This window comes from Rhodoferax sp. P2_H8_2, assembly GCF_056403235.1.
In genome coordinates, this window is sequence record NZ_JBFUFW010000002.1 from 1 (window position 1) to 225,636 (window position 225,636).

The following is a 225,636-nucleotide window of genomic DNA, read 5'->3' on the forward strand; positions in this document are numbered from 1 at the left end:
CGGCTTTACTGACACGTTCGTTCAGTGATTTGGTACTTACGCAAAGTTTTTCTATAAGTGCCATCTTGAGAGACCTGATCAAAGGCGCGGCGCCACTGGGCAATCTCAGCATCGGGCATTGCCAGATTCCCTGCAAGCCAAATACCACGCGAGTAGATTGGTTTACCTATACTGAATTCGCTGGGCTTCAATCCCGCTTGAGTCAGTTCGTAGACACTGATTTCTTGCGTCCCGAAAATGACGTCAATCACGTGCTTTTGCAACATCTTGACCAAGTCTGCGTAGTCATTCCCTTCRATGACATTCGGCAGTTTCAGACTCTTTAGTAAGCCCTGGCTTGGAGACGCGCGTAGAACTCCAACTTTGTATTTTTTAAGACTTTCGCCATGATCTAGATCACCAACGAAAGAACTTAAGGCCATGAAACCCACAACTCGACAGTGGAGTTGAACAATCCATCGGTATTCATCTTCGCGTTCTGRGGATCTATCCATTGGGAAGATGACAGCATGAGGTTGACTCTTTGCAATCATCTGGCTTCTCGCCCAAGGAAAAAACTCAACCTTAGCGTTYGGGATACCCATGCGCTTGGACATRTYCASCAAAATCTCGCCAATGGCTCCGGGYGCGTTTGCCCCCGTTTCAATTGTGAAGGGTGGATACGGCAACGTCAGTAGACGCGGCGATGTCTCTTCGGGCGCACAAATCGCCGTACGGGCGACAGTACTAATGATTGTCACCGCGAAGAGTTTTAAGATTGAACTTGTCATCCTTAACTTTATTGTTGTCCAACGGGTTTAGTGTGGGCGCATTCGCTGCAAATTGCAAGACGAACAGCTGTATTCCTTAGCTCATTCAAATACACACTGCGTATGCCGACGGTATCCACCGCCACTCTGGAAGTGGCTGAGCCACAGGATGTTCGATCGCCCTGTCAAGGGGCACTGCAATGTTGGCTCAATATTGCAGATTTGGTGGAAAAATGGATCTGAAAAAATTGGACGATCTTGTAGTGCCACTCCCGGCTCGCAGCATCAATCGAGACGAAGCTGAAGTGCGTCAATTGAGATGCAATGCTTCAAAGCGGTCATCCGCAGAGGTCCGCAACTGTCCCTGACTTATCGCAGCGACCGAACTACCTACAGTGCATCGGTCAACCCGCCGTCAGTCAGGATGGTGCGCCCCGTTATCCAACGCGAATCGTCCGAAGTCAGAAAGACGACTGCGTCGGCAATATCTGCCGGCTCTCCAATGCGGCCTGCGGGCGTCGCGGCAATGACAGCCTGACGACGGGCTTCGGGGGTAGCAGCTGTCATGTCTGTGCTGGTCATGGATGGTGCCACCGCATTGACGGTGATTCCGCGTGCGCCAAGTTCCTTAGCGAAGGCATTGGTCAAGACAGAGACGGCGGCTTTACTTGCCGCGTAAATCGCCGTTCCGGGACGTGGCGTGTAGATGAGGTTGCTGGAAACATTGACAATGCGCCCACCCGCAGCGGGGAAATGCGGTACAGCAGCCTGGGTCATATTCAGGACACCGCCCATGTTGACGCTGAACACGCGACTGACATGCTCAGCGTCGATGGCGCCAAAATTGCGCGCTTCAAACACACCGGCGTTGTTGACCAGGATGTCGATATGGCCGAATTGGGCCACGATCGCGTCTATCGCGCTCTGCGCCGCGGCCTGATCGGCCACATCTGCCGCGAACGCTGTGGCCGTGCCGCCGGCAGTCCTGATGGCGTCGACGACCGAATCGGCCCGAGCGTCATTGCCGCGATACACAATGGCTACGGCCGTGCCTTGCGCAGCGAGTTTTTTGGCAATCTCTGCGCCGATACCGCGTGAGCCGCCAGTAACAACTGCAATTTTGTTGGTGACCATGATTTTTATTCCTGTGGGTTAGAGTGGATTTGGTGTGACTGACTGCACCGGCTTAGGAAATTTCTGACACAGGCGGGGACGCCACCGACCCAAACTTCCCGGCATGAAAGTCGCGCACTGCAGCATCGAGCGCCGCCTCGCTTTGGTAGACAAACGGCCCGCGAGAAATGACGGGCTCATCGATCCGTTCGGCAGCCAGTACAACGCAGTGCGCTTCTTCACCAGCGCGCAGAGTGAAGATGCCGTCACTGCCGTTGGCACTGGCACAAAGGGCTTGATCGGCCCGCAACTCCGTGTCGCCGTCCACGACAACGCTGCCTTGGACTACGTGCACCCACGCGTTCCATTCGCCTAGCAAAGGCACTTCAATGGATGCGCCTGGCTTTTCAAACCGTACGTCGAGCATCAGGATGGGGCGGGGTGCCGGGATTGGGGAAGACCGCCCCTGGAAATCTCCAGCAACGACGCGCACACGCACCCCCTCCGCTGTCTGGACGACGGGCATCCGGTCATGGCCTATGTGGAACGAATCCGGCGGCAGTCGCTTCAGGGATGCCGGCAAATTCACGAAAATCTGCAGCGCATGAATGTGCGCCGATTTCACCGGAAGCTGGGTATGCAGGATCCCGCGACCCGCCAACGTCCAATGCAGGTCACCGGCACCGAACGTCGCATTGTTACCAATCGAGTCGCGGCTCTCCATGGAACCCTTCGTGTCATCGAAAACGAGCGTGACTGCAGAAAACCCCGCGTGGGGGTGAACTTCGAAAGTGGGCTGCCACATATGGAAGTGATCCACCATCACGAAAGGTGACATCGCCGTGCCGCCGAAAGCGTCGTGCCGGAACTGCGCGATGGTGCATCCGTCGCCTACTGCCTGCGCCGTTGCCGTCGCCACCTTTGAAAACTGGATGCTCATGGCTGTCCTCACTGATTCTTGGATTGCGGGGTGCTCTTCAACTGCCAGACCAACGTCGCGATGGGAATGTCCAGGGCGTTGTAAACGTCAGCCAATTGAACAACTGCTTTTTTAGTGAAAGACGTCGACATCTGAGGCTTCTGAAAGCTGAGAACTGAACTGTATGGATTTACTCATCGTTCGAGAAGCCAGAGAATGTCTGACGCATCGTTTTAAAAAATGGGATGATGGTGGGGTGTTGAACCTGACAGACGTTTTCTATTTCGTGCAAGTGGTGAACCATGGCGGATTTACCGCTGCCGCGCGGGTGCTGCGCGCGTCAAAGTCGACTTTGAGCCTGCGTGTGCAGCAGCTTGAGACAGATCTCGGAATCCAGTTGCTCAATCGGAACTCCCGAAAACTCGGATTGACGCACGTGGGCGACGACTTCTACCGCCATGCGCAATCTCTACTTAGGGTGGCCGAAGAGGCGGAGAATTTCGGCCGACAGCGACAGAGTGAACCGAGTGGCACGATCCGCATCACCTCGTCCGTGGCGGTTGCGCAGTTTGCATTGCGGAACATTCTTCCTGACTTCATGCGCATGTATCCGAAAGTCAGTATTGAGCAGCACGCGTCCGACGTGATGGTGGATATTGTTGGAGAAGGGTACGACCTGGCGATTCGCGCTCACACCGGCCCTCTGCCTGATTCGTCACTCGTGCAGCGTAGGTTGGCAGAGGTTCCTTGGTATTTGTTCGCCTCTCCGACCTATCTCGATGACAAAGGTATTCCGCATCGCCCCGACGATCTAGTGACCCACAACACCATCGCACACGGCCGGGGAACGACGAAAAGCTGGTCACTTCGATTCGAGGAAGAACCCGCCACCATGGTGCCAATTAGCGCGCGCTTCGTGAGCAACGACATGGTCGCATTGAAGCAGGCTGCCTGTGCCGGCCTGGGCGTTGTCGTGCTTCCCGGCTACGTATGCCGAGAGGACGTGGCGGCGGGAAGGCTGGTCCGGGTGTTGCCACAATGGCGCGCAGCCGACTCGCATCTGACCGCCGTACTACCTACTCGGCTGGGTTGGCTGCCCTCGGTACGGGTATTCTTGGATTACCTGGTAGACGAACTGCCCCGCGCAGTCGAGTGACCCCACACGAGGCCAGCAGAAATCGAATCGGTTGGGCACTGCAGCAATGTCGTCTTTCTCTAAAGCAGACATCCGCTGAAGACGGCTTGTGGCCCGGAGTGGCCATCCCACAAGGCCGCAAATATGCAGCAGTTACCTGCGTTGTAATCGCAGGGCCTTCAATTCCTGGCTCAACCATTGGCCGGCAGGTTGCGGCTCCGCCCTCCCACATCGCACCAGATATTCCTTGCCGCTGGAACTGCTGCTGCTCGCACCCTTCTCGATGAACTGCTCCGCAGTCTGCACCATGTTCTTGTCGATCAGATAGTCGAGTTTGCGCTGCAAATGCGCTCGGGCCTCTTTGCCAGAGTACCAACTGCCATTGCGCTGAAATTCGCAACCCGATGTCTCCAGTCGGGTCAACAAGCCGTCGATCTCGGTGCGCACCGCTATGGTAATGAAGGGGGCCGCAAAGGCGCACAAGGAAAAGCTGAGTGCAGCCACGGTGGTCAGAATTCGGTGTTGCATGGAAATATGGATTTGCTTGACTCAACACTTTAACCATTCGGTGCCCGCTTTGAACGTGATCATTACTGCACGATGTTCTGTATGTATCTGCTCGCTCGGCTTGATCCGATAATGCGCCATCCATCGCCTATTGAAACCACCATGCCCCACACCACGCTCATTTCCGTAGACCAGTTGAAAGCCCTGCAGTCCGGCGGCCAAGCCTGCATGGTGTTTGACTGCAGCTTCGATCTGATGAATCCCAACCAGGGCCCGGCCCAATACGCAGAGGCGCACATCCCTGGCGCGGTGTATGCGAATCTGGACACGGCTTTGAGTGCCAAGGGCGATCCAGCAAGAACCAACGCCGCATCCGGCGGCCGCCACCCTCTTCCCTCGCGCGATAACTTTGCCGCATGGCTGGGCAGCGTAGGCTTTGGTAACGGCATGCAAGCTGTGGTTTATGACCGCCAGGGCGTCAATTACGCCGGGCGGTTGTGGTGGATGCTCAAGTGGATGGGGCACGCGAATGTGGCGGTGCTGGATGGAGGCTTTCAGGCGTGGCAAGCGGCGGGTTTACCGGTCACCGCAGGCACTGAAGCTGTGCGGGCGGCAACAACATTCACGGTTCAGGCGCCGCTGGTCAAACTGGTGGATGTGACAACCGTACTGAGCAAGCTCGGCAGCGCCAAGCAGCACGTGCTGGACGCACGTGCCACGCCGCGCTTCAGGGGCGAGGTCGAGCCGATTGATCCGGTGGCAGGCCATATTCCCGGCGCGCTGAACCGTCCGTTCCCAACCAACATCGGCGCCGATGGGCGCTTCAAGCCCGCAGCGCAATTGCGTGCGGAGTTTGAAACATTGCTGGGCAAACGTGCATCAGAAGACGTGGTGCACCACTGCGGCAGTGGTGTCAGTGCGGTACCGAATATTCTGGCGATGGAGATTGCCGGATTGACCGGCAGCGCGCTGTTTGCGGGAAGCTGGAGCGAGTGGGTCGCCGACCCGCAAAGGCCGGTCGCCAAGGGCTAGTGTTTTAGTGGCCGCCGTGGGCCAGGCCGCTCACCAGCGTCACAAGCACGATGCCGGATAGCAACCACGTAACTTGTGCCGCCGTCTCGCGCAGGCTCAGGTGCTTTTGCAATTGCGGGATCAAATCTGCCAGCGCTACATAGACAAAGCTGCTGGACGCGACGACCAGAAAGTACGGCAGGTAATCCTGCAACTGATCGACCAACCAGTAACCTGCCAAACCGCCGATTGCCGTTACCGCCCCCGCCAGTGACACCTTGATCAGCGCAGCGCGCTTGTTCGATGTACCCGCGCGCAACACCATCAAGTCGCCCATATGGTGCGGTACCTCGTGTGCCAGCACGGCAACTGCGGCGATGGCGCCCAGGCGCATGTCGGCCATGAAGGCGGACGCAATCAGCACGCCGTCGCCAAAGCAATGCACGCTGTCGCCAGTCAACACGGCCCAGCTACCGGCCGCAGGCTTGGCATCGCCGTGGTGGTGTGCGTGGCCATGATCATGCGAATGGTCAGGGCCGCCATGCTCGCCGTGGTGATGTTCATGCCCGTGGTGCCACAGCTCGGCTTTGTCCAGCAAGAAGAAAAACACCAGCCCGATCAGCAGTGTCAAAAACAGGTCTTTGGCGGCGGCTTGGCTCTCAAAGGCTTCGGGCAACAAATGCATGAAGGCCGTGGCCAAGAGCGCGCCAGCTGCCAGACTCAGCATGTGCTGGGTGTAGCGCGACAGCGGCCCGAAACTCAGGGCCGCTGCCAGCCAGACACTGCCAATACCGGCAGCCAATGTGCCGATCAGAATCGCCAGAAGTGTCAAACCACACCCTTGTCTTTGAACCAAGCCAAAGCGCGCTGGAAGCCGTCTTCCGCTGCGATCTTGTTGTAGCTGGCACGGTAGTCGGCGTGGAACGCGTGGCCGACTCCGGGGTAGACCACAAACTCGGAGGCCTTGGCCGCCTTGTTGCCTTTGGCTGCTGCTGCGGCCAGCGCGTCCTTCATTTCATTGATAGTGGTCAGCGGAATGCCGCCGTCGGCGCCGCCGTACAGGCCCAACACCGGAGCCTTCAGGTTGCCAACCAATTCGATCGCGCTCTTAGGGGTCAATGCCGAAGACGTGCCGACCACAGGGCCGTACCAGGCCACGGCTGCCTTGACCTTGGGGTTGTGCTCCGCAAACAACCAGGTGGCGCGGCCGCCGCGGCAAAAGCCGGTGACGCCGACTTTCTTCAGGTTGCCACCGTTCTCACCGGCCCATTGCACCATCGCATCCAGATCGCCCAGCATCTGCGCATCGGGCACTTTGTTGGCCACTTCGGCCAGCAGCTTGCCGATATCGGTGTAAGAAGCCGCATCGCCTTGGCGCGCGTACAGGTCGGGCGCAATCGCCAGATAACCGGCCTTGGCAAACCGACGGCAGACGTCAGCGATGTATTCATGCAGGCCAAAGATTTCCTGGATCACGATGACGACTGGCAGGTTCTTTTTGCCAGCGGGCGCGGCCCAGTACATCGGAACAGGATAGTTTTCTACTTCAACGACGGGTGTTCCAAATGCGAGGCCAGTGGTCGGCGTCTTGATCGCGGTTTGCGCCATGATGGGCATGGCAGCGGCCGCGTAGCCCACGCCAATCGCTGCCTTCAGCGCGGTGCGGCGGGTGGCTCCCTGCTCGGTCGTTTTGCCGGGCAACAGGGAATTGATGTCTTGCTGGATCTCATTGAGCATGTGGGTCTCCAAATCAGTAAGTAATCCGTGGATGAAATGCCGCGCCAGTGTAGTCAGACTTTTCTGGCACTGCTGTTAAAGGGTTTCCTAATTGTCGTTTCTGCCTTAGCACTAGCGCGAGAAGTGGCCATCCGAACCCAGCTTGAAGACTGAGACCAGTTGCACAAGCTCATGCGCCTGGCCTTTGAGGCTGCTTGCGGCAGCGGCCATTTCTTCCACCAGCGCCGCGTTTTGCTGTGTCGCGTTGTCCATCTGGCGCACTGCTTCGCCGACTTGCGCCACGCCAGACGCCTGCTCGTTGCTGGCGGCGCTGATCTCGCCCATGATGTCGGTCACGCGCTTGATGGAGCTGACGACTTCGGCCATGGTGGTACCGGCCCGGTCCACCAATGCCGTTCCCTGCTCTACGCGCTCTACGCTGGTGCTGATCAGGCTCTTGATCTCCTTGGCGGCTTCGGCAGAGCGCCCGGCCAGGCTGCGCACTTCGGAAGCCACCACTGCGAACCCACGGCCTTGCTCACCCGCGCGCGCGGCTTCGACCGCGGCGTTCAGCGCAAGAATATTCGTCTGGAAGGCAATGCCATCGATCACGCTGATGATGTCGGCAATGCGGCGCGAGGCCTCGTTGATGCCCTTCATGGTTTCAACTACCTCACCGACCACGGCACCGCCTTGTACGGCCACGGTGGACGCGCTTTGCGCCAACTGGTTGGCTTGACGTGCGGAGTCTGCGTTTTGCTTGACGGTGGAGCCCAGCTCCTCCATGGAGGCGGCGGTTTCCTCCAGCGCGCTGGCTTGTTGTTCGGTGCGCGCGCTCAGGTCGTTGTTACCCTGCGCGATTTCAGAAGAAGCGGTTGCCACGCCCTCGGAACCACTGCGCACATTGGCGACCAGTTTGCCGAGGTTTTCCTGCATCTTGGAGAGCGAGCGCAGCATCGTGCCCACTTCGTCCGAGCTGCTCGCACGGATGTCATTGGTCAGGTCACCATCGGCCACGCGCTCGGCCATACGGGCGGCGGCTTTCAGCGGTGTGGCGATGCTATTGGACATGCGCAGCGCCAGCACGATGCCCACGATGACACCAATCACCATCACCGTCCACAGCACGGTGATCGCACTGTTCATGGCGGCCTTGAGTTTGCCGCTGTCGCTGATCTGCATGTCCACCAGTTTTTTGGTGAGTTGGCTGACGGCTGCGCCATAGGTTTCGGGAGTACCCGCCTGTGCGGAAGTGGCGGCAGCCAGCAGGCTTTTCTCTTCTGCAGCAGACGTGATCGCCGACAACTTCTTGACCGGTTCGATATCCAGACCGGGCAACGCGGTTTTCGCCGCCAATGCAACCTTGATCTGTGTGTCCCAGTCACTCGCCAGCGAAAGACGGAAGGCCCGCGAATCCAGTTCTTCGTTGTAGTGGTTGATGGTCGCCAACTGCGATTGCCCCACGCCCGTCACGATGGCCAACAACGCCAGCATGACACCAAAGGCCAGCATCAATCGATTCTTAATGGTCATTTGCATGTGTCTCTTCGTGCGGATATCAATTTAGAAAGTTTCCCAATCGTCATCACCACCAGCAGGGGTGGTTTTGGTGACTTTGGGGGTAGGCGCCGACAACTGCGCTGTCTTGGTTACGCTGGGGCGGGCAGGTGCACCGGCCGCAACCCTGGCGGGCGCTGCGGGCCGAGGACTCTGCGGCCTGAAAGCCGCTGCTGGTTTTGACTTGATTGGGGCCGCTACACGCGGGGCCCGGTTCATGGCGTGTTGGTCGCCCAAATTGAAGGTCGCCACCACCTGCACCAGGTCCTGCGCCTGGCTTTTGAGGCTGGAAGCGGCCGCGGCCATTTGCTCTACCAACGCTGCATTTTGTTGCGTGGCCTGGTCCATTTGCGTAACCGCTTCACCAACCTGCGAGACGCCAGCCGACTGCTCGTTGCTGGCTGCACTGATCTCGCCCATGATGTCGGTCACACGTTTGATCGAGCTGACGACCTCTGCCATCGTGGTTCCCGCCTGGTCCACCAGGGCAGTACCCTGCTCGACCCGCTCCACGCTGGCACCAATAAGGCTCTTGATTTCTTTGGCAGCCTCCGCAGAGCGCCCGGCAAGGCTACGCACCTCGGACGCCACCACGGCAAAACCACGGCCTTGCTCTCCGGCCCGGGCCGCTTCCACTGCGGCGTTCAGCGCCAGGATATTGGTCTGGAACGCAATGCCGTCGATCACGCTGATGATGTCGCTGATCTTGCGGCTGGAATCGTTGATGCCCTTCATGGTCTCCACCACCTGGCCCACGACTTCACCGCCTTTGACGGCCACGGTGGATGCGCTCATCGCGAGCTGGTTGGCCTGGCGCGCAGAGTCTGCATTGGCTTTGACGGTGGAACCCAATTCCTCCATGCTGGCCGCCGTTTCCTCCAGCGCGCTGGCCTGGCTTTCCGTGCGTGCACTGAGGTCGTTGTTGCCCTGTGCGATTTCGGCGCTGGCGGTGGCTACGGATTCAGAACCGGTGCGCACATTGCTGACAACTTTGATCAAATTGGTTTGCATGTCCTGCAGGCTGCTGAGCAACTGCCCGACTTCATCCTTGCGCTGGTTGTCGATCCGGGTGGTCAGGTCGCCTTCAGCGACTCGGCGGGCAACCATGCTGGCCTGGTTCAGAGGACGCGTAATGCTGTTGGACAGGAGCCATGCAACGATCAATCCGAAAAAAAGACTGACGCCCCCCAAGGCAATCATCAACGTTCGGCTTGCGCCGTAAATTTCATCGATGGACTTGCCGATTTCGTCAATTTCCTGTCGCTGCATCAGCAGCAACTCTTCAATCTTGCCCTGGTAGGACTTTCCAGCCGGCACAAACTTCTCTTCCATCAGTTTCAGAGACTCTTCCGCTTTGCCCTCTTTCTTGAGATTGACGACAGCGTCTCTCACCTCGATGTAAGCCTTGCGTTGCTCTCCAACGGCAGCAAACAGGGCCTTTTCCTTGTCACTGTCCATCAATACTTCAATCTGCTTTTGGTATTCCGTAGAGCTTTTGGTGGATGCGGCCTGGTCTTCGGCAAAGAACGCGGCAAGAGACGGGTCACTGCTGCGCGCGATGGCCGATGTGCGGCGAATACCTGCGTAAATATTGCGGTACCAGTCGCCGATGATGCGCTCGGTCTTGATCGGACTGGCAATCATCTGTCTGGTGGCATCGGCTACCGCATTCAGGCGCGACAGGCTTACCAGGATGATGACAATGGACAACGCCAGAATCAGAGCGAAGGCCACGCCCAGACGCTTGCCTACCGATACGTTATTGAAAAAGGTAGCCATATAAATTCCATTCTTAGTTACATCCAACCACTAGCACACACTGTCACCAGCCTTGCGCATTCTAGGCTTCGCTTCTTAGCGCATCATGACTGCCCAGGCGCAGAATTTCAATGCGCCTTGTCCCAGTTCGGACCTACGCCTACTTCGGCCAATAGCGGCACCTTCAGTTCCGCAACACCCGCCATCAACCGCGGAATCTCGGTCTTGAGCCAATCGACTTCGGCTTCAGGCACTTCAAACACCAGTTCGTCATGGACCTGCATGATCATCTTGGTGGCGCGCTTCTCTTGGTCGAGTACCTGCTGCACCTTGTTCATGCTGAGCTTGATCAGATCGGCTGCAGTGCCCTGCATGGGTGCATTGATCGCTGCGCGCTCCAGGCCCGCCAACTGCGCGCCCTTGGCCGACTGGATGCCGCCAAGCTGCAGGCGCCGGCCAAACACGGTTTCCACGTAGCCTTGTTGCCTGGCCAGTGCGCGGGTGGTCTCCATGTAATTCTTGACGCCGGGGTAGCGCTCAAAATAGCGCGCGATGTAGTTCTTTGCGGCGGTGTTGTCGATGCCCAGATTGCGCGCCAAGCCAAAGGCGCTCATTCCGTAGATCAGGCCGAAGTTGATCACTTTGGCATAGCGGCGCTGCTCGCTTGATACTTGATCCACCGGCACGCCAAAAACCTCGGCGGCAGTCGCACGGTGCACATCCAGACCATTGTGGAAGGCGCTCAAGAGCGCCGCATCGTCGCTGATGTGCGCCATGATGCGCAGCTCGATCTGCGAGTAATCTGCGCTGGCAATCACGGAGCCCTCGGGCGCCACAAAGGCCTCGCGCACGCGGCGACCTTCTGCTGTGCGTATCGGGATGTTTTGCAAATTCGGATCATTGCTCGACAAGCGCCCTGTGACGGCCACGGCCTGCGCGTAGTGCGTATGCACCCGGCCCGTGCGCGGCAGCGCGAGTTGGGCCAGCTTGTCGGTGTAGGTGCCTTTGAGTTTGGCAAGACTGCGGTGCTCCAGCAGCTTGGCGGGCAGCGGGTAATCCTCTGCCAGCTTTTCCAATACTTCTTCATCCGTACTGCGCGCGCCGGTAGCGGTCTTCTTCACTACCGGCATGCCCAACTTGTCAAAGAAAATTTCGCCCAATTGCTTGGGGCTACTCAAGTTGAACGGTTGCCCTGCAATCTCGTAGGCCTCGGTTTCCAGTTGCAGGATGCGCTGGCCCAGCTGGTGGCTCTGCGTGGCCAGGGTCGGCGCGTCGATCAGCACCCCGTTGCGCTCAATGCGGTAAAGCGTTTCGCTGCTGGCGATCTCCAACTCATAAATGAACTTGAGTTTGTCGTTAGCCTGCAATTGCGGCCACAGCACGCGGTGCACATCCAAGGTCTGGTCCGAGTCTTCGCAGGAGTATTCGGCTGCCTTTTCAATGTCGACCTGGTCAAACGCAATCTGGTTCGCGCCCTTGCCGCACAGATCTTCAAATGTGATGCCACTGCGCCCGACATGGCGCTCTGCCAAGCTAGACAGCCCATGCGGCATATGCACTTCCAACACATAGCTTTGCAGCATCGTGTCGTGCGCGTAGCCCTGTACTTCAATGCCGTGGTTGGCAAACACATGGCGGTCGTACTTGATGTGCTGGCCCAGCTTCAGCGCCTTGGGGTTCTCCAGCCAGGGCTTCAGTTTGGCCAGCACTTCTTCGCGGTTGAGCTGTTCGGGCGCGCCGGGGTAGCGGTGCGTCACCGGGATGTAAGCAGCCTGACCAGGCTCCACGCTGAAGGAAATGCCCACGATCTCGGCGCGCATTTCGTCGAGCGAGGTGGTTTCGGTGTCCAGCGCGGTGAGTTCGGCAGCTTGCAGTTTGGCCAGCCATGTGTCGAACTGCTCCCAGGTTAGGATGGTGTCGTACGCTAGGTTGCTGGTACGCGGGGGGGCTGCGGGCGCCGGTGCATCGAACAAGCCAGGGGCGTCGGAAGCTTTCGTGGCAGCGGTGGGCGAGGTAGGTGCGGTGGGCGCAGATAGCTGCGCTTCCAGCGTCTTGACCATGCCTTTGAAGCCATACCGCTCCGCAAAATCGCGCAGATTCGCCGTGTCTTGCGGTTTGGCCACAATCGCGTCCAGCGCGGGCATACCGTCGACCCAACCAGTCAGGTCGCAATCGGTCTTGATCAACAGCAGCGAGCGACCGGTGGGCAGCCAGTCCAGCGTCTTGCGCAGGTTTTCGCCGACCACGCCCTTGATATTGGCCGCGTTGTCCACGACACCCTGCAGCGAGCCATATTCCTGCAGCCATTTGACCGCTGTCTTAGGCCCGACCTTGGGCACGCCCGGTACGTTGTCGACGGCGTCGCCGACCAGCGTCTGGTAATCCAGCATCAGCCGTGCCGGCACACCAAACTCTGCCTCCACACCGGCCAAATCGCGCCGCTTCTGGTTCATCGTGTCGATGATGGTGATGTGCTCATCCACCAGTTGCGCCAAATCCTTGTCGCCGCTGCTGACGATGACTTCAATGCCCTGACGAGAGGCCGCCAGTGCCAGTGTGCCGATCACATCGTCGGCCTCTACACCCGGCACATCCAGCACCGGCCAGCCCAGCAGACGCACGACCTCGTGGATGGGCGCGATCTGGCTGCGCAAATCGTCGGGCATGGGATCACGGTGCGCCTTGTATTCGGGATAAATCGCATCGCGAAAGGTACCACCCTTGGCGTCGAACACGCAGGCCATGTAATCGGCGTGGTACTCCTTGCGCAGCAGCTGCATCATGTTGACCATGATGCGGATCGCGCCGGTCTTTTGCACGGTGCCGTCGGGCAGCGTGATGCTCATGTCGCCGCCGCCGGCAAAGAAGGCGCGGTAGAGGTAGCTGGAGCCATCGACCAGCAGCAGGGTTTTCTTGGTTTCACTCATGGTGACTATTGTGCCCCCACGCACCGTGAAAACAGAGCCCTACAATGGACGCATGGCAGTCTATACAGAGGTTTCCCTAGCGGAAGCCGGCACTTTTCTTCACGATCTCGGTCTCGGAACCCTTCAATCGATGGAGGGTTGCTCGGGCGGCATCGAAAACACCAACTACTTCGTTACGACGGACCAGGGCGCTTACGTGCTCACGCTGTTCGAGCGCCTGACGGCCGAGCAGTTGCCGTTCTACCTGCGGCTGATGAAGCATTTGGCAGTACATGGCATCCCGGTGCCAGACCCTGCCACCAACCGCGATGGCGATGTGCTGCACAGCCTCAATGGCAAACCCGCTGCGGTAGTGAACCGCTTGCGCGGCAAGAGCGAGTTGCAACCGCAGGCCGAACATTGCGCTTTGGTCGGCGCCACGTTGGCCCGGATGCACCTGGCGGGCCGCGACTTCACGATGGCGCAACCCAATCTGCGCGCGCTGCCCTGGTGGAACGAAACGGTACCCGTCGTGTTGCCGTTCCTGCAGCCTGAGCAGGCCGCTCTGCTGAAGAGCGAACTGGCCTACCAGAACCATGTAGCAAGCCTATCGGCCTATACCGCTTTGCCGCGCGGCACCGTCCACGCCGACCTGTTTCGCGACAACGTGATGTTTGCACCCCAAGAAGATGCCAACGCGCCGCTCGCACTGTCGGGCTTCTTTGATTTCTATTTCGCGGGTGTCGATAGCTTCTTGTTTGATATCGCCGTATGTCTCAACGACTGGTGCATTGACCTGGCAACCGGCGTGGCCGACATGGAACGCACCGAAGCATTCCTGGAAGCCTATGGTGCGGTACGTGCTTTGCTGCCACAGGAGCGGCAGTTGCTGCCTGCGCTGGCACGCGCCGGCGCATTGCGCTTCTGGCTGTCTCGGCTGTGGGATTTGCATTTGCCGCGCGAAGCATCGGTATTGACCGCGCACGACCCCTCGCACTTTGAGCGCGTCCTGCGCCAGCGCGTGGCCCATCCACTCACCATGCAGCGCGCGCTGGAAGACGCGGAGGCAATGGCATGAAGCTGAATATTGTTCCTGCACGCACGGGCACGCTGTGGGTGCGTCTGGGCATTCGCACCTTCCTGCGCCAGCCGCTGGCGATGAGTGGCCTGTTCTTCCTGTTCATGGCTGCCATATCGGTGCTCGGCTTCATCCCCTACGCAGGCAGCGTGCTATCGCTGGCCTTACTGCCTGCCGCCACCCTCGGACTGATGGCCGCAACGCGCGAGGCCACACTGGGTAACTTCCCGATGCCCACGCTGCTGGTCACGGCCTTTCGCGCGGAGCGCAGCCAGGCGCGCGCGATGCTGTTGCTGGGCGTGCTGTATGCCGTGAGCATCCTGTTGGTACTGGGCGTCTCCACACTGGTAGACGGCGGCAAGTTTGCCAAGCTGTACTTGCTGGGCGGAGCACTCACACCCGAGCTACTGCAGGAAACCGAATTTCAGTTGGCGACGCTGGTCGCACTGGCGCTGTATATGCCACTGTCCATGGCATTTTGGCACGCGCCCGCGCTGGTGCACTGGCATGGTGTGCCCGCAGTCAAGAGCTTGTTCTTCAGCCTGGTGGCGTGTGTGCGCAACTTCTGGGCGATGACCGTGTACAGCCTGCTGTGGGGCGCCGTGGCAGTTTCGGTGGTCACGCTGGTTACGGTGATTGGCGCCACGTTGGGCGGCCCGGAGCTGGTAGGCACGCTACTATTTCCTACAGCGCTGCTGCTGGTCGCAATGTTCTTCACATCCATGTATTTCACCTTTCGAGACAGTTTTGGCGAAGAATCAGTTCCAGGAGAAACACCATGACACAACACACCCTGCAAGGCCGCACCGAATCCGAGGTCCTCTGGTTCCAGCGGCGTGACTTCCTGAAAGCTGCGACGGCCTGGAGCGCGTTGGGCGGCGCCGGCGGCGCACTGGCCGCGGGAGCAACCAACGTGGTGCAGCTGGTCGGTGATGCGACCGTCAACGGCATGCGCCTGAACCGGGAGCAAAGCATCCAGACCGGCGACCAGATCGTTACCGGCCCCGGTTCTACATTGATTTTTGTGCTGGGCACGTCGGCATTCCACGTGCGGCAGAACTCGATGATGCGGGTGGAGCGCGGCGCATCGCTGAGCGCAGTCAGTTTCCTGCGCCTGTTGACCGGTGCAGTGGTCAGCGTCTGGGGCCGTGGCCCCTACCGCCAAATCGTCACGCCCACCATCACCGCCGGCATTCGCGGCACCGGCGTGTACACGGAGGTGTTTGCCAACCAGGGCGGTCGCGGCTATGTCTGCAACTGTTACGGCACGGTAGAAATGTCTGCCGGCAACGACCGCGCGCTGAGCAAGGCGGAATATCACCAGGCGTTTTGGGGTGAGGTTGAGCCCAAGGGCGGCCGCATGCTGACGCCCGCCAAGGCCATCAACCATACCGACGAAGAACTGGAATACCTGGCGCGGCTGGCGAATCAGCGCACCGCGTGGGAAATCCTGGGACGCAAGGGTGTCAAGGACGGCATGGGCTATATGGACAGCCAGCCCGATGCCACACATCCGGCGATGCGAACAACGAACAAGTAAAGGCCTATGGCTAAGGATTTCTCCGGCATGGAGGACAGCAACCGCTCCTCCAATCCCAGCATCCACGACATCTCTCACCTGGACCGGCGCAGCCTGCTGCGCGGCGGCCTCGGTGCGCTGGCCAGCGGCCTGCTGGCACCCTTGGCGGCCTACGCGTCCCCCAGCCCCTCTACCCCAACCTTTCTTGGCTTTGCCGGCGTGGCGCCGTCTGCGGCCGACGCAGTCAGCCTGGCAGCGGGCTACTCGGCCCAGGTGATCGCGCGCTGGGGCGACCCGGTCGGCATTGCCGGCGCGCTGCACGCGTTTGCACCCGATGCCAGCAACAGCGCAAAACAACAGGAAGCCCAGTTCGGCATGCACAACGACGGCATGCAGTTCTTCCCATTGAAAGGCGCCGCGGACCACGGCCTGCTGGTGATGAACCATGAGTACACCGATGAGGGTCTGTTGTACCCAGATGGTTTTGCGAACTGGAGCCTGGAAAAGGTGCGCAAGGCCCAAGCCGCACATGGCATCTCGGTCTGCGAGGTACGCCGTGACAAAGCGGGTCTTTGGCAGATCGTCGCCCCATCGCGCTATGCACGCCGCTTCACGGCGAACACGCCGTTTGCGATGCGCGGCCCGGTCGCGGGCCATGCTCTGGTGCAAACAACTGCCGATCCAGAAGGCCGCACCGTACTGGGCACGCTGAACAACTGCGCCGCTGGCATCACGCCTTGGGGCACCTATTTGAGCGGCGAAGAAAACTTCATCGAGTATTTCAGCGGCAGCGACAAGCCGACCGCGCACGAAAAACGCTGGGGACTGAAGAAGGATGGCAAGGGCGGCGACTACCGCTGGCACGAACACGACCCGCGCTTTGACGCAACGCGCAACCCCAACGAGCCCAATCGCTTTGGCTGGATCGTCGAAGTCGACCCGTACGATCCCACATCAACTCCGGTCAAGCGCAGCGCGCTGGGCCGCGCAGCCCATGAGGGCGCAACCACCGCCGTCACAAAGGACGGTCGCGCGGTCGTCTACATGGGCGAAGACGCGCGTTTCGAATACATCTACAAATTTGTCAGCCGCGACAAAATCAAACCCGGCGGCGCCAAGGCCAACCAGGAACTGCTGGACCATGGCACGCTATATGTGGCCCAGTTCAATGCGGATGGCCGCGGCCAGTGGCTGCCTTTGGTCCATGGCCAAGGTCCGCTGACGGCGGCCAATGGTTTTGCCGACCAAGGCGAAGTATTGGTCAAGACCCGCCAAGCCGCTGACCTGCTGGGCGCGACCAAGATGGACCGGCCGGAATGGGTCGCCGTTGACCCGGACGGCTGGGTCTATTGCACGCTGACCAACAACACACAACGCGGTGTAGGCACGGACCCCGGCGTGGACGCTGCCAACCCGCGCGCCAACAACAGCATGGGCCAGATCATTCGCTGGAAAGGCGATGGCGACCACAGCGCAAGCACCTTCAGCTGGAACCACTTTGTGCTGGCGGGTGACGCCAGTCTGTCGCGCGCCGAAGCACAGGGCAATGTCAAGGGTGATGCCCTCGCCTGCCCGGACGGCCTCTGGGCCGATGGGCGCGGCTTGCTGTGGATTTGCTGCGACATGTCTTCATCACGGATGCACAAGGGCGACTACAAAAACCTGGGCAACAACGCGCTGTTGGCAGCCGATACGCGCACGGGTGAAGTGCGCCGCTTTCTGGTCGGCCCTACAGGTTGTGAGCTGACCGGCGCCTGCGGCACACCGGACGGCAAGACTTTGTTTGTCAACATCCAGCACCCTGGCGAAGCGGCATTGGACCGCAACAACCCGGCCAATCCGCGCGCGATCTCCAACTGGCCGGACTTCCTGCCCAATGGCCGGCCGCGTTCGGCCACGTTGGTGATCCGCAAAAACGATGGCGGACTGATAGGTACTTGAGACTGGGAACTGAGCCGTTGCCCTTGTGCACGGCCGTCATCGGGCAGTCACAACATCGTCACACACGACCGGTACAAACGGGCCACGCCCCAATGCCGGGGCGCATCACAACGATGTACACCCATGGCCAAAGATTTTTCCCTGATGGAGGACAGCAACCGCTCCTCCAACCCCAGCATCCACGACGTCTCCCACCCTTCGCGCCGCACACTGTTACGCGGCAGCCTGGGTGCGATGGCAAGCGGCTTGCTGGCTCCGCTGGGCGCAGTGAGTGCCGCCGCTTTGTCGGCCTGCGCGACCACCGGTACAAGCCAGGGACCCTTGCTGGGCTTCAAGAGCGTTCCGATCTCGGTGACCGATGAGGTCGCCGTGCCCGAAGGCTATTCAGTGCAGGTGATCGCGCGCTGGGGCGATGCAGTCGGTCTGTCCGGCGAAGACCATGCCTTCAAGGAAGACGCGAGCAACACGGCGCAGCAACAGGAAACCCAATTCGGCATGCACCACGACGGCATGCACTACTTCGCACAAGACGGTTCGAAGAGCGGCCTCCTGGTGATGAACCACGAATACTTCGATGGCGGCCTGCTGTTCCCCGATGGCATGACCAACTGGAGTGCGGAAAAGGTGCGCAAGGCGCAGGCGGCAGTGGGAGTGTCGGTCTGCGAAATCGAAGACACAGCGGGTGCGTGGAAGGTGGTCAAGCCCTCGCCATGGGCGCGCCGTATCACCGCAACGACCCGCACAGAAATGTCCGGCCCGGCAGCGGGACACGCGTTGCTGCAAACTGCCGCCGACCCCCAGGGCCGCGTTGTGTTGGGCACGCTGAACAATTGCGCCGCAGGCATCACGCCCTGGGGCACTTACCTGACGGCGGAAGAGAACTTCGTTGACTTCTTCGGTGGCAGTGAACCGCAAACTGCGCACGACAAACGCTGGGGTCTGAAAGCCAAGTCGCCCTACCGCTGGAACGAATTTGATGCGCGCTTTGATACCAGCAAGAACCCGAACGAGCCGAACCGCTTTGGCTGGATTGTGGAGATCGATCCGTCCAACCCCAGCTCCACGCCGCTGAAGCGCACGGCTCTGGGCCGCGCTGCACACGAGGGCGCGACGACTGCCGTCACACCCGATGGCCGCGCCGTCGTCTACATGGGCGAAGACGCGCGCTTCGAGTACATCTACAAATTTGTCAGCCGCGACAAGATCCAACCCGGTGGCTTTGCCGCTAACCGCACATTGCTGGACCATGGCACGCTGTATGTCGCCCAATTCAACGACGACGGCAAGGGCCAATGGATTGCCCTCACGCATGGCCAAGGTCCACTAACCACTGCCAACGGCTTTGCCGATCAGGGCGAGGTGCTGATCAAGAGCCGCCAGGCCAGCGACCTGCTGGGCGCAACCAAGATGGACCGGCCTGAATGGATTTCGGTGGACAGAGAAGGCTGGGTTTACTGCACGCTGACCAACAACAACCAGCGCACCGCCGACAAGGCACCCGGCCTGAACGCGGCCAACCCGCGCGTCAACAACACCATGGGCAACATCATCCGCTGGAAGGAAGATGTCGATTTCAGCGGCACCCGCTTTGCGTGGAACCACTTCGTGCTGGCCGGTGACCCGGGCCTGGACCGCGCAGACGCGAAGGGCAACGTCAAGGGCGACATGTTTGCCTGCCCCGATGGCCTGTGGACCGACAGCCGCGGCGTGCTGTGGGTGCAGTGCGATATGTCCACGTCCAACATGGGCAAGGGTGATCTGAAGAGCCTGGGCAACAACATGATGATGGCGGCCGACACCAAAACCGGCGAAATCCGCCGCTTCCTGGTCGGACCTATGGGTTGCGAAATCACAGGTGCTACCGGCACGCCGGACGGCAAGACCATGTTCATCAACATCCAGCACCCGGGCGAGCCAGCCTCCGAACTCAGCAACCCGCAAAACCCGCGTGCCATCTCCAACTGGCCCGACAAGAACCCCAACGGCCGGCCACGCTCGGCGACGGTGGTGATTCGCAAGAAGGATGGCGGACAGATAGGCACCTGAGCGAAAACTGTAATGGATTGACAATGGACGGGTTGCTTTTTTGCGAACCCGTCCATGCTCACCACCACACTGCGCGCACTGGAGGCGTTTCCCGACCAACTGGAAGCGCATTACGCCGCCATCCCTGCGGCCTACCAACACTGGGCACATGCTTCCTGGGACGGCGTGCCCAGCGAGCCGCTGACCGCAATAGAACAGATCTGCCATGTGCGCGACATCGAGATCGATGGCTACCACATGCGCTTTAGCCGAACGCTGGCCGAACACCACCCAACGCTGGCGTCGATTGACACCGAAGCGCTGGCGCGAGAACGTGCCTATGGCAGCGCCGATGTTGACGCCATGTTTGCCGAATTCCGTGTGGCGCGCGCAAAGACATTAGTGTTGCTGGCGAATCTGCAACCAGAGCAGTTCCTGCGCACCGCGGTTTTTGAGGGCTATGGCCCGTTAACGCTCAAGAGCCTGGTGCATTACCTCTGCAGCCATGACCAGCAGCACCTGGCCGGGCTGCAATGGCTGCTGGGCAAAATAGACGCCGCGCAAGTGGCCGCCTAGCCACGGGCAAGCAGCATTGCTGCTTTTCAAGACCTACTTTGCCGCAGGGCGCACACGCTCCATCAACAAACGGTACTCCGCAGCTAGCACCGCTTCATTCGGTCCATGCCCCGCTTGGGGAACAATCACCATCGCTTTGTCTGGCGCTTGCAGACTGTCAAAGTAAGGCTGCGTCACGGACAGCGGCGTCAGCAAATCTTCCTTGCCCTGCACGAGGTACACGGGTATCTCAAAACGCAGACCCATACCTGGCAGATCGACATGGGACAGCATGCCGTCTCCCTTCATCCCGACGAACTGCACAAACGAATAGTCTTCACCGGCTTCCGCGTCGGCCAATGCGGCGGCCGTGGCGTATTGCGGTGCGGGCGCCCACCAGCTCGCTGGTGCGGGCGTGGTGACTTTCCCTTCGTAGACACGGATGGCACGGCGCAGCACGCCAAACGCACGCGGGTTGGTGCGCGGTGGCGGGCCGATGGCTTCGAGCGCGGCCACAGTTTTCGCATCGTCTGCTTGCTTCGCAATCGCCAGCGTCTGGGAATAGCTTGCGGCCTCGTTGGCGGTGCGGCTGACAAACTGCGAGGTGCCCACATAGGCGTAGAACAGATCAGGACGCCGCTTGGCCATATGCACCGCGAGGATGCTTCCCCAGGAATTGCCCATCAGAATGATCTTGCGCTGAGTCAGATGGCGTCGCAAAAACTCGGCCACTTCGACGCCGTCACTGGCCATGAGGTCCAGCGTCAGCGCAGATTCTGCGGTAGACGGAGTGCGCCCGAATGTTTTGCCGGCACCGCGCTGATCCCAGTGCACGATGGTGAAATCCTTGGCCCAGGCGGCATACATGGCGTCTGAATAAGGGCTCAAGGGATTGCCCGGCCCGCCATGCACGACCAGAACCACCGGGTTGGCGCGGTCTTCGCCGCGAATTGTGATCCATTGCTCGATGCCGCCTATCGACTGAAATCCGTCCTCAGAAATACCGCGGTCGGCGGCATTTGCGCCCAGAACGCAGAACGCGAGTACCAGCACACTGAACCATTTTTTGAGCATTGCAATTTCCCGGTAAGTTGTTGAACAGCGGGAAGTATTGGTTTTTGGGTGCTCAAAAGCGCCCCAAATGATGAAATGAGACCTCCAAACCGATTTCAGCGGCTTTTGGCGCGTCTCAAATGGTCAATTGGGACTTTGTGGGCCTTCAGCGCCCCGAAATTGCGATGGCGTCATTCCGGTCTGGTTTTTGAAAACCCGGTTCAACGAACTCTTGCTGTTGAAGCCCACCCCCATCGCCAGATCGAGAATCGTGGCGTCGCGGTTGGCGGCATCCCGCATCGCGGCCTGCAGCGCACGCACTCGGTAGCCGTTCAAAAACTCTTGAAAGTTCACCGACAACGACTGGTTGATCAGCTGGGACAACTCATGCGGCGTTAGCGCCAGGTGGGATGCCAGCGTTTCCAGGCTCAGTTCACCGTCGCGATAGAGCTGCTCCTGCTCCATGCTGGAGTTCAGTTTTTCCAGAAACTGGCTGCGTTCGGCAGGGCTGAGCAAGCTCTCTGCGGGCTTGCCGCGCGGACTGGGTGTGGGGAGCCGGTAGCCCATGGGCATGCGCATCGCGTAAAACGCCAGGCCATAGACAAAGCCGGTCAGCACCGCTGCCGCCCACAAGTCCGAAGAGACCGGCACGGGCAGGCCCGCAGCTTCGGCGACAAACAACAGCGCATCCAGCCCCAGCCCCACACCCAGCAGTGCGGTCAGTCGCCGCAAGCTGTGCACCATGGCTTGGCCCGGTCGCTCGCGGTCTTCCCGCGCGATCTGCCGGTACGCCAGCAACAGATAGGCCCCGAGGTGCAAGGCCTTGAGCAAACCAAACGCGCCCAGGTACCAGGGCAGCTGCATGCGCGGCGCCATCAGCGCCAGTTTTACATCCACGGGTTGCAGGTAATACGGTGCCCAGGCCAGCAGCGCTATTGCAAACGGCAAAAAGTGCCAGAGGCTGCGCCGGGAAAGCGGCTCCCCGTTCAGCAGGTTTTGCAGATACCACCATAGCAAGGGGCCAACCAGCAAAGGCAAAGTGGCAATGGAAGTCGCCAGATGCGGGTAGCTGGCGAACAAGCCATTCACGTCCATCCATGCGTGTCCGATGATCAACGCAAATAGAAAGACCAGCGCGGCGAGCAGACGATTGGCTAACTGCAATTCGCTGTGCCGGGACAGCAGCAAGGCGGCGCTCAGGAACACGCCCTGCCCCATGGCAACGAGGAGTAGCAAAGACACGATGGAAGCTTGCACGAAGCCGTTCAGCGATCTAAGGCACAGGTGTGAGTTTGGCCACAGAGAGGGCCAGCCACTTGGTTCCATGCCGCGGGAAGCTGATTTGCGCACGGGCATCGTCGCCCGCGCCTTCCAGCGTCAGCACGGTGCCTTCGCCAAACTTGGCGTGGAAAACTTTCTGATTCACCTTGAGACCGTGCGCTGGCTCTTCCTTGCGCTGGATTTCACTGCCAAAAGTGCCTGAAACGCCCGCAGAATGTGCGTAAGCAGCTCCTGAATTAGTAGCACTTCCGGAGTTCCAGTTGCGGCTGAAACCACCCATGGCGCCCGCTGGGGGGCGTTGGGGCGTCAGCCACTTGAGGCATTCCTCCGGCAACTCGTCGAAGAAGCGGCTCTTCAGGTTGTAGCGCGTCTGGCCGTGCAACATGCGGGTTTGCGAATGCGTCAGATACAAGCGCTTGCGCGCGCGCGTGATGGCCACGTACATCAAGCGGCGCTCTTCTTCGAGGCCGTCGCGGTCGTTCATCGAGTTCTCATGCGGGAACAAGCCCTCTTCCATGCCGGTGATGAACACGCAGTCGAACTCCAGCCCCTTGGCCGAGTGCACGGTCATTAACTGGATCGCGTCCTGCCCGGCCTGCGCCATGTTGTCGCCCGCTTCCAGCGCGGCGTGGGTCAGGAAGGCGGCCAGCGGTGACAGGGTCTCACCTGTCTCGGCGTCGGGAGGCAGCGGGGCGTCGTCCACATTCGGCAGGCCCTCGGCATCGCGGCCAAAGCCTTCCTGCATCACAAAGCTCTCGGCGGCGTTGACCAGTTCGTCCAGATTCTCCAGCCGGTCTTCGCCTTCGCGTTCCTTCTGGTAGTGCTCACGCAAGCCGCTCTGATCCAGCATCAGTTCGATGATGTGGCGCAGGTTCATGCCGGCCGTCTGCTCGCGCAACACATCAATCTTTGCTACAAAGCTGCCGATCAGGGCACCCGCGCGGCCACTTAAGGTGCTGACCGCATCGTGCAGCGAGCAGCCAGTCACTTTCGCAATATCTTGCAATTGTTCGATGCTGCGCGCGCCAATGCCACGGGCCGGGAAGTTCACAACGCGAATGAAACTGGTGTCGTCGTTGGGGTTCTCCAGCAGACGCAGGTACGCCAGCGCGTGCTTGATCTCGGCGCGTTCGAAAAAGCGCAGGCCACCATAGACGCGGTAGGGAATGGCGGCGTTGAACAACGCCGTTTCAATCACCCGGCTCTGCGCGTTGGAGCGATACAGCACCGCGATTTCCGAGCGTGAAACGTCGTCGCGGATGAGCTGCTTCATCTCGTCGATCATCCACTGCGCTTCTGCAAAATCCGTCGACGCCTCGTAAACGCGCACAGGTTCGCCCGGCCCTTGCTCGGTGCGCAGGTTCTTACCCAGGCGGTGGCTGTTGTGGCTGATCAGCGCGTTGGCGGAGTCCAGGATATTGCTGTAGCTGCGGTAGTTTTGCTCCAGCTTGATCTGGTGCTGCACGGCAAACTCGCGCACGAAGTCGGCCATGTTGCCGACGCGCGCACCACGAAACGCGTAAATGCTCTGGTCGTCATCCCCCACCGCCAGCACGGCACCACCCGCGCCATCCGGGCTGGCATTCATCCCTTGCCCCGCCAGCATCTTGATCCAGGCGTATTGCAGCTTGTTGGTGTCCTGAAACTCATCGATCAGGATGTGACGAAAACGACGCTGGTAATGCTCGCGGATGGGATCGTTGTCGCGCAGCAGCTCATAGGAGCGCAGCATCAACTCACCAAAATCGACCACGCCTTCGCGCAGGCACTGCTCTTCATACAGCTGGTAGACCTCTACCTTCTTGCGCGTGTCCGGGTCGCTGGCCTCTACATTCTGCGGACGCAGGCCATCCTCCTTGCAACCGGCGATAAACCACATCAGCTGCTTGGGCGGAAAGCGTTCGTCGCTGATGTTGTGCTGCTTGCACAGGCGCTTGATCGCGGAGAGCTGGTCTTGCGTGTCCAGAATCTGAAAACTCTGTGGCAGTCCGGCCATCTTGTAATGCGCCCGCAGGAAACGGTTGCACAGGCCGTGGAAGGTACCAATCCACATGCCACGCACATTGACCGGCAGCATGGCAGAAAGCCGCGTCATCATTTCCTTGGCGGCCTTGTTGGTGAAGGTCACCGCCAGGATGCCGCCGGGCGACACATAGCCGTTTTGCAGCAGCCATGCGATGCGCGTCGTCAGCACCCGGGTTTTCCCTGATCCAGCACCGGCCAGGATCAGCGCGTGCTCGGGCGGCAGGGTCACCGCGGCACGTTGTTCGGGGTTCAGACTGGCCAGCAAGGGCGAGTCGGTGGCCTGGCTATTGCTGTTGTTCTGGCTGGCGGCGGCTTGGTACATGCAGCGATTGTAGGAACCTCGGGAAAACGATTAGTGGCTTTCAGGTGCTTCTCTCTAAAAGTCCCGTTGCGTAGTGCGCGCTTACCAGTATCATGCAGCCACCCTGCAGACTTGGCCTGGGACTTGCATGGCTTCACGCCAGCTCGTTCGGCCCCGTACAGTGGGCCGTTTATCAACCCCAATTACCTGATATTGACAATGCATTTTTTAAGAGTTTTCGGGTTGGCAGTCATCGCTGCCCTGCTTGGCTTGGGTGCATCGGCGGCAACGATTGAAGTGGCCGGTGTCAAGATGGAAGATTCGTTGACCATCTATAACAATACGTTGGTACTGAATGGCGCAGGCGTCGTATCCACTGGGAAAACCCAGCTGTACGTCGTGAAAATTTATGCCAAGAAAAAGTTTGCCACCGTTGACCAGCTGTTCCAGGTTCCCGGCCCCAAGCGCCTGGTGATCACCGCGGGCGCCAAAGAGTTTGACACTGCGCCCATCATGAAGCTGTTCAACCGTAACGTGGAGGTGATGTCAGACAAGAGCGACATGGCCAAGCTGGTCCCCGGCCTGATGTCGCTGGGCAAGATCTTCGGCACTTACAAGGTGATCAAACCGGGCGAGTCGCTGATATTTGATTGGGCGCCCTATGCGGGCCTCGTGATGTACATGGACGGCAAGCTGTTGGGCGAGCCCTTCAAGGAACCTGAATTCTTCAAAGCCGCGATGTCGATCTGGATGGGCGAAGCCGCCCTGGAGCCCAAGCTGCGTGATGTGCTGTTGGGCAAGGAATAACCCCCCAGCCACAAGTTATATACAATCAGTCACCGGGCCCAAGCAATTGGGACCCGGTTTTTTTATGGCCGGGTCCCGTCCAAGTGCCCTTTCGCAATTAGCTTGCGGAACTGATTAACTTTGACAGGAGCTTGGGTACCATGGAAATTTTTGACTACGACAACATTCTTTTGCTGCCACGCAAGTGCCGTGTGGAAAGCCGCTCGGAATGTGACGCCAGCGTAGAACTGGGTGGACGCAAGTTCCGCCTGCCGGTCGTACCGGCCAACATGAAAACCGTTGTCGATGAGGCCATTTGCGAATGGCTCGCCAAGAGCGGCTATTTTTATGTGATGCACCGCTTTGATCTGGACAACGTGAAGTTCGTCCAGGACATGAAGGCGAAGGGCCTGTTCGCCTCCATTTCACTGGGCGTCAAGAAACCCGACTACGCCACGGTAGACAAGTTGCTCGAGCTGGGACTGGTGCCGGAATACGTCACCATTGATATCGCGCACGGCCATGCCGACAGCGTGAAAGAGATGATCACCTACCTCAAGGGAAAGATGCCCGGCACGTTCATCATTGCCGGCAATGTGGCGACACCCGAGGCGGTCATTGATCTGGAAAACTGGGGCGCAGACGCGACCAAGGTCGGCATCGGCCCTGGCAAGGTCTGCATCACCAAGCTGAAGACCGGCTTTGGTACCGGCGGCTGGCAGCTCAGCGCGCTCAAGTGGTGCGCCCGTGTGGCGACCAAACCCATCATTGCCGATGGCGGCATCCGCGACCATGGCGATATTGCCAAGAGCATCCGCTTTGGCGCCACGATGGTGATGATTGGCTCCCTGTTTGCCGGACACGAAGAGTCACCTGGCAAGACGGTGGAAGTGGATGGCACGCTGTTCAAGGAGTACTACGGCTCGGCCAGCGACTTCAACAAGGGCGAGTACAAGCACGTCGAAGGCAAGCGCATCCTGGAGCCCATCAAGGGCAAGCTGGCTGACACCTTGATTGAGATGGAGCAGGACGTACAAAGCTCCATCAGCTATTCCGGTGGCAAGAAGCTGATGGACATTCGCAAGGTCAATTACGTCACGCTGGGCGGCACCAATGCTGCCGAACATCTGCTTATGTGAGACATTGGGGTCGGACCACTCGCGCGGCGATGTGCTCTGACCCCAACTGAATAAATGCGCTGTCAGCCCGCCGACAGCAAAACGCGGGCAAACCCTCAGGCGAACTTTCAACGCGACGCTATCCTTTGTCGACTAGCTTGGAGTTCACATGAAAATCGCCGTTTTGGGCATTGGGCTGATGGGCACGCCCATGGCGCGCCGCTTGTGCGAAGCGGGCCACGACGTACGGGTATGGAACCGCACGGCTGAGAAGGCACAACGGCTCACCCAGTTCGGCGCCTCTGCGCACACCACTCCCGCCGAAGCGGTAGGCGATGCTGATCTGGTCATCACCATGCTGGATCACGGCGCTATCGTCGGCCAGGTGCTGTTCGACCAAGGAGCCGTGCAAGCCATGCGGCCCGGCACATTGGTGGTCGACATGTCATCGATCAAACCCATAGAAGCGCGCGACCATGCAGCACGTCTGAGCGAGTTGCACATCGACTATCTGGATGCTCCCGTATCCGGCGGCACCATTGGCGCAGAGCAAGGCAGGCTTGCCATCATGGCCGGTGGCAAGCCTGCAAACTTCGAGCGCGCCCTACCCGTCTTTCAGCATCTGGGCCGTGCGACACACGTAGGCCCCACCGGCGCCGGCCAGTTAGCCAAGCTGGCGAACCAGATGATTGTGGGCATCACGATAGGCGCAGTGGCTGAGGCGCTGCTGCTGTGCGAAAAAGGTGGTGCCGACATGGCGAAAGTCAGAGAGGCCATCACCGGCGGCTTTGCCGACAGCCGCATCCTGCAAGTCCATGGCCAACGCATGGTGGACCGCGACTTCGCACCGCGTGGACGTATGACAGTGCAACTCAAGGATTTGCGCAATGCGATGGCGACTGCGCAAGAGGTCGGATTTGAGGCACCCATTACTGCGTTGTTTGAGCAGTTGTATGCGCAGGGGGTTGAACACGGTCTGTCTGATCTTGACCACTCAGGTTTGTTTGTAGAACTTGCGTCCCGTAATGGGATGAGTTGAAACTTTCCCTTCAGAAGCTGCGCCTTTAGGGTGACATTGCTTCTGGATCATGCGTGTCGGGTACTCCCCTCAGCGGATGTCCCCCGGCCTTCGGCCTCCTCCTTGATTCCGCCCAGGGAAGCACCCAACCCACCTGATCTAGTGAGGCGTCGGCACACATCCAACGTCAGCCAGCGTATCGAGCTGAGGGCGTGGGGTTGGCCTCATTGCGAAATCAAGGAGGAGCCCGAAGGGCGGGGGACATTCGCTTTGAGGCTTACCCCGCGTCGTCAGCGGGCGAACGAAATGTCTCTCAAAGCCACAAAATAAAAGGCCTCACCGGATACCCGACGAGGCCTTTTAAGAATTTAGCGCTTAACGATTAGTCAGCACGCGCGGGACGCTTCTTCGCGTCACGGGGCACAAACACCTTGCCGCCGTTACCAGGCTTGGCAAAACCAGCTGGCTTGCCGAACGCAGGCTTGCGATCGTTGAAGTTGCCACGCGGAGCGCCGAAGTCACCGCGAGGTGCATTGAAGTCTCCACGTGGAGGACGTGCATCGCCGCGAGGAGCGAAATCACCACGGGGTGCGAAGTCGCCGCGCGGAGCGCCTTGACCGGCAAAGCGGTCATTGAAACCACCCTTGCGTTCGTAGCTGAAACCTTCGCGCTGCGTACCGCCGAAATCACGGGCGTTGTCGCCGAAGTTGCGAGGGGCACCGAAACCACCGCGGTCACCACCGGCAGGCTTGCCAGCGAAACCACCACGGTTGCCACCGCCACCAAAGCCACCTTCACGTGGGCCGCCAAATTTGCGAGCACCACCGCCACCGGAACGGTCGTTGCGGTCGTTACCGCCACGGCCACCAAAGCTGGGGCGTGAATCCGGGGCGCGCTGTTGCGGCTCCAGACCGGGAATCGTCTCTGCCTTGATAGGCTGGCGGTTGTAGGCTTCGATGTCGAAAATCTTGCGGCGATCGCGCATTTCTGCAAACGTCACAGCCAGACCATCGCGACCTGCACGGCCGGTACGGCCGATACGGTGGGTGTAATCCTCGGCCTTCATTGGCAGACCGAAGTTGAACACGTGGGTGATGGTGGGTACGTCAATACCGCGAGCAGCCACATCGGTTGCAACAAGAATTTGTACCTGACCTTGACGCAGCGCCATCAGGCGGCGGTTACGCAAGCCCTGGCTCAAAGCACCGTGCAAAGCAACAGCATCAAAGCCGTCTTGTTGCAGGTCGTTGGCCAAGCCGTCGCACTCGATTTGCGTGCTGGCGAAAACGATGGCCTGGTTGATCGTGGTGTCACGCAGCCAGTGGTCCAGCAGCTTGCGCTTGTGCGTGGCGTTGTCGGCCCAGAACAGCGACTGCTTGATATTGGCGTGCTTTTCTTGCGGGCTGTCGATCGTGATGCGTTGTGGTTCGCGCATCACGCGGGCAGCGAGTTGCTGAATGCGGGGAGCGAAGGTCGCGCTGAACATCATGGTTTGCTTGCGGCCAATGGTGAGCTGGTTGATTTCAGCCAGGTCATCGGAGAAGCCCAGGTCCAGCATGCGGTCAGCTTCGTCAACCACCAGGAATTGCACTTCATCCAGCTTGATTTGCATGGAGCGTTGCAGATCCAACAGACGGCCAGGCGTTGCCACCACGAGGTTGGCGTTTTGCAGCTTGGCAATTTGCAATTGGTAAGGCATGCCACCAACGATGTTGGCAACGCGCAGACCGCGGCAATGTTGCACCAGGTCGATCGCGTCATGTGCCACTTGTTGGGCCAGTTCGCGGGTTGGGCAAACGATCAGGGCGCCTGGAGTCGGTGCCTTGAAGTTACGTGGGTTGGTCGGGTCTTTGCGCTTGGCGCGCTTGGGGGCAGGCTCGCCCTTGGCAGCAGCGTCGGCGACAGCGGCTTCGTATTCGGCCTTTTCAGCAGCTTCGGCTTCGGCTTGCTGGGTCAGCAAGGTGTGCAGCACGGGCAGCAGAAAGGCAGCGGTCTTGCCGGAGCCGGTCTGGCTGGAGACCATCAAATCGATGTATTTGGCGACTTGGTCTTTGGTAGCGCCGGAACCCATGGCCAAAGGAATGGCCTTGCTTTGAACGATGGTGGGCTGGGTATAACCCAGATCCATACAAGCCTTCACCAGCTCAGGCGCCAGGCCCAGCTCGACGAAGCCGTTAGGAACTTCAGGTTCAGCAGCTTGCATGACTTCAGCTTCAACAGCTTCAGTGGCAACAGCTTGCGATTCCATGGGGCTGGAAGCCTCAACGGAAGAATTGGTAAAGTTTTCGGCAGGCGCGAATTCGCCTGTCACTTCAAAAGTGTCAGTCATATTTTTTCTCACACGCGAGCGCCGCAGGTTGTGCGACTGCTCCGTCAATGGTTAAAAAACATCAACCATCAAACGGAACCTGCTCTGAACCCGCCTAGGGGTTCTCAGTGCTGGGGGCGTTTAGTTGTCTTCTCTAGGGAAGACATGCCCGGTGAATGAAGGGAGATGTACAAAAAACGCTACGTCTTGTAGCGAAGCCGCTGATTATATACCGGATTCGGGTTTCTACCTAATCCAACTTTAAAAAATGGGTCCGGTAGTGCTCCAACTCGTCGATGGACTCATGCACATCAGCCAAAGCCGTGTGGCGTTGCTGTTTCTTGAAACCGGCAGGAATCTCGGGTTTCCAGCGCTTGGCCAACTCCTTGAGCGTACTGACATCAATGCTGCGGTAGTGAAAAAACGCATCCAGCTTGGGCATGTATTTCACGAGGAAGCGGCGGTCCTGTCCAATGGTGTTGCCGCAGAGCGGTGAGGTATTGGCAGGGACGTACTGGCTAAGAAAGCTTATCAACGCCGCTTCGGCTTCCGCTTCGGTAGTCGCGGACGCTTTAACCTTGTCGATCAATCCGCTCTTGCCATGGGTACCCTTGTTCCAGGCGTCCATCTTGTCGAGTTGCTCGTTGGTCTGGTGAATCACAAAGACCGGGCCTTCGATGCGTTGGTCCAGATTCGGGCCGGTCACGATGACTGCGATCTCGATGATGCGGTCCACTTCCGGCTCCAGACCGGTCATTTCGCAGTCCAGCCAGACCAGGTTTCTGTCGGATTTGCCCAGTGGGGCACTAGCGGAAGTGTTATCGGGGGTGTTCTGTTCAGCCATGCCGCTATTGTCGCCGATGGCCTACACTCACGCGCCATGAACGACGTTTCGAATCCTATTTCCATGCTGCCCCAGCCCGCCTGGCTTTTGACTATGGGCTTTGCTGTCGCCCTGATGGCCGCTTTGTTTCTTAAATTCTGGCTGGCCGGTCGCCAGATGCGCCACGTGGCCGCGCACCGTGAACAAGTACCCGCGCCCTTTGCGAACGACATTTCACTGCAGGCCCACCAGAAAGCCGCCGACTACACCATCGCCCAAGGCCGACTGGGCCTGCTGGAGCTGGCATTTGGAACCGCCATCACTTTGGTGTGGACGCTGTTGGGTGGCCTGTCCTGGCTCAACCAGATGCTGATGCAGTGGATGTCTCCCGGCATTGCACAACAGCTCGCCCTGCTGGTCGCCTTCATGGTGATCGGCTCGGTGATTGACCTGCCCTTCACGCTGTACCGCACCTTTGTGCTGGAAGAGCGCTTTGGCTTTAACAAAACCACTTGGAAGCTGTGGCTGGTGGACTCCATTAAAGGTGCAGTTGTAGGTGCCATCATCGGCCTGCCCTTGCTGACGCTTATCTTGTGGATGATGGGCGCCACAGGCTCGCTTTGGTGGCTGTGGACCTGGGGCGTATGGATGGGATTTAACCTGCTGATGCTGCTGGTATACCCCACCTGGATTGCGCCGTGGTTCAACCAGTTCAAGACGCTGCAAGACGAGGTCTTGCAGGCACGTGTCACGCAGTTGATGGCCCGTTGCGGTTTTACATCCAAGGGCTTTTATGTGATGGATGGCAGCAAGCGCAGTGCGCACGCCAACGCCTATTTCACCGGCTTTGGTGCTTCCAAGCGCGTGGTGTTCTACGACACGCTGTTGGCGCAACTCTCCCCTGCAGAAGTGGACGCAGTGCTGGCGCATGAACTGGGACATTTCAAGCACAAGCACATTGCCAAGCGCATGGTGTCGCTGTTTGGCATGAGTCTGCTGGGTTTTGCACTGCTGGGCTGGCTCAGCCAACAAGCCTGGTTCTATTTCGGCTTGGGCGTGGCGCCGAACATGGTGGGACCCAATGACGCGCTGGCGTTGCTGCTTTTCATGATGGTGTTGCCGCTGGCTGGCACCTTTGTCAGCCCGGCCTTTGCACAGCTCTCGCGCAAACATGAGTTTGAAGCCGATGCCTATGCCGTTGCGCATACCAGCGGACACGACCTGTCATCCGCACTGCTCAAGCTCTACAAGGACAATGCATCCACGTTGACCCCCGATCCGGTGTACGTGAAGTTCTATTACTCGCACCCACCCGCCTCCGAGCGCCTGGGCCGCATGCAAACGACCGCGTCCGCATGACCCACATTGGGAATTTGGAATGAATATGCCTACTGCCCCCACACGAACGGCGCTAAGCGCTACACAAATCGTAGCAGCCCTGTCGCAAACCCAAGGTTGGCGCCTGTTTGGCGATGGCGCCGATGTGGCGATCGAGAAGACTTTTCGGTTTGAGAACTTTCTCAAGACCATGTCCTTCGTCAATGCGGTCGCGTACCTGGCGGAGAAGCAGGATCACCACCCCGAAATGCTGGTGACCTACAGCAGTTGCAGCGTGCGCTTCAATACGCACGATGTGAATGGCGTGTCGCGTACCGATTTTGAATGCGCAGCGCTGGTCGATGCGCTGCTGCCTGTCTGAGTACCACGCACTTGGCAACGCCAATACTGGAACCCGGACTGGTCATCGCAGGACACGGCCGCCACGTCTGGGTCGAAACACCCGATGGTCGCCGCCTGATCTGCCATCCGCGTGGCAAGAAAAGCCAAACCGTGGTTGGCGATCAGGTGTTGTGGCAGGCCAGCGAGGATGAAGGCACGATTGAGAAAGTGCTGCCGCGCAAAAACCTGTTTTACCGGCAGGACGAGATTCGCACCAAGTCATTCGCAGCGAATCTGGACCAACTCCTGATACTGATCGCCGCGGAGCCCGAGTTCTCCGAGAGCCAACTCACCCGCGCGCTGATTGCGGCAGAGGCCCAGCAGATTCGGCCCATCATTGCGCTGAACAAAAGCGACATCGCCGGGCCATTTGGGCGCGCATGGGAGCGCTTGCTGGTTTATCGGGAGATGGGCTACACGCTGCTGTCTATGGCGTTGAAGCCCAAGGGCGAAAGCACAACCGCAACCGAATTGAAAGACCTGCTGGACGTGATGCAGGGCAAGACCACGCTGATCCTTGGCCCTTCAGGTTCCGGCAAAAGCACGCTGATCAACCGGCTGCTTCCTGATGCGCAGGTGCTGACCAATGAGATATCGACTGCGCTAAATTCTGGCAAGCACACGACGACCAGCACCAGCTTGTACTGGGTGGACGCCGCCAAGACCACGGCCGTGATCGACTCGCCAGGGTTCCAGGAGTTTGGCTTGCAACACATTGACCCCATGCATCTGGCAGGCCTGATGCCGGACATCAAGGCCCATGCCAGCGAATGCAAGTTCTACAACTGCACGCATCTGCATGAGCCAGGCTGCGGTGTGATTTCAGTGATGAAAAATGGCTCTGGCGCCCATGGAATAAGCGTAAGCCGCTACAAACTTTATAGCGAACTGTTTGCCGAACTGTCGCAAGAGCAACGGTACTGATCAGCCCCTGAGCGCTAACCCAATAAACGCGCCAGCGACAGCAGCGCCAGAAAAATCATCCACATCACCACTGTGCGCCAGACCAGGCCCACAATGGCGCGCAGATGGCCCGGCTGTGGCACCTGCCCCGTGTTCTCTTCGCTCTCAGCCCCAAGGCGCACATTGACCGCACCACTGGTCGCGGCGAGCACTACCCCGTTGTTGCTGGGGTTGGGGCCTGCTTCATGCTTACGATAGGCGTCTACCGCTTCTTCAAAGCTGCCCACAAATGCGAAGCCCAGCGCCGTAATGCGTGCTGGCAACCAGTCCACCGTGTACCAGGCCTGCACCGCATTGCCGCGCACCACATCGCTGACCATGGGGCGGTCAGGTTGCGTGGGCCGATTCACCAGAAAGTCCAGATAGCCCGCCATGCGGTAGAACACCGCACCCGCCGGGCCGAAGCCAAAGGCGGCCAACAGCGAATACCAGGCGAACACACCGAATACATGGCGGTGCGCCGACAGGATGGAATACTCGATAACGTGGCGCACCACTTCGCTGCGCGGCAACTCGCTCGCATCCATGTGCATCCAGCGCGCCAGCAGCTCGCGCGCTTGCGCTTCGTCGCCGGCCAGCAGAGCATCGCGAATAGCCGTGAAATGGTGGCTGAACTGGCGAAAACCCAGGGTCGCATACAGAATGGCCACATTCCAGATGACCGCGGCCAACCAGCCCACAGACCAGACCAGCGCCCAATGGATGGCACAGGCAGTCAATGCAGGCAGCAGAACCGCAATCGACCACGCCAACCAGGCGTGCTGTGCTTTACCGGAGTCAAAATTGCGCAGTACCCAGCGCACCCAATTGCGCACCGTACCGTGCACAGGGTTAACCTCGCCGAGCGGACGGGCCTGCTCCAGCAACAGCGCCAAAAGTATGGAGATGAAACTCATGCGGGCATCATACCGATGCTCCGCAGCGCAAATTGCCGCCGGGCCGCCCCAAGGCAATTTAACCCCCTCGGGGGGCAGCGACCCGCGAAGCGGCGGAGCGTGGGGGCCATATGTCAAGCCATCAAAAAGCGATAAAGGTTGCGCAACATCCCTGCTGTTGCGCCCCAAATGAAGCGCTCCGTATTCCCGTCCTGATACGGCATGGAGAGCCAATGCCGCTTGGCACCGGCAAACTCCACTTCGTGATGGCGGTGGTTGGCAGGGTCCATCAAAAAAGCGAGCGGGACTTCAAACACGGCGTCTACTTCATACGCGTTGGCGGTAATGGCGTGCCCTGGCTGGACCAGCGCAATCACCGGCGTCACATGGAACGCGCTGCCGGTGGTGTAAATCGGCAAGCTGCCCAGAACCTCCACCTGCACAGACTCCAGACCAATCTCCTCATGGGCCTCGCGCAAGGCTGTCGCGGCATCGTCGACATCGCCCGCATCACGCTTACCGCCGGGAAACGCAATCTGTCCGGAATGGCTGGACAGATGGGCCGTGCGCTGCGTCAACAGCACCATCAATTGCTCCCGCATCACCAGCGGAACCAGCACCGAAGCAGCGACCGGTGCACGGTCGCTGAAGCGTGACTCCGCGACCAGCTCGGGCGACCAAACCGGCGGTTGGGCAAAGCGGCTTCGCAGCTCTGCAACCTGCAAACGTGCGGCAGGCACCTTGGGCAAGTCTGTGTCCACCGCAATGACGGGCACCTGGCGTGGGTCGAACACGGGTGTCAGTGACATACGTGAATTGGGTTGAGGGCTGGCATGAACGTAAAAAAAGCCGCCACAGACAGATGCTGGGACGGCTTCTTGGCGAAGGACGCTGGGATTTAAGCAGCAGTCTTCTTGGCTGGCAGCTTTTCCTTGATACGTGCCGACTTGCCGCTGCGGTCACGCAGGTAGTACAGCTTGGCACGGCGCACGTCACCACGGCGCTTGACTTCGATTCCGGCGATCAGTGGGCTGTAGGTCTGGAACGTACGCTCCACGCCTTCACCGCTGGAGATCTTGCGAACGATGAAGCCGCTGTTCAGGCCACGGTTGCGTTTGGCAATCACGACGCCTTCGTAAGCCTGGACGCGCTTGCGTGTGCCTTCAACGACGTTGACGCTCACAACAACAGTGTCGCCAGGAGCGAATTCGGGAATGGTTTTACCCAGGCGAGCAATTTCTTCTTGCTCAAGAGTTTGGATCAGGTTCATGATTTCTTTCGTGATCTTGCAAGCGCCGGCACCGGAATTGGTGCCAACCATCAACTTCCCAAAGAAGCGTGGCCTGGCCGAGCAGAGGATCGGTTAGCCTGCCATTATAGCAAGTCAGGCGCCGGACGCCAAGTAGGCCGCTATCAGCTTCTCGTCCCGGGCATCCAGCAGCCCCTTCTGACGTGCAATTTCCAGCAAATCCGGGCGGTGCCGGACGGTCAGCAGCAGCCGCTGTTCCCGACGCCAGCGTTCAATATTCTCGTGGTGTCCGGACAGCAAAACCGGCGGTACCGGTTGCCCCGCCCACTCTTCGGGCCGGGTGTAATGCGGGCAATCCAGCAGACCGTCCAATGCGGGGTTGAAGCTGTCCTGTATGTGGCTGGCCTCGTCGGACAGTACACCGGGCTGCAACCGCGCGACCGCGTCCAGCAAGGTCATCGCAGGCAATTCCCCACCCGACAGCACGAAATCACCCAGACTGATCTGGACATCGATATGGGCATCGATAAAGCGCTGGTCAATGCCCTCGTAGCGGCCACACAGAAGAATGGCACCTTCGCTGTTGGACCAACGCTGCACGGCGGTATGGTCCAGCCGCTCACCGATGGGGGAAAACAGGACCACAGGCGCTTTATCGTTGCGCTGGGCCCGGATGGAGGTGAGCGCCTGCTCCAGCGGCTCGGCCATCATGACCATGCCCGGGCCGCCGCCAAACGGGCGGTCGTCGACGCGGCGGTAATTGCCGAGGGCGAAATCTCTGGGGTTGGTCAGATGCACATCGACCTGGCCCGATTCAAAGGCCCGGCGCGTGATGCCAATCTTCAAGAAAGGTTCGAACAGTTCAGGAAACAGCGTGATCAGGTCAAAGCGCATGGCTTGGCCTAGTAATCAGCTTGCCAGTCCACGCGGATGCGCCGCGCCTTCAGGTCCACGTCGTCGACGTACTGCGACACAAAGGGGATCATGCGCTCCACCGCCTTGCCGTCCTGCTGATATTCGAGCACCAGCACCGTTTGCGGGCCAGTGGACAGCAGTTCTTTCACGGTGCCCATGGCTTCGTCTTCGCGGTTGATGACATCCAGACCGATCAAATCGACCCAGTAATACTCATCTGTTTTAGCGGCCGGGAAGCTGGAGCGGGAAACAAAGATGCGGGCGCCGCGCAAGGCCTCGGCAGCCGTGCGGTCCAACACGCCATGCGCGGTGGCAACTACCGTGTCGGAATGTTCCTTGGCTTCCTTGATGGCCAAGCGGGCGGTACCCTCAAAAGTCTTGAGGCCGCGCTCCGTAGGCAACAGAAACCATTGCTTGGATGAAAAAAGCGCCTCTGAAGTGGCGCTGTGGGACAGGACCTTGAACCAGCCCTTGACGCCCCACGCGTCGGCAATGCGACCTACCTCGACGGCATCCGCCGGCATTTCGTCAGCTTCAAGCCCGGGTAGCATGTGTGGGGAATCTATCAAGTCAGCGGACAGGACAGACGCCCTGACACTGACATGAAAAATCAGGCAGCCTTCTTGGCGTGCTGATTTATCAGGCGTTCCACGGTGGGAGATGCCTGGGCGCCAACGCCCTTCCAGTACGTCAGGCGATCCTGAGCGATACGGATGCTTTCTTCATTGGCAGTAGCGATAGGGTTGTAAAAACCGATACGCTCAATGAAGCGGCCGTCGCGGCGAGTGCGCTTGTCGGCAACAACGATATTGAAAAACGGGCGAGCTTTTGCACCGCCACGGGCGAGTCGAATGACGACCATGATTTATCCTTTGGATGACTGAAAATTCAAAGAAGAATTCAGCCAGAAATTATTTGAAGTTTGAGACACGCAACTGACCACCCGGCCAGCGGCACTCCAAATAGCCTTCCATTATAACGTCTTCCTGCCATATGACAATCATCCGCCCCAGCATCGACAGCGATATCCCCAAAATTACGGCAATTTATGCCCACCACGTGCTGCATGGCACGGGTACTTTCGAAATCACGCCCCCCACCGAGGAAGACATGGCGACCCGCCGTGCCGACGTACTGGGCAAGGCTTTGCCGTACTTGGTCATTGAACAGGACGGAAAGGTTGCAGGCTTTGCCTATTGCAACTGGTTCAAACCGCGCCCGGCGTATCGTTTTTCTGCTGAGGACTCGATTTACATGGCGCCAGACGCAGCAGGAAAGGGCCTCGGCCGCTTGCTGTTACGCGAATTGATGGCGCAGGCTGAGCGGGCGGGCATCCGCAAACTGATTGCGGTGATTGGAGACTCAGACAACAGAGGCTCGATAGGCCTGCACACAGCACTCGGCTTTGCGCCAGTGGGCGTGGTCCACGCCTGCGGCTGGAAGTTCGAGCGCTGGCTGGACATCGTAATGATGGAGTACGCGATCGGATCGGGTAGCGACACCGCACCGGCACAATGAGGCCATGAAAAACAAAACCGTTGCACTGTGGCTCACGTTTCTCGGCGGGCCACTGGGGCTGCACCGACTCTATTTGAACGGCCGATGGGACCGCTATAGCGCGCTGTTTTGCGTGCCCACGCTGCTTGGAACGTATGGCCTCTACCGCGCCCGCACACTGGGTCTGGAGGACGGTTGGAGCTGGGTATTGACTCCGCTACTGGGGTTCACCGTCGCCATCTGCGCACTGATGGCCATCGCCTATGGCCTGTGCGATACAGAGAAATGGAACTCCCGCTACAACTCCGAGAGTCCGCGGGAAGCGACTGCCGGACAAACCAATTGGCTGACGGTGGCCGGATTGGTCATCGCTTTGCTGGCAGGCACCACGGTACTTCTGTCCAGCATCGCGTTCAGCTTCCAGCGCTATTTCGAATACGGGTTTGATCAATCTCAGGCGCTAGACACGCCGAGCATCAAAAAATCTGCAGACTGAACCAGTAAGCAATCGCTGCCACGAAGGCGCTGGCGGGAATTGTCAGGACCCACGCCCAGACGATATTGCCAGCAACACCCCAACGGACCGCGCTGGCGCGCTGGGTGGAGCCTACGCCCACGATGGCGCCAGTGATGGCGTGTGTCGTGGACACAGGGATACCGAGCAGCGTCGCCGTGAATAGCGTTGCCGCACTGCCAGCTTCCGCACAAAAGCCCGTCATCGGGCGCAGTTTGGTAATCCGCTGTCCCATGGTTTTGACGATGCGCCAGCCGCCAGACATGGTGCCTACTGCGATGGTCACATAACAAGCGACAACAACCCAGTGCGGCAAATAGTCTTTGGAGGCCTTCATCCACTCGGGCAAGCCCTCTACATTGGAACCCGTTGCTGCAATCAACAGCAACCAGATAATCCCAACCGTTTTTTGTGCATCGTTGCCACCGTGCCCCAAGCTGGAAGATGCGGCCGAGACGAGTTGCAACCGGCGAAACCAGCGGTCCACTTTGGAAGGTCTGGCACGTCTGAATATCCAAGAGATGGCTACGCGTATCAGGCTGCCCATCGTGAACGCCAACAGAGGAGAGATGAAGATAAACGCAACAATCTTCAATATCCCGCTCGCAATCAACACGCTGGCACCGGCCTTGGCAATCGTGGCACCCACAATGCCGCCTACCAGCGCATGCGAGCTGCTGCTGGGGATGCCGTAGTACCAGGTCACCACGTTCCAGGTCAGGGCGCCCACAAGGGCTCCAAATACGACGTGGGTGTCCACCACATCGGGCATGACGATGCCCTTGCCAATCGTGGCGGCAACGGTCAGACCAAAGACAAAGTAGGCAACGAAATTGAAGAAGCCCGCAAAAATCACGGCCTGTCCCGGCTTCAATACACCGGTCGAGACGATAGTCGCTATGGAGTTGGCAGCATCATGAAATCCGTTCATGTAGTCGAATGCCAGCGCAATCAGAACCAGCATAAATACTACCCACAGACCTACACTGGCCGTTTGTGATGCATCCATGTTCCTGCCCCGGGAATCAGGAGTTTTCGAGGATGATGCCCTCGATCACATTGGCAACGTCTTCACACTTGTCGGTGATGGTTTCCAGCAATTCATAGATGGCCTTGAGCTTGATCACTTCGCGCACATCCGGTTCCTCGCGGAACAACTTGCTCATGGCGGTACGCATCACGCGGTCCGCATCCGACTCCAACCGGTCGATTTCCTCGCAAGTCTTGAGCGCAGCTTCTGCCGCACCCGCTTCCGAAATGGTACTCAGCAACTTGACCGCATCACGCAGGCGTTCGCAGCATTTCACGCTCAAGTCGGTCAAACGGGTGATCTCTTCCGTCATGTGGCGCACGTCGTACAGCGCCATGGTTTCCGCCGAGTCCTGAATCAAATCAGCCACGTCATCCATCGTGTTGATCAGCGCATGGATCTGCTCGCGGTCGATGGGCGTAATGAAGGTGATATGCAAGGCCTTGTTGCACTCATGGGTCACGCGATCCGCAGCGCGTTCGGCGTCATCCACTTCCTGGTTGTATTTGGCACGCAGATCCAAGTCCGCGTAATTGGCCACTAGCTTCGAGAAGGCGTGCGCAGCTTGCACAATCCGCTCGGCATGCTGGTTGAACATCTCAAAAAAATTGCCTTCTCTGGGCAGCAGTTTTCCAAACAGCATGAAGTCTCCTAACGGTGGAACGTGTCAATCATTTGACAGCTTTATGACGGGGCGAAGTTTAACCGCCCCGGTCTCAAAGGGCCGGCCCCTAGTCAGGCACTTCTAAAAATAAAGTAAACCGCCCCAACGAGGCACAGGCCCGCCCACAAATAGTCCAATTTGAGTGGCTGGTCCATATAGAACATCGCAAACGGCACAAAAACCGCCAGCGTGATGACCTCCTGCATGATCTTGAGCTGGGCCACCGAGATGCCCGCCTGCTGAAAGCCGATGCGGTTGGCGGGGACCTGCAACAGGTATTCGAACAAGGCGATGCCCCAACTGAGCAAGGCGGCGACATACCAAGGGGATGTTGCCAGGTTTTTCAGGTGGCCGTACCAGGCGAAGGTCATGAAGACGTTGGCGACTGCTAGCAGCAGAATCGTTTGCAGGGTGAAGGGGATGGCGTTCAGGAATTGCATATTTGCATTATCTGGTTTCCGTTCATGCCAACGCTACTTCTGGATCAGGCGTGTCGGGTAGGCCAGTGACCCGATTCACTCCTGGCAACGGTTTCTCAAGCGGATGGTGCGGGGAGAGTCCCATTGCGTCGACTTGGGGTTTTGCCAAATCAAGGAGGAGGAGCCCTCACGGCCCCGGGGGACATTCGCTTTGGGACTTACCCCGCGCCGTCAGCGGGCGAGCGAAAGGTAATTTGAACCTGCACCAAAAGAAAAGCCCCGCAACAAACGCTGCAGGGCTTTGATTCGAAAGACAGTGGACTTAGATAGTCACCACACCATCTTTCACAGTGGCTGCGGAATCTGTGTAGTCACCAATCTTGTCAAAGTTCAAGTACTGATACACCTTGTCGCTCGCAGCAGTCAGCACGCCCATGTCGGCCAGGTACTCTTCCTTGGTAGGAATCCGGCCCAGCTTGGAGCAGATCGCTGCCAGTTCGGCAGAGCCCAAGTACACATTGGAGTTCTTGCCCAGACGGTTCGGGAAATTGCGGGTGGACGTGGAGAACACAGTCGCGCCCTCCTTCACTTGCGCCTGGTTGCCCATGCACAAGCTGCAGCCAGGCATTTCCATACGCGCACCGGCGCTGCCCAACACACCGTAGTGGCCTTCGTCGCTCAACTGCTTCGCGTCCATCTTGGTCGGCGGGGCGACCCACAGCTTGACCGGAATGTCGCGCTTGTTTTCCAGCAGCTTGGAAGCCGCACGGAAGTGGCCGATGTTGGTCATGCAGGAGCCGATAAACACTTCGTCAATCTTGGCACCAGCTACGTCGGCCAAAGTCTTCACATCGTCCGGATCGTTGGGGCAAGCCACGATAGGTTCGTGGATGTCGGCCAGGTCGATTTCGATGACCGCAGCGTAATCCGCATCAGCGTCGCCCTTCAGCAATTGCGGATCCTTCAGCCAGGCTTCTTGCGCGGCGATGCGGCGTGCCAGCGTGCGGGCATCGGCGTAGCCGTTGGCAATCATCCACTTCATCATCGTGATGTTGCTGTTGATGTACTCGATGATCGGTTCTTTGTTCAGGTGCACCGTGCAGCCGGCGGCAGAACGCTCGGCGGATGCATCGGACAATTCGAACGCCTGCTCCACTTTCAGATCTGGCAAGCCTTCAATTTCCAGAATGCGGCCAGAGAAGATGTTCTTCTTGCCCTTCTTCTCAACCGTCAGCAGGCCTGCCTTGATCGCATACAGCGGAATCGCGTTGACCAGATCGCGCAGCGTCACACCGTCTTGCATCTTGCCCTTGAAGCGCACCAACACCGATTCAGGCATGTCCAAAGGCATCACGCCGGTAGCGGCCGCAAACGCGACCAGGCCGGAGCCTGCGGGGAAGCTGATACCGATGGGGAAACGGGTGTGGCTATCGCCACCGGTGCCAACGGTGTCGGGCAACAGCAGGCGGTTCAGCCACGAGTGGATCACGCCGTCACCCGGGCGCAGCGAGATGCCGCCGCGGGTGCTGATGAAGTCAGGCAACTCGTGGTGCATCTTGACGTCCACCGGCTTGGGGTATGCAGCGGTGTGGCAAAACGATTGCATCACCAGATCCGCGCTGAACCCCAGGCAGGCCAGATCTTTCAGTTCGTCGCGGGTCATGGGACCGGTGGTGTCTTGCGAGCCGACCGAAGTCATCTTAGGTTCGCAGTAGGTACCGGGGCGCACGCCTTGTTGTTCGCCATCGACAATTGGCAGACCGCAGGCCTTGCCCACCATCTTTTGCGCCAGGCTGAAGCCCTTCTTGGTGTCTTCGGGGTTGGTTGGCAAACGGAACAGAGTCGAGGGAGCCAGGCCCAGCGCTTCGCGCGCCTTGGCGGTCAGGCCACGACCAATGATCAGAGGAATGCGGCCACCGGCACGCACTTCATCAAACAGCACATCGCTCTTGACGGTGAATTCTGCAATCACCTTGCCATCCTTCAGCGCTTTGCCAGCGTATGGCAGCAGTTCGACCACGTCGCCCATGTTCATCTGGCTCACGTCCAACTCGATCGGCAGCGCGCCCGCATCTTCCATCGTGTTGTAGAAAATGGGAGCGATCTTGGTGCCGAGGCAGACGCCACCAAAGCGCTTGTTCGGCACGTAAGGGATGTCTTCGCCGGTGAACCACAGCACCGAGTTGGTGGCGGACTTGCGGGAAGAACCCGTGCCGACCACGTCGCCCACATAGGCCACCAGATTGCCGCGCGCGCGCAGGTCTTCGATGAACTTGATCGGGCCGCGCTTGCCGTCTTCTTCAGGCGTGATGCCGTCGCGTTTGTTCTTCAGCATCGCCAAAGCGTGCAACGGAATGTCGGGGCGGCTCCAGGCGTCAGGCGCGGGCGACAAGTCGTCAGTATTGGTTTCGCCAGTCACCTTCAGGATGGAGACGGTGATGCTTTGCGGTACTTCAGGGCGGCTGGTGAACCACTCGGCGTCGGCCCAGCTTTGCAGCACGGCTTTGGCGAACTCGTTGCCCTTGTCGGCCTTTTCCTTGACGTCGTGGAACTGGTCGAACATCAACAGGGTTTTCTTCAGCGCTTCAGCGGCTTGCGAAGCAACCGCAGCGTCATCCAGCAAATCCACCAGCGGGCTGATGTTGTAGCCGCCCAGCATCGTGCCCAGCAGCTCGGTGGCCCGTGCGCGCGAAATGAGTATGCATTCTTCCGTGCCATGGGCCACAGCAGCCAGGTAGCTGGCCTTGACCTTGGCGGCGTCATCCACACCGGCAGGGACGCGGTGCGTGATCAGCTCCACCAAAGTGGCTTCTTCACCCTTGGGTGGGCTCTTCAGCAGTTCAATCAGTTCGCCGGTCTGCTTGGCAGACAGTGGCAAAGGGGGGATTCCCAGCGCGGCACGTTCGGCCACATGGTCTCGGTAGGCTTGCAACATGGTATTTACTCCTTCTAAATCTTCAAATCAAAAATGCCGCTTAGGCGCATGGAATGTGCGTAAGAAGCTATCTATTTCGTAGCAGGTATGTTGTCCACAGGGACTACATTGTCTTTGTCGGTAGGGTTCACTTTCGGCTTCACCGGGTCATCCAGCAAGCTCGCCTGGGGATTGCGCTCCAGCTCCTGTGCCACTTTCAATTGCTCTTCGTTGACGCAAGCGTCCGCCAGGCGCTTGCCCAGCTTCTGGTGCATCAGCATGGACTTGTTGCCCAACTGCAGCCAGACCGCACCGAGCGCCATTTCCTCCAGGCGCACTGCACCGGTAGTTGTGGCGACCGGCGTCATGTGGAACTTTTGCTTGCCCAGCTCCAGCCAGAAGTAGCCGGGGTTTTTCTCATCACGGGTGATATGCACAAACGCGTTCAGCTCACACTGCACCCGGCCCACCGCAATCTTTTCGGACAGCAGCAAGGTCTCAGCATCCAGCGCCTTGACCGGCGGCGGCGCCGCCACTGGCTTGCGCGCTGGCTGTGCTGCCATCACCGAAAAACTGCAGAGCATCGCTGCAACCAACAACCATGTTTTCATATCAATTCCTGTTTCACCGCGTTGTGGCTTGAAACCAGTGCTGTGTTGATTCCGGCATTTTGCGACCTGTCTGGTGCGCGCGCTCCAGCACCTGCCAAAAATAGCGGTAGCTGGCGCGGTCATGCAACTTGCCCTCCACCGAGATGGGCGCCCACTCCTGCGCCTGCGCCATTTCCACAATATGCGCCGCCAGCTCGACTTCGCTTTGCGCGGGCGAAAAAGCTTCCAAAATCGGACGAATCTGGTCCGGGTGAATGCTCCACATCCGGGTAAAGCCCATCGCTTGTGAAGCCGTGCGTGCGGAGCGCAGCAGCGCATCCGTATTCTTGAACTCTGTGACCACGCAATGCGATGGCACTTTGCCGTAGGCGTGGCAGGCGCTGGCAATTTCTGCCTTGGCCCGTACGACCAACGGATGGTGGAACTGGTCCAACGACACGCTGTCGCCCTCCGACCGCACGCCCATTGCCGATGACGGAATGGCACCGCCATGGCTGGACACAAAGTCCATCAAGCCGAAGCTGATGGATTGCACGCGCGGGTGAGCCGCAATCTGGAACACGCGGTGCACCGCAGCAGGCGACTCAATCAACACATGCAAAGGCAAGTTTTTCCCGCCAGCTGCATCGATGGTTGCCACGGCCCGATCCACATCGACCAGCGACTCGACCTTGGGCACCATCAGGTAGCTCAGCACGCCGCCGGCCTGGCTGACGATGGTGTGCACGTCTGCCGCGAATTCCGGGTGGTCTACCGCATGCACCCGCACACCAACCCGGCGGCGCAAACCGTTTGCTATTAAATTGGGAGCTGCTTGCGCACTATTGGCAAGGGCTGCGACCATATTGGCATGGTCATCTTCGCCGCCAATCGCAGCCCCATCTTCGCAGTCCAGGGTCACGTCAAAGACGCAAGCCCCGAACTCCTCGGTCATATCGGCCTGCAATTGCAGGCTTTTGACCATCCGCGCTTCAACGCCGCTGTAGTGGTCGCAAACAGGCAAAACACCCGCGGCGCCATGGGCACCTAGAAGAACTTCACGCGGGTGTTTCACTTCCGGTTCGGCTTACAGCAGGTGCTTGACGCCGTCTTGCTCACCCTGCAACTCGGCCAGGGTCTTGTTGATGCACTCACGCGAGAAGGCATCGATTTCCAGACCTTCGACGATCTTGTATTCGCCGTTGGCGCAAGTGACGGGGTAGCCAAACATGATTTCCTTGGGAATGTCGTATTCGCCGTTGGAAGGAATACCCATCGTGACCCACTTGCCGTTGGTGCCCAGCGCCCAGTCGCGCATGTGGTCGATGGCTGCGTTGGCAGCAGAGGCTGCGGAAGACAGACCGCGTGCAGCGATGATGGCTGCGCCACGCTTGCCCACGGTGGGCAGGAAGGTTTCGCGGTTCCAGGTTTCGTCATTGATCATGGCCTTGACCGATTGGCCGCCAATGGTGGCGAAACGGTAATCGGCGTACATCGTGGGCGAGTGGTTGCCCCACACGGCCAGTTTTTCGATATCTGCCACGGCCTTGCCGGTCTTGGATGCAATCTGGCTGGCAGCGCGGTTATGGTCCAGGCGCAGCATGGCAGTGAAGTTCTTGGCTGGCAGATCAGGGGCCGACTTCATCGCGATGTAGGCATTGGTGTTGGCAGGGTTGCCAACGACCAGCACCTTGACATTGCGAGAAGCGACAGCGTTCAGGGCCTTGCCCTGTGCAGTGAAGATGGCGCCATTGATGGACAGCAGCTCGGCACGCTCCATACCGGGGCCACGGGGGCGCGAACCGACCAGCAAAGCGTAGTCGGTGTCCTTGAATGCAGTCATTGGATCGCTGTGGGCTTCAATGCCAGCCAGCAGAGGGAACGCGCAATCTTCGAGTTCCATGATCACGCCCTTGAGCGCGTTTTGGGCTTTCTCGTCAGGGATTTCCAGCAATTGCAGGATGACGGGCTGGTCCTTGCCCAGCATTTCGCCGGAAGCGATGCGGAACAACAAGGCATATCCAATTTGACCAGCGGCTCCGGTAACGGCAACGCGAACGGGCTTCTTGCTCATGGTGAGAACTCCAGGAAGGGTTGAAAAGTGGTGGGAAAACGGTGACTAAAACAGTGTCTGTTAGCGGCTTCACACAAAACGCGGGAAGCCCTGCAGAATGCGGGCAAGTTTACTCCCGATTTCACTTCAAAGTCAATTTGTCTTATGTCTTATATAAGATATGATTCAGAGCAAAAGAAGCCTGACTGCTGACTGACATTTTCTTTGCATTCGAGACCGCCATGGCAACCCAATCCACTGATAGCGCGCCCTCTGCCGACAACGAAACCACTTCGCTGACGGGGCCTTCAGCCACACCCGCTTTCAGCCCGCTGTACCAGCAGATCAAGGTTTTGCTGCTCAGGAGCCTGCAGTCCGGCGAATGGAAACCCAGCACCGCCATCCCCAGCGAATTCGAGCTGGCAATCCGCTACAAGGTGAGCCAGGGCACGGTGCGCAAGGCGATTGACGAACTGGCAGCAGAAAACCTGCTGGTGCGCCGCCAGGGTAAAGGCACCTTTGTCGCCACGCATGCCGAACACCATGTGCAATACCGCTTCTTGCGCCTGTTCCCGGACAACGGTGACCCGAACAGCGAAGGCCCGGCCCAGCGCCAGATCATCGACTGCAAGCGCACGCGCGCCAGCGTGGAGGTTGCCCGCGCCTTGGCCATTCGCCAGGGTGATGCCGTACTGCAAGTGCGCCGCGTGCTGTCATTCGCATCCGTGCCCACGATTCTGGAAGACCTGTGGTTGCCTGGGACGCCATTCAAAGGGCTGACGGCTGAGCGCCTGCGCGACTATGACGGTCCGATGTACGGTCTGTTTGAAGCCGAGTTTGGCGTGCGCATGGTGCGCGCCGAAGAAAAAATACGCGCTGTGTTGCCAGATGCGGAGCAACAAGACCTGCTGAAAGTAGACGCGCCCACACCTCTGCTAAGCGTGGAGCGCATCGCCTATACCTACAACGACACACCCATGGAAATGCGGCGCGGTCTTTACTTGACCGATACGCACTACTATCGAAATGAGCTAAATTGACCACCATTCCCGCGCAAGGCCGCCGTCAGATTGTTACGGTGCAATAGAATTTTGCCTTCGCCCAGAAATAATTACATAACAATTACATCCTTGAAAGCCCATCCATGACTGAGCTTGCCTCCTCCCAGCGCCCAGCGCGCCCCGAATTCCGCAACATCAATGCTATTAAAGACCTACCGTCTTACGCGATCGCCATGGGGCCGGGCGCGACGGTGTCAATCCTGCACCGTATCAGCGGCGCAATTCTTTTCCTCCTGATGCCCTTCATCATCTGGATGTTTGACACCTCGGTGTCGTCTGAAATCTCGTTCGCCAAGTTCACCAGCGCCTTCAACCAGGGCCTGTGGGTGTTGCCCGGCTGGTTCATCAAGCTGGTCGCGCTGGCCATCATCTGGGCCTATTTGCACCACTTCATCGCGGGCGTGCGCCACCTGTACATGGACGCCACGCATTCGGTCAGCAAAGAGTTTGGCAAGTCTTCCGCCATCGTGACGCTGGTGTTGGGCACGCTGCTGACGCTGGTGCTGGCAGCCAAGCTGTTTGGCGTTTACTGAGATTTTGCGGGTCAGACCACTTTGCGCAGCAAATGTGCTCTGACCCCAACTGATTAAAAAGGATTATTCATGGCAGTTAACTTTGGTTCCAAGCGCGTCGTCGTCGGCGCGCACTATGGTCTGCGCGACTGGCTGGCGCAACGCGTCACCGCCGTGCTGATGGCGCTGTTCACCTTGCTGGTGCTGGCACAGGTCATCTTCTCTCGCGGCCCTATCGGCTACGACAAATGGGCAGGCATCTTCGCTTCGCAGTGGATGAAGGTCATCACCTTCACCGTGATCATCGCCTTGCTGTACCACGCTTGGGTCGGCGTGCGCGACATCTGGATGGACTATGTCAAACCAGTCTCCATTCGCTTGTCCCTGCAAGTCTTCTCCATCGTGTGGCTGGTCGGCTGTGCCGGCTGGGCGATTCAGGTTTTGTGGCGCCTTTGAGCCCATCCCCTTAGATCTCCACACATCACAACAGGCTCTAATTCCATGGCTTACTCCGTTACCAAACGCAAATTTGACGTCGTGATCGTCGGCGCCGGTGGCTCCGGCATGCGCGCGTCTCTCCAGTTGGCCCGCGCCGGTCTGAACGTCGCCGTCCTGTCCAAAGTCTTCCCCACCCGTTCGCATACGGTCGCTGCCCAAGGCGGCATTGGCGCAAGCTTGGGCAACATGAACGAAGACAACTGGCACTACCACTTCTACGACACCGTCAAGGGCTCCGACTGGCTCGGCGACCAGGACGCGATCGAATTCATGTGCCGCGAAGCACCCAAGGTTGTCTACGACCTGGAACACATGGGCATGCCGTTTGACCGCAATCCCGATGGCACGATTTACCAGCGTCCGTTTGGCGGCCACACCGCCAACTACGGTGAGAAAGCCGTAGAACGCGCCTGTGCCGCTGCTGACCGTACCGGCCACGCCATGCTGCACACGCTGTACCAGCAAAACGTTGCCGCCAAAACCAGCTTCTTTGTCGAATGGATGGCGCTCGATCTGATCCGCGACGCAGATGGCGACGTCGTCGGCGTGACCGCGCTGGAAATGGAAACCGGCGATGTACACATTCTGGAAACCAAGACCACGCTGTTGGCCACCGGTGGCGCAGGCCGCATTTTTGCCGCATCGACCAACGCCTTTATCAACACCGGTGACGGCCTGGGCATGGCGGCACGTGCTGGCATCCCGCTCGAAGACATGGAGTTCTGGCAGTTCCACCCCACTGGCGTTGCCGGTGCTGGCGTGCTGCTGACCGAAGGCTGCCGCGGCGAAGGCGCAATTCTGCGCAACAGCAATGGCGAGCGCTTCATGGAGCGCTATGCGCCCGCCTATAAGGATTTGGCACCACGTGATTTCGTGTCGCGCTGCATGGACCAGGAAATCAAGGAAGGCCGAGGCTGTGGTCCCAACAAGGACTACATCAACCTCGACATGACCCACTTGGGTGTGGACACCATCATGAAGCGCCTGCCGTCGGTGTTCGAGATTGGTCACAACTTTGCCAACGTCGACATCACCAAGGAACCGATTCCTGTGGTACCGACCATCCATTACCAAATGGGCGGCATTCCGACCAATATCCACGGCCAGGTGGTCACGCAAGATGCGGACAACAAGAGCCAGGTTGTCAATGGCCTATATGCAGTCGGCGAGTGCTCCTGCGTTAGCGTGCACGGTGCGAACCGCCTGGGCACCAACTCGCTGCTCGATCTGCTGGTGTTCGGCCGCGCTGCCGGCAACCACATTGTTGAATTCAACAAGACCACGACGCACAAGGCCTTGCCCGCGAATGCCGCTGAGAAAACGCTGGCCCGCTTGGCGCGACTCGACAATGCGACTGACGGCGAATACGCACAGGATGTGGCGAACGATTTGCGCGATGCGATGCAGCAGCACGCTGGCGTGTTCCGCACCCAGGCTGCAATGAACGAAGGCGTCGCAAAAATCGCTGCGCTGCGTGACCGTGTGAACAAGATCGGCTTGAAAGACAAGTCCAAAATTTTCAACACAGCCCGCATTGAAGCGCTGGAGGTGGAAAACCTGATCGAAGCCGCACAGGCCACCATCGTGTCTGCCGCTGCCCGCCAGGAAAGCCGCGGAGCACACTCGGTCAACGATTACGGCGATACACCTGCGCACCCGAACGGCCGCAATGACACCGAATGGCACAAGCACACGCTGTGGTACAGCGAAGGCAGCCGCCTGGCGTACAAGCCGGTTCAAATGAAGCCGCTGACGGTCGACTCCATTCCGCTGAAGACACGGACCTTCTGAGGATTTGCGGGACAGATCTTTAGCTCTGTCCCCAACTGACTAGGAAACATTTATGACTAAACGCACTTTCAAGATCTACCGCTACGACCCGGACACCGACGCCAAGCCCTACATGCAGACCATTGAGGTCGAGCTGGATGGCCATGAGCGCATGCTGCTGGATGCGCTGATGAAGCTCAAGGCGCAAGACCCGACGATCTCCTTCCGCCGCTCCTGCCGTGAAGGCGTTTGCGGATCGGATGCGATGAACATCAACGGCAAGAATGGCCTGGCCTGCCTGACCAATATGCGCACGCTGCCGGACGTGATCATCCTGAAGCCACTGCCTGGTCTGCCGGTCGTGCGCGATCTGATCGTCGACATGACGCAGTTCTTCAAGCAGTACAACTCGATCAAGCCGTATCTGATCAATGACAACGTGCCGCCTGAAAAAGAACGTTTGCAGAGCCCAGAAGAGCGCGAAGAACTGAACGGCCTGTACGAATGCATCTTGTGCGCGAGCTGCTCCACCAGCTGCCCCAGCTTCTGGTGGAACCCTGACAAGTTTGTCGGCCCTGCTGGACTGTTGCAAGCCTACCGTTTCATCGCCGACAGCCGCGACGAAGCGACTGCCGAGCGCCTGGACAATCTGGAAGACCCGTACCGCCTGTTCCGTTGCCACACCATCATGAATTGCGTTGATGTGTGCCCTAAGGGACTGAACCCGACCAAGGCAATTGGCAAGATCAAAGAGATGATGGTGCTGCGCACGGTTTAAGCACATGACTGCAACGCTGGAACTGATCGATGAAAGAGCTCTCAGCAAGCTGCGCTGGCGCTGCCGCCGTGGCCTGCTGGAGAACGATCTTTTCATCGAACGTTTTTTCAAGCGTTACAGCGAATCATTGACGACCACGCAGGCAAACGCATTGAACTATCTGATGGACCTGAGCGACAACGATTTGCTGGATGTCCAGCTCGGCCGCAAGACCCTCGGTCAGGTGAATGCCAGCATGGACAACGATGATGTGCACGAAGTTTTGAAAATGTTGAAGACTCCCCTCTGAAAGGTGAAAGATGAAAATAGCTGACAACAAAGCCACCCTGTCGTTCAGTAACGGCAGCCCCAGTGTGGAACTGCCGGTCTACCACGGCAACGTGGGACCTGACGTCGTGGATATCCGCAAGCTGTATGCGCAAACCGGCATGTTCACCTACGACCCGGGCTTTTTGTCCACCGCATCGTGCCAATCAGCCATCACCTACATCGATGGCGACAAGGGCGAGCTGCTGTACCGCGGCTACCCGATTGAGCAGTTGGCCACCAACTGCGATTTCATGGAAACCTGCCACCTGCTGTTGTACGGCAACCTGCCCGATGCAGCGGGCAAGGCCGACTTCACCAAGCGCGTGACCAACCACACCATGGTCAACGAGCAGATGCAGTTCTTCTTGCGCGGTTTCCGCCGTGATGCGCACCCCATGGCCATCATGACCGGCCTGGTCGGCGCACTGTCGGCCTTCTACCATGACAGCACCGACATCACCAACCCAGAGCACCGCGACATTTCCGCAATCCGCCTGATTGCAAAAATGCCGACCCTGGTCGCGATGGCTTACAAATACACCGTCGGCCAGCCCTACATGTACCCCAAGAACGAGCTGAGCTATGCCGGCAACTTCCTGCATATGATGTTTGCCACGCCTTGCGAACCCTACGTCGTCAACCCCGTCATCGAACGTGCGATGGATCGCATCTTCACGCTGCACGCCGACCACGAACAAAACGCCTCCACCTCCACCGTGCGCCTGTGCGGCTCGTCCGGCACCAACCCGTTTGCAGCGATTGCTGCCGGTGTGGCTTGCCTGTGGGGCCCCGCCCACGGTGGCGCCAATGAGGCCTGCCTGAACATGCTGGAAGACATCCAGAAGATGGGTGGCATCAGCAAGGTTGGCGAATTCATGGAGAAGGTCAAAGACAAGAACTCCGGCGTTAAGTTGATGGGCTTTGGTCACCGGGTTTACAAAAACTACGACCCTCGTGCCAAGCTGATGCAAGAAACCTGCAAGGAAGTGCTGGCCGAGCTGGGACTGGAAAACGACCCGCTGTTCAAACTGGCCATGGCCTTGGAAAAGATCGCGCTGGAAGACGACTACTTCGTATCGCGCAAGCTCTACCCCAACGTGGACTTCTACTCCGGCATCGTGCAACGCGCTATCGGCATTCCGGTGCCGCTATTCACCGCCGTGTTCGCGCTGGCCCGTACTGTCGGCTGGATTGCACAACTGAATGAAATGATTGGCGACCCGGAATACAAGATTGGCCGTCCACGCCAGCTGTTCACCGGCTCCGTCAAACGCGACGTATTGCCTATCGGCCAACGCTGATGGCAGCAGCCCTTGCGGCTGCGCTCCATGCCAATCCCCGCTGCTTGCAAAGGCAGCGGGGATTTTCATTTTTCAGAGGGGAATATGCCACTGGAGCGCATGGAATGTGCGTAAGCAGCTATCGTTTTGATAGTACCCACTGGGGATAAACGATTGCATGCCGTATCCGCCCTCGATGCCAGTCATCGCAAAACGCGATGCAAGCGGATAGATTCAATGGGAGAATAAAGGAACCACATCGCAATCAACGATGTCTAAATCCCATGCCCCATCCTGATCCCAACCTCGCCCGCCGCCTGGACCTGACTTCGCTTCAGTTGTTCGTCGCCGTCTGCGAACTGGGCAGCATCGGCAAGGCGGCCCAGCGGGAATTCATTGCACCCTCGGCGCTGAGCAAACGACTGAGCGATCTGGAAGCCACGCTGGGCAGCGCCCTGCTGCAACGGCATTCGCGCGGCGTGCACCTTACGCCCGCCGGGCAAAACCTGTTGCACCATGCCCGCAGCGTACTGTTCAGCCTGGAACGTCTGCAAGCCGAACTCAGCGAATACGCCGACGGCGCACGCGGCCAAGTGCGGGTACACGCCAGCATCTCGGCCACCGTGCAATTCCTGCCGGAGGACTTGGGCGCGTTCATCCGCGCCAACCCTGGCATCAAGATCGATCTGGAAGAACACTTGAGTGGCGAGGTGATCCGCGCAGTGCAGGAGGGCGCAGCCGATCTGGGCATCTGCAACACGGCCGATGGCGTGGGTGAACTGCAAACCTTGCCATACCGACAGGATCAACTGGTTTTGGTGGTGCCACGCAAGCACGCATTGGCCCGCAAAAAATTGGTCGCCTTTGAAGATACGCTAACGTTGGACCATGTAGGCCTGCACTCCAACAGCTCCATTTACGTCGCCATGCGCCAGGCCGCTTCCGCGCTTGGGCAAACCATCAAGCTACGCATTCAGGTCACCGGGCTGGACGCCATGTGCCGCATGATCCATAACGGGTTGGGCGTAGGCGTGATGCCCTTGCGCGCGTTCTCGCTGATGTACGGTGCAGGCGAGCTCAGTGCCGTGGCGTTGACCGATGCATGGGCGACGCGCCAGATCGAGCTGGTGGCGCGCGACTTCTCTACCCTGCCGCGCACTGCGCGGTTGCTGGTCGAACATCTAAAATCGAATCACTGAAGGAAAACCATGGCACGCACGCTTTACGACAAGCTCTGGGACGACCACGTTGTCCACACCGAAGACGACGGCACGTCCATTCTGTACATCGACCGCCATCTGGTACACGAAGTCACCAGCCCGCAGGCCTTTGAAGGCCTTCGCGTCGCTGGCCGCAAGGTCTGGCGCGTCAGCTCCATCGTCGCCACCGCCGACCACAACACACCCACCACCGGCTGGGAACGCGGCTACGACGGCATCACCGACCCAACCAGTAAAGAGCAAGTCACCACGCTGGACAGCAATATTGCCGAGTTCGGCTCGGCGGCCTACTTCCCGTTCCTGTCCAAACGCCAGGGCATCGTGCACGTGATCGGTCCCGAGAACGGCGCTACGCTGCCTGGCATGACCGTGGTCTGCGGCGACTCGCACACCTCCACCCATGGCGCATTTGGCGCACTGGCGCACGGCATTGGCACCAGCGAAGTCGAGCATGTGATGGCGACGCAAACGTTGCTGGCCAAGAAGGCCAAGAACATGCTGGTGAAAGTTGAAGGTACGGTTGCCAAGGGCATCACCGCCAAGGACATCGTGCTGGCCATCATCGGCAAGATCGGCACTGCAGGCGGCACCGGCTTCACGATCGAGTTCGGCGGCTCCGCGATCCGCGCCTTGTCCATGGAAGGCCGCATGACGGTCTGCAACATGGCGATTGAGGCCGGCGCACGCGCCGGTCTGGTAGCTGTTGACGAAAAGACCATCGATTACGTCAAAGGCCGCCCTCTGGCGCCGGGCCACAGTGCCGTCAATGGCGACGCGGCCGCTGTCGAATGGGACCAAGCCGTCACCTACTGGAAGACACTGCATACCGATGCAGGGGCAAAGTTCGACACCATCGTCGAGTTGGACGCGTCACAAATCCTGCCGCAAGTCACTTGGGGCACCTCACCCGAAATGGTGCTGGGTATCGATGGCCGCGTGCCAGACCCCGACAAGGAAAAAGATGCCAACAAGCGCGGCGCAATTGAACGCGCGCTGACTTACATGGGACTGGAGCCGGGCAAGGCCCTGGACGATTTGTTCGTCGACAAGGTCTTCATCGGTTCCTGCACCAACAGCCGCATCGAAGACATGCGCGAAGCAGCTGCCGTCGTGAAAAAGCTGGGCCAAAAGGTTGCCAAGAACATCAAGCTCGCGATGGTCGTGCCTGGTTCGGGTCTGGTGAAAGACCAGGCAGAGCGTGAAGGCCTGCATGAGATCTTCAAGGCCGCCGGCTTCGAGTGGCGCGAGCCCGGCTGCTCCATGTGCCTGGCCATGAATGCCGACCGTCTGGAGCCCGGCGAGCGCTGCGCCTCCACCAGTAACCGCAACTTCGAAGGCCGCCAGGGCGCCGGCGGTCGCACTCATCTGGTGAGCCCGGCCATGGCAGCGGCAGCAGCCATCCACGGCCACTTTGTCGATATCCGCAAATTCAGCTGACCCCTTCTCTGGAAGCTTTCATCATGAAAACACTCATCTCCCTGATTGCTACTTCTGCCCTGCTGCTCCTTTCTGGCTGCAACACTTGGTCCGGCGTCAAACAAGACGCTAAGGAGGTCGGTACGACCGCTGGCAAAGGTATCGAGAAAGCTGGCGAAAAAATCCGAGACATCTCCAAATAAGGCGCACCTCACCATGCAGAAATTCACCGTACACAAGGGCCTGGTGGCCCCCATGGACCGCGAGAACGTGGACACGGATGCCATCATCCCCAAGCAGTTCCTGAAGTCCATCCGCAAGACCGGCTTCGGCCAGAACCTGTTTGACGAATGGCGCTACTTGGACGCGGGCTACCCCGGCCAGGACCCGGCCAGCCGCAAACCCAACCCAGACTTCGTTCTGAACCAGCCGCGCTATGCCGGTGCCTCCATCCTGCTGGCGCGCAAGAATTTTGGCTGCGGCTCCTCGCGCGAACACGCGCCTTGGGCGCTGGATCAATACGGCTTTCGCGCCATCATCGCGCCCAGCTACGCCGACATCTTCTTCAACAACAGCTTCAAGAATGGCATGTTGCCCATCGTGCTGACCGAGACGCAGGTGGACCAATTGTTCAGCGAAGCGCTCGCCTTCCCCGGCTACCAGCTCACCATCGATCTGGAGCGCCAGGTCATCGTGAAGCCTCAGGGCGAAGAAATTCCGTTCGATGTGCAGGCCTTCCGCAAGTACTGCCTGATCAACGGCTTTGACGACATTGGCTTGACCCTGCGCCATGCAGACAAGATCAAGGCCTTTGAAGCCCAACGTTTGGCACAAAAACCGTGGTTAGCCCATACCATGCGTGCGTAAGCAGCTCCTAAAATAATAGCAAATCAGGCGGGGTTCGGCGTATGGCGCCACCTGCCTTCACCAAACTCAAAGTCTGAATATGAAAATCGCAGTGTTGCCGGGTGACGGCATTGGTACCGAAATCGTCGCGGAAGCCGTCAAGGTCTTGAAGGCGCTGGACCTGAAACTGGAAATGGAAACCGCGCTGGTGGGTGGCGTGGCCTACGACGCGCATGGCCATCCCCTGCCTGAAGCCACGCTCAAGCTGGCGAAAGAAGCCGACGCAGTGCTGTTCGGCGCCGTGGGCGACTGGAAGTACGACAAGCTGGAGCGCCAGTTCCGCCCCGAGCAGGCCATCCTGGGCCTGCGCAAGAACCTGGGCCTGTTCGCCAACTTCCGCCCCGCCATCTGCTACGAGCAACTGGTGGGGGCCTCCAGCCTCAAGCCCGAGCTGATTGCGGGTCTGGACATCCTGATCATCCGTGAGCTGACAGGTGACATCTACTTCGGCCAGCCGCGCGGCCGCCGTATCGCGACCGACGGGCACTTTCCTGGTGCCGAAGAAGCCTTCGACACGATGCGCTACAGCAAGCCCGAGATCGAACGCATCGCCCACGTCGCGTTCCAGGCCGCACGCAAGCGCAGCAAGAAAGTCACCAGCGTCGACAAGGCCAACGTGCTGGAGACATTCCAGTTCTGGAAAGACGTGGTCACCGAAGTCGGCCAGCAATACCCAGACGTCGAACTGCAACACATGTACGTGGACAACGCGGCAATGCAATTGGTCAAAGCGCCCAAGGCTTTCGACGTGGTGGTCACCGGCAACATGTTTGGCGACATCCTGTCCGACGAAGCGTCCATGCTCACCGGCTCTATCGGCATGTTGCCGTCTGCCAGCTTGAACAGCAGCAACCAGGGTCTGTATGAACCTAGTCACGGTAGCGCGCCTGACATCGCGGGCAAAGGCATTGCCAACCCGTTGGCAACCATACTGAGCGCGGCGATGATGTTGCGCTTCAGTCTGAATCAAGAAGAAGCTGCTCTCCGTATTGAGGCTGCTGTTCAGAAGGTATTGCAGCAAGGTTTGCGGACTGCGGACATTTATAGCGAAGGCACCAAGCGTGTGTCTACGTTGGAAATGGGTAACGCTGTGGTTGCGGCTCTGTAAGGCATTTCACACGCTTCAGATCAGCAGCGCGGTACGTTTTTGCTTCGTGTCCCCCGGGGCCGTGAGGGCCCCTCCTCCTTGACCTACGCAAAAACGCACCGCCCTACTGCTCCTCCGAACTTGGGCGTGCAAATGCCTTCAATTCCTTCCTTCGTGCACACACCTCTCCAGCAGCGGGTAAGGGGTGGGTGTTTTGCGGAGGTCAAGGAGGAGGGCCCTCACGGCCCGGGGGACACGTAGCAAAACATCCACCCCTTACCCGCTGCGGGCGAGAGACAAAACCGAACCCTGTAATCCCAAAGTAATCAAATCACCAAACTTGCAATTACAATGACACCCATGCAAGCACGCCCCATTTCCACCGCATCGACCCACAAGGTCGGCACTACTGCGCACACCGCAGTGGCAGTGGCTGGGTCTCTGGTGACCAAAACGACAACCATTACTGGCTAAACAGCCTGGTTCGTCGCGCCCCTCCCCGGCCAGACGAGCCGGGCAGATGAAATTCAAACATTTCGAAAATCTGAAAGGGCAATGCAATGAAAGTTGGAAATCTGGTCGGCCTGGTGGGCTGGCGTGGCATGGTGGGTTCCGTCCTTCTGGACCGCATGCAGGCCGAAGGTGACTTCGCGCTGATCGAACCTGTCTTCTTCTCTACGTCCAACGCTGGCGGTAAAGCCCCTGCGCTGGCAAAGAACGAAACCACCCTCAAAGACGCATTTGACATCGACGCGCTGAAGAAGTGCGACATCGTCATCAGCGCCCAGGGTGGCGACTACACCACCGAAGTCTTCCCCAAGCTGCGCGCCGCCGGCTGGAACGGCCACTGGATCGATGCCGCCTCCACGCTCCGCATGGACAAAGACGCCGTCATCATCCTGGACCCGGTCAACATGCCTGTAATCCAGAAGGCACTGGCAAACGGCGGCAAGAACTGGATCGGCGGCAACTGCACCGTCAGCTGCATGCTGATGGGCGTGGGCGCTTTGTACAAGGCCGGCCTCGTTGAATGGATGAGCACCCAGACCTACCAGGCTGCCTCCGGCGGCGGCGCCCAGCATATGCGCGAACTGCTGACCCAGTACGGCACGCTGAACGCCGAAGTCAAAGCCCTGCTGGACGACCCCAAGAGCGCGATTCTGGAGATCGACCGCAAGATCATCGCCAAGCAGCGCGCACTCACATCGGCCGAAACTGCCAACTTTGGCGTGCCGCTGGGCGGCTCGCTGATCCCCTGGATCGACAAGGATCTGGGCAATGGCATGTCCAAGGAAGAATGGAAGGGCATGGCCGAGACCAACAAGATTCTGGGCCAGGGCGCCGATTTTGGCTCGCTGGAAACCCCTGTCGACGGCTTCTGCGTGCGCGTAGGCGCAATGCGCTGCCACAGCCAGGCTCTGACCTTCAAACTGAGGAAGGACGTGCCCTTGGCCGACATTGAGGCCATGATCGCCGCTGACAACGAGTGGGTCAAAGTGGTGCCCAACACCCGTGAAGCCACGATTCAGGACCTGACGCCCGTGGCCGTCACCGGCACCATGACGATCCCGGTCGGCCGTATCCGCAAACTGGCGATGGGTCCGGACTATTTGGGTGCTTTCACGATCGGCGACCAGCTTTTGTGGGGTGCTGCCGAGCCGCTGCGCCGCATGTTGCGCATCCTTTTGCAGGCCTGATTACCTTTGGTTACAACGGCGGGGCGGGCTCACCCTGTCGTTGTCCCTTGGCAACATAAACTAGCCGTCCTGACCCAATCCATCATCGGCTTTGAAAGTTAAACACTTTCTTAGCTTGTCAGGCTAAGACATTGATGTTATGGTACTTTTTACGTTTTGAGAGCCGGGTTATTTGCCCGCAAAAAGACAAGTCCATTGCCGCTCGCCTGAGCACCGGAGGCTATTAAATTGATTGCTAAGTCACAACGTTGGCAGAAGACCGCACTTGCGGCTGCGGCCATTGCGTTCATGGGCCTGTGTGCTAACAGTGCCATGGCGCTTTCGCTCGGTCGCATTACGGTTCAGTCAGCCTTGGGCGAACCATTGCGGGCGGAAATCGATATTCCCGAGATCAACGCCGAGGAAGCCGCGTCCCTGCGCGCCGGTGTTGCCCACCCGGATGCCTTTGTGGCCGCCGGACTGGAATACAACACCGCACTTTCGTCCCTGCAGGCCAGTGTGCAGCGCCGTGCCAATGGTCAGGCCTACATTCGCCTGACTAGTACTCGCCCCATCAATGACCCGTTTGTGGACATGATTCTGGAAGCCAGCTGGTCCAGCGGTCGCATCATTCGCGACTTCACGATGCTGTTCGACCCACCGGTCGTGCGCCAAGCCCCAGCCCCCACGTTGCCTCAAGCCAGCACGGCGCCTGTACAGAGCAACCGCACAGCCCCCGTTACCCAGCCCAGCACGGCCTCAACTGACACCGCACGCGGCAACTCGGCGGCAAAGCCGGCCGCAGCACCCGTTGTTCCGACCAGCAAAGCACCTGCCAAACCTGCATCGGACTCCGGCAAGACAGTTACGGTGCGCGATGGTGACACCGCCGGCAAGATCGCCGCCAACGCCAAACCCGCTGGCATTTCGCTGGACCAGATGCTGGTCGCAATGCTGCGCTCCAACCCCGATGCATTCCTGAAGGGCAACATCAACCGCATCCGTTCTGGCGCGGTGATCAACCTGCCAAGCGAAGAACAAGCCCGTGCCGTATCGGCGTCTGAGGCCAGCCAGATGGTTGTGGCCCAAAGCAAGGATTTCAACGATTTCCGCCGCAATCTGGCGACCAGCGTGCCAACCGCTCCAGTAGTGGCTGCCGACCGCAAATCCAGCGGCTCTGTGACCGCCAAGGTTGAGGACAAGAAGCCCGCGGCAGCAACACCTGACAAACTGACGCTGTCCAAGGGATCGGTCCAAGCCAAAGCCGACGAAGCCCGTATTGCCAAGGAGCGAGCCGAGAAGGACGCCGCTGCGCGCGCTGCGGAACTGGCGAAGAACATCAAGGAATTGTCGAAGGTTGCAGCAGCCACCAAGCCTGCCGCGAGTGCGCCAATTGCCGCAGCACCGGTTGCAGCGGCAAAGCCCGCATCCAGCCCCATTCCTTCCGTCCCGATTGCCGCCGTGACTGCTCCGGTCGTAGCGCCCGTTGCATCTGCGCCCACGCCCGCACCTGTTGCTTCAACGCCAGCGCCCGCCCCTGTCGCAGCCGCAAAACCCGTGGTCGCGGCGCCAGCCCCTGCCGCACGTGTTGAAGAACCCGGCATTCTGGATGAATTGCTCGCAGACCCGCTGGTACCAGCGGGAGCTGGTGGCTTGTTGGTATTGCTCGGTGGATTTGCGTTCTGGCGCCAACGCCAGCGCAAGAAGAACTCTGCCCAAGTGGATAGCTCCTTCCTGGAAAGCCGCCTGCAACCGGATTCCTTCTTTGGTGCCAGCGGCGGTCAACGTATCGATACGGCCAATGAAGGCCCGGTATCCAACTCGTCCATGGTCTATTCCGCCAGCCAGTTGGATGCTGCGGATGACGTGGACCCGGTGGCCGAAGCCGATGTCTACTTGGCATATGGCCGCGACCTGCAAGCCGAAGAAATCCTGAAAGAAGCGGTTCGCACCAACCCCAACCGCTTGGCGATTCACACCAAGCTGATGGAGATTTACGCCAAGCGCCGCGATGCAAAGAGTTTTGAAGCCGCGGCCACCCAGGCATTCAAGCTGACCGGTGGCAACAGCCCCGAATGGGCGCGCATCTGCGAAATGGGACTGACCATTGATCCTGATAACAAGCTGTACCAGCCTGGCATTACGTCCGTCAGCGGATTCGGTGATCTGGGGCCAGCACCTACCGAGGCCACGATGGCGTTCAAGCGGAGCGACGCTCCGTTTGCCAACAGCACGGTTCCGCAATCGGTCCAACCCGAGTATGCCGAGAGCAAATCCATGGATCTGGATCTGGATCTGGATTTCTCCATGGACGACGAGCCCGCCAGCGCAATCAGCGATGTGACGGGTGGCAAAGTACCTGAGCCTGCCGAGCGGACACAGAAGATGGTCTCCACACCCCCCTCTGACGACGGCATGTCGCTGGACTTTGATGTCTCCGGCCCCGGCGCATTGAGCGCAGAACCCGAACCCGCCGCCGCACTGCCTGAAATCTCGCTGTCAATGGACGGCCTGAGTATGTCAAAAGACGACATGCTGGACCGGCCCGACTTTGTAGCGACCGACACCGCTCCACCAGACACCGGACGTACCGGTTTGGGTGCATCAGACAGCACCTCCGCAGGCATGTTGGAGTTCGACATGGGCTCCCTGTCGCTGGACTTGGATACTCCTTCCGAGCAACCGAGCGAAGCGCCAACTCTGTCGGGAGAAGACCCGCTGGAAACCAAGCTGGCCTTGGCCGACGAGTTCATTTCCATTGGCGACGAAGATGGCGCCCGTGCGTTGATCGAAGAAGTCGTGGCTGAAGCAACGGGCGACATGCGGGTCAAGGCGCAGCGCGCGCTGGCCAATCTGAGCTAAGGCGCCCAGCGGGCGTCTTGGCTTCCTTTTCTTCTTGAAGGTCTGAACCCGCCATGAGAGTGGCGCTGGGCATCAGCTACAACGGACGGGCCTACCACGGCTGGCAAAGCCAGCCGTCGGGCCTCACCATCCAGGACAAACTCGAAGCCGGGCTCAGCAAGTTTGCGGCGCAACGGGTCTCCACCCTGTGCGCGGGTCGCACCGATACTGGCGTGCACGGCATCATGCAGGTTGTGCACTTTGACACCGAGCTCGAACGCGACACCTATTCCTGGGTGCGCGGCACCAACGCCAATCTGCCACGTGATATTGCCGTCCAATGGGCCGTTTTTACGCCGGACGAATTCCATTGCCGCGCCTGCGCCACGTCGCGGCGCTATGCCTATGTACTCTACGAGTCGCCCATCCGGCCCAGCGTGGACCATGGCCGCGTCGGCTGGACATTCAATACGCTGGATGGGCAAGCGATGCGACAGGCGGCCGATATCCTGATTGGCGAGCACGACTTCACTTCATTCCGGGCCTCTGCGTGCCAGGCCCTGACCCCGGTCAAGACCATGCTGGAAATCGCATTCAGCAAACGCGGTGCGTACTGGCGTATCGAGTTCGAAGCGAATGCCTTTCTGCACCACATGATTCGCAACATCATGGGCTGTCTGGTTCAGATTGGCCAAGGGAAGCAGCCACCCGAATGGATGGCCGAAGTATTGGCAGCGCGCAATCGTCGCGCCGCTGCTCCCACCTTCTCGCCCGATGGCCTGTACTTTCTCGGCCCGCGCTATGACGCCAAGTGGGGCATACCCGACCGCACCGCTGCGTATGATGGCTTGCCATGACAAGCCAAAAAACCCGGATCAAAATTTGCGGCCTGACGCGTGAACAGGACGTGGAAGCGGCCGTGGCCGCTGGGGCCGATGCCGTGGGATTCGTTTTATACGACAAGAGCCCCCGCTATGTCACCCCGGAACGCGCAGCCATGTTGGCGCGCCGATTGCCAGCTTTCGTCACCCCTGTGCTGCTGTTCGTGAATGCCGCACCAGGTCTCGTGCGGCAAGCGTGCGAACAGCTTCCCAACTCGACACTGCAGTTCCATGGCGATGAAACGCCACAACTGTGCCTGGCTTTGGCCAAGGCATCGAGCGAGCGCCCCTACCCCCGGCCTTTTTTGCGCGCAGCGCGCATTCCCCTTGGCGATGACGACCAGGCCTTTGACCTCGTACAATTCACAAACGATTACTTCAAGGCCCAAGCCATCCTGCTCGACGCACACGTCGAAGGCTACGGTGGTGCAGGCAAAACATTCAATTGGTCACTTCTTCCTCCAAACGTCAACGCTCACCTCGTCTTGAGTGGTGGACTCACCAGTGCAAACGTGGGCGATGGCATCACATCGGTTCGGCCGCGCTGTAAAACGCTGGCCGTGGACGTGAGCTCCGGCGTGGAAGCCATCGACGCTCAGGGCAAGCCCCTCAAGGGCATCAAAGACCCCGTAAAGATTTTCGAGTTCGTTGCTGCCGTGCGCGCAGCGGACCAGCAATTTCAATAATTTCCGGTACGGACTGCACACAGTGCCAGCTCCGTCCGATCACGGATGGAAAACCATGTACGAATACCAGCAACCCGATGCCAAAGGCCACTTTGGCCAATACGGCGGCAGCTTTGTTTCCGAGACACTCACCCACGCCATCAACGAGCTGAAAGACACCTACGCCAAGTACCAGCACGACCCGGCCTTCCTCGCCGAGTTCCAGTCTGAGCTGTCTCACTATGTAGGCCGCCCTTCCCCGGTCTACCACGCAGACCGCATGAGCCGTGAAATGGGCGGTGCGCAAATTTTCCTGAAGCGCGAAGACCTGAACCACACCGGGGCGCACAAGGTCAACAACACCATCGGCCAGGCCATGCTCGCCAAGCGCATGGGCAAGCCGCGTGTGATCGCGGAAACTGGCGCCGGCCAACACGGCGTGGCTACGGCCACCATTTGCGCACGGTACGGCCTGGAATGCGTGGTCTACATGGGCAGCGAAGACGTGAAGCGCCAAAGCCCCAACGTCTACCGCATGAAACTCCTGGGCGCCACCGTGGTTCCGGTCACGAGCGGCAGCAAGACGCTGAAAGACGCACTCAACGAAGCCATGCGCGACTGGGTAGCGAACGTGGACAACACCTTCTACATCATTGGCACCGTGGCGGGCCCACACCCTTACCCGATGATGGTGCGCGACTTCCAAAGTGTGATCGGCAATGAATGTCTGGTGCAGATGCCCGAGATGCTGCTCGCCGCTGGCTGCAAGACACAGCAACCGGACGCTGTCATTGCCTGCGTGGGCGGTGGCTCCAACGCGATGGGCATCTTCTACCCCTACATCCCGTACGAGAACACCCGCCTGATCGGCGTGGAAGCAGCGGGCGAAGGCCTGGACAGTGGAAAACACAGCGCCAGCATCCAACGCGGCAGCCCGGGCGTGCTGCACGGCAACCGCACCTATGTACTGCAGGACGACAACGGCCAGGTCACCGAGACGCACAGCATCAGCGCGGGCCTGGACTACCCCGGCGTAGGCCCGGAGCATGCGTTCCTGGGCGATATTGGCCGCGCGGAATACGTGGGTATCACCGACAAGGAGGCACTTGAAGCCTTCCACTACCTATGCCGCACGGAAGGCATCATCCCCGCACTCGAATCCAGCCACGCCGTGGCCTACGGAATGAAGCTGGCCAAGACGATGCGCCCCGACCAGTCGATTTTGATCAACCTTTCAGGCCGCGGCGACAAGGACATCGGCACGGTGGCCGATCTGTCGGGTGACGATGTGTATGACCGCCCTTCGATGCGCGGCCATGTGGTGAAGGGAGCATGAGCATGGGACGCATTGACACCACGTTCTCGACCCTCAAAACCCAGGGTCGGAAGGCGCTGATTCCATTCGTCACCGCCGGCTACCCGTATGCCGATGTGACGCCCGAACTGATGCACGCCATGGTCGCGGGCGGTGCGGATGTCATCGAGTTGGGCGTGCCATTCTCCGACCCCAGCGCCGACGGCCCTGTGATCCAGAAGGCGGGCGACAAGGCCTTGGCGTTTGGCATTGGCCTGGTGCAGGTTCTGGCCATGGTGCGCGAATTCCGAAAAACCAACGCCACCACGCCCGTGGTGCTGATGGGCTACGCCAACCCGGTGGAGCGCTATGACCAGAAACATGGAAAAGCCGGCGCCAACAGCACTTTCGTCAAGGACGCGGCGGAAGCCGGTGTGGACGGTGTTCTGATCGTCGACTACCCGCCCGAGGAATGCGAGACTTTCGCCGCCGATCTGCGCGCGCATGGCATGGACCTGATCTTTTTGCTGGCGCCTACCAGCACCGATGAACGAATGCAGCAAGTGGCCCGTGTAGCCAGCGGCTATGTGTACTACGTATCGCTCAAGGGCGTGACTGGCTCCGGCGCACTGGATATTGGCGCTGTAGAAGCCATGCTGCCACGCATACGCCAGCACATCAGCACGCCGGTCGGTGTGGGCTTTGGCATTCGTGATGCGGAAACCGCCAAAACCATCTCCAAAGTGGCCGACGCTGTGGTGATTGGCAGCAAGATCATCCAATTGCTGGAAGACCAGCCACGCAATCAGGTAGCGGCCACGGCACAGAAATTTATGCAGGAAATCCGCTCAGCACTGGACGCCTGAACGCAGGACCTCGTTTACAGTAGCGCCCACACAGGCGAGGAGTCTTGATTGATGGACACAGCACAACCCACTGGCGGCGTTAACCTCACGGAACTGCAGCAGCTGCGCATCAGCCTGGCGCAGCGCGACATTGAGCTGTCCATCATCAACACCATTCAACAAGCTATTGTTGAAGAACTGACTTTCCAGGCCATTGTCGATTTTGTGGGCGACAAACTGCGCGCTGTACTTCACAGCGATGACATTGCCATTTCCGTGTACGAGGCGGAAACCAACCTGATCCACAGCCTCTATGTCTACGAACACGGTGTGCGGCTCAACCTGGATCCGGAACCGCCGCGCCCGGGCGGCCTGTACGAGGCGATGGTGACAACCGGGCGCGAGGTGATTATCAACAATGCAGTGGAGCTGGATTCGGCGGGCCTGCAAATCATGGATGGCACCGACAAACCGGTGTCCATCATCAGTGTTCCCGTCTTTGCCGGTAAGCAGATCATTGCGCTCTTGAGCCTGGAAGACCATGTGCAATCCAATGCATTTGGTGAGGCGCAATGCCGACTTCTCAATACAGTGGCAACCAGTTTGGGCGCTGCGCTAAAAAACGCACAACTTTTCACCGAGACCATCAAAGCCCGCGCCGCCGCAGAAGCGGCCAACCAGTACAAAAGCGATTTCTTGGCCAACATCAGCCATGAAATCCGTACCCCGCTGAATGCCATCATCGGCATGGGCTTTCTGGCCCTGGGAACGGAGCTGACAGAACAGCAGCGCGACTACCTGCAAAAAATCCAGCGCTCGGGCCAGCATCTGCTGGGCATCATCACCGACGTGCTGGACTTCAGCAAAGTCGAGGCGGGGATGATGCAGATGGAATCCGTGGACTTCTCGGTGCAAGACCTGATCGAAGATGTAGCCACGCTGATCTCTGAGAAAGCGGAAGAAAAGGGGTTGAAGCTGGCCGTTGACATCGCCCAGGATGTGCCGGCCATGTTGGTGGGAGACGCGCTGCGACTGCGCCAGATCCTGATCAACTATGCCAACAACGCCGTCAAGTTCACAGACCAGGGCGACGTGGGCATCCGGATCCGTCTGCAGAGCCAGTCCACCCATGAAATTCTGCTGCGATGTGAGGTGAGCGACACCGGCATCGGACTCACCGAAGAACAAATCAGCCGCCTGTTCCAGAGTTTTCAACAAGCTGACACTTCCACTACGCGGAAATACGGCGGAACGGGCCTAGGACTGGCCATTTGCCGGCAACTGGCCGAATTGATGGGAGGCGACGTTGGCGTGCAAAGTGTTCCAGGCAAAGGATCGACCTTCTGGTTTACGGCCCGCCTGCAACTGTCCAGCAGCGAACCTGCGCAGCGTGCACCCCGTGAAGACTTGCGAAAATCGCTGCTCCTGAGCAAAGCGCTGGCCGGAGTCAGGGTGCTGGTGGTTGAAGACAACCCCATCAACCAGCAAGTGGTTTTGGAAGTCCTGACGGGCGTAGGCGTTGTAGTTGAAGTTGCGGGCAACGGCGCAGTCGCTGTGACGATGGCACAAGCGCAATCGTTTGATGCGATCCTGATGGATGTGCAGATGCCGGTGATGAACGGTCTGGACGCCACGCGTGCCATGCAGGCCTTGCCAGGCTGGCCCGGAACACCCATCATCGCAATGACTGCCACTGCCATGTCGGCGGACTGGCAGCGCTGTTCAGACGCGGGGATGGTGGATTTTGTGGCCAAGCCGATAGTGCCGGCGGGGCTTTTTTCTGCCCTGTTGCGATGGAGCAAGCCCCCGACGCGCAACACCACGGCCGGCGATGGACCACCCCTGCCACTGCAAGAGGATGCGATGGCGGTAGTTAACGAATTGGTGCGGCTATTGCGGGATGACAACCCGCAGGCGTTGCGGCTTTTTGCGGCCAAGGAAACCTTGTTCAACCGCATGTTTGCGACACAGTTCCGCAGCCTCAAGCTTGCCATCACCCGCTTTGCACTCGATGAAGCGCATGACATTTTGCGCAGGGCAGTAGCACAGGCCACACCCTGAAATGACCCACAATGCGCCGCCCATAACCGATGCACGTGCCACCGTGTTGGTGGTGGACGACACGCCCTCCAATCTGTCGCTGATGACCGATTTGCTGGAGACTGATTACCGGGTCAAGGTCGCCTCCACCGGCGCGCGGGCGCTGAAGATCGCGCAGGCAGATAATCCGCCTGATTTGATTTTGCTGGATGTCATGATGCCGGAGATCGACGGCTACGAGGTTTTGCAGCAACTCAAGGCCAATCCGGCGACGCGCGATATTCCTGTGATTTTCATGACGGCGCGCAATGAAATCCGCGATGAACAGGCGGGCCTTGCCATGGGCGCGGTGGACTATTTCACCAAACCCATCAGCCCACCCATCATGCTGATGCGGGTCAAAAACCACCTGGCCCTGAAATCTGCCTCCGATTTCCTCAAAGATAAAAATGCGTTCCTGGAGCAGGAAGTGCTACGTCGGACCGAGGAGGTGCATGACGTTCAGGATGTAACCATCCTGATGATGGCCTCGCTGGCGGAAACCCGCGACAACGAAACGGGCAATCACATTATTCGCACCCAGCACTACGTCAAGCTGATCGCCCAACAGTTACAGAAGCACCCCAAGTTTTCGGCAGCCCTCAACGACACCGCAATCGACCTGCTGTTCAAGTCTGCACCCTTGCACGACATTGGCAAAGTCGGCATAGCGGACGACATCCTGCTTAAACCGGGAAAACTGACCGCCGAGGAGTTTGAGGTGATGAAGACCCACACCACGCTGGGCAAAGTCGCGATTGAGAGCGCCGAGGCGCGTCTGGGCAAACACGTCCCTTTTTTGCAAGTCGCCAAGGAGATTGCCCTGTCGCACCAGGAAAAGTGGGACGGCACCGGCTACCCAGAGGGGCTGGCCGGAGACGCTATACCGCTGTCGGCCCGCCTGATGGCAATTGCCGACGTCTACGATGCATTGATCAGCCGACGCGTCTACAAACCCGCCTTTTCGCACCAGGACGCCATGCAAATCATCGAGGAAGGTCGGGGCCGCCACTTTGACCCGGATGTCGTGGACGCTTTCGTCGCCGTCCAGCTGGAATGCATGGCCATCGCCGACCGATACGCCAATACGGATGACGAGTTGGCAAAACGGCCATAATCTGGACTTTCGCGGAACCTGGAAGCGAGTGAGACTATGAGTTGGTTAGAAAAACTGTTACCCCCCAAAATTCAGCAAACCGACCCTGCGGACCGCCGCAGCGTGCCGGAAGGCCTGTGGATCAAGTGCCCCAGCTGCGAAGCGGTGCTCTACAAGACCGATTTGGAGCAAAACCAGAATGTCTGCCCCAGCTGCAGCCACCACCACCGCATTGGCGCCCGCGCCCGCCTGAACGTCTTTCTGGACAACGAAGGCCGTTACGAGATCGGCCAGGAAGTGCTGCCCATTGACCCATTGAAGTTCAAGGACAGCCGCAAATACCCCGAACGTCTGAAAGAGGCGCTGGAAAACACCGGGGAGACCGACGCGCTGATCGTCATGGGCGGTGCGGTGCATGGCATTAGCCTGGTCGCCGCCTGCTTTGAATTTGAATTCATGGGCGGCTCGATGGGATCGGTCGTTGGCGAGCGCTTTGTGCGCGGTGTCGAAACTGCCATCGAACAGAAAGTGCCTTTCATTTGCTTCACCGCCACTGGTGGCGCACGCATGCAGGAAGGCTTGCTCTCGCTGATGCAAATGGCCAAAACCAATGCGTCTTTGACCCGCTTGGCCAAGAAGGGCCTGCCCTATATCAGCGTGCTGACCGACCCGACCATGGGCGGCGTTAGCGCTGGATTTGCATTTTTGGGCGACATTGTGATTGCCGAGCCAAAAGCGCTGATCGGCTTTGCCGGCCCCCGTGTGATCGAATCAACCGTGCGCGTAACTTTGCCGGAAGGCTTTCAACGTGCCGAATTCCTGCAGACCAAGGGCGCGGTGGATTTCATCAGCGACCGGCGTGAACTGCGCAGGACCATTGCCGACTCACTGGCGATGTTGCAGCGACTACCTGCCGATGCTGTGATCTAGACAAAAAGGCCCTCTGAAGAGGGCCTTTTTTACAGCAGCATCAGTACGGCTGCCTGGACTTTGCCCAGCAGAATGCCCAGTATCTGCAACAGCACCAACAACACCAGCGGCGACAGATCCACGCCACCCACCAGCGGCAGCACGCGCCGTATGGGTATCAGCACCGGCATCACCAGGCGCTCCAGCAGGTCCGCAGCGGGCGACTGGGTCTGGACCCAGGACAGCACGGCATAGACAATCACCATAATCGTCAGGCCGTAGACACACATCTGCGCCACTGCAAACAGCGTGTAAATCAGGATGGGAATCGGGCTGCCTGCCATGCCTACCAACAGCCACAGCAATAAGAACCGGACCAGCTCAATCAAATAGGCACCGATCAAGCTGGCGGTGTCTAGCCGACCCATCGCCGGAAGTACCTTGCGCAGGGGCAGTACCAGCCAGTCAGTGGTCGCAAAAATGAAGTTGCCCATCGGGTTACCGGAGCGCGCCGACATGGGGATGCGCTGGAATTGCATGTACAGGCGCAGCAGGCACATACCGGCCAACAAACCGGCAATGACTTCCAGCAACAGCGAGGCAATTTCAAACATAGAGGCGGGCATCCAAAAGTGGCGCCGCCATCATAGCGCGCAGGGGCGGCTTCCCTCTTAGAATCACGGGTTCCGCTACGCATTGAATCCCATGTCTGATACAACACCCGCCGCACCCGCCCCTATCGACGAAAACCAGCTGATTCTGGAGCGCCGCGAAAAACTCAAAGCCATTCGCCAGCAGCAGGTAGACGGCAAAGGCGTGGCCTTCCCGAACGATTACAAACCCAGCCACAAGGCCGAGGCGCTGTTCGCCGAATTTGAAGCCAAGACCACCGAAGAGTTGGCCGCACTGGGCGCGACCGCCAAGGTAGCCGGTCGCATGATGCTCAAGCGCGTAATGGGCAAGGCCAGCTTCTGCACCTTGCAGGATTCATCGCTAGGCACCACGGGTGGCCGCATCCAGATTTACGTCAAGGGTGAAGACGTGGGCGAAGAGCTGTACGCCGCGTTCAAACACTGGGATCTGGGCGACATCGTCGCCGCTGAAGGCACCGTGTTCAAGACCCGCACCGGCGAACTGTCGATCCACGCCACCAGCGTACGCCTCTTGACCAAGAGCCTGCGCCCGATGCCCGACAAGTTCCACGGCATGGCGGACCAGGAAACCAAGTACCGCCAGCGCTATGTCGATCTGATGACCGACGTGGAAGCGCGCAAACGTTTCATGGCGCGCAGCAAAGCCGTCAGCGCCCTGCGCGAATTCATGGTGGCGCACGACTTCCTGGAAGTCGAAACGCCCATGCTGCACCCCATCCCCGGTGGCGCCAACGCCAAGCCGTTCAAGACGCACCATAACGCGCTGGACCAGGAAATGTTCCTGCGTATCGCGCCCGAGCTTTACCTGAAACGCCTGATCGTCGGCGGCTTTGAGCGCGTGTTCGAGATCAACCGCAGCTACCGCAACGAAGGCATCTCGGTACGCCACAACCCCGAGTTCACGATGATGGAGTTCTACGCGACGTACTGGAACTACCAGGACCTGATGGACTACACCGAAAAGCTGATCCGCGACGCCGCACAGCGCGCCACCGGTTCGCTCCAACTCACCTACGCCGGCAAGCCGGTGGACCTGGCCCAGCCGTTTGAGCGGCTGACGATTGTCGAAGCCATCCGCAAATACACCGAAGCCGGCGATAACGTCAACGACGCAACCTGGCTGACCAACGCATTGAAGAAGTTGGGACTGAACGAGGCCAAGAATAAGCTCGCGGGTCGCACACTGGCCAGCCTGCAAGTGCTCTACTTTGAAGAGACTGTCGAAGAGAAGTTGTGGAACCCCACCTTCATCATGGAGCACCCCACCGAAATCTCGCCGCTGGCGCGCGCCAACGACGAGCGCCCCGAAGTGACCGAGCGCTTTGAGCTTTACATCACCGGCCGCGAATTCGGCAACGGCTTCTCCGAGCTGAATGACGCCGAAGACCAGGCCGCACGCTTCAATGCGCAGGTGGTGGCCAAGGACAGCGGTGACGATGAAGCCATGTTCTACGACCACGACTTTGTGCGCGCGCTGGAATACGGCATGCCACCGACAGGCGGCTGCGGCGTGGGTATCGACCGGCTGATGATGCTGTTGACCGACAGCCCCAGCATCCGCGACGTGATCCTGTTCCCAGCGCTACGCCGCGAAGTTTAATTCAATTTTCCAATGAAAACGGGCTGAAACGCCAGCAGAATGTGCGTAACAAGCTATGAAAAACATAGCAACTGCAGCAAGGCCTGTTGCCTACCTGCCCTATCTGCAGGGCTACGCGCAGGAGACATTGGCGCAAGTCGCCCACATGCTGCAAGAGCAGAAGGTGGGTGACTGGCTCACGCGCAAATACCCGCAAGGCCACGGACTGCGCACCGACAGCGCGCTGTTTGACTACGTGCAGGAGCTGCGCCAGGAATACCTGCGCGGTGCGGATGCGCTATCGAAGGTGCATTACGACAGCAAGCTGCATGTGATGCGCAACGCGCTGGGCACGCACACCACGGTGTCTCGCGTACAGGGCAATAAGCTCAAGGCCAAACGCGAAATCCGCATCGCCTCGCTGTTCAAGGACACGCCCTCCGAGTTTCTGCGGATGATCGTCGTGCACGAACTGGCGCATTTGCGCGAACGCGAGCACGACAAGGCGTTTTACCAGCTGTGCCATTACATGGAGCCGAGCTACCACCAGCTGGAGTTTGAGGTACGTGTGTACCTGACGCATCTGGACAGCTTGGGGACACGGCTATGGCAACAGACAACGGGAAACTCCGTATGATGGGCTGTCCTTCGTTCGCAAAATAATCCATATGTCACGTCAAAGCGCATGGGCCATCAAAGTGGCCGCCATCATTCAGGGCGGCAACAGCCAGGCGGCGCTGGCACAAATCCGGGTTGCACCCACCGTGCGTGATGTGCAGCAACTGCGTGCCCTGCTGACCACATCCGGCCAGCTCGCACGCCACCCGCAAATCGACAGCGCAACAGAAGACCAGATTTCCGCACTGTCAGCACCCCGCCTGCACCGCTCCCCCTAAGGAGCGCCACACCATGCAAAAAGGGCCGCGAAAGAGGCCCTTTTTTTGCAAGCCACGTGGCTTATTGCGCAGTTTTCTTGTGCTTCACCTTGTGCTGCTTTTTGACAGCCTTTTTATGGGCCACCTTCTTGTGCGCAGACTTCTTGGTGCTTGCACCAGTGCGTTTGGTCTTGCTGACATTGGCGGCCTTGGTATGCGCCGTCGCGGGGGAGGGGGCAGCCACAGGCATCGCCGACACAGCAGGCGCAGTCATGGGTGTGGGAGCAGGCGCTGCGGTAACCGGATGGGTCTGCTGCGCGAAGGCAGAGGCTCCCAGGGCGCACAAGGCAACCGCTGCGAGCAGGGATTTCATTGTCATTGTTCTCTCCATCAATAAGAAAATTACTTGCCAGCTGGGCCGCAAATGGCGCTCTGCCCCATTTGCACCAACAGTTCACGGGCCTGCTTCACTTCGGCGGCAGTTGCCACCGCAGCAATATTGGCAGACACACTCTCGATATATTTAGCCGTGGCCTCTGCCGAGGAGCGGAACGTAGCGCAGCGCGCTGTCAGGTGTCTTTTGACAATGGCCACGTCGCCTGCATCACGCAGTTCGGTGGTCAGCGCGCCCAGGTCCAGCACGCCTTCTGCGTTGGCATTGATGACATTGAGCTGGCTGACCACCAGCTTGAGCATGTCGCGGTCATTGGGCGACGCCGTAGAAATGCGCTTTGTCAGATCGGCCAGACTGGTGGACAGGCCGGTGGCCTGTTTGTAGAACTCGGCATTGGCCTTGGCCAACACGGCCTTGGTCTGGGCAGCTGCAGGTTGCAGGCTGGCAATGGCTACCAACGCCACGGGAAAAAGGATACGAATCGCACGCATAAAACGCCTTGAAATTGAGAATGTGCCGAACTTTACACGGGTTCGGGCGCTAAGTAACGATGGTTTCTACTACACAGAAACTGGCTGCGTAATCCGTTTCGTCAGTCACTGTAACCAGCACTTGGAGATGGCGGGCTTCAAACCATTCCTTGAGCCCACCGTGCAGCACGATATAGGGCTTGCCGCTGCGCTCGTTGGCTATCTCGCACAGGCGCCAGGTCATGGGCATGCGCATGCCAAGGCCAATGGCCTTGCTGAAGGCCTCTTTGGCGCTGAAACGGGTCGCCAGATAGCGTACACCGCGCTCAGGCCAACGGGCGCTGCGCGCCTTCCAGATTTTGAACTCGCCCTCCGACAGCACTTTGGCGGCAAACCTGTCACCGTGCTTTTCCAGACTGGCGCGGATACGGCGCACGTCGCAGATGTCGGTGCCTATGCCGTAAATCATTGGAATATTGCCCCCACGCTGCACCGCTCACGCGGGTCGCTGCCCCCCATGGGGGCTTGCGCGGCTTGGGACGGCCCGGCGCCACTCATGCCAAGCACTCCAGATATGCTTTGATGGTGGCGTCGTAGCCAAGCTCCAACGCATCGGAAATCAGCGCATGGCCAATCGAAACTTCCTGCAACCCGGGAACCTGCTGCGCAAAGGCAGCGAGGTTGTCGCGGTTCAGATCGTGCCCGGCGTTGATGCCCAGCCCCACTTTCAATGCAGCGCGGGCTGCTTGCGCAAAGCGCTCGAGCTGAACACCCTGCCCCGGCGTGCCCCAGGCGGCAGCGTAAGGCTCGGTGTACAGCTCCACGCGGTCTGCGCCCACCTCTTTGGCGGCCAGCATCGCACCCGGATCAGCGTCCATAAACAGGCTCACGCGCAGCCCCCAGGACTTGGTGTGGGCGATCAGCGGGCGCAGGCGGTTGGCGTCTTGGGGAAAATTCCAGCCGTGATCGCTGGTGAATTGCCCCTCGGAATCCGGCACAAAAGTGACCTGGTGCACTGGCAGCTTGCGGTCCAGCAGGTCGCGCATCGTGTCCATCAGATTGTGAAACGGGTTGCCCTCAATGTTGTATTCGCGGTCTGGCCAAGACTTCAGAAGTTCGCCCAGATCTCGAACATCGTCGGGGCGAATATGGCGTGCGTCGGGGCGCGGATGCACGGTAATGCCCGCGGCGCCGGCCTGCAGGCACAGCGTAGCGGCACGTGTCACGCTGGGGATGCCCAAGTGACGCGTATTGCGTACCAGGGCCACTTTGTTGAGGTTGACGGAGAGATGGGTAGTCATGGTCACAGTGCTTGAATGTCGATCATCATCTGCCGGGTTCGCAGGGTTTTGACACCGCAATGGTAGTGCAGCAGGTGGCGCAACTGAGGCTTGAGCTCGGCCATCATGTCGGCACAGGCCCGCAGTGTGGTTGTGAAGGGCGCACTGTCGTGAATGGCGGATTGCAGTTGCAGCCACTGCGCACCGGTGAGCGTTGCCCGGTCCTCACTGTGCGCCTGCCGCAAACCACCCTCGGGGACCAGCACATAGCGCGCCTCTGCCTGCAGCGGCGCCAAGGTCATTGTCTGTCGATCCAATGCGGGCAGCAGGCCAATTTCGCGCAGTAGAAGCAATTCGTAGGTACGCAACGCGGCCTGCAATACTTCGCCGTGCTCGCTGGCAATGACCTGAACCACCCGATCGTAAATATCGAACAGCGCCGCATGCGTATCGTCCCGCGCCAACAGCGTCAACAGCAGTTCATTGATGTAGTAGCCGGACAGCAGCGCATCGCCCGTGGGCATCACATGGCCACCCTGCCATTCGGCGCTCTTGAGCGTGCGAATTTCGGCATCCCCCCCAAAGGCTACATGCAAGGGCTGCAGCGGCAACAGAATGGGACGGAAGCTGGAGCTGGGCCGCTTGGCACCTTTGGCCACCAGCGCAATGCGCCCGTAGTGGCGGGTGAAGACTTCCAGAATCAGGCTGGACTCGCTCCAGTCGTAGCGGTGCAGGACGTAGGCCGGCTCGTCGCTAATGCGCTTGGTGGCCACGCGAAAATGCTATTGAAATGCTACTCGTAGCCGAAGGAACGAACGCGGGCCTCGTCGTCAGCCCAGCCAGAGCGCACTTTCACCCACATCTCCAGGAAAACTTTGGCGTCGGCCAGCTTTTCCAGTTCCACGCGGGTTTCCATGCCGATGCGCTTGATGCGCTCGCCCTTGTCACCGATCACCATGGCCTTGTGCGTGTCGCGTTCCACCACAATGGTCGCGGCAATGCGCAGCAGGCGCTTCTGCCCTTTTTTCTGCGGCGGCTCTTCTTCAAACTTGTCGATGATGACGGTGGACGTGTAAGGCAGTTCATCACCGGTGAGGCGAAACAGCTTTTCGCGAACCAACTCGCTGGCCAGAAATTTCTCGCTGCGGTCAGTCAGCTCGTCTTCGGCGTACCACCAAGCCTGCTCGGGCAGGTACTTTTCACAAATTGCGAGCAGACGGGGAATGTCTTTGGCATTCTTCGCCGACATGGGCACAAACTCGGCAAACTTGTGTTTGTCAGTCATGGTTTGCAGCCAGGGCGCGATATCACCACGACGGTGAACATTGTCGAGCTTGTTGGCGATCAACAGGGTGGGAATGTCTTTGCCCAACAGCGCCAATACGCGCGCGTCGGCAGGCGTAAAGCTGCCAGCTTCCACCACAAACAGAATCAAATCTACATCCGCCACCGCGCCTTGCACCGTTTTGTTCAGTGACTTATTCAGGGCGTTGGCATGCAGAGTCTGAAAACCCGGTGTATCCACAAACACAAACTGGGTGTTACCCAAGGTATGCATGCCGGTAATGCGATGGCGCGTGGTTTGCGCCTTGCGTGATGTGATGCTGATCTTCTGACCCACCAGTGCATTCAGCAGGGTGGACTTGCCGACATTGGGCTTGCCCACAATCGCCACCAGACCGCAGCGTTGGTCTTCGGCCTTCGTGCCTGGCTGGGCCAGCTTGGGTGTGCTTTTGAGCAGACCTTCGAGCATCGCGTCCAGGTTTTCCTGCACTTCGGGCTCAGAGGTGATTTCCACATCCTTTTTGCCTTTAGAAGCCGTAGATTTTGCGGAAGGAGCTATCTTTTTAGGAGCGGTTGTCATGGCTTTACCTTGGTCTTGAGTGTTTGCAGCATCGCGGCCGCGGCGGCCTGTTCACCCGCGCGCCGGGAGCCGCCAATGCCGCGCTCTGCCAGCAATAGCTCGGGAATCTCGCATTCCACATCGAAGCTCTGTTTATGGGCGGCACCGATGGTGCCCACCACTTTGTAGACGGGCAACTTCATCTTGCGACCTTGCAGCCACTCTTGCAGTTCAGTCTTGGGATCTTTGCCAATCGCATCCATCTGGGGATTGATCTCTACCGCGTCAAACAAGCGGTGCACCAGCGCCTGTGCACTGGCAAAACCGGCATCCAGATAGACCGCACCAATCACCGCCTCCAGCGTATCTGCCAATATGGAGGGGCGCTTTTGGCCGCCCGATCGCACTTCGCCTTCGCCCAGCTTGAGTACATCCGGCAGCCCTAGGCCCACTGCCAGTTGATGCAAGGTGTCCTGTTTGACGAGATTGGCGCGCACACGCGAGAGATCGCCTTCGGGCAAGGACCCAAGACGGGAATAGAGCAGATCAGAGACAGCGAGATTGAGAACCGAATCGCCCAAAAACTCCAAGCGCTCGTAATGGTCACTCGAAAAGCTGCGGTGGGTCAGCGCCCTGGCCAGCAGGGACGGGGTGGAGAATTCATGTTGCAAGCGCCGCTGCAACTCCACCAGACCATCAGCCACCTTATTTGGAACGACCAGCGTATTTCAGCGTCAGGAACGCGGGGCCTGCCAGATGGATTTCCCGTTCATAGGAAAAGCTAACGACTACTTTGTCCCCCTCTTTGGTGACGATCAAATCCTTGCCAGAGATGGACTTGATGTCATCAATGGCACTTGATTTGTCGAACAGATTCTGAACTTCCTGGACCGTGCTGCCATCTTTGGCGCGGTTGACAGCCTTCTGGATCGCCATGTACTCCACGGCAGTAGGAAATACTTGCGCTGCGACGACACCAGCCATGGCCAGCACTGCGCCCACAAATATGAGTCCGATAAACGAGATACCGCGTTGTTTGGACCGAGTTTGCACTGTCATTTTTTGTCCCCTACCAAGTTCACTGAATTGAATACAGGCATCAGTCAAAGTAACCGATCCGGCGAAGATTACCAAAGTTCATCCACACCAGAAATGCCTTGCCAACTATATTCTTCTCCGGCACGAATCCCCAATAGCGGGAATCCAGAGAATTATCCCGATTGTCGCCCATCATGAAGTAGTGTCCAACAGGCACCTTGCAGGTCACTCCTTCAACGGTATAGGTACATCCCTCGCGGCCGTCGAATGCGCTGGCGCCGGCAACAAATGCAGGCGCGTCATCATTGTTCAACAGTCGGTGCTTCTTGCCCCCAAGCGTTTCTTCAAACTGCTTGAAGTAGCGCATCGCATCTTCATCAAAGAACTCTGGAAGTGTCTGGGTATCCATCACTTCGCCATTGACAGTGAGTCGCTTGTTTTTGTAGGCCACGGTATCGCCAGGTACACCAACCACGCGCTTGATGTAGTCCTGGCTGGGCTTGGGCGGATAGCGGAACACCATGACGTCGCCGCGCTGGGGCGGCGTTCCCTCAGTGATCTTGGTGTTCAGTACTGGCAAGCGCAAGCCGTAGGTAAACTTGTTGACGAGGATCAGGTCGCCCACCAGCAAGGTGGGAATCATGGAGCCGGAAGGTATCTTGAAGGGCTCAAACAAAAAAGCCCGTAGCAGAAACACGGTAATGATTACCGGGAACAGCCCCGCGGTCCAATCCAGCCACCAGGGCTGCATCAGCAGTGTTTCGCGCGCTTGCGCAATATCGCCGTCTACTTGGGTGATGCCCTTGCTGTTCAACTCTGCTCGGCGTTGAATGTCATTCGCTTCCAGCGCCGCCGCCGCCTTTTGGCGCTGCGGTAAAAAGTAAAAACGCTCGGCCAGCCAGTACAAACCGGTCACAACACTGGCCAAAAACAGAACCAAGGCGAAGTTGCCTTCAACGGCACCGAAGTACCAGGAGGCCAGATATAAAACAAAAGCGGCCAGTACCGCAGAGGTAAAGGCTTGCATCAGTCTTCCACCTGCAAAATTGCGAGGAAGGCCTCTTGTGGAACTTCCACGGAACCGATTTGCTTCATGCGTTTCTTGCCTGCTTTTTGCTTTTCGAGGAGCTTGCGTTTGCGTGAAATATCGCCGCCATAGCATTTGGCCAAGACGTTTTTGCGCAGCGCTTTGATTGTCTCACGCGCAATGATGTTGGCGCCGATGGCCGCCTGGATCGCTACGTCGTACATCTGGCGGGAAATGATCTCACGCATCTTCGCCACCACGGCGCGGCCGCGGTATTGGCTCTGGGCGCGATGCAACATGATAGACAGCGCATCGACCTTCTCGGAATTCAACAAGATGTCCACCTTGACCACATCGGCCGCTCGGTATTCTTTGAATTCGTAATCCATGGAGGCGTAGCCCCGACTCACACTCTTGAGTTTGTCAAAGAAATCGAGCACGATTTCGGCCAGCGGCATCTCGTAAGTCAACACGACCTGGCGACCTTTGTAGGCCATATTCATTTGCACGCCGCGCTTTTGGACTGCCAGTGTCATCACGACACCCACATACTCTTGCGGCATATAGAGGTGCATCGTGACGATGGGCTCTCGAATCTCGGCCGTCTTGCCAATCTCTGGCATCTTGGACGGGTTTTCCACCATCACCACTTCGCCATCGTTCTTCACCACCTGGTAGACCACGCTGGGCGCGGTGGTGATCAGGTCCTGGTCGAACTCACGCTCCAGGCGCTCTTGCACGATCTCCATATGGAGCAGGCCCAGGAAGCCGCAACGGAAACCGAATCCGAGCGCTTGGGACACTTCCGGCTCGTAATGCAATGAGGCATCGTTGAGCTTGAGCTTCTCCAGCGCATCGCGCAGCGAGTCGTACTCGCTGGCTTCGGTTGGATACAGACCGGCAAACACCTGAGGCTGGATTTCCTTGAAACCCGGAAGCGCCTCGGTGGCGGTGGCAGCAGCCCCGCCAGTGCCGGACTTGATCAGCGTGACGGTGTCGCCGACCTTAGCCGCTTGCAACTCCTTGATGCCTGCAATGATGTAACCCACTTCGCCCGCTTCTAGCGACTGGCGCGGCTGGTTGGCGGGGGTGAATACGCCCACATTGTCGGCGTTGTACATCGCGCCAGACGCCATCATCTTGATGCGCTCACCCTTGCCCAGACGACCGTCGACCACACGCACCAGCATCACCACGCCGACATAGGGATCGAACCAGCTGTCGATGATCATCGCGCGCAGCGGCGCGTCAGGATTGCCCTTCGGTGCAGGCACCTTGGCCACAATCATTTCCAGGATCTCTTCGATCCCCAGGCCAGTTTTGGCGGAGCACACGAGAGCGTCAGTCGCGTCGATGCCGATCACATCTTCGATTTCGCTGCGCGCGTTGTCAGGGTCCGCGTTGGGCAGATCAATCTTGTTCAAGACCGGCAGCACTTCCACGCCCAGGTCCAGCGCGGTGTAGCAATTCGCCACGGTCTGTGCTTCCACACCTTGTGATGCATCCACAACCAGCAACGCGCCTTCGCATGCGGAGAGTGATCGGCTCACTTCGTACGAGAAGTCCACATGCCCAGGTGTGTCGATCAGATTGAGGTTGTAGACCTGTCCGTCTTTGGCCTTGTATTGCAGTGCAGCGGTCTGCGCCTTGATGGTTATCCCACGCTCTTTCTCGATGTCCATGGAGTCGAGCACCTGCGCTTCCATCTCGCGTGCTTCAAGGCCGCCGCAACGTTGGATCAAGCGGTCGGCGAGCGTGGATTTGCCATGATCAATGTGCGCAATGATGGAGAAATTTCTGATGTGATTCATCAACGACAAGCTTCAAGTGATTGAATTAAAACGGAGCGGGCAAGAAAAAAGGGCGCGTCGGTTGACGACGCGCCCTGAACCAACAATCTTTGGCAACTGCGAAGGTTGGAGCTTCATTGTAGGCAAAAAGTCCGGGGTGCACAGCACCAAAAATCACCTTTTGGGGTCGTTGCGATGCGACAACAGTAAACTTATTCACAGCTTATAAACAATTTTGAGCTGAAAGGCTCTGGACAACTTGTGGGTGATCTGTGGATCGACTGTGGGGGAGCCGATAACATCGCAAAACACGGAGATTTAGGGCACCCATATACCCATAATGGGCTGAGAGACGCCGTTATTCTAACCAAAATGCACGCACTCAACTAAAGTTAGTAGGCGCAAACACCAAGTCTTCTCACCCAAGCGACAAAAATATTTTTGTCGCTTGGGCGCAAAAGCCTAGTCAATAGCCCGCAAAAGTTGCGGGCTATGCCCGTTTAATCCTTCGAGGGGCGGTTAGGGCGTATTACCGCGTACTGGGTCCACTCTCCGCGACGGAACAAAACCGTGAGGGGTTTGCTCTTGTCGCTCTTGGCAATCGCAGCATCGAAATCCTTGACCGATGCCACCACCAGGTTGCCAACCTCAATGACCACGTCGCCTTCACGTAAACCTGCGCGCGCAGCGCCTTCAACTGCAGCATCTACGCGCACACCGCTCTTGACGCCGATCTCTTTCTTCTGCGCTTCAGTGAGTCCGCTCACTGCCAGGCCGAAGCTTTGCGCAGCCGCGGCTTTGGATTTGTCCTCCTTACTGACGGCCTTGGCGACTGGCTTTTCTTCTAGCTCCGCAACCACGACACTCAGATCTTTGCTGGCGCCACGGCGGAACACGGTGATGGTGCTCTTGGCCCCGGGCTTGGCTCCACCCACCAAACGGCGCAGATCGTTTGAGCTATCGACCGTTTTGCCGTCCACCTTGGTAATGATGTCGCCAGCTTCGATACCCGCTTTGTCGGCCGGTCCACCGGATTCAACGCCGCGCACCATTGCTCCCGCAGCCTTACCCAAACCAATGGACTCCGCCACTTCCTTGCTGACCTGATCGATAGTCACCCCAATGCGACCGCGGGTCACACGCCCATTGGTGCGCAACTGCTCGCTGACCCGCACCGCTTCGTCCATGGGGATTGCAAACGAAATACCCATGAAACCGCCTGATCGGGAATAGATCTGACTGTTGATGCCGACCACCTCACCGCGCATATTGAGCAGTGGGCCGCCCGAATTACCAGGATTGATTGCCACATCGGTCTGAATCAGCGGAAGGTCACCGCCGGTGTCGCGCTGTTTGGCGCTGACGATGCCGGCAGTAACGGTATTTTCCAGACCGAATGGTGAGCCGATCGCCATGACCCACTCTCCAACCTTCAGACGATTGACGTCGCCAATCCGAACAGCCGGTAGCCCAGTGGCTTCGATTTTCACAACTGCTATATCGCTACGCGTGTCCGAACCAATGATCTTGGCCTTGAATTCGCGCTTGTCGGTCAGCGTCACCAACACCTCATCCGCACCTTCCACCACATGGGCATTGGTCATGATAAAACCATCGGCAGACAGGATAAAGCCCGAGCCAACACCGCGGGGTTGGGGCTCGGCCTCTTGCTGCGGCTGGCTTTGCCGGGGGGTCTGGCGCGGGGTATTAGGTACCGGTAACCCAAAACGGCGGAAGAACTCCAGCATTTCTTCGTCGTTGAGTCGCTGCTGGACACGCGGAATCAATTTTTCCAGGGTGCGAACACCGACCACCGAGGGACCTACCTGCTCCACCAGATCGGTAAAGTCCGGTAGCCCACGCGCTTGGGCATAGACGGGTTGCAGGGGCGCAGTTACGAACAACGCGGTACTGCCCAGGGCCACCGCGACTGTCAAAGTGCGCAAAGCTTGTATTGCCAAGATTTTCATCAGTTTCTCTCCAAGTACAAACGGTCAATGCGATTCAAAAAGAAGCCAGCCTAGGCTTCGAACGAAATATGGTGACTCATCGTTGACCTTCAAGATCACTGATGGGTGAAGGTTCGGTAAATCCGGCCTCCGCACTCACCAAGGCCCTGCGCAAAGCATTCCATTGAAACACGCTTGCGCCGGATTCCAGCCACAGCCACTGGATAGGGGTTTCGGCGACGGTCAGCCGTATCAAAACAAGATGTTGAAAATCCCACGCCATCTGCACTTGGCAAGCTTGACCTTCGCCACTCTGAATCCAATGCCAGTGCTCACCATCCCATTGGAGTAGCCCTTTGGCTGAAGCAGACCATGCACGCAGGGCAACCCATCCGCAGATTAGCCAAATCGCGGAAAGTGCAGCGGAAGGCAAGAGAGATCGGTGCGAAACAGAGACGTAAAACAAGGGTCCGAGTGCCATCAGCCAAAGGCCCAGCAGCAAGAATCCGTGCCACTGGGACCTCGCTACGTGGTGGCTAACTGCAGGCGGCCGATGCATACGCCCATCGATCGACCGTGGCGGTCAGATCCGCTTGAATACCAAGGTACCGTTGGTACCGCCAAAGCCGAAGTTGTTCTTCACCGCAACATCAATCTGCATATCGCGCGCAGTGTTGGCGCAGTAGTCCAGATCGCACTCGGGATCCTGGTTGAAAATGTTGATGGTCGGTGGACACTTTTGGTGGTGCAGTGCCAGCACCGTGAACACGGACTCCAAACCGCCCGCGCCACCCAGCAAGTGACCGGTCATGGATTTGGTAGAACTGACCACCATGTTCTTGGCATGGTCGCCCAGCGCGGCCTTGATCGCATTGGTCTCGTTGAGATCGCCCAACGGAGTGGATGTGCCGTGCGCATTCAGGTAATCGACCTGGTCCGCATTCACGCCTGCGTTGCGCATGGCATTGACCATGGCGCGGCGCGGGCCGTCCATGTTGGGAGCGGTCATGTGGCCGGCATCGGCGCTCATGCCAAAGCCCGCCAGTTCAGCGTAAATCTTGGCACCGCGTGCCTTGGCATGTTCGTACTCTTCGAGCACCATCACACCGCCGCCCTCGCCCAATATAAAACCATCGCGGTCTTTGTCCCAGGGGCGCGAAGCTGTGGCTGGGTCGTCATTGCGGGTGCTCATTGCGCGCATCGCGGCAAAACCGCCAATACCCAGCGGAGACACCGTGGCTTCGGAGCCACCTGCCACCATCACGTCAGCGTCACCGTACTCGATCATGCGGCCTGCCTCGCCTATGCAGTGCAAACCCGTGGTGCAGGCTGTGACGATGGCAAGGTTCGGGCCCTTGAAGCCAAACCGGATCGACACATGGCCAGCGGTCATATTGATGATGGACGCAGGCACGAAAAATGGCGAAATGCGGCGTGGGCCGCGGTTCGTCAATTCGGTGTGCGTCTCTTCGATCATCGGCAGACCGCCGATGCCCGAACCAATCAGGCAACCGATGCGGGTTGCCATTTCTTCATCCAGCGCTTCACCGGTGGGCAAGCCAGAGTCCTGCACTGCCTGTACCGCTGCAGCAATACCGTAATGGATAAAGGTGTCCATCGTGCGGGCTTCCTTGGAAGTCATATACGACTCCACATTGAAACCTCGCACTTCGCCGGCTATCTTGCAGGCAAAGGCAGACGCATCAAACCGGGTGATCAGGTCAATGCCTGACTTGCCTGCCAACACATTGGCCCAAGCCTCCGTGACCGTATTGCCTACGGGACTGACACAACCCAAACCAGTGACAACTACACGACGACGGGACATAGGCAATCGGCCTTTAGGCCTTTTTGTGGTTAGTGGCGTAATCGATGGCGTTTTGCACCGTCGTGATTTTTTCTGCGTCTTCGTCCGGAATCTCAATGCCGAATTCGTCTTCCAGCGCCATTACCAGTTCCACGGTGTCCAGAGAATCAGCACCCAGATCGGCCACGAAGGCTTTTTCGTTGGTGACTTGTGACTCTTCAACTCCGAGTTGTTCGGCAATTATTTTTTTGACGCGTACTTCGATATCGCTCATGGGGTCCCTCTAAGGGTTGTAAAAGAATCCGCGATTTTACCTGCGCTTAGAGTGCGAACTCTAGGCAGGCAGCCGAGCGGACATTTCGGCCCATTTTTCCAACCAGTTGGGGACAGAGCTAAAGATCTGTCCCGCAAAGTATCACATGTACATACCACCATTGACGTGCAGCTCCTGACCCGTCACATAACTGGCCTGGGGCGAGGCCAAGTAGGCCACGGCGTGCGCAATATCCGAGGGTTTTCCCAGATGACCGAGCGGGATTTGCCCCAGCAGAGCCTTCTGTTGCTCCTCATTTAACCCGGCCGTCATGTCAGTTTCAATAAACCCGGGCGCCACGCAATTCACGGTGATATTGCGCGAACCCAGCTCACGGGCCAGCGCACGCGCCATGCCCGCCACACCTGCCTTGGCGGCCGCATAGTTGGCCTGACCGGGGTTGCCAGACGCACCCACCACTGACGTAATACTGATGATGCGGCCGTAGCGCTGCTTCATCATCGGACGGATCACAGCGCGGCTCATGCCGAAAACGCCTTTCAGATTGGTCGCGATCACTGCGTCCCAATCGTCATCCTTCATCCGCATCGCCAGCGTGTCACGGGTGATGCCGGCGTTATTCACCAGCACATGCAAAGCGCCCGCTTCCTTGACGATAGCGTCTACCAATGCGTCGCCCGCTTCCCTGTCGGTCACGTCCAGTACCCGCCCGGAACAATCAGGGAACGCCGCCAAGGCTTGTTGAATATGTTCTGCACCAGCGGCAGAGGTAGCAGTCCCATAGACGCGCAGACCTTTGCGTGCCAGCTCCAGCGCAATCGATGCGCCAATACCGCGCGATGCGCCGGTGACCAGCGCCACCTGCCCTGCAAATTGCACTTCACTCATTCCAAGGCTCCTTTGACTTCCAACAGGCTGGCCGAGTCAAACAAGGGCAGACCTGTCATTCCAGCGTCAATACGCTTAACCATACCTGCCAACACCTTGCCCGGGCCACATTCGACGACAGTCTCCAGCCCACGTGCCTTGATCGCTTGCACGCACTCCACCCAGCGCACCGGACCAAACGCCTGGCGGTACAGCGCGTCGCGGATGCGGTCTGCATCCACTTCAACGGCGACATCTATATTGTTGATCAGTGCAATTTGCGGAGTGGCAAACTCAATCGCCTCCAGACGCTCGCGCAGCTTTTCGGCCGCAGGGCGCATCAGACTGGAGTGGAACGGTGCTGACACCGGCAATGGCAGTGCCCGTTTGGCGCCGTTGGCCTTTAGCACCTCGCACGCTTTCTCGACAGCCAGCTTGCTACCGGAAATCACGGTTTGTGAAGGATCGTTGAAGTTCGCGGCCTCCACCACTTCATTGCTTTGTACGCCGAAAGATTGCGTCACTTCAAGGCAGCCGGCAGCGACCTTCGCAGCGTCCATGCCCAAGATTGCGGCCATCGCTCCCGTGCCCACAGGGACCGCTTCCTGCATGGCCTGCGCCCGCAGACGCACCAGTGGAATCGCTTGCGCCAAGGTCAGCGCACCGGCAGCAACCAATGCCGTGTATTCGCCCAGCGAGTGACCTGCCACCGCGTTGGGCGCAATGCCGACTTCCGACATCCATACACGGTAGGCCGCGACACCCGCCACCAACATGACGGGCTGGGTATTGCTGGTCAGCGCCAGATCTTCCTTGGGGCCTTCCTGGATCAAGCGGCCCAGGTCTTCGCCCAGCGCATCAGAAGCTTCTTTCAGGGTCTGAACCACCAGCGGGTGATCGCCCCAGACGTCGAGCATGCCGACCGACTGCGAGCCCTGGCCAGGAAAAACAAATGCAAATTGCTTCATAGATTTATATAAAAAGTGGCTGTAGAGCGCACAGAGTGTGCGTAAGCAGCTACCAATTCAATAGCACCGCGCCCCAGGTAAAACCACCACCAACACCCTCAAGCATTAATGTGTCACCGGATTTGATCTTGCCGCCGCGCACCGCCCAATCCAGCGCCAAGGGGATAGACGCCGCAGACGTGTTGCCATGCTGGTCAACCGTCACCACCACTTTGTCCATAGACAGTTTCAGCTTTTTGGCAGTGCTTTGCATGATTCGGATATTGGCCTGGTGCGGAATCAGCCAATCAATATCGGCCTCCGTTTTCCCAGCCTTGGCCAGCGTGGCGCGCGCAGCGCTTTCCAGTACCCCCACAGCCAATTTAAAAACGGCCTGACCGTCCATCTTGAGCAAGGGATCGCCCAGGATATGTCCGCCCGATACATGGCCCGGTACACACAAAATGCCCACGTGTTTGCCGTCGGCGTGAAGATCGGAAGCCAGCACGCCGGGCGTGTCTGACGCTTCCAGCACCACCGCGCCCGCGCCGTCACCAAACAGCACGCAGGTGGTCCGATCCTTGAAATCCAGAATACGGGAGAAAACTTCAGTGCCGATGACCAGCGCGCATTTGGCTGATCCCGACTGGATCATCGCGTCCGCAATGGTCAGCGCATAAACAAAGCCGCTGCAAACCGCTTGAACGTCAAACGCCGCACCGCCATTGGCGCCCAGCTTGTTTTGCAGAATGCAGGCGGTGGACGGAAACACCATGTCGGGGGTCGACGTGGCCACGATGATCAGATCGACTTCCTGCGGAGTACGGCCGGCGGCGGCCAATGCACTCTTGGCGGCTTCCAGTCCCAGGTCGCTGCTAAATACCCCGTCATCGACAAAGTGGCGCGCACGGATGCCCGTCCGCTCGACAATCCACTCGTCCGAGGTTTCCACGCCGGTGGCTGCCAATTGGGCAACCAGGTCTGCATTGGTCAGGCGCCGCGGCGGCAAGTAGCTACCGGTACCTGTAATTTTTGAAAATCGTCTCATGAATGGCGCAATGTGCACCCGCGAGGATCAGACCGCTTCGGGAGCAGGCACCAACAAAGGTGCTGCATGAGCGATACGGACCTGGACGCGGTCAAGCAAGTTGTTTCGGGCTGCATCATACGCGCGGTTCAATGCGTTCCCAAAGGCCAGGGCATCGGCCGATCCGTGGCTTTTAAAGACCAGTCCACGCAATCCCAATAGAGCCGCACCGTTATAGCGACGGTGGTCAACTCGATTTTTAAGCGAAGTTAAAACAGAATAAGAGAGGATCGCAGCAATTTTTGTAAATATATTGCGAGAAAACTCAGCCTTCAAAAAACCACCGATCATCCCGGCAAGACCTTCACTGGTCTTCAGAGCCACATTTCCGACAAAACCGTCGCAAACCACGATATCGACCACGCCCTTAAAAATATCGTTGCCTTCGACATTTCCGTAAAAATTCAAATCACCGGAATTAGCGGCAGAACGCAACAGTTCACCCGCTTTTTTGATGACTTCGTTGCCTTTGATGACTTCTTCACCGATATTAAGCAAGCCCACCGAAGGCGATGCATCGTTATTGAGCACAGACACCAACGCCGACCCCATCACAGCGAACTGCAGCAAGTGCTCGGCAGTGCAATCCACGTTTGCACCCAAATCGAGCACGGTCGTAGCCCCTCCAAGGGCATTGGGAATCTGTGCGGCAATCGCTGGACGCTCGATGCCATCCAGGGTTTTCAGCAAATAGCGCGAAATCGCCATCAAAGCACCAGTGTTGCCCGCCGACACCGCCGCCTGGGCGGCACCATCCTTGACCTGCTGAATGGCAATGCGCATAGACGAATCCTTCTTTTTGCGCAGCGCCACCTCCAGTGGGTCATCCATGGCCACCACCTCGCTGGCCGCAACAACGCTGGCGCGGGGATGCGAGAACCCGACAAATACCTCCGGCAAACCTACCAAAATCAGGGAGGCCTCCGGGTGGCGGTCCAGAAAGGCGCGGCAAGCGGGCAGCGTGACTTCAGTGCCATGGTCTCCGCCCATGCAATCAACAGCGAGGGTTGTCATCAGAAAATAAGGGGGTCAATGTCGGCAGGAATGGCGCAGAAAGCAAAAAGCCCGATGCTACTGGAAACGTAGCTTCGGGCCTTTAAGGCTTTTGGCAAGCTGATCGCTGGGGATCAGGCTTCAGATTTGGTCTTCAGCACCTTGCGACCACGGTAAAAACCGGTGGGGCTGATGTGGTGACGCAGGTGGGTCTCGCCAGTGGTGGATTCCACAGCGATACCGGGCACTACCAGTGCATTGTGCGAACGGTGCATACCGCGCTTGGATGGGGACTTTTTGTTTTGTTGAACAGCCATGATTCGCTCCTGGGCGAGGTGCTGCACAGGTGCAACACGGTTAAGGGTTAGTCAATGCGCCAAGTCTCGTGAGAAAAACTGCGCGAAGCCTTGGATTATAGCCTAATAAGACCTCAATCGCCAAGCCCATCTTTTTTAAGCTTTCCCAGCACCGCAAACGGGTTGGGCTTCTCGACCTCCTCCGCCACGAAACCGGTGTCAGCGACTGACATTTTGACCGGCTGAGGGCAAACGTCATGCTTGGGTGCAGTGGGCATGTCCATCAGCAACTCGTCCTCTGCCAGCTCCATCAAATCGAATGTGCGGCTCAAAACCAATACATCTTCCTCGGACTCCTCATCTTCGATCTCCGCCAGTTCTTCGGTCGCTACAAACCGGAAATCACGCTCAAATTGGACTTCAACATCGACCGGTCCCAGGCAACGCTGGCAGGTCAGCGCAATCGTCGTATGCGCAGCCAGATGTACCCAGGCCTCGTCCACGCCAGCGGCATCCGCCTTGACACTACCCTGCGCCTCAAAGTGCAGCAGATTCTCTGCGCCAACGCCCTTGGACTCTTCGATCAGACGGCCAAACTTGGCCAAACGTTCTTCGCCCGCAAGCGTTCCGCCCTCCTTCGCGAAAGCAGCAATATCCAGTCGACGAGGGTCCTGCAGATGTTTCATGACCACAGTGTAAGAGAATCAGGCCATGGATATTCCCGCACCACGCCGCCTCATTTTGGGCTCCACTTCGGTTTACCGCCGCGAGCTCCTGTCCCGACTGCGCATTCCTTTTGATGTGGAGGCTCCGCACGTTGACGAGTCCTCGTTGCCTGGCGAAACGCCGCTCGTGCTGGCCCAGAGGCTGGCTTTGTCTAAGGCTCAGGCCGTAGCGGCCCGTTTTCCCGATTGCGTTGTGATTGGCTCTGATCAGGTTGCCGATCTGGACGGCAAAGCGTTGGGCAAGCCCGGCAATTTCGAACGGGCATTGGCGCAGTTGCAGGAGATGCGCGGGAAAACCGTCGTGTTTCAGACCGCGCTGGCTGTCGTCTGCCAGGACACTGGTTTCTGCCAGCAAGACGTGGCGCCCGTACGTGTAACGTTTCGCCACCTCACCGATGACGAGATCACCCACTACCTGCATGCCGAGGAACCTTACGACTGCGCGGGCAGCGCTAAGAGCGAGGGCCTCGGAATTGCTTTGCTGGAGAAAATCGACAACGACGACCCCACTGCGTTGGTCGGCCTTCCATTGATCCGCACGGCCGCTATGTTGCGCGCAGCAGGCATCCCACTATTGGCTAAAGCATGACCGCCAGGCCCGGAACCCTGTACCTGGTCCCTGCGCCGCTGGACTTTGGCTGCGACAGCCAATCATCCTTGAGTGACAGCATGCCTGCCGGCACATTGACGGTCGCCGCAACCCTGCAACACTGGGTCAGCGAAAACGCCAAGTCCACACGTGCTTACCTGAAGCGGGTAGCAGAAATCCACCCTTTGGCCGCGCCACTGCAAGCCATGCAGATCCAGGAATTACCCCGCGAAGTGCATAAAAAGGGCGACCACAGTGGTCAGTTTGATGCGCGCCCCCTGCTGAAACCTGCGCTGGATGGGCATTCCATGGGGCTGGTCAGTGAAGCGGGTATGCCAGCCATCGCTGACCCCGGCTCATCGGTGGTGCGCGCGGCACACGATCTGGGTATTCCTGTCGTGCCGCTGGTCGGCCCGGTGTCCATCCTGCTGGCGCTGGCTGCCAGCGGACTCAACGGGCAAAATTTCGCATTTGTAGGCTACGTGCCGGTAGCTCCCGATGAACGCGCAAGCCGGATTCGCGAACTGGAAAGTCTGGCACTTAAAACCGGCCAGACGCAACTCTTCATCGAGACGCCTTACCGCAATCAGGCATTGTTGCAAACACTGCTGCAAAGCTTGCAACAGAACACCCGACTGGCAACCGCCAGCGGATTGACGCTGGCCACGGCGCAATGCCGAAGCGATGGGGTCAAAGGCTGGAAAAAGAACGGATGGGTGCTGGACAACAGCACGCCGACCGTGTTTGCTATAGGTCGCTAGCGGATTGCGGGGGCAAGCTTGAGTGTGCGTGCCATCGATTCACCCACCGATGCACCAAAGCGCTTGGCCAAGCGTTCGGCCACATTGTCGCGGCGGGTGTAGTCCACCAGATCTTCGGCCTTGACGATTTCACGCGCCACAAAATCCACATTGCCCAATTGGTCCGCCAGCCCCATCTCAACGGCCTGCTGACCGGTCCAGAAAAGGCCACTGAAAGTCTCCGGGGTTTCTTTCAGACGGGTGCCGCGACCTGTTTTGACTACCTTGATGAATTGCTGGTGAATCTGGTCCAGCATGGCCTGCGCAAACACACGCTGCTTCTCGGTTTGCGGGCTGAACGGGTCCATGAAACCTTTGTTTTCACCGGCTGTCATCAAACGCCGCTCGACGCCGATTTTGTCCATCAACCCGGTAAAGCCAAAGCCATCCATCAACACGCCAATGCTGCCGACCACGCTGGCCTTATCGACAAAAATCTGATCCGCGCCAACAGCGATGTAATAAGCGGCCGACGCACAAGTCTCTTCCACCACCGCATACACCGGCTTGTTGTGCTTGGCACGCAGCCGGCGGATTTCGTCATTGATGATGCCGGCCTGCACCGGGCTACCGCCTGGTGAGTTGATCAGAAGCACCACCGCCTGTGCGCCCTGGTCTTCGAAAGCGGCTCGCATCGCTGCTACCACCAGTTCGGCGCTGGCATCGGTACCCGATGCAATTTCACCCTTGATTTCCACCACCGCGGTATGCGGTTTGGTGACATCCGTTGCTGGCCCGCCGCGGCTCAGACCAATCCAGATCAACAAAACGAAAAATCCCAGCCAAGCCAGACGAATGCCATTGCGCCAGCGCCGCGCTGCGCGCTGCTCCACCAGCGAGGCCATGGCCAGCTTCTCCAGCGTAGCGCGCTCCCAGCCTTGCGCTTGAGATACGCCAGTTGCTTCATTTTTGATAGCTGCTTGCGCACTGTCTGCGGGCGTTTGGGGCGAATTTGATTCGTACATGGTTAAAAATCTACGGGTTTCAGGGTGGGGGCAGTATGCCAGTGCACTACGCCATCGTGTTCTGTGAGGGCGATTTTGACCAATCCGCCTCGGCACGGGCCGCCTCGACATTCGCCAGTGCGGGGTGAATAGGTGGCGCCGTGGGTTGCACAAATCAAGGCATGGCCCGTCAGGTCAAAAAAGCGGTTGGGCTGGTAGTCCATCTCCATGGGCACATGGGAACACTGGTTCAGATACGCATGGGCTTCATCGGCATAGCGGATGGCAAACGCTGTGCAGGTACGCCCGCAATAGACCACGTCAAATGGCACTGCCTCGCCGCTGTTGACGAGGTCGCGCGAGTTGCACAAGGGGATGATGTCAGCCATTCGCCATCAACCACGCATGCAACTCGGCCACCGAATGCGCCACGAACCGGGGCTGCAGTGCGTCAAACGCAGCGGGTTCGTGCGCGCCGTAGCTCACACCTACACTGGCGCAACCAGCGTTCAGCGCCATTTGCAAATCGTGCGTGGTGTCACCAATCATCAGCACACGTTCACGGGGCACGCCGAATTCCTGCATCAGCTCCAGCAGCATTTGTGGATGCGGCTTGCCCGCCGTTTCATCCGCAGTGCGTGAACCGTCAAACAGGTTTTTGAGTTCCACCGCGTGCAGCGCTTCGTCCAGCCCGCGGCGGTTCTTTCCGGTGGCGACAGTCAGCAAGTGCTGGCGTGCGCGCAAATCTGCGAGCATGGGCAATACGCCGTTGAACAGGCAAATGTCGTTCTGGTGTTGGCTGTAGTGGTGCCGGTAGCGGGCGCCCAGTTCGGCATATTTTTCCTGCGGCACATCGGGCGCGGCATGGGCCAATGCCTGCATCAGACCCAAGCCAATCACAAAGGAGGCTTCTTGGTCGCTGGGTACCTTGCCGCCGACGTCGGCGACTGCCAACTGAATACTGCGCGTGATGATGGCGGTGGAGTCAAACAGCGTGCCATCCCAATCGAAGGCAATCAAATCGAACTGACGGGTGCGTGGAGTGGACGGACTCACGATGAACTCTCAGGAAACGGGTATGTGCCGGGCAAAACTTGCTCCACGTAATCGGCGAGCTCCACTGGCAACTCAGCCGCGAGATGGATGGCCTTACCAGTTTTTGGATGGCGGATTTTCAGATTCCAGGCATGCAAAAACATGCGCTTGAGCGCTTTAGGGCCAACGGCTTTAGCTCGGTCCTTGTTCCACTCAAAGTCACCGTATTTGTCGTCTCCGGCTATCGGGAAACCCTCGGACGCCAGGTGCACACGAATCTGGTGCGTACGGCCGGTTTTGATCGTCACTTCCAGCAGGGACAACTCCTTGGAGGCGGCCCGCACCTTGACCAGCGTCAGCGACGGCATGCCATCCGGGTCGTCCTTTGAAACCACCTTGACACGCCGCTCACCCTCTTCGCCGTTTTTTCCAGCCAGCAGGTATTTGTGCAGCGGCTTGTCCAGCACCTTCTTGTTAGAGGGCCAATGGCCCAGCGCCATCGCGAGATAAGTCTTGCCGGTTTCCCGTTCGCGGAATTGGTTTTGCAGGTCTTTGAGCGCACTGCGCCGCTTGGCGACCAGCAGAATTCCACTGGTTTCCCGGTCCAGCCTATGCACCAGTTCCAGATAGTCGGCGCCCGGACGCGCCATGCGCAACTGCTCGATGACTCCAAAACTGACGCCGGAGCCACCATGGACGGCCACGCCTGCAGGTTTATTGATGGCCAAGAACCATTCATCCTCGTACAAGACTGGAAAATCCCGTGCGGGCGCGGAACCCGATGCCGCATGTTGGGCCACCTGCTGGGCCATCGCCTCGGTCTTCTCGGCCGCCCGTTCGGACACCCGAACCGGCGGTACCCGCACCACATCCCCGGCTTGGATGCGCGTATCAGCGCTGACCCGTCCCTTATTAATACGCACTTCACCACTGCGAATGATGCGGTAAATATGGGTCTTGGGAACGCCTTTGAGCTGTCGCATCAGGAAGTTGTCCAGGCGTTGCCCGGCGCTTTCCTCGTCCACGGTGACCAATTTGACGGGAGGGCCCGCAGGCGCGGGATTGCCCCCTATAATGTGTTTCACTAGCGTTGTGCCGTAAGTGGTTGATTTGTCTGGAGTTTAGTCCACAGTCTGCCCCCGGCCTCGCTGGAAGGTCGATGCCGCCAGGAAGACCCGCCCGCAAGTCACATGCCAAATGCCTGTGATGGCCCGCAGTCTCCTTGGCCAAGCCGACGAATTGAAACTCTGAAACGGAATACCCAAAGTTCGCAGGCAGCCGTCTGCGAATGGAATGAAACGAGATGTTTGTGTTGTTGTGCCTGATGACTCTTTGCCTGCCCAGCGTATTCGCTGCGGTTTTTGGCATGAATCGGCCTGCAGCGCCTGCAACAGCGGCGCAACCAGCTATTAGTTTGATAGCAAATTCACAAACGCACTCCCTCGTCCCCATCCACGCGCCTACGCTTAGTCACCTTCGGTGACACAAAGCTCCCCGGCAATTCCACCGCGTTTCGATTCGTCAGTCAGGCACCGTTAGCCCATCTCGGGCATGTGTTAACTGAAGAAGGATGCAATCCATGAAACGGATGCTGATCAACGCCACGCAGGCTGAAGAACGCCGCCTGGCCATTGTCGACGGACAAAAACTCCTCGACTACGAAATCGAAATCGAAGGGCGCGAACAGCGCAAGGGCAATATCTACAAGGCCGTCGTCACACGCGTCGAGCCCTCCCTCGAAGCCTGCTTCGTGGACTACGGCGAAGACCGCCACGGCTTCCTGCCGTTCAAGGAAATCTCAAAGACTTACTTCCAGCAAGGCGTCTCCGCCGGCAACGCCCGCATCCAGGATGCGATCCGCGAAGGCCAGGAACTGCTGGTGCAAGTGGAAAAAGAAGAGCGTGGCAACAAGGGCGCAGCCCTGACTACCTTTGTCTCGCTGGCTGGCCGCTATGTGGTCCTGATGCCCAACAACCCCCGTGGCGGTGGCGTATCGCGCCGCATCGAGGGCGACGACCGTGCCGAGCTCAAAGAAAACATGGACCAGTTGGAATACCCCAACGGCATGTCCATCATTGCGCGCACCGCCGGCATCGGCCGCAGCGCGCCAGAGCTGCAGTGGGACTTGAACTACCTATTGAAGCTCTGGACCGCCATCGACGGCGCTGCCAAGGGCGGCAAGGGTGCGTACCTGATTTACCAAGAGTCTTCCTTGGTGATCCGCGCAATCCGCGATTACTTCAACCACGACATCGGCGACATCCTGATCGACACCGACGACGTGTACGAACAAGCCCAGCAGTTCATGGCCCACGTGATGCCCGAACACGCTGCCCGCGTGAAGCGCTACCGTGACGACGCTCCGCTGTTCAGCCGCTTTCAGATCGAACACCAGATCGAATCGGCCTACGCCCGCACGGTGCAGTTGCCCTCCGGCGGTGCCATCGTGATCGACCACACCGAAGCCTTGGTGTCCGTGGACGTGAACTCGGCCCGCGCTATCAAGGGCGGCGACATCGAAGAGACTGCTACTCGTACCAACCTGGAAGCCGCTGACGAAGTAGCACGCCAGATGCGCTTGCGCGACTTGGGTGGCCTGATCGTGATCGACTTTATCGACATGGAAGAGTCCCGCAACCGCCGCGAAGTGGAAAACCGCTTGCGCGACGCGCTGCGCCAGGACCGCGCCCGTGTGCAATTTGGCACCATCTCCAAGTTCGGCCTGATGGAAATGAGCCGACAACGTCTGAGGCCTGCGCTTAGCGAAGGTGCTTCGATTCCTTGCCCACGTTGCGGTGGCTCTGGCCATATCCGCGACACAGAATCCAGCGCTTTGCAGATTCTGCGGATCATCCAGGAAGAATCGCTGAAAGACAGCACTGCCTCAGTGCTGTGCCAGGTTCCGGTGGATGTTGCTTCGTTCCTGCTGAACGAAAAGCGTTCCGAAGTCGCCAAGATCGAACTCAAGCAGCGTATCAACGTGTTGCTGGTGCCTAACAAGACACTGGAAACGCCCAACTACAAGCTCGAACGCCTGAAGCACGACGACCCACGTCTGGACAATATCGAAGCCAGCTACAAGATGGCTGACGTGGTGGAAGACCCCACTTCGGTGACGCGTCGTTCGCAAGAGCCGACCAATAAGCAAACGCCGATCATCAAGGGCGTTTTGCCGGATGCACCTGCGCCGATCGCTCCGCCCAAGCCAGAGCCCGTCAAAGCACAGGCGCCAGCCCACGTCGCCCGGCCTGCTGCCAAAGCAGCGCAAACGCCCGCAAGCAAGGGCTTCATTGCCTGGATCAAGGGTCTGTTTGGTGCAGAAGAGAAGCCCAAGAGCACAGCCCCAGTAGCTGCCCCCAAGGCAGACGACAAGCGCGATGGCCGCCAAGGCAGCGGTCGTGATGGCAACCGCAATGGTGGTCGTAACGAAGGACGCGGCGATCGCGGCCCACGCGGCGAAGCGCGTCCGGAAGGCCGTGGCGAAGGTCGCAATGAGGGTCGTAGTGATGGGCGAGGCAACCGCGGCGGCCGTGGTGGTCGCGGTGGCGAACGTGGTGAGCGCCAAGGCGCAGGCCCACGTGAACGCCAGGATGCGGAAGGCCGTACCCAGGAAATGAACGTGTCCGCACAGGCACCAGTGGAAGCTGGAACGCCAAATGCTGGCAATGGCCGTGGTGACCGCGGTGGTGAGCGTGGCGGAAACCGCAATGAACGCGGTGACCGTGGGGCGGAGCGTGGCGGTGAGCGCGGTGGTCGTCAGGGCCGCAATGGCCCTCGCCCAGACCAGGCTCCGCGTGAAGACGCAACGGGTGAAGCGAATGCAATGGACACCAACGTCCAGCGCGCCGATGCCAACCCAAGCGACGCAGAAGGTCGCCCGGAAGGCCGCGAAGGCGGCCGCAGCCGTGGTGGACGCGGACGTGGACGCCGTGACGAGCGCGGCCCACGCCAGGAGGGTGCGGAGCAGCAACCGGGTGCAGCTGAAGGCGCACAAACCCAACTGGGCTTTGCCGATACGGAACCAACCCGCGACGTGCAGAATGCTGCCGAGACCACAGCGCCAGCTGACGGCGGCAACGACAACCGCGAACCCCGTGAAAAGCGCTCACGCGATCGTTACGGTCGTGAACGCGGTCCCCGTGGAGATCGCACCGAGCGTTCTGACGAACCTCGCCAGAACGCAGACGCGGCGCCTGAAACCCAAGCTGCGCAGCAGCCGGCTGCAGAACGCGTAGCGCCTGTTGCAGCACCCGTAGCAGCGCCAGCCGCCGCAGCGTCGGCCATGCCCAAGGTCACCACGTTTGAGTTGCCCAAGGCATCACTGGAACAAGTGGCCCAGCAATCCGGTCTGCAATGGGTCAATTCGGATCCCCAGCGCATTGCGCTGGTGCAAGCGGCAATTGCTGCTGAGCCCAAGGCCATTCACGTGCCCCGTGAACGCCCCGAGCCAGTCACTATTGACGAAGGTCCGCTCGTCCTGGTTGAAACTAAACGCGATCTGAGCAATATGACACTGCCGTTTGAAGAGGCCACAAAAGCCTGATCTTCGCGGCGCTCAACAAAAAGGGACTCTGACGAGTCCCTTTTTTTATCTGAACAGTTGGGGGTCAGAAAATATCAACCGCCCCCACCTTGGGGGCATCGCCAAAGAATCCTTTGCGTACCAGATCCGCATGGCTACAAGCCTTGTTGCGGCCGTTGTTCTGAGCGTAATCCACGGCCCGCTCCGCGCGCTCCAGCGCGGTGCTGGGCGAATCGTCTGCAGTCACCCGTGTGAACCCCGCACAGACAGTCACACGCCCCGCTTGCGGGAAATTGAACTTTTCGATGTTGGCACGAAAGCGTTCAAATGCGGCCAGCACCAGGGCCTCATCCGGGCAATGCATCAACACCGCAAACTGCTCTCCACCAAAGCGGTACAGACGGTCGTAGGTTCTGAACGTATTGTTCATGATGCGCGCAACCAAGAGCAACACCTCCTCGGCAATCAGGTGTCCGTTCTTGTCATTGAGCAAACCAAAATTGTCTACGCTGATCGTGCCCAGCCAGTAATTGGGCGGCACACGGTGGCGGCGTTCCTGACCTGGAAGCAAAACCGCTTCGGCTTCTTTCTTTGCGGCTTCGCGGCCTTCATCCAGCTCCTCCAGCACGGCACTGTAAAACGTATCGTCCAGCGATTTACGGTTCAGCAAACCCGTGAGCGCATCGCGGTCACTGTAAGCCAGCAGGTTATACATATTGCGAAATACGTGCTGCACATCGACGATGGCACCCAGTTGGCCTTGCGACAACGCAAAAGCGGAATGGATCTCCAGTACACCTTCTTCTTCAATGTGGGTATCAGCAAACAAGGGAAAATAATTGATGCGCGGACCATCGTCACCAGCCCAGGCAAATTCCACCTGCTCCCGACTCAACAAGCAGTTGAAGCGTTGGCGGTTGTCATCGAGCAAAGGCAGGGTTGCAAAATCAATGCGCAGCGGATCCACGACTTTGCCACCCCCCTTGTGATCCAGCGTGGCAATCTCCAACCAGCGCTTCACGCCCTCTTCGCTGACCGCCCGCGCAATAACCACGCGTTGTATGGGCAGCAAGTCAATCAAGGCTTTGGACAGGGTCAACTCCAGCAAGTCACGATCCCTGTGGTCGGTCAACTTGATGATGTGCTCAGTGATGGTGGCCATAACACCATAATAGCCCTGAATCAGGGATTCGTCATCAGCACAAGTGTGGTCTCTAACACTCCGTCGCTTCACGGGTCGCTGCCCTCAAGGATTTCAATTTTGGCCTCGCCGCACTATGTGAGCCTTGGGGTGGCCTTGCGGAAAACTCAGCGTCTGACGGTCTCTTGCAGCGCTGCGCGATAGGCCTCTGTCGCCGCCTTCGCATCCTGTCGCTGCTCGGCCATTTCGGCCAGCGCGCTCCACGCGTCGCGTCGCAATTCGGAATCCTGCAGCAGGGACAGTGATTGCTTGAGCAATTGCTGCGCCTTGCCCCATAAAGACAGACGCATGCACACCACTCCAGCCAGATACTGCAATACCGGATCGCGTGGGTTGGCCATCTGAGCCTGCTCAATCCGGCTCAACCATTGCGCGTCGGGCACGTCGCCTGAGCTGCCAAAACTGCGCTCCAGCACACGCACCAGTTGCACCCGCTGCGGCAGAGGCAGGCTCTCCTGGCCCTGTGGATGTTTCACCATCGCGTCCCAGACTGGCAATAACCACTCGCGACATTGCGCGGCAACACCACCCAATACCAGCAGTCGGCTCGCAGCCTCCATCGCAACTTCGGGCAGCTGTTGCTCCGACTTTTCCAACACGCCCCAGACGCGCTGAATCTGCACGGGGTCGTGCGCGTTGCGCAGCATCTCCAACGCCAGGCCGCGCGCAATGCTGCGCCCTGCGACTTCTGAAAAGGCACGGTGTTTGGTCAAAAGACGCACGGTCTCAAGCGCAACGCGCGACTTGCCAGCCAGGCGCGCGGCCTTAAATCGAAGGCGCATCGCCAACGTGCGGCGTGCGGCGCCCTGTGGCAGCCGGTCCAGCCAGTCCATCGCGGCTGGCGCATCCCGGTCATCAAAAGCCCAGCGGGCGGCGCGCAAATGCACGCCGTCGCGCACATCCTGCCCGTCGCGGTGCTGGGCATGGCTCAGCGATTGCTGAAAATGCAGATCGCGCAATGCGCGATCCTGCACCGCATGCGCACTTTCTGCGGCGACCAGATGTGCCATTGCGCGCAGCCTGCCCGCATAAGACAAGTGTTCGCCGCTCTTCGTCACTGACTCTTCCAGCGTCACCAGATGTTCCGCCGATTTACGGGCCCGCACAAAGCGCCCCGACACCAGATGCGACAGCGACTCCAGCAAGGCGGCCTGTATGGCACGTTCTTTTTGCTGCAAACGCCACTGACGCGCCTGTTGCGGAATATTCCACAAGGCCGACAGCGCGCGCAGCGCATAGTGCAACGTCACAAAGCCGACTATCAATGTCAGCAATACAAAGTTGAGTGACAGGTCCACGCGGTAGGGCGACCAGTACAGCGTCACCGATCCCGGGTTATTGCCCGCAAACAGCGCTGCCGCCACCGCGATCGCAAAAAGGGCCATCAGCCACAATGCGGCACGCATGGCTATCGCCCCGCAGCCGCTGTGGCCAGCGCAGCCAGGGTTTCGTCGACCCGCGGCAGTTCCAGAGACTTCATTTGGCTCTGCACTTGTTGCAACAGCGCAGCAGCTGTCTGGGTCTTGCGGGAGCTACCATCGAAATAGCGGGTGATGGCCACGGCGGCGGAAGCCAGATCCGAACGTGACGCATCGATCTGGCGCGACAGCAGGCCCAGCCGTGCGTTAAGCAATTTCAGCTTGAGGTTTTCACGCAGAAAGAAAGATTGCTCCGGAGACAATAGAGCAGCGTCGGGGTCCTCAATGCGGCTTACGCGCACCAGGCCGCGAATCTCTTCCCGCACCACGAGTCCAATGCGTGCCCACCAACTGGAGACTGACTCTTCCGGCTTCTTCTTCAGCGTATCGGGTGTACGGGCCAAAACTGCATTGGCCACCGGCAAATCGTCAGCCAATACCGACAGTTCGTCCAGCTTGACCAACAGTGCTGGCGTGTCGGCCAGTACAGTTGCCTTGATGCGTGCCACATCTCGTGCAATCGCACGCTGCAGCGGCGTCAGTCGCGGCTGGGCGGCCCGAGTAATGCGCAACTCGGCAGTCTTGAGCGCGGCAAGCAGAGGCTCGGCGCTGCCGGTCAATTGCGCTTGTTGTTGCGCCAGACGTATCGCAGATTCAATATCCACCACCAGGTTTTCATCGCGCGAGCGCGACAGGCTTTGCATCAGCTCTTCCAGTTGCGTACGCTGCAGCGAGACTTCGCTCAACCGCGCCTCAGTCACCGACAGTTTTGCAGAAGTTTCACTGGCCAAATCCAGCGCGTGGCGCGCGGCAGCCCGCGCATCCGCAGCCTGAGCTGTGGCGTCGCCGCTTTGTCGGGCGAGTTGCTCCTGAATGGATGAAAGCTTTTGCCACAGCAAAACACTGCTGGCCAGACCTGCTGCAGCCAATAAGGCCACGCCCACCAGCAACCGCGGACGCGAAGTGGAGACTGGCTGTGTCGCAACCGGCTCCGGTGCAAGAACAACGGGGACCGGGTTGTCGGATCCTGGGGTGTCAGTGGTCATTGCCGCGATTCTATCGATGCGACCAGCGCCGGGATGCTGGGACGTGACTCCAGCACATCACCAAAGCCCAATGCAAGCGCAGTATGGGCAATGCGCGAGTGGGTCACGATGGCGCGGGCTTGGCTCCATGTCTGATCGGGGCACAGCGCGGCCAAATTGCGAATGGCCTGCGAACTGCTGAACAGCCAGATCGAGCCATCGCTGGCTGCCTGCGCCGCCAATGCGCCGCGCTCGGCCGTCCACGTGGGGAGCTGGCGCTGATAGGCGACCACGAACTCCACTTCGCCTCCTGCTTCCATCACCCGTGAGGCCAACCAGTCACGCCCTGCGCTCTGCGCCGGATCATTACTCTCCGCGCCACGCACGATCAAAAGTCGAAACCCCGACTTCACCTGAGCTTGCACGACTTTCCACAACGCTTCTGAGTCGAACTGGTCTTCCTGCGCGTGCGGCGCATCGACCCATTGAGCGGCCACGCCCGCTTTACGCAAAGCGGATTGGCTGCCTGGACCTGTAACAAAGGCGCGCAGTGCTTTGGGGCTGCGGCTTGTGAAAAAGAGACTGTCGTCAGGGCGGGAAGCAAAAAAATGCTCGACCGCATTGCCACTGACAAACATCACAGCGTCAAATCCCGTCAGACGATTCCAAACCTGTACCAGCGCTTGTGGTTCAGGTGGGCCGATCACCGCGATCAAAGGCATGGCCATCGCTACGAAGCCCAGCGAGGCCAATGCATCCACCAGTTTTTGTGCCTCCCGCTGCGGACGCGTGACAAGTACCCGCATGTGCATTAGCCCAAGCTTGCGACGCGCGCTTGCAGTTCGCGCGCCACTTGGGTGCCTAGCGAATCCGCCGCAGAGATATCGGCCACCGCACCCTGCGCATCGGCCAGAACCAGCGTTTTGACACCATCGGGATCGCCCCAGGCAGCGCGAATATTCATCACACCACCGTTTTGCGTAGCGAAGGCAGACAGTGGCATCGAACAGCTCGCCCCCATGCCGCGGCTCACAGCCCGTTCAGCGGTTACTGCCAGCAACGTAGGGATGTGCATCAGCGGTGCCAGTGCCTGCAACACGTCGGCGCGTCCAGTACAAATCTCAATGCCCAGCGCACCCTGCCCTGCAGCAGGCAGCATCGCCTCTGGCGCCAACGTGCAGCGAATACGCTCCGGCAAACCCAGGCGTTTCAGGCCAGCTGCCGCCAACACGATGCCGTCATATTGACCTTCGTCGAGCTTGCGCAGGCGGGTATCGAGGTTGCCGCGCAGGGATTCGATCCGCAAATCGGGGCGTTTAGCACGCAACCAGGCGACACGGCGCAGGCTGGAGGTGCCGACCACAGCACCCGCAGGCAGCAGTTCCAGGCTGGCGTACCGGGAAGATACCCAAGCGTCGAGCGGGTCTTCGCGCTCCATCACGCAAGCCAGCTCAAAACCTTCGGGCAGGTCCATGGGAACATCCTTGAGCGAATGCACGGCCAGATCAGCGCGGCCATCGGCCAATGCGGTTTCCAGTTCCTTGACGAACAGGCCCTTGCCCCCGACCTTGCTCAATGACCGATCCAGGATCTGGTCCCCGCGCGTCGTCATGCCGAGCAGCGTGACCTGATGGCCCTGTTTTTCGAGGCAGGACTTGACATATTCAGCTTGCCAAAGCGCCAGCCGGCTCTCGCGTGTTGCAATCGTAAAGTGGCCCAAAGCGGTAACCTGTTGGTAATAGTCCAGTAGCCTTCAATGCTAGCATGGTCACCATGAAAAACACGTCCGCCCCAACACCCGCAAAGCGGGCCAAAGACAACGAACGCCCGCTGGTGGAAGACATCCGGTTGTTGGGCCGGATTTTGGGAGACGTGATCCGCGAACAGGAGGGCGTGGAGGCGTATGAATTGATCGAACGCATCCGCACGCTGTCGGTCGCTTTTCGGCGTGATGCAGACCACGAAGCCGACAAAGCACTGAAGAAATTGCTCAAAGGATTGAGCGGCGATCAGACCGTCAGCGTCATTCGCGCTTTCACCTATTTTTCGCATCTGGCCAATCTGGCCGAAGACCGCCACCATATCCGTCGCCGCGCCGTCCATGAGCGCGCGGGCGATACCCAGGAAGGCAGCATTGAAGTCGCGGTGTCGCGCTTGCGCTGGGCTGGCATCTCCACCAAGACCATTGCCGCCACGCTGGCCGAGAGTTTCGTGTCGCCGGTGCTGACAGCCCACCCCACCGAAGTACAGCGCAAAAGCATTCTGGATGCAGAACGCGGCATCGCCCAGTTATTGGCAGTGCGTGATGAAATCAAATTGCGCGCCAGCGCCTTCGACGAGCGCAAGGACGCGCTGACACCGCGCGAACTGGCTGCCAACGAGGCGCAGATGCGCGCCCGTGTAATGCAGCTGTGGCAAACGCGTTTGCTGCGCTTTTCCAAGCTCACTGTCGCTGACGAGGTGGAAAACGCGCTGAGTTATTACGAATCCACTTTTCTGCGCGAGATTCCCAAGCTCTACGCCGAGCTGGAAGGCATGCTGGGTCAACACCCCGTGCACAGTTTCTTGCGCATGGGCCAATGGATTGGCGGCGACCGCGATGGAAACCCTAACGTGAGCGCGCAAACGTTGGAGTACGCCCTGCGCCGCCAATCCGAAGTGGCGTTGCGCCACTATCTGACCGAGGTGCACTTTCTGGGCGCCGAACTGTCCATTTCCGCGATGCTGGCTGACTGCACGCCCGATATGCAGGCGCTGGCCGAAAGCTCACCCGACCAGAGTGCGCACCGCATGGACGAGCCCTACCGCCGCGCACTAACCGGCATTTATGCGCGGCTGGCCGCCACCCTGAAAGAATTGACCGGCACCGAAGCGTCCCGCCACGCAGTGGCACCGCAAAACCCGTATGCACGCTCGGAAGATTTCGCGGCGGAACTTCGCACCATCGAAGCATCCCTGCAAGCTCACCATGCAGGCGCACTCTCCGAGCAGCGCCTGCATCCGCTGATCCGGGCAGTGGAAGTGTTTGGCTTCCATCTGGCGACCGTTGATTTGCGCCAGAGTTCGGACAAACACGAAGAAGTGGTCGCCGAACTGCTGGCCACGGCCCGCATTGAGACCAGCTATAGCGCACTCGATGAAATGGCCAAGCGCAAACTGCTGCTGGGTCTGCTCAACGACGCTCGGGCACTGACCGTGCAAGGCGCCGCGTATTCGGCGCATGCGGTCAGCGAGTTGGCCATCTTTGCTAGCGCCAAGCGCATGCGCCAGCGCTACGGATCGCAGGCCATCATCCACTACATCATCAGCCACACCGAAACCGTCAGCGACCTGCTGGAAGTGCTGTTGCTGCAAAAGGAAGTCGGCCTGATGCGCGGCTTCTTGAACGAAGACGGTGCTTCGTCGGCCACATGCGATCTGATCGTTGTACCGCTGTTTGAAACGATTGAGGACTTGCGCAACGCAGCGCCCATCATGCGTGACTTCTACGCCCTGCCCGGCATTGCCGATCTGGTGGTGCGCAGCGGTGGCGAACAGGACATCATGCTGGGCTACTCGGACAGCAACAAGGACGGCGGCATCTTCACCAGCAACTGGGAGCTGTACCGCGCCGAAATTGCGCTGGTCGAGTTGTTCGACCAGTTGGCTACGCAACGCAAGATCAAGCTGCGCATGTTCCACGGCCGCGGCGGCACGGTGGGCCGCGGCGGCGGCCCCAGCTACCAGGCCATTCTGGCGCAGCCTCCGGGCACGGTGCGCGGGCAAATCCGCCTGACCGAGCAAGGCGAAGTGATCGGCTCCAAATACGCCAACCCGGAAATCGGTCGCCGCAATCTGGAGACTCTCGTTGCCGCCACACTGGAAGCCACACTGCTTCAGCCCACCAAAGCCGCCAGCAAGGCGTTTCTGGATGCCGCAGCCCAGTTGTCGCAAAGCAGCATGTCCGCCTACCGCGCACTGGTGTACGAAACCCCTGGCTTTACCGAATACTTCTTTAACGCGACGCCGATCCGCGAAATTGCCGAGCTGAACATTGGCTCGCGCCCGGCGTCACGCAAGGCCAATCAGCGCATTGAGGACCTGCGCGCGATCCCCTGGGGATTCAGCTGGGGCCAATGCCGCCTGACGCTGCCGGGCTGGTTTGGTTTCGGCTCTGCCGTACAGGCCTTTATCAACGATGGCAAAGGCGCCTCTGCCGCAGAGCGCACCGCGCTGCTGCAAAAGATGTACAAGCAATGGCCGTTCTTCCGCACGCTCTTGTCCAATATGGACATGGTGCTTGCAAAGAGCGACTTGGCGCTGGCCTCACGCTATTCCGAACTGGTGACAGATGCACGCCTTCGCAAGCGGATCTTCACCGCGATCGAGGCCGAATGGCACGCCACGGCACAAGTGCTTGGCCTGATCACTGGGGAGAAACAACGCTTGGCGAATAACGCAGCTCTGCAGCGCTCGATCCGCCACCGCTTTCCGTATATCGATCCCTTGCACCATTTGCAGGTGGAATTGGTGCGTCGGTACCGCGAAGGCAAGGCCGACGAGCGCGTGCAACGGGGGATTCACATCTCGATCAACGGCATCGCGGCGGGCTTGCGCAATACTGGCTGACGTCGCGCTGGGGGCGCCCCCATGTACTGCGCCACACAGACGCGACCACGTCTTGCTTTAGACTGTGCAGACGGGCCATTCGGCCATTCCGGGGAAGCGCCTTGTGGCGCCCGGTAGAAGGAGCACGCTATGAAACAGAAAATTTTGGGGTTGGCGCTGTGCCTGCTGGCCTCTGTACAGGTCGTTGCGTTTGCACCACCCGCCCTGCCGTCGGCTGAGCTAAAGCCCGAAAAATACGAGGAAAGGGCGGCTCACGTCGCCGCCGAAATTCTTTCGCGGCACCACTACAAGCCCGCGCAGATTGACAAGGCAATGTCGGGGCAGATCTTCGATCGGTATCTGAAAGCGCTCGATGGCGACAAACTGTTCTTCATCCAAAGCGATATCGACCGTCTCGTCCTAGACAGGGACCGGGTCGGTGAAATGATTTTTCGGGAGGATTTGACGACGCCCTTTGCGATATTCAATCTTTACAAGCGCCGGGCCGTGGAACGCCTGAGCTATGCCCGCGGTCTGTTGCAAGGCCCATTCGATTTCACTTTGCAGGAAAGCATGAAGCTGGAGCGCAGCAAGCAGGCCTGGCCACAGTCAGAGGCCGAGGTGCGGGAGGTTTGGCGCAAGCGGGTCAAAAACGATTGGCTTGGCCTCAAGCTGGCCGGCAAGGATGACAAAGACATATTGAAGGTGCTGGACAAACGCTACGAAAGCACCATCAAGCGCATCAACAAAATCAACAACACCGATGCGTTCGAGACGTTCATGAACGCCTACACGATGACCATCGAGCCCCATACCAACTACATGGGCATACGGGCAGCAGAAGAATTCAATATCTCCATGCGCCTGTCCTTGATCGGCATTGGGGCCGTGCTGTCACAAACCGACGACTACACCACCATCCGCGAGTTGGTCGCCGGCGGGCCCGCCGGGCTTTCTGGCAAGCTCAAGGTGGGTGACCGCATCGTTGGTGTGGCCCAGGGGGATGAGCCTATGGTCGACATCGTGGGTTGGCGCCAGGACGACGCGGTGCAGCTGATTCGTGGTGCCCTGGATACCGTGGTCCGGCTTGAAATATTGCCCGCCGAAGCAGGCCTGGATGGCCAGAACAAAATAGTCACGCTGGTGCGCAAACCTATCAGCCTGAAAGAGCAGGCGGCCAAATCCACGATTGAAACCATCAAGGATGGGGCCACGACGCGTCGCATCGGCGTCATCTCGCTGCCCTCCTTTTATGAGGATTTTGCAGGTCGTAGTGCCGGCACCAAAGACTATAAAAGCGCCAGTCGTGACGTAGAGAAACTTCTGATTGACCTTAAAAAAGCCAAGGTTGACAGTGTGCTGGTGGACCTGCGAAGCAACGGCGGCGGCTCTCTGGCGGAAGCCATCGAGTTGACAGGCTTGTTCATTGGCAATGGCCCTGTGGTGCAGCAACGCAATGCGCAAGGCAAGATCTGGGTGGACTCGGCCAAGCGTGCCAAACCGGTGTGGGACGGGCCATTGGGCGTGTTGATCAACCGGGGTTCTGCATCGGCATCGGAAATTTTTGCGGCTGCCATTCAGGACTACGGTCGTGGCCTGATCCTGGGTGAGCCCAGTTTTGGGAAAGGCACTGTGCAAACCGTAGTTGACCTCGATCAGGTGGTACGCAATGGCAAACCACAGTTTGGTGGATTGAAGATGACCGTGGCTCAGTTTTTCAGAGTCAACGGGGGCACAACGCAGTTGCGCGGCGTGAACCCCGATATACGCTTTCCCGGGTATTTTGATGACGGCGAGTTTGGCGAATCCAGTGCCGACAATGCGCTGCCGTGGTCACACATTGGACAGGCCGAATATTTACCGCAAGGAGGCGTTCACGCCATTGTTCCGCAACTGTCTGCGAGGCACGACGTGCGAGGCAATACGGACAAGGCATTCAAGTATCTTCAGGAAGACATTACCGAGTACCGGCTGCAGCGCAAGAAAGCCGAGATTTCGCTGAATGAAGCCGTACGTCGCAACGAGCGCGACGCGCGCACGGCCCTTTTGGCAGCGCGCAAGGTTTCAGACGGAAAGTCCGGCAGCTCAGAATCGGACACCACAAGTACCGATGATGCGGTGGATACGGAAGACGGCGGTGTACCCCAGGATACAGCGCAAGAGAAAACAGCAAAAAAGCGCAAAGACATTTTGCTGCTGGAAGCTGCACATATTCTCAGTGACGCGGTGGGCCTCGCAAGCAGCCCCCGAATGGCAGCCAACGAGGCGGTACTCAACGATCGCAAAGTGAAGTAGGAAGCGCCTCAGCTACGGGGTACTGAGTGCCGATCTGCTATCCGTTGGCAATCAGCCCCCGCACTGCGGAGAGTTGCCGGCGGGACACGGAGAGCAACTCGTCCACACCGTGCAGTCGTACCGCCCATCCATCGCCCTCTTCCGCATCAAAGTGCTTCTCCAGCGCGTGCACGGCACGCCGCGCAATCAGCGCATTGCGGTGGATGCGGATAAACAATTGTGCGTATTTTTCTTCCAGCTCATTGAGTGAGCCATCGAGGATGTAACTGCGCGTCGCGGTGCGCACCGTGATGTATTTCAACTCTGCCTTGAAATACACCACCTGGTGCAAAGGCACGCGTTCTACCCGGGTCCGCTCCTGAATCAGCAGGGCTTCTTCCGGCTCCGTCACTCCTTGGGCGTCCTGGCGTGACTGCAAATGGCGTTGCGCCTTTTGCAGCGCGGTTTGCAGGCGCTCCAGGCGTACCGGCTTGGTCAGGTAGTCCACAGCGTCCAGTTCAAACGCCTGCACCGCATGTTCCGCGTGCGCTGTCACAAAAATCAGTGCTGGCGCCTGCGGCATTGCGCGCAAGGCCTGCGCCAGCGCGAGGCCATCGGCGCCAGGCATGTGGATATCCAGCAGGGCTACGTCAAAGGACTGGCGCTTCAGGTGTTCCATCGCCTGCACTGCGTTGGCGGCTTCGGCGTTTATGCAGACCTCCGGGTTTTTGCAGTCCCCCAACAGGGTTCGCATACGCGCACGCGCCAGACTCTCGTCGTCCACGATCAGCACTTTGAGAATCTGCGCGTTTGCTGTTTCACCGCTCATAGCGGAACCTCCATGCGCACCTGGTAGATACCCTCCTTCAAGCCACTGCGGAACTGGCCCTGCACGTCGTGGAGCAAGGCAAGACGGTCACGCACGTTGCGCAAGGCAACTCCATGGCCCGTTGCGCCCTGTCCGGAGGGCACCGTGTTGGTCACCTTGATGACCACCGTAGTACCGCGCTTCTCTGTGGAAATCTTGATTTCGGCACCCGTAGGGCTGGGCTCCACGCCATGGCACACCGCGTTCTCCACCAGCGGCTGCAACAACAGAGGCGGCAGGCGGGCGTTACCGGCAGCGGCGTCCAGCCGCCATTCCACCCTCAGGCGCTCGCCAAAACGAACCTGCTCGATGGCCAAATAGCGCTGCGCCAACGCAATCTCCTCATCCAGCGTGACCGATGCCCCCTGGTCTATCAGCGCGTGGCGGAACAGGTCGCTCAAGTCCTCCAGCAGGGTCTCCGCCTTGGCGGGCTCGGCCCGCACCAGCGCGATCGCGCTGTTGAGCGTGTTGAAAAGAAAATGCGGGCGAATCCGGGACTGCAACTCGGCCAGCCGCGCGGTGGTGTCGGCCGGCAGGCGCCCCTTTGCGCGCATCACCAGCGCAGCAACCAGAATGGAAGACACCAGCGCGCCACTCAGCGCGGTGGACAACCAGGGCGGGTTCTCCAGCAATTTGGCAAAGGCCAGCAAGCCACAACCATAGAGCGCGGCCAACATACCCAGCGCAATTGCGACCGCGTATTGCCACGCATTGGGCAAACGGGCTATGAGCCGTTTGGCAGCACAGGCACTGAGCAGCCAAGCCAGTGTGGCGGGCAACGCCGCTCCTGTGACAAGAGAGAACCGCCCAACCCAGTCCAGGAACCCGGATGCATCAAACATCACGGCAATACCCATCAGCACCTCGACAAACATCAGGGCCCGCAGCATCACTCCCATCTGGCAGGCATCAAAGACCAGTGCAGGCCCGGGCCTTGCAGGAGCTTCTGGCGGGCTCAGTTCCTGGAACGTCGATAATATTTGGGTGTCTTTCATGTCAGCCGGATTTTGACTCCATTCTTACTAACGCCCCGCCATGTCTCAAAACCAATTCGATAAAAAATCTGAAGCGTGGTCTGCGCTGTTCTCCGAGCCCATGAGCGATCTGGTCAAACGTTACACCTCGAGCGTGTTTTTTGACAAGCGCATGTGGCAGGCCGACATCGCCGGCAGTCTGGCGCATGCCGAAATGCTGGCCGCGCAGAACATCATCGGCACCGCTGATTACGCCGCCATCCAGAGCGGCATGGCCCAAATCCGGTCCGAGATTGATTCCGGGCTGTTCGAATGGAAGCTGGACCTGGAAGACGTGCACCTCAACATCGAGGCCCGCCTGACGCAATTGGTGGGCGATGCCGGCAAGCGCCTGCATACCGGCCGCTCGCGCAACGACCAGGTCGCTACCGATGTGCGACTGTGGCTGCGTAGCGAGATCGACCTGATTGCCGACCTGCTCATAGCGCTGCAAAAAGCTTTGGTCGAGGTAGCAGAGAAAAACGTCGAAGTGATCATGCCCGGCTTTACCCATCTGCAGGTCGCCCAGCCCGTCAGCTTTGGCCACCATCTGCTGGCCTATGTGGAAATGTTTGCCCGCGATGCCGAGCGCATGGCCGACGTACGCCGCCGCGTGAACCAATTGCCGCTGGGCGCTGCCGCGCTGGCTGGCACCACCTACCCGCTGGACCGCGAACGTGTCGCAAAAACATTGGGCATGGACGGTGTGTGCCAGAACAGTCTGGACGCCGTCAGCGATCGCGACTTCGCGATTGAATTCACCGCCGCCGCTAGCCTTTGCATGGTGCACATCAGCCGCATGAGTGAAGAGTTGATTCTGTGGATGAGCCAGAACTTCAGCTTCATCAAGATCGCCGACCGCTTCACCACCGGCAGCTCCATCATGCCGCAGAAGAAAAACCCCGACGTGCCCGAACTGGCGCGCGGCAAGACCGGCCGCGTGGTCGGCCATTTGATGGGCTTGATCACGCTGATGAAGGGCCAGCCGCTGGCCTACAACAAGGATAACCAGGAAGACAAGGAGCCGCTGTTCGATACCGTGGACACGCTCAAAGACACGCTGCGCATCTTTGCCGAGATGGTGGGCGGTCAAATCAACCCGGCGACCGGTCAGAAAGAAGGTGGCATCACCGTCAACGCCCAGGCGATGGAAGCGGCAGCACTGAAGGGCTATGCCACGGCCACCGATTTGGCCGACTATCTGGTGAAGAAAGGACTGCCCTTCCGTGACGCACATGAAACCGTGGCCCACGCGGTCAAGGCCGCTATCTCGCACCAGGTCGATTTGTCCGAACTACCACTGACCGTTCTGCAAGGCTTCAACCCGTCGATTGAGAAAGACGTGTACGACTGCCTGAGCCTTCGCGGATCGCTGAACGCACGCAACACGCTGGGCGGCACTGCGCCCGCGCAGGTGCGGGCGCAAATCGCCCGGCACCAGGCGCGCCTAGCGTAACCAATGCGTCACCTGCGGCTGTAACCAGAGCGCAAATGGCGCTTACATCGCGCGCCAGAAAATGTAATCAGCGCGGTAGGTAACTACCTGCTTTTGGCCCTCAACCATCTGGCCGCAGGGCGCTGCAGGGGCTACGCCACCTTCCGTCGCTACGCGCTGGATGTAGGCCACGCCTTGCATCGCGCCCATACCCATGGCCGGATTGGCTTTCACCAGTTGCAGCGGAATATTGCCTGTGCCATTTGGCGCTACGGCGACCTGGGTGCCAGTGACTTTGGATCCGTCGTTGCTCTCCCAGGTGGCAGGCGGGCCGTAGTATTTACCCACCAACTTTCCGCTGCGGTCCGCCAAGGGTGCCTCCGGGCCAACGAACACCCACTCATACTGCCCCGGCATGTCTTTCTTGGTACGGCACTGGTACGTGATGTTCCCGGCGGCGGCCGTCTCCATGCTCACGACATGGCTGGCGGGTACTTTCACGGCCTCAGGCAGGGCGGCCTGGCTAAACGGCGCTGGCTGAAGGCTCTGGCTGGCGCAAGCGCCCAGACCGGCAACGAGAATCAGGGGAGTGAAACGGCGAATCATCATGGCTGCTATCCTTCGAAAGGGTTGGTGAAAGCGCGCGCAACGGATGCGCCACGCTCTCCGTATACGCAGCAATCGCCCCGCTGGATTCAAAAATATTGCGGGGTGGACTGCAATCACGCACGCCATGTGGGTTTCAGGCTTGATGCAAACAGCGCCCTAGTCCATACTGGGTTACAACCGCATCACCGCTTTACTATCACCTCAGACTACCAAGGACCCCATGGACCTGCTCAAACACGACATCGTTACCGAGTTTCCCCAGTTCAAGGACAAGATCCACACCCTCAAGGGCAGCAACGCCCACTTTGCCAAGCTCTTCGAGCAGTATGACGCGTTGAACCACGCGATTGCCCGCTATGAAGGCGGTGTCGGCGCCATCACCGATGGAGCGCTGGAAATTGAAAAGAAAAAACGCCTGAAGCTGAAAGACGAGATTTACCAGATGCTCAGCAAAGGCTGAACTAGCGCACCGTGATCACATCACGGTGCATAGGCGCCAGAAGTGCCAACAACTGGTTTTGCGTCGCGAATGGGATGCCCTGTGCATCCATCGATTGCTGCAACACCTCAACCAGCGCATTGAAATCGCCCTTGGTGATCTTCAGGCTGGCATGCGCCGTCTTCATGTCGTCCCCCTCGTAAACGCAAGGTCCGCCGCTGACAACACAGAACTGGTCTGCCAACTGGGTCTTGAGGTTTTTGAGGTTGGTCGATTTGAATTGCACGCCAATGCGCGGATCATCGCGCAGGCGGTTCAAAAAGTCATCGACCAGTTTCACCAAGCCTGCCTTTTCGCCCAATGCTTTGTAAAGCATGTCGCTGCGCACGGCAGGCGCTGCAGTGCTTTGCGCGTGGGCGGGAGACAGGAAAACGGAAACGCTGATCAGCGCAGCAGCTGTCGCGGTAGCTAACCGGTGCATTGTTTTCATTGAGGCGTCCACACGCTAAATATATTAGATTCAGCTTTTTTTGCGTCACCCCGCGCGCTTAACCCGTCCACTCAGTTGGCGATTTCCAGGTTTTGCACCAACCCAGCACCTCGTCGCTAGGCATCGGGCGGGCAATCTGGTAGCCCTGCGCCATATCGCATCCCAGCGCAATCAATCGCTTCCCATGCGCCACTGTTTCCACCCCTTCGGCGATCACTGCCCGGTGGAATGCCGCCGCAAGGCCAATGACGCCGCTGACAATGGACAGGTCATTCTGGTCGGCCAGCATGTCGCGTACAAAGCTCTGATCGATCTTCAGCGTATTCACTGGCAAGCGCCGCAGATAGGTCAGTGAGGAATAGCCGGTTCCAAAATCATCAATCGCAAAGCACACACCCAAACGGTGGCATTCCTCCATGATGGTCGCAGTGGCACCAATATCGTCCAGCGCACTGGTCTCCAGCACCTCCAGCTCCAGCCAACCCGGCAGCACGTCGGGGTACTTGGCCAGCAGGCTGCTCAACTGCAACGCAAAGCCGTCGCGCTGCAGTTGCCGCGCACCGATGTTGACGCTGACGGGCAGTTCTAGCCCCTGCGCCTTCCAGTCACTCATTTGCTTCAGTGCCGTATCAATCACCCAGGCACCGATGGTTTCGCTCAATGGATGCCGCTCAATCGCGGGCAAAAAAGCCCCCGGTGCCACCAGCCCCCGCTCGGAATGTTGCCAGCGGATCAGTGCTTCCACGCCCATGATGGCCCCGGTGCGCATGTTCACCTTGGGCTGGTAGTGCAAAACAAATTCGTCGTTGGCAATACCCTGTGCGATCTGTTCTTGCAACTGGCTGCGGCTTTTGGCTTCGGCTTCTTGCGCGGAGTCGAACATGTGGAATTTGTTCTTTCCACTTTGCTTGGCCTCGTACATCGCCTGGTCGGCATGGCGCATCAACTGGTCTGGCTCGGCGTTGTCCTGCGGGAAAAGCGTCACGCCAATGCTGGCGGTGACCTTCAAATCCTCTCCCTGGATGCGAACCGGTTGCGCACACGCATCGAGTATCCGTGCAATCATTTGCATGCAGTCCTGCACACTGTCCACGTTGCTCAGCACCGCAACAAATTCATCACCCCCCATGCGTGCCAGCGTGTCCACATCCCGCAAAGTCGCCTTCATGCGTTTGGACACCTCTACCAGCAAGACATCTCCCGCCTCGTGACCAAACTGGTCGTTGATGGCCTTAAAACCATCCAGATCCATGTACAGCACAGCCAGGCTGTGGTGGTTGCGCAGGCACATGGTCATCGCCTGTTTCAACCGGTCTGACAGCAGCAACCGATTGGGCAAATCGGTCAGTGCATCAAAATGTGCGCCGTGCTCCAGCTCTTCCTGTTGCAGCTTCAAAACGGTGATGTCCGAGAACAAGGCCACATAGTTTTGCACCCTGCCCGCGCTGCCGCGCACCGCGCTCACCGTAATCCACACCGAATAGGCCTCACCGTCCTTGCGCCGGCTCCACAACTCGCCCCGCCACTCACCATACCGGCGCAGTGATTTGCGCATGGTCACAAACACTTCCGGCCCTTGCCGGCTGGAGCGGAATATCGCAGGGTCGTGTCCCACCACTTCGTCCCGGCCGTAGCCTGTGATGTGGGTGAAAGCATCGTTTACCTCCACAATCACCCCGGACGGATCGGTGATCAAAATGCCCTCGCTGGTGTTGGTAAACACGCTGGCAGTCAGCCGCAGTTGTCGTGTGGCCAGCTTCTCGGCCGTGATGTCACGCGCGATCTTGGACGCACCAATCAGACGGCCATAGCTGTCGCGGATCGGAGAAATCGTGACTGAGACATGAATTTCGTGCCCGTCCTTGCAAACCCGAACGGTCTCGAACGTGTCCACCCCCTGCCCCGTCCTGATTCTTTCGAGAATGGCAGTTTCTTCGCTTTTCCTGTCAGCAGGCAACAGACGAAGAATGGGCTGTCCCAGCATCTCCGATGCCGTGTAGCCAAACATATGTTCAGCCCCGGGATTCCAGCTGGTGATGATGCCGTCCAGTGTTTTGCCAACAATGGCCTCTTCGGTCGACTGGATGATGGCCTCGGAGCGGCGCGAGAACGACAGTACCCGCATCAGCGCCGAACCCATGACCAACGCGAACGCCGACACGAGCGCTGCGGCTACACCCAGAATAGCCGTGTGGTACCGCCAGGGCCGCAGCAGGTCGTCCTTGCTGGCGCTGACGTACACGACCAATGGGTAATCTTCCACGTGTGAAAACGAGACCAGCCGCGGCAGATTGTCGAACAGACTGACCGGAGATTCGTAAGCGCCCTTGGACATCACGCTCATGTAATTCTTCCAGGCGTCGCCGCGTGCGATCGACTGGCCAATGGCGCTCTCCTTCATCGGGCTGCGAAACAGCAGCGTGCCATCGTTGCGCGTGATGCCGATGGTGCCGGCAGGTTTGATGCGCTCCGCTTCGAAAGACCCTGCCATGCGGTCCAGCTCGATCACGATCAGCAGCGCCGCCATATCGCTGTCGGCCCGCTCCACAGGCGCAGATATGGGGACAAGCCATTTTTTGCTGACGCGGCCCATGATGGGTTCACCAACATACAGCCCGCGGGTTTTGGCATCGAGTTGCGTGCGGAAATAGTCGCGGTCAGACACGTCCACGTCGTGCGCTTCATTGCGATCCGGAACAAATCGCAGTTTGCCGCCGCGCGTAACCATGCGGATATCCAGCAGGCCGCCGGAAGCCTTGCGAAGCCGGTCCACTTGCGCGATGAAATCGGGACTCTTGCCGGGGTCTTGTCGCGGGTGCTCGGATATCCAGTGGTTTGACACGATCAGCAGAGACTCTGCTTGCTTGAACAAGCCACGGGTCTGCGCTTGCACCGCTGCGCTCAATTGCTCCAGCACCAGCGTGTTGGAGGAAAGAATATTGGTCCGCTCCCACCACGACCAGAAGCCCACAAACCCCCACAGACAAATCAACAGCGCACTCATCAGCGCCAGCACTTCCCGGTGGTGGTTGGAACTCAGGCGTTCCGTGAGTTTTTCCCAAATCGGCTGCATGTTGAATTTCCAGGCTTATGGACAGGTCAGCGTATCCCTGGGTTAAGTCGCGCTTGTCGCGTACAAGCCATTCTGGATGGGCTGTCTGGCCCTGCCTATCCCCCAAATGGGGGATATTTGTGGCCTGCGCCCGACATTACCGAATGTGAATCCATTGCGCGATTCGCCGCGTACTAGCTACAAGCCCTTTGTTTCGGGCAAATGACCAACCATGTTTTCACTCTCCAGCGCCCAATTTAACGGCGTAAGCAGCTCCTCATTTCATAGCAACCCTTGGCTGCACTGCGCGATATCGTTAATTAGTACCGAATTCTCAAGGTTCCTACAGAATCGGGGGATGAACTACGCAACCCAAGACGCCCTGCTGATCCATCTTCTCGACCGCATAGCCCGCAAGGACGATGCTGCATTGAAGGAGCTTTACGACCAATGCGCCTCCAAGCTGTACGGCTTGGCCCTGCGCGTGGTGACGCAACGCGAATTGGCCGAGGACGTTTTGCAGGAAACCTTTCTGACCATCTGGCGCTCGGCCGGTGACTATCGCGCCTCTCTGAGTCCACCGATGGCCTGGCTGGGACTGATCGTGCGCAGCCGCGGACTGGACATGCTGCGCCGCCGCGCGGCCGAGCGCAGCCACCTGACACAAGAACTTGATGAAACACTGGCCGACATGCTGGAAGGCGACACGCCCAACCCGATGGACACGGCACTGGCGAGTGAACAGGCCTGGGCCTTGCACCAGTGCATGGGCAAGCTGGACAACAAGCAACGCGAGGTCGTGAGCCTGGCCTATGCGCGCGACTTGAGCCATGGTGAACTGGCAGAACAGTTGCGCCTGCCGCTTGGTACGGTGAAGACCTGGATCCGCCGCGGGCTGGACCAGTTGCGCCAATGCATGGCGCGCTTTGCGTGAGGGTCCCAGCATGAACCTCATCAAAAACCCAGAACTCCTCGAACGCCTGGCCAGCAGCTATGCGCTGGGTACCTTGCGCGGTGGCGCACGCCGCCGTTTTGAAACCCTGGCCCGTGAACAAGCCCCGGTCCGCGCGGCCGCATTGATCTGGCAAAGCCGCCTGTCCAGCCTGAACGAACTGCAACCGCAGGCCCAACCTGCTTCGGCGGTGTGGACACGCATTGCCAATTTGGTACAGGGCGAAAAAGCGCAAGCCGCAATGCTGGTCGCACAGCGCTCTGCGCAAGCCACCCGCGCGGGATTCGACTGGCTGCGCAGCCTGGCACTGTGGCGCAGTGTGAGCGCGGCAGGTGCAGTCGCAACGGTAGCCGCAGTTGCGGTAGGCATAGGCATGCGCCAGGAGTTGGGCACGGAAATCGCCCGCCTGCAAACCGAGTTGCAAGCGGCTCCGCAGATTCAATATGTGGCCGTGCTATCGGACGATAAGTCCGCCGCGTCGATGTTGGTGACGTTCGATCCGAACAGCAAGAAACTCACGCTGCAACGCGTAGGCAGCTACCAGGAAGCCGGCGACCGCTCACTGCAACTGTGGGCATTGCCCCCCACTGGTGGGCCCAAATCATTGGGCGTACTGGGCCGCGACAAACTCTTGCGCCTGACCGCCGGTGAGAAGGATGTGCATGAAGTGCCCATGCTGGCGATCAGCCTGGAGCCCAAAGGCGGCGTGCCCAGCGAAACGGGCCCGACCGGGCCCGTGCTGTTCAAAGGTGCTTTGATAGAGAAGATGCTCTGAACCGCGAGGTTCAAAGCATCTCCTTCCCAACGGAATTAAATCCGACGCCTGCGCGGCACGACATCGAGTTGCACCGTCATCTTGGCCGCAGCCGCAGACACGGTCAAAGGCTGTGGCTTTTTCTCGGCGAGCTGGGCTGGGTGCCAAACCTTGATCGTGGCAGCGCCTTCGGGAACGTCTTCCAGAATGGCGACGCCATCGGCGCCGGTCTTCACTGCCCACGATGACTCGGCCACATAGATATTTCCGCTCATGGAGCCGTGAATAAAACAACCCAGCAGTGCAGCGCCAGTGACGCCCGGTTTGTCCAGCGTGACCTCCGCGCTGCTGGGCGGCTTGCCCTCGGATCGGCCTTCCAGCCGCAACGCAAAGCCATCCGCACTGGAGGTTGCACCGCCAAAGCCCACGCCGGGTGCCGACATGCGCACATGGTGGTCCCAGGCGTCGTTGTTGACAAAACGCACCTTGGCACCCGGCGACACGACAGTCACCGCGGGCAAGAACTGCATTTTTTCCTGGTTGACCACGGCCGTTAGCGGCGGCGGATGTTTGGCGACGCCCTTCGCGGAAGGCACGATGACGACCACCGCGTCGGGCGCGGGCTTGCCATCCTTGTCCAACACCAGAACATCCAGCGTGCCAGCGTGGGCCGCCCCGAAGGCAAGCAGCCCGAAGGCGGCTTGCGCCGCTGCCTTCAACATCCATTGCTTCATGGCGGGCCTCACTTGACGGTGATCACGTCACGGTGCATCGGCGCCAGCTTGGCAAGCAGCGCGTTTTGTGCAGGGAACGGAATGCCACGTGCGTCCATCGATACCTGCAACACTTCGACCAATGCGTTGAAGTCGCCCTTGGTGATGTCCAGCTGGGCGTGCGCCGTTTTCATGTCCACGCCCTTGTAAGTGCAGGGACCACCAGAAACCATGCAGAACTGCACGACCAGCATCTCCTTGATGTGTTGCTGGTTGGTAGGCTTAAAAAAAGGACCGGTGCGCGGGTCGGCCAGCAGGCGGACCATAAAGTCGTCCATCAGCAGTGTCAGGCCGGCTTTTTCGCCCAGGGCTTTGTAGAGTTGGTCCGACTGCGCGGCAGGTGCCATGGTGCTGGTCTGGGCTTGGGCCATATCGGACATGGCCAACAAGGGAGCGGCCAAGGCGGTGGCCAACAACGAAATGCTCAGGAATGTGTGTTTCATAGGATGTCTCTTTGAAATGGGAGGGAGATCACAACGCGATCAAAACGCGAACTGCGCCGAGAGGTAGTAACCCGTCTGCGTGCGTCCGCCGGTAATGCCCGGCACGATGCGCCCCAGGTCTACATAGGCCAGCGTCACCGAGGCGTTCTTGTTCGGCGCCCAGGCGATGAACAGGTCTTTCCACGCGTCTTCGGCTAGTGCATCGCCCAGCCCGGCCCCACGGCCCACGTCTTCCAGGTTGTTGGGCTTGGCGCGGTATTCGGCACCGATGGCTACGTGCTTGTTCAGCAGGTAAGCGACCGAGAACTCGGGCACCAGAGATGGTTTGTCACGTCCGGTGGCGCCAGCCCCAAAGCCCAGCAGGCCGTTCTGGTTGGCGTTGGTGTAGCGCAGCGTACCGTTGACCAGCAGGCTTTGCGCCAGGAACAGCTTGGTGGCGCTGACATAGAGGTCGGTGCCGGTGGTTTTGGTGCCGAGAAAGTTCAGGACGGAGCTGAGCGATCCGGGGTCTGTTGATTTGTACTCCAGACCAACAGCGATTTGCGGCATCCAGCTGTCGCTGTCCAGAATGGCGTCGCCTGCGACTTTGACCTTCAAGCCCAGCACGTCCATCTTGATGTGCTGGCCAGGGGTGACGCCAAAGGGGGCGATGCCGTTCAGGGCAATCGAGGGTGATGCATCAAAGTCCTGGCGGGCCAGGGAGACTTCGACCCGGTCCTTGTAGCCCACCGCGGCGCCAAAGGCGGTCAGTGAATAGTCTTGCGTTTTGGCACGGCTCACATGGGCGGTGGCGCCGATTTCGCCTTCGGTGGCGTTGGAGCCGATGATGGCCCAGGGGGTTAAACCGCCGCCTGCGGCGCCATCCACGGTGCTGACGCCGCCGGTGAGCAGCAGCTTGCCGGTATCGGCTTGGGCCGCTACGCAGCCAAGTCCGAGGGCACCGGCGACCAATGCGGTACTTAGGGAGTTCTTCATGAAGTGTCCTATTGCAGAAAGGTGAATAAAAGCGGCAGGCAGCGCGCCCAGCCGGGCGCGGTTTGCAGTACGCCTATTGGGTACGCAGCACTTTGGGGATTGGATTCAACTATTTTTGCGCAGACGCATTTACCTGCAAAATTGGCCCGTAACGCCCGCAGAACGTGCGTAAGCAGCTACTATTTTGATAGTAACTACGAACCGTGCACCCTCTGGCGCGTGGCCCACCAGCTCATGCCCATAGACGCCAGCAGCCCTGCCAGGCCAAACCAATGCAATGAATCCATGCCGCCCTGCGCGATCAGCCAGCCACCGCTGCCCGCGCCCAGCGCCTGGCCCGCGTACATCGCCGATGAGTTCAACGCAATCGATCCAGCGGCCAGCGCCGGGGCGATGCCGACCAGCCGCGCCTGCTGAGCCGAGTTGGACGCAAAGCAACCCAGGCCCCAGGGCGCAATGATCAGGGCCACCAGAATCAGGTTGGTGCCCAGCGGAAACAACAACAGGCTCAGCGCCATGCTACCCACGGCCAGCATGACCGAGCGCGGCGCGCCGATGCGGTCGATATTGCGTGACATCACGATATTGCCAAGCAGGCCAAACGCACCAAACCACGCGAACAGCAGGCTCAGCTGCAGCGGCGTGATATCCAGCATCGCCTTGTAATACGGCGCGAAGTACGAAAACAGCACGAATTGCCCGGCCGAGTACAGCAGAGTGACCGCCACGCTGAACATCAGCGCCTTGGAGCGGAAAGCCTCACCCCAGGCCGCGCGCGACAGCGCCGGCGGCTTTACGCCATCGGGCATGGAGCGCCAGACCCAGATCCCGCTGACCAAACTCATCAGTGCGACAAAGCCAAACGCGCTGCGCCAGCCCCACATGCCGCCAATCAAGGCACCGATAGGCATGCCCAACACCGACGCCACAGACCAGCCCAAAAACACAAACGTAATCGCCCGCCCGCGCTGCTCTGGCGGCACCAGCAAGCCCACGCAAGCGGCAGCCTGCGGCGTGAAGATGGCGGGTGATATGACCGTCAACACCCGCACGATCATCAGCGAACCAAAGCTGGGCATCAAGGCACTCAAGCCCAGGAGCGCGGCATACCAGAGCATGGAGAGTGCCAGCAGGCGCCTGCGGTCCCAGCCTGCGACCACAGTGGCCAACAGCGGCGCGCCAATGCACATGACTGCCGCCGCCGCAGTAATCAATTGCCCAGCGACTGCTACCGAAATACTGAGCGAAGCGCTGATTTCATTGAGCGTGCCAGGAACGATCATCACGCCGGTGCCGATGACAAAGTTGCCAAACAGCAAGGGCCAAAGAACGTTGGGCAGCGGCGCGGCTGCCGCGCTGGCGGGAGTGGATGTCATGGTGCATTCTGCAGCCCACAGGGGTTGCATGGGTGTCCTGGGGAAGACACCCCGCTTGCGCAACAGGCCTAGCGGTTGAGCCGGAACACCGCCACGGTCTCGACCAGCTGCTGTGCCTGCGTCTTCAGGCTGTCGGCCGCAGCGGCAGACTGTTCCACCAAGGCGGCGTTTTGCTGCGTGGCCTGGTCCATCTGCGTGATGGCCTGCCCGACCTGCTCCACGCCAGTGCTTTGCTCGTTGCTGGCGGCACTGATCTCACCCATGATGTCGGTCACCCGCTTGATCGAGGCAACCACCTCCTGCATCGTCGTACCGGCCTGATCGACCAGCGCCGTGCCCTGGCCCACGCGCTCCACGCTGTCATTGATCAGCGTCTTGATTTCCTTGGCGGCTTCGGCACTGCGCCCTGCCAGCGAACGCACTTCACTGGCGACCACCGCAAAGCCGCGGCCCTGCTCGCCCGCGCGAGCCGCTTCCACCGCAGCGTTCAGCGCCAGGATATTGGTCTGGAATGCAATGCCATCGATCACGCTGATGATGTCGGAAATCTTGCGCGAGCTGTCGTTAATGCCCTTCATGGTCTCGACCACGCGGCCTACCACTTCGCCGCCCTGAATCGCCACCTTGGAGGCGCCCATCGCCAGCTGGTTGGCTTGGCGCGCGTTGTCGGCGTTTTGCTTGACGGTGGAGCTGAGCTCCTCCATCGATGCAGCCGTTTCTTCCAGCGCAGAAGCCTGCTGCTCGGTGCGACCCGAAAGGTCGTTGTTACCCATCGCAATCTCCGCGCTGGCAGTGGCAACGCTTTCGGAACCACGCCGTACGTTGGATACCACCTTGGACAGGTTGTCCTGCATGTCTTTCAGTGCAGTAAGCAGCTGCGCAGCTTCGTCGCTGCCTTCGTTGCGGAAAGTCTCTGTCAAATCTCCCTCCGCCATACGCATGGCACTGCGGGAGGCTTGCTGCATGGGCAGCACAATAGAGCGCGACAGCATCACCGCAAACCAGGTACCCAACACCAGGGCAACAGCCCCTCCCACCAGCAGAATCATCTGGCCCTGTGCTGCATTCTGGTAGGCGGCTTCCAGCGCTTCGTTGAGAACCTTCTGCTCTCGCTGCTCCAGCTTGCTGATGGCGTCGCTGTACGCCTGGGCCAACGGCTTGAGTTGCGTGTCCAACGATGCCGACACATCCTCTCCAGTCATGCGCCGCTTGACCAGTGCCCCACGCGGCGTGCGATAGGCCTCGCGCGCCACGTCAGCTGCAGCAATCAGGGCTTTGCCTTCTTCGGAGTGAATCAGCTCGATCAGTCGCTTGCGCGAAGCCAGAGTGACCTCGGAAGTCTTGTCCATATCCGCCTGCCAAGCCGGAATGCGGCTCACGTCGCTGTCCAGAATGGCAGCACGGGTGCGTATGGAGTTCAGATCCACGGTCTGGCGCCATTGCACGGCCATCCTCAGCTTTTCACTTTCGGTGGTGCCCAGCGCGCGCGTGGTGGCCTCCAGTTCCTTCAACCGCCATACGCCCACTGCCACGCTAACGGCCAAAATGATCAGGATCACACCAAAGGCCAGAGCCAAGCGCTTGCCAATACGAAGATCGCGAATACCGGACATGGAAACTCCTCCATTTATTGTTCCTGCGATCTTGCACCAATTGATACAAATCGACAAGTTTTCGCAGGCCACGCTAGCGGATACGATGGCTGCACTTTTTTATCCGACTGCCAGGGAGTTCATATGAAACATTGGTTTGCCGCCTGCAGCCTGCTGCTAGCCACATTCTCTGCGCAGGCCATTCAGATCATCAGCCTGTCACCGCAAGGCGAGGTAGCCCGGGTACGGCAAGTACTGGCCAAGTTTGACGACAGCGCGGTCAACTTCGGCGACCCCAAGGCAGAAGCACCGCTGTCATTGAGTTGCAGCGATGCGCAGGTCACCAAAGGCACCGGCCGCTGGGTCAACGACCGGGCCTGGGCCTTCGACTTTGACAACGACCTGCCGCCCGGCGTCTCGTGCACGCTACAAGTCAAACCCGGCTTCAAATCTCCCAAAGGTGCAGAGCTAACAGGCGTGACCAGCTATAAATTCAATAGCGGTGGTCCGTTTGTGCAAAACATCCAGCCCTACCAGGGCAACCGCATCGACGAAGAACAGTTCTTCACGCTGCGACTGAACGGACCGGCCACGTTGGCCAGCGTGCAGGCCAATGTCTGGTGCTCGGTCGAGGGCCTGGGTGAGCGCGTGGCGGTGCGTTTGATTGACGGTGCTGATCGAGCCTCCTTGCTGAAATCACAAGGCTTGGAGCAACAGGCGGCCAAAGAGCCGCTGAGCATCGTCACGCTGGCCTGCAACCGGCGCCTGACCGCGTCTGCCAAAGTGCAACTGGTCTATGGCAAAGGCGTTGCAACACCCGCAGCGGGCAACAGCGCAGGCGTACCCAACAGCGTGGAGCGCCGCTTTCCCTACCAGGTGCGCGAGCCATTTGAGGCCAACTTCAGCTGCGAGCGCGAAAACGCGCAAAGCGCTTGCCTGCCGATCCGGCCCATGCAACTGAGCTTCAACGCACCCGTCGCCAAGAAGTTGTTAGCCGGCATTCGTCTGAAAGCCGGGCGCGAGAGCTACAAACCCAATTTTGGCAATGGCGGCGAGGGAGACGGCGATGAAGACCATGTGATCTCCAGCATCTCGTTCAACGCCATCTTCCCCGAGCAAGCGCAATTCACGCTGGAGCTGCCCAAAGACTTCAAGGACGCGTCGGGACGCGCGCTGCGCAATGCAGACAGCTTTCCATTGAAAGTAGCAACAGGCGCAATGCCGCCGCTGGCCAAGTTTGCGGCAGCACCGTTTGGCATCGTCGAGCGTTTTGCCGAGCCCAACGGAGTAGCGCTGCTGCCGGTCACGCTGCGCAATGTGGAGGCCGCGCTGCAGATCAAGGGATTCAACGCGGAACAGAACCGCACAGCGCCCAAGCCACCCGCAGGCAAAGTCAGCGACCTGAAGCCTGCCACCGACGCGGACATCATTGCCTGGTTCACCAAGATCCAGCGCTACGACAATTTCACCGTGTCACGCCGTCTGGCGGCGCAGGACGTCAAGGGCACGTTGCCCAAGTCCGTGGATACCAATGACACCACCGTGCAGTCGCGCATGGTCTCCTTGTTGCAAGGCCTGCCCGGTGTGAAGACGCTGGACCTGCCGGTGCCCGTAGACGACGATCCAAGACCCTTCGAAGTGGTGGGCATTCCACTGTCACCCGGCTTCCATGTGGTCGAGATCGCATCGCAAAAGCTGGGCGCAAGCCTGTTGGACGAGCGCCATGGCGCGGGCCGCACGATGTACGTTCGCACCTCGGCGCTGGTCACCAATCTGGGCGTGCACTTCAAGCTGGGCCGCGAGAACGCGCTGGCCTGGGTGACGACGCTGGACAAGGGCAAGCCGGTAGAAGGCGCCATGGTCCGCGTGTCCGACTGCCGCGGCCGCGAAGTGGCCAGCGGCACCACCAACGCACAAGGCATCGCCAACCTGACCGGCATCTCGCCGCAAGCCCCGGCCTGCCGCAGCGAAGACAACTACAGCCAGGCCTACTTCATCAGCGCCCGCGCAAAACAACCGTCTGGCGACGGCAAGGGTGAAGTGGACGACATGGCCTTCACCTGGAGTGACTGGAACCGTGGCATTGAGGCCTGGCGTTTCAATGTACCCACCAGCCGCGACATACAGCCCGACAGCGTGGCCCACACCATTTTCGACCGCACGTTGTTGCGCGCTGGCGAGACGGTGTCCATGAAACACATCCTGCGCAGCGAAACGTCCACCGGCTTTGGTCTGACCCGCGCACAACCCGGCCAACTGGTCGTCACCCATGTCGGCAGCGGCCAGCAGTACACGCAGAACATCGTCTGGCGCAAAACGGCTACGGGCGGGCAAAGCGCCGAAAACACGTTCTCCATTCCGCCGGCAGCCAAGCTCGGCGTCTACAGCGTGCAACTGAACAGCGGCGAGCGCAGCTACAGCACCGGCGAATTCCGTGTCGAGGAATTCCGCCTGCCCGTGCTCGAAGGCCGTGTGACGCCTGCCGAGAAGAAGGCCTTGGTCAATGTCAAAGCCGTGCCTGTCGACGTGCAGATCAACTATGTGTCCGGCGGTGGTGCGACCAACCTGCCGGTGCGCGTGTCGGCCTTGGTGCGCGGCAAGGCGCTGAATTATTCCGATTTCAGCGAATTCAATTTCTCGCCACCGCGCGGCAAGCGCGATACGAGCTCTGAAGGCGAAGAAGAGGCCAGCTCCACACAAGACGCCCGCGTGATCGCCGACAAACTGCCGCTGACGCTGGACAAAAACGGCGCAGGCAAAGTCAGCGTGGACAAAGTGCCCACCAGCCGCCAGCCGCAGGAGCTGCTGTTGGAAGCCACCTACTCCGACCCGAATGGCGAGGTACAAACGATCCGCAGCACCAACACGCTGTGGCCCGCCAGTGTGGTCGCCGGCATCAAGACCGAAGGCTGGGTTTCCAGCAGCCAGAAGATCAAGTTCCAGGCATTGGCACTCAGCCTGTCCGGCAAACCACAGGAAGGCGTGGCGCTGGAGGTGAAAGCCACCGCCCGCATAGTCACCACCACGCGCAAGCGCATGGTCGGCGGCTTTTACACCTACGACAACAAGACCAGCATCAAGGAGCTGGGCACGGTGTGCGATGGCAAGAGCGATTCGCGCGGCCTGCTGTTGTGCGAAACCTCGTTGGGCGAGCCTGGTGAAGTGGAGCTGGTGGTGACCGCAAAGGACACCTCGGGGAACAGCATTCAGGCGGCATCGAGTGTTTATGTGACCAAGCAAGGCGAGCTGTGGTTTGGCGGTGAGAACCACGACCGCATGGACCTGCTGCCGGAGAAAAAGAGTTACCAACCCGGCGAGACTGCCAAGTTCCAGGTGCGCATGCCGTTCCGCTTTGCAACTGCTTTGTTGGCGGTAGAGCGCGAAGGCATTGTTGAAACGCAAGTGGTGCAGCTCAATGGGCAAGATCCGACCATCAACCTGAAGATCAAGGAGGGCTGGGGGCCGAATGTCTACGTCAGCGTGCTGGCCCTGCGTGGTCGTCTGCGCGAGGTGCCGTGGTACAGCTTCTTCACCTGGGGCTACAAGGCGCCGCGTGAGTGGTGGACGTCGTTCTGGTACGAGGGTAAAGAGTATGTCGCGCCGACTGCGTTGGTGGACCTGAGCAAACCTGCGTTCCGTTTGGGTGTGGCAGAAATCCGTGTCGGCACCAAAGCGCACCAGTTGGATGTGAGCGTGAAAGCCGACAAGGAAAGTTACGCCGTGCGTGGCAAAGCGCAGGTCACGATCAATGTGAAGCTTCCAAACGGTCAGCCCGCCGCCAACGCCGAGGTCGCGCTGGCCGCGGTAGACCAGGCGCTGCTGGAGCTGATGCCCAATAACAGCTGGGATGTGCTCAGCGCGATGTTGCAGCGCCGCTCCTGGGGCGTGGAAACGTCGACCGCACAAATGGAAATCATTGGCCGCAGGCACTATGGCCGCAAGGCCGTGGCGGCGGGCGGCGGTGGCGGGCACAGCGGTGCGCGTGAGCTGCTGGAGACGCTCTTGCTGTGGAACCCTAGCGTGAAGCTGGATGCCAACGGACAAGCCACAGTGACCGTGCCGCTGAACGACGCATTGACGACGTTCAAGATCGTCGCCGTGGCCGACGCATCGACCGGTTTGTTTGGCACCGGCTCCACAAGCATCCGCGCAACACAGGATTTACAAATCATCAGCGGCCTGCCGCCGTTGGTACGCGAAGACGACCAGTACCGTGCGCAACTGACGTTGCGCAATACGACCAAGCAGGCCATGACTGTGCTGGTGACACCGCGCGCCACATTGCTGACGCTGGCACCGCAAACCGTGGACATCCCGGCGGGCGATGCGCGCGAAGTGGCGTGGATGGTGACTGCCCCCGCGCAATTGGCGCAGAGCCGCTTTGAATCCATCCTGTGGGAGATTGAAGCCAAGGACACCATCACCGGCGCGCGCGATGCGCTGAAGGCCAGCCAACGCATCATCCCCGCCGTGCCACTCACCGTGCAGCAAGCCACGCTGGTGCAGATCGACGGGCCGTTCACGCTGGATGTGAACGCACCGGCCGATGCGATACCCGGCCGCGGTGGATTGAAGATGTCACTGCAGCCCAAGCTGGCCGAGGGCTTGCCGGGTGTGAAGGACTGGTTTGCCAACTACCCGTTTGCCTGCCTGGAGCAAAAGACCAGCAAGTCTGTCGGCCTGCGCGATGGGAAGCTGTGGCAAACGGTGGCCGCGCAAATCCCGAGCTACCTGGACAGCGACGGCCTGGCCAGCTATTTCCCGCCGCGGGATGGCGAGGCCGACCATGGCAGTGACACACTGACCGCGTATTTGCTGGCCGCCACGCACGAGGCCGCCAGCATCAACCCCGCGTTTGCATTGAGCGACGACGTGCGCGCGCCGATGGAGCGTGGGCTGATCGCGTTTGTGGAAGGCCGTATCCAGCGCAAATTCTGGAGCCCGCGCAATGATCTGGATGTGCGCAAGCTCGCCGCGCTCGAAGCCTTGTCGCGCTACGGCAAGGCCCAGGGTCGCATGCTCAACAGCATCACCATCGCGCCAAATCAGTGGCCGACCCATGCGGTGATTGACTGGTACAACATCCTCAAGCGCGTAAGCGACGTGCCTGAGCGCGACAAGCGCCTGGCCGAGGCCACACAGGTTTTGCGTTCGCGCATTAGTTACCAGGGCACGAAGATGATCTTCAGCACCGAGCGCGATGACTACTGGTGGTGGCTGATGCAGAACGGCGACGTCAACACCGCACGCCTGATGCTGGCCGTGATGGATGACCCGGCCTGGAAAGACGACATGGGTCGCCTGGCCAACGGCTTCATCGGCCGCCAGCAAGGTGGCGCATGGCACACCACGACGGCCAACCTGTGGGGTGGTCTGGCACTGGAGAAGTTCAGCGCCAAGTTTGAAGCAGTCACCGTCGCGGGTTCCACCAAAGCGTCCATGAGCACGGGCGCCGCGAGTGTGGAATGGAGCAAAGTCGAACGCATCAAGACCACCGACGCATCAGGTGCCGCCCACCAAAGCACCTGGTTTGGCGCACCCGCTGCGCCCGGCAACCTGCGCAACAACAGCATGTTCCTGCCCTGGGGCAAGACAGCGGCCAAAGACACGCTAAGCGTGACCCACCAGGGCCCCGGCAAACCATGGCTCACGTTGCAGTCGGTGGCGGCCATCCAGTTGAAAGAGCCCTTCTCTGCCGGCTACCAGATCAAGAAAACCATTACACCGGTGGAGCAAGCCAACAAGAGCCTGCCCGCGGGCAGCTATACGCGCGGCGACGTGCTGCGCATCACCTTGGAGGTCAACGCCAGCGCCGACATGAGTTGGGCCGTGATTACCGACCCGGTGCCCGGCGGCGCGACGATTCTGGGCAGTGGCCTGGGCCGCGACAGCGAAATCGCCACGAAAGATGAGAAGCAGGCTGGCTATGGTTGGACGGCATTCGAAGAGCGCAGCTTCGAATCGTTCCGCAGCTACTACCAGTTCCTGCCCAAGGGCATCGTGAAGATGGAATACACCATTCGCCTGAACAACGTCGGCGAGTTCTCGTTGCCGCCAAGCCGCGTAGAGGCAATGTATGCACCCGAGATGTTTGGCGAAACGCCCAATGCGAAGGTCAAGGTGGAGGTGGCGAAATAAAACGGTGAAATCAAAGGTACACAATCTCAGCCATGCCAAAACTGCTGCGATGGTTTCCGTTGCTCGTGCTCCTCGCATCCGTGTGCGCGCAGGCGGCAGAAACCATCCATCTGAAAGTGATGGAACTGCCCGACAACCGGCATGTGTACTACACCCGACTGCTGGAAGAATCCTTGCGCGCAGCGGGCTACGCACCCCGGCTGGAATTCATAAAAAATGTCCCGCAGGCGCGCATTTGGAGAATGACAGCGCGCAGTGAGCTTTCGCTCATGTGGGGCGTGCAAACCAGCGCCCGGGACCATGACTATGCCTCCGTTGCCAATTCGCTGACCAACGGCTTGGTCGGTCAACGCGTGCTGCTGGTACGCAAAGGGCAGGAGCAGGACTACTCTGGCGTGCGCAATCTGGATGACTTTCGCAAGCTAGGCCGGGTGGGTGGGATGGGCGAAGGCTGGTTTGATGTGGAGGTCTGGCAACTCAACGCACTGCCGTTCTATGTCAAGGCTGGAGACTGGCGCAACTTGTTCAGCATGGTCGCGTACGGTGGGCGCGGTATCGACTATGTGGTGCGCGGTGTCAATGAAATCGTCAACGAAGCCACCAATTACCCGGGCCTGGCAATCGAGCCCAGCCTGGTCCTGATGCACGACCGCGATGTGCGTTTTTATCTTTCCCCCAAAGCCGCGCGTTACAAACCAGTCATCGAAGCCGCTCTGGCACAAGCAGACCGCAGCGGGCTGAAGAAGAAATTGATTGCACAATACATACTGCCAGACCTCAAGGTTCTCAACCTTGAAAAGCGCCTGAAACTCAAGCTCAACACCCCCGCACCTTGAATACAATCCTCTGATCTTGATTCTCCCCATCCATTCCCCTGCGATGGCGGTCCATAGTCGATAAGCAACTCACGTGAACATAGGTAAGTGGTCAGTACATCCCTCGTTGTCGATCCTTCTGATCGGCTTCGTGCTTGCCGTTCGCATTTTGAGCGGACCGACCTATATCAGCTCGGCCATTGAACACGCCGAAATCTACAGCGGTATATGCCTGAACATCGACCCCCATTGCTACGTCAATGAGCACAAGCAGGTTGAGCTGGAAGACGACCCCAGCAGCGCACTGAATTTGTCCTTTCACTTGCTGAGCAGCAGTGCCTCCATACTGGAAGGGCTGTTTGTAGCCACCGTCCTGCCGCATGTATTGCACGCACGTGCGTTGAACCTGCTTCTGAAAGTCTTCCCCTCCTCCATCTTTCATCCGCCTAAGTGAGCTGCCCTCACCAGACGGGCGGCTGGGCTGCTTCACGCAGCGCCTTCCGCCCATGCGCACGCCCGAAATGGGCCCACACGATATTTTTTAATTTGGAGTTTTTATGATGAATACACGTTACTTTGCCCTGGCAGCCACCACTGCCACCTTGCTGTTTGCCGGATGCAGCAGCACCCCGGTTGCAACCGCCCCCGCACCTGCGCCCGTGGCTGTGAAAGCCCCTGCGCCCGCACCCGTGGCGCCCAAGCCCGCCGAATCCGTCGTCGCCAAAGTGGTGGTTGCGCCGCATCTGGATGCCAACAACCTGATCTCCAAAGAGCGCAGCGTCTACTTTGGTTACGACGATTTCTCGATCCAGAGCGAGTACACCGCGCTGGTCGAACGTCAGGGCAAATACCTGGCTGGCAATGCGGGTCTGAACATCAAGATCGAAGGCAATGCGGATGAGCGCGGCAGCTCCGAATACAACCTGGCGCTGGGCCAGAAGCGCGCTGAAGCGGTGACCCGCGCACTGAAGGTCTATGGCGTGAAAGACACGCAGATGGAAGCCGTGAGCTGGGGCAAGGAAAAGCCCAAGAACACAGCCCATACCGAAACGGCCTGGGCGCAAAACCGCCGTGCCGATGTGGTGTACCCGCAGCGCTAAGCGCTACTGCCTCGCTTAAACCAGCGTAGCCAGGGCCGCCGGTGAGAAGTCTGACAACTCACTGGTGCGCCCGTCGCGTACCTTGGCAACCCAATCAGGGTCGCTGATCAGCGCACGGCCCACGGCCACCAAGTCAAAGTCACCGCGGTCAAACCGGCGCAGCAGTTCGTCCAGCGATGCAGGCTTGGACGATTCACCGCCAAACGCGGCGATGAACTCACCACTCAAACCGACCGAACCGACGGTTATGGTCGGCACGCCAGTCAGCTTCTTGGCCCAACCGGCAAAATTCAAATCCGAACCATCAAACTCCGGCTCCCAGAAACGGCGCTGTGAGCAATGGAAGATGTCCGCACCGGCATCGGCCAACGGCTGCAGCCAGGCCGTCATTTCGTCGGGGTTGGCGGCAATCTTCGCTGTGTAGTCCTGCTGCTTCCATTGCGACAGGCGAATGATCACCGGGTAATCCGGACCGACTTCCGCGCGAACTGCCTTCAGAATCTCCGCCGCAAAACGCCCACGCGCCGCGAGGTCGCCACCGTAACCATCGGTGCGCTTGTTCATGTTGGGCCAGAAGAACTGGTCGATCAGGTAGCCATGGGCGCCGTGCAATTCAATCGCATTGAAGCCCAGGCGCTTGGCTGCGCCTGCGGCCTTGGCAAAACCAGCGATGGTGTCGGCAATCGCCGAGTCGGTCATCGGTTCGCAGAATTGCTTGTTAGGCGACGACAGGCCGGATGGGGAATCCCATGGCTGCGGTGGCTTCCATTCGGTGCGGCGGTTCGGCGTGGCGCCTACGTGCCACAGCTGTGGCGCCATCACGCCGCCCACGCTGTGCACCGTGTTGATCACGTCTTGCCAAGCGCCCAACGCGTCCTCACCCCAGAAGCGGGGCACAGCAGGGTCGTTGCTGGAGGCGGGGCGTTCGATCACCGTGCCCTCCGACACGATCAGGCCAACGCCAGAAGCGGCGCGCTTGCGGTAGTACTCGGTCACCGCGGGGGTAGGCACACCACCGGGCGAGAACGAGCGCGTCATCGGCGCCATCACGATGCGGTTGGCGAGCTTCAGGGATTTGAGGGCGAAAGGCTGGAACAGCGAGGCTACTGAGGACATGGATGGAAATGGGGATGGTTGGGCTATGCCGGAATTGGCGCTGGCGCCGAGTCTAGGAGGAAGTGCATAGGCCGCGCTGCTTGAGGGGATTGCCGGTCTGCATAATCTTTGCATCGATTCGACTGGACTCCGCTTGAACCACCGCCCTGCACGTCTTCTGGTTGCTATGCTTTTGCTAGCTGCTTACGCACATTCCGCGGGCGCTGCAGCCACTTTTAATGCTGTAAAAACGGGATATCAGCCGTCTGACACCTTAATTCTTGACCGCAACGGCGAAGTGCTGCACCGGCTGCGCACCGACACCAGCGTGCGCCGTGGCCAGTGGGTGGCGCTCGCCGACATCTCGCCGGCCCTGCGCACGGCGCTGGTGCTCTCCGAGGACAAGCGCTTTTACGAACACAGCGGCGTCGATTGGCGTGCGGTCTCCAGCGCCGCCTGGGCCAACCTCTGGAACAGCAAGACGCGCGGCGCATCCACGATCACGATGCAGTTGGCTGGTTTGCTGGACGACGATTTGAAACGCGGCAACGGTGGGCGCAGCGTCGTGCAAAAGCTGGGGCAAACCGTATCGGCGCAGATGCTGGAAAGCGGCTGGCGCAAAGACCAGATTCTGGAGGCCTACCTGAACCTGGTTCCGTTTCGCGGTGAGTTGGTGGGCATTGATTCGTTGAGCCAGACGCTGTTTGGCAAAGCGGCACACGGCCTGGACAACCGCGAGGCCGCTGTAGCCGCAGCGTTGGTGCGCGCGCCCAACGCCAAGCCCGCGCAAGTCGCGCAGCGGGCCTGCAGCGTGTTGCAAAGCCTGGAGCCCGCCAGCAAAGCCGACTGCGAGGGCATGGAGTTGTTCACCAGCAATGCGCTGAGCCACCGTGACTACGCCGCCAACGAAGGCATTGCGCCGCATGTGGCGCGGCAAGTGGTCCGGGCGGCCACCAAGCGCACCAGCATCACGACCACCTTGCGCGCACCACTGCAACGCTTCGCCGTGCAAACCCTGCAACAACATTTGCGCGAACTGCAGGGCCGCCATGTGGAAGATGCTGCGCTGGTGGTGCTGGACAACGCCAGCGGCGACGTGCTGGCCTGGGTGGGTTCGTCGGGCAGCCTGAGCGATGCGGCTGAGGTGGACGGTGTCACCGCGCTGCGCCAGCCGGGCTCCACACTCAAGCCCTTCCTGTACGCGCAGGCCATCGCCGAGCGGCGTATCACCGCCGCGTCGCTGCTGGACGACTCGGATACGCAAATCCAAACCTCGGGCGGCCTCTACATCCCGCAAAACTATGACCGCCATTTCAAGGGCTGGGTCTCGGCTCGCACGGCGCTGGCCGCATCGCTGAATGTGCCGGCAGTGCGCACATTGGTGATGGTGTCGCCGGATGCGTTCTTCAAACAATTGGTGAAGCTCGGCTTGCCGCTGCGTGAGAGCGGCGATTACTACGGCTACAGCCTGGCGCTGGGCAGCGCCGAGGTCTCGCTGCTGAACCTGACCAACGCCTACCGGGCGCTTGGCAACGGCGGTGCATACGGGCCCACCACGCTCACGCCCGCCGCAAAGCCCCCGCTGCGCCCCGCGCTCGACGCGCGGGCCGCGTTCATCGTCAGCGATGTGCTGTCCGACCCACTGGCCCGCGCGCGCACGTTCGGCACCGACAGCGTGCTGGCCACGCGCTACTGGACCGCCGTGAAAACTGGCACCAGCAAAGACATGCGCGACAACTGGGCCATTGGCTGGTCGCAGCGCTACACAGTAGGCGTGTGGGTCGGCAACGCCAGTGGCGCGCCGATGTGGGATGTCAGCGGCACCACGGGCGCTGCCCCCATCTGGGCGGCGGTGATGAACTACCTGCATGCCAAACAAACCAGCCGTGCGCCCAAAGCCCCGGCGGGCGTGGTGCAAGCGAAAGTGCAGTTCGCCAACACATCAGGATCGACCGAGGCAGCCCGCGGCGAATGGTTCATCGCGGGCACACAGCAGCCTGCATTCGCTATGGATTCAGGAGCTGCTTACGCAATACCTGCGGCCACTACGGGCCAGGACTTGGGGTTTCGCCAAAAAGGCTTCAAATCTGCCCGTATCACCGCACCCACCAACGGCACCATCATTGCGCTGGACCCTGACATTCCGCCCAACCGCCAGCGCCTGTTGTTTGAAGCGACGGGCACCAACCTGCGTTGGCTGATGGATGGCAAGGTGTTTGCGAAAGGACCTACGGCGCAATGGCTGCCTTGGCCAGGAAAACATGTGGTGCGCATCACGTCGGAACGTGGCGACGTGCTGGATGAGATTCGGCTGGAAGTGCGTGGGGCAGGGGCAAAGTCTCCTGCACCCAAATGAACAAGTTTAGTGCGCGACTTTGCGTTTGAGCCAGCGCATCAGCGACCCGATTAACGGCAACTTTTCATACAGCTCTTCGGCGGCATCCCAATAGTCGCGGTGCATTGCAATGCGGCCCTCCGCGTCCAGCACCAGGTGCGAGCCACCGCGAATGCATTGCGGCTGGCCCTTGTGAAAGCTATTGAAAGCGAAGTGGAACTCCCAGGTCAGAAAACATTGCGCACCCTGCTCTATGCGCTCGGTGATGACAAAGCGCGGTTGCTCGAGTTGCACAAACATCTCCCGAAAAATTCGCTGGATCGCCGCCAGCCCCTGGACTTCATTGAATGGGTCTTTGAAGCGCGCATCGGACGCGTACAGGGCATCCAGCGCCGCGACACTTTCTGGTGTCAGCGTTTCGAAGGCCAGAACAATACGGTCGATGGCGGTGGTCATGCGTTAAGTCTACGCGTGGCTGCAAAAAACAGAGCATAGGGCAAGAGCCGCAGCAGCTTCATGCCCCAGGTAAAGCGGCGCGGAAAGTGAATCTCAAACGCACCGCGCGCCCAACCCTTCAGGATGGCCTCGGCCGCCTGCGCAGGCGTGAGCAGTGCGGGCATCGCGAAGTCATTGGTCTTGGTCAGCGGCGTGTCCACGAAGCCGGGGTTGATCAGCGACACACCCACGCCCTGGCGGTGCAAATCCAGGTACAGGGTTTCGCTCAGGTTGATCAGCGCCGCCTTGGTAGGCCCATAGGCCAGGCTGTGCGGCAAGCCGCGGTAGCCTGCCACGCTGCCGACCAGGCTGATATGGCCGCGCTGCCCGTCCTTCAGCGGTTGCGCTAACAGAGCGGGCACGATAGCGTCCAGCATATTCAGCGCGCCTACATAGTTCACCTGGTTGTGGCGCAGCATGTCTATCAGATCGATCGCGTTGGCGTCCATCGCCCGGTAGTGCCCCGCGCAATAAACTACGCAATCCAACGCACCCTCTGCGGCCAGGCTCTGCACTGCGGCGCGCATGGCCTCCGCATCGGTGACGTCCAATGGCAGCGCGCGCGCACCCGGATGCTCGGCGGCAAAGGCGTTCAGCGCATCCGCGGAACGCGCAGACACCACGACCAGCGCACCGTGCGCATGCAAGGCAGATGCAGTCGCGCGGCCAATGCCGCTGGAAGCACCAACGAGCCAGACGCGGCGACCGCGCCAATCACGCAAGGGAGGATTGAGTGCCATGGCTAGCGCTTTGTAAATGACAAAGTGACCTCGCCCAGCCCCACGCCCCACTTGCGCATGGCGGCGCGGTTGAGCATGACTTTGTCGTTCATCAAATACATCCAGTCGTCAAACTGGACTTCGATCACCTTGCCGTCCACAGGCAGCGCCAGGGTGTATTTCCAGTTGAAGGCGTTGCCACTTTGCTGGCCTTGCGCCATGCCCACCACATCGTCCGCGCGCCCGGTGTAGCGGCCATCAGCCAGTCGGGTCAGGCGCCAGATGCGGCGCTGCTTCGTGCCGTCAGAATAGGTAAACGCTTCGTCCAGCGTGCCTTCGTCGCCCTGCCAGGTGCAGGTCATCACCACGTCAAAACGCTTGACCACTTTGCCGCTGCGGTCGGTAAAGACGCCATAGGCATCCAGCGTGCCGTTGAAGTAATCGCGCAGTTCCAGTGTTGGCTTTTGGCCTGCATAGTCCTGGACCTGCGGTGTGCTGCAACCTGCCAACAACGCAGCACACAGCAGCACGGTGGAAGTGAGTTTGGGGAGTGTCATGGCTTGGACGGCGAAGCCGCGGGGTGGATGATCAGAAGCTGCAGCGCCAGGGCCGCAAGGGCCTTCAGCGCGCAGGGCAAGAGGCAATAACAGAAGGTCAGCCAGGTCAGCGCCTGCGCTTCGTGGGAACCGGGCGCGTAGCCCAGCCAGGCCAGCAATGGCAATGCCAGCCCGGCTGCCAGTGCCAGGTTCAGCTTGCTGGCAAAGTTCCACCAGCCAAAGTACGCGCCTTCGGCCTGGCCGCTGTCACCGGCCTTCGCAATCAACCCGGCCAACAGCGCCGCGGGCACCGCCAGGTCTGCGCCCAGCGCTGCGCCAGATAACGCGCACACCAGCAGGAACCACGGGGCATCGCCGGTGCCGAGCAAGCTGGCGCCCAGAAAGGTCACGATGGCCAAGGCCATGCCGCGCCGCCAGGTGCGCGGCAACCCGATACGGCGCACCTGGCGCAACCACAACGGCAGTGACAACGCGCCACTGGCGAAATACAACGCAAGGGCTGTTGACTGCAGCGCCACACCGGCTTGCAAACGGTCTTGCACGAAAAACAGCAGCAGCGTTGCCGGGATTGCACTGGCAATGCCATTGAGCAAGAACACCAGCATCAGCCGCCGAAAGCCTGACTGACGCCAGACGCGCCACAGGCCGCTGCGCGCAGCGGGCAACGGCAATCGCAAGGGCCGCGGCCCCTGCGTCCATGCCCAGCACCCCAGCACCAAGCCCGCGAACAACAAGACCAGCAAAGCGGGAATGCCACCCACCGATGGCGCCACCGCCGCCAACATCACACCAGCCAGCCCCATGCCCTCGCGCCAAGCCACAACCTGGCTGCGTTGCAGCGCATCGCCACCCAGCATCGCGCCCCAGGACTGGTGTGCCAACGTCAGCGCGCTGTAGCCCAGATACGTCACAACCAGACTGGCACCCGCCCACCACAGCAGCGCATCGGGCGCGCGCGGCACAGGCAGCATCAACAGCGCAAAGCCCGTGGCCATCAGAAGCGCGGCCACTGCGCCAAACTGCAACACCGCCGTCAGAGACTTGGCAAACAAGGCATCACACCAGCGCCCCAGCAAGGGGTCGACCAGCGCATCCAGCAGACGCACGCCCAACAGCAGCGCGCCCAGCGAAGCCAGCGGCACACCCCATTGATGCGCATACAGATTCGGCATCACCACATACAAGGGCAAAGCGCAAAACGCCAACGGCAAGCCCAACAGCCCGTAGTGCAGGCCGCCGCGCGCGTTCATCGCGCAGCCCCACCCGCCTGGGTCAGCAGATCCTTGCGCAAGGCCGGCTCTGAGGTTTGCGGCGACAGCCAGATACCGAAGAACAGCTTTGCAAACACGGGGTCGCGAATCTCACCCAGCAGCTTTCCATTGCCATAAAACTCCGCGCCGATGCCGGGCAGATGCACGCCGGTGATGCGATCTCCCGACTGCACATTGGGAAACAGCGCGCGCATTTGTTGCTCCCACTGCGCTGCTTGTTGCGCGTCGAATCCGTCCTGGCGCCGCATCTCGACCATGGAGCGCTTGGCAATGTCCGCACCCTGAAAACTGCGCAGGTAACGCAACTCCAACGCAAACTTGTTTTGCGCGTAGTTGGCTTCTGCAAAGCCGGGCGCGACCCACAGGCTCGCCCGGTAAATGTCAAACCCCAAAAATCGCATCGTGGCCTGGCCCGACAGCGCCGCCTGCGGCACTGGGTTGGCCAACTCTTGCGGCACAGGCTCCGCCCGGCTGGCCAGGCATGCAGCCAGCAGCAAGGCAACTGCGATGATTTTGTTCATGGTGTGGGCTTGGCCAGGGTGTACTGCATCAGATTGATGTCACCGGTCTCAAACGCGGCTTCGCAATACGCCAGGTAGAACTCCCAGATGCGCATAAAGCGCGCATCAAAGCCCAGCGCTGCAACCTCTTCCTTGCGCGCCAGAAACGCATCGCGCCAGCGCCGCAGCGTTTCGGCGTAGTCTGGCCCAAACGCAAATTCTTCGATCACCACCAGCCCCGCCGCTTCTGCCTGACGCCGGAACTCCGCCGGGCACGGCAGACAGCCGCCCGGAAAAATGTACTGCTGGATGAAGTCGGTCGAGCGGATATAGCGCTCGAACAGCGCATCGTCGATCACGATGCTTTGCACGCAGGCACGACCACCCGGCTTGAGCAGTCGGCTCACCGTGGCAAAGTACTGTGGCCAATATTCACGGCCCACCGCCTCGACCATTTCGATCGAGCAGATCGCGTCAAACGGCGCGTCGTCAATATCCCGGTAGTCCTGCAAGCGCAGGTCGGCATTGTTGACGCAAAGGCGTTGCATACGCTGCTGGGCATAGTGCAATTGTTCCGTACTCAGCGTCACGCCAACCACCGATGCCCCGCGCTCGGTGGTGACCTGCTCGGCCAGCGCGCCCCAACCGCAGCCGATCTCCAGCACCCTGTCCCCCGCATGCACGTCAGCACAGTCCAACGCACGGCGTACCTTGGCGTGTTGGGCGCGGGCCAGCGGTTGACTTTGGTCGCCGTTAAACCAGGCACTGGAGTAGTTCATGCTGTCGTCCAGCCACAACTGGTAGAAGGCATTGCCCAGGTCATAGTGCGCGTGGATGTTTTTGCGGCTGTTGGTGCGGCTGTTGTGGTTCAACAGATGGCGGATGCGGTACAGCAGGCGCCCGGCCCAGGTGCCAAACACCATGGCCTCGACCTCCTTGCGGTTGGCCGAGAAGACCGTCAGCAGCGCGGTCAGATTGGGGCTGCTCCAGTCACCGGCGATATAGCTTTCTGCAAAACCAATATCACCCGACTTCAGCGCCGCGCCAAACACGTTCCAGTTGTGCAGCGTGATACTGGCTTCCAGCGTCAGACCATCGGGATGCTGCGGATGCGCGCCGAAGCGGCGTTGCGAGCCATCGGGCAAGGTGACGGTCAACGCGCCGTGGCGCAAGTTCTGCAACAGGCGCAATGCATTGCGGGCGGCGGCAGGTGCCCCAGCTGGAACACTGTTGTTGTTAGAGGTGGTGGTCGCGGTATTCATGGGCGGCTCCGAAGGGAAAGTTGAACGTGGGTGCGACTAGCGCGTGACCGATTCGATAGGCAAAGCCGGCTTGCGAAACCACGGCACGCGCTTGAGCCACAGGCGCAGGGCCTGCGTATGGATATGCAGCACCACGCCCAGCGTCATCGCCGGGTAGCGCCACAGCGCATGGCGCAGCGCGGCGTGGTCCAGCAGCCGCAGGGTGCCGCTGATACTGGTTTGCAAAACTGCTTGCGTATCCGCGCTGTCATCAAAGTAATCTATGCGGGCCACGCTGCGCTCTTCGCCGTTGTGCTGGCTGCGCATAAAGCGGAACGCGTAGTGCCCTGTCACCGGGTTGAACGGCGACACATGGAACACCTTGTCGGCCAGCAGCGTTTGGCCATAGTGCGGCGCGTCCAGCAAATAGCAATGGCGTTCGCCAAAGGTGTTGTTGACCTCGACCACGATGGCGCGCAGTGCGCCGCCCTGGTCGCCACCCTCGGCATCTGGCGGGCGGTGGCAATACCAGAAGCTCACGGGTTTGAACGTGTGACCCAACACCCGTGGATACGTGTGCAACCAGACTTCTCCCGTCGCATCGCTGATGCCTTCGCGTTGCAGCAATTCATCCAGCCACCCAAGCGCCCCGCCCTCGGCAGGGGTTCTGCCATCGCCATGGTCGGTCTCAAAAAAACTCAGCCAACCCGATCGGTTCAACGCCCAGGCGCCGCGCGCTTGCGGCCGCCGCACCATGCTGCGCAAGGGCAACATCAAAAAATACGTGGGATAGGCAAACGCATGCTGCTTCGGCCGCTGCCGGTTGTGGCGCACCTGGCCAAATCCGATCAGCGGCTGGTTCATGCCGCACCCCCACTCAAGCCAACATCGTTGAGCAGTTGCCCCGCCGCCGTCAAACCGGCCTTCAAACCATCTTCATGGAAGCCATAGCCCATCCATGCGCCAGCGTAATAGCGGCCTTGCGGCCCCTGCAGTGACGGCATGCGGCGCTGCGCTGCTACGGCAGCCAGGTCAAACACCGGGTGCGCATAGTCGTATTCGCCCAGCACCTTGTTCGGCGCAATTGGGTGCAGCGGATTCAGGCTCACCACCACGGGCTGCTCCCAGGGCAGCGGCTGCAGGCGGTTCAGCAGGTAATGCAGGCATACGCGGTTGGCGCGTTGCCCCGGCGCGGCGGAGCGCTCGTAGTTCCAGGCGGCCCAGGCTGCTTTGCGCTCCGGCAACACGGATGCATCGGTATGCAGCACAGCGCGGTTTGACTGGTACTGGATCGCACCCAGAATCTCGCGCTCCTGCGTGTTCGGTCCGACCAGAAGGCCGAGCGCTTGGTCGGAGTGCGTGGCAATGATGACCCGGTCAAACACGGCGCTGCCACTGCCTGTGCGAACGCGAACCATGCCCGGGCCGACGCCCGCAGGCAAATACTCAATGCGCGCGATGGGGGTGTTCAGGTACTTGTGGTCTATGCCTGCGATGATTTTGTCGACGTAGTTGCGCGCTCCACCCTGCACCGTCCACCATTGCGGCCGGTTGGTGATTTGCAGCAGACCGTGGTTATGGCAAAACCGCACCATGGTCGATACCGGGAACTGCAGCATCTGCGCCGTCGGGCAGCTCCAGATGCAGGCCATCATCGGCAGAAAATACCAGTCACAAAACGCTTCGCCAAAACGGTGCTCTTTTAAAAAGTCGCCCAGCGGTTGCGCCAGTTGCGCTTCCGTACCCTGCTTGGCAATGCGCGTGGTCAACTTATTGAAACGCAGCAGATCGCGCAACATGCCCCAGAAGCGCGGGTTCACCAGATTGGCGCGCTGAGCAAACACGGTATTCAGGCTGGAGCCGCTCCACTCCAGATCGTGGCCGCTGGCAAAGTCGTGTGCCTGAACGGAGAACGACATATCCGATTTCGCCGTTGCAACACCCAACTCTGCGAAGAGCGCAATCAGCTGCGGGTAGGTGCGCTCGTTGAGCACCAGAAAACCCGTGTCTACCCCATGTTTGACCGGGCCCCGCTCTGTGGGAAGCGTGACATCCACGGTATGCGTATGCCCACCAAAGTAGCTGCCGCCCTCAAACAGCGTGACCTCGGCCTTGCCGCGCAGCGCATGGGCGGCAGCCAAGCCAGAAATTCCGGAACCCACGATGGCAACTTTGATCGGCACAGATACCTTTTCGATTGATTTCGGCGAATTCTATACTAATTGGTAATAATAAATACTGATTAGTTTACAAATAGCCAAATCAGTCTATTAGTAGCCCGGAACGGCTACAATTGCGCATGGCCACCGCTACCCCCCTCAAGGTTTCTTTCAAGGCGCAGATGCTTCTGGCCCGTGAAGACGCCATCATCCAGTCCGTCAACCGCCTGCTCGCCGAGAAGGGCTACGAAGCGATGACCGTGGACGAAGTCGCTGCAGACGTGGGCATTGCCAAGGCCAGCCTGTACAAGCACTTCACCAGCAAGGAAGACCTGGCCGCCGCGGCCATGGTCTCGGTGATGCGCCGCGCCCAAACCTTTCTGGACGAGCTCCCAGCCGAGGCCTCGGCCATCGACAAGCTGCGCGCGGTCGTGCAATGGACCATGGGCCTGAAGCTGGCGGGCGAAATGCCGTCCTTGCCCAGCCAGAACTCCAACCTGCGCACTGCGCTGATGGGCAACAAGGACTACATGGATGGCCTGATGGACGTCAGCGACCGGCTCGGCGCCTGGATCGAAAAAGCGCAGAAAGATGGCGCGATCGATCCCAAGCTGCCCGCGATTGCGGTGCTGTACACCCTCTATGCGCGCGCCTGCGACCCGGTGCTGGAGTTCCTGAAAATGGGCGAGCTCTACACCGACGAGCAAATCATTGCGCTGGTGATGGCCACTTGTTTTGATGGGCTAAACGCACGCTGAGCCGCAGTGTTAGCGTGCGATGCCTAAAATGGATCGCAGAAGGAATCCTGCCAATGTCATCTCGTAATCCCCGTCTCTTCCCATCGCTGTGCCTGCTCGCGCTGGCACTTACCAATGTGACCAACGCCTCTGCAGAGGAACCCACGCCGTCCCTGTATCAGAAGCGGCTCGGCATCATCCAGGGCACGGCCAAAGGCATTGTGCTGTGGGGGCCAGACAAATCGGAGCCATCCGCGGCAACACCGGCAGCAGCAGCGGCACCCGCCGACAGGAAAAAAGAAGCCGGAGTCGACGGCAAGCCGACTGCCGCTGCACCGCAAGCGCCCGCCACCAGCAAGTTCTTGAGCGCTCTTCCACCACCCAGCGGCCGATCCATGGCCGAAGCGCAGCGCCTTGGCGCTGTGGGCGGCGGCATCCCCATTCCCACCAAGGCGGCTCCAGTGCCGCAAACGGAGCCGGCTACCAAGCCTTAGCCGGCCTCACAACAACGCATTTGCAGCCGTTGTTGTTTTACAAAATTCAACCAATATCCCCCATTTGGGGGATACCGCTACTTGCATTGAATACCTAGACTGCGCTCAACCTTTATTTTGGTGAGCGCCCCATGTCTCAGACCACTTTCATCACTTTTCTCTTCTTCATCTTCACCATCGCAATGATGTACCTGGCGCGCCACCGGGGTACATCGGGCCACTTGGTAGGAGATGCCGACGTGATCTCCCAGCTGCGCAAAGCCGGATCGGATCTCAACAAAACGCATCCGGTGGAATTTTTCCTATATTTCCCCACGGAAGATGCCGCTAGGCGTGTCGGGGATGCATTGTTCGCACTGGGCTTCACCCCCGCGGTCCGGCCCGCCTCGTCCGGCTCTCTCGATTGGCTGGTACTCGCCACCCGCAAGATGGTCCCCTCGGTCGAATTGATGCGCGAATTGCGCAGGGACCTCTCCACCCTGTCTGCGGCAGAGGGTGGCGAATACGATGGTTGGGGGACTTCGTTGGTGAAGTGACGGGCAGTGGATACCTGTTTTGCAAGGTATACGGCCATTTCCCAATATCCCCCAAATGGGTGATATTCATTTTGGAAAGCTCTCTTCAGAATTGCCACAAGCGCTTAGTGCTTTGAGACGCTGTGTTGCTTCCTGGTTTCAAACTTCAAATCTATAAAGGGTAGGCCTATATGACTTTCAAGAACTTGTCTGCACTAGTTTCACTTTCTCTGCTCTTGTTAGCAGGGACAGCCAGTGCCCAAACAATCACTTTTCAGTTTTCTGGACTAGTTACGTATGGGAGCCCTCTTGGCGTACCGCCAGGCACTGCAGTTGTAGGGACATTTACCTATGACGTCGACACACCGACAGGCGGTCAAACCAAAAACTATGCGTATTACCAAATTCAATCACCATCGGCAATGACAATCAAATTCGGCGGCCATACAGTCATTGCAGATACATTGGGTATCGCGCTTATGAACAATACCAAGTCCAATGTAGGAGATTTGGTCGATGTCAACGGAGCTTCGCCGGTACTAGACGGAACAACGCTTTCAAGTGGTGACGCCGGGTTCCGCATCGCAAGTGCCGCCAATCAAAACACAGCACTCAAAAGTACCAAACTCCCACGCAAATTCAAAATAGACAAGTTCAACGCCGGTCCAAGTATGAATTATGGTTATCTGCAAATGGACGGCGGCCCGACAGGCATGCTTCTTGAGTTCTCCATGGACTCAATTGACGTGATTAACTCTGTAAAAAAATAACCTGTTTTTAACGCCGCCAATTGCCTGTGACGCGAGCAATGCGTCAGCAATTGATGCTGCTTTGCAGCGATAGCAGACATCCGGACAGCCAAGGGCGCTCCGAGTGCATCTCTACAATGCGACGAACTACTCCGTCGTAGTAGACGATTTGCTGGGAGAAATTACGCATGGCAACCCTCATTCATGACTGCCCATACTGCAGCGCCAAAGGGATCACCTTCAATTCGATAACTGCTGCGTCGGACTTGCATAGATCTGGCGGCTGGAACCTGTTTTTGATTTGCAGTGGCTGCAGCCGTGGCATCGTCGCCCATGTGCACGATCAGGGACGCAGCCGAACCCCCCACAGCCACTCGCTGGATCTGCGCTTGAAAGACGCCTCAGGAGCTGGCGTTACCATTTGGGATATAGAGCCCAAGTCCAAGGCTACTGACATTCCACAGCATCTCCCGGACGCGGTTGCCAAGGCTTTCAAAGAGGGGTGCGAAGTGCTTAGTCTGAGTGCCGATGCCGCGTTTGGCATGTTCAGAAAAGCGCTGGAGATTGGTCTGAAAGACCTGAGCCCCGAGGTCGAGGCTTACAAACTGCACAAGCGCATAGACCTGATGGCTGAAAAAGGGCTTTTGACGGCTTCCTTAAAAGAGTGGTCGCACCACTTGCGTTTGGACGCCAATGAAATGCTGCACGAATCGGGCAAGTCCGACAAAGACCATGCGCTTGAGATTCAGAACTTCACAAAGTTTGTGTTGATGTACCTCTTTACTCTGCCCGAGAGCGTAAGGTTGGCTCAGTTGAAAGACTGAGCTTGTGCAGCGGTTGATCATGCTGCATTTCGTTGCACCAAAATGCTGAAGCCACGCGCTACGCATGCGCCGCAAATTTCGAACGTTAAACCTCATATATGGCACCTCCACCTGGCACCCTGACATCATGGGGGGATTTCTGTGCGTACGCAAGTGCGGCAGGTGCTGAATTCTTCGGCTTTGTTCGACCTCTCCCTGATGTAAATCGCTTCGCCGCGCGGTATCGAGCCGCGTCAGCATTTCGAGGCGTGGTCCTAGACGGCTACTCGGACACGACCGCTGCTGGCTATGGCGAATTCACTCGGCTGCTATTCACCTACTCCACGTTCGAGGTGTTCCTTCAAATCTGCGGGAAGTCGCAATCCACAATAGGCCCAGAACTTGAGGACGCCGGCGCCATCGGGCTGCTCAAGACGCTGCGCGCCATTGACACCGATAGCCGGTTCTACGCCTTCTTGCACGATCGCGTAAATCCTGCGCACAAAAAGGAACTTGAGAACTACATGGCAAATGACCCGTGCAACGTAGCGTACATAGCATCTGCGGTGCGACACATCTTTGCGCACGGATGGCTTACGCCGAACGCTGGAGGTGGCGAGGCGGCGATTGCCGCAAGCATCTGCAGCGAACTGAGTGGTTTTCTTCTGGGCTTCATGGACCAACAATTCACCACGTACGTCCGCCGAGGGCTCGACGAAATTCATAGTGCCTAACCCTTCTATCGAGTGGACCTCAACAGGCAAGCCGCACTTCGCTCAGCAGTTGATCATCGCCCCGTGCAGCCAGCCGGATTCGTCTCATCAGTTCAAACGTTAACGCTACGTTCGACAATCCACTTTTGAACGCGCAATAAGTCCGCAATCAGCCTATAGCCGTCAAGCAGCTAGACAATGAACATCCTCTTCATCTGTAGCAAGAACCAATGGCGCAGCCCCACTGCTGAACAGGTCTGGCGCAAGCACCCGGGCCTCAACGTCCGCTCTGCAGGCACCAGCCCCAATGCACGGCACCCGGTCTCTGAGGCCGACCTCGCATGGGCCGATGTGATCTTTGCGATGGAGGAAAAGCACAAGTCGCGGTTGCGCGCTGACTACCGTGATGCCATTCACAACAAGTCCATTCATGTGCTCGACATTCCGGACGACTACAAATACATGGACCCGGAGTTGGTAGAGTTGTTGCAATCCTCCGTAGGCGGAATTCTCAAACTCACTGAATAGCCATGACCACCGACTTCAAACCCGAAGATTTTGCCCAGCGCCAGCTCGACGCCTACAACGCCCGCGATCTGGAGAGCTTTGTCCGTGAATATGCAGAAGACGTCGTCGCGTTCCGGCTGCCTGATACGACGCCCTTCCTGGTCGGCAGCGCTGCCTTGTCTGAGCACTATCGCAAGAACCGTTTCAACCTGCCTGCGCTGCATGCGGAACTGGTGAGCCGCATGGTGTTTGGCAACAAGGTGATTGACCTGGAGCGGGTGACCGGTGTGGGCGATGCGGTGATGGAGGTGGCGGCGATCTATGAGGTGTCACCCGCCGGTATCACCAAGGTCTGGTTTCTCAGCGGGCAATAGCCACGCCATCCGCGTTTGCATGCCGACGCAGCCTTGCCGCTGTGCCTTACCATTCGCATATGAAAACTACCTATATTTTTGGCGCCATCCTGGCCTGCAGCATCGCAGGTAGTCTGATCGGCGCTCGCAATACCAAAACAGCTCTGCTAGCGGTAACGGGCGTGCTGTCCGCATACGGCCTGTTCCGCATCCTGGGTTAACCACACCTCATCCCAAAAAAGTAACACCATGACTGAACCTACCGAACGCCCTCCACTGCCCGATCACCTGTCCATCGACCCGCGCAGCCCGCACCACAACGCCGCCGTTTTTGAACACGACATCGGCATCCGCTTCAACGACAAGGAACGCGAAGACGTTGTCGAATACTGCATCAGCGAAGGCTGGGTCAAAGTGCCCGCAGGCAAGACGCTGGACCGCAAAGGTCAGCCGCTGCTGATCAAACTCAAGGGCCGCGTCGAGGCGTATTACAGCTAAGCGCACTGCGCAAGGAGATCCCATGCTGGAACTGCGCCCTACGTGCGAACACTGCAACACAGCCTTGCTGCCCGCCTCCCTTGAGGCGCGCATCTGCTCCTACGAGTGCACGTTTTGCGCGAACTGCGTGGACACGGTGCTGGGCAATGTCTGCCCCAATTGCGGCGGTGGATTTACACCCCGACCGGTTCGTCCGGCCAAGAATTGGAAGGGCAACAACTTCCTGGGCGCAGACCCGGCCAGCACCACGGTCAAACACCGGCCCGTGAACGCAGAGGCCCACGCAGCTTTGGTGGCGACGCTGCATGACCTTCCATCCGACGCGCGTTAGCACGGCCCATACAAAGGGCTACGCGCTGTTCCCCACGGCGTTGGGGCATTGCGGCATCGCCTGGGGGCCCAATGGCCTGACTGGCGTCTACCTGCCGGAACCCACCGAGGCGGCACTGCGCGCCCGCATGGCGCGCCAGTTTCCCGATTGCAACGAGAGCGCGCCGCCCGCGCATGTGCAGCAGGCGATGGACGATGTGGTGGCGCTACTCAACGGCACACCGCCGGAACCCAACGACCTGACGCATTTGGTGCTGGACATGGATGGAGTGCCGCCGTTTCACCAGCGCGTTTACGCAGTCACACGCCGCATCCCGCCAGGCCAGACGCTGACCTATGGCGAAGTGGCCAAACTGTTGGGCGAACCCGGCGCGTCACGCGCGGTGGGGCAGGCGCTGGGGGCCAACCCGTTTGCACCGGTCGTGCCTTGCCATCGCGTATTGGCGGCCAACAGCGGCTCGGGCGGCTTCTCGGCGCCAGGCGGCATAGACACCAAGCTGCGCATGCTGCTGACCGAGCGCGCGCAATTTGGCGGGCCAGGATTGTTTGACTGAGCGCCAGACGATGAACCATCCCATGCTTTTTGTCAGTGGGCCGTATCAAGCCCGAGAAATGCACGCCGACGAAGTGCCCCAGTTGCAAAGCTTCTTCGAAGACAACCCGATCTATTTTGAGGCCGTCAACGGCCAAGGCCCCACACCACAAGAAGCGCAGCAGGAGTTTGACGACTTGCCGCCTGTGGAAATGCGGTTTGGCAATCGCTGGATGCTGGTAATCACGGATTCCGATGGGGCTTGGGTAGCGATGGCCAGTGTGCTGTCGGACTTTCTGGCGCCGGGCGTCTGGCATATCGGCCTGTTCATCGTCGCCACGCGCCTGCATGGAACGGGCACCGCGCCATCGCTGTACGAGGCGATGGAGCGGTGGATGCAAAGCCAGGGGGCGCATTGGGTGCGCCTGGGCGCGGTGGAAGGCTGGGGCAAAGCCGAGAACTTCTGGCGCAAACAAGGCTACATGCAAGTGCGTACCCGCGATGCGATAGCGATGGGCCGACGCGTGAACAACGTGCGCGTAATGGTGAAGCCGCTGAAGGGCGGGGCGATCCCTGACTATCTGCAACGGGTACAGCGGGACAATCCGGGTGCTGCCTGAGGCGGAGTCGCTATAGATTTGGTAGCTGCTTACGCATATTCTGCGGGCGTTTCAGGCATTTTCTCCTCTGAAGAATTTATTTCATCCGGCGTAAGGTGGATTTCAAACCGCTCTCCCTGAGCCGCGGCTAACATTGGCAGCAAGCACCTGGAGTTTTTGCATGCCCATCATCACCAATATCGAAGACCTGCGCGTTCTGGCGAAGCGCCGCGTGCCGCGCATGTTTTACGACTACGCCGATTCCGGCTCCTGGACCGAGAGCACCTACCGCGCCAACTCCGAAGATTTTCAGAAGATCAAGCTGCGCCAGCGCGTTGCGGTGAACATGGAGAACCGCACGACCGAGGTGCGGATGGTGGGCCAGACCGCGCGCATGCCAGTGGCGATTGCGCCCATCGGCCTGTGCGGCATGCAGAGCGCCGACGGCGAGATCAAGGCGGCACGCGCGGCCGAGAAATTCGGCATTCCGTTCACGCTGTCGACGATGAGCATCTGCTCGATTGAAGACGTAGCCGCCAACACCACAGCGCCATTCTGGTTTCAGCTCTACATGATGCGTGACCGCGATGCGATGGCGCGCATGATCGAACGCGCGCGCGCGGCCCGCTGCAGCGCGCTGGTGTTGACGCTGGACCTGCAGGTCATCGGCCAGCGCCACAAGGATCTGAAAAACAAGATGCGCGCCACGACCATTCCGAGCATGGGCAACCTGCTGGATATGGCCACCAAGCCGCGCTGGTGGCTGGGCATGCTGGGCACGCGCCGCCATACCTTTGGCAATCTGGTCGGCCACGTCAAAGAGGTCAGCGACATCAGCTCCCTCGCGTCCTGGACCAACGAACAGTTCGATCCCACGCTGTCGTGGGAAGACGTCAAATGGGTCAAGGAAAAATGGGGCGGCAAGCTGATCCTCAAGGGCATTCAGGACCTGGAAGATGCCAAGCTGGCCGTGCAAAGCGGCGCCGATGCCATCGTGGTCAGCAACCACGGTGGTCGCCAGCTCGACGGCGCGCCCTCTTCCATCTCGGCGCTGCCGGAGATTGCCAACGCGGTGGGCGACCAGATCGAGGTCTGGATGGATGGAGGCATCCGCAGCGGACAGGACGTGCTCAAGGCCTGGGCGCTGGGCGCACGCGGCACGATGATTGGCCGCGCGATGGTCTATGGCCTCGGCGCGATGGGCGAAGCCGGCGTCACCCGCGCGCTGGAAATCATCCACAAGGAGCTGGATGTGACGATGGCGTTTTGCGGCCATACCAACATCCAGACCGTCGACAAAAGCATTCTGCTGCCCGGCAGCTACTAAGCAGCAGTCAAACGCGCTAGGTCTGCGTCAATGCTGCCCGTTGGGTTTGGGCGGCACGGTCTTCAGATAGGCATAGATGGCTTGCGCATCGGTGTCATTCATCTCCCGCAAGGAGCCGAAAGGCATGACCTTGATGACGCTGCCGTCGGGCCGCTTACCGCTGCGCAGCATTGCAACAAAAGTCTGGGCATCCGGGTAGGACGGCATCACACTGCCCTCACCTGGAGTCAGGTTGGCCGCGGCCGGCCAGTCAGGCGGACCGCCAGCGATCTTTCCGCCGGACAGGCCTGTTCCATGGCAGCCAATGCACATATTGGCCACGTAAGCACCGTGCTGCGGCGTTACACCAGCAGCCACTGCAGTGGCCGGGGGCTTGCTGTGGTCAATGCGCTGGGCCGCATCGGGAATCATCCCAAAGCCATACAACACGAGCGCCGGCAGCGGCAACTCCATCACACGCCCATCGCCCGGCAAAGGCGGCAAGCTGCGCACGTAGCTGACCACAGCGGCCACATCCGCGTCCACCCACTGGTTGTAGTCTTCGCTGGGCATGATGAACACCGGCTGGCCCGAAGGCTTGACGCCATGGCGTATCACGCGCACCCAGTCTTGCGGCGTGTAAGCAGCGGTTGTTCCTCCCGATGTGATGTTGGGGCCGGCAATGCGCGTGCCCTTGCCATCATTGACAAACTCGCGCCCGCCGCCATTGGCACCGTGGCAATCCACGCAGCCGCGCGATGCGAAAAGATAGCGACCGCGCTCCAGATCGGCGGCCTCGGTGGCGTAGGGGATGCCTTGCACCGCCACGTCCACCTGCCGGGTGCGCTTGGCCTGCGCCATCTGCTGCCCCGTTATCACCAGCCCCACCACGACCACCACCAGTCCACCCACCACCCCACCCGTCCATTTGATCCAGCGTTTCACACTAGCCTCCCTTTTTTTGGAACTGCGCATCCTAGTGCCACCGCGCCCATTGCGCAATATGTAGATCGCAGGTCTTGATATCCTTTGGTTATGCCCGAGCCCACTGCCCAACCGTCACACCCACCGGTGAGACGGATAGCCCATCTCGATATGGACGCCTTTTACGCGTCCGTCGAGCTGCTGCGCTATCCGCAGCTCAAGGGCCTGCCGGTGGTGATTGGCGGCGGGCGCCGCGCGCTGGACGATGCGCTGCGCGAGAAGTACGCCGACCTACCGTTGCACGAGATCCCGGTCTCCGCATTTCCTCTGTTGCGGGATTACACGGGCCGCGGCGTGATCACCACCGCCACCTATGCCGCGCGCCAGTTTGGTGTGGGTTCGGCGATGGGCATGATGAAGGCGGCCAAGATGTGTCCGCAGGCGATTTTGTTGCCGGTCGATTTTTCGCAATACCGCCACTACTCGCACCGCTTCAAAACCATCATCACCGAGATCGCGCCGCTGATGGAGAACCGCGGGGTAGACGAGGTCTACATCGACTTCACCGATGTGCCCGGTGGGCAGCGTGAAGGCGGGCGCGTGCTGGCGCGGCTGATTCAGAAAGCCATCTTTGACGACACGGGCCTGACCTGTTCGGTCGGCGTAGCGCCCAACAAGCTGCTGGCCAAGATGGCCAGCGAATTCAACAAACCCAACGGCATTGCCATCGTCCATGACACGGACGTGGAAACCATGATCTGGCCACTGGCCTGCCGCAAGATCAATGGCATTGGGCCCAAGGCCGATGAAAAGCTCAAAGGCTATGGCATTCAGACGATTGGTGAGCTGGCGGCCAAGGACCTGGACTGGCTGATGGCCCACTTCGGCCAGCGCACTGGGGCCTGGATGCATGACGCATCGCACGGCCGCGATGACCGGCCTATCGTGCTGGAGAGCGAGCCCGTCTCCATCAGCCGCGAGACATCGTTTGAGCGCGACCTGCACGCGGTGCGCGACAAGGCCGAGCTGGGCGCGATCTTCACGAGTCTCTGTGAGCAGCTTGCCAGTGACTTGCAGCGCAAGGGCTACGTGGGCAAGACGGTTGGCATCAAGATCAAGTACGAGGACTTCACTGCGGTCACGCGCGACATCACGATTGACAAGCACATTGACGATGCCAAAGAGATGCGGCGTGTGGCGGGGCTGTGTTTGAAGCGGGCGCCGTTGCAGAAGAAACTGCGGTTGTTGGGGGTGCGGATGGCGGCGCTTTTGAGTGCGGAAGAAGCTTTGGAATATGAGAAGAATCGGGCTGCGGCGCCCGGGAGACGTGCACAGGCAGCTATCGAATCAGGAGCAGAGGACGAGCGGACGGGGTGGCTTTTTTAGCTCTTCTGTCGTAGCTACCTTGGTGTACGCCCGCTGACGGCGCGGGGTAAGCCCCAAAGCGAATGTCCCCCGGGGCCGTGAGGGCCCCTCCTCCTTGATTTGGCAAAACCCCAAGTCCACGCAATGAGGCCCACCCCACACCGTCCGCTTGCAGCGGTCGCCGCCGGAAGCTGAACCCCAAGACATTGATACGCCAATATCACTTCAGATCAGGTGGGTTGGGTGCTTCCCTGGGCGGAATCAAGGAGGAGGCCGAAGGCCGGGGGACATCCGCTGAGGGGAGTACCCGACACACCTGATCCAACGCGACAGCCCCCAATGACAACATGCACTACAGTCACACCGACCCTATACGGAGACATCAATGACCGCTATGCAATCTTTCAAACTGACAACCGAAAACCACATCGCCCACCTGGTGCTAAACCAGCCCGAAGCGATGAACACCATGCACCCCACGTTCTGGCGTGAGCTGGATGCTGTGCTGACGAACATCCACAAGGACGGTTCGGCAAGAGCACTGGTCATCAGCAGTACCGGCAAACATTTCAGCGCTGGCATGGCGCTGGACACGTTTGCAGGCGCAATCACGATGGATGATCAAAGCCCGGAAGGCCGTGCGGCGATCTTTGACATGCTGACTGACATGCAGGCCACGTTCACCAAGCTGGAAACGCTGCGTATCCCGGTGATTGCGGCTATTCAAGGTGGTTGCATTGGTGGCGCGGTGGACATGGTCACGGCCTGCTGCATCCGCTACGCGACTTCCAACGCGTTCTTCTGCATCCAGGAAATCAACATCGGCATGGTGGCCGATGTGGGCACGTTGCAGCGGTTGCCCAAGCTGATTCCGATGGCTGTGGTCAAGGAGATGGCTTACACCGGGCGCCGCCTGCCTGCGGACAAGGCGCTGCAATACGGGCTGGTCAACGCGGTGTATGACACGCCCGAGGCCACGCTGGAAGCCGCGATGGCTTGCGCAGCCGAGATTGCCAGCAAGCCGCCCGTCGCGATCTGGGGCACCAAGCAGGCGGTGCACTACGCGCGCGACCATTCGGTGGAGGATTCGCTGAAGCAAATGGGCTGGTTGCAAGGCGCGATCTGGAGCAACCGCCATGTGATGGCGTCGGTGATGGCGATGAAGGCCAAGCAGCAAGCGGATTTTCCGCAGCTCAAAGCACTCCATAGCTTCACACAAATAGGCCAATAGGCTCCATACATCATGCGTGGATAGCTATATTTCTGATAGCAATTCACTGGATATGCCGGTTAGTTCGCAACCGGCATATCGGACCTAATCGGGCTACACTGTTTCGATGAACCTGTCGCCCCCACACCTTGCATTGGAACTACCCCAGATGCAGGTGATGCTCGACGCACTGCCACTGCCCGTCATCCTCAAGGATGCCCAAAGCCGCTTTGTATTGGCCAACGCCGGCGCCCAAGCCCTGTTGAAAGTGCCCTTTGCAATGTTGAAGGGTACGCAGGGTGCTGACCTTCTGCAGGCTGACGCTCTGGAACGCAGCCTCAAATGGGACGCGGAAGCGCTGGCCGGCGACGCACCGACCAACCACACGGATGAATTCTGGAGCCCAACGCTGCAAGGGTTGCGCTGGTTCCAGATTTTTCGCCAGCGCTTGCTGGACGCACAGGGTCAGCCGGCTTATTTGCTGTGTGCAATGCTGGACAAAACCATCGAGCACCATGTGCAGACGCAAATGGATGCTGAACGCGGCATGCTGGAGATGCTGATAGGCAACGCTACGCTGACCACGGTGATGGACACATTTGTGCGCAACTACGAGCGCAGTTTTCCAGGCGCGATGTGCTCGGTGCAGCTGCTGGACGAAGATGGCGTGCATTTGCGCCACGGCGCAGCGCCCAGCCTGCCCGCTGCCTTCAATGCGGCGGTTGACGGAGCAGCCATTGGGGTGGGCGTGGGCTCTTGCGGCACGGCGGCCTTTGTGGGGAAGGATGCGTTGGTCAGCGATATCCGTACCGACCCGCTCTGGGCCGACTACCGCGACCTGGCGGCTGAACACGGATTGGTAGCGTGTTGGTCGGTACCTATACTCTCGCCCAAGGGACGGGTCGTGGGCACCTTTGCCACCTACTATGCCCAGCCCCGCACGCCGACGCCGCAAGAGCTGGACGCCTTGCGCCGTGGCGCCTACGTCGTCGGTCTGGCGATGGAGCACCAGCGAACCGATGCCCAATTGCGTGCGGGCCAGGCATCGCTGCGCGAATCGGCTCTGCGTACACGTGCCATTCTTGACAATATGGCCGATGGAGTGGTGACCTTCGATGCGACCGGCACCATCGAATCCTTCAACAAGGCCGCCAGCACCATGTTTGGCTACCCGGCCGTGGCGGTCATCGGCAGCGACATTGCTACCCTGACACCGCCCACGCGCCATGCCGAATATGCGCCCATGCTCCGGCAAATGGTCAGCTTGGACACGCTCGGGGCCGAAAGCCTGCAGCTTGAATTTGAAGGCCTGCGGCGCAATGGCACGGTATTTCCCATGGCGGTGTCCGTCTCGCGCTTGGCCGGCGAGGGCCGGGTACTGGGCATCGGCATACTGCGCGACATTACCCAGAGCCGCCAGAACGACGAGGAAATCCGTCGATTGGCCTTTTACGACCCGTTGACGGAACTGCCCAATCGCCGCCTGCTGATGGACCGGCTCAAGCAGGCACTTGCCACATCGACCCGCAATGGCACCCATGGTGCAGTGATGTTTCTGGACCTGGACCATTTCAAGCAACTTAACGACACGCTGGGCCACGAGATGGGCGACGTGCTGCTGCGTGAAGTAGCGCGCCGCCTGAAAGCCTGTGTGCGCGAAGTGGACAGCGTAGCCCGGCTGGGCGGTGATGAATTTGTGGTGCTGATGGAGGCCATGAGCGACGATCCCCAAGAAGCGGCCATGCAGGCCGAGGCCATCGCTCTGAAGGTTCTGGCCTCGCTGGGGCAGCCATATGCATTGGGAGAACATAGTCACACCAGCACACCCAGCATCGGCATCGTGGTGTTTCTGGCCCAAGAGCATTCGCTGGAGGATCTGCTGAGGAAAGCGGACGTGGCGATGTACCAGGCCAAGACCGCCGGGCGCAACACGGTACGCTTTTTTGATCCCATCACCCAAGCGGCGATTGACGCTCAGGCGGAGCTGGAGCGCGACATGCGCCGCGGCCTGGATGCACAAGAATTTTTGCTGCACTACCAGCCCCAGGTCAATGGCCGTGGCGTTACCGTGGGCAACGAGGCATTGGTGCGCTGGAAGCACCATCGCCGAGGTATGGTGCAACCTGCCGAATTCATTCCTCTTGCAGAGAGTACCGGCCTCATCTTGCCACTGGGGCAATGGGTACTGGAGACGGCCTGCCAGCAGTTGGTGGTGTGGTCGACGGATCCATCCACCACGCGCTGGACCTTGTCGGTGAATGTCAGCGCCCTTCAATTTGCACAGCCCGATTTTGTCAACCTGGTCCAGTTGGCGCTTGAAAAAACCGGAGCCAACCCACTGCGCCTGAAGCTCGAATTGACGGAGAGCATGCTGGTCAAGGATCTGGAGGACATCATCGAAAAGATGCGCGCCATCAAGAGTTTCGGCGTCGGCTTTTCGCTGGACGACTTTGGCACTGGCTACTCGTCGCTCACTTACCTCAAGCACTTGCCGCTGGACCAACTCAAAGTGGACCAGTCATTTGTGCGGGATGTACTCACCGACCCTAGCGATGCGGTGATTGCGCGCACGGTCGTCGCACTGGGCCACAGCCTGGGCCTCACCGTCATCGCCGAAGGCGTGGAAACCGCCGAGCAAGCCGAATTTCTAGCCGGCATCGGTTGCGATGCGTTTCAGGGCTACTACTTTGGCCGCCCTGGTGTAGCCGCAGGGTCTGCGGCACCTGTAACCGTTACTGGCGCGCTGTCCTGATATTGCCCGGCAGCGCTTGCGGGTAGCTAGTGCGGAAGGGGTTGATGTCCAGACCACCGCGGCGCGTGTAGCGCGCGTAGACGGTGAGCTTGGTGGGTTTGCAGCGCGTCCAGATGTCCATGAAGATGCGCTCCACGCATTGCTCATGGAACTCGTTGTGGTTGCGAAAGCTCACCAAATACTGCAACAGGCCTTCTTGCACGATGGCCGCGCCGGTGTAGCTGATCTGCACGCTACCCCAATCGGGCTGGCCGGTCACCAGGCAATTGCTCTTGAGCAAATTGCTAACCAGCACCTCGCTGACGGCGCCTTCGTCAGGCACGGTCTGCAGCAGCTCTGGTGCAGGCTGGTACTGCGTGCATTCCACATCGAGCCGGTCCAGGTTGAGGCCGTCCAACTCAAAGATGGGTTCACGGTCAAACCACTCTGCCGCCGTCAGGCGCACGCCTATCGACGCCTGCACCACGCCGCCACGCCATACGGCTTCATTCAGGTCGGTGCGCAGCCGGGCCAGCACTTCGGCCGCATCGGCAAAGCGGGTGTTGTTGAAGCTGTTCAGGTACAGCTTGAACGATTTACTCTCGATGATGTTGACCGACTCGCACGGCACGGTGATATGCGCCAGCGCAACTTGCGGCTTACCTCGCGTGTTCAGCCAGCTCAGTTCGAACGCTGTCCACATGTCGGCGCCAAAGAATGGAGCGGCGCCGGTGATACCGATTTCGGCGCGCTTGCCTGCGCGCGGTATCGGAAACAGCAGCGATCCGTCGTACTGGTCGATATAGGCAGAGGCCTTGCCGAGCTGGCTTTGTTCCGGCGTGTTCTTTTCAGGCGTGTTCATTGTGGGCCTTCAGGTGCGGAATCAGCTCGGCCAGCATTTGCGCAACCGGCTGCGGCGGCAGGTCGTGGCCCATGCCTTCAATGCCGACCAGCTTCGCGCCCTTGATGCGTTTGGCCGTGTCTTCGCCGCAGGGGTAAGGCACCAGCGGGTCGGCCAGGCCGTGCAGCACCAGCGTTGGGCTGGTCACGCGCGCGAGCTGTGCCGCGCGCGTGATGTCGGAGACGATGGCCAACATCTGGCGCAATGTACCTATCGGATAGAAACTGCGCTGCATGCCCGCCAGAATGCGCTCGCGCAGTGCGGCCTCAGGCATCGGGAACGCTGGGCTGCCGATCACGCGGAACAGCTTCAGGTAATGCGCCACCACGCCTTCGGGCGTTGCGCTCATGGGCCGTCCCAGCAAGACTTTCAGCACGGCAGGCTTGGCATTGGGCAAGCCCTTGGCGCCGCTGCTGCTCATGATGCTGGTCAGACTCAAGACGCGGGCGGGTGCCGCAATCGCAATGCGTTGCGCAATCATGCCGCCCATGCTGACGCCAACCACGTGCGCCTTGTCAATCTTAAAAGCGTCCAGCACACTCAATGCGTCAGCCGCCATGTCGGCGACGGAATACGGCGCTTTGGGCGTGAAGCCCAGCTTCAGTTTCAGCGTCGCCAACACCAAGTTGGGCTTGCCCAGATGGTCCAGATGGCTGGACAGGCCGATGTCGCGGTTGTCGAGCCGGATCACGCGGTAACCAGCATCCAACAGGGGCTGCACAAAATACGGCGGCCAGGCGATCAGTTGCATGCCCAGGCCCATCACCAGCAGCACGACCGGGCGCCTGGCGTGCGCCGCGTCTGCTCCTATGGCCGAATCTTCGACCTCGATATCCAATCCGTTTGCTCTGATTTTCATAGCTGCTTACGCTCATTTTTCGGGCGCTTCAGGCCCATATGGTTGGAATTTTGGTTTAAATTTTACGGCGGAACACCAAACGCTCAACGCTGGACGACTTGGCGTGGAAGCGGTAGCCATCCAGATCGAAATCCTTCAACTGCTCGGGGGTCTCCAGTTGCTGCGTGATCGCAAAGCGCGCCAGCAGGCCACGCGCCCGCTTGGCGAAAAAGCTGATGGTCTTGTAGCCGCCGTTCTTGTAGTCCAGAAAGGCACATTCGATGACCTGGGCTTTGAGCTTTTTGGTATTGACCGCGCCAAAGTACTCCTGCGATGCGCAGTTGATGACGATGCCAGAGCCGTCTGCCTTCACACGCTTGTTCAGGTACTTCGCCACCTCTTCGTCCCAGAACTTGTAAAGCGTATTGCCGCGGGCATTGGGCAGGCTCGTGCCCATCTCCAGGCGATACGGTTGCATCAGGTCCAAAGGGCGCAACACGCCGTACAGGCCGCTCAACATGCAGACATGCTCTTGCGCCCAGGCGAAATCGTCCGCGCTCAGACTGTAGGCATCCAGGCCGCCGTAGACATCGCCATCAAAGGCCAGCAGCGCGGGTCGCGCGTTCTTAACCGTCGCGCGGGATGACCAGGCCTTGTAGCGCGCCACATTCAGCGCGGAAAGGTTGTCACTCAGGTCCATCAACTCGGAAATCTGCGGCGGCGTGTAGCCGCGCAAAACGTCAATCAGTTCCTTGCTGTGTTTGACGAAAAGTGGCGGTGTGGGGGGTAGCGCAGCCAGTGCGGCCGGTGCGGGGGTCTCGTAATCCAGGGACTTGGCGGGAGAAAGCAAAAAGAGCATGCGCGCATTATCCGGATAATGACCAGCATCACACTGGGCCACCGCGATGATTGATCTCAACTACAGCCAAACCCCTTCCAACAAAGGCGCCCTGCTGGCTTCACTCCTGGCCCGCCGCCCGGCGCTGGCTGCGCCCGACAAGCTCAACGTGAAGTTTCACGCCATATGGACCAGCGCGCGAGTAGACCCAAAAACGCTGCGTGACTACATCGCGCTCACAGAAGGCGAGACTGGCCCAGTCTGTATCCCGAACGCCCCCGCGCCCTACTACGCGTTTGCGCTCCCGCTGTTGTATGTGCACGCGATGGCAATGCCGCTGCATATGGCCATCATGGCCCACGAGAGTTTCCCAATCCGGCTGCTGGGCCTGGTGCACTGGGCCAACCAGACCGAATCGCTGCAGCCCATTGCGCCCGGCGAGGCGCTGGACTTTGAGTGCACGCTGGATGGCATCACCGCCAACGAACGCGGCCAGATGTTCGAGATCCACACCATCGTGCGCGTCAAAGGCGAAATAGCTTGGCGCGAGATCAGCACCTTTCTGGCACCCGCCAAGCAAAAGAAATCCGCCAAGGGTGCCCACGCTGCAAGCGCTGATGAACCCGCATGGGGCACCCCCATCGCAGAGTGGTCCGTCGCTGCCAACGCAGGCCGCCTATTCGCCGGCCCCAGCGGCGACTGGAACCCCATCCACATCAGCGCTTTCACCGCCAAACTGTTCGGCTACCCGCGTGCGATTGCGCATGGCCTGTTCAGCGCGGCGCGCTGCCTGTCGCTGTTGCAGGCCGGTCAGCCGCAGAGCCTTCCAGTCAGGCTGGATTTGCGTTTCAAACGGCCTTTGCTGATACCTGGCAGCGTGGCACTGCATACGGCCGCCGCCGATGGCGCAACTCAGTTTGTGCTGCGCGTGCAGCCCGGCGGTGAGCCGCATATCGAGGGGCGCTTGACGCGCTAAGACTACGGCTTGAAGTCGCTGTATTCCCAGGACCAGGGCATACGGGTCATCCCTAACACCAGCTCCGCAATGCGCGGGTAGATTCGCTCGGCGCGCACATCGTTGGACAGCATCACCACACAGCGTTTGCCCGCCTCCAGGCACAGCACCATATTGGCCGTGCCATCGTCGTGCCCACCCTTGAACCACGCGGGGCCGCTGGTGTCGCGGAAAGTCACGACACCTAGACCCGCCGCCAACCCGACCTCCGCATTGCGCGGTTCGGTGTCTGTTGACAGCGTGGGGAACTGGTGTTTGGAGGTGATCGCGAGCCCCGGCTTCACCATCTCGGCCCGCCCGGCGGCGCTCAGTCCATCACCACGCACAATCGCAGCCCACAGCCGCGCCTGATCGGCAATAGTCGTATCCATAGACCCCGCCGCGCGCGCACGGCCGCGCTGGCTGTGGGGCACGACGGCGCCATGGATGTCATAGCCTTCGGCATAGTTTTGTGCAAAGCGTGACTCCCACCGCATGCTGGTGTTTTGCAGGCCAAACGGCGTGAAGATGCGGGCCTGCATCTCACCGCCGGTGTCCAAGCCCGTACGCCGCTCCACAATGAACTGCAACAGGTTGATGCCTTCGCCCGAATAGAGATAACGGCTGCCCGGGTCGGCATGGAAACGCAACTTCTTGTCGGGCTCCAGCCAGCGAAAATTGGCAAACCCGGCGGAATGCGTCAACAGGACGCGCGGCGTGAGCCGTTTCCAACGTGCGTCCGCAGCCAGATCGGCATACGCCTCGTACTCCGGCAAGGCCTGCGGTAACAGCTCGGACACTGGTGTATCCAAGCCCAACTTGCCCTGGTCTTGCAGTTGCAGCACCCAATACGCAAACGCCGCCTTGGTCAGCGAAGCGCCGTACATCACGGTGTCTTGTGTGAGCGGCAAAGCCTTTGCAACATCCCGCTGTCCGTAGGACGCCACATGTACCACCTGACCGCCCTCAATGACGGCCAGCGCCATGCCCACCACGCCTTGCGCCTGCATCAGGGCCTTGGCGTGGGCGTCCAATGCCGCGAATTCACGGGGCTGTGCCATCGCACAAGCCGCCACCAGCCAGATAGCGAACAGCCCTAGGACAACTCGCATGCGTTTCATAGCCGCCTACTTGGGTTTTGTCTGACGCTCGTATTTGCGCCAGTACTGGAATTCGTCTTCGTGGACTTCGATATCAATCTCGGAAATGCGCGCCTGCAAACGCTCCTGCACCTCGGCCACGGCTTGGTTGTAGATCAATGGGCCGATTTCCTCGATGAAAAAGCCCAGCAGCGCGCCCGCCGCCAGATTGCCGATGCGCTCATCCATGTTCTGCTGGAAGTAGCGCTCTATCGAGGCCACAGCCTCTTTCTTGGATTCTTTGGAGAGTTCAATCGCCATGTCGGCTCCTCACTCAATTCCTGGGGATGGCGTAAGTACCGGTCGCATGGGCCACCATGTCAGGGTTGCCCTCGGAATACAGAGAAACCTCTCCAATCGCCAGCGTCTTGCCCAGCTTGATTAGCTTGCATTCGGCAATGATGTCGCGGTCCGATGCAGGCTTGCGCAAAAAGTTGATATTCAGGCTCGTCGTGACGGTCAGCGGCACGATGCCGATTTCACCGAGGATGGCCACATACAGCGCCACATCGGCCGAGGTCATCAACACCGGGCCGGACACCGTGCCACCCGGGCGCAGCTCGGCGTCACCCACCGGATAGCGGATCACACAGCCCATATTGCCCACGCTCTCAACGGTGCATTTGCTCTGCGGAAACGAGGCTTTGAGGAATTCGGCGATCTGTTCTTTGTTGGCCATGGTCAAAAAAAGGAAAGTAGAGGGCTGGTCAACCAAAGCATCGCAGCAATGGGCCAAGCGGGAGCCTGCGAGCCGATTTTATGAGCGCAGCGAATCATGAGGCCCGCGAGCTTCCGACAGGCCCATTGCGGAGCGCAAATCAAACGACAGGCTGGCCCCGGTAAAATCACAGGTTCCCCCGAAGAAATACCCATGTCTGACACTGCATCCACTCCTATCGAACAACCCGGCCTGCTGGCCCTCTCCAAGTCCTTCGAGCCGCACGCGCTGGAAATGCATTGGGGCCCCGAGTGGGAGAAGCGTGGCTACGGCGTCGCCGGTTTCCGCGGTACGCAGGTCGCCAACGCGGCCGCGCAGGCCTTTGCGATCCAGTTGCCGCCGCCGAATGTGACCGGCACGCTGCATATGGGCCACGCCTTCAACCAGACGATCATGGACAGCCTGACCCGCTACCACCGCATGGCTGGTTTCAACACCGCCTGGGTGCCAGGCACCGACCACGCCGGTATTGCGACGCAAATCGTTGTAGAACGCCAGTTGCAAGAGCAAAAGGTCAGCCGCCACGACCTGGGCCGTGAAAAGTTCCTCGGCAAGGTCTGGGAATGGAAAGAAAAGAGCGGCAACATCATCACCCAGCAGATGCGCCGCATGGGCGCGTCGGTGGACTGGAGCCGCGAATACTTCACGATGGACGACAAGCTGTCCAAGACCGTGACCGAAACCTTTGTGCAGCTCTATGAGCAAGGCCTGATCTACCGCGGCAAGCGCCTGGTGAACTGGGACCCGGTGCTGCAAAGCGCGGTCAGCGATCTGGAAGTCGAAAGCGAAGAGCGCAACGGCTTCATGTGGCACATCGAATACCCATTCAGCGACGGCCCACAAACCGCCGCTGACGGCACGCCGATGCGCGGCATGCACATCGCCACCACCCGCCCAGAGACCATGCTGGCCGACGGCGCGCTAGCGGTGCACCCGGAAGACGAGCGCTACAAGCACTTGGTCGGCAAATTCGTTGACCTGCCTTTGTGCGACCGCAAGATCCCGATCATTGCCGACGACTTTGTCGACAAGGAATTCGGATCGGGCTGCGTCAAGATCACCGGCGCCCACGACTTCAACGATTACGCCTGCGCGCTGCGCCACGACCTGCCGCTGATCACCATCTTTACGCTGGACGCGAAGATCAACGACAACGGTCCCGCGCAATACCGCGGCCTGGACCGTTACGACTGCCGCAAGGCCGTGCTGAAAGACCTGGAAGAACAAGGCTTCCTGCAAAAGGCCGTGCCGCACAAGAACATGGTGCCGATCTGCGCGCGCACCGGCCAAGTGGTCGAGCCTATGCTGACCGACCAGTGGTTTGTGGCCGTGAATAAGGTTGCAGAAGGCGACGCCACCGGCAAGTCGATCGCGCAAAAAGCCATCGACGCAGTGCATTCCGGCGACGTCAAGTTCGTGCCCGAGAACTGGGTCAACACCTATGACCAATGGATGAACAACATCCAGGACTGGTGCATCAGCCGCCAACTCTGGTGGGGCCACCAGATTCCGGCCTGGTACGACGAAGACGGCAAGGTGATCGTTGCACGCAATGAAGCCGAGGCGCAAGCCAAAGCGCCGGGCAAGACACTGCGCCGCGATGCCGATGTGCTGGACACCTGGTACTCCTCGGCTCTCGTGCCTTTCTCCACCATGGGCTGGCCTGAAAAGAGCGAAGACATCGATCTGTATTTGCCATCGACCGTGTTGGTGACGGGCTACGAAATCATCTTCTTCTGGGTCGCCCGGATGATCATGATGACCACGCACTTCACTGGGCGCGTGCCGTTCAAGCATGTCTACATCCACGGCATGGTGCGCGACTCTGAGGGCAAGAAAATGTCCAAGTCTGAGGGCAACGTGATTGACCCGGTGGACCTGATGGACGGCGTCGACATCGAGACGCTGGTGCACAAGTCGACCATCGGCCTGCGCAAGCCTGAGACCGCGCCCAAGGTAGCGGCGCGCGTGCGCAAGGAATTCCCGAACGGCATGCCCGCCTATGGCGCCGACGCACTACGCTTCACGATGGCCAGCTACGCGAGCCTGGGCCGCAACATCAACTTCGACACCAAGCGCTGCGAGGGCTATCGCAACTTCTGCAACAAGCTGTGGAACGCCACCCGCTTTGTGCTGATGAACTGCGAAGGCCAGGACTGCGGGCTCAATGAGCACACGAAAGAAGAGTGCGCTGTTGGTGGATCAGCCCACGGCTACCTGGACTTCAGCGCCGCCGACCGCTGGATCGTGTCGCTGTTGCAAAAGACTGAGTTGGAGGTGGCCAAGGCCTTTGCCGACTACCGCCTGGACAACGTCGCCAACACGATTTACCAGTTCGTCTGGGACGAGTTCTGCGACTGGTACCTGGAAATCGCCAAGGTGCAAATCCAGTCCGGCAGCGCAGCGCAACAACGCGCTACCCGCCGCACCCTGATCCGCACGCTGGAAACCATCCTCCGCCTGCTGCACCCGATCACGCCCTTCATCACCGAAGAGCTGTGGCAAAAGGTCGCGCCGGTCGCTGGCCGCGCAGGCCCATCGATCAGCATCGCCGCCTACCCGGTGGCCCAGCCCGAGCGCATCGACGAAGTCGCCATGGCCCATGTCGCCAAGCTGAAGCTGTTGGTGGACTCCTGCCGCAATCTGCGCGGCGAGATGGGCGTGTCGCCCGCAACGCGTTTGCCGCTGTATGTGGTCGCGCAGAGCGCCGCTGAAGGTGAATTCATCACCGCATCGGCCCCGGTGCTGCAAGCCCTGGCCAAGCTCAACGCAGTCAAGCTGTTCGCCGACGAAGCCGCATGGCAAGCCGCTGCGCAATCGGCGCCAGTCGCTGTCGTTGGCGAAGCCCGCATCTGCCTGCACATGGAAGTCGATGTGGCCGCAGAAAAGATTCGCCTGGGCAAGGAAGTGGCGCGTCTGGAAGAACAAATCGTTCGAGCCAATGCCAAGCTGAGCAATGAAGCCTTTGTTGCGAAGGCGCCGCCTCAAGTACTGGAGCAAGAGCGCAAGCGAGTTGCAGAGTTCGGCGACACGCTGGCAAAAGTCAAAGAGCAACTAGCTCGATTGGCCTAAAAAGCGACCTCGAGCCAAAGGCTCGGGGCAAGCGTTTTGCGCAGGTAAAGGGGGAGCCCGAAGGGCGGAGGACACGGAGCAAAACGCTTGCCCCGAGCCTCCGGCGGGCGACCGAAGCGCCGTGGCAATAGAAGCAGTATTAGCGACGACGCAAAACGTGCAAGTACTCTGTGCCGACGGTCTGCTGATCGAGCAATTCATTGCCAGTCTGCTTCGCAAACGCCTGAAAATCCCGAACCGACCCGGCGTCCGTGGAAACGACCTTGAGCGTCTGACCACTGCGCATGTCCGACAGGGCTTTCTTGGCCTTCAAAATGGGCAACGGGCAATTCAGACCGCGGGTGTCAATTTCTTTGTCGATCTGCATGGTGGGCTTTCTGGCGTGTGTGCCAATTCTATTCCGCCGATTGCTCGGCAGGCTTGCGCCAAATGGGATCAATGAACTGCGGCTCGTGCCCACGCGAGCGCAGGAACTCGGCCAACGCATAGCCGGTGCCTGCGGGCCAGCACTTCACATCTTCCATTGCGTACAGCCGGTAGTCCGCCAGCTCCGGGCTCAGCGACACCGTGCCATGGCACACCGCGTGGTAGGCAATGATCACCTGGTTCATCCGCTGAAAGTCATAGACGCCCAGCAGCTTCAGTGCACTGGTGCTGAGTGAGGTTTCTTCTTCAATCTCGCGCGCTATGCCGCCTTCCGGTGTCTCGCCCGCCTCCATGAAGCCGGTGATCAGCGCATACATCTTGCCCGGCCAAGCCGCGTTGCGGGCCAGCAGAATCTTGTCTTCGTATTCAATGACCGCCGCCAGAACGGGCGTAGGGTTGTTCCAGTGCGTGTAATCGCAAGCCGGGCAACGCAAGCGCGCCTTGTCGCCGCCGTCCTCAGTCTGCGTGATCCAGGCCAGCGGCGTGGCGCACTGCGGGCAAAACTTGAAAGCTCCGGACATAGTTACCTTTGCTATAAATTGAGTAGCTGCTCACGCACGTTCCATGCGCCTCAGAGGCCAATATCTCTGGAATTACGCTGGAAATACGCCGGTTGACAAATAGCGGTCCCCTCGGTCGCAGACGACAAAGACAATGGTCGCATCGCGCTCACGCGCTGCTATCTGCTGCGCCACCCAGCAGGCACCCGCCGCCGAGATGCCGGCAAAAATACCTTCTTCCCGGGCCAGGCGTCGGCACAATTCTTCTGCATCCGCCTGGGATACCGAGACCTGCTCGTCCACGAGCGAGGCGTCAAAAATCTTGGGCATGTATTCCTGCGGCCATTTGCGAATGCCCGGAATGCGCGAGCCTTCTGCAGGTTGCGCGCCAATGATGCGGATCGCTGGGTTCTTCTCTTTCAAAAAGCGTGCGACGCCGGTGATCGTGCCGGTCGTGCCCATCGCTGACACAAAGTGCGTGATGCGGCCGCCGGTTTGCTCCCAGATTTCGGGGCCTGTGGTTTCGTAGTGGATGCGCGGGTTGTCGGGATTGGCAAACTGGTCCAGCACGGTGCCCTTGCCTTCCTTGACCATCTGGTCGGCCAAATCACGGGCGTATTCCATGCCGCCGCTCTTGGGCGTCAGGATCAGCTCAGCGCCAAAAGCCTTCATCGTCTGCACGCGTTCGATGGACAGGTCCTCCGGCATGATCAAAACCATGCGGTAGCCCTTGATCGCAGCTGCCATCGCCAATGCGATGCCGGTATTGCCGGAGGTTGCTTCGATCAACGTATCGCCGGGCTTGATTTCGCCGCGCTCCTGCGCGCGCTGGATCATCGAGAGGGCGGGACGGTCCTTGACGGAACCGGCTGGATTGTTGCCCTCCAACTTGCCCAAAATCACGTTATTGCGTGCTGTATTTTCAGCGGCGCCAATGCGCTGCAATGCCACCAGCGGCGTCTTGCCAATGGCGTCCTCGATGGTGGGATATTTCATGGCCTTAAATGTGCCATAATTCTGGGCTCGACACATTCATCTGCCCGGGTGATGAAATTGGTAGACGTAGGGGACTCAAAATCCCCCGCCGCAAGGCGTGCCGGTTCGAGTCCGGCCCCGGGCACCAGCTAATTACTGGTAAAAAAGCACTGACTTGCTCAGTGCTTTTTTTATTTCTGCCGCACACCATCAGGTATTGAGATCCGCCCCTTGGGTTTCCGGCAGAAAGAAATACCCCACCGTCAGCGCGAGCAGCAATAGCCCTGCGGGATACACAAGGCCGGTCAGCGCACTGCCGGACTTCTCCGCAATCAACGCCACCATGTACGGCGACAAACCACCAATCCAGCCGGCCGCCAGGTTGTGTGGCAAGCCCACGGCGGTGTAGCGCGTGCGCGCTGTGAACAGCTCCGACAGCAGCGCCGTTTGCGGCCCGGTCACCAATGCCACCGCCAGCACCAGGATCAGCAACAGGCCGAAAATCACCATGGGTTGGTCAGACCACTGCTGCAAACCGAAGTAAATCGGCAGAATCGTCAAAGCCCCCAGCAGCAAGCCGGTCAGCACCACGGGCCGACGCCCGAAGCGGTCTGACAAGGCGCCACATACATAGGTCAGCGGAAACAGGCACAGCGTGGCAGGCAAAGTCACCCAACCCACCAGTTGCGGGTCCATCTTGACGACGGTTCTGAGGAAGATGGGCGCATAGACCTGTGAACTGAAGAACAACAAGCTGCCCCCGGCAGAAATGCAGAAGAACAGCAAGGCCATGCGGCCCAGCGTTTGTCGGTCTTGCAGGCAATCGCGCAAAGGCGTCACCGTCGTTGTCTTTTGCTGGCGCAGTTTTTCAAACACGGGCGACTCATGCAAGGCGAGGCGCGCGCGCACGCTAACCAGCAACAAGACCGCCGACAGCAGGAACGGAATGCGCCAGCCCCAGGCCTTGAAATCTGCTTCGCTCAGAAACGTCTGCAACAACATGATCTGGAACATCGACACCAGAATGCCAAACCCGCCCATCCACTGCAACACACTGGTCATCGCGCCGCGGCGGGCTACGGGTGCGTGCTCTGCCAAATACACATTCGCACCGCCAATCTCTCCACCCATGGCTAGGCCCTGGATCAAACGCAAAGTGATCAGCATGCCGGTAGCCACCCAGCCCCACTGCGCGTGCGTGGGCAACAAGCCCACCGCAAAGGTCGCTACGCCCATCAGCCCGATGGTGGCAATGAAGGCCTTCCTGCGGCCATAGCGGTCACCAAATGAGCCAAACAGCGCGGCGCCAAGAGGTCGCACGACCATGCCCAGCCCGAAAGTCAACAGGCTGTACAGCAGGCCCGCAACCGGATCATTGGCAGGAAAGAACAATGCAGCGAAATGGACGGCCAGCGTGGCAAACGTCAGAAAGTCGTACCACTCGATGAAAGTGCCAAAGCAGGCAGCCAGTGCGACTTTGCGGTAGGCCGCTGCCTCGGCTTCCGTTGCGGCGGGAATATGGGTTTCGGAGGAATTCATGTGCCGCCCCTGAAGATCAGGCAAACACGTCAGCCGCTGCCAGCGAGCTACCCATCGCATCCTTTGCGGACAACAGCGGGCCGCCTTCTAGCGCGGGCCACTGAATTCCGATGGCTGGGTCGTTCCACATAATGCAGCGCTCATGGGTCGGGGCGTAGTAACGGGTGGTTTTGTACAGAAATTCGGCCGTGTCTGACAACACCAAAAAGCCGTGCGCAAAGCCGGCGGGTACCCACAACTGCTGTTTGTTGTCACCCGACAAATGCACGCCAAACCATTTGCCAAAATTTGGTGATGACTTGCGCAGATCGACTGCAACGTCGAAAACCTCGCCCTGCACCACACGCACCAACTTGCCCTGTGGCTGCTCAATCTGGTAGTGCAAACCGCGCAGCACGCCGCGCGCGGACTTGGAGTGGTTGTCCTGGACAAAGGTCTCCTGGACACCGGTCTGCTCGGCAAACGCGCGCGCGTTGAAGCTTTCAAAAAAGAAGCCGCGCTGGTCCCCAAATACCTTGGGCTCGATCAGCCAGACGTCGGGCAATGAAGTCCGCACAGCTTTCATCGAAGGGCGCCTTCCTTCAGCAGACCCAACAGGTACTGGCCATATCCATTCTTGGCAAGCGGCTCTGCCAGTTTGGCCAGTTGTTCATCGCCGATAAAGCCATTGCGCCAGGCGATTTCCTCGATACAGGCAATCTTCAGGCCCTGCCTGCGCTCCAGCGTGGCGATGAATTGTCCCGCTTCCAGCAGGCTATCGTGGGTGCCCGTGTCCAGCCACGCATAGCCGCGCTGCATTATCTGCACACTCAACTGCCCTTGCTGCAGATACGCCTGGTTGACTGCAGTGATTTCCAGCTCGCCACGCGCGCTGGGTTTGACGGCCTTGGCAATGTCAACGACCTGTTGGTCGTAAAAGTACAGGCCTGTCACCGCGTAGTGGCTCTGCGGTTGGGCGGGCTTCTCTTCGATGCTGCGGGCACGGCCGTCTGCGTCGAAGGCGACTACACCATAGCGCTCCGGGTCGTGCACGTGGTACGCGAACACGCTGGCGCCAGTGGTCTGCTTATGGGCATTGGACAGCAGCGTATTCAGGTCGTGGCCATAAAAAATATTGTCGCCCAGCACCAGCGCGCTGTCGTTGTTGCCAATAAAGTCTTCGCCAATCAGGAAGGCTTGGGCCAGGCCATCGGGGCTTTCCTGCACCGCATATTGCAGATTGATGCCCCACTGGCTGCCGTCGCCCAGCAGTTGCACAAAACGCGGCGTGTCCTGTGGCGTGCTGATGATCAGGATGTCGCGCATGCCCGCCAGCATCAATGTGCTCAAGGGGTAATACACCATGGGCTTGTCATATACCGGCAGCAACTGTTTGCTGATCGCGAGCGTGGCCGGATGCAGGCGTGTGCCCGAGCCTCCGGCCAGGATGATGCCCTTGCGACTGGAGGCGTGGGTGCTAGTGGGTACGACCATAGTCAATCTCGTTCAACATGCGGTTAACGCCTGCCTGCCAGAATGGCAGTTGCAGGCCAAAGGTGGTTTGCAGCTTGGTGGAGTCCAGCCGCGAATTGTGGGGGCGCTTGGCCGGTGTGGGAAAGGCCGAGGTGGGCACTGCCTTGATATTTTTTGCTACTATTTTTATAGCTGGTTGCGCACGTTCTGCGAGGGCTACAACGTGTTTTGCATACTCATACCAAGTGATGCAACCCTCTGCAACCAGGTGGTAGATGCCAGCCAACGCCCTATCGCCATCGGCTTGGCCGGCCTTCGCGTGACGGATGGCATGGGCGGTCACATCGGCAATCAGGTCGGCGCCGGTGGGCGCACCCATTTGGTCGTCAATGACCTGAAGCGTCTCGCGCTCCTGGGCCAGGCGCAGCATGGTCTTGGCAAAGTTGCCACCGCGCGCGCCGTAGACCCAACTGGTTCTGAAGATCAGGTGACGCTCACAGCGCATAACGGCCTGTTCGCCTTCCAGTTTGGTCTGCCCATAGATGTTGAGCGGCCCGGTGGCATCCGTCTCTTTCCAGGGCTCGCCACCACTGCCGTCAAACACATAGTCGGTGCTGTAGTGCACCAGCCAGGCCCCCAGGCGCTGCGCCTCATCGGCCAGAACACTGGGTGCCAGCGCATTGAGGGTGCGGGCCAGATCGATTTCGCTTTCGGCTTTGTCTACGGCGGTATGTGCGGCTGCATTGACGATGACATCGGGGCGGACTTTGCGCACGGTCTCTGCCAGCGCCTCCAGTTGCGTCAGGTCACCACACAAGCCATCCACATTCCGGGAACTATCACGACCCAACGCCACGAGTTCTCCCAACGGAGCCAGACTGCGTTGCAGTTCCCATCCGACTTGGCCCGTGGAGCCCAACAGCAAAATCTTCATGCGCCGTATTGGGTTTGCACCCAATCGCGGTAAGAGCCGCTTTGCACATTGGCAACCCAGCCCGGGTTTGCCAAATACCAGTGCACGGTTTTGGCGATGCCGGACTCGAACGTGTCCTCTGGCTTCCAGCCCAGTTCGCGCTCGATCTTGCGTGCGTCAATCGCATAGCGGCGGTCGTGGCCCGGGCGGTCCGTCACAAACGTCATTTGCTCGGCATAGGATTTGCCATCGGCACGCGGCACGGCTGCGTCCAGCAAGCGGCAAATCGTCTTCACGATGTCGATATTGGCTTGCTCGTTCCAGCCACCCACGTTATAGGTCTCGCCAGTCTTGCCGGCTTCCAGCACACGGCGTATTGCGCTGCAATGGTCTTTGACATAAAGCCAGTCGCGAATCTGCTGGCCGTCGCCATAGATGGGCAAGGCCTTGCCCGCCAGCGCGTTGACGATCATCAGCGGAATGAGCTTTTCCGGGAAATGGAAAGGGCCGTAGTTGTTGGAGCAGTTGGTGGTCAGGACTGGCAGGCCGTAGGTATGGTGCCAAGCGCGCACCAGATGGTCACTGGCGGCCTTGCTGGCACTGTAGGGGCTGTTGGGCGCGTGGGGATTGGTTTCGGTGAACGCCGGATCACCCGGCTCCAGCGAGCCATAGACCTCGTCCGTAGACACGTGCAAAAAGCGGAACGCTGCTTTCGCGGAGGCTTCCTGCGCGACCCACCAGGTACGCACCGACTCCAATAAATGGAAGGTGCCGACCACGTTGTTTTGCACAAAGGCTTCGGGCCCGTGGATAGAGCGGTCCACGTGGGATTCCGCCGCAAAATTCACAATGGCGCGTGGTTGGTGCGTTACCAGCAACTCAGTGAGCAAGGCCTTGTCGCCAATATCGCCTTTGACGAACACATGCCGTGCATCGTCTTGCAATGACGCCAGGTTTTGCAGATTACCCGCGTAACTCAGGATGTCCAAATTGACGACGGTTTCATTCGAAGCCGCCAGCCAGTCCATTACAAAGTTGGAGCCAATGAATCCGGCTCCGCCGGTCACAAGAATGGTCATGTCTTTTTCTCGTCGGCCATGCGGCCATAGGTGTCTTCCAGCCGCACGATGTCATCCTCACCGAGGTAACTGCCCGACTGAACTTCAATAATTTCCAGCGGCACTTTGCCGGGATTGGACAGGCGATGCACCTGGCCCACCGGAATATAGGTACTCTGGTTTTCGCTCAGCAGCATCACGTTTTCGCCATTGGTCACTTCCGCCGTGCCACTCACGACGACCCAGTGCTCCGCGCGGTGGTGGTGCATTTGCAGGCTCAAGGACGCACCGGGTTTGACCACAATGCGCTTGACCTGAAAACGGTCGCCCCGGTCAATGCTGTCATACACACCCCATGGGCGCGCGACACGACGGTGGTTCTGGGCTTGTGGCACATCGCGTGCCTCCAGTTGTGCCACCACGTTCTTGACTTGCTCTGCGTGGCTGGCGTCCGCCACCAACAGCGCGTCCGCAGTGTCGATGATCAGCAAATTTTTTGTGCCCAGTGCCACGACCGGGCGGTGCGGCGCGTGAATGTAGGTGTTCTGCGCGGCAAAGGTATGTCCCTGTCCATAGACCCGGTTGCCCTCGGCATCGGCAGGAGACAGATCGGCCACCGCATTCCAGCTACCGACATCGCTCCAGGCGCACGCAAACGGCAGTACTGCCACTTTGGAAGACTTCTCCATGACCGCATAGTCAATACTGTCAGAACGGCACGCCGCAAATGCCTTGGCATCGAGCCGCCGGAAATCACCGTCTACGGCCTGCTGTGCCACTGCACGTTCGCAACTTTGCAAAATATCTGGCGCGTGCAGTTTCAGTTCCGCCAGTAAAACGGACGCCTTGCATAAAAAGATACCCGCATTCCAGTAGTGCCCACCGGCCAGCAGCAACGCTTGCGCGCGGGCTGCATCGGGCTTTTCGACAAACCGTTGCACTGCATGGGCGCCTGCAATGCCGGTGAGTGCTTCACCCTGCTGGATATAGCCATAGGCGGTACTTGGAAAGCTTGGCAGCACGCCAAACGTCACCAGATAGCCGGCTTGCGCGGCAGCGATGCCACCACGAATGGTGTGGGCGAATGCTTCTGCATCCGGTATGTGATGGTCTGCCGGCAAAAACAACAGCAATGCGTCAGGTGATGCGCTCAACGCGGCAGCCGCCATCGCCGCCGCGGTATTCCTCGCAACAGGCTCCAGCAAGATGGTGGCGGCTACCCCGGCGCTGACGGCGTTCTCCTGCACCAGAAACCGGTGCTCTTCGCTCGCCACAATCATCTGCGCCGTATTTATCAGGCCAGCCCGCGCCAGTGTCATCTGCAGCAGGCTTTTGCCCTCAACCAAAGGCACGAACTGCTTGGGCAATGCCTTGCGGGACAGAGGCCACAAGCGCGTACCACTGCCGCCGCAAAGGATGACGGGGGTAATGAGCATTGCTGGGGGGGAGGTCTCGGACATGGATGGGGGCCAGTTGGCTTAGCCCTCAAAGGTTATCACAGGCGCTACGGGCATCGGCCAAGCGGAATCCCCAAGGTAAGATGCCTGCGCAACCCGTCTTTTGCCAATGAAAACGCTTCCAAACTTGTCCCCCGATGCCACGCCACGTCCCTTTTTCTGGACCTTGGGTTGCCTGATTCTTCTGGCTTTGTTGCCTACGTTGTGGACGTCGCTGGACCTGCAGGCCGCGGCCATTTTCTCCGGCTCCGATGTAATGCTGCGTGCCGTGGAATGGCCTTGGGTTGAATGGATCAACGCCTGGATTCCCGCGGTGTTTCGTGCTGTATTGATCGTGTGCCTGCTGGCTTTGGGGCTGACGTGGTTGCTCCCAAAATACCGAGCCTGGCGCTTCGCGCTGGCTTTTGTCGTCATCGCGGGCACGCTTGGGCCAGGCGTATTGGTGAATCTCGGTTTCAAGGACAACTGGCAACGCGCGAGGCCCTATCAGGTAGTGCATTTTGGTGGCACGCAGCAGTTCACCCGTGCGGCAGTGATGACCGACCAATGTGACAACAACTGCTCTTTCGTCAGCGGCCATGTCGCTTGCGGTTTTTTCCTGGCCGGACTTGCTCTGGTCCACCGCCGCCGAGCGTTGCGGTGGACGGCCATCGGAATTGCCAGCGGGCTGGTCATCGGTTTCTCGCGAATGGCCGACAGCGCCCATTGGCTCAGTGACGTGTTGTGGGCCGGGCCCATTACGTTGGCCTGCAGCTGGGCGGTATGGAAGACCATGTTGTGGTTGAGACCCGGCGACAGCGGCGCTTGAAAACGCGCACCCAAGCAGGCACTTTGCGGCACAATGGTTTGGCGCCTTTCAACAAAGGAACCCCATGCTGTTTGCAGATGAGACACCCGACGTAGAAGAAAAGCCTGCAGGCCCCGCCTCCGCACCTTGGTGTGTTTTGCTGGTGGATGATGATGCCGAGGTGCACACCGTCACCAAACTGGCGTTGCGTGGCTTCAAATTTCAGGGCAGAGCTTTAGAACTGATAAGCGCCACATCGGGCAAGCAGGGGCTGGAGATTTTTGCCAGCCGGAATGACATCGCACTGGCAATTGTCGACGTCGTCATGGAATCCGAACACGCCGGCCTGGACCTGGTGCATGCGGTGCGCAACCAACTGGACAACCACCGCACACGGCTTGTGCTGCGCACCGGCCAGCCAGGCCAGGCGCCGGAAGATAAAGTCATCCGTGACTACGACATCGACGATTACAAGGAAAAGACCGAGCTGACGCTGCAAAAGCTGCGCACGCTGTTGTACAGCAAGCTGCGCGCGTATCGGGATCTGTGCGTGATCGAGCAGCAACGCGACGGCCTCAGCCGGGTCATGCAGGCCACCGCACATGTGCAGAACGCCAACTCCCTCACCGTGTTTGCGTCCGCCGTACTGAGCCAACTCACCTCCCTGTTGCATCTGAACCAGTCTGCGCTGTATTGCATTGTTTTACCCAAGGAAAAACACGGCAAACGTGAGTCGCGCACGCTGGCTGCCACGGGAGAGTTTGTCCAGTACCGGACCGGGCAGAGTTTGGACGACCTGCCACCTGAAGTGGCCAAGCGCTTCCATGCGGTGATGGAGGCAGGCAGTTCCCAGCATTTCGATGATGCGTATGTCATTTACTCCCCATCCGCAGAGGGCGGCGGCAATTTGCTGTACCTGAGCCACACCAGTTCGCTGGACAAAATGGACCGCCAATTGCTGGAGGTGTACACCCAAAGTGTGGCGATTACCTTTGAGAACATGAATCTGCAGGAAGACCTGCAAGAAACCCAGAAGGAGCTGGTCTATATCCTGGCCGATGCGGTCGAGGCCCGCAGCAAGGAAACGGGCGCCCATGTCAAACGGGTCGCGCTGTGCAGCGAAGTGCTTGCGCGGCTGTATGGCCTGCCGGAAGAAGACGTCACGCTGATCAAGCACGCTTCGCCGCTGCATGACATTGGAAAGGTCGCGATTCCCGATGCCATCCTGCACAAACCGGGCAAGTTGGATGCGACGGAGTGGGAGACCATGCAAAAGCATGCCCAGTTCGGACTGGATATTTTGCAGCGATCGTCACGCCCGTTGATGAAACTGGGCGCTGAGATCGCCATTTCACACCACGAACGCTGGGACGGGACTGGCTACCCCAATCGCCTGGCCGGCGACGCAATCCCGATTTCCGGGCGCATCACGGCGTTGATTGATGTATTTGACGCACTGGGCTCACGGCGCAGCTACAAGGAAGCCTGGAGCGATACATCGGTGGCCGAATTGATCTTGCAGGAGCGCGGCAAACACTTTGACCCTGCGCTGGTCGATCTGCTGATGGCGAATCTGGAAACCTTCCAGACACTGCGCGCGCAATACCCCGATGCACCTGGCACCGGCGGCCACTAAGCCAAACCGGTCAGCACCGTGGGGTAACGCAAGCGCACGCGCAGTTCCGATTTAAGCCTTTGGTTGTCCAGGCGTCGCGACTCGCTCCAGAAAGACAGCGTCATGGGCGAGAGTTCCTTTTCCGCTTGTGCCCGCGTGATGCGGAGCGGCTTGGACAGGCCTGCGATAGCTGCAACCGCATCCAGGTAGTCACCCATTTTCATTTGCGTATCGTCGCTGGCGTGGTAGATCCGCTGTTGCACACCGCGCCACAGCGCAGCGATGCAGACTCGGGCCAGATCATCGGCATGGATATGGTTGGTGTACACATCCTCAGACGCCTGCAAAACCGGCGTGCCTTTGCGCACACGCTCACGCGGGTCACCGCCCACACGGTCCGTGGCATAAATGCCTGGAATGCGCAGCATGCTGCTGCGAACCCCGCTTGACCTGCCCCACCAGCGCACCGTGCGCTCCGCGTCCACGCGGCGCAGCGCCCGTTGGGTCGCAGGTCGTACGGCACGCGTCTCCGTCACCCACTCGCCAGCACAATCGCCGTAGACACCACTGGTCGAGCCGTAGACCAATGCGGTAGGCAAGTTGCGGCCGCGCAATGCTTGCAGTAATGCACAGATACGTGGATCGGCTTGGCCCACGCCAGGCGGCGGCGCCAAGTACAGGACGCGCGTGCCCAGACCCGCCAGGCGCTTCAGCGACTTGGCATCGTCCAGGTTGCCCAACAAGGGCACCATGCCCTGCTGCCGAAGTTCTGCCCTACGCTGCGGGCTGGAGGTCAGCGCCAGCATGCGAACTCCACGCGGCAGCACTTTCGCCACGCGCATGCCCACATCCCCGCAGCCCACGATCAGCAGGCGCTCACGGCGAAATCGCGCGGGCAAGGCGCCGAGGGGGCTTTGGTTTGAGGGCAAAATCGAGGTCTGCAGTTTTTGACCCTTGAGGATACCCAAAAGATGACGTCTGCCGTCGCCAACACCGCACCTTTCAACGTGACCGTACAGCCCAGCGGGCGCAACTTCACGGTCGACGCGGGTGAGGCCATCCTGGCCGCAGGCATTCGCCAGGGTATTGGCCTGCCCTACGGCTGCAAGGATGGTGCCTGTGGCTCCTGCAAATGCCGCAAGCTCGAAGGCCAGGTGACACATGGCACCCACCAGACCAAGGCCCTTAGCCCCGACGAAGAAGCCGCAGGCTGGGTGCTGACCTGCTGCGCCATACCGCACAGCGACGTGGTACTGGAATCGCGCCAGGTCACCGAGATGGGTGCGTTGCCAATCAAGAAGTTGCCCACGCGCGTGACGACGATAGAGAAGAAGTCGCCCGATGTGGTGGCGTTGCAATTGCAGTTACCGGCGAACGACAACTTCTCATGGCGCGCCGGGCAGTACGTCGAATTTATCCTGCGCGACGGCGCACGCCGCAGTTACTCAATGGCCAACGCCCCGCACAAAGGGTCGGGCATTGAGCTGCACATCCGCCACATGCCCGGGGGGAAATTCACCGACCATGTGTTTGGCGCGATGAAGGAAAAAGAAATCCTGCGCATCGAAGGGCCTTACGGCAGCTTCTTCCTGCGCGAAGCTTCGCTGGAGCCCATCATCCTGCTGGCTTCGGGTACTGGCTTTGCACCCATCAAGGCCCTGCTGGAACACATGCAATTGCTGGAAAGCACGCGACCGGTAACGCTGTACTGGGGTGGTCGCCGACCGCACGATTTGTACATGGACGCCTGGGTGCGTGAGCAAATGGCAGTGATGCCGACGCTGCGCTATGTACCCGTGGTGTCGGACGCCTTGCCTGAAGACCACTGGACGGGCCGTACCGGCTTCGTGCATCGCGCGGTGCTGGAAGACCATATCGACTTATCCGGTCATCAGGTCTATGCTTGTGGTGCGCCTATTGTGGTCGATTCTGCACGTGCAGATTTCACTGCCAAAGCAGGCCTTCCGCCAGACGAGTTCTACGCTGATGCGTTCACGTCAGAAGCGGATAAGCACTAGCGCAGCGAAACAGTAAGGGGAAGGCATGATTGAAGCACCGAAACCCGATAACGAAGTCCAGCGCCTGCAGGCGCTGCGCAAACTGCTGATCCTTGACACGCCTCCCGAAGAACGATTCGATCGCATCGTCGCCTTCGCGGCCGAAGAGTTCGAGACCAAGATGGCCCTAGTCTCCATGCTGGACGCCGACCGCCAATGGTTCAAGGCGAAGGTTGGCATGGACGACGCCGAAACGCCGCGTGCCACTGCCTTTTGCAGTCACACCATCCTGCAGGACACGCCTTTGGTGGTGCCCGATGCCACGCTGGACGCGCGCTTCAGCGGCAACCCCAATGTGACAGGGGACGCCCATGTGCGCTTTTATGCCGGCATGCCGCTGACGCTACCCACAGGTGAAAACGTGGGTACGCTGTGCCTGGTCGACGAAAAGCCGGGCAACATGGACGCGGTGGGCTTGGCGATATTGCAGTCATTGCGCGACCTTGTCGTCGAAGAACTGGTCCGCCGCGAGCAAGAGGACCAGGAATGAGTCGCGGACTGTCCGGTATGGAAATTTTGTTGGTCGAGCCCAGCTCCATGGTGGGTGGCATCGTCATCTCCACCGCCCGGCAACTCAAATTGCCCTCGATCCGCCAGGTCGGAAACGTACGCCATGCCCAGACCCAGCTGGAGGCCCACGAATACGATGGCCTGATCGTGGCGCTTGATGACGATGGCATGGCGATTGAAATGTTGCGCCATCTGCGCGTGGGTGGCTTTCGCGGCAACCCGGCATTGCCAGTCGCCGTCGTTGCGCCACAGATGGATGCCACACTGGCCGCAGAACTGAAAACGCTGCACGTGCGGCGCATTCTGCTCAAGCCTTTCAAGGTGCGTGATCTGATCACCACCATAGAAGCACTGTTGGGTCTGGCGCCGGTGGCAGGCTCGGCGCCCCTTTAGCGCGCCATTCTGATCTAAGATGGCTTGGACGCTGCCCTGGATTCGCTGAGCAGTACTGCGCCGACTACCATCGCTCCGCCGATCGCGGCACTGATGCTCAAGGTTTCCGACAGCCAGAGCCAGCCAATCAAGGCTGCGAACACTGGCTCCATTGCATAAATCACCGCCGCTTTGTCGGCCGTCACATGGCGTTGTGCCAGGGCCTGCAGGAACAGCATGCCTGCGGTTGCGATGATGCCCAGGTACAGCAGGCTCAAAACCATGGAACTGCTCAGCGCACGGTCTGCAAGGGTCTGCAATTGCCCTGTACCCCATTGGCCCAACAGCATCCACAGGTTACCCAGGATTGCCATCCAGACAATTTGGGTAGCCGCAAACTCGCGCGCCGAGTGGCGTGCGGTACGCTGCGACAGCAGAATCACATACAGCGCATAAGCCAGCGCACAGACCACCGTCGCCAGATCCGCCCATAAATGGGCGCCACCGTCCCAGGACATCAGGCCGATCCCGGCGCAAGCCAATAGCGCCGCAGCCAGCATCACCAAGGTCGGTCGGCTGCGAAATAGCAGCAAGCCCAGGAGCGGCACCATCAGCACGTTCAGCGTAGTGATGAAGGCGCTGCGGTTGCTCGAAATGTATTGCAAACCCCAGGCCTGGGTCACATAGGACACCAGCGCAACAGCGCCCAGCACCAGGCCGTCACGCCAGGCGGCCTTGCTTGCACGCATGGCAAATGGCGCCATACAAATGGCCGCCACAATAAAACGCAATGCAGAGATTTCGACGCCGCTTAAGGTCGCGGTGGCCAGCTTCATCACCGGGAAGGTAGCCCCCCAGACCAGCGTGACAAACAGCAGCGTCAGTACATAGCGATTCAGCAAACTGTGTATTCGCCCGCTCGATCGCCCGCTTACTCGCCCAGGTACGCGGCGCGCACCTTCGGGTCGTTCAGCATCTGTTTGGCATCGCCCGACATCGTAACGATGCCCGACTCCATCACATAGCCACGGTCCGCAATGGCGAGCGCACGGCTGGCGTTTTGCTCGACCAGCAGCACCGTCACGCCTTGTGCATAGACGTCGCGCACCACTTCAAATATCTTGTCCACCATGATGGGCGACAGGCCCATGGATGGCTCGTCCAGCAGCAACACTTTGGGGCGGCTCATCAGCGCACGGCCCATCGCCAGCATTTGCTGTTCGCCACCCGACATCGTCCCCGCCAACTGGTCCTTGCGCTCTTTCAGGCGCGGGAAGATCGTGAACATCTTTTCCATGTCCGCCGCAATGTCAGCCTTGTCGTTGCGGATGTAGGCGCCCATCTGCAGGTTCTCGATGATGGTCATGCGGGTGAACACACCGCGGCCTTCCGGCACCATTGCCAAGCCCTGCTTGACCAGATCCCATGGCCCCTGGCCCTTGATGCTCTTGCCAAGGTATTCGATATCACCACCTGCCAAAGGCAAGGTGCCGGTGATGGCTTTCATCGTCGTGGTTTTGCCAGCACCGTTGGAGCCGATCAGCGAGACCAGTTCGCCTTCGCGCACCTCAAAATCCACGCCCTTCACGGCCTGGATGCCGCCATAGGACACCTTGAGCCCGCTAACTTTCAGCAATGTTGTTGTCATGCTCGTACCCTCAGTGCCCGCTCGTGCCCAGATAGGCCTCGATGACTTTTTCATTCTTTTGCACATCGGCAGGCGTGCCTTGCGCAATCTGCTTGCCGTAGTCCAACACCGTCACGCGGTCGCACAAGCCCATCACCAGCTTCACATCGTGCTCGATCAGCAAAATGGTGCGGTTGTCTTTCCGAATGCGGTCAATCAGCTCGCGCAACATCACCTTTTCGGTGGCGTTCATGCCAGCTGCCGGTTCGTCCAGCGCAATCAGTTGCGGATCGGTCGCCAGCGCACGCGCAATCTCGAGCCGGCGCTGATCGCCGTAGCTCAACGTGCGGGCCTTGTAATCGGCGAGCTTGCCAATGCCCACGTAATCCAGCAGTTCCTGTGCACGCTTGGCGATCGCAAGCTCTTCCGCCTTGAAACTGGGCGTACGGAAAATCGCACCAATCAAACCGGAATGCGTGCGGATATGCCGTCCAACCATCACGTTTTCGAGGGCCGTCATCTCGGCAAACAAACGGATGTTCTGGAAGGTGCGTGCAATGCCCGCTTTGGCAACCTCGTGAACTGCCGTGGGCTTGTAAGGCTTGCCCGCCAGCTCGAAGCTGCCACTGTCGGGCGTGTACAGACCCGTCAGCACATTGAAAAAGGTGGTCTTGCCTGCACCGTTGGGGCCAATCAGGCCATAGACCTGGCCGCGCCGGATCTCTATACCCACATCGCTGAGCGCTTGCAGGCCACCAAAGCGTTTGGATACGCCGCTTACTTTGAGGACGATATCTTCGCTGCTCATGCTTTGCCTCCTTGCAGCGACTTGCCGTGCTCCGGCGACGGCCACAGACCGCGTGGCCTCAGCAACATCACGCTGATCATCGCCAGCGCAATCAGCAACTGCCGCAGAATGGACGAATCCAGCCGCCCCCCGGTCATGGCCTGCAGCGGACCCGCCACATAACGCAGCACTTCAGGCAGCGCCGACAACAACACCGCCCCCAGGATCACACCCGGCAAGTGCCCAACACCGCCCAGCACCACCATCGCCACAATCATCACCGACTCCATCAGGCTGAACGACTCGGGCGAGATGAAGCCCTGGAACGCCGCGAACATCGCGCCCGACACACCACCGAACGTCGCGCCCATTCCGAAGGCCAGCAGTTTCATGTTGCGGGTATTGATACCCATGGCCTTGGCCGCGATTTCGTCTTCGCGAATCGCCATCCAGGCGCGGCCCACACGGGACAATTCCAGCCGGTGGCAGATGACCACGCTGACAACCACCAACGTCAGGAACAGGTAGTAATACAGAGAGACGCTGGCGAACTCAATGCCACCGATCACCAACTTCTTGCCCAGATCGAAGCCAAAGAAATGCAGCGAGTCAATCTGGTTGATGCCCTTGGGGCCGTTGGTGATGTTGAACGGGTGGTCCAGGTTGTTCAGGAACACCCGGATGATTTCACCAAAGCCCAGCGTCACGATGGCCAGATAGTCGCCGCGCAAACGCAGCGTCGGCGCGCCCAGCAAGATGCCGAATACCCCCGCAATGCCCGCCGCCGCTGGAATCACCACCCACAGCGGAGTGTGCAAGCCATTGGGGAACATGGCGGCAATCGCCGGGAAGGCTTCCGTCAATTGCGGCGATGCCATCAGGCCAAACATGTAGGCGCCGATCGCAAAGAACGCGACGTAGCCCAGATCGAGCAGACCGGCATAACCGACGACGATGTTCAGCCCCAGCGACAGCAGCACGAATAGCAAAGCCATGTCGGCAATGCGCACCCAGGCGTTGCCAAAGACCTGCAGCACTACCGGCAAAACCAGCAGGCCGACGGCAGCCATCAGAAAGACGACGAGCTTCTTTTGTTGTTGAGTCATGTGAATCCCCTTACGCCCGATCCGCCACGCGCTCACCCAGCAAGCCCGATGGCCGCAAGGTCAACACAATGATCAGCACGATGAACGCAAAGATGTCCGAGTAGTGGCTGCCCAGCACGCCGCCAGTCAGCGCGCCGATGTAACCTGCACCAATGGACTCGATCAGGCCCAGCAAAATCGCGCCCACAACCGCACCCGCCAGATTGCCAATACCGCCAAACACGGCCGCAGTAAAAGCCTTCAGGCCCGGCAAGAAGCCCATCGCATGCTGCGCAGTGCCGTAGTTGGAGGCGTACATCACGCCAGCAATGGCGGCCAGCACGGCGCCAATGATGAAGGTCGCTGAAATCACCATGTCAGGCTTCACGCCCATCAGGCCCGCAACGCGCGGGTTCTCGGCGGTGGCACGCATCGCGCGGCCCAGTTTGGTGTAGTTGACCAGCCACATCAGGATGGCCAGCGATATGGCGGTCACGCACAGAATCATCACCTGCGTGGGCGTGATTACGGCACCCGCCACGTCAATGGGCGTGTTGGGCAAGAGCGTGGGGTAGGACTTGTAGTTGGGCTTCCAGATGATCATTGCCAGCGTCTGCAGCAGGATGGACATGCCGATGGCTGTGATCAGCGGCGCCAGCTTGGGGCTGTTGCGCAGCGGCCGGTAGGCGACTTTCTCAATCACAAAGTTCAGCGTGGCCGCGACCACGCAGGCGATCAGCAAGGCAATGATCAGAATAATGAAGCCGGGTGTGCCGGGCATGGACTCCTGCATCAATCCGATGATGGTCCAACTGGTGAGTGCCCCCACCATCATGACCTCGCCGTGGGCGAAGTTGATCAGGTTAATGATCCCGTACACCATGGTGTAACCCAGTGCGATCAGCGCATACATGCTGCCCAGCACCAGACCATTGATGATCTGCTGTACCAAAATATCCATAAAACGTCTCCGATTTTTGGCCGGCGCATCTGCCAGCACGGGGTGCCAGCTTTCGGGTGGACGCGCAACGTGGCCTCATGGGCTGTACCGTGTCCTAGCAAGAATCCCGCCACCGCAGGTTCTGCGGTTGCATGTTGCGTGGATTGTAACCACGGGGTTACCAACTATTTGGGGTCGTTCAGCGCCCGCAATGTACGCATTTTTTCCGCAATCTTGATCTCCAGGCCCCGCTCGACCGGCCGGTAGAAGTCCGGCGGCGCCATGCCCTCGGGCAGATAGGTCTCACCCGCCGCAAAACCGCCCTCTTCGTCATGGGCATAGCGGTAGCCCTTGCCGTAATCCAGTTGCTTCATCAGCTTGGTCGGTGCATTGCGCAGGTGCATGGGCACCGGACGGGTGCCATCCTTCTTCACAAAGGCTTTTGCTTCGTTGAAAGCTTTGTAAACCGCATTCGATTTGGGCGCGATGGCCAGATACACCACGCATTCGGCCAACGCCAGCTCGCCCTCTGGGCTACCCAAGCGCTCATAAACGTCGGCAGCATCCAGCGCAACGCGCAGCGCCCGCGGGTCGGCCAGACCAATATCCTCACTGGCCATACGCACGAACCGCCGCGCCATGTAGCGCGGGTCGGCCCCGCCATCGAGCATGCGGACAAACCAGTACAGCGACGCATCGGGATCGCTGCCCCGCACGCTTTTGTGCAGCGCCGAGATCGTGTCGTAAAACTGCTCGCCGCCCTTGTCGTAGCGGCGCATGCGCTCGCCCAGCACTTTAAGCAACCAGACATCGGTAATCTCGGTCAGCTTTTCCTGCACCGCGGCGACAGACAGCGTTTCCAGCGTGTTCAGCAGGCGACGCGCGTCTCCATCCGCATAGGCAATCAGCCGATCAACCGCTATAGTTTCTATAGCTGGCAGCGCACCCTCTGCGCGCGCCGCAGCCACTATTTGCTTCAAATCCTCAGGGGTAAGCGGTTGCAGCACATAGACTGCAGCGCGCGACAACAAGGCCGAATTCACTTCAAACGACGGGTTCTCGGTCGTAGCCCCAATGAAGGTGAACAGTCCGCTTTCCACATGCGGCAGAAAGGCGTCCTGCTGGCTTTTGTTGAAGCGGTGCACCTCATCGACAAACACGATGGTGCGGCGCTGCTCCAGCCCGTCGCGTGCAAGCGTCGCCTGCTCCACCGCTTCGCGAATGTCCTTCACTCCCCCCAGCACCGCGCTGATGGTGATGAACTGCGCGTCAAACGCATCCGCCATCAACCGGGCAATCGTCGTCTTGCCGGTACCCGGCGGGCCCCACAGGATGCAACTGTGCGGCTTGCCCGACTCAAAGGCCAGCCTCAGTGCCATGCCGTCGCCCAGCAGATGCTGCTGGCCAATCACCTCACCCAGCGTCTTGGGGCGCAGGCGTTCGGCCAGGGGTTGGTGGTTGCGGGAAACGGGGGGCATGCCCCCTATTGTGGCCCAGCCAGTGCGGGCAATACCTGCCCCGTCAGCAACTGCATGGTTAGCCGTGGCGCGTTGCGTACCTGGTAATTGGTCGTAGTGATGACCACGACGGCATTGAGGTCCGGAACGATCTGCACCGTATTGCCGCCGGCGCCATTCATTGCATAGGTTGCGAACTTGCGCTCTCCCACTTGCAACTGGTGCAACCACCACAAATAGCCATAGTCGGTGCCGTCTTCCATGCGTGCGCTGGGCTTCAGCGACTGGCGCACCCAGCTCTCGGAAATGACCTGCTTGCCTTGCCAGCGCCCACCGTCCAGATACAGCTGGCCGAGCTTCAGCAAGTCACGGCTGCGCAAACTGAGACCGCCGCCGGCTTGCATAGGGCCCAAAGGCATTTGTTGCCATTGCGCATGGGTAATGCCCAGCGGCGCAAATAGGCGGCGCTGGGCGTACTGGTCCAGCGGCTGCTTGACCGCATTTGCCAGTGCTACGCCCACCGTCGTAACACCGGCCGTGCAGTAGCTGAACGCGCGGCCATAGGGCGAGTCCGCTGGCTTGGGGTTCCACTCCGGAAATCCGCGCCGGGGCAACGACCAATAAAAGTCCACCCAATCTTCTACCAGGTACATGCGCTCCTCATTGCCACGGCTCCACTGGCTCCAGTCGTCGCACTCCAGCGGACCACTCATCGTGACCAGGTCTTCAAACGTAATGGCTTTCTTGCGCGAATCAGCCTGTCCGTAATGGCGCTGCGTTGAAAGAAAAGGCAGCACGGGCGCCTGTGCGTTGGCGATGAATCCGTCGGCAATCGCCTGACCCAGCAACATGCCAACAACCGTCTTGGTGGCGGAGCGGGTGTTACGCAGTGCGTCACGCCCGCCAGCATCGAAGTAGGCCTCAAACACCAGTTGCCCGTCCTTTGCAACAAGCACGCTGGTAATGGCTTCGAACTTGCCGTCACGAACCAGCTTCTCTGCAGGCGCCAGCGCGTTACGTGTGGCTTCCTGAACCGAGGGGTTGGCCTCAGTCCAGTCTTGGGCTTGCGCTATGGAGCACAGGGCGGCCAGCCCGAATATCGGCAGAAGGCGTGAGGTCTGAATCATGCTGAGAACTTTGGAAATGAACATCGCCTCAGTCTATGTACGCGGTCGCCCTTTCGCTTGTACGGAACAAACCAGCCACGCGATTGGCATCGCCCTCGCCCTACTGCAGTTTGCGCGACCTGAAGGCCGAGGGCGACAAGCCATAGGCCGCCTTGAAGGCATGGGCCATATGCGCCTGGTCGAAGTACAAACATTCCAGCGCGATCTCCAGCAGCGGCATGCGGTTTTGCATCAGCAGCGCTACTGCCTTGTCCAGCTGTACGGCCCGCACATACGCAGTCGGACTCACACCCAGATGCTTGCGAAAGGCCCGGGCCAGATAGACGGGATGCACGCCCAAATCCGCAGCCACCTCGGCCATCCGTACAGTGTCCTGACCATCCACCACCTGATCGCGCAAGTGGCGCTGCACCTGCCGCACCCATCGCGCCGAGCTGCGTGAAAGGCTTGCGGCATCCTGGCTGAATGGCGCCAGCGCATCCGTCAAGGCGCAGTCCATATCTGTTCCTGCGTTCATGCAATCTGCCCAGAGCGCGGCGATATGGCGAGCTGCAGCGCCCCCAACGGCGCTGGGTGCCGTCGGCAACTCCATGGCGCGGCTGGCCTGAAACCAGGTATCCGCAGACAGTGTCAAAGAGAAAAACTGCGCCTGCTGCAAAACCTGTGTTGCGGCAAAGCAATCCACATGCTCGGTGCGGGGAGGGTTCAGCACCAACAAAGGTTCACTTGCATGCAGCTTTGCTTGGCGGGCAGCGCTGGTCTGGTATTCGCCCCGCACCACCAGGATCAGATGGGCATCGTCATGCCGGTGCACTGCAATCTCGTGGGCCGGACGGTTGGGCACCATCAGACGCAGGTCATAGGCAGGAGTACGGGTCTGTGCGTGGGTATTGCCGCGCACATGAAATTGCATTTCGGACCCGGCGAATATAAGTGCAGCTCGCGCTATTGCCGAATCACATCGGCACCGGCGGGCGGCTTGAATTGGAAAGCCGAGCCATCTACCCCGGAGTTGACCGAGAAAGCCCCAAAGCTCAAACGTGACTGCTGGCCAAAGCTGTCCAGAATTTCCAGCGCGGCCAATGCCGCGCCTTTGAATCCAACGCGCACGCTTTGCAGCGAACCCTCTTTCGCTTTGGGACTGGCAAGCACCCATTCCATGCCATCCTTATCCGGAGCGGCCTGCAGCGTGAAATCGGCCTGCAAGGCCCGCAGATCAGGCGCAGATGCAATCACGGCGGCCGGTGTGGAGCCCAATACTGCCGCTTGTGAACGTGCGGTGACTTGGTTCAGGTCCACGTCATAGAGCCACAGCGTTTGCCCATCGGCCACGATGGTTTGTTCGAACGGCTTTTTGTAGACGAACTTGAAGCGCCCAGGACGGGAGAATTCAAACGTTCCACTGGAGGCCTTGCTACGCGGCGCCTGCCCGTCTTTGGCTGGCGAAGTAACGACTTGCGTGAAGTCAGCCTTGCCAGATTTGACTGTCTTGACGAAGCTCTCCAAGCTCTCCAGGCCGCCAGCGCCCGCAGGTATTGCGTAAGCAGCTATCAAAACAAGAGCAATTAGTTTCATCATTCTTTCATTCGTTGCGAGCGGGGACAAGAATCTCTCGCTGTCCACTGCCACTCATCGCGCTGACCAATCCGGCTTTTTCCATGTCTTCCACCAGTCGCGCTGCGCGGTTGTAGCCAATCTTCAAATGGCGCTGCACCAGCGAGATGCTGGCCTTGCGGTTTTTCAGAACCACTTCCACGGCCTGGTCGTACATCGGATCTTTCTCGCCGCCACTGTCCGCACCACCCTCGCCGTCTTCGCCATCGACCGTGCCGCCTTCGAGCACGCCCTCGATGTAGTCCGGCGCGCCTTGGCTCTTTAGATAACTTACAACGCGGTGGACCTCCTCGTCGCTGACAAAGGCTCCGTGCACGCGCACGGGGAAACCGCTGCCGCTGGCCATGTAGAGCATGTCCCCCATGCCCAGCAGGGCTTCGGCACCCATCTGGTCCAGGATGGTGCGGCTGTCGATCTTGGAGCCCACCGAGAACGCAATACGGGTCGGAATATTGGCCTTGATCAGGCCGGTAATCACGTCCACGCTGGGGCGCTGCGTCGCCAAAATCAAATGGATGCCGGCAGCTCGCGCCTTTTGTGCCAGACGTGCAATCAACTCTTCAATCTTCTTGCCGACCACCATCATCAGGTCGGCCAATTCGTCGATCACCACCACGATATGCGGCAGGCGCTGCAAGGGTTCTGGACTTTCAGGTGTCAGGCTGAAGGGGTTGTAGATGAACTCGCCGCGTGCCTTGGCGTCATCAATCTTGACGTTGTATCCCGCCAGATTGCGCACGCCCATCTTGCTCATCAGCTTGTAGCGCTTCTCCATCTCGGCCACACACCAGTTCAGCCCGTGCGCGGCCTGACGCATGTCGGTGACTACCGGCGCCAGCAAATGCGGAATGCCTTCGTAGACCGACATCTCCAGCATCTTGGGGTCGATCATCAGAATCCGTACGTCGCGGGCCTCGGCCTTGTACAGCAAGGACAAAATCATTGCGTTTATGCCGACGGATTTGCCAGAGCCCGTGGTCCCGGCCACCAGCACGTGGGGCATCTTGGCCAAGTCGGCCACGATGGGATTGCCCACAATGTCCTTGCCCAGGCCCATGGTCAACATGGATTTGCTGTCGTTGTAAACCTGCGAGCCCAGAATTTCGGACAGCTTGATGCTCTGGCGCTTGGCGTTGGGCAGTTCCAGCGCCATGTAGTTTTTGCCGGGAATGGTCTCCACCACGCGAATCGACACCAGGCTCAAACTGCGCGCCAAATCCTTGGCCAGACCGACGATCTGTGAGCCCTTCACACCAGTAGCGGGCTCAATCTCGTAGCGCGTAATCACCGGCCCAGGCTGTGCCAGCACCACGCGCACTTCGACGCCAAAGTCTTTCAACTTCTTCTCGATCATGCGGCTGGTCATTTCCAGCGTCTCGGGAGCGACAGTTTCCTGACGCAGTTGCGCGCCATCGAGTAAATCCACTTGCGGCAGCTTGCTGTCCGGCATTTCGCTGAACAGCGGCTTTTGGCGTTCTTTGGCCACGCGCACGCTCTGCGGTAGGTCGACGATCACCGGCTCGATGACAACCGGTTGCGGGTGGTGCATCTCCACCTCTTCGCGCTCTTCGATGTAAACCTCTTCGCGCTCACGCAGGGCTTGCTGGCCAATCTCAAGATCGTGCTCCAGCTCACGCTTTTCGCGCTGCGATTCAAAAATGGAATCGATCCATCCGCCCATGCGCTCGGCCACGCGCATCCATGAGAAATTGAACACCAGCGCCGCACCCACCACGCCGCAGACGATGGACACCAGTCCGGCCCCAGCAAAGCCCAGCCACTGCACGCTCCACTGCCCCAGCATGTAGCCCAAAGCCCCGCCGCTGTGACCTGGCAAACGTGACTCCAGGCTGTAAAGGCGCGCCCATTCCATCGACGTACTGCCATACATCAGCAGCGCCAGACCACCCCAAAAAGCAGTGCGCTGAAGCCAGCCCGCAGGCGCCGCGGCTCGGGCCTCCAGCCATTCATCGCCACGCAGGCGCCGCGCCAGCACCGACAGCCATTGCCGCAACGCCGCAGCCACGCACCACCAGACTGAAAATCCCATCACAAAGTAGCTGACGTCTGCCAACCAGGCGCCCAGGCGGCCAGCGCGGTTCAGGATGCGCCCGCCAGCACCCGAGGTGGACCAGGCAGCGTCCATCGGTGAATAACTGAGCAAGGCCAACAGCCAAAGCGTCAGCATGACGAAACCAAGCGTTAGCGCGATTTCACTGGCGAAGCGGCCCAAGCCGGTAGGTGCCTCAGGCGGCTGAGAAGAAGGGGATTGAAGGGTATGGAGCGAATAAGTCATGAAAGAACCGTCGCCCTTAGCTTACCGCAACCGCGCGCGCGTCAACTCTGGGGCGCACGTCGCTCCCAGACACGCACGACACCGGTATCCAGCGTCTCAATAAAGCCGGTTTCTTCAAAATCTTTCATGACGCGACTGACCATTTCGCGCGAAGCGCCGACCATCTTGGCCAGGTCCTGCCGGGATACCTTGCTTTTGATGATCAAGGCGCCCGTGCCATCGGGCTCGCCAGACTCCAGCAGCACATTGGCAACCCGCCCATAGACGCCCTGCAGGGCGAGCGACTCGATTTTGTGGTCCGCCGCACGCAGGCGCTGCACCAGACCGCGCATGACCGCGTAGGCCATGGACATGTTGTCCATCAGACAGGTCATGAAGTCGCCGCGTCCCAGGATCAGCACGTCGCAAAGAACCTCCGCCTGCACCGTGGCTGAATGGGGCTCACTGTCGATCAGGCTCATCTCGCCGACATAGTCCCCCGCCTGTAACGTGGCCAAAATGACCTCGCGGCCCTTGGCATCAATCATCACAACCCGGGCCTTGCCCGACAGCATGATGAACAGCGCGTTGGATATCTTGCCTTTTTCAACAATGACCTCACCTCGCTTGTAACGCCGCTTCGTGACGACATTGGCAAGCGACTCTGCCTGGGCGGGGGTCAGCATCGAGAACAGGGAGACCCTGCGGATTAAATCCAGGTTGCTCAACATTGACATTGCGTGGCTTCCAGATTCTTCCTGTGAAGGTTTCTTACAATCGCCCCAAACTGTACACGGCATTCCTCGCCTTTTGCACCCGAAAGAACCCCATGTCCCAATCCAAACACGCCAAAGTCCTGATTCTGGGCTCCGGCCCCGCAGGCTACACCGCGGCTGTCTACGCTGCCCGCGCCAACCTGAACCCCGTGCTGATCACCGGCATGGCCCAGGGCGGCCAGCTGATGACCACCACCGAAGTCGATAACTGGCCAGCCGACGTGAATGGCGTGCAAGGGCCTGAGCTGATGCAGCGCTTTCAGGAGCACGCCGAGCGCTTCAAGACCGAAATCATCTTTGACCACATCAATGCGGTCGACCTGAGCAAACGCCCGTTCACGCTCAAAGGCGATACCGACGAATACACCTGCGACTCGTTGATCATTTCCACCGGCGCGTCGGCCAAATACCTGGGCCTGCCGTCCGAGACCGCTTTCATGGGCCGCGGTGTATCGGGCTGCGCCACCTGCGACGGTTTTTTCTACCGCAATGAGATCTGCTGCGTGGTCGGCGGCGGAAATACGGCCGTAGAAGAAGCGCTGTACCTGTCCAACATCGCCAGCAAGGTCTACCTGGTGCACCGCCGCGACAAGTTCAAGGCCGAACCCATTCTGGTGGACAAGCTGATGGAACGTGTTGCCGCAGGCAAGATTGAGCTAAAGACCTTCAATACGCTAGACGAAGTGCTGGGCGACGCCTCCGGCGTGACCGGTATCCGCATCAAGAGCACCAAGGACGGCAGCACCGAAGACATCACGCTCAAGGGCTGCTTTATCGCCATTGGCCACGCTCCCAACACCGAAATCTTCCAAGGCCAACTGGAGATGGCGGGCGGCTACATCATCACCCAAGGCGGTCTCAAGGGTTTTGCCACCCAGACCAGCATCCCCGGCGTATTCGCTGCGGGCGACGTGCAGGACCACGTCTACCGCCAGGCGATTACCAGCGCCGGAACGGGCTGTATGGCGGCCCTGGATGCCCAGCGTTTTCTGGATCAGGACAGTTAGGCTATAATCCAAGGCTTTGCTGAAAACAGCAATCGGGTTACCGCCACCCTTTCTGGCGAGGTGAGGCTAGAGCGAGACATTTCTGTGAAGAGAAGTCGCCAGTAATAGCCGTTTATATCGGAGTGTCCACATGGCACGCGTATGTGAAGTTACGGGCAAAGGCCCAATGGTCGGAAACAATGTTTCCCACGCCAACAACAAAACCAAGCGCCGGTTCCTGCCGAACCTGCAATACCGCCGTTTCTGGGTCGAGACCGAAAACCGCTGGATCCGCTTGCGGATTTCCAACGCCGGTTTGCGTCTGATCGACAAGAACGGTATTGATGTTGTGCTCGCAGACCTGCGCGCACGTGGCCAAGCTTAAGGAGTAACACCATGGCAAGCAAAGGCGGACGCGAAAAAATCAAGCTGGAATCTACAGCTGGCACCGGTCACTTCTACACGACCGACAAGAACAAGAAAACCATGCCCGAGAAGATGCTGATCAAGAAATTTGATCCAGTCGCTCGCAAGCATGTGGACTACAAGGAAATGAAGCTGAAGTAATTCAGGCTCACCCTTGAACGAAGGCCCGCTACATGCGGGCTTTTTTACGTCTGGACTTTGCCCCGCGTTCTCTCTCGCCCGCAGACGGTGCGGGATAAGCCCCAAAGCGAATGTCCCCCGGGGCCGTGAGGGCCCCTCCTCCTTGATTTCGCAATGGGGCTTACCCCGCACCATCCGCTTGAGCAAATGGCACGCGGGACATGACTTCGGGTCACTGGCGTGCCAGCACCGAGCGGGATCAGGTGGGTTGGGTGCTCTTTTTCGGGAGGTCAAGGAGGAGCGCCCTCACGGCGCGGGGGACACGTACGAAAAAGAGTACCCGACACGCCTGATCCAGAGGGGAAGTCCCCGAAGGCCGGCAAAAACAGCAGGCACAAAAAAGCCAGCTAAAAAACGGGCTTTCTTGAGATAGCGAGGTGCCGCTTAAACGTGCGCCGCCCGCAACTTCATGGAGAACTCTTGCAGAGCAGCGATGCCGCTCTCTTCAGCACGGCGGCACCAGGCTTGCAGATCCAGGATCAGCTGGTCGCGTGACACCGTGGTGTTGAGCCACATCTGGCGCAGTTCTTCGCGCATGACCACCATCTTGTCCAGCATCGGGGACTCAGCGCGGGCCTTGGCCAGTTGAGGCGCAGCAGAAGCAGGCACATTCTCAACGTCACGGTGCATCCAGCGCTTGGCCGCCTTGATCACAGACGCATCGGCGCTGCGGGCCTTCATGGCAGCCAGCTCGGCACGTGCGGCTGCACGCATGCCGTTGGCGTAAGTGGCCATGATTTCGTAGCGGTTGGCGATCAGGGCTTCCAGTGTCTTTTCATCAGCCACGGGGCGGATTGAACCGTAAGCAGCTTTGGGTGGCGTCTTCTTGACTTTGGCCAGACCGACCGCTTGCATCATGGTGATGTACATCCAACCGATATCAAACTCGTAGGGCTTGACGGACAGCTTGGCCGACGTGGGGTAGGTGTGGTGGTTGTTGTGCAACTCTTCGCCGGCAATGATGATGCCCCAAGGGGAAATGTTGCGGCTTTGGTCAGGCGCTTCAAAGTTGCGGTAACCCCAGAAGTGGGCCGCACCATTGATGATGCCGGCGGCAGTAATAGGCGTCCAAGCCATTTGAACTGCCCAGACAGCCAGACCAGCGATACCGAACAGGAACAGGTTGATGATCATCATCAGGCCTACGCCTTGCCACGAATAGCGGGTGTACAGATTGCGCTCAATCCAGTCGTCAGGCGTGCCGTGGCCATAACGGGCCATGGTTTCCTTGTTCTTGGATTCCTTGCGGTACAGCTCGGCGCCTTGCAGCAGCACGGTCTTGATACCGTACACATGAGGACTATGGGGGTCTTCTTCTTGTTCGCACTTGGCGTGGTGTTTGCGGTGGATGGAAGCCCACTCTTTAGTCACTTGGCCAGTGGTCAACCACAGCCAGAGGCGGAAAAAATGCGATGCAATCGGGTGCAGGTCCAGCGCACGGTGCGCCTGGTGACGGTGCAGGAATACAGTCACGCTGATCATGGTGACGTGCGTCATCGCCAAGGTAAACAGAACGATTTGCCACCAGGCAAGGTCCCAAGTACCGTGGGCGAGCCACTCAATCGCTGCATTCAATACAGCCCAGTCAGGTAACAGCATGGAGTTTTCCAGTCTCTTGAAATAATTCGGAATTGCCGGATAAGGGCTCCGGCAGCCAACATGTAATTTTAAGCGGTAGGTTACATTTTGACCAGATTAAATCCGGATGAAGCCAAAGTTCATTAACTTACGTCAAATAAGTCACTTTTTTTGCCAAATCGCGGCAAAAAATCCATCCGTATTATGCAAATGGGGCCACAAACGCAAATATAAAGCCCCATTTTCACCGCCGCTGCACAAAGAATGGGCATTCTCGACCTTCAATTCGGTCAGGACGTCTCCCGCATTCAGCGGCACAAAATCGGGATTGGCTGCACTAAACGCTTCGGCAATGGCTTCGTTTTCCTGCGGCAAAACGCTGCACGTCGCATAGACCAGACGGCCGCCGGACTTGGTCATGCGGGACGCGCTTTGCAAAATGGCGGTCTGCTTGACCGTCATTTCGTCGACCGCCTTGATGTCCTGACGCCATTTCAGGTCCGGATTGCGGCGCAAGGTGCCCATGCCGGTACACGGCGCATCGACCAACACCCGGTCCATCTTTCCGGAAAGGCGCTTGACCCGGTCATCCCGCTCATGGGCAATCGCCGCCGGATGCACGTTGGACAGGCCGCTGCGCGCCATGCGGGGCTTGAAGGAGTCCAGCCGCCCTGCCGAGGTGTCAAAGGCGTAGAGGCGGCCCGTGCTGCGCATTGCAGCGCCAATCGCCAGCGTCTTGCCGCCGGCACCCGCGCAAAAGTCCACCACCATCTCGCCACGTTTGGCGTCCAGCAGCATGGCTAACAGTTGCGAGCCTTCATCCTGCACTTCAAAGTCGCCGCGCATGAAGGCTTCGTGTTTGTTCAATGCCGGCTTGCCAGCAATGCGCAGGCCCCACGGGGAATATGGCGTTGGCACGGCCTTGATGCCGGAAGCGGCTAGCTCTTTTTGTACATCGGCGCGCTTGGACTTAAAGGTGTTGACCCGCAAATCCAGCCCGGCGCCGCGGTTGAAGCTCTCGACCAGTGGCCAGAAGCCGTCGCCCACCTGCTCTTTAAGCGGCTGCACCAGCCATTCAGGCAGGTTGTGGCGATGGCGCTCCATCAGATCTTCGGGTTTGACCTTCTCACACTGGTCCAGCCAGTTGATTTCCTGCTCTGTCAGCGCGCTGCGCAGGAAATCGCCAGGGCCATAAAAGCCCAGGATCGCCATGCGCCGCTCTTTGGGGCCGCTGCCAGAGGGCGCCAGATGGTCAAACAACTGCTTTTTGCGCAACACGGTGTAGACCGTCTCCGCCATGGTGGCGCGCTCGCGCGGCCCGAGGCCTCGGTGGTCGCGGAAAAAACGGGAAACGATGGCGTCAGCCGGATGGTCGAATTTGAGGGTGAGACGGACCAGTTCGGAACAGGCGTCAAGCAAGGCTTTTGGGTGCATAGGCTAGGATTGTCCCATGATGAGCCGCCGGGCCGTTCCCAAGGCGAATAACACCGCAGCACAAAGTGCGAAGGTTTCCACATGAATTCTGAAAAACTCCCCCCATTGATTGAGACACCGCCCGGGCGCTACCGCCATTACAAGGGCATGGAATACGAAGTCATCGACACGGTGCGCCATAGTGAAACACTGGAGCCGATGACGCTGTACCGCGCTTTGTATGGCGAGCATGGCCTGTGGGTGCGGCCTGCGGCAATGTTTCTGGAAGAAGTGGTCATTGAAGGTGTGCGCCAGCCTCGATTCGCAAAAATCTAGATAAAAGTGGCTGCAACGCCCGTAGAACGTGCGTAAGCAGCTTCTTTTTTGATAGCAATTAGCGAGTGGAACTGAGGTCAAGACACGTCTTGCGCATCTGTTTCACGCATCTTTACAAAGCCTACATCGCAATCGCATGTGGCTCTGAAGAATGGGAACTGTGCTGCAGCGAACATTCCATCTCGGAAGTTCTCTGTAGATTGAAAGTTCCATGCCTTCATCCAAATTTCACGCACCTCTGCGCAACAAGTCGCACCTTTTGTGGTCCACCGCACTGGTATTCTCACTCGCAGGGTGCGCCTCGACGGCACCGCAAACTGACCCCAATGCCGGCCTTGCCATTCCCGCGGCGTGGTCCGCCTCTACGCAGCCCTTATCGCCCACCGCGCTGGCGCAATGGTGGCAACGCTTCAACGACCCTCTGCTGACAAGCCTGGTCACCCAGGCACTGCAAACCAATACCAGCGTGCGCTCGGCGCAAGCGGCGCTGCAACAGTCGCGTGCATTGCAGGATGTAGGCAGTGCCCGCCTGTTGCCTGGCGTGTCCGCATCGGCTTCCGCACAACAGGGCCAGACCGACAGCAACGACCCCAACCGCAGTGTCCGCGTGGGCCTGGACGCAAGCTGGGAGCCCGATATCTTCGGTGGCCAGCACAGCGCGCTGAATGCCACCAAAGCCGACACGCTGGCTTCTGAAGCATCGCTGGGCGATGTTCAGGTATCAGTTGCCGCCGAGGTGGCGCTGGACTACATGCAACTGCGCGAGCAACAGGCGCAACTGGCCATCGCGATCAGCAACCTCGCCAGCCAGCAGGAGACCCTGCAACTGACCGACTGGCGCCAACAAGCCGGGCTGATTACCGCGCTGGAAGTCGAACAGGCCCGCACAAGTACCGAGCAGACCAGTGCACAAATACCGTTGCTGCAAGCAAGCATCGCGCAGACGCAGCACGCGCTTGCCCTGCTGACCGGGCAAGCGCCTGATGCTTTGCGAGCGCAATTGGAAACAGCGCAACCCATTCCGCTTGCGCCCGAAGATTTGGCGTTGTCTATTCCCGCGCAAACGCTGCGCCAACGGCCCGACGTGCGTGCTGCCGAGCACCGCATCAGCGGCGCGCTGGCGCGGGTGTCCGTGGCCGAAGCGGCGCGCTACCCCAGTTTTTCGATTGGCGGCTCGGTTGGGCTGAATGCGCTGACTTTGGCTGGACTGAGTAATGGCGCATCAGTGGTCAGTTCGCTGCTTGCCAGCGTGTCGGTGCCGCTGTTTGACGGCGGCGCGGCGCGCGCCCAGGTGCGGGTACAGGAAGCATCGCTGGAGCAGGCCCGCGTGGCTTACCAAGCCACCGTGCTCACGGCGCTGAAGGACGTTGAAGACGCGCTGGTTGCGCTGCGCGGCGACCGCGCACGGCTAGTGCGACTGGAAGCTGCAGCCCAGGCGTCTGCCAATGCCGCGCTGATGGCCCAACAGCGCTATGCCAGCGGACTGATCGACTTCCAGGTTGTGCTGCAAACCCAGCGCACCGTGATGGGCGCACAAGACGCGGTTGCCAGCGCACGCGCCAACATCAGCGCCGACCATGTGCGCCTGTACAAGGCGCTGGGCGGTGGCTGGGTGTAACAACCTCATTTCCCAAACAAAAAAATACTATGACCAACCCTCTCGACCCCACCCCGGACACGGCGCCCAACAGAGCCCTGCCCTCTACCGCCGCCGTGCAGGCGCTACTGGACGAAGGTCCACCGCAGGTTTGGTGGCGCCGCACCTCGGTATGGGGCACGCTGCTCGCGGTGCTGGTATGCGTTGGCCTGTTTTTCTTCTGGCAGGCACGCAGCAAAGCCAATGCTGCGCCGGTCTATGCGACCGAGCCGGTGACCCAGGGCAACCTGACGCTCACCGTCGCGGCCAATGGCACCTTGCAGCCCACGCGTTTGGTCAGCATTGGCAGCGAGTTGTCGGGCACCGTGTTGCGCGTGCTGGTAGATGTCAATGACAAAGTCAAAAAAGGCCAGGTGCTGGTGGAACTGGATACGGCCAAACTGGTGGACCAGGTAACCCGTTCGCGCGCCGCACTGGGTGCGGCCAACTCCGGCGTTGCGCAATCGGCTGCCACTGTTAAAGAGGCACGCAGCAACCTCGCACGCCTTGAAGAAGTAGCCCGCCTGTCGGGTGGCAAAGTTCCCTCCAAGGCCGAGCTGGACACGGGACGCGCCACACTGGACCGCGCCGTCGCCGACGAAGCCAGTGCCCGCGCCAATGTCGTGCAGGCACAAGCCACTGCGTCTACCGATGAGACTAATTTATCCAAAGCCTCGATACGCTCTCCTATCGACGGCATGGTGCTCAGCCGCACGGTAGACCCCGGCAATGCGGTGGCCGCGTCGCTGCAAGCCGTCACGCTGTTCACGATTGCAGAAGACCTCAGCAAGCTGCGCCTGCAGGTCAACATCGACGAAGCCGATGTCGGCTCGGTGCAGGTCGGTCAAAAAGCCACGTTCACCGTCAGCGCCTATCCATCGCGCAAATTCCCCGCGACCACTACCCGAGTCGCCTATGGCTCCACCACCACCGACAACGTTGTGACGTATCTCACCCAACTGGAAGTGGACAACAGCGACCTGACGCTGCGCCCGGGCATGACGGCCTCCAGCACGATCACCTCGACCGAGCGGCATAACGTGCTGCTGGTGCCCAACACGGCGCTACGCTTCACGCCCGCATCTGCGCCCGCGCAAGGCAAGCCGGCCCGCGCAGAAGGGGCCGCACCCAGTGGCGGCAGCGGCATCGTCGGTAGCCTGATGCCGCGCATGCCGCGTGGCGGCCAGCGCACCAAAACCGCGGGCGGCGGCGGCAACCCCAACAAGCAAGTCTGGATATTGCGTGACGGCACGCCGACCGCACTGGCGATCACCACTGGCATCACCGACGGGCGCATGACCGAAGTCATCAGCGGCGATTTGCAGGCGGGCATGCAGGTCATCACCGACCAGCGTAGCGGCAAGGCGCCATGAGCGACATCCCGTTGATCGCCCTCAAAGGCGTCACCAAGACCTATGGTCAAGGTGATACTGCGCTGCAGGCACTCAAGGGCGTGGACCTGAACATTGCAGCGGGCGATTTTGTCGCCATCATGGGCCCCAGCGGCTCCGGCAAATCCACTGCGATGAACACGCTGGGCTGCCTGGACAGCCCGACTACCGGCGAATACCTGTTCAACGGTGTGCACGTGGAAAACCTCACACGCGACCAACGCGCGCGCCTGCGCCGCCGCTATCTGGGTTTTGTGTTTCAGGGCTTCAACCTGCTGGCGCGCACCTCGGCGCAAGAGAACGTGGAGCTGCCTTTGCTGTACCGCGGCGAATCGGCCAGCGCACGCCGCGCGGCGGCGAGCAAAGCATTGGCCTCGGTCGGCCTTGCGGGCTGGGAACACCACACGCCTGCCGAGCTGTCGGGCGGGCAACAGCAGCGCGTGGCGATTGCTCGGGCTATCGTCACCGAACCTGCAGTGTTGTTAGCCGACGAACCCACCGGCAACCTGGACACCAAGCGCAGCGGCGAGATTATGGATTTGCTGTGGGGTCTGAATGTGAACCTGGGTATCACCGTGCTGATGGTCACGCACGAAGCGGACATGGCCGCCTATGCCAAACGCATCATCCGTTTTGTCGACGGTGTCGTGGAGAGCGACATACCGAACGCGCATCCGACTGCGCTAGGCCGTACCGCCGCGACGCAAACCGACACGGCAGAGGTGCGCTGATGTTGCTCAACACCTTGTGGCTGGCGCTGCGCTCGATACGGCGCAACCTGTTGCGCTCCTTTCTGACGATTCTGGGCATCGTGATTGGCGTGAGCGCCGTGATCACGATGGTGACTTTAGGCAACGGCGCGACGCTGGCTGTGCAAAACCAGATTTCCAGCCTGGGCACCAACCTGCTGCAAATTCGCCCGGGCCAGCGCACCGGGCCGGGCTCCGGCGGTGCGCCTGCATTCAAGGATACGGATGCCGACGCGATTGCAGGACAGATCGGCGGCATTGCCGCCGTGGCGCCCGAAGCGCGCAGCGCGGCGACGCTGGTGGCCAATGGTCGCAACTGGAGCAGCAATGTCGTTGGCAGCACCAACGCCTGGTTGACCACCGGCAACTGGGCGCTGGCCGACGGCCGCGAATTCAGCGACGCCGAGCTGCAAGCCGGTGCTGCGGTCTGCATGATTGGTGAGACGGTGCGGCGCGAGTTGTATGGGTCGCGCCCGGCACTCGGCGAGCAACTGCGCGTCAAACAAATCTCCTGCGAGATCGTCGCCGTATTGGCCTCCAAGGGCCAGGGCAGCTTTGGCAACGACCAGGACGACGTAGTGCTGGTGCCGATGAAGACCTTGCAGCGCCGCATCACCGGCAACAACCGCGTCAACACGCTGCTGGTGTCGATGGCCGACGACAGCGATGCCACGCGCCTGAAGGCCAGCCTCACACAACTGCTGCGCGAGCGGCGCAAGCTGGCCGATGGCGACGAAGACAACTTCAATGTGCTGGACACCAAGCAGTTGGCCGACACGCTTTCGGGCACGACCAAGGTGATGACCACGCTGCTCGGTGCGGTCGCGGCGGTGAGCCTGCTGGTGGGCGGCATTGGCATCATGAACATCATGCTGGTCAGCGTGACCGAGCGCACGCGCGAAATCGGCCTGCGGCTGGCGATTGGTGCGCTGGAGCGCGAGGTGCTGTTGCAGTTTCTGATCGAGGCTGTGGTGCTTTCGTCACTGGGCGGAATCGTCGGCATCGTGCTGGCCACCGCCGCATCGCTGCTGCTGGCGGGAGTGATGCAGGTGCCTTACGTGTTCAACCTCAGTGTGAACGTTCTGTCGTTCGTGTTCTCGGCAGGTATCGGCGTTTTGTTTGGCTACTTTCCGGCGCGGCGCGCGGCGCGCATGGATCCGATAGAAGCCCTGCGCCACGAGTGATTTACCTATTAAAAAGGCCTGCAGCGCGCATAGAACGTGCGTAAGCAGCTCCTATTTTTATAGCAACTCCCGGATGGCCTGCGGGTAGATGCGATGCTCCTGGCTCAGCACGCGGGCGGCTAGGCTGTCCGCTGTGTCATTGGGTAACACCGGCACCACGGCTTGCGCGAGGATAGGGCCATGGTCCAGTTCGGCAGTCACCAGATGCACCGTGGCGCCCGCGACCTTGCAGCCAGCGTCGATCGCACGTTGGTGCGTCTTCAATCCGGAGAAAGCAGGCAGCAGCGAGGGATGGATGTTGACCAATCTTCCGGCGTAATGACCCACGAAGCCTGGTGTCAGGATGCGCATGAAGCCCGCCAGCACCACGAGCACGGGGTGTCCTGGTGTTTCATGCTTGTCTATCAATTGCATCAAGGCTGCGTCATAGTCCTCACGCGAGGCAAAGACTTTGTGATCCAGCGTCTCGGTTGCAATGCCCTGTTCCCGAGCGAACTGCAAGCCCTGAGCGTCCGCGCGGTTGCTAATCACCGCAGCGACACGGGCGTCACAAAGGTCTTTCCAGTTGTCGCGTTTGGCAGCGTTCACGATAGCCGCCATATTGGAGCCGCTGCCTGAGATCAAAATGACGATGTTTTTCATACCGGCCCGAATTATGACAATGCCCTCTTTCAACGACTCGCCCACACCCAACGCCCCCGCTCCGCCGTCCTTGCAACTCACCCCCATTGAAGCCCGCGTACTGGGCACGTTGATGGAGAAGGCCCGCACCGTGCCCGACAGTTATCCGCTGTCGCTGAACTCCCTCGTACTGGGTTGCAACCAAAAAACCAGCCGTGAGCCTTTCATGGAGCTGCTCGAATCCGACGTCGTCAGCGCGCTGGAAGCCTTAAAGGAAGCCGACTTGGCGCGTGAAACTAGCGGCGGGCGCACGGCCCGCTTTGAACACAACTTCCAGCGCGGCATGGGCGTGCCGGAGCAATCGGCCGTGCTACTGGGCCTGTTGATGCTGCGCGGGCCGCAAACGGCGGCAGAGCTGCGGCTGAACAGCGAACGCTGGTACAAGTTTGCGGATGTCTCGTCGGTAGAAGGCTTTCTGGAAGAGTTGCAAGAGCGCTCAGAGGCCAAAGGCGGACCATTAACAGTCAAGCTGCCCAAGGCACCGGGTGCCAGAGAGCAGCGATGGGCCCATTTGCTGTGTGGGCCGGTTGAGACCGGCGTTGCTCCCGCAGGTGCTGGCAACGCGGGCGGCGCCTCCGCACTGGAGCGCATCGCCAAGCTGGAAGCCGAAGTGCTTCAGTTGCGTGAAATCCTGCAAAAACTGCACACCGAGCTGGGCTTGTCGCCGTTTGGACAGGAATAAACGAACGACCGTGCTAAAAAGCGAAGTAGTCGATTTAGAGAACATATCGGAGACCCCCCATGGATTTGGCATTTACCCCCGAAGAACAAAAATTCCGCGAAGAGATTCGCGCCTGGGTGGCAGAGAACCTGCCCAAGGACATTTCGCACAAGGTACACAACGCGCTGCACCTGAGCCGTGAAGACATGCAGCGCTGGGCCAAGATCCTCGGAAAAAAAGGCTGGCTAGGCCACGCCTGGCCCAAGGAGTTTGGCGGCCCGGGCTGGAACTCGGTGCAAAAGCATTTGTTTGAAGAAGAGTGTGCGCTGGCCGGTGCGCCGCGCGTGCTGCCCTTCGGCCCGGTGATGGTGGCACCGGTGATCATGGCCTTTGGCAGCCCCGAGCAGCAAAAGCGCTTCCTGCCCGGCATTGCCAGCGGCGAAGTCTGGTGGAGCCAGGGCTACAGCGAACCGGGCTCCGGTTCCGATCTGGCGTCGCTCAAATGCAAGGCCGAGCGCCAAGGCAACAAATTCATCGTTAACGGCCAAAAGACCTGGACCACACTGGGTCAGTTTGGCGACTGGATTTTCTGCCTGGTGCGCACCAGCTCCGAAGGCAAGCCGCAAACCGGTATTTCCTTCCTGCTGATCGACATGAAGAGCCCAGGTGTCACTGTGCGCCCCATCATCATGCTGGACGGCGGCCACGAAGTGAACGAGGTGTTCTTCGACAACGTCGAAGTGCCCGCAGAGAATCTGATCGGCGAAGAGAACAAGGGCTGGACCTATGCCAAGCACCTGCTCTCGCATGAACGCACCAACATCGCCGACGTCAACCGCACCAAGCGCGAGCTGGAGCGCCTGAAACGCATCGCCAAGACCGAAGGCGTTTGGGAAGACACCCGCTTCCGCGACGAAATCGCCAAGCTGGAAGTCGATGTGATTGCGCTGGAAATGATGGTGATGCGCGTATTGGCAGGCGAAGCCTCTGGCAAGCAGTCGCTGGACGTGGCGGGTCTGCTCAAGATTCGCGGCAGCGAAATCCAGCAACGCTACAGCGAACTGATGATGCTGGCCGCTGGCCCCTACGCCATCCCGCTGATCCGCGAAGCGATGGAAGCCGGATGGCAAGGCGACTTCCCCGGCGCTGCGGTGGGCAACGCGCCGCTGACGTCGACCTACTTCAATCTGCGCAAGACCACGATCTACGGTGGTTCCAACGAAGTGCAACGCGGCATCGTCTCCCAGGTTGTCCTGGGTTAAGAACAAGGAGATAAAAATGGATTTTGATTTTTCTGACGACCAGGTCCAACTCGGCGACGCCGTGCGCAAATGGGTGGACAAGGGTTACACCTTCGAGCGCCGCCAGGCAATTGAGAAGGCCGGTGGCTTTGACCGCGCGGCCTTCACCGAGATTGCCGAATTGGGCCTGACCGGCCTCTATGTGCCTGAAGACGACGGCGGCTTGGGCATGGGCCCGGTTGAAGGCATGGTGGTGATGGAAGAGCTGGGGCGCGGCATTGTGATGGAACCGCTGGCGCAATCACTAATCGCCGGTGGCGTCATTGCAGGTTACGGCGACGCCGCGACCAAGGCCGCATGGCTGCCCAAGGTTGCCAGTGGCGAAGCGCTGGTGGTGCTGGCGTACCAAGAGCGCGCAGCCCGCTACAAGCTCGACGCGTGCGAAGCCAAAGCGACGCAAGCGCCCGGTGGTTATGTGGTCAACGCGACCAAGAGCGTCGTTCCCGTGGGTGACCACGCCGATGCATTCCTGGTGCCCGCCAAAATCAACAGCCAGATCGCGCTGTTCCTGGTCGAGCGCAAAGCCAGTGGTGTCACCACACGCGGCTACGGCACGCAAGATGGCGGCCGTGCCGCCGAAGTCGCGCTCAAGAATGCCCCCGCCACATTGGTTACCACCAACGGCCTGGCCGCTTTGGAACACGCGGTGGACATCGGCATTGCCGCGCTGTGCGCAGAAGCCGTGGGCGTGATGGACAAGACCATGGCGATCACCGCGGAATACCTGAACACGCGCAAGCAGTTTGGTGTGGTGATCAGCAGCTTCCAGGCGCTGCGCCACCGCGCGGCAGACATGAAGATGCAACTGGAACTGGCGCGCTCGATGAGTTACTACGCGTCATTGAAACTCAACGCTCCAGCGCCAGAGCGCCGCGCTGCAATGGCGCGCGCCAAGTACCAGTTGGGCCAGAGCATGCGCTTTGTCGGCCAACAGGCGGTGCAACTGCACGGCGGCATTGGCGTGACAGACGAGTACATCGTGAGCCACTACTTCAAGCGCCTCACGCAAATGGAAATGACGTTTGGCGACAGCCTGCACCACCTGGGTGAAGTGTCTGCGCGCATGCAGGACACTGCCGGGGCATTTGCATGACAGCCAACGCCCGCACGGTACTGATCACCGGCTGCTCCAGCGGCATCGGTGCCGCGCTGGCGCAGGAGTTCCATGCGCGTGGCCACAAGGTCATTGCGACTGCGCGCAAGCTGGACAGCATCGCGCCGCATGCCGCCGCCGGTATGGCGACGCTGGCGCTGGACGTGAATGACGCGCAATCGATCGCGCAGGCGGTTGCCAGCGTGCAGGCCAGCCACGGCCACATCGACATCCTGGTCAACAACGCAGGCTATGGCCAGTTTGGCGCGATGACGGATTTGAGTGCCGAAGATTTACGCGCGCAGTTTGAAACCAACGTCGTCGCACCGGTGATGGTGACCCAGGCCTTCGTGCCGCTGCTGCGCAAGAGCAGCGCGGCCTGCGTCGCCCATGTCAGCAGTATTTCCGGCATCGTCACCACGCCGTTCGCCGGCGCCTACTGCGCCAGCAAGGCTGCGCTCAATGCGATTGGCGATGCCATGCGCATGGAACTGGTGCCGCTGGGCATCCAGGTCGTGACCATCCAGCCCGGTGGCATTGCGTCCAACTTCGGCAACGCGGGGCAGGAAAAGGTGCGCCTGCCTGCCGGATCGCTGTACCAGCCCATCGCCAAGTTCATCGAGAAGCGCGCCCAGTTGTCGCAAAACGGCGCAACACCGGCCAAGGAATTTGCCCGCGATGTGGTCAACGACCTGCTCGCCAACCCGCCGCCACCGATCAGCAAACACGGCGCGCAAAGCACGCGCCTGCCCATGCTCAAGCGCTTGCTGCCCACGCGCGCGCTGGACAAAAAAATGCGCGCACTGTTCGGGCTGGATCGCCTTTAGCAACTAGGGTTTTGCGGCATCTCCAAGCGGCATTGCTGCAGCCGCGGGACAATTCCCGCATGACTGCAAAGAAAATTTCCCTCTCCATGCTGGACCTGGTGGCCGTGCGCGAAGGCGGCACCGTGGCCCAGGCGCTGGATATTGCGGTGCGCACCGCACAGCACGCCGAATCCCTGTGCTTCTCCCGCTACTGGCTGGCCGAGCACCACAACATGCCGGGCATTGCCAGCTCTTCCACCGCTGTGCTGATCGGCCATATCGCCGGGCGGACGCAGCGCATGCGTATTGGCTCGGGCGGCATCATGCTGCCCAACCACGCGCCGCTGGTGGTGGCCGAAGCCTTTGGCACACTGGCCGAGCTGTATCCCGGCCGAATTGACCTGGGGCTGGGCCGCGCGCCCGGTACCGACCAGCCGACGATGCGCGCGCTGCGGCGCAACCGGACCGAGACAGAAGAAGACTTTCCCCGCGAAGTGATGGAGTTGCAGCATCTGCTGGCGCCCGCTGAGCCCGGCCAGCGCCTGATTGCCACACCTGGCGCTGGCACCAACGTGCCGATCTGGTTGTTAGGCTCCAGCCTGTTTTCCGCGCAACTGGCGGCGCAACGCGGCCTGCCCTATGCGTTTGCATCGCACTTCGCACCGCGCCTGCTGATGCAGGCGATAACCATGTACCGGCAGAACTTCAAACCATCGCTGACGCTGGCCGAACCGTATGTGGTGATCGGCGTGCCGCTGGTGGCGGCAGAGACGGACGACGAAGCGGAGTTTCTCGCCAGCAGCATCTACCAGCGCGTACTGGGCATTCTGCGCGGCGACCGCAGGCCACTGCCTGCGCCGGTTGCCAACTTTGTGCAGGGTCTGGACCCACAGGAACGCGCGGCGATCGGCGACTTTCTGGCAGCCGCCGTGATTGGCGGGCCTGACACGGTACGCGCTGGCCTTGCGCAACTGCAGGAGGCTACGCAAGCCGATGAAATGATGCTGGTCTGCGATGTGTTCGACGGCGAAAAGCGGCTGCGCTCGCTGGACATTGCCGCCGCTGCAGTCGGCCTGCAAGCGGCCTAGGCCCAGGTCTTTTCGGACAGTTGCTGCAACACCAGCCGCGCGCTGGACAGGTTGGTCGCGCACGGCACATCGTGCACATCGCAGGCGCGCACCAGCGCATTGATATCCGGCTCGTGCGGCTGCGGTGTCATCGGGTCGCGCAAAAAGATCACAGCGTCGATCTCGCCTTGCGACAGCCGCGCGCCAATCTGCAAATCGCCGCCCATAGGCCCGCTGAGCAAACGTTCTACGTCCAGCCCCACTTCAGCGACCAGACGCCCACCCGTGGTGCCAGTGGCGCACAGCGTGCATTGGCGCAGGAACGGCGCGAACTCTCGGGCGAGTTCGACCATGGTGTTTTTCTTGTGGTCGTGGGCGATCAGCGCGATGCGCGGCTTGGCAGTTGCCGGCATCAGGTCAGCAGGCGCGAAGAGCTTGGCACATGCGCCATCAAGAACTCCATCTGGTCCGCCAGGATGCGGCGGTTGCGCAGGATGAAGTCTTCCCACAGGCTGGGCACATAGGGCGTGTACAAGAGCGGCATATGCGCCTGTTCGGGTGTGCGGCTGCTCTTGCGGTGGTTGCAGGGGCGGCAGGCCGTCACCACATTCATCCAGTTGTCTATGCCTTGCTGGGCAAACGGAATGATGTGTTCGCGGGTCAGGACGTCTTCATGAAAAAGATCGCCGCAGTACGCACAGATGTTGCGGTCTCGCTTGAAAAGCTTGCTGTTGGTCAGGCCCGGACGCAGGTTGAACGGATTGATCTTGGGGACGCCGCGCGTACCGATGATGCTGCTGACCCGGATGATGGACTGCTGGCCGGTGACGGCATTGTGTCCACCATGGAACACCGCGACTTCGCCTCCGACCTCCCAGCGCACTTCGTCCGCAGCATAGTGCGTCACCGCCTGTTCCAGCGAAATCCAGGATTGGGGTAGCCCTTGGGCCGACAACTTCAAGACTTTCACGCAACGCACCTTTCGTCAATAAATGAACAAACTGGCCTGCAAATCTCTCGTCCGGCTCGCCTGTGGTCGCACAGGGTGCCGCTAAGTCACAATATACCCTGTTTCTGTGACAAATTGGCTTCAAGCGCTTATTGAGTGTGCGCAGCCTGCTATCAAAAAGATAACAAAATCCATGAAGGTTTTTCGCGGTTTTCATCACCCCGGTATCGCACCGGCGTGCGCCCTGACGATTGGCAATTTTGACGGCGTACACCGAGGCCACCAGGCCATGCTGGCGCTACTTAAGAGCGAGGCACAACAGCGTGGCGTGCCCAGTTGCGTACTGACCTTCGAGCCGCATCCGCGCGATTATTTTGCGGCCCTGCTGCAAAAGCCCGAGCTGGCGCCGGCCCGCGTAGGCACGCTGCGCGACAAGCTGGAAGACCTGGCACGCTGTGGCGTGGATCAAACGGTGGTGCTGCCATTTGACGCCCGACTGGCGGGCCAATCCCCGCAGGAGTTCATTGACAAAGTGTTACTCCAGGGCTTGGGAGCACGCTATGTACTGGTGGGCGATGACTTCCGCTTTGGTGCCAAACGCGCGGGAGATTACGCGCTGCTGGACGCCGCTGGGGACAAACAAGGCTTTGATGTGGCGCGGATGAACAGCTACGAAGTCCATGGCCTGCGCGTCTCCAGTTCTGCGGTGCGTGAAGCATTGGGCCGGGGCGATATGACTGCGACTGCACGCCTGCTGGGCCGTCCCTATTGCATTTCTGGCCACGTGGTCCACGGCCGCAAGCTGGGTCGTACGCTGGGCTTCAAGACGCTGAATCTGCGCTTTGCCCACTGGAAACCCGCCGCTGGCGGCATCTTTGTTGTGCAGGTGCATGGCTTGTCGCACAAGCCGCTGGCGGGTGTCGCCAACTTGGGCGTGCGCCCTTCGCTGGATGCCAATGATGTCAATGGCGGACGCGTGTTGCTGGAGACCCATTGCCTGGACTGGCCCGACAACCTGGGGCCGGAGGGGGCCTACGGTAAAATCATCCGTGTGGAACTGCTACACAAACTGCACGACGAGCTGAAGTACGACGGTCTGGATGCCCTGACAAAGGGTATACGCCAGGACTGCGATGACGCACGTGCCTGGCTTGCTGCCCGAATTTGACGGGGCTTCGCAGACGCACCTGGCCCCGCGTCACCACTGATTCCGCAGCACGGCGCATTTGCCGTGTGCCCTTCCTCTTTTGAGATTTAGAGATTCGTGATGACTGAACCCACAACCACACCCGTTGACTACCGCAGCACCCTGAACCTGCCCGATAGCCCCTTCCCTATGCGCGGCGACCTGCCCAAGCGCGAACCGGCCTGGGTGAAGACCTGGAACGAAGAAGGCCTGTACAAAAAACTGCGCGATGCGCGCCACGGCGCGCCGCTGTTTGTGCTGCACGATGGCCCGCCCTACGCCAACGGCAAATTGCATATCGGCCATGCGTTGAACAAAATACTGAAAGACATGATCGTCAAGAGCAAACAGCTTGACGGCTTTGATGCGCAATACATCCCCGGCTGGGACTGCCACGGCCTGCCGATCGAAAACGCGATCGAAAAGCTGCATGGCCGCAACCTCAGTCGTGACGACATGCAGGCCAAAAGCCGCGCGTTCGCCACGGAGCAGATCGACCAGCAGCGCGAGGACTTCAAGCGCTTGGGCGTGCTGGGTGACTGGGAGCGTCCCTACCGCACGATGGACCCGGCCAACGAAGCCGGCGAAATCCGCGCGTTCAAGCGCGTGATCGAGCGCGGCTTTGTCTACCGTGGCCTGAAGCCCGTGTACTGGTGCTTCGATTGCGGCTCGTCCCTGGCTGAGTTTGAGATCGAATACGCGGACAAGAAGAGCGACACGCTGGACGTGGCGTTTGAGACGGATGACGCGGGCAAGCTCGCCGCCGCGTTTGGCCTCGCTGCGTTGCCTGCGGGTCAAACCGCGTTTGCAGTGATCTGGACCACGACCGCCTGGACCATCCCTGCCAACCAGGCGCTGAATGCACATCCTGAATTGACCTACGCGTTGGTACAGACCGAAAAGGGTTGCCTGGTGCTGGCCGAGAGCCTTGTCGACAAATGCCTAGAGCGCTTTGGCCTGACCGGCACCGTGCTGGCCACGGCCAAGGGTGAGAAATTGGGTGGCTTGAGCTTCCGCCACCCGCTGTATGACATGGACGCGGGCTACAAACGTCTGTCCCCGATCTACCTGGCAGATTACGTCAGCGATGGCGACGGCACCGGCATCGTGCACTCCGCGCCTGCCTACGGCGTGGATGACTTCAACAGCTGCGTGGCCAACGGCCTGAAGTACGACGACATCCTGAACCCGGTGCAAGGCAACGGCGCCTACGCGCCTGAGTTCCCGCTGTTTGGCGGCCAGCACATCTGGAAGGCCATCCCCGCCATCCTCGACGCGCTGAAGCTCGCTGGCCGTCTGATGGCCACTGTCGGCATCAGCCACAGCTACCCGCACTGCTGGCGGCACAAGACGCCGGTGATCTACCGTGCTGCCGCGCAGTGGTTTATCCGCATGGACGAAGGCCCTGGTGTGTTCACCCAAGACAAGGCGCCCAAGACCTTGCGCCAGCTCGCGCTCGATGCGATTGACCACACCCAGTTCTACCCCGAGAACGGCAAGACCCGTCTGCGCGACATGATCGCCAACCGGCCCGACTGGTGCATCTCGCGCCAGCGCAGCTGGGGCGTGCCCGTGCCGTTCTTTTTGCACAAGGACAGCGGCGAACTGCACCCGCGCACGATGGAGATCCTGGACCAGGCGGCAGACATCGTCGAAAAGGGTGGCATCGAAGCCTGGAGCCGCGTGACCGTCGAAGAAATCCTCGGCGCTGCGGACGCACCCAGCTACACCAAGAGCACCGACATTCTGGAAGTGTGGTTCGACTCCGGCAGTACCTTCCAGCATGTGCTGCGCGGCAGTCACAAGGATGCGTATGACCGCGTGCCTTTCCACACGGAAGGACCAGAGGCCGATCTGTACCTCGAAGGCCACGACCAGCACCGCGGCTGGTTCCACAGTTCGCTCTTGCTGGGCTGCGCGCTGTACGACCGCGCGCCCTACCGCGGTCTGCTGACGCACGGCTTCGCCACTGACGGCCAAGGCCGCAAGATGAGCAAGAGCCTGGGCAACACGGTCGAGCCGCAGACCATCACGACCAAGATGGGCGCCGAGATCGTGCGCCTATGGGTCGCGAGCACCGACTACTCGGGCGACCTGAACATCGACGAGAAGATCTTGGCACGCGTCGTGGACACGTACCGCCGTGTACGCAACACGCTGAAGTTCTTGCTGGCTAACGTCAGCGACTTCGATCCGGCGAAAGATACTGTGCCTGCAGACCAACTGCTGGAGATCGATCGCTACGCGCTCGCCCGTGCGGCGCAGTTGCAAGCCGACATCCTGGCGCATTACAAGGTCTACGAGTTCCACCCCGTGGTCTCCAAGCTGCAGGTCTATTGCAGTGAAGACCTGGGTGCGTTCTACCTGGACATCCTGAAGGACCGCCTGTACACCACCGGCGCGAACTCGCTGGCACGCCGCTCCGCGCAAACCGCGCTGTGGACCATCACCCAGGCCATGCTGCGCTGGATGGCGCCGTTCCTGAGCTTCACTGCTGAAGAAGCGTGGGCCGTATTGGGTACCGAAGGCAAGACGCCTGCGGCCACCAAGCTGTCGATCTTCATGGATGGTTATGTACCCATGGGCGCTGCCGACGGCGCATTGCTGGCCAAGTGGGACCGCATCCGCGCCGTGCGCGAAGCGGTCAACAAGGACATCGAGAACCTGCGCACTGCCGGGCAAGTGGGCGCATCGCTGCAAGCCGAAGTGACGCTGACTGTGCCTGCCGAAGAACACGCTTTATTGAGCAGCCTGGGCGACGATTTGAAGTTTGTGTTCATTACATCTGCTATCACTTTGGTAGCTGGTCACGCACAATCTATAAGCGTTACAGCCTCAAATGGCACTAAATGCGAGCGCTGCTGGCATTACCGCAGCGATATCGGCGTAGATGCTGCGCACCCCACGCTGTGCGGTCGTTGCACGACTAACCTGTACGGTGCGGGTGAAACCCGGACGTTCGCCTGATGGCCCGCTCAAGTACTTCCAGCGGCGGCCTGTTGCAGTGGCTGGGTCTGGCCTTCATCCTGCTGCTGGCGGATCAGTTCACCAAGGTGTTGATCCTGGGCTACTACCAGTTGGGTGACAGCACCTATGTGACCGGCTTCTTCAACGTGGTACGCGCGCACAACACGGGCGCGGCATTTTCGTTTCTTGCCAACGAATCGGGCTGGCAACGCTGGTTTTTCACCGCGCTGGGCCTTGGTGCGGCCGTGGTCATTATCTGGATGCTGCGCCAGCACGCGGGGCAAAAACTATTCTGCTTCGCGATGGCCTGCATTCTGGGCGGCGCGATTGGCAATGTGATTGACCGTCTGCTGTATGGCTACGTCGTGGATTTTCTGGATTTCCATTGGCGCGGCATGCATTTCCCGGCCTTCAATGTGGCCGACAGCGCGATCACGATTGGCGCGGTTTGCCTGATCCTGGATGAGCTGTTGCGGGTCAGAAAAACCGCATAGACGAACGGGTTAGGATGTCGCCACTTTTATAAGTGGAGACCCCCCGTGCGATCTATTTTGAAATGCCGCTTGCGGCTGGCGGCTGTTGCACTGATGTGCAGCAGCATCTGGCTGGCGGGCTGCAAAGACGACAAGGCTGATACCCCAGCTGTCGCAACAACTGCGGTTACCCCTGCCGCATCTTCCGTTCCCCCCAGTCTCGACGGCATAGCGCTGGCTGCACCCAACGCCGATGCGGTGAAGGTGGCAAGCAGCCCCAACGCCTGGGGCGGCGAGCGCACAGAGGGGCAACCCACGCTGTCGGACCGTGTCGTCCAATACGACATCTCCGCCACGCTGGATCCGGTCAAACACACGATTGAAGGCCGCCAGAAGCTGACCTGGCGCAACCGCAGTGCGGTGCCCGTGCGCTCGGTCTATGTGCACTTGTACCTTAATGCATTTGAGGGTTCGGGCAGCACGTTTTACTCAGAGCGCAAGACCCGTGGCTTCGCATTCCGCAGCGATGTGCCCGTCGAAGATGGCGACTGGGGCCACATTGAGTTGAAGAAAGTGACCCAAGGCAGCGCGCAGGTACCGTGGTACTTCGTGCATCCCGACAACGGCCCCGAGACGGATCACACGGTCGTGCGCATGGATCTGCCACAAGCCGTGGCACCCGGCCAGAGCACGACGCTGGACATCGACTTCCACAACCAGTTACCACGCGTCGTTGCGCGCACCGGCTACTTCGGCAGCTTCCATCTGGTCGGCCAGTGGTTCCCCAAGATCGCAGTGCTGGAGTTGCCCGGTGAACGCGGTGCGACGGCGCCTCGGTGGAACGCGCACGAGATGCACCTGCACAGCGAGTTCTACGCTGACTTTGGCAGCTACGACGTGAAGATCACCGTACCCAAGGGCTACACCGTCGGGGCAACGGGTGAGCAGCCTTCCGCACCGGTTGAAAAAGACGGCCTGGTGACGCATCGCTTTATGCAAGACGATGTACATGACTTTGCATGGACCGCCGACAACCGCACGGCAACGCCACTGGAAGGCATCTACATCGGCCCTGGCAGCCCGACCGTCAAGGTCACAGTGTTGTTCCCGCCCGAATACGCTGACAGCGCAGCCCCTGCACTGAAGGCCACGATAGACAGCCTGGCGTATTTCTCCAGCACGCTGGGGCCTTATCCCTATAAGACCGTGACCGTGGTGATTCCGCCGCACAACGCCACCGAGGCGGGCGGCATGGAATACCCGACCTTTATTACCACCGACAGCCACTCCAACCTGAAACCCGACACGCTGGACAGCTATGGCTTGGACTTCACCACCATCCACGAGTTTGGCCACGGATATTTCTACGGCATCCTGGCTTCCAACGAGTTTGAAGAGCCGATGCTGGACGAGGGGCTGAACGAATACTGGGACCTGCGCATGCTCCGTGAGCGCGGCCAGACGATTCAGCCGCTGCCACTGGCGTTGCGCAAACTGGGCATGAATCTGGAGGCCGCCGTGTTTGAAGCCGAACGCATCGGAGCAAGCAACCGCGCGCCTGCTGATGCGCTGGGCCATAACTCGTGGGACCGCTATTCCACTGGCAGCTATGGCACCGTGTATTCACGCACCGCCACCACAATGCACGATCTGGAAGAGCGCTTGGGCAAGGATGTGACAGAGAAAGCCTTCAAGGCTTACTACAAGCGATGGAAATTCCGCCACCCCAGCGTGGCCGATCTGCGCGATGTGCTGATCGAAGTCTCCGGCAAGCGCGATGTGGTGGAAACCGTCTTCGCCCAGCATGTCTACAACGCAAGCAATGTGGATGACCGCATCGAGAAATTCACCAGCGTTGAAGAACTGCCACAAGCAGGCACCGAGCAGGTCGACGGCCAATGGGTGGAAACCACCGAGGGCAAAGTAGATGCAAACATTTCCAAGGCGCGCAAAGCCTTCAAGAAGGAGCACCCGGATGCTGCCAAGGGCACCGGCCCCTTCCCGTACCGCACGACCGTCACGCTGCGCCGCCGCGGCGCACCGGTGCCACAGGATCTGGTCGTCAAGTTTGCCGATGGCACATCCGAGACCGTGCGCTGGGACAGCAACAGCAGTTGGGAGCGCTACAGCTGGGTCAAACCTGTGAAAGCCGTTTCCGCCGAAATCGACGCCAAGCGCGCGCATTTACTGGACACCAGCAAGATCGACGACAGCCTTACGCTGGAGGCCGATCGCAGCGCGTCCAGTCGTTGGGGCAGTCAGCTCGCCGCCCTGTTCCAGCTCCTTCTTTCTCTGGTGGCCACCGTATGAGCACGACCAAGCTTCCCTTCTTCGCCACGCTTCGCGAATCTGGTCGTCAAGCTTTGCAATGGCGCTTGCTGTTGTTGTGGGTACTGGCATTACTAGTACCAACCGCCATCCTCGCGCTGCCGTTCTGGGTGAACCTCTCTGCCGCGCTGGACCACTCGCTGTACGCAGCGCAGTGGTCGCGCCAGCTGGATGCTGTGGTGGTGGGCGATGTGATGTCGCGTCTGATGGAAAACAGCATGGCGTTGGGCCAGGCGGGATTCATGGCCGCCCTGATGACGTTGCTGCTGTCGCCTTTCCTGACCGGCATGGTAATCACCTCTGCGCGGGCCCAAACCGTTCCCGGTTTTGCGATGCTGATCCAGGGCGGTGTACGTGAATATGGCCGCCTGCTGCGCATGCTGGTGTGGGCAGTGGTGCCGCTGGGTCTGGCGATTGCGCTGGGGTCCATAGGTACGCAATGGGCTGAAAAGTCCGGCGACACAGCCATTCTGGAATCAGCAGCCGAGCTGCACAAGCACCTTGCTCTGGGCGTGATGGGTCTGTTGCTGTTGCTGGCGCATGCGTCGGTGGACGCCGGGCGTGCGCAGTTTGCATTGTTCAGCAAGCGCGGCTCGGCCATCACGGCCTGGTGGCGCGGCCTGAAGACCTTGCGTCACAACCTGCTTCCCATGCTGGGTGGCTATCTGGCCTTTACAGTTGTTGGTTTGTTGCTGGTGGCCGTGCTGACCGCGCTGCGTCTGGCGATGCCGCAACTGGGTGCGTTCTGGATGGTGCTGGGCCTGTTGTTCGCTCAGGTGGTGATCGCCATCCTGGCCTGGATGCGCACAGCGCGACTGCTGGCGCTGATTGCGCAGTCGCGCGCATAAAGAAACATTGCGGGGTCTAACCCGCAATGTTTTCTAGAACAGGAAGCCGAGCGAGAAGACTTGCTCGCTCATCCAGATGGTTTGGTCCGCCGTGCCCTTGTAGACGGGCACACCCTTCAGGGCGCCATAGGCGAACTTTTGCGTTAGTTCGCCATAGATGGACTTGTAGATGCGATAACGCACGCCCACTTCTGCGCCCACGGTCCAGCCGTTGAGTTGCCACCAGTCATTGCTGTTGAAGCAGCAGATGTTTTCGTTCTTCGGGCCTACCTGATTCTCTTTGCCGAGAATCGTGTTGTCGGCATGGGGCAACAGAATGCCTGCGCCAACACGGCTGATCAATTGCAGATCGCCAGCCTGTTGCTCTGGGCCGCGCAAATGTTTCAGCCAGACGGCGTTGACCATCACGTGGTTCAGGCCGTTGTGCAGCGCGTAGGTGAAGTTCTGCGGTGTCAGCACCATGCTGCCGGGCGCCGGCTGGTTGTTGATGGTGCCGCTGATCGACGCGGTTTGGCCAAAGTCGGTGTTGTATTTGGTGTGGTCCAGTGAAAACTCGATCGCGAAAGTTTTCTCGGGATTCATGAACTTGCCGACCCGAATGTTTTCCTGCGGATTGGTGAAATCGAAATTGACCAGTGAATTCAGTGTGTCTGGAATGCTTGACGGGTAGTCACTTGCGGCGGCCTTGTGTACCGTGAAGTTATTGCCGAGCTCCGGCTGTGAGACGCGAATGTCGCTGGGTGCGTACTGTTGGCGGCTATAGCCCCAGGAGAAATACCATTTCCCCTCGTCCTTGAGGGCGCGGTCAATGCCCTCTTTGGCGGAGGGGGCCGGTTTCGAATCCGGAGCGCCCTGGGCCAGCACGGTGGCGCAGGGTAGCAGGGAAATCAGCGCGGCGGCCAGCAGGGACTTGGTGAATCGTGTGTTCATAGGGCTCCATTGTATTGGGGCACCTCAAAGCGTGAGTATGGAACATCCGGTTGTTTGACGTGCCTCAAGGTCTTTATGCGCCTGCTGCACCTGGTCCAGCGCGTAGCGCTGTCCGATGTTTATCTTGACTTTGCCACTCTGCACCACCGCAAAAAGATCATCCGCCATCGCCTGGGTGCTTTCGCGGGTGGTGATGTGTGTGAACAGGGTTTGGCGCGTCACGTAGAGGGAGCCCTTGGGCGCCAGAATGCCCGGTGCAAACGGAGCCACCGGGCCAGACGCCGCGCCAAAGCAGGCCATCAGGCCAAACGGCTGCAAACAGTCCAACGATTTGTCGAACGTATCCTTGCCCACCGAGTCGTAAACCACCTTGACGCCTGCGCCACCGGTGATTTCCTTGACCTTGACCGAGAAGTCTTCCGTCGCATAGTTGATCGCATGCTCCGCTCCATTGGCGAGCGCCAGAGCACATTTCGCATCTGAACCTGCAGTACCAATCAGGCGCAGGCCCAGCGCCTTGGCCCATTGGCAGGCAATCAGGCCCACCCCACCGGCAGCTGCATGGAACAGCACAAAGTCGCCGGGATTGAGTCCGCCTTGCGGCAGGGTTTTCTTCAGCAGATATTGCGCCGTCAAACCCTTGAGCATCATTGCCGCGCCGGTCTCGAACGAAATGCCGTCGGGCAACTTGCAAACGCATTTGGCAGGCATCACCCGCAACTCGCAGTAGGCGCCGGGCGGCTGGCTGGCATAAGCGGCGCGGTCACCCACTTTCAGGTGCGTCACGCCCTCGCCCACCGCCTCCACCACGCCTGCGGCCTCCATGCCCAGTTGCACCGGCAGGGTCATTGGATACATGCCGCTGCGCTGGTAGACGTCAATGAAGTTCAAGCCCACCGCATGGTGGCGAATACGGATTTCGCCTGGGCCAGGCTCGCCTACCTGTACCTGCACGAGTTGCAGCATGTCGGGGCCACCATGCTGCTTGATATGGATGGCACGTGAAGTCTGGGAAGTCATGGACAAATCCTTGGAAAAGAATGTGGCTCAATGTACCGGATGCATGCAAAGCATCAGGCACCGACTTCAACAATACTGAATTTCTCCAACGGCTCTTCCCCTTTGGCCATGCGCAGCATGCGCGGCAGCAGGCCGGTTTTGTGGTCTATCCATTCACCCTGGGCCACGGTCCTGTGGTTCCCCAACAGATCGCGTACCGCTACCAATTGTTCATCCTTGATGACCAGCAGGTAGCGGCTGCCCGGGCTGGGCAATTGCGAGGGCTCACTCGCTGCGACACACGGCACACCTCGGTACACCCCCAATTCACGGGGAATGATCTCGTCCACGCGGTACACCACCAGCGGCTGCGGATCTGCCGGCAAAAGCTTGTTGACGTTGTAGGCAACACCGTAGGCCTGCTGTGCTGTGAAGGTCATGCTCTCCACAAAGGCATAGAGGATGCAAATGGCAAGCACGGGATAGACCAGAACGGCCCTGGCCGGGTGCGGTACGTCACAACGGATGGCTCCCGTCAACATCAGCCCTAGCGGGACCAGTACGACCAGTAGCAAGGCAGCACGCCCGACGTAAATCGCCATGCCGACAGCCAAGCCCAGTATCAGCAGCGTCGTGAAGGCCTGCATCGCAACCAATGGCCCGCCACCAGCGCGCGCGAGCCAGCGTTGCAAGTACTGACCACACAGAATCGCCGCAAACGGATACAGGATGACGGTGTAGTAGTCGAGTTGGAATTCTGCGGCACTGAACACGGCAAAGGTGGTGAAGAAAGCCGCCACCAGAAACACCAGCTTGGCCTGCTCGAGCTTGCCCACAGCGGTAAACCGGCGCACGCCATCCACCAGGGCAGCCGCAAAAACAAGCACCCAGGGCATAAAGGCCCACACAAACACATGCACAAAGTACAGCGGGTTGCTTTCGCCTGTGCTGGGCACGCCGGATTTGAAAAAACGCCCCAGCTGGCTGTCCCACAGGAAAAAACGGATGCCAGACACCTGGTCTTGGCCCAGCAGATTTTTCTGCGGATTGACGTCAAACTGAAGGTACAAGGCCAACAATTCCGGGGCCATGAACAGGGCCGTCATCGCTGCTGCCAATAGCCATTTGGCACTCAGCAACTTTTTCCATTGACCCAGGTACAGCCACATACAGACCAGGCCGCTGGTGATGGTGATCAGCGTGAAAATACCCTTGGTCATCACCGACATCGCACTGAACGCGGCCCCCAGCACCAGGTACTTCCATTTGGCGTCAGCGTCGAAGCGCAACCAGTAATAACAGGCGCCGGTGATGGTGCCGCTGAGAAAGGCCTCCGCCTTGACTGCGCTGGAGGTGTACATCACGTGGTACGCGCACAGGTAGACCAAGAGCGAGAGCAGCGCCGTATTGCGGTCGTACAGCAGGCGGGCGATGCGGTAGGTGAAGTAGCCACCGAGCAAATGGAAAAGAAAGCCCGGCAGGCTATAGGCAAAGCTGCTTGCCCCGAACAGTTCAAAGGACAGCGCGGTGACCCAGAACGGAAAGTGGGGCTTGTCCAGCCAGGCCCGACCATCCAACATCAGGTCCGCCCAGTTGTTGTTCGCGGCAATGTGCTGGGCCAGCGCGGCGTAGGTGACCGAGTCGCCTTCGACAATCAGCGGATTCAACAGCGAGGCAGCATTGACCAACAGGGTGATGGCGACCAGCCAATGCAACTTCAAATCGCCCAATTTCAAACTGTCCGCCCGCATAGCCCCACACCCCTTCTTCGCCGCAGCAAGTTACGTTTTGCTACACCTTAGTTTATGCAGAACAGCGCCTGGCACCAGTATGGGGCGTGAGTACCCCCGCGCCACCTTATGGGTATAGTGCGCCGGTGAAACTGACTCTCAATTCTTCCACTATCCTGCTTCTGGTCATCCCCCCAATGCTGTGGGCTGGCAACGCAGTCGTAGGCCGCCTGGTGAGTGATCTGGTGCCACCCATGACGCTGAACATGCTGCGCTGGGCTCTGGCATTTGTATTGCTGTTACCACTGGCTGCGCCGGTTCTTTCACCTAAAAGCGCGATGTGGCCCTACTGGCGCCGGTTTGCATTGCTCGGGCTGACCAGCGTAGGCCTGTACAACGCGCTGCAGTACCTGGCGCTGCACACTTCCACCCCTCTCAATGTGACACTGGTCGCTTCCAGTACGCCGGTCTGGATGATGCTGGTCGGTCGCCTGTTCTTTGGCGCAGCCATACGCCCCATGCAATTGCTGGGTGCCGTCTTTTCGATCGCCGGCGTACTGCTGGTGATGTCACGCGGCCAATGGGAAGTGCTGATGGGCGTGCGGCTGGTGCCCGGAGACCTCTACATCTTGCTGGCGGCGGCGGTGTGGTCGTATTACAGCTGGATGCTTTCGGAAAAAGGCAAGGAGCCCGCCGAGATACGCGCGGACTGGGCCGCGTTCCTGATGGCACAGATTGCGTTCGGGCTGGTGTGGTCTGCACTGCTGGCCGGCGGCGAGTGGGCGTTGACCGATGCGCACATCCACTGGGGTTGGCCGCTGGTCTCCGCGTTGCTGTTTGTGGCCGTGGGTCCCGCGCTGCTGGCCTACCGATTCTGGGGTGCCGCCGTACAGCGGGCTGGGCCTACCATTGCCAGCTTTTTTGCGAATCTGACACCGTTGTTCGCGGCATTGCTGTCTGCCCTGTTGCTGGGCGAACTGCCTCATCTGTACCACGCACTGGCGTTTGTGCTGATCGTCATGGGGATCGCGCTGTCGTCGCGCGGGAAACCGATTTAAAGCTGCCCCCGAGGGGGCGTTCGCGCCTTGGGGCGGCCCGGCGGCGCTTAAACCACTGGCAAAAAACCTTCCAGCGCTGCGACCGGCCCCGGCCGCGCCAGCAGGTAGCCCTGGTACATCGTGCAGCCGTGCGTGGCCAGAAAATCCTTCTGCTCGATTGTCTCTACGCCTTCAGCGATCACCTCCAGCCCCAGATTGCGTGCCATGCCGATGATGGTTTGCACGATCACGCCATCGGTGGATCGCACACCCAGGTTGCGCACGAACGACTGGTCGATCTTGAGCTGGTTCAGCGGCAAACGTGTCAGGTAAGCCAGCGACGAATAACCGGTACCGAAGTCGTCGACCGAGAAATGCACGCCCTCTGCCTTGAGCTGGCCCATCTTGGCTACCGATTCGTCCACGTTGTCCAGCACCGACGATTCGGTCAACTCCAGCTTCAGCAAATGCGGAGGGATGCCGGTGGCGACTATCACTGCACAAACCTGCTCGACAAAATCGGGCTGGCGGAATTGGCGTGCACTGACATTGACCGACAATTGCAGATTTGCAAACCGCGCGTCGTCCTGCCACGCAGCCAATTGCTCGCATGCCGTGCGCAGCACCCACAGGCCGATCGGCACGATCAGCTCGCGCTCCTCGGCCACTGAAATGAACTCTACCGGCGACACCATGCCATGCTCAGGATGGTGCCAGCGCAGCAACACTTCGGCTCCCACCATGCGGGTATCCAGCATGAACTGCGGCTGGTAATACAACTCGAATTGGCCCTGCGCCAGTGCTTCCTGCAAATCGGTCTCCAGCCGCGCACGCTGGTTGATGTCGGCCTGCATCTGCGGGTCAAAGAAACACATCGCATTGCCGCGCTGTGCCTTGACCTGGTACATCGCAATGTCTGCCTGCTTCAGCAGATCCGCAGCACCATGCGCGGAAGGGCCAAACAATGTAGCGCCCAGACTGCAAGTGCTTCTGTAGGGCTGAGAACCCAAGGTGTAAGGCTGGTTCAGGCTGTGCAGAATCTTGTCGCCAATCTGCTGCACCTGCGCAGCCGCCTGGTGGCTGGTGTCCGACAGGTCCTTCAGCATCACGACAAACTCATCCCCGCCGAGCCGCGCCACGGTGTCGGCGTCGCGCACGCAAGCGGTCAAACGGTCTGCTACATGCTGAAGCAGTTGGTCACCCACCTCATGACCCAAGGTGTCGTTGATGGTTTTGAAATGGTCCAGGTCCAAAAACAGCAGAGCGCCCATTTGCCCGGAACGTGTCGATGCGGCAATGGCCTGCGTCAGCCGGTCCAGCAGCAAGCGACGGTTGGGCAGGGCTGTCAACGGATCAAAGAAAGCCAGCGTCTCAATCTCCGCGCTGGCGCGGCGAATCGCCGTCACATCGTGGTACGTAATCACCATGCCGCCTTCGGGCGTGTCGCGCTCGGTGATCTGGACGATGCGCCCGTCCAGCAATTCCAGTTCGTGCGATTCGGCATCTCCCGACTGCAGACGCAAGCGGTCTTCGACCCAGCGCTTGTGCTCCAGCTCACCGGCGTCTGGCAAGTGGTGGCGGGCATTGGCTTCAATCACATCACGAAACGGCACCAGCGGCGCCATCATCGGCACCAGCCACGGAAAAATCTCCAGGAAGCGTCGGTTCCACTGAACCGCCCGGTGCTGGGCGTCCAGCAGCACGAAGCCACTCTCCATGGACTCCAGGGCCTGGTCCAGCACTACCTTGGACTGTGCGATTGTGAGGCGCGCCGCTGTGATGCGGTTGACATACACCATCGCGAAGACGCCGGCGGCCAACACCATCAGACCAAACACCAGCGTGGCGGCGACCACCGCATTGCGTTCGGAGCGCCATTCAGCCAGTGCCGCCTCCAGCGGAATGCTGGCGCAAATCCACAAATCCAAATACAGCGTGGGCCGGAACTCCACCAGCGCTGGCACGCCACTGAGTCGGGCCGCCATGCGCAACGGCCCGTCTTCCCGAACAAGCGTTCCCAAAGGCGGCGACAACATGCCACTGGTGCGCGTCACATCGTGGGGCACACCCAGCAGCAGATGGCCCGAACTGCGCTCCAGTGTCACCTCCAGGCTTGCAATGTCAACGCCCTGCATCAGCACCGATGTCAGCATCGCGGTGGGTACTTCCACCACCGCGAGCAGCTTGGTACCGTCAGCCAGACGGATATAGCGCCCAAGGTACAGCACCCGCTCTGAACTGGCAAAGCTCACTGCCGGTGCGCTGACTGTCAAAGTGGAGACCGGCTGGGCCATGGCCTGGTCCAGAAAGCCCACAGGCAGCTCCAGCGCCATATTGGCGCCGGCCGAATCGGAAGATGCCACCACGCGGCCCTGGGCGTCAACCAAAGCGACGAAACGTACCATCAGGTTTTGTCGCGCTGCATTGCGCAGCAACTGGCTGGCAGATTTGACGTCGATCCAGTCGACCATGGAACCCGACAGGCCCAACAAATCGTCGGTACCCGCCAGCAACACATCGATGCCCAGCAAGGAACGGTTCACCGCGGCCTCAGCCCCCGACACAAACCGTATGACCTGGGCCGCGCTGTCGGAAATGGCGTTCTGGCGGGCATTCCATTCCAGCAGGGACGCCGCAGCGATCAGGGCACCGAGGAACATCGCCACCAATGCCCCGATCGTGAACTTGATAGGACGGGTAGCCGCTTTCATGGTGAGGTCGGGGCAGGAATGCCGCGGTCCGGTCCCAGTGTCTTGTTCCAGATCTCCACACAGCGTGGGCCACAGCGTTGCAACCAGCGCGGCAATACGCTGGACTTGAAGATCTCCTGGCGACGGCGTTCATCCTGCGCGGAGACAGGCACCAAGGTCATGGCGCCCTTGTTGGGCAGCGTGCAACCCGATGTACCGGTGCTGCAGGCAATGCCTTCCAACGTGTCTTTGGAAGATTGCTCCCAGATGGATGCCTCCAATTTTGGCAATTCACGGCGCAACAAGGCCCGCAAATCCGGCGGCAATGCTTCCCACGCGGCCAGGTTGGCAGCAAAAATGGCCACGCCCCAAGTGACAGGCATGGGGTAAAGATAGCTGGTCATGCCCGGCAAGCCGACGGTGAAACCGGACAATGTTCCGGTGATTGCACAATCGATGTTGCCGGCCTGAAAACTGCCTACCATTTGGGCAAATGCAGTGTTTACCGGGACCCCGCCCAAAGCCCCGACAAAGTCCGCCTGCCCCGCAGATGACACACGGACCCGTCGCCCGGACAACTCGGACAGATTAGCGATCGGCGCCTTGCAAAAAACCACCTGGGCTGGGTAGGTGTAGAAAGCCAGCGCCTCAATACCATGCTGCTCGCGCAGGGACTTTTCCAGGTAGGGACGGAAGGCGGCCAAGCTGCGCTTGAGGTTGGCCATATCCGGATTCAAACCCGCCAAATCAGGCGCGGTGTATTGCGGAAACTGGGCGGTGAGCGAACTCAGCAAGGTCGTGCCAAACGGCACCACACCCAATTGCAACAGCCGCAGCATTTCAACACCCGGCACGCCAGCGCGGTCGAACGGTACGACGTCGGCGCTGTATTTGCCACCACTGAGGCGCTGCAAATCCTTGGTCCAAAACGGCTCTTCCCAGCGGGTGAACTGGCTCAAGCCTGCCAGCCCGCCCACCACTCGCAATTTGAAAGGCGCGGGCGTTTGGGCGTGCACCGTCAAGGCACACCAAGCCAGCAAGGCGCTACACACCACCGCTATGCTGCGGTGCCAACGGGTAGCGCAGTTTTTATTCTGCATGGAACCATTATTGACCAGCTTGGTGGCCGCGACCAAGCTATCTCCTGCGGGTTCACCCCAAGTAAGGCCGCTACATGGCCTTGAACAGGTGCACGTAGGCCCGGCTGACCGGCAGTTCACGGACCATACCTTTGATGCGCACAAAGAGGCGGCTCACATCATCACGACGGGTCCCCTCCAGATATCGCAGATTGACAATCGTCGAGCGATGGATCTGCCAAAAGTGCGTGGGGTCCAGCTGTGCGGCCAGTTCCATGATGGGTGTGCGGATCAGGTATTCCGTCTGTTCCGTCTGCACACAGGTGTATTTGTCGTCCGCATGGAAGTAGCGCACATCCTCTATGGCGATCTGTGTCGTCAAGTCACCGCTACTGGCGCGCACCCAGCGCAGGCGCTCCGTGACAGGCGGTGCAACGGGAAGCAAGCGGCGTAGGGCCGTCAGCATATGGGCATCGGTATCCGCTTGGGGCTCGGCCAAAGCCCTCTGCACGCGCTCCACGGTTTGCTGCAAGCGCTCCAGCTTAACGGGCTTGAGCAGGTAGTCCACTGCTTCCTGCTCAAAGGCCTGCACGGCATACGCGTCGTAGGCCGTCACAAATACCACGCGGGTCGCACCTTCAATGCCCTGCGCCACTTCCAGACCGGTGAGCCCCGGCATCTGGATATCTAGAAAGGCCACATCCGGCTGCAGCTCGGCAATCTTCGCCGCCGCCTCCAGGCCATTGCGCGCTACGGCCACCACCTGCAGGTCGGGCCATGCATTCAACTGCGCTTGCAGCGCCTTTGCCAGATGCGGCTCGTCGTCGGCAATCAGCACGGTGGTCATACAGTACCTTTGGATTGGAACGGAATGCGCAATGTGGCCAGTGTGCCCGGATGCGCTGCCACCAGTGTTAGACTGGCCGCGCTGCCCCACTGGGTCTGCAGGCGCTCCCGCACATTGGCCAACGCCATGCCGGCCCCACCTCGCCGCGTCGGCGCATCCAGCCCCATGCCATCGTCGGCCACCGTGATCACCAGCATGTAGGCCTCACGCCGCACCGTGACGGTGACGGTTCCGCCCTCCACCTTGGGCTCCAGCCCATGGTGAATCGCGTTCTCGACCAGCGGCTGCAACAGCAAAGGCGGCATCTCCGCATCTGCGGCATAGCCATCCACGTTCAACCTGAAGGCGAGGCGATCTTCCATCCGCGTCTGCATCAGTTCCAGGTAGCGGCGCACCATGTCCATTTCGCTCGCAAGCGTGGCCTGCTCGCTCCGCAGACTGGTCAGTGACCCGCGCAAATACTCGGTAAACGATTCCAGCATCTGCTTGGCACGCGGTGCGTCGTGGTCGATCAGCGACACCACATTGGCCAAGGTGTTGAACAGGAAGTGCGGCTCGATCTGGCCCTGCAGCAAGCGCAGTTGCGCCTGAACAGCACGCTTCTCGGCCTTCAGGCGACGCGCGGCGGTACCGAACAGCAGGTTGAAGATCAAGATAATGACCAATGTAGCGGCCAGGCTGGCTGCCAGCGAAACAGGGTCTTTCAAAACTTGGAAATAAGGGACCTCCAGGCCGGCCACCGCAGCACCCAAGGGCCAAGCGATAGCCACCCCGACCATAGGGATGCCACTGAAATAGAAAAAACGTGGCAGTCCGTTCAGCATTTGAACCCGCTCCAGTCCGAGCAGCTTGCGCCCCAGTAGAAACAGGCCGCGGATCGCAAAACCGATGAATAGCGAGATCACCAGATTGATCTGGTACCAATGCCACCAACTCGACGGACTACGCCAAGCCCCGTCATCGCCATCGGCGGATAAAAATCCCAACACCGTAAAAAATATCGCGCAAGCGCAGCAGAACAGGAAAGTCCAGACCAGGTTGAGCCACTTGGGACCCACAGGGTGCGGGTCACTGCCCAACCACGAACGCCAGGACTGATGGAGTAAATGGAGTGTTGAAGTGTTCATGGACGCCACTGTAGGCAAGCCATTCTCGCTTCAAAGGACAACCGCGACGAATCGACAGAACAGACGACGAATCGACAGCCGCAGCGCTACTTCAGTTTTGCTTTCGCATCAGCTATGTTCTTGGCCACCCACTGGGCATTGGCCGAACCGGGCTCCAGCACCGCAGACAGTTTTTCCCATTGGGCGATCGCCAACTTGAAGTCGCTGCGCTTGTAGGCCGCAGAGCCTGACAGCATCAGTGCCATCGGGTGGGCAGGCTGCAAGGCCAGCGCCTGGTTGACCAGTTTCAGCGGACGCCCTTCCAGGTTACCGCCGGCGCGGGTTGCCAGCAAATCGGCCAGATCGGTCAGCATGTCCGGCGTCTTGTCGACCAGCGGTTGTGCTTTTGTGTAGGCCTTCTCTGCGTCGTCCAGGCGGCCCAACACTTTGTACGAGCGCGCGAGTCGGGCCCAGCCTTCCATGTCATCGGGATTGGACTTCAAACGCGTAGCGAGTCGCTCCACCATCTGCAGGATTTGTGCGTTGTCGGGCTGGCCTGCGGGTGCAGCTGGTACCACCGGGGCCTTGGTCTTACCCGCGGGCAGTCCGCCCTTCTCACGGGCATCTGCAATATAGGCTTGTACCTGCTCCGCGTCCTGTGACTGCGGATCGACAATGGTCAGCAAGGTTTCCCAATGGGCAATCGCTTGCGCAAATTTGCCTTCACGATACGACTGGGCAGCCACCAGCATCAGCGACATCGGATGCTTGGGGTTGATCACCAGCGCCTTGCGCACCAGTTCTATCGGCGCGCCTTCCAGCTTGTCGCCCGCGCGCACGGCCAGCAAATCGGCGTAGTCCGCCATCAGGTCGGGCTCGGTCTCCAGCAAATTACCCGTCTTACTGTACGCCTGCATCGCGTCGTCCAGACGGCCCATCACCTTGTACGAGCGCGCCAGCATCGCCCAGCCGCGTGGATTGTCCGGGCTGGCTTTCAGGCGCTGCGCCAGGTCGTCCACCATCTTGAAAACCTTGTCGCGCTCTGCTTTTTGTGCGCTGACCGGGTCAATCGCAGCGGGGTTGCCAAGCCAGCGGTACATGCCACCCGCGCCGACAACCACCAGCAGGGCCACAGCAACCGCCGTCATTCTGGAGCCTTTGCGCGAGGCGATGGCTGGCGCAGGCAGGTCCTGCGCGTCATCCAGCATGCGCAATTGCAATTCGTCACGGGCTGCTTCATGCTCCTGCGCACTGATCGCACCACGTGCCAGATCGGCGTCCAGCGCATCAAGCTGCTCGCGGTAAATCGCTACATTGAGTTGCCGGCTGGAAACCTCAGAGGCCTTGGGCTGACGCAACAGCGGGCGCAACAGCCACACGAGAACCAACAGCGTCAACAGCGACGCCAGAACATAGAAAACAGTCATGAACGAGAGTCGGTGTTGTTGAGCAATGCCTGCGCGCGTTCGCGCTGCGCAGGGTCAAGAGTGGGTGCAACCGCTTCACGCTGCGTGGAGCGTACCAAGCGGTACAGGCCCCACAACGCGCCCAG

General features: G+C 59.8%; 215 protein-coding genes and 1 tRNA gene (1 of these 216 only partly in view). 97 read left to right on the forward strand and 119 right to left on the reverse strand.

Translation table 11 applies throughout. The features are described from left to right. Positions 1-5: 5 nt before the first annotated feature. The 3 genes from AC1DV6_RS02905 to AC1DV6_RS02915 form a co-directional block, all read right to left on the reverse strand. Positions 6-422: a hypothetical protein gene (locus AC1DV6_RS02905; protein WP_477974957.1), complete on the reverse strand. Its 417-nt coding sequence runs from the start codon at positions 420-422 to the stop codon at positions 6-8. Between the two features lie 717 nt (positions 423-1,139). After that, complete coding sequence (locus tag AC1DV6_RS02910) at positions 1,140-1,883, reverse strand: SDR family NAD(P)-dependent oxidoreductase (protein ID WP_477974959.1); 744 nt, start codon at positions 1,881-1,883, stop codon at positions 1,140-1,142. A 52-nt stretch (positions 1,884-1,935) separates the two neighbouring features. After that, positions 1,936-2,802 (reverse strand): pirin family protein, encoded by an 867-nt coding sequence (locus AC1DV6_RS02915; RefSeq protein ID WP_477974961.1) that lies wholly within the window; start codon positions 2,800-2,802, stop codon positions 1,936-1,938. Between the two features lie 163 nt (positions 2,803-2,965). Here AC1DV6_RS02915 and AC1DV6_RS02920 point away from each other — a divergent pair, with 163 nt between their 5' ends. Further along, on the forward strand, positions 2,966-3,937 hold the full coding sequence (locus AC1DV6_RS02920; RefSeq protein ID WP_477974963.1) for a LysR substrate-binding domain-containing protein: 972 nt from the start codon (positions 2,966-2,968) through the stop codon (positions 3,935-3,937). 132 nt (positions 3,938-4,069) lie between these two features. On the opposite strand, the gene AC1DV6_RS02925 is transcribed toward AC1DV6_RS02920, so the two are convergent. Then, positions 4,070-4,444 carry a YfeK family protein gene (locus tag AC1DV6_RS02925; protein WP_477974965.1) on the reverse strand — a complete coding sequence of 125 codons (375 nt, stop codon included), beginning with the start codon at positions 4,442-4,444 and terminating at the stop codon, positions 4,070-4,072. Between the two features lie 141 nt (positions 4,445-4,585). Between AC1DV6_RS02925 and AC1DV6_RS02930 the strand changes: the two genes are divergently transcribed. Continuing rightward, on the forward strand, positions 4,586-5,455 hold the full coding sequence (locus tag AC1DV6_RS02930) for a sulfurtransferase (RefSeq protein ID WP_477974967.1): 870 nt from the start codon (positions 4,586-4,588) through the stop codon (positions 5,453-5,455). 4 nt (positions 5,456-5,459) lie between these two features. Here the strand turns inward: AC1DV6_RS02930 and AC1DV6_RS02935 are convergent, their stop codons facing one another. The 5 genes from AC1DV6_RS02935 to polA all read right to left on the reverse strand — a co-directional run bounded on the left by AC1DV6_RS02935 (position 5,460) and on the right by polA (position 13,392). Continuing rightward, the gene (locus AC1DV6_RS02935) at positions 5,460-6,266 is read right to left on the reverse strand and encodes a ZIP family metal transporter (RefSeq protein ID WP_477974968.1); all 807 of its coding nucleotides are present in this window, start codon (positions 6,264-6,266) and stop codon (positions 5,460-5,462) included. After that, on the reverse strand, positions 6,263-7,171 hold the full coding sequence (locus tag AC1DV6_RS02940; protein ID WP_477974970.1) for a dienelactone hydrolase family protein: 909 nt from the start codon (positions 7,169-7,171) through the stop codon (positions 6,263-6,265). Before AC1DV6_RS02940 ends, AC1DV6_RS02935 begins: the two co-directional genes overlap by 4 nt. A gap of 111 nt (positions 7,172-7,282) precedes the next feature. Then, positions 7,283-8,689, reverse strand: a complete 1,407-nt coding sequence (locus tag AC1DV6_RS02945) for a methyl-accepting chemotaxis protein (protein WP_477974972.1) — start codon at positions 8,687-8,689, stop codon at positions 7,283-7,285. A 24-nt stretch (positions 8,690-8,713) separates the two neighbouring features. Beyond that, positions 8,714-10,486 (reverse strand): methyl-accepting chemotaxis protein, encoded by a 1,773-nt coding sequence (locus AC1DV6_RS02950; RefSeq protein WP_477974974.1) that lies wholly within the window; start codon positions 10,484-10,486, stop codon positions 8,714-8,716. A 107-nt stretch (positions 10,487-10,593) separates the two neighbouring features. After that, positions 10,594-13,392, reverse strand: coding sequence for a DNA polymerase I (polA, locus tag AC1DV6_RS02955; protein WP_477974976.1), 2,799 nt, complete (start codon positions 13,390-13,392; stop codon positions 10,594-10,596). 52 nt (positions 13,393-13,444) lie between these two features. On the opposite strand from polA, the gene AC1DV6_RS02960 reads away from it, so the two are divergent. The 6 genes from AC1DV6_RS02960 to AC1DV6_RS02985 all read left to right on the forward strand — a co-directional run bounded on the left by AC1DV6_RS02960 (position 13,445) and on the right by AC1DV6_RS02985 (position 20,510). Continuing rightward, positions 13,445-14,449, forward strand: coding sequence for a homoserine kinase (locus tag AC1DV6_RS02960; RefSeq protein ID WP_477974977.1), 1,005 nt, complete (start codon positions 13,445-13,447; stop codon positions 14,447-14,449). Next, on the forward strand, positions 14,446-15,231 hold the full coding sequence (locus AC1DV6_RS02965) for a BPSS1780 family membrane protein (RefSeq protein ID WP_477974978.1): 786 nt from the start codon (positions 14,446-14,448) through the stop codon (positions 15,229-15,231). The genes AC1DV6_RS02960 and AC1DV6_RS02965 overlap by 4 nt, the downstream gene beginning before the upstream one ends. Further along, on the forward strand, positions 15,228-15,989 hold the full coding sequence (locus tag AC1DV6_RS02970) for a FecR family protein (protein ID WP_477974979.1): 762 nt from the start codon (positions 15,228-15,230) through the stop codon (positions 15,987-15,989). The genes AC1DV6_RS02965 and AC1DV6_RS02970 overlap by 4 nt, the downstream gene beginning before the upstream one ends. 6 nt (positions 15,990-15,995) lie before the next feature. Then, entirely contained in the window at positions 15,996-17,909 is a 1,914-nt protein-coding gene (locus AC1DV6_RS02975; RefSeq protein ID WP_477974980.1) for a PhoX family protein, read from the forward strand. A 123-nt stretch (positions 17,910-18,032) separates the two neighbouring features. Next, on the forward strand, positions 18,033-19,955 hold the full coding sequence (locus tag AC1DV6_RS02980; RefSeq protein ID WP_477974981.1) for a PhoX family protein: 1,923 nt from the start codon (positions 18,033-18,035) through the stop codon (positions 19,953-19,955). 54 nt (positions 19,956-20,009) lie between these two features. After that, positions 20,010-20,510, forward strand: coding sequence for a DinB family protein (locus AC1DV6_RS02985; protein WP_477974983.1), 501 nt, complete (start codon positions 20,010-20,012; stop codon positions 20,508-20,510). 33 nt (positions 20,511-20,543) lie between these two features. On the opposite strand, the gene AC1DV6_RS02990 is transcribed toward AC1DV6_RS02985, so the two are convergent. The 3 genes from AC1DV6_RS02990 to AC1DV6_RS03000 form a co-directional block, all read right to left on the reverse strand. Then, positions 20,544-21,563: an alpha/beta hydrolase gene (locus AC1DV6_RS02990; RefSeq protein WP_477974985.1), complete on the reverse strand. Its 1,020-nt coding sequence runs from the start codon at positions 21,561-21,563 to the stop codon at positions 20,544-20,546. 123 nt (positions 21,564-21,686) lie between these two features. Then, positions 21,687-22,784, reverse strand: coding sequence for a helix-turn-helix transcriptional regulator (locus AC1DV6_RS02995; RefSeq protein WP_477974987.1), 1,098 nt, complete (start codon positions 22,782-22,784; stop codon positions 21,687-21,689). 31 nt (positions 22,785-22,815) lie between these two features. Then, positions 22,816-25,170, reverse strand: coding sequence for a UvrD-helicase domain-containing protein (locus AC1DV6_RS03000; RefSeq protein ID WP_477974989.1), 2,355 nt, complete (start codon positions 25,168-25,170; stop codon positions 22,816-22,818). Positions 25,171-25,392: 222 nt separating this feature from the next. Here AC1DV6_RS03000 and AC1DV6_RS03005 point away from each other — a divergent pair, with 222 nt between their 5' ends. From AC1DV6_RS03005 to AC1DV6_RS03015, 3 genes are all read left to right on the forward strand, one after another. Beyond that, the gene (locus tag AC1DV6_RS03005) at positions 25,393-25,956 is read left to right on the forward strand and encodes a chalcone isomerase family protein (protein ID WP_477974991.1); all 564 of its coding nucleotides are present in this window, start codon (positions 25,393-25,395) and stop codon (positions 25,954-25,956) included. A 140-nt stretch (positions 25,957-26,096) separates the two neighbouring features. After that, entirely contained in the window at positions 26,097-27,074 is a 978-nt protein-coding gene (locus AC1DV6_RS03010; RefSeq protein WP_477974993.1) for a GMP reductase, read from the forward strand. A gap of 148 nt (positions 27,075-27,222) precedes the next feature. Then, the gene (locus AC1DV6_RS03015) at positions 27,223-28,092 is read left to right on the forward strand and encodes an NAD(P)-dependent oxidoreductase (protein ID WP_477974995.1); all 870 of its coding nucleotides are present in this window, start codon (positions 27,223-27,225) and stop codon (positions 28,090-28,092) included. Positions 28,093-28,453: 361 nt separating this feature from the next. Here AC1DV6_RS03015 and AC1DV6_RS03020 read toward each other — a convergent pair whose 3' ends face one another. Both AC1DV6_RS03020 and orn read right to left on the reverse strand, forming a co-directional pair. After that, complete coding sequence (locus AC1DV6_RS03020) at positions 28,454-30,400, reverse strand: DEAD/DEAH box helicase (RefSeq protein WP_477974996.1); 1,947 nt, start codon at positions 30,398-30,400, stop codon at positions 28,454-28,456. Between the two features lie 229 nt (positions 30,401-30,629). After that, a complete protein-coding gene (gene orn / locus AC1DV6_RS03025; RefSeq protein ID WP_477974998.1) occupies positions 30,630-31,223 on the reverse strand; it encodes an oligoribonuclease in 594 nt (197 codons plus the stop codon). A gap of 36 nt (positions 31,224-31,259) precedes the next feature. Here orn and AC1DV6_RS03030 point away from each other — a divergent pair, with 36 nt between their 5' ends. Genes AC1DV6_RS03030 through rsgA form a run of 3 tightly spaced genes read left to right on the forward strand, consistent with a single transcriptional unit; the run spans position 31,260 to position 33,845 of the window. Beyond that, positions 31,260-32,561 (forward strand): M48 family metallopeptidase, encoded by a 1,302-nt coding sequence (locus AC1DV6_RS03030; protein ID WP_477975000.1) that lies wholly within the window; start codon positions 31,260-31,262, stop codon positions 32,559-32,561. 25 nt (positions 32,562-32,586) lie between these two features. Continuing rightward, positions 32,587-32,901 (forward strand): 4a-hydroxytetrahydrobiopterin dehydratase, encoded by a 315-nt coding sequence (locus AC1DV6_RS03035; RefSeq protein ID WP_477975002.1) that lies wholly within the window; start codon positions 32,587-32,589, stop codon positions 32,899-32,901. Next, positions 32,865-33,845 carry a ribosome small subunit-dependent GTPase A gene (gene rsgA, locus AC1DV6_RS03040; protein WP_477975004.1) on the forward strand — a complete coding sequence of 327 codons (981 nt, stop codon included), beginning with the start codon at positions 32,865-32,867 and terminating at the stop codon, positions 33,843-33,845. Before AC1DV6_RS03035 ends, rsgA begins: the two co-directional genes overlap by 37 nt. Before the next feature lie 14 nt (positions 33,846-33,859). Here the strand turns inward: rsgA and AC1DV6_RS03045 are convergent, their stop codons facing one another. The 6 genes from AC1DV6_RS03045 to rpsP form a co-directional block, all read right to left on the reverse strand. After that, positions 33,860-34,780, reverse strand: coding sequence for a cobalamin biosynthesis protein (locus tag AC1DV6_RS03045; RefSeq protein ID WP_477975006.1), 921 nt, complete (start codon positions 34,778-34,780; stop codon positions 33,860-33,862). Positions 34,781-34,893: 113 nt separating this feature from the next. Then, positions 34,894-35,568 carry a CoA pyrophosphatase gene (locus AC1DV6_RS03050; RefSeq protein WP_477975008.1) on the reverse strand — a complete coding sequence of 225 codons (675 nt, stop codon included), beginning with the start codon at positions 35,566-35,568 and terminating at the stop codon, positions 34,894-34,896. 89 nt (positions 35,569-35,657) lie between these two features. Then, entirely contained in the window at positions 35,658-36,029 is a 372-nt protein-coding gene (rplS, locus tag AC1DV6_RS03055; protein WP_477975010.1) for a 50S ribosomal protein L19, read from the reverse strand. A gap of 114 nt (positions 36,030-36,143) precedes the next feature. Further along, positions 36,144-36,902, reverse strand: coding sequence for a tRNA (guanosine(37)-N1)-methyltransferase TrmD (gene trmD, locus AC1DV6_RS03060; RefSeq protein WP_477975012.1), 759 nt, complete (start codon positions 36,900-36,902; stop codon positions 36,144-36,146). 8 nt (positions 36,903-36,910) lie between these two features. Next, complete coding sequence (rimM, locus tag AC1DV6_RS03065; protein WP_477975014.1) at positions 36,911-37,474, reverse strand: ribosome maturation factor RimM; 564 nt, start codon at positions 37,472-37,474, stop codon at positions 36,911-36,913. Between the two features lie 59 nt (positions 37,475-37,533). Next, positions 37,534-37,785 carry a 30S ribosomal protein S16 gene (rpsP, locus tag AC1DV6_RS03070; protein WP_029706815.1) on the reverse strand — a complete coding sequence of 84 codons (252 nt, stop codon included), beginning with the start codon at positions 37,783-37,785 and terminating at the stop codon, positions 37,534-37,536. A 131-nt stretch (positions 37,786-37,916) separates the two neighbouring features. On the opposite strand from rpsP, the gene AC1DV6_RS03075 reads away from it, so the two are divergent. Both AC1DV6_RS03075 and AC1DV6_RS03080 read left to right on the forward strand, forming a co-directional pair. After that, the gene (locus AC1DV6_RS03075; protein ID WP_477975016.1) at positions 37,917-38,441 is read left to right on the forward strand and encodes an N-acetyltransferase family protein; all 525 of its coding nucleotides are present in this window, start codon (positions 37,917-37,919) and stop codon (positions 38,439-38,441) included. Between the two features lie 4 nt (positions 38,442-38,445). Next, the gene (locus AC1DV6_RS03080; RefSeq protein WP_477975018.1) at positions 38,446-38,916 is read left to right on the forward strand and encodes a hypothetical protein; all 471 of its coding nucleotides are present in this window, start codon (positions 38,446-38,448) and stop codon (positions 38,914-38,916) included. Here AC1DV6_RS03080 and AC1DV6_RS03085 read toward each other — a convergent pair. The 7 genes from AC1DV6_RS03085 to AC1DV6_RS03115 form a co-directional block, all read right to left on the reverse strand. Beyond that, the gene (locus AC1DV6_RS03085) at positions 38,897-39,898 is read right to left on the reverse strand and encodes an inorganic phosphate transporter (RefSeq protein WP_477975020.1); all 1,002 of its coding nucleotides are present in this window, start codon (positions 39,896-39,898) and stop codon (positions 38,897-38,899) included. The genes AC1DV6_RS03080 and AC1DV6_RS03085 overlap by 20 nt on opposite strands. A gap of 61 nt (positions 39,899-39,959) precedes the next feature. After that, on the reverse strand, positions 39,960-40,607 hold the full coding sequence (locus tag AC1DV6_RS03090) for a DUF47 domain-containing protein (RefSeq protein ID WP_477975022.1): 648 nt from the start codon (positions 40,605-40,607) through the stop codon (positions 39,960-39,962). Between the two features lie 92 nt (positions 40,608-40,699). Then, positions 40,700-41,068 (reverse strand): DMT family protein, encoded by a 369-nt coding sequence (locus AC1DV6_RS03095; RefSeq protein ID WP_477975024.1) that lies wholly within the window; start codon positions 41,066-41,068, stop codon positions 40,700-40,702. A 301-nt stretch (positions 41,069-41,369) separates the two neighbouring features. Then, the gene (acnB, locus tag AC1DV6_RS03100) at positions 41,370-43,982 is read right to left on the reverse strand and encodes a bifunctional aconitate hydratase 2/2-methylisocitrate dehydratase (RefSeq protein WP_477975026.1); all 2,613 of its coding nucleotides are present in this window, start codon (positions 43,980-43,982) and stop codon (positions 41,370-41,372) included. A 71-nt stretch (positions 43,983-44,053) separates the two neighbouring features. Then, positions 44,054-44,572: a hypothetical protein gene (locus AC1DV6_RS03105; RefSeq protein WP_477975028.1), complete on the reverse strand. Its 519-nt coding sequence runs from the start codon at positions 44,570-44,572 to the stop codon at positions 44,054-44,056. A gap of 13 nt (positions 44,573-44,585) precedes the next feature. Beyond that, positions 44,586-45,626, reverse strand: coding sequence for an HpcH/HpaI aldolase/citrate lyase family protein (locus tag AC1DV6_RS03110; RefSeq protein ID WP_477975030.1), 1,041 nt, complete (start codon positions 45,624-45,626; stop codon positions 44,586-44,588). Positions 45,627-45,638: 12 nt separating this feature from the next. After that, positions 45,639-46,625 (reverse strand): malate dehydrogenase, encoded by a 987-nt coding sequence (locus AC1DV6_RS03115; RefSeq protein WP_477975032.1) that lies wholly within the window; start codon positions 46,623-46,625, stop codon positions 45,639-45,641. Between the two features lie 221 nt (positions 46,626-46,846). Here AC1DV6_RS03115 and AC1DV6_RS03120 point away from each other — a divergent pair, with 221 nt between their 5' ends. From AC1DV6_RS03120 to accD, 21 genes are all read left to right on the forward strand, one after another. Continuing rightward, the gene (locus tag AC1DV6_RS03120; RefSeq protein ID WP_477975034.1) at positions 46,847-47,644 is read left to right on the forward strand and encodes a GntR family transcriptional regulator; all 798 of its coding nucleotides are present in this window, start codon (positions 46,847-46,849) and stop codon (positions 47,642-47,644) included. Positions 47,645-47,748: 104 nt separating this feature from the next. Beyond that, the gene (sdhC, locus tag AC1DV6_RS03125) at positions 47,749-48,198 is read left to right on the forward strand and encodes a succinate dehydrogenase, cytochrome b556 subunit (protein ID WP_477975036.1); all 450 of its coding nucleotides are present in this window, start codon (positions 47,749-47,751) and stop codon (positions 48,196-48,198) included. A 69-nt stretch (positions 48,199-48,267) separates the two neighbouring features. Further along, positions 48,268-48,633, forward strand: a complete 366-nt coding sequence (sdhD, locus tag AC1DV6_RS03130) for a succinate dehydrogenase, hydrophobic membrane anchor protein (protein ID WP_477975037.1) — start codon at positions 48,268-48,270, stop codon at positions 48,631-48,633. A gap of 45 nt (positions 48,634-48,678) precedes the next feature. After that, a complete protein-coding gene (sdhA, locus tag AC1DV6_RS03135) occupies positions 48,679-50,466 on the forward strand; it encodes a succinate dehydrogenase flavoprotein subunit (protein WP_477975039.1) in 1,788 nt (595 codons plus the stop codon). Between the two features lie 52 nt (positions 50,467-50,518). Further along, a complete protein-coding gene (locus AC1DV6_RS03140) occupies positions 50,519-51,223 on the forward strand; it encodes a succinate dehydrogenase iron-sulfur subunit (protein ID WP_477975041.1) in 705 nt (234 codons plus the stop codon). A 4-nt stretch (positions 51,224-51,227) separates the two neighbouring features. Beyond that, on the forward strand, positions 51,228-51,512 hold the full coding sequence (locus tag AC1DV6_RS03145; RefSeq protein ID WP_477975043.1) for an FAD assembly factor SdhE: 285 nt from the start codon (positions 51,228-51,230) through the stop codon (positions 51,510-51,512). Between the two features lie 10 nt (positions 51,513-51,522). Next, positions 51,523-52,833, forward strand: a complete 1,311-nt coding sequence (gltA, locus tag AC1DV6_RS03150; protein WP_477975045.1) for a citrate synthase — start codon at positions 51,523-51,525, stop codon at positions 52,831-52,833. A gap of 263 nt (positions 52,834-53,096) precedes the next feature. Then, entirely contained in the window at positions 53,097-54,011 is a 915-nt protein-coding gene (locus tag AC1DV6_RS03155; protein ID WP_477975047.1) for a LysR substrate-binding domain-containing protein, read from the forward strand. 9 nt (positions 54,012-54,020) lie between these two features. Further along, complete coding sequence (leuC, locus tag AC1DV6_RS03160; RefSeq protein ID WP_477975048.1) at positions 54,021-55,469, forward strand: 3-isopropylmalate dehydratase large subunit; 1,449 nt, start codon at positions 54,021-54,023, stop codon at positions 55,467-55,469. A 23-nt stretch (positions 55,470-55,492) separates the two neighbouring features. Continuing rightward, on the forward strand, positions 55,493-55,651 hold the full coding sequence (locus tag AC1DV6_RS03165) for an entericidin EcnAB (RefSeq protein ID WP_477975050.1): 159 nt from the start codon (positions 55,493-55,495) through the stop codon (positions 55,649-55,651). A 13-nt stretch (positions 55,652-55,664) separates the two neighbouring features. After that, positions 55,665-56,315, forward strand: coding sequence for a 3-isopropylmalate dehydratase small subunit (gene leuD, locus AC1DV6_RS03170; protein WP_477975052.1), 651 nt, complete (start codon positions 55,665-55,667; stop codon positions 56,313-56,315). A gap of 79 nt (positions 56,316-56,394) precedes the next feature. Continuing rightward, positions 56,395-57,462 (forward strand): 3-isopropylmalate dehydrogenase, encoded by a 1,068-nt coding sequence (gene leuB / locus AC1DV6_RS03175; protein WP_477975054.1) that lies wholly within the window; start codon positions 56,395-56,397, stop codon positions 57,460-57,462. A 539-nt stretch (positions 57,463-58,001) separates the two neighbouring features. Further along, the gene (gene asd / locus AC1DV6_RS03180) at positions 58,002-59,138 is read left to right on the forward strand and encodes an aspartate-semialdehyde dehydrogenase (protein ID WP_477975056.1); all 1,137 of its coding nucleotides are present in this window, start codon (positions 58,002-58,004) and stop codon (positions 59,136-59,138) included. A 228-nt stretch (positions 59,139-59,366) separates the two neighbouring features. Next, entirely contained in the window at positions 59,367-61,979 is a 2,613-nt protein-coding gene (locus tag AC1DV6_RS03185) for a motility hub landmark protein FimV (RefSeq protein ID WP_477975058.1), read from the forward strand. A 53-nt stretch (positions 61,980-62,032) separates the two neighbouring features. After that, positions 62,033-62,815 (forward strand): tRNA pseudouridine(38-40) synthase TruA, encoded by a 783-nt coding sequence (gene truA / locus AC1DV6_RS03190; protein ID WP_477975060.1) that lies wholly within the window; start codon positions 62,033-62,035, stop codon positions 62,813-62,815. Then, positions 62,812-63,525 (forward strand): phosphoribosylanthranilate isomerase, encoded by a 714-nt coding sequence (locus AC1DV6_RS03195; RefSeq protein ID WP_477975062.1) that lies wholly within the window; start codon positions 62,812-62,814, stop codon positions 63,523-63,525. Before truA ends, AC1DV6_RS03195 begins: the two co-directional genes overlap by 4 nt. A 55-nt stretch (positions 63,526-63,580) precedes the next feature. Next, the gene (gene trpB / locus AC1DV6_RS03200) at positions 63,581-64,840 is read left to right on the forward strand and encodes a tryptophan synthase subunit beta (RefSeq protein ID WP_477975064.1); all 1,260 of its coding nucleotides are present in this window, start codon (positions 63,581-63,583) and stop codon (positions 64,838-64,840) included. Between the two features lie 2 nt (positions 64,841-64,842). Next, positions 64,843-65,664: a tryptophan synthase subunit alpha gene (gene trpA, locus AC1DV6_RS03205; RefSeq protein WP_477975066.1), complete on the forward strand. Its 822-nt coding sequence runs from the start codon at positions 64,843-64,845 to the stop codon at positions 65,662-65,664. Positions 65,665-65,715: 51 nt separating this feature from the next. Beyond that, positions 65,716-67,704 carry an ATP-binding protein gene (locus tag AC1DV6_RS03210; RefSeq protein ID WP_477975068.1) on the forward strand — a complete coding sequence of 663 codons (1,989 nt, stop codon included), beginning with the start codon at positions 65,716-65,718 and terminating at the stop codon, positions 67,702-67,704. Between the two features lies 1 nt (position 67,705). Further along, the gene (locus AC1DV6_RS03215) at positions 67,706-68,839 is read left to right on the forward strand and encodes a response regulator (RefSeq protein ID WP_477975070.1); all 1,134 of its coding nucleotides are present in this window, start codon (positions 67,706-67,708) and stop codon (positions 68,837-68,839) included. Positions 68,840-68,875: 36 nt separating this feature from the next. Continuing rightward, entirely contained in the window at positions 68,876-69,748 is an 873-nt protein-coding gene (gene accD / locus AC1DV6_RS03220; protein WP_477975072.1) for an acetyl-CoA carboxylase, carboxyltransferase subunit beta, read from the forward strand. Positions 69,749-69,777: 29 nt separating this feature from the next. Here accD and AC1DV6_RS03225 read toward each other — a convergent pair whose 3' ends face one another. Continuing rightward, positions 69,778-70,341 (reverse strand): YggT family protein, encoded by a 564-nt coding sequence (locus AC1DV6_RS03225; RefSeq protein WP_477975074.1) that lies wholly within the window; start codon positions 70,339-70,341, stop codon positions 69,778-69,780. A 91-nt stretch (positions 70,342-70,432) separates the two neighbouring features. Here AC1DV6_RS03225 and lysS point away from each other — a divergent pair, with 91 nt between their 5' ends. Genes lysS through AC1DV6_RS03240 form a run of 3 tightly spaced genes read left to right on the forward strand, consistent with a single transcriptional unit; the run spans position 70,433 to position 72,855 of the window. After that, on the forward strand, positions 70,433-71,980 hold the full coding sequence (gene lysS / locus AC1DV6_RS03230) for a lysine--tRNA ligase (RefSeq protein ID WP_477975076.1): 1,548 nt from the start codon (positions 70,433-70,435) through the stop codon (positions 71,978-71,980). Between the two features lie 55 nt (positions 71,981-72,035). Next, positions 72,036-72,596: a YgjP-like metallopeptidase domain-containing protein gene (locus tag AC1DV6_RS03235; protein WP_477975078.1), complete on the forward strand. Its 561-nt coding sequence runs from the start codon at positions 72,036-72,038 to the stop codon at positions 72,594-72,596. 31 nt (positions 72,597-72,627) lie between these two features. Then, the gene (locus AC1DV6_RS03240; RefSeq protein WP_477975080.1) at positions 72,628-72,855 is read left to right on the forward strand and encodes a hypothetical protein; all 228 of its coding nucleotides are present in this window, start codon (positions 72,628-72,630) and stop codon (positions 72,853-72,855) included. Positions 72,856-72,916: 61 nt separating this feature from the next. Here AC1DV6_RS03240 and AC1DV6_RS03245 read toward each other — a convergent pair whose 3' ends face one another. The 20 genes from AC1DV6_RS03245 to AC1DV6_RS03340 all read right to left on the reverse strand — a co-directional run bounded on the left by AC1DV6_RS03245 (position 72,917) and on the right by AC1DV6_RS03340 (position 89,582). Continuing rightward, a complete protein-coding gene (locus tag AC1DV6_RS03245; protein WP_477975082.1) occupies positions 72,917-73,213 on the reverse strand; it encodes a hypothetical protein in 297 nt (98 codons plus the stop codon). Between the two features lie 23 nt (positions 73,214-73,236). Further along, entirely contained in the window at positions 73,237-73,719 is a 483-nt protein-coding gene (locus AC1DV6_RS03250) for a hypothetical protein (RefSeq protein ID WP_477975084.1), read from the reverse strand. A gap of 49 nt (positions 73,720-73,768) precedes the next feature. Continuing rightward, positions 73,769-74,167 carry a holo-ACP synthase gene (gene acpS, locus AC1DV6_RS03255; RefSeq protein WP_477975086.1) on the reverse strand — a complete coding sequence of 133 codons (399 nt, stop codon included), beginning with the start codon at positions 74,165-74,167 and terminating at the stop codon, positions 73,769-73,771. An 85-nt stretch (positions 74,168-74,252) separates the two neighbouring features. After that, positions 74,253-74,999, reverse strand: a complete 747-nt coding sequence (locus AC1DV6_RS03260) for a pyridoxine 5'-phosphate synthase (RefSeq protein ID WP_477975088.1) — start codon at positions 74,997-74,999, stop codon at positions 74,253-74,255. A gap of 2 nt (positions 75,000-75,001) precedes the next feature. Beyond that, a complete protein-coding gene (recO, locus tag AC1DV6_RS03265) occupies positions 75,002-75,751 on the reverse strand; it encodes a DNA repair protein RecO (protein WP_477975090.1) in 750 nt (249 codons plus the stop codon). A 20-nt stretch (positions 75,752-75,771) separates the two neighbouring features. After that, on the reverse strand, positions 75,772-76,731 hold the full coding sequence (era, locus tag AC1DV6_RS03270; RefSeq protein WP_241464151.1) for a GTPase Era: 960 nt from the start codon (positions 76,729-76,731) through the stop codon (positions 75,772-75,774). 107 nt (positions 76,732-76,838) lie between these two features. Then, entirely contained in the window at positions 76,839-77,525 is a 687-nt protein-coding gene (gene rnc / locus AC1DV6_RS03275; protein WP_477975092.1) for a ribonuclease III, read from the reverse strand. 1 nt (position 77,526) lies between these two features. After that, entirely contained in the window at positions 77,527-77,880 is a 354-nt protein-coding gene (locus tag AC1DV6_RS03280; protein ID WP_477975093.1) for a DUF4845 domain-containing protein, read from the reverse strand. A gap of 40 nt (positions 77,881-77,920) precedes the next feature. After that, a complete protein-coding gene (gene lepB, locus AC1DV6_RS03285; RefSeq protein ID WP_477975094.1) occupies positions 77,921-78,886 on the reverse strand; it encodes a signal peptidase I in 966 nt (321 codons plus the stop codon). Continuing rightward, positions 78,886-80,697, reverse strand: coding sequence for a translation elongation factor 4 (lepA, locus tag AC1DV6_RS03290; RefSeq protein ID WP_477975095.1), 1,812 nt, complete (start codon positions 80,695-80,697; stop codon positions 78,886-78,888). Before lepA ends, lepB begins: the two co-directional genes overlap by 1 nt. A 479-nt stretch (positions 80,698-81,176) precedes the next feature. Continuing rightward, positions 81,177-82,646 carry a Do family serine endopeptidase gene (locus AC1DV6_RS03295; RefSeq protein ID WP_477975096.1) on the reverse strand — a complete coding sequence of 490 codons (1,470 nt, stop codon included), beginning with the start codon at positions 82,644-82,646 and terminating at the stop codon, positions 81,177-81,179. A 76-nt stretch (positions 82,647-82,722) separates the two neighbouring features. Beyond that, the gene (locus AC1DV6_RS03300) at positions 82,723-83,106 is read right to left on the reverse strand and encodes a hypothetical protein (RefSeq protein ID WP_477975098.1); all 384 of its coding nucleotides are present in this window, start codon (positions 83,104-83,106) and stop codon (positions 82,723-82,725) included. 102 nt (positions 83,107-83,208) lie between these two features. Next, on the reverse strand, positions 83,209-84,453 hold the full coding sequence (fabF, locus tag AC1DV6_RS03305; protein WP_477975100.1) for a beta-ketoacyl-ACP synthase II: 1,245 nt from the start codon (positions 84,451-84,453) through the stop codon (positions 83,209-83,211). Between the two features lie 13 nt (positions 84,454-84,466). Further along, the gene (acpP, locus tag AC1DV6_RS03310) at positions 84,467-84,706 is read right to left on the reverse strand and encodes an acyl carrier protein (RefSeq protein ID WP_477975102.1); all 240 of its coding nucleotides are present in this window, start codon (positions 84,704-84,706) and stop codon (positions 84,467-84,469) included. A gap of 141 nt (positions 84,707-84,847) precedes the next feature. After that, positions 84,848-85,594 (reverse strand): 3-oxoacyl-ACP reductase FabG, encoded by a 747-nt coding sequence (gene fabG / locus AC1DV6_RS03315; protein ID WP_477975103.1) that lies wholly within the window; start codon positions 85,592-85,594, stop codon positions 84,848-84,850. Then, positions 85,591-86,541 (reverse strand): ACP S-malonyltransferase, encoded by a 951-nt coding sequence (fabD, locus tag AC1DV6_RS03320; RefSeq protein WP_477975105.1) that lies wholly within the window; start codon positions 86,539-86,541, stop codon positions 85,591-85,593. Before fabD ends, fabG begins: the two co-directional genes overlap by 4 nt. 49 nt (positions 86,542-86,590) lie before the next feature. Further along, positions 86,591-87,568, reverse strand: coding sequence for a beta-ketoacyl-ACP synthase III (locus tag AC1DV6_RS03325; RefSeq protein ID WP_477975107.1), 978 nt, complete (start codon positions 87,566-87,568; stop codon positions 86,591-86,593). Positions 87,569-87,595: 27 nt separating this feature from the next. Beyond that, positions 87,596-88,621 (reverse strand): phosphate acyltransferase PlsX, encoded by a 1,026-nt coding sequence (gene plsX, locus AC1DV6_RS03330; RefSeq protein WP_477975109.1) that lies wholly within the window; start codon positions 88,619-88,621, stop codon positions 87,596-87,598. A 113-nt stretch (positions 88,622-88,734) separates the two neighbouring features. Continuing rightward, complete coding sequence (rpmF, locus tag AC1DV6_RS03335; protein WP_105259923.1) at positions 88,735-88,917, reverse strand: 50S ribosomal protein L32; 183 nt, start codon at positions 88,915-88,917, stop codon at positions 88,735-88,737. Positions 88,918-89,030: 113 nt separating this feature from the next. Further along, the gene (locus AC1DV6_RS03340; RefSeq protein ID WP_477975111.1) at positions 89,031-89,582 is read right to left on the reverse strand and encodes a YceD family protein; all 552 of its coding nucleotides are present in this window, start codon (positions 89,580-89,582) and stop codon (positions 89,031-89,033) included. 25 nt (positions 89,583-89,607) lie between these two features. Here AC1DV6_RS03340 and AC1DV6_RS03345 point away from each other — a divergent pair, with 25 nt between their 5' ends. Together AC1DV6_RS03345 and AC1DV6_RS03350 are read left to right on the forward strand one after the other, a co-directional pair. Continuing rightward, positions 89,608-90,210: a Maf family protein gene (locus tag AC1DV6_RS03345; protein WP_477975113.1), complete on the forward strand. Its 603-nt coding sequence runs from the start codon at positions 89,608-89,610 to the stop codon at positions 90,208-90,210. Beyond that, positions 90,207-90,971 (forward strand): SAM-dependent methyltransferase, encoded by a 765-nt coding sequence (locus AC1DV6_RS03350; protein WP_477975115.1) that lies wholly within the window; start codon positions 90,207-90,209, stop codon positions 90,969-90,971. Before AC1DV6_RS03345 ends, AC1DV6_RS03350 begins: the two co-directional genes overlap by 4 nt. On the opposite strand, the gene AC1DV6_RS03355 is transcribed toward AC1DV6_RS03350, so the two are convergent. From AC1DV6_RS03355 to AC1DV6_RS03370, 4 genes are read right to left on the reverse strand one after another with little or no spacing between them, the layout of a single operon-like run. Beyond that, positions 90,968-91,975 (reverse strand): S49 family peptidase, encoded by a 1,008-nt coding sequence (locus AC1DV6_RS03355; RefSeq protein WP_477975117.1) that lies wholly within the window; start codon positions 91,973-91,975, stop codon positions 90,968-90,970. The genes AC1DV6_RS03350 and AC1DV6_RS03355 overlap by 4 nt on opposite strands. Before the next feature lie 2 nt (positions 91,976-91,977). Further along, entirely contained in the window at positions 91,978-92,343 is a 366-nt protein-coding gene (locus tag AC1DV6_RS03360) for a Rieske (2Fe-2S) protein (protein ID WP_477975118.1), read from the reverse strand. Then, a complete protein-coding gene (locus AC1DV6_RS03365; RefSeq protein ID WP_477975119.1) occupies positions 92,336-93,010 on the reverse strand; it encodes an HAD family hydrolase in 675 nt (224 codons plus the stop codon). The genes AC1DV6_RS03360 and AC1DV6_RS03365 overlap by 8 nt, the downstream gene beginning before the upstream one ends. Further along, a complete protein-coding gene (locus AC1DV6_RS03370; RefSeq protein WP_477975120.1) occupies positions 93,007-94,074 on the reverse strand; it encodes an RluA family pseudouridine synthase in 1,068 nt (355 codons plus the stop codon). Before AC1DV6_RS03370 ends, AC1DV6_RS03365 begins: the two co-directional genes overlap by 4 nt. A 494-nt stretch (positions 94,075-94,568) precedes the next feature. Here AC1DV6_RS03370 and AC1DV6_RS03375 point away from each other — a divergent pair, with 494 nt between their 5' ends. Then, the gene (locus AC1DV6_RS03375; RefSeq protein ID WP_477975122.1) at positions 94,569-97,532 is read left to right on the forward strand and encodes an Rne/Rng family ribonuclease; all 2,964 of its coding nucleotides are present in this window, start codon (positions 94,569-94,571) and stop codon (positions 97,530-97,532) included. A gap of 64 nt (positions 97,533-97,596) precedes the next feature. Here AC1DV6_RS03375 and AC1DV6_RS03380 read toward each other — a convergent pair whose 3' ends face one another. The 5 genes from AC1DV6_RS03380 to hemC all read right to left on the reverse strand — a co-directional run bounded on the left by AC1DV6_RS03380 (position 97,597) and on the right by hemC (position 102,875). Then, positions 97,597-98,673: a GGDEF domain-containing protein gene (locus tag AC1DV6_RS03380; RefSeq protein WP_477975123.1), complete on the reverse strand. Its 1,077-nt coding sequence runs from the start codon at positions 98,671-98,673 to the stop codon at positions 97,597-97,599. A 146-nt stretch (positions 98,674-98,819) separates the two neighbouring features. After that, positions 98,820-100,118: a heme biosynthesis HemY N-terminal domain-containing protein gene (locus tag AC1DV6_RS03385; protein WP_477975124.1), complete on the reverse strand. Its 1,299-nt coding sequence runs from the start codon at positions 100,116-100,118 to the stop codon at positions 98,820-98,822. A gap of 2 nt (positions 100,119-100,120) precedes the next feature. Further along, positions 100,121-101,176, reverse strand: coding sequence for a uroporphyrinogen-III C-methyltransferase (locus AC1DV6_RS03390; protein WP_477975127.1), 1,056 nt, complete (start codon positions 101,174-101,176; stop codon positions 100,121-100,123). Further along, positions 101,173-101,961 carry a uroporphyrinogen-III synthase gene (locus AC1DV6_RS03395; RefSeq protein WP_477975129.1) on the reverse strand — a complete coding sequence of 263 codons (789 nt, stop codon included), beginning with the start codon at positions 101,959-101,961 and terminating at the stop codon, positions 101,173-101,175. The genes AC1DV6_RS03390 and AC1DV6_RS03395 overlap by 4 nt, the downstream gene beginning before the upstream one ends. Positions 101,962-101,966: 5 nt before the next feature. Beyond that, positions 101,967-102,875, reverse strand: coding sequence for a hydroxymethylbilane synthase (gene hemC / locus AC1DV6_RS03400; protein WP_477975131.1), 909 nt, complete (start codon positions 102,873-102,875; stop codon positions 101,967-101,969). 53 nt (positions 102,876-102,928) lie between these two features. Between hemC and ppc the strand changes: the two genes are divergently transcribed. After that, positions 102,929-105,763, forward strand: coding sequence for a phosphoenolpyruvate carboxylase (gene ppc, locus AC1DV6_RS03405; protein WP_477975133.1), 2,835 nt, complete (start codon positions 102,929-102,931; stop codon positions 105,761-105,763). Positions 105,764-105,892: 129 nt separating this feature from the next. Beyond that, on the forward strand, positions 105,893-108,037 hold the full coding sequence (locus AC1DV6_RS03410; protein ID WP_477975135.1) for a carboxy terminal-processing peptidase: 2,145 nt from the start codon (positions 105,893-105,895) through the stop codon (positions 108,035-108,037). 37 nt (positions 108,038-108,074) lie between these two features. Here the strand turns inward: AC1DV6_RS03410 and AC1DV6_RS03415 are convergent, their stop codons facing one another. Then, the gene (locus AC1DV6_RS03415) at positions 108,075-108,845 is read right to left on the reverse strand and encodes a LytR/AlgR family response regulator transcription factor (RefSeq protein WP_477975137.1); all 771 of its coding nucleotides are present in this window, start codon (positions 108,843-108,845) and stop codon (positions 108,075-108,077) included. Further along, positions 108,842-109,879, reverse strand: coding sequence for a sensor histidine kinase (locus AC1DV6_RS03420; protein WP_477975139.1), 1,038 nt, complete (start codon positions 109,877-109,879; stop codon positions 108,842-108,844). Before AC1DV6_RS03420 ends, AC1DV6_RS03415 begins: the two co-directional genes overlap by 4 nt. Positions 109,880-109,919: 40 nt before the next feature. Here AC1DV6_RS03420 and argH point away from each other — a divergent pair, with 40 nt between their 5' ends. Continuing rightward, positions 109,920-111,353, forward strand: coding sequence for an argininosuccinate lyase (argH, locus tag AC1DV6_RS03425; protein ID WP_477975141.1), 1,434 nt, complete (start codon positions 109,920-109,922; stop codon positions 111,351-111,353). A gap of 42 nt (positions 111,354-111,395) precedes the next feature. Here argH and AC1DV6_RS03430 read toward each other — a convergent pair whose 3' ends face one another. Next, positions 111,396-111,941, reverse strand: coding sequence for a DUF3455 domain-containing protein (locus tag AC1DV6_RS03430; protein ID WP_477975143.1), 546 nt, complete (start codon positions 111,939-111,941; stop codon positions 111,396-111,398). A 220-nt stretch (positions 111,942-112,161) separates the two neighbouring features. Here AC1DV6_RS03430 and AC1DV6_RS03435 point away from each other — a divergent pair, with 220 nt between their 5' ends. Then, positions 112,162-112,401 (forward strand): HP1242/YdcH family protein, encoded by a 240-nt coding sequence (locus AC1DV6_RS03435; RefSeq protein WP_477975145.1) that lies wholly within the window; start codon positions 112,162-112,164, stop codon positions 112,399-112,401. Position 112,402: 1 nt separating this feature from the next. Here the strand turns inward: AC1DV6_RS03435 and AC1DV6_RS03440 are convergent, their stop codons facing one another. After that, positions 112,403-112,870, reverse strand: coding sequence for a group I truncated hemoglobin (locus tag AC1DV6_RS03440; RefSeq protein WP_477975147.1), 468 nt, complete (start codon positions 112,868-112,870; stop codon positions 112,403-112,405). Positions 112,871-112,928: 58 nt separating this feature from the next. Next, positions 112,929-115,943 (reverse strand): bifunctional diguanylate cyclase/phosphodiesterase, encoded by a 3,015-nt coding sequence (locus tag AC1DV6_RS03445; protein WP_477975149.1) that lies wholly within the window; start codon positions 115,941-115,943, stop codon positions 112,929-112,931. A 337-nt stretch (positions 115,944-116,280) separates the two neighbouring features. On the opposite strand from AC1DV6_RS03445, the gene AC1DV6_RS03450 reads away from it, so the two are divergent. Beyond that, a complete protein-coding gene (locus tag AC1DV6_RS03450) occupies positions 116,281-116,856 on the forward strand; it encodes an RNA polymerase sigma factor (RefSeq protein ID WP_477975151.1) in 576 nt (191 codons plus the stop codon). A 10-nt stretch (positions 116,857-116,866) separates the two neighbouring features. Next, entirely contained in the window at positions 116,867-117,649 is a 783-nt protein-coding gene (locus AC1DV6_RS03455; protein WP_477975153.1) for an anti-sigma factor, read from the forward strand. Positions 117,650-117,684: 35 nt separating this feature from the next. Here AC1DV6_RS03455 and AC1DV6_RS03460 read toward each other — a convergent pair whose 3' ends face one another. The 5 genes from AC1DV6_RS03460 to AC1DV6_RS03480 all read right to left on the reverse strand — a co-directional run bounded on the left by AC1DV6_RS03460 (position 117,685) and on the right by AC1DV6_RS03480 (position 122,808). Then, a complete protein-coding gene (locus AC1DV6_RS03460) occupies positions 117,685-118,362 on the reverse strand; it encodes a cupredoxin domain-containing protein (protein WP_477975155.1) in 678 nt (225 codons plus the stop codon). An 8-nt stretch (positions 118,363-118,370) separates the two neighbouring features. Further along, entirely contained in the window at positions 118,371-118,844 is a 474-nt protein-coding gene (locus tag AC1DV6_RS03465) for a group I truncated hemoglobin (protein ID WP_477975157.1), read from the reverse strand. A gap of 39 nt (positions 118,845-118,883) precedes the next feature. Beyond that, the gene (locus tag AC1DV6_RS03470) at positions 118,884-119,819 is read right to left on the reverse strand and encodes a DUF3034 family protein (protein WP_477975159.1); all 936 of its coding nucleotides are present in this window, start codon (positions 119,817-119,819) and stop codon (positions 118,884-118,886) included. Between the two features lie 194 nt (positions 119,820-120,013). Next, the gene (locus tag AC1DV6_RS03475; protein WP_477975161.1) at positions 120,014-121,195 is read right to left on the reverse strand and encodes an MFS transporter; all 1,182 of its coding nucleotides are present in this window, start codon (positions 121,193-121,195) and stop codon (positions 120,014-120,016) included. A 68-nt stretch (positions 121,196-121,263) separates the two neighbouring features. Then, positions 121,264-122,808: a methyl-accepting chemotaxis protein gene (locus AC1DV6_RS03480; RefSeq protein WP_477975163.1), complete on the reverse strand. Its 1,545-nt coding sequence runs from the start codon at positions 122,806-122,808 to the stop codon at positions 121,264-121,266. Positions 122,809-122,931: 123 nt separating this feature from the next. On the opposite strand from AC1DV6_RS03480, the gene AC1DV6_RS03485 reads away from it, so the two are divergent. The 4 genes from AC1DV6_RS03485 (at position 122,932) to pal (ending at position 130,840) form a co-directional block, all read left to right on the forward strand. After that, entirely contained in the window at positions 122,932-128,925 is a 5,994-nt protein-coding gene (locus tag AC1DV6_RS03485; protein WP_477975165.1) for an alpha-2-macroglobulin family protein, read from the forward strand. Between the two features lie 32 nt (positions 128,926-128,957). Continuing rightward, a complete protein-coding gene (locus AC1DV6_RS03490) occupies positions 128,958-129,761 on the forward strand; it encodes a hypothetical protein (RefSeq protein ID WP_477975167.1) in 804 nt (267 codons plus the stop codon). Between the two features lie 106 nt (positions 129,762-129,867). Further along, positions 129,868-130,194 carry a hypothetical protein gene (locus AC1DV6_RS03495; protein WP_477975169.1) on the forward strand — a complete coding sequence of 109 codons (327 nt, stop codon included), beginning with the start codon at positions 129,868-129,870 and terminating at the stop codon, positions 130,192-130,194. Between the two features lie 106 nt (positions 130,195-130,300). Then, the gene (gene pal / locus AC1DV6_RS03500; protein ID WP_477975171.1) at positions 130,301-130,840 is read left to right on the forward strand and encodes a peptidoglycan-associated lipoprotein Pal; all 540 of its coding nucleotides are present in this window, start codon (positions 130,301-130,303) and stop codon (positions 130,838-130,840) included. Between the two features lie 15 nt (positions 130,841-130,855). Here pal and AC1DV6_RS03505 read toward each other — a convergent pair whose 3' ends face one another. After that, a complete protein-coding gene (locus AC1DV6_RS03505; protein ID WP_477975172.1) occupies positions 130,856-131,956 on the reverse strand; it encodes an NADH:flavin oxidoreductase in 1,101 nt (366 codons plus the stop codon). A gap of 166 nt (positions 131,957-132,122) precedes the next feature. Here AC1DV6_RS03505 and pbpC point away from each other — a divergent pair, with 166 nt between their 5' ends. Beyond that, the gene (gene pbpC / locus AC1DV6_RS03510) at positions 132,123-134,291 is read left to right on the forward strand and encodes a penicillin-binding protein 1C (RefSeq protein WP_477975174.1); all 2,169 of its coding nucleotides are present in this window, start codon (positions 132,123-132,125) and stop codon (positions 134,289-134,291) included. 6 nt (positions 134,292-134,297) lie between these two features. Here the strand turns inward: pbpC and AC1DV6_RS03515 are convergent, their stop codons facing one another. From AC1DV6_RS03515 to AC1DV6_RS03550, 8 genes are read right to left on the reverse strand one after another with little or no spacing between them, the layout of a single operon-like run. Beyond that, entirely contained in the window at positions 134,298-134,726 is a 429-nt protein-coding gene (locus tag AC1DV6_RS03515) for a nuclear transport factor 2 family protein (protein WP_477975176.1), read from the reverse strand. Beyond that, complete coding sequence (locus tag AC1DV6_RS03520; RefSeq protein WP_477975178.1) at positions 134,723-135,505, reverse strand: SDR family NAD(P)-dependent oxidoreductase; 783 nt, start codon at positions 135,503-135,505, stop codon at positions 134,723-134,725. Before AC1DV6_RS03520 ends, AC1DV6_RS03515 begins: the two co-directional genes overlap by 4 nt. A gap of 2 nt (positions 135,506-135,507) precedes the next feature. Then, entirely contained in the window at positions 135,508-136,041 is a 534-nt protein-coding gene (locus AC1DV6_RS03525; protein ID WP_477975180.1) for a DUF3833 domain-containing protein, read from the reverse strand. Continuing rightward, complete coding sequence (locus AC1DV6_RS03530; RefSeq protein WP_477975182.1) at positions 136,038-137,291, reverse strand: MFS transporter; 1,254 nt, start codon at positions 137,289-137,291, stop codon at positions 136,038-136,040. Before AC1DV6_RS03530 ends, AC1DV6_RS03525 begins: the two co-directional genes overlap by 4 nt. Beyond that, positions 137,288-137,833, reverse strand: a complete 546-nt coding sequence (locus tag AC1DV6_RS03535; protein ID WP_477975184.1) for a chalcone isomerase family protein — start codon at positions 137,831-137,833, stop codon at positions 137,288-137,290. Before AC1DV6_RS03535 ends, AC1DV6_RS03530 begins: the two co-directional genes overlap by 4 nt. Further along, positions 137,830-139,074 (reverse strand): class I SAM-dependent methyltransferase, encoded by a 1,245-nt coding sequence (locus AC1DV6_RS03540; protein ID WP_477975186.1) that lies wholly within the window; start codon positions 139,072-139,074, stop codon positions 137,830-137,832. The genes AC1DV6_RS03535 and AC1DV6_RS03540 overlap by 4 nt, the downstream gene beginning before the upstream one ends. Positions 139,075-139,110: 36 nt before the next feature. Then, the gene (locus AC1DV6_RS03545; protein ID WP_477975188.1) at positions 139,111-139,917 is read right to left on the reverse strand and encodes a DUF1365 domain-containing protein; all 807 of its coding nucleotides are present in this window, start codon (positions 139,915-139,917) and stop codon (positions 139,111-139,113) included. Next, positions 139,914-141,230: an NAD(P)/FAD-dependent oxidoreductase gene (locus tag AC1DV6_RS03550; RefSeq protein WP_477975969.1), complete on the reverse strand. Its 1,317-nt coding sequence runs from the start codon at positions 141,228-141,230 to the stop codon at positions 139,914-139,916. Before AC1DV6_RS03550 ends, AC1DV6_RS03545 begins: the two co-directional genes overlap by 4 nt. Positions 141,231-141,352: 122 nt before the next feature. Between AC1DV6_RS03550 and AC1DV6_RS03555 the strand changes: the two genes are divergently transcribed. From AC1DV6_RS03555 to AC1DV6_RS03575, 5 genes are all read left to right on the forward strand, one after another. Next, on the forward strand, positions 141,353-141,970 hold the full coding sequence (locus AC1DV6_RS03555; protein ID WP_477975190.1) for a TetR/AcrR family transcriptional regulator: 618 nt from the start codon (positions 141,353-141,355) through the stop codon (positions 141,968-141,970). 53 nt (positions 141,971-142,023) lie between these two features. Continuing rightward, positions 142,024-142,443, forward strand: a complete 420-nt coding sequence (locus AC1DV6_RS03560) for a hypothetical protein (protein WP_477975192.1) — start codon at positions 142,024-142,026, stop codon at positions 142,441-142,443. Between the two features lie 131 nt (positions 142,444-142,574). Beyond that, positions 142,575-142,979, forward strand: a complete 405-nt coding sequence (locus tag AC1DV6_RS03565) for a ribonuclease E inhibitor RraB (RefSeq protein ID WP_477975193.1) — start codon at positions 142,575-142,577, stop codon at positions 142,977-142,979. 170 nt (positions 142,980-143,149) lie between these two features. Beyond that, positions 143,150-143,728, forward strand: a complete 579-nt coding sequence (locus AC1DV6_RS03570; protein WP_477975195.1) for a hypothetical protein — start codon at positions 143,150-143,152, stop codon at positions 143,726-143,728. Positions 143,729-143,895: 167 nt separating this feature from the next. After that, the gene (locus AC1DV6_RS03575) at positions 143,896-144,531 is read left to right on the forward strand and encodes a DUF4145 domain-containing protein (protein WP_477975197.1); all 636 of its coding nucleotides are present in this window, start codon (positions 143,896-143,898) and stop codon (positions 144,529-144,531) included. 308 nt (positions 144,532-144,839) lie between these two features. Here AC1DV6_RS03575 and AC1DV6_RS03580 read toward each other — a convergent pair whose 3' ends face one another. Further along, entirely contained in the window at positions 144,840-145,235 is a 396-nt protein-coding gene (locus AC1DV6_RS03580; RefSeq protein WP_477975199.1) for a hypothetical protein, read from the reverse strand. 186 nt (positions 145,236-145,421) lie between these two features. Between AC1DV6_RS03580 and AC1DV6_RS03585 the strand changes: the two genes are divergently transcribed. The 8 genes from AC1DV6_RS03585 (at position 145,422) to AC1DV6_RS03620 (ending at position 149,369) form a co-directional block, all read left to right on the forward strand. Continuing rightward, positions 145,422-145,751: a low molecular weight protein tyrosine phosphatase family protein gene (locus AC1DV6_RS03585; RefSeq protein WP_477975201.1), complete on the forward strand. Its 330-nt coding sequence runs from the start codon at positions 145,422-145,424 to the stop codon at positions 145,749-145,751. Between the two features lie 2 nt (positions 145,752-145,753). Beyond that, positions 145,754-146,104: a nuclear transport factor 2 family protein gene (locus AC1DV6_RS03590; protein WP_477975203.1), complete on the forward strand. Its 351-nt coding sequence runs from the start codon at positions 145,754-145,756 to the stop codon at positions 146,102-146,104. A gap of 59 nt (positions 146,105-146,163) precedes the next feature. After that, entirely contained in the window at positions 146,164-146,304 is a 141-nt protein-coding gene (locus AC1DV6_RS03595) for a hypothetical protein (RefSeq protein ID WP_477975205.1), read from the forward strand. 28 nt (positions 146,305-146,332) lie between these two features. Further along, positions 146,333-146,581 (forward strand): DUF3297 family protein, encoded by a 249-nt coding sequence (locus AC1DV6_RS03600; protein WP_477975207.1) that lies wholly within the window; start codon positions 146,333-146,335, stop codon positions 146,579-146,581. A gap of 22 nt (positions 146,582-146,603) precedes the next feature. After that, entirely contained in the window at positions 146,604-146,912 is a 309-nt protein-coding gene (locus AC1DV6_RS03605; protein WP_477975209.1) for a DUF1272 domain-containing protein, read from the forward strand. Further along, positions 146,887-147,465, forward strand: coding sequence for a methylated-DNA--[protein]-cysteine S-methyltransferase (locus tag AC1DV6_RS03610; RefSeq protein ID WP_477975211.1), 579 nt, complete (start codon positions 146,887-146,889; stop codon positions 147,463-147,465). The genes AC1DV6_RS03605 and AC1DV6_RS03610 overlap by 26 nt, the downstream gene beginning before the upstream one ends. Before the next feature lie 58 nt (positions 147,466-147,523). Further along, complete coding sequence (locus AC1DV6_RS03615; protein ID WP_477975213.1) at positions 147,524-148,063, forward strand: GNAT family N-acetyltransferase; 540 nt, start codon at positions 147,524-147,526, stop codon at positions 148,061-148,063. Between the two features lie 160 nt (positions 148,064-148,223). Further along, positions 148,224-149,369: an alpha-hydroxy acid oxidase gene (locus AC1DV6_RS03620; protein WP_477975215.1), complete on the forward strand. Its 1,146-nt coding sequence runs from the start codon at positions 148,224-148,226 to the stop codon at positions 149,367-149,369. 27 nt (positions 149,370-149,396) lie between these two features. Here AC1DV6_RS03620 and AC1DV6_RS03625 read toward each other — a convergent pair whose 3' ends face one another. After that, positions 149,397-150,293, reverse strand: coding sequence for a c-type cytochrome (locus AC1DV6_RS03625; RefSeq protein ID WP_477975217.1), 897 nt, complete (start codon positions 150,291-150,293; stop codon positions 149,397-149,399). Positions 150,294-150,383: 90 nt separating this feature from the next. On the opposite strand from AC1DV6_RS03625, the gene dinB reads away from it, so the two are divergent. The 3 genes from dinB to AC1DV6_RS03640 all read left to right on the forward strand — a co-directional run bounded on the left by dinB (position 150,384) and on the right by AC1DV6_RS03640 (position 155,599). Further along, positions 150,384-151,658, forward strand: a complete 1,275-nt coding sequence (dinB, locus tag AC1DV6_RS03630; protein WP_477975219.1) for a DNA polymerase IV — start codon at positions 150,384-150,386, stop codon at positions 151,656-151,658. 364 nt (positions 151,659-152,022) lie between these two features. Continuing rightward, entirely contained in the window at positions 152,023-152,868 is an 846-nt protein-coding gene (locus tag AC1DV6_RS03635) for an enoyl-CoA hydratase-related protein (protein ID WP_477975221.1), read from the forward strand. A 106-nt stretch (positions 152,869-152,974) separates the two neighbouring features. Beyond that, positions 152,975-155,599, forward strand: coding sequence for an EAL domain-containing protein (locus AC1DV6_RS03640; protein ID WP_477975223.1), 2,625 nt, complete (start codon positions 152,975-152,977; stop codon positions 155,597-155,599). Here the strand turns inward: AC1DV6_RS03640 and queF are convergent. From queF to yaaA, 3 genes are read right to left on the reverse strand one after another with little or no spacing between them, the layout of a single operon-like run. After that, the gene (gene queF, locus AC1DV6_RS03645; RefSeq protein ID WP_477975225.1) at positions 155,580-156,440 is read right to left on the reverse strand and encodes an NADPH-dependent 7-cyano-7-deazaguanine reductase QueF; all 861 of its coding nucleotides are present in this window, start codon (positions 156,438-156,440) and stop codon (positions 155,580-155,582) included. The two genes, AC1DV6_RS03640 and queF, sit on opposite strands and share 20 nt — an antisense overlap. Beyond that, positions 156,427-157,338, reverse strand: a complete 912-nt coding sequence (locus tag AC1DV6_RS03650; protein ID WP_477975227.1) for an alpha/beta fold hydrolase — start codon at positions 157,336-157,338, stop codon at positions 156,427-156,429. The genes queF and AC1DV6_RS03650 overlap by 14 nt, the downstream gene beginning before the upstream one ends. A 55-nt stretch (positions 157,339-157,393) precedes the next feature. After that, entirely contained in the window at positions 157,394-158,176 is a 783-nt protein-coding gene (gene yaaA, locus AC1DV6_RS03655; RefSeq protein WP_477975229.1) for a peroxide stress protein YaaA, read from the reverse strand. Positions 158,177-158,222: 46 nt separating this feature from the next. Here yaaA and AC1DV6_RS03660 point away from each other — a divergent pair, with 46 nt between their 5' ends. Continuing rightward, positions 158,223-159,131: a MaoC family dehydratase gene (locus AC1DV6_RS03660; RefSeq protein ID WP_477975231.1), complete on the forward strand. Its 909-nt coding sequence runs from the start codon at positions 158,223-158,225 to the stop codon at positions 159,129-159,131. Positions 159,132-159,133: 2 nt separating this feature from the next. Here AC1DV6_RS03660 and AC1DV6_RS03665 read toward each other — a convergent pair whose 3' ends face one another. From AC1DV6_RS03665 to AC1DV6_RS03675, 3 genes are read right to left on the reverse strand one after another with little or no spacing between them, the layout of a single operon-like run. Next, entirely contained in the window at positions 159,134-160,261 is a 1,128-nt protein-coding gene (locus AC1DV6_RS03665; protein ID WP_477975233.1) for a serine hydrolase domain-containing protein, read from the reverse strand. A 15-nt stretch (positions 160,262-160,276) separates the two neighbouring features. Beyond that, positions 160,277-160,549 (reverse strand): DUF2164 domain-containing protein, encoded by a 273-nt coding sequence (locus AC1DV6_RS03670; protein WP_477975235.1) that lies wholly within the window; start codon positions 160,547-160,549, stop codon positions 160,277-160,279. Positions 160,550-160,562: 13 nt separating this feature from the next. Continuing rightward, positions 160,563-160,967: a PaaI family thioesterase gene (locus tag AC1DV6_RS03675; RefSeq protein ID WP_477975237.1), complete on the reverse strand. Its 405-nt coding sequence runs from the start codon at positions 160,965-160,967 to the stop codon at positions 160,563-160,565. Between the two features lie 192 nt (positions 160,968-161,159). Here AC1DV6_RS03675 and AC1DV6_RS03680 point away from each other — a divergent pair, with 192 nt between their 5' ends. Further along, a complete protein-coding gene (locus tag AC1DV6_RS03680) occupies positions 161,160-164,078 on the forward strand; it encodes a valine--tRNA ligase (protein WP_477975239.1) in 2,919 nt (972 codons plus the stop codon). A gap of 139 nt (positions 164,079-164,217) precedes the next feature. On the opposite strand, the gene AC1DV6_RS03685 is transcribed toward AC1DV6_RS03680, so the two are convergent. From AC1DV6_RS03685 to cysM, 3 genes are all read right to left on the reverse strand, one after another. Further along, positions 164,218-164,445 carry a sulfurtransferase TusA family protein gene (locus AC1DV6_RS03685; protein WP_477975241.1) on the reverse strand — a complete coding sequence of 76 codons (228 nt, stop codon included), beginning with the start codon at positions 164,443-164,445 and terminating at the stop codon, positions 164,218-164,220. A 28-nt stretch (positions 164,446-164,473) separates the two neighbouring features. Then, a complete protein-coding gene (locus AC1DV6_RS03690) occupies positions 164,474-165,025 on the reverse strand; it encodes an NUDIX hydrolase (RefSeq protein WP_477975243.1) in 552 nt (183 codons plus the stop codon). A 72-nt stretch (positions 165,026-165,097) separates the two neighbouring features. Next, entirely contained in the window at positions 165,098-166,000 is a 903-nt protein-coding gene (cysM, locus tag AC1DV6_RS03695; protein WP_477975245.1) for a cysteine synthase CysM, read from the reverse strand. 42 nt (positions 166,001-166,042) lie between these two features. On the opposite strand from cysM, the gene AC1DV6_RS03700 reads away from it, so the two are divergent. Then, positions 166,043-166,127, forward strand: a tRNA-Leu gene (locus AC1DV6_RS03700). Positions 166,128-166,189: 62 nt separating this feature from the next. On the opposite strand, the gene AC1DV6_RS03705 is transcribed toward AC1DV6_RS03700, so the two are convergent. The 6 genes from AC1DV6_RS03705 to AC1DV6_RS03730 are packed head-to-tail and all read right to left on the reverse strand — an operon-like array spanning position 166,190 to position 172,377. Then, entirely contained in the window at positions 166,190-167,518 is a 1,329-nt protein-coding gene (locus AC1DV6_RS03705; protein WP_477975246.1) for an MFS transporter, read from the reverse strand. Positions 167,519-167,534: 16 nt separating this feature from the next. Continuing rightward, a complete protein-coding gene (rfbC, locus tag AC1DV6_RS03710) occupies positions 167,535-168,083 on the reverse strand; it encodes a dTDP-4-dehydrorhamnose 3,5-epimerase (RefSeq protein ID WP_477975247.1) in 549 nt (182 codons plus the stop codon). After that, positions 168,080-168,991, reverse strand: a complete 912-nt coding sequence (gene rfbA / locus AC1DV6_RS03715; RefSeq protein WP_477975248.1) for a glucose-1-phosphate thymidylyltransferase RfbA — start codon at positions 168,989-168,991, stop codon at positions 168,080-168,082. Before rfbA ends, rfbC begins: the two co-directional genes overlap by 4 nt. Next, positions 168,975-169,904, reverse strand: a complete 930-nt coding sequence (gene rfbD / locus AC1DV6_RS03720) for a dTDP-4-dehydrorhamnose reductase (protein ID WP_477975249.1) — start codon at positions 169,902-169,904, stop codon at positions 168,975-168,977. The genes rfbA and rfbD overlap by 17 nt, the downstream gene beginning before the upstream one ends. Then, entirely contained in the window at positions 169,901-170,962 is a 1,062-nt protein-coding gene (gene rfbB / locus AC1DV6_RS03725) for a dTDP-glucose 4,6-dehydratase (protein WP_477975250.1), read from the reverse strand. Before rfbB ends, rfbD begins: the two co-directional genes overlap by 4 nt. Continuing rightward, a complete protein-coding gene (locus AC1DV6_RS03730) occupies positions 170,959-172,377 on the reverse strand; it encodes a mannose-1-phosphate guanylyltransferase/mannose-6-phosphate isomerase (protein ID WP_477975251.1) in 1,419 nt (472 codons plus the stop codon). Before AC1DV6_RS03730 ends, rfbB begins: the two co-directional genes overlap by 4 nt. A 130-nt stretch (positions 172,378-172,507) precedes the next feature. Between AC1DV6_RS03730 and AC1DV6_RS03735 the strand changes: the two genes are divergently transcribed. Both AC1DV6_RS03735 and AC1DV6_RS03740 read left to right on the forward strand, forming a co-directional pair. Continuing rightward, a complete protein-coding gene (locus tag AC1DV6_RS03735; RefSeq protein WP_477975252.1) occupies positions 172,508-173,206 on the forward strand; it encodes a phosphatase PAP2 family protein in 699 nt (232 codons plus the stop codon). A 64-nt stretch (positions 173,207-173,270) separates the two neighbouring features. Continuing rightward, complete coding sequence (locus AC1DV6_RS03740; RefSeq protein ID WP_477975254.1) at positions 173,271-174,821, forward strand: DUF3369 domain-containing protein; 1,551 nt, start codon at positions 173,271-173,273, stop codon at positions 174,819-174,821. Here AC1DV6_RS03740 and AC1DV6_RS03745 read toward each other — a convergent pair. Then, entirely contained in the window at positions 174,818-175,729 is a 912-nt protein-coding gene (locus tag AC1DV6_RS03745; RefSeq protein ID WP_477975256.1) for an NAD-dependent epimerase/dehydratase family protein, read from the reverse strand. The two genes, AC1DV6_RS03740 and AC1DV6_RS03745, sit on opposite strands and share 4 nt — an antisense overlap. A gap of 42 nt (positions 175,730-175,771) precedes the next feature. Here AC1DV6_RS03745 and AC1DV6_RS03750 point away from each other — a divergent pair, with 42 nt between their 5' ends. The 3 genes from AC1DV6_RS03750 to AC1DV6_RS03760 are packed head-to-tail and all read left to right on the forward strand — an operon-like array spanning position 175,772 to position 177,760. Next, positions 175,772-176,818 carry a CDP-6-deoxy-delta-3,4-glucoseen reductase gene (locus AC1DV6_RS03750; RefSeq protein WP_477975258.1) on the forward strand — a complete coding sequence of 349 codons (1,047 nt, stop codon included), beginning with the start codon at positions 175,772-175,774 and terminating at the stop codon, positions 176,816-176,818. 25 nt (positions 176,819-176,843) lie between these two features. After that, complete coding sequence (locus AC1DV6_RS03755) at positions 176,844-177,347, forward strand: GAF domain-containing protein (RefSeq protein ID WP_477975260.1); 504 nt, start codon at positions 176,844-176,846, stop codon at positions 177,345-177,347. Next, the gene (locus AC1DV6_RS03760; RefSeq protein WP_477975262.1) at positions 177,344-177,760 is read left to right on the forward strand and encodes a response regulator; all 417 of its coding nucleotides are present in this window, start codon (positions 177,344-177,346) and stop codon (positions 177,758-177,760) included. Before AC1DV6_RS03755 ends, AC1DV6_RS03760 begins: the two co-directional genes overlap by 4 nt. Positions 177,761-177,774: 14 nt before the next feature. On the opposite strand, the gene AC1DV6_RS03765 is transcribed toward AC1DV6_RS03760, so the two are convergent. The 11 genes from AC1DV6_RS03765 to AC1DV6_RS03815 form a co-directional block, all read right to left on the reverse strand. Next, the gene (locus AC1DV6_RS03765) at positions 177,775-178,641 is read right to left on the reverse strand and encodes a DMT family transporter (RefSeq protein ID WP_477975264.1); all 867 of its coding nucleotides are present in this window, start codon (positions 178,639-178,641) and stop codon (positions 177,775-177,777) included. 29 nt (positions 178,642-178,670) lie between these two features. Further along, positions 178,671-179,387: an ABC transporter ATP-binding protein gene (locus tag AC1DV6_RS03770; protein ID WP_477975266.1), complete on the reverse strand. Its 717-nt coding sequence runs from the start codon at positions 179,385-179,387 to the stop codon at positions 178,671-178,673. A 10-nt stretch (positions 179,388-179,397) separates the two neighbouring features. Beyond that, on the reverse strand, positions 179,398-180,174 hold the full coding sequence (locus tag AC1DV6_RS03775) for an ABC transporter ATP-binding protein (RefSeq protein ID WP_477975268.1): 777 nt from the start codon (positions 180,172-180,174) through the stop codon (positions 179,398-179,400). Continuing rightward, positions 180,171-181,259 carry a branched-chain amino acid ABC transporter permease gene (locus AC1DV6_RS03780; protein ID WP_477975269.1) on the reverse strand — a complete coding sequence of 363 codons (1,089 nt, stop codon included), beginning with the start codon at positions 181,257-181,259 and terminating at the stop codon, positions 180,171-180,173. Before AC1DV6_RS03780 ends, AC1DV6_RS03775 begins: the two co-directional genes overlap by 4 nt. A gap of 10 nt (positions 181,260-181,269) precedes the next feature. Continuing rightward, positions 181,270-182,199, reverse strand: coding sequence for a branched-chain amino acid ABC transporter permease (locus AC1DV6_RS03785; protein ID WP_477975271.1), 930 nt, complete (start codon positions 182,197-182,199; stop codon positions 181,270-181,272). A gap of 164 nt (positions 182,200-182,363) precedes the next feature. Then, positions 182,364-183,656 (reverse strand): replication-associated recombination protein A, encoded by a 1,293-nt coding sequence (locus AC1DV6_RS03790; RefSeq protein ID WP_477975273.1) that lies wholly within the window; start codon positions 183,654-183,656, stop codon positions 182,364-182,366. A gap of 5 nt (positions 183,657-183,661) precedes the next feature. Then, positions 183,662-184,786: a serine hydrolase domain-containing protein gene (locus AC1DV6_RS03795; protein ID WP_477975275.1), complete on the reverse strand. Its 1,125-nt coding sequence runs from the start codon at positions 184,784-184,786 to the stop codon at positions 183,662-183,664. A 76-nt stretch (positions 184,787-184,862) separates the two neighbouring features. Beyond that, positions 184,863-185,675, reverse strand: a complete 813-nt coding sequence (locus AC1DV6_RS03800; protein WP_477975277.1) for a helix-turn-helix transcriptional regulator — start codon at positions 185,673-185,675, stop codon at positions 184,863-184,865. 32 nt (positions 185,676-185,707) lie between these two features. Continuing rightward, positions 185,708-186,340 (reverse strand): outer membrane lipoprotein periplasmic chaperone LolA, encoded by a 633-nt coding sequence (gene lolA, locus AC1DV6_RS03805; protein ID WP_477975279.1) that lies wholly within the window; start codon positions 186,338-186,340, stop codon positions 185,708-185,710. Positions 186,341-186,344: 4 nt separating this feature from the next. Then, positions 186,345-188,672, reverse strand: coding sequence for a DNA translocase FtsK (locus AC1DV6_RS03810; protein WP_477975281.1), 2,328 nt, complete (start codon positions 188,670-188,672; stop codon positions 186,345-186,347). Positions 188,673-188,713: 41 nt separating this feature from the next. Next, on the reverse strand, positions 188,714-189,388 hold the full coding sequence (locus AC1DV6_RS03815) for a Crp/Fnr family transcriptional regulator (RefSeq protein ID WP_477975283.1): 675 nt from the start codon (positions 189,386-189,388) through the stop codon (positions 188,714-188,716). Between the two features lie 92 nt (positions 189,389-189,480). On the opposite strand from AC1DV6_RS03815, the gene trxB reads away from it, so the two are divergent. The 3 genes from trxB (at position 189,481) to rpmG (ending at position 190,980) form a co-directional block, all read left to right on the forward strand. Further along, positions 189,481-190,434, forward strand: coding sequence for a thioredoxin-disulfide reductase (gene trxB, locus AC1DV6_RS03820; protein WP_477975285.1), 954 nt, complete (start codon positions 189,481-189,483; stop codon positions 190,432-190,434). A 130-nt stretch (positions 190,435-190,564) separates the two neighbouring features. After that, positions 190,565-190,798, forward strand: coding sequence for a 50S ribosomal protein L28 (gene rpmB, locus AC1DV6_RS03825; protein ID WP_413895984.1), 234 nt, complete (start codon positions 190,565-190,567; stop codon positions 190,796-190,798). A gap of 11 nt (positions 190,799-190,809) precedes the next feature. After that, positions 190,810-190,980, forward strand: coding sequence for a 50S ribosomal protein L33 (rpmG, locus tag AC1DV6_RS03830; protein ID WP_477975287.1), 171 nt, complete (start codon positions 190,810-190,812; stop codon positions 190,978-190,980). Positions 190,981-191,403: 423 nt separating this feature from the next. Here the strand turns inward: rpmG and AC1DV6_RS03835 are convergent, their stop codons facing one another. Both AC1DV6_RS03835 and AC1DV6_RS03840 read right to left on the reverse strand, forming a co-directional pair. Continuing rightward, positions 191,404-192,618 (reverse strand): DesA family fatty acid desaturase, encoded by a 1,215-nt coding sequence (locus AC1DV6_RS03835; protein ID WP_477975289.1) that lies wholly within the window; start codon positions 192,616-192,618, stop codon positions 191,404-191,406. Between the two features lie 141 nt (positions 192,619-192,759). After that, positions 192,760-194,031: an RsmB/NOP family class I SAM-dependent RNA methyltransferase gene (locus AC1DV6_RS03840; RefSeq protein ID WP_477975291.1), complete on the reverse strand. Its 1,272-nt coding sequence runs from the start codon at positions 194,029-194,031 to the stop codon at positions 192,760-192,762. Between the two features lie 81 nt (positions 194,032-194,112). On the opposite strand from AC1DV6_RS03840, the gene AC1DV6_RS03845 reads away from it, so the two are divergent. The 5 genes from AC1DV6_RS03845 to AC1DV6_RS03865 all read left to right on the forward strand — a co-directional run bounded on the left by AC1DV6_RS03845 (position 194,113) and on the right by AC1DV6_RS03865 (position 199,306). Further along, on the forward strand, positions 194,113-194,346 hold the full coding sequence (locus AC1DV6_RS03845; RefSeq protein WP_477975293.1) for a DUF1653 domain-containing protein: 234 nt from the start codon (positions 194,113-194,115) through the stop codon (positions 194,344-194,346). Between the two features lie 211 nt (positions 194,347-194,557). Beyond that, entirely contained in the window at positions 194,558-195,964 is a 1,407-nt protein-coding gene (locus tag AC1DV6_RS03850; RefSeq protein ID WP_477975295.1) for an efflux transporter outer membrane subunit, read from the forward strand. Between the two features lie 29 nt (positions 195,965-195,993). Beyond that, positions 195,994-197,355 carry an efflux RND transporter periplasmic adaptor subunit gene (locus AC1DV6_RS03855; protein WP_477975297.1) on the forward strand — a complete coding sequence of 454 codons (1,362 nt, stop codon included), beginning with the start codon at positions 195,994-195,996 and terminating at the stop codon, positions 197,353-197,355. After that, positions 197,352-198,104 (forward strand): ABC transporter ATP-binding protein, encoded by a 753-nt coding sequence (locus AC1DV6_RS03860; RefSeq protein WP_477975299.1) that lies wholly within the window; start codon positions 197,352-197,354, stop codon positions 198,102-198,104. The genes AC1DV6_RS03855 and AC1DV6_RS03860 overlap by 4 nt, the downstream gene beginning before the upstream one ends. After that, complete coding sequence (locus AC1DV6_RS03865; RefSeq protein ID WP_477975301.1) at positions 198,104-199,306, forward strand: ABC transporter permease; 1,203 nt, start codon at positions 198,104-198,106, stop codon at positions 199,304-199,306. Before AC1DV6_RS03860 ends, AC1DV6_RS03865 begins: the two co-directional genes overlap by 1 nt. A 57-nt stretch (positions 199,307-199,363) precedes the next feature. Here AC1DV6_RS03865 and purN read toward each other — a convergent pair whose 3' ends face one another. Further along, entirely contained in the window at positions 199,364-199,948 is a 585-nt protein-coding gene (purN, locus tag AC1DV6_RS03870) for a phosphoribosylglycinamide formyltransferase (RefSeq protein WP_477975302.1), read from the reverse strand. A gap of 13 nt (positions 199,949-199,961) precedes the next feature. Between purN and AC1DV6_RS03875 the strand changes: the two genes are divergently transcribed. From AC1DV6_RS03875 to AC1DV6_RS03895, 5 genes are read left to right on the forward strand one after another with little or no spacing between them, the layout of a single operon-like run. Then, complete coding sequence (locus tag AC1DV6_RS03875) at positions 199,962-200,669, forward strand: YceH family protein (protein WP_477975304.1); 708 nt, start codon at positions 199,962-199,964, stop codon at positions 200,667-200,669. A gap of 59 nt (positions 200,670-200,728) precedes the next feature. After that, a complete protein-coding gene (locus AC1DV6_RS03880) occupies positions 200,729-201,910 on the forward strand; it encodes an acyl-CoA dehydrogenase family protein (RefSeq protein WP_477975306.1) in 1,182 nt (393 codons plus the stop codon). Positions 201,911-201,926: 16 nt separating this feature from the next. Continuing rightward, positions 201,927-203,042, forward strand: coding sequence for an acyl-CoA dehydrogenase family protein (locus tag AC1DV6_RS03885; RefSeq protein ID WP_477975308.1), 1,116 nt, complete (start codon positions 201,927-201,929; stop codon positions 203,040-203,042). Then, positions 203,039-203,869 carry an SDR family NAD(P)-dependent oxidoreductase gene (locus AC1DV6_RS03890; protein WP_477975310.1) on the forward strand — a complete coding sequence of 277 codons (831 nt, stop codon included), beginning with the start codon at positions 203,039-203,041 and terminating at the stop codon, positions 203,867-203,869. Before AC1DV6_RS03885 ends, AC1DV6_RS03890 begins: the two co-directional genes overlap by 4 nt. Before the next feature lie 59 nt (positions 203,870-203,928). Continuing rightward, positions 203,929-204,936 carry an LLM class flavin-dependent oxidoreductase gene (locus tag AC1DV6_RS03895; protein ID WP_477975312.1) on the forward strand — a complete coding sequence of 336 codons (1,008 nt, stop codon included), beginning with the start codon at positions 203,929-203,931 and terminating at the stop codon, positions 204,934-204,936. Here AC1DV6_RS03895 and AC1DV6_RS03900 read toward each other — a convergent pair. Both AC1DV6_RS03900 and AC1DV6_RS03905 read right to left on the reverse strand, forming a co-directional pair. Continuing rightward, positions 204,933-205,328 (reverse strand): methylglyoxal synthase, encoded by a 396-nt coding sequence (locus AC1DV6_RS03900; RefSeq protein ID WP_477975314.1) that lies wholly within the window; start codon positions 205,326-205,328, stop codon positions 204,933-204,935. The genes AC1DV6_RS03895 and AC1DV6_RS03900 overlap by 4 nt on opposite strands. Continuing rightward, a complete protein-coding gene (locus AC1DV6_RS03905) occupies positions 205,328-205,885 on the reverse strand; it encodes an HNH endonuclease (RefSeq protein ID WP_477975316.1) in 558 nt (185 codons plus the stop codon). Before AC1DV6_RS03905 ends, AC1DV6_RS03900 begins: the two co-directional genes overlap by 1 nt. Positions 205,886-206,057: 172 nt before the next feature. Here AC1DV6_RS03905 and AC1DV6_RS03910 point away from each other — a divergent pair, with 172 nt between their 5' ends. The 5 genes from AC1DV6_RS03910 (at position 206,058) to AC1DV6_RS03930 (ending at position 213,666) form a co-directional block, all read left to right on the forward strand. Next, positions 206,058-207,032: a bifunctional riboflavin kinase/FAD synthetase gene (locus AC1DV6_RS03910; protein WP_477975318.1), complete on the forward strand. Its 975-nt coding sequence runs from the start codon at positions 206,058-206,060 to the stop codon at positions 207,030-207,032. 99 nt (positions 207,033-207,131) lie between these two features. Then, positions 207,132-210,017 carry an isoleucine--tRNA ligase gene (gene ileS / locus AC1DV6_RS03915; protein ID WP_477975320.1) on the forward strand — a complete coding sequence of 962 codons (2,886 nt, stop codon included), beginning with the start codon at positions 207,132-207,134 and terminating at the stop codon, positions 210,015-210,017. Beyond that, entirely contained in the window at positions 210,017-210,511 is a 495-nt protein-coding gene (gene lspA / locus AC1DV6_RS03920) for a signal peptidase II (RefSeq protein ID WP_477975322.1), read from the forward strand. Before ileS ends, lspA begins: the two co-directional genes overlap by 1 nt. Positions 210,512-210,556: 45 nt before the next feature. Continuing rightward, a complete protein-coding gene (locus AC1DV6_RS03925) occupies positions 210,557-212,800 on the forward strand; it encodes a M1 family metallopeptidase (protein WP_477975324.1) in 2,244 nt (747 codons plus the stop codon). After that, the gene (locus AC1DV6_RS03930; RefSeq protein WP_477975326.1) at positions 212,797-213,666 is read left to right on the forward strand and encodes a hypothetical protein; all 870 of its coding nucleotides are present in this window, start codon (positions 212,797-212,799) and stop codon (positions 213,664-213,666) included. Before AC1DV6_RS03925 ends, AC1DV6_RS03930 begins: the two co-directional genes overlap by 4 nt. 33 nt (positions 213,667-213,699) lie before the next feature. Here AC1DV6_RS03930 and AC1DV6_RS03935 read toward each other — a convergent pair whose 3' ends face one another. Genes AC1DV6_RS03935 through AC1DV6_RS03945 form a run of 3 tightly spaced genes read right to left on the reverse strand, consistent with a single transcriptional unit; the run spans position 213,700 to position 217,346 of the window. Then, positions 213,700-214,596 (reverse strand): hypothetical protein, encoded by an 897-nt coding sequence (locus tag AC1DV6_RS03935; RefSeq protein WP_477975328.1) that lies wholly within the window; start codon positions 214,594-214,596, stop codon positions 213,700-213,702. Between the two features lie 24 nt (positions 214,597-214,620). Then, entirely contained in the window at positions 214,621-215,616 is a 996-nt protein-coding gene (locus tag AC1DV6_RS03940) for a quinone oxidoreductase family protein (RefSeq protein ID WP_477975330.1), read from the reverse strand. 53 nt (positions 215,617-215,669) lie between these two features. Beyond that, a complete protein-coding gene (locus AC1DV6_RS03945) occupies positions 215,670-217,346 on the reverse strand; it encodes an ArnT family glycosyltransferase (protein WP_477975332.1) in 1,677 nt (558 codons plus the stop codon). A 125-nt stretch (positions 217,347-217,471) separates the two neighbouring features. On the opposite strand from AC1DV6_RS03945, the gene AC1DV6_RS03950 reads away from it, so the two are divergent. After that, positions 217,472-218,383, forward strand: coding sequence for a DMT family transporter (locus AC1DV6_RS03950; protein WP_477975334.1), 912 nt, complete (start codon positions 217,472-217,474; stop codon positions 218,381-218,383). Between the two features lie 47 nt (positions 218,384-218,430). On the opposite strand, the gene AC1DV6_RS03955 is transcribed toward AC1DV6_RS03950, so the two are convergent. The 6 genes from AC1DV6_RS03955 to AC1DV6_RS03980 form a co-directional block, all read right to left on the reverse strand. Beyond that, positions 218,431-221,073, reverse strand: a complete 2,643-nt coding sequence (locus tag AC1DV6_RS03955) for a bifunctional diguanylate cyclase/phosphodiesterase (protein ID WP_477975336.1) — start codon at positions 221,071-221,073, stop codon at positions 218,431-218,433. Further along, positions 221,070-222,152, reverse strand: a complete 1,083-nt coding sequence (locus AC1DV6_RS03960; RefSeq protein WP_477975338.1) for a TRAP transporter substrate-binding protein — start codon at positions 222,150-222,152, stop codon at positions 221,070-221,072. Before AC1DV6_RS03960 ends, AC1DV6_RS03955 begins: the two co-directional genes overlap by 4 nt. 70 nt (positions 222,153-222,222) lie before the next feature. After that, the gene (locus AC1DV6_RS03965) at positions 222,223-222,978 is read right to left on the reverse strand and encodes a LytR/AlgR family response regulator transcription factor (protein ID WP_477975340.1); all 756 of its coding nucleotides are present in this window, start codon (positions 222,976-222,978) and stop codon (positions 222,223-222,225) included. Then, complete coding sequence (locus tag AC1DV6_RS03970) at positions 222,975-224,105, reverse strand: sensor histidine kinase (RefSeq protein ID WP_477975342.1); 1,131 nt, start codon at positions 224,103-224,105, stop codon at positions 222,975-222,977. The genes AC1DV6_RS03965 and AC1DV6_RS03970 overlap by 4 nt, the downstream gene beginning before the upstream one ends. A gap of 86 nt (positions 224,106-224,191) precedes the next feature. Further along, entirely contained in the window at positions 224,192-225,511 is a 1,320-nt protein-coding gene (gene ccmI, locus AC1DV6_RS03975; protein ID WP_477975344.1) for a c-type cytochrome biogenesis protein CcmI, read from the reverse strand. Beyond that, positions 225,508-225,636 carry the 3' portion of a cytochrome c-type biogenesis protein gene (locus AC1DV6_RS03980; RefSeq protein WP_477975346.1) on the reverse strand. The gene runs 339 nt beyond the window's last position, so only the last 129 of its 468 coding nucleotides appear in the window; the start codon falls outside the window, past its right edge — the gene reads right to left on this strand; the stop codon is at positions 225,508-225,510. The genes ccmI and AC1DV6_RS03980 overlap by 4 nt, the downstream gene beginning before the upstream one ends.

What these genes read in the sequence shown, in the direction of transcription:
- AC1DV6_RS02910 (WP_477974959.1), bottom strand. Translation starts at nt 1,883, where the DNA reads ATGGTCACCAACAAAATTGCAGTTGTTACTGGCGGCTCACGCGGTATC.
- AC1DV6_RS02915 (WP_477974961.1), bottom strand. Translation starts at nt 2,802, where the DNA reads ATGAGCATCCAGTTTTCAAAGGTGGCGACGGCAACGGCGCAGGCAGTA.
- AC1DV6_RS02920 (WP_477974963.1), top strand. Translation starts at nt 2,966, where the DNA reads ATGGATTTACTCATCGTTCGAGAAGCCAGAGAATGTCTGACGCATCGT.
- AC1DV6_RS02925 (WP_477974965.1), bottom strand. Translation starts at nt 4,444, where the DNA reads ATGCAACACCGAATTCTGACCACCGTGGCTGCACTCAGCTTTTCCTTG.
- AC1DV6_RS02930 (WP_477974967.1), top strand. Translation starts at nt 4,586, where the DNA reads ATGCCCCACACCACGCTCATTTCCGTAGACCAGTTGAAAGCCCTGCAG.
- AC1DV6_RS02940 (WP_477974970.1), bottom strand. Translation starts at nt 7,171, where the DNA reads ATGCTCAATGAGATCCAGCAAGACATCAATTCCCTGTTGCCCGGCAAA.
- AC1DV6_RS02945 (WP_477974972.1), bottom strand. Translation starts at nt 8,689, where the DNA reads ATGCAAATGACCATTAAGAATCGATTGATGCTGGCCTTTGGTGTCATG.
- AC1DV6_RS02950 (WP_477974974.1), bottom strand. Translation starts at nt 10,486, where the DNA reads ATGGCTACCTTTTTCAATAACGTATCGGTAGGCAAGCGTCTGGGCGTG.
- polA (WP_477974976.1), bottom strand. Translation starts at nt 13,392, where the DNA reads ATGAGTGAAACCAAGAAAACCCTGCTGCTGGTCGATGGCTCCAGCTAC.
- AC1DV6_RS02960 (WP_477974977.1), top strand. Translation starts at nt 13,445, where the DNA reads ATGGCAGTCTATACAGAGGTTTCCCTAGCGGAAGCCGGCACTTTTCTT.
- AC1DV6_RS02965 (WP_477974978.1), top strand. Translation starts at nt 14,446, where the DNA reads ATGAAGCTGAATATTGTTCCTGCACGCACGGGCACGCTGTGGGTGCGT.
- AC1DV6_RS02970 (WP_477974979.1), top strand. Translation starts at nt 15,228, where the DNA reads ATGACACAACACACCCTGCAAGGCCGCACCGAATCCGAGGTCCTCTGG.
- AC1DV6_RS02975 (WP_477974980.1), top strand. Translation starts at nt 15,996, where the DNA reads ATGGCTAAGGATTTCTCCGGCATGGAGGACAGCAACCGCTCCTCCAAT.
- AC1DV6_RS02980 (WP_477974981.1), top strand. Translation starts at nt 18,033, where the DNA reads ATGGCCAAAGATTTTTCCCTGATGGAGGACAGCAACCGCTCCTCCAAC.
- AC1DV6_RS02985 (WP_477974983.1), top strand. Translation starts at nt 20,010, where the DNA reads ATGCTCACCACCACACTGCGCGCACTGGAGGCGTTTCCCGACCAACTG.
- AC1DV6_RS02990 (WP_477974985.1), bottom strand. Translation starts at nt 21,563, where the DNA reads ATGCTCAAAAAATGGTTCAGTGTGCTGGTACTCGCGTTCTGCGTTCTG.
- AC1DV6_RS03000 (WP_477974989.1), bottom strand. Translation starts at nt 25,170, where the DNA reads ATGTACCAAGCCGCCGCCAGCCAGAACAACAGCAATAGCCAGGCCACC.
- AC1DV6_RS03010 (WP_477974993.1), top strand. Translation starts at nt 26,097, where the DNA reads ATGGAAATTTTTGACTACGACAACATTCTTTTGCTGCCACGCAAGTGC.
- AC1DV6_RS03015 (WP_477974995.1), top strand. Translation starts at nt 27,223, where the DNA reads ATGAAAATCGCCGTTTTGGGCATTGGGCTGATGGGCACGCCCATGGCG.
- AC1DV6_RS03020 (WP_477974996.1), bottom strand. Translation starts at nt 30,400, where the DNA reads ATGACTGACACTTTTGAAGTGACAGGCGAATTCGCGCCTGCCGAAAAC.
- orn (WP_477974998.1), bottom strand. Translation starts at nt 31,223, where the DNA reads ATGGCTGAACAGAACACCCCCGATAACACTTCCGCTAGTGCCCCACTG.
- AC1DV6_RS03030 (WP_477975000.1), top strand. Translation starts at nt 31,260, where the DNA reads ATGAACGACGTTTCGAATCCTATTTCCATGCTGCCCCAGCCCGCCTGG.
- AC1DV6_RS03035 (WP_477975002.1), top strand. Translation starts at nt 32,587, where the DNA reads ATGCCTACTGCCCCCACACGAACGGCGCTAAGCGCTACACAAATCGTA.
- rsgA (WP_477975004.1), top strand. Translation starts at nt 32,865, where the DNA reads ATGCGCAGCGCTGGTCGATGCGCTGCTGCCTGTCTGAGTACCACGCAC.
- AC1DV6_RS03045 (WP_477975006.1), bottom strand. Translation starts at nt 34,780, where the DNA reads ATGAGTTTCATCTCCATACTTTTGGCGCTGTTGCTGGAGCAGGCCCGT.
- AC1DV6_RS03050 (WP_477975008.1), bottom strand. Translation starts at nt 35,568, where the DNA reads ATGTCACTGACACCCGTGTTCGACCCACGCCAGGTGCCCGTCATTGCG.
- rplS (WP_477975010.1), bottom strand. Translation starts at nt 36,029, where the DNA reads ATGAACCTGATCCAAACTCTTGAGCAAGAAGAAATTGCTCGCCTGGGT.
- trmD (WP_477975012.1), bottom strand. Translation starts at nt 36,902, where the DNA reads ATGCGCTTTGACCTGATCACGCTGTTTCCTGAACTGTTCGAACCTTTC.
- rimM (WP_477975014.1), bottom strand. Translation starts at nt 37,474, where the DNA reads ATGCTACCCGGGCTTGAAGCTGACGAAATGCCGGCGGATGCCGTCGAG.
- rpsP (WP_029706815.1), bottom strand. Translation starts at nt 37,785, where the DNA reads ATGGTCGTCATTCGACTCGCCCGTGGCGGTGCAAAAGCTCGCCCGTTT.
- AC1DV6_RS03075 (WP_477975016.1), top strand. Translation starts at nt 37,917, where the DNA reads ATGACAATCATCCGCCCCAGCATCGACAGCGATATCCCCAAAATTACG.
- AC1DV6_RS03080 (WP_477975018.1), top strand. Translation starts at nt 38,446, where the DNA reads ATGAAAAACAAAACCGTTGCACTGTGGCTCACGTTTCTCGGCGGGCCA.
- AC1DV6_RS03085 (WP_477975020.1), bottom strand. Translation starts at nt 39,898, where the DNA reads ATGCTGGTTCTGATTGCGCTGGCATTCGACTACATGAACGGATTTCAT.
- AC1DV6_RS03090 (WP_477975022.1), bottom strand. Translation starts at nt 40,607, where the DNA reads ATGCTGTTTGGAAAACTGCTGCCCAGAGAAGGCAATTTTTTTGAGATG.
- AC1DV6_RS03095 (WP_477975024.1), bottom strand. Translation starts at nt 41,068, where the DNA reads ATGCAATTCCTGAACGCCATCCCCTTCACCCTGCAAACGATTCTGCTG.
- acnB (WP_477975026.1), bottom strand. Translation starts at nt 43,982, where the DNA reads ATGTTGCAAGCCTACCGAGACCATGTGGCCGAACGTGCCGCGCTGGGA.
- AC1DV6_RS03105 (WP_477975028.1), bottom strand. Translation starts at nt 44,572, where the DNA reads ATGAAAACATGGTTGTTGGTTGCAGCGATGCTCTGCAGTTTTTCGGTG.
- AC1DV6_RS03115 (WP_477975032.1), bottom strand. Translation starts at nt 46,625, where the DNA reads ATGAGCAAGAAGCCCGTTCGCGTTGCCGTTACCGGAGCCGCTGGTCAA.
- AC1DV6_RS03120 (WP_477975034.1), top strand. Translation starts at nt 46,847, where the DNA reads ATGGCAACCCAATCCACTGATAGCGCGCCCTCTGCCGACAACGAAACC.
- sdhC (WP_477975036.1), top strand. Translation starts at nt 47,749, where the DNA reads ATGACTGAGCTTGCCTCCTCCCAGCGCCCAGCGCGCCCCGAATTCCGC.
- sdhD (WP_477975037.1), top strand. Translation starts at nt 48,268, where the DNA reads ATGGCAGTTAACTTTGGTTCCAAGCGCGTCGTCGTCGGCGCGCACTAT.
- sdhA (WP_477975039.1), top strand. Translation starts at nt 48,679, where the DNA reads ATGGCTTACTCCGTTACCAAACGCAAATTTGACGTCGTGATCGTCGGC.
- AC1DV6_RS03140 (WP_477975041.1), top strand. Translation starts at nt 50,519, where the DNA reads ATGACTAAACGCACTTTCAAGATCTACCGCTACGACCCGGACACCGAC.
- AC1DV6_RS03145 (WP_477975043.1), top strand. Translation starts at nt 51,228, where the DNA reads ATGACTGCAACGCTGGAACTGATCGATGAAAGAGCTCTCAGCAAGCTG.
- gltA (WP_477975045.1), top strand. Translation starts at nt 51,523, where the DNA reads ATGAAAATAGCTGACAACAAAGCCACCCTGTCGTTCAGTAACGGCAGC.
- AC1DV6_RS03155 (WP_477975047.1), top strand. Translation starts at nt 53,097, where the DNA reads ATGCCCCATCCTGATCCCAACCTCGCCCGCCGCCTGGACCTGACTTCG.
- leuC (WP_477975048.1), top strand. Translation starts at nt 54,021, where the DNA reads ATGGCACGCACGCTTTACGACAAGCTCTGGGACGACCACGTTGTCCAC.
- AC1DV6_RS03165 (WP_477975050.1), top strand. Translation starts at nt 55,493, where the DNA reads ATGAAAACACTCATCTCCCTGATTGCTACTTCTGCCCTGCTGCTCCTT.
- leuD (WP_477975052.1), top strand. Translation starts at nt 55,665, where the DNA reads ATGCAGAAATTCACCGTACACAAGGGCCTGGTGGCCCCCATGGACCGC.
- leuB (WP_477975054.1), top strand. Translation starts at nt 56,395, where the DNA reads ATGAAAATCGCAGTGTTGCCGGGTGACGGCATTGGTACCGAAATCGTC.
- asd (WP_477975056.1), top strand. Translation starts at nt 58,002, where the DNA reads ATGAAAGTTGGAAATCTGGTCGGCCTGGTGGGCTGGCGTGGCATGGTG.
- truA (WP_477975060.1), top strand. Translation starts at nt 62,033, where the DNA reads ATGAGAGTGGCGCTGGGCATCAGCTACAACGGACGGGCCTACCACGGC.
- AC1DV6_RS03195 (WP_477975062.1), top strand. Translation starts at nt 62,812, where the DNA reads ATGACAAGCCAAAAAACCCGGATCAAAATTTGCGGCCTGACGCGTGAA.
- trpB (WP_477975064.1), top strand. Translation starts at nt 63,581, where the DNA reads ATGTACGAATACCAGCAACCCGATGCCAAAGGCCACTTTGGCCAATAC.
- trpA (WP_477975066.1), top strand. Translation starts at nt 64,843, where the DNA reads ATGGGACGCATTGACACCACGTTCTCGACCCTCAAAACCCAGGGTCGG.
- AC1DV6_RS03210 (WP_477975068.1), top strand. Translation starts at nt 65,716, where the DNA reads ATGGACACAGCACAACCCACTGGCGGCGTTAACCTCACGGAACTGCAG.
- AC1DV6_RS03215 (WP_477975070.1), top strand. Translation starts at nt 67,706, where the DNA reads ATGACCCACAATGCGCCGCCCATAACCGATGCACGTGCCACCGTGTTG.
- accD (WP_477975072.1), top strand. Translation starts at nt 68,876, where the DNA reads ATGAGTTGGTTAGAAAAACTGTTACCCCCCAAAATTCAGCAAACCGAC.
- AC1DV6_RS03225 (WP_477975074.1), bottom strand. Translation starts at nt 70,341, where the DNA reads ATGTTTGAAATTGCCTCGCTGTTGCTGGAAGTCATTGCCGGTTTGTTG.
- lysS (WP_477975076.1), top strand. Translation starts at nt 70,433, where the DNA reads ATGTCTGATACAACACCCGCCGCACCCGCCCCTATCGACGAAAACCAG.
- AC1DV6_RS03235 (WP_477975078.1), top strand. Translation starts at nt 72,036, where the DNA reads ATGAAAAACATAGCAACTGCAGCAAGGCCTGTTGCCTACCTGCCCTAT.
- AC1DV6_RS03240 (WP_477975080.1), top strand. Translation starts at nt 72,628, where the DNA reads ATGTCACGTCAAAGCGCATGGGCCATCAAAGTGGCCGCCATCATTCAG.
- AC1DV6_RS03245 (WP_477975082.1), bottom strand. Translation starts at nt 73,213, where the DNA reads ATGACAATGAAATCCCTGCTCGCAGCGGTTGCCTTGTGCGCCCTGGGA.
- AC1DV6_RS03250 (WP_477975084.1), bottom strand. Translation starts at nt 73,719, where the DNA reads ATGCGTGCGATTCGTATCCTTTTTCCCGTGGCGTTGGTAGCCATTGCC.
- acpS (WP_477975086.1), bottom strand. Translation starts at nt 74,167, where the DNA reads ATGATTTACGGCATAGGCACCGACATCTGCGACGTGCGCCGTATCCGC.
- AC1DV6_RS03260 (WP_477975088.1), bottom strand. Translation starts at nt 74,999, where the DNA reads ATGACTACCCATCTCTCCGTCAACCTCAACAAAGTGGCCCTGGTACGC.
- era (WP_241464151.1), bottom strand. Translation starts at nt 76,731, where the DNA reads ATGCTCGAAGGTCTGCTCAAAAGCACACCCAAGCTGGCCCAGCCAGGC.
- AC1DV6_RS03280 (WP_477975093.1), bottom strand. Translation starts at nt 77,880, where the DNA reads ATGACAGTGCAAACTCGGTCCAAACAACGCGGTATCTCGTTTATCGGA.
- lepB (WP_477975094.1), bottom strand. Translation starts at nt 78,886, where the DNA reads ATGCAAGCCTTTACCTCTGCGGTACTGGCCGCTTTTGTTTTATATCTG.
- lepA (WP_477975095.1), bottom strand. Translation starts at nt 80,697, where the DNA reads ATGAATCACATCAGAAATTTCTCCATCATTGCGCACATTGATCATGGC.
- AC1DV6_RS03295 (WP_477975096.1), bottom strand. Translation starts at nt 82,646, where the DNA reads ATGAAAATCTTGGCAATACAAGCTTTGCGCACTTTGACAGTCGCGGTG.
- AC1DV6_RS03300 (WP_477975098.1), bottom strand. Translation starts at nt 83,106, where the DNA reads ATGGCACTCGGACCCTTGTTTTACGTCTCTGTTTCGCACCGATCTCTC.
- fabF (WP_477975100.1), bottom strand. Translation starts at nt 84,453, where the DNA reads ATGTCCCGTCGTCGTGTAGTTGTCACTGGTTTGGGTTGTGTCAGTCCC.
- acpP (WP_477975102.1), bottom strand. Translation starts at nt 84,706, where the DNA reads ATGAGCGATATCGAAGTACGCGTCAAAAAAATAATTGCCGAACAACTC.
- fabG (WP_477975103.1), bottom strand. Translation starts at nt 85,594, where the DNA reads ATGAGTGAAGTGCAATTTGCAGGGCAGGTGGCGCTGGTCACCGGCGCA.
- fabD (WP_477975105.1), bottom strand. Translation starts at nt 86,541, where the DNA reads ATGAAGCAATTTGCATTTGTTTTTCCTGGCCAGGGCTCGCAGTCGGTC.
- AC1DV6_RS03325 (WP_477975107.1), bottom strand. Translation starts at nt 87,568, where the DNA reads ATGAGACGATTTTCAAAAATTACAGGTACCGGTAGCTACTTGCCGCCG.
- plsX (WP_477975109.1), bottom strand. Translation starts at nt 88,621, where the DNA reads ATGACAACCCTCGCTGTTGATTGCATGGGCGGAGACCATGGCACTGAA.
- rpmF (WP_105259923.1), bottom strand. Translation starts at nt 88,917, where the DNA reads ATGGCTGTTCAACAAAACAAAAAGTCCCCATCCAAGCGCGGTATGCAC.
- AC1DV6_RS03340 (WP_477975111.1), bottom strand. Translation starts at nt 89,582, where the DNA reads ATGAAACATCTGCAGGACCCTCGTCGACTGGATATTGCTGCTTTCGCG.
- AC1DV6_RS03345 (WP_477975113.1), top strand. Translation starts at nt 89,608, where the DNA reads ATGGATATTCCCGCACCACGCCGCCTCATTTTGGGCTCCACTTCGGTT.
- AC1DV6_RS03350 (WP_477975115.1), top strand. Translation starts at nt 90,207, where the DNA reads ATGACCGCCAGGCCCGGAACCCTGTACCTGGTCCCTGCGCCGCTGGAC.
- AC1DV6_RS03355 (WP_477975117.1), bottom strand. Translation starts at nt 91,975, where the DNA reads ATGTACGAATCAAATTCGCCCCAAACGCCCGCAGACAGTGCGCAAGCA.
- AC1DV6_RS03360 (WP_477975118.1), bottom strand. Translation starts at nt 92,343, where the DNA reads ATGGCTGACATCATCCCCTTGTGCAACTCGCGCGACCTCGTCAACAGC.
- AC1DV6_RS03375 (WP_477975122.1), top strand. Translation starts at nt 94,569, where the DNA reads ATGAAACGGATGCTGATCAACGCCACGCAGGCTGAAGAACGCCGCCTG.
- AC1DV6_RS03380 (WP_477975123.1), bottom strand. Translation starts at nt 98,673, where the DNA reads ATGGCCACCATCACTGAGCACATCATCAAGTTGACCGACCACAGGGAT.
- AC1DV6_RS03385 (WP_477975124.1), bottom strand. Translation starts at nt 100,118, where the DNA reads ATGCGTGCCGCATTGTGGCTGATGGCCCTTTTTGCGATCGCGGTGGCG.
- AC1DV6_RS03390 (WP_477975127.1), bottom strand. Translation starts at nt 101,176, where the DNA reads ATGACCACTGACACCCCAGGATCCGACAACCCGGTCCCCGTTGTTCTT.
- AC1DV6_RS03395 (WP_477975129.1), bottom strand. Translation starts at nt 101,961, where the DNA reads ATGCGGGTACTTGTCACGCGTCCGCAGCGGGAGGCACAAAAACTGGTG.
- ppc (WP_477975133.1), top strand. Translation starts at nt 102,929, where the DNA reads ATGAAAAACACGTCCGCCCCAACACCCGCAAAGCGGGCCAAAGACAAC.
- AC1DV6_RS03410 (WP_477975135.1), top strand. Translation starts at nt 105,893, where the DNA reads ATGAAACAGAAAATTTTGGGGTTGGCGCTGTGCCTGCTGGCCTCTGTA.
- AC1DV6_RS03415 (WP_477975137.1), bottom strand. Translation starts at nt 108,845, where the DNA reads ATGAGCGGTGAAACAGCAAACGCGCAGATTCTCAAAGTGCTGATCGTG.
- AC1DV6_RS03420 (WP_477975139.1), bottom strand. Translation starts at nt 109,879, where the DNA reads ATGAAAGACACCCAAATATTATCGACGTTCCAGGAACTGAGCCCGCCA.
- argH (WP_477975141.1), top strand. Translation starts at nt 109,920, where the DNA reads ATGTCTCAAAACCAATTCGATAAAAAATCTGAAGCGTGGTCTGCGCTG.
- AC1DV6_RS03430 (WP_477975143.1), bottom strand. Translation starts at nt 111,941, where the DNA reads ATGATGATTCGCCGTTTCACTCCCCTGATTCTCGTTGCCGGTCTGGGC.
- AC1DV6_RS03435 (WP_477975145.1), top strand. Translation starts at nt 112,162, where the DNA reads ATGGACCTGCTCAAACACGACATCGTTACCGAGTTTCCCCAGTTCAAG.
- AC1DV6_RS03440 (WP_477975147.1), bottom strand. Translation starts at nt 112,870, where the DNA reads ATGAAAACAATGCACCGGTTAGCTACCGCGACAGCTGCTGCGCTGATC.
- AC1DV6_RS03445 (WP_477975149.1), bottom strand. Translation starts at nt 115,943, where the DNA reads ATGCAGCCGATTTGGGAAAAACTCACGGAACGCCTGAGTTCCAACCAC.
- AC1DV6_RS03450 (WP_477975151.1), top strand. Translation starts at nt 116,281, where the DNA reads ATGAACTACGCAACCCAAGACGCCCTGCTGATCCATCTTCTCGACCGC.
- AC1DV6_RS03455 (WP_477975153.1), top strand. Translation starts at nt 116,867, where the DNA reads ATGAACCTCATCAAAAACCCAGAACTCCTCGAACGCCTGGCCAGCAGC.
- AC1DV6_RS03460 (WP_477975155.1), bottom strand. Translation starts at nt 118,362, where the DNA reads ATGAAGCAATGGATGTTGAAGGCAGCGGCGCAAGCCGCCTTCGGGCTG.
- AC1DV6_RS03465 (WP_477975157.1), bottom strand. Translation starts at nt 118,844, where the DNA reads ATGAAACACACATTCCTGAGCATTTCGTTGTTGGCCACCGCCTTGGCC.
- AC1DV6_RS03470 (WP_477975159.1), bottom strand. Translation starts at nt 119,819, where the DNA reads ATGAAGAACTCCCTAAGTACCGCATTGGTCGCCGGTGCCCTCGGACTT.
- AC1DV6_RS03475 (WP_477975161.1), bottom strand. Translation starts at nt 121,195, where the DNA reads ATGACATCCACTCCCGCCAGCGCGGCAGCCGCGCCGCTGCCCAACGTT.
- AC1DV6_RS03480 (WP_477975163.1), bottom strand. Translation starts at nt 122,808, where the DNA reads ATGTCCGGTATTCGCGATCTTCGTATTGGCAAGCGCTTGGCTCTGGCC.
- AC1DV6_RS03485 (WP_477975165.1), top strand. Translation starts at nt 122,932, where the DNA reads ATGAAACATTGGTTTGCCGCCTGCAGCCTGCTGCTAGCCACATTCTCT.
- AC1DV6_RS03490 (WP_477975167.1), top strand. Translation starts at nt 128,958, where the DNA reads ATGCCAAAACTGCTGCGATGGTTTCCGTTGCTCGTGCTCCTCGCATCC.
- pal (WP_477975171.1), top strand. Translation starts at nt 130,301, where the DNA reads ATGAATACACGTTACTTTGCCCTGGCAGCCACCACTGCCACCTTGCTG.
- AC1DV6_RS03505 (WP_477975172.1), bottom strand. Translation starts at nt 131,956, where the DNA reads ATGTCCTCAGTAGCCTCGCTGTTCCAGCCTTTCGCCCTCAAATCCCTG.
- pbpC (WP_477975174.1), top strand. Translation starts at nt 132,123, where the DNA reads ATGCTTTTGCTAGCTGCTTACGCACATTCCGCGGGCGCTGCAGCCACT.
- AC1DV6_RS03515 (WP_477975176.1), bottom strand. Translation starts at nt 134,726, where the DNA reads ATGACCACCGCCATCGACCGTATTGTTCTGGCCTTCGAAACGCTGACA.
- AC1DV6_RS03520 (WP_477975178.1), bottom strand. Translation starts at nt 135,505, where the DNA reads ATGGCACTCAATCCTCCCTTGCGTGATTGGCGCGGTCGCCGCGTCTGG.
- AC1DV6_RS03525 (WP_477975180.1), bottom strand. Translation starts at nt 136,041, where the DNA reads ATGACACTCCCCAAACTCACTTCCACCGTGCTGCTGTGTGCTGCGTTG.
- AC1DV6_RS03530 (WP_477975182.1), bottom strand. Translation starts at nt 137,291, where the DNA reads ATGAACGCGCGCGGCGGCCTGCACTACGGGCTGTTGGGCTTGCCGTTG.
- AC1DV6_RS03535 (WP_477975184.1), bottom strand. Translation starts at nt 137,833, where the DNA reads ATGAACAAAATCATCGCAGTTGCCTTGCTGCTGGCTGCATGCCTGGCC.
- AC1DV6_RS03540 (WP_477975186.1), bottom strand. Translation starts at nt 139,074, where the DNA reads ATGAATACCGCGACCACCACCTCTAACAACAACAGTGTTCCAGCTGGG.
- AC1DV6_RS03545 (WP_477975188.1), bottom strand. Translation starts at nt 139,917, where the DNA reads ATGAACCAGCCGCTGATCGGATTTGGCCAGGTGCGCCACAACCGGCAG.
- AC1DV6_RS03555 (WP_477975190.1), top strand. Translation starts at nt 141,353, where the DNA reads ATGGCCACCGCTACCCCCCTCAAGGTTTCTTTCAAGGCGCAGATGCTT.
- AC1DV6_RS03560 (WP_477975192.1), top strand. Translation starts at nt 142,024, where the DNA reads ATGTCATCTCGTAATCCCCGTCTCTTCCCATCGCTGTGCCTGCTCGCG.
- AC1DV6_RS03565 (WP_477975193.1), top strand. Translation starts at nt 142,575, where the DNA reads ATGTCTCAGACCACTTTCATCACTTTTCTCTTCTTCATCTTCACCATC.
- AC1DV6_RS03570 (WP_477975195.1), top strand. Translation starts at nt 143,150, where the DNA reads ATGACTTTCAAGAACTTGTCTGCACTAGTTTCACTTTCTCTGCTCTTG.
- AC1DV6_RS03575 (WP_477975197.1), top strand. Translation starts at nt 143,896, where the DNA reads ATGGCAACCCTCATTCATGACTGCCCATACTGCAGCGCCAAAGGGATC.
- AC1DV6_RS03580 (WP_477975199.1), bottom strand. Translation starts at nt 145,235, where the DNA reads ATGAATTTCGTCGAGCCCTCGGCGGACGTACGTGGTGAATTGTTGGTC.
- AC1DV6_RS03585 (WP_477975201.1), top strand. Translation starts at nt 145,422, where the DNA reads ATGAACATCCTCTTCATCTGTAGCAAGAACCAATGGCGCAGCCCCACT.
- AC1DV6_RS03590 (WP_477975203.1), top strand. Translation starts at nt 145,754, where the DNA reads ATGACCACCGACTTCAAACCCGAAGATTTTGCCCAGCGCCAGCTCGAC.
- AC1DV6_RS03595 (WP_477975205.1), top strand. Translation starts at nt 146,164, where the DNA reads ATGAAAACTACCTATATTTTTGGCGCCATCCTGGCCTGCAGCATCGCA.
- AC1DV6_RS03600 (WP_477975207.1), top strand. Translation starts at nt 146,333, where the DNA reads ATGACTGAACCTACCGAACGCCCTCCACTGCCCGATCACCTGTCCATC.
- AC1DV6_RS03605 (WP_477975209.1), top strand. Translation starts at nt 146,604, where the DNA reads ATGCTGGAACTGCGCCCTACGTGCGAACACTGCAACACAGCCTTGCTG.
- AC1DV6_RS03610 (WP_477975211.1), top strand. Translation starts at nt 146,887, where the DNA reads ATGACCTTCCATCCGACGCGCGTTAGCACGGCCCATACAAAGGGCTAC.
- AC1DV6_RS03615 (WP_477975213.1), top strand. Translation starts at nt 147,524, where the DNA reads ATGCACGCCGACGAAGTGCCCCAGTTGCAAAGCTTCTTCGAAGACAAC.
- AC1DV6_RS03620 (WP_477975215.1), top strand. Translation starts at nt 148,224, where the DNA reads ATGCCCATCATCACCAATATCGAAGACCTGCGCGTTCTGGCGAAGCGC.
- dinB (WP_477975219.1), top strand. Translation starts at nt 150,384, where the DNA reads ATGCCCGAGCCCACTGCCCAACCGTCACACCCACCGGTGAGACGGATA.
- AC1DV6_RS03635 (WP_477975221.1), top strand. Translation starts at nt 152,023, where the DNA reads ATGACCGCTATGCAATCTTTCAAACTGACAACCGAAAACCACATCGCC.
- AC1DV6_RS03640 (WP_477975223.1), top strand. Translation starts at nt 152,975, where the DNA reads ATGAACCTGTCGCCCCCACACCTTGCATTGGAACTACCCCAGATGCAG.
- queF (WP_477975225.1), bottom strand. Translation starts at nt 156,440, where the DNA reads ATGAACACGCCTGAAAAGAACACGCCGGAACAAAGCCAGCTCGGCAAG.
- AC1DV6_RS03650 (WP_477975227.1), bottom strand. Translation starts at nt 157,338, where the DNA reads ATGAAAATCAGAGCAAACGGATTGGATATCGAGGTCGAAGATTCGGCC.
- yaaA (WP_477975229.1), bottom strand. Translation starts at nt 158,176, where the DNA reads ATGCTCTTTTTGCTTTCTCCCGCCAAGTCCCTGGATTACGAGACCCCC.
- AC1DV6_RS03660 (WP_477975231.1), top strand. Translation starts at nt 158,223, where the DNA reads ATGATTGATCTCAACTACAGCCAAACCCCTTCCAACAAAGGCGCCCTG.
- AC1DV6_RS03665 (WP_477975233.1), bottom strand. Translation starts at nt 160,261, where the DNA reads ATGCGAGTTGTCCTAGGGCTGTTCGCTATCTGGCTGGTGGCGGCTTGT.
- AC1DV6_RS03670 (WP_477975235.1), bottom strand. Translation starts at nt 160,549, where the DNA reads ATGGCGATTGAACTCTCCAAAGAATCCAAGAAAGAGGCTGTGGCCTCG.
- AC1DV6_RS03675 (WP_477975237.1), bottom strand. Translation starts at nt 160,967, where the DNA reads ATGGCCAACAAAGAACAGATCGCCGAATTCCTCAAAGCCTCGTTTCCG.
- AC1DV6_RS03680 (WP_477975239.1), top strand. Translation starts at nt 161,160, where the DNA reads ATGTCTGACACTGCATCCACTCCTATCGAACAACCCGGCCTGCTGGCC.
- AC1DV6_RS03685 (WP_477975241.1), bottom strand. Translation starts at nt 164,445, where the DNA reads ATGCAGATCGACAAAGAAATTGACACCCGCGGTCTGAATTGCCCGTTG.
- AC1DV6_RS03690 (WP_477975243.1), bottom strand. Translation starts at nt 165,025, where the DNA reads ATGTCCGGAGCTTTCAAGTTTTGCCCGCAGTGCGCCACGCCGCTGGCC.
- cysM (WP_477975245.1), bottom strand. Translation starts at nt 166,000, where the DNA reads ATGAAATATCCCACCATCGAGGACGCCATTGGCAAGACGCCGCTGGTG.
- AC1DV6_RS03705 (WP_477975246.1), bottom strand. Translation starts at nt 167,518, where the DNA reads ATGAATTCCTCCGAAACCCATATTCCCGCCGCAACGGAAGCCGAGGCA.
- rfbC (WP_477975247.1), bottom strand. Translation starts at nt 168,083, where the DNA reads ATGAAAGCTGTGCGGACTTCATTGCCCGACGTCTGGCTGATCGAGCCC.
- rfbA (WP_477975248.1), bottom strand. Translation starts at nt 168,991, where the DNA reads ATGGTCGTACCCACTAGCACCCACGCCTCCAGTCGCAAGGGCATCATC.
- rfbD (WP_477975249.1), bottom strand. Translation starts at nt 169,904, where the DNA reads ATGAAGATTTTGCTGTTGGGCTCCACGGGCCAAGTCGGATGGGAACTG.
- rfbB (WP_477975250.1), bottom strand. Translation starts at nt 170,962, where the DNA reads ATGACCATTCTTGTGACCGGCGGAGCCGGATTCATTGGCTCCAACTTT.
- AC1DV6_RS03730 (WP_477975251.1), bottom strand. Translation starts at nt 172,377, where the DNA reads ATGCTCATTACCCCCGTCATCCTTTGCGGCGGCAGTGGTACGCGCTTG.
- AC1DV6_RS03735 (WP_477975252.1), top strand. Translation starts at nt 172,508, where the DNA reads ATGAAAACGCTTCCAAACTTGTCCCCCGATGCCACGCCACGTCCCTTT.
- AC1DV6_RS03740 (WP_477975254.1), top strand. Translation starts at nt 173,271, where the DNA reads ATGCTGTTTGCAGATGAGACACCCGACGTAGAAGAAAAGCCTGCAGGC.
- AC1DV6_RS03750 (WP_477975258.1), top strand. Translation starts at nt 175,772, where the DNA reads ATGACGTCTGCCGTCGCCAACACCGCACCTTTCAACGTGACCGTACAG.
- AC1DV6_RS03755 (WP_477975260.1), top strand. Translation starts at nt 176,844, where the DNA reads ATGATTGAAGCACCGAAACCCGATAACGAAGTCCAGCGCCTGCAGGCG.
- AC1DV6_RS03760 (WP_477975262.1), top strand. Translation starts at nt 177,344, where the DNA reads ATGAGTCGCGGACTGTCCGGTATGGAAATTTTGTTGGTCGAGCCCAGC.
- AC1DV6_RS03770 (WP_477975266.1), bottom strand. Translation starts at nt 179,387, where the DNA reads ATGACAACAACATTGCTGAAAGTTAGCGGGCTCAAGGTGTCCTATGGC.
- AC1DV6_RS03775 (WP_477975268.1), bottom strand. Translation starts at nt 180,174, where the DNA reads ATGAGCAGCGAAGATATCGTCCTCAAAGTAAGCGGCGTATCCAAACGC.
- AC1DV6_RS03780 (WP_477975269.1), bottom strand. Translation starts at nt 181,259, where the DNA reads ATGACTCAACAACAAAAGAAGCTCGTCGTCTTTCTGATGGCTGCCGTC.
- AC1DV6_RS03785 (WP_477975271.1), bottom strand. Translation starts at nt 182,199, where the DNA reads ATGGATATTTTGGTACAGCAGATCATCAATGGTCTGGTGCTGGGCAGC.
- AC1DV6_RS03790 (WP_477975273.1), bottom strand. Translation starts at nt 183,656, where the DNA reads ATGCCCCCCGTTTCCCGCAACCACCAACCCCTGGCCGAACGCCTGCGC.
- AC1DV6_RS03795 (WP_477975275.1), bottom strand. Translation starts at nt 184,786, where the DNA reads ATGTTCATTTCCAAAGTTCTCAGCATGATTCAGACCTCACGCCTTCTG.
- AC1DV6_RS03800 (WP_477975277.1), bottom strand. Translation starts at nt 185,675, where the DNA reads ATGCAATTTCATGTGCGCGGCAATACCCACGCACAGACCCGTACTCCT.
- lolA (WP_477975279.1), bottom strand. Translation starts at nt 186,340, where the DNA reads ATGATGAAACTAATTGCTCTTGTTTTGATAGCTGCTTACGCAATACCT.
- AC1DV6_RS03810 (WP_477975281.1), bottom strand. Translation starts at nt 188,672, where the DNA reads ATGACTTATTCGCTCCATACCCTTCAATCCCCTTCTTCTCAGCCGCCT.
- AC1DV6_RS03815 (WP_477975283.1), bottom strand. Translation starts at nt 189,388, where the DNA reads ATGTCAATGTTGAGCAACCTGGATTTAATCCGCAGGGTCTCCCTGTTC.
- trxB (WP_477975285.1), top strand. Translation starts at nt 189,481, where the DNA reads ATGTCCCAATCCAAACACGCCAAAGTCCTGATTCTGGGCTCCGGCCCC.
- rpmB (WP_413895984.1), top strand. Translation starts at nt 190,565, where the DNA reads ATGGCACGCGTATGTGAAGTTACGGGCAAAGGCCCAATGGTCGGAAAC.
- rpmG (WP_477975287.1), top strand. Translation starts at nt 190,810, where the DNA reads ATGGCAAGCAAAGGCGGACGCGAAAAAATCAAGCTGGAATCTACAGCT.
- AC1DV6_RS03835 (WP_477975289.1), bottom strand. Translation starts at nt 192,618, where the DNA reads ATGCTGTTACCTGACTGGGCTGTATTGAATGCAGCGATTGAGTGGCTC.
- AC1DV6_RS03840 (WP_477975291.1), bottom strand. Translation starts at nt 194,031, where the DNA reads ATGCACCCAAAAGCCTTGCTTGACGCCTGTTCCGAACTGGTCCGTCTC.
- AC1DV6_RS03845 (WP_477975293.1), top strand. Translation starts at nt 194,113, where the DNA reads ATGAATTCTGAAAAACTCCCCCCATTGATTGAGACACCGCCCGGGCGC.
- AC1DV6_RS03850 (WP_477975295.1), top strand. Translation starts at nt 194,558, where the DNA reads ATGCCTTCATCCAAATTTCACGCACCTCTGCGCAACAAGTCGCACCTT.
- AC1DV6_RS03855 (WP_477975297.1), top strand. Translation starts at nt 195,994, where the DNA reads ATGACCAACCCTCTCGACCCCACCCCGGACACGGCGCCCAACAGAGCC.
- AC1DV6_RS03860 (WP_477975299.1), top strand. Translation starts at nt 197,352, where the DNA reads ATGAGCGACATCCCGTTGATCGCCCTCAAAGGCGTCACCAAGACCTAT.
- AC1DV6_RS03865 (WP_477975301.1), top strand. Translation starts at nt 198,104, where the DNA reads ATGTTGCTCAACACCTTGTGGCTGGCGCTGCGCTCGATACGGCGCAAC.
- purN (WP_477975302.1), bottom strand. Translation starts at nt 199,948, where the DNA reads ATGAAAAACATCGTCATTTTGATCTCAGGCAGCGGCTCCAATATGGCG.
- AC1DV6_RS03875 (WP_477975304.1), top strand. Translation starts at nt 199,962, where the DNA reads ATGACAATGCCCTCTTTCAACGACTCGCCCACACCCAACGCCCCCGCT.
- AC1DV6_RS03880 (WP_477975306.1), top strand. Translation starts at nt 200,729, where the DNA reads ATGGATTTGGCATTTACCCCCGAAGAACAAAAATTCCGCGAAGAGATT.
- AC1DV6_RS03885 (WP_477975308.1), top strand. Translation starts at nt 201,927, where the DNA reads ATGGATTTTGATTTTTCTGACGACCAGGTCCAACTCGGCGACGCCGTG.
- AC1DV6_RS03890 (WP_477975310.1), top strand. Translation starts at nt 203,039, where the DNA reads ATGACAGCCAACGCCCGCACGGTACTGATCACCGGCTGCTCCAGCGGC.
- AC1DV6_RS03895 (WP_477975312.1), top strand. Translation starts at nt 203,929, where the DNA reads ATGACTGCAAAGAAAATTTCCCTCTCCATGCTGGACCTGGTGGCCGTG.
- AC1DV6_RS03900 (WP_477975314.1), bottom strand. Translation starts at nt 205,328, where the DNA reads ATGCCGGCAACTGCCAAGCCGCGCATCGCGCTGATCGCCCACGACCAC.
- AC1DV6_RS03910 (WP_477975318.1), top strand. Translation starts at nt 206,058, where the DNA reads ATGAAGGTTTTTCGCGGTTTTCATCACCCCGGTATCGCACCGGCGTGC.
- ileS (WP_477975320.1), top strand. Translation starts at nt 207,132, where the DNA reads ATGACTGAACCCACAACCACACCCGTTGACTACCGCAGCACCCTGAAC.
- lspA (WP_477975322.1), top strand. Translation starts at nt 210,017, where the DNA reads ATGGCCCGCTCAAGTACTTCCAGCGGCGGCCTGTTGCAGTGGCTGGGT.
- AC1DV6_RS03930 (WP_477975326.1), top strand. Translation starts at nt 212,797, where the DNA reads ATGAGCACGACCAAGCTTCCCTTCTTCGCCACGCTTCGCGAATCTGGT.
- AC1DV6_RS03935 (WP_477975328.1), bottom strand. Translation starts at nt 214,596, where the DNA reads ATGAACACACGATTCACCAAGTCCCTGCTGGCCGCCGCGCTGATTTCC.
- AC1DV6_RS03940 (WP_477975330.1), bottom strand. Translation starts at nt 215,616, where the DNA reads ATGACTTCCCAGACTTCACGTGCCATCCATATCAAGCAGCATGGTGGC.
- AC1DV6_RS03945 (WP_477975332.1), bottom strand. Translation starts at nt 217,346, where the DNA reads ATGCGGGCGGACAGTTTGAAATTGGGCGATTTGAAGTTGCATTGGCTG.
- AC1DV6_RS03955 (WP_477975336.1), bottom strand. Translation starts at nt 221,073, where the DNA reads ATGAAAGCGGCTACCCGTCCTATCAAGTTCACGATCGGGGCATTGGTG.
- AC1DV6_RS03960 (WP_477975338.1), bottom strand. Translation starts at nt 222,152, where the DNA reads ATGCAGAATAAAAACTGCGCTACCCGTTGGCACCGCAGCATAGCGGTG.
- AC1DV6_RS03965 (WP_477975340.1), bottom strand. Translation starts at nt 222,978, where the DNA reads ATGACCACCGTGCTGATTGCCGACGACGAGCCGCATCTGGCAAAGGCG.
- AC1DV6_RS03970 (WP_477975342.1), bottom strand. Translation starts at nt 224,105, where the DNA reads ATGAACACTTCAACACTCCATTTACTCCATCAGTCCTGGCGTTCGTGG.
- ccmI (WP_477975344.1), bottom strand. Translation starts at nt 225,511, where the DNA reads ATGACTGTTTTCTATGTTCTGGCGTCGCTGTTGACGCTGTTGGTTCTC.